Source organism: Blattabacterium cuenoti (assembly GCF_014251235.1).
GTDB classification, from domain to species: Bacteria; Bacteroidota; Bacteroidia; order Flavobacteriales; family Blattabacteriaceae; genus Blattabacterium; species Blattabacterium cuenoti_AF.
Window position 1 is genome coordinate 57,672 of the sequence record NZ_CP059181.1, and the last position, 230,686, is coordinate 288,357.

Sequence of the window (230,686 nt, forward strand, 5' to 3'; positions counted from 1 at the left end):
AAATTATTGCAGAAGAAAGTGGAGTTATTTCTTCTATGAAAGAAATAGGAAAAAAACTAAAAGTAGGCGATACTCTATGTATTATAAACACATCTACCAATAATAATCGTAACGATAAATTTTTTTTTATAGAAAAAAATTCTTCTAAAAAAGAAGAAATAATAAAAAATTATCCTTCTCCTTCATCAAAAAAAATATTGTCTGAGAAAAATATTCCATTAGAATCTATTAAAGGAAGTGGGAAAGATGGAAGAATAACAAAGAAAGATTGTTTAATTGTTGCTTCATCTCTTTGTAATAAAAAAAAAGGGAACAATAATAGTATTATTAAAAAACAATGTAGAAATAAAAAAATTACACCACTTTCTTCTCTTAGAAGAAAAATTTCTGAAAGATTAGTTTCTATTAAAAATAGAACAGCAATGCTCACTACTTTTAATGAAGTAGATATGAAAAATGTTTTTATAATCAGGAAAAAATACAAAAATATTTTTAAGGATAAACATGGAGTTAATTTAGGTTTTATGTCCTTTTTTACTAAATCTTGTGTGAGAGCCTTAAGTTTATATCCAGATGTTAATGCTATGATTAGTGGTATAGAGAAAATTAATTTTAATTATTGTGATATTAGTATTGCTATATCTGGACCAAAAGGATTAATGGTTCCTGTTATTAGAAATGCTGAAAATTTATCTTTTCGAGAAATAGAGAAAAAAATTAAAATACTATCTACACGTGTTCATGACGGAAAAATATCTATAGAGGAAATGACTGGAGGGACTTTTACCATAACTAATGGGGGAATTTTCGGATCTATGCTTTCTACTCCAATAATAAATCCTCCACAAAGTGCAATTTTAGGTATGCATAATATAATAGAAAGACCTGTAGTTATTAATGGATTGATAGAAATACGTCCTATCATGTATTTAGCTCTCTCATATGATCATAGAATTATAGATGGAAGAGAATCTGTAGGGTTCCTTCTTTCTATCAAAGAATCTATAGAAAATCCAATAAAATTTATAATGGGAGGAGATGAAAAAAATATTCATTCTATATTAGAATTATAGATTTTATACAATTTGTCTAAATTTTTTTCCCCCCCCCCTTTGATTTTCTTTTAATGATCATGAATTTTTAATTCAAGAAAAAAAAGAAAATCATCTTTCTACTTTAATAAACAAAGAAGAAAATCTTTTTCAAGAGAGAATAAACTTATTATTCATCTTTTCTTTTCTTCTTCTAAACTATGTGCTAGTCATTTTTTTTAACTAAAGAAAAGAAAATAAATATTCAAATTTTTGATACAAAAAAAAAGTATTTTTTCTTACTTGTAAAATTGGTTTAGTAAGTAAATACAATTATAAAAAAGATTCTAATTATTAATTAATCATTCTTAAAAATGATTATTTTTTATCTTATAAGAGGATTCTGTTTATTTATATTTCCAACATGCATTTGTTTCATTTTTATTTTTATGATTTTTATTTGTTCATGTAGTAGACCATATTTGTCTGTTTTCTTAGCTTCTATTAATAATAACTCAGCTTTTTTTTTATCTCCCCTTGATAGGCAAGCTATAGCTAGATTTAATTTAGCTATAGCTTTATTTTGTTGAAAGTGTAAACCAATATCTAAAGCTTTTTTCATATATTTCTCAGATTTCTGAATATCTGATTCTGAATATAGAATTCCATAAAGAAAGTAATAATAAGCCATTTGACTTTGAGTTAATTGTTTTTTTGGATTTTTTATATATTCTAAATATTTTTTTAAACCTTTCATATCTTTCTTCTTTATTTTAAGAAAAGCTAATAATAAAAATTCATTCCTAAAAATGAAAAATAAAGGAAAAAGACTAATTAATAGAAAAATTAATCCTAATGAATAATTTTTTTTGGATAAAAAAATAATAGATCCTATTACAATTATAAAAAATAAAATTTTTTTTGTAATCTTTTTCATTATGATATTTAATATTTTTGTTTTTTGATTTTTATCCAATTAATAAGGTCATTATAATTAGAATTACATAAAGTATGTCCAGAATCATATTCTTTATATAAGACAGAAAGAACTTTTTTTTTTTTTAAAAATTCAAAACTTTTTTTAGACCAACTTATAGGAATAATAGGATCATATATTCCATGAGAAATAAAAAAGTCTAAATTTTTATAAGCCTCCTCTTCTATTGTTTTTGGTAAAATTCTTTTTTCTAAATATCCACTAAGAGCTATTATTTTTTTTACTTTATGATATTTTCTTATAGCTATAGCATAACTCAAAATAGCTCCTTGACTGAATCCACATAACCATACTTGATTTAATAAATTATATTCTTTAATAGCTTCATCTATAAAAAAAGAGATTTTTTCAATCGTTTTTTTTGCTTGTAAAATATTAATAAATTTTTCTTCATGATTAAAATCTATATCATACCATGAATATTTATCTAAACCTATAGAATTCAGTCCTTGAATACTGATTATAAAAAAACTATCTGGAATATCTTGATGAAAAGAAAAAATATCTTTTTCATTACTACCATATCCATGAATCATTAAAAAAAGAGGATGTTTTATTTTATTTTTTATTGGCTCTTTTATTTTATGTTTAATAGAAAGTTTATCTAAAAGCATTTTTATTTTATTTACAATTTTTTATCTACTATATATTCGATTTTAAAAAAAAGAAGAAATTCTTCAGTTAAACTTGAATCACAAAGTTTTATGTGAATTTAAAATTCTGCATATTAAAATATAAAGAAAGAGGATTCAAACATAAACGATTTTTAGTTTAAATTTACTATAAAAAATATTTAGAATATATAAATGAATCTACATGAATTTCAGGGAAGAGAAATATTAAAAAATTTTTTAATTGAAAAAAATATTCCTGATGGAATTGTGGCTTCTACTCCTGAAGAAGCGGTAAAAGCGGCTAAAATAATCTTTAAAAGAACTAAAAAAAAATCCTTAGTTATAAAAGCTCAAATACATGCAGGTGGTCGTGGAAAAGGTGGAGGAATAAAAGTAGCTAACTCTTTAGATGAAGTATATAATAAATCAAAAAATATTTTAGGAAAGTATCTAGTTACTCCACAAACTTCAAAAAAAGGAAAATTGGTTCGAAAAATTCTTATTTCAGAAGATGTGTATTTCAATGAAAATAGATTTTCTAAACCTAAAGAATTTTACTTTTCTATATTATTCAATAGGGAAATTGAAAAAAATGTAATTCTTTATTCTAAAGAGGGAGGAATAGATATAGAAGATGTATTTGATAAATGTAAAAGTAAAATATATAAGGAAACTATAGATCCATTTATTGGATTACAATTATTTCAGATCAGAAAAATTGGTTTTTTCCTAGGTTTAGGAGGAGGGGAAGTATTAAAAAATTTTATACATTTTGTTTTTTCTATTTACAAGGTTTATTTATCGATTGATGCTTTATTATTAGAAATAAACCCTCTTATTTATACTACTTACGATCATAAAATTATAGCAGTAGATATAAAAATAATACTGGATGATAACGCTTTGTTTCGTCAGAAACAATACGCAGATATGCGTGACATAGAAGAAGAAGAACCTATTGAAATAGAAGCTATGAAAGCTAATTTAAATTTTTTAAAACTTGATGGAAATGTAGGATGTATGGTTAATGGTGCTGGTTTAGCTATGGCTACTATGGATATGATAAAATCTTGTGGTGGAAACCCATCTAATTTCCTAGATATAGGTGGTTCTGCTGATAAGGAACGAGTAGAAGAAGCCTTTCGTATCCTTTTAAAGGATCCATCTATAAAAGCTATGTTTATAAACATTTTTGGAGGAATTGTACGTTGTGATACAGTTGCAGAGGGAATAATTAACTCTTATAAAAAAAGTAATCAGAAAATAAAAATACCTATCATTGTTCGTTTACAAGGAACAAATGAATTTATAGCAAAAGATAAACTTGAAAACAGTAAACTTCCGATTTATTCCACTCATACTTTAAAAGAGGCTTCCGATAAGCTTAAGAGATTATTACTAATAAAAAAATAATATGGATAAGATTTTTTCTTATATTGGATGGACGTTTAAGTATAGACCTGTAAACTGGAATGAAGTAATAGGACAAAATAAGATTATTCATCTTATAATAAATACTATTAAAAAAAATTTTTTATCTCAAATTTTGCTTTTTTCAGGACCTAAAGGTGTTGGAAAAAATACATGTGCAAGAATATTAGCCAATGAATTGAATTTCTTTTCTAAGAAAGATTCTTCTCTAAATATTTTTAATATTAATGGAATCTTTAACCATTCAGAAGAATTTATTTGTAAAATAATTAAAAAAATACGTTTATTCCCAAAGGAAGGGAAGTATAATATACTTATATTGAATAACATTCATCATATAAACAAAAATTATTTTTTATCTATAATAGATAATCCTCCTCCACATGTTCTGTTTGTTTTTTGTACGGAAAAACAAACAGAAATTATAAATTATATTCTTCATATTCATAGTTATCAAATTTATGAATTTGAACATATTTCATTAAAAAAAATTTTTTTTTACCTGAAAAAAATAGCAGAAAAAGAAGGTCTTAAAATAGATAATGAAGCCCTATTTATCATTTCTAAATATGGAAATGGATCCATAGAAAAGGCTATTCTAACTTTAGAAAAGTTAAGTTTCTTTCAACAAGAAAATAGAATATCTAGTGAATTGGTTATGGAAAAATTAGGAATTCTTCAAAAAGAAGAATATTTTAAAATAACTGATTATATTTTAGATGGAAAAAAATCAAATATTTTAATTTTTTTGGATAAAATTTTTCAGAAAAAAATTAATCCTATCAGTTTTATAGATGGATTAATTAATCATTTTAGACATCTTTTTTTATCTAAAAACATAGAAACATTATTTCTTTTAAAGTGTGAAAAAAAAAATATAAAATTTTATATAGAACAATCAAAGAGATTGTATCCTTCTTTTTTAATCAAATCTTTGATAAGATTACACAAAATAAAAAAAGAATTTTATAATTACAGTGCTGATTATTTATTAATAGAAATTAATTTGCTTCAATTAACAAAAGATTTAGATCTTTATTTTAAAGATAAATATGATTCTTATAAAAAAAATCCTAATCAGTTTAAAAAAAAAATTAAAGTTTTGGAAGAAAACTGGAAAAATTTTCTTCAGAAACTTTCTGAAAGGATTAAACCTAACTATTTAATTTTTTTAGAAAAAATTAAATTTTCTTTTTCTAAAGATAGAATATTGTTAGTCGTTCCTTATGAATTATATACTTGTGAATTTTATTTTTTTATAAAAACATATTTTCTTAAGTATATAAGAAAAAAATTGAATGAAAAAAATTTAGAATTCAAAATTGAAATAAAAGAAAAAAATGTAGATGATTTTTCAGTAAAAAAAGAAAATTCCTTATTTCATAATAATAAGTTAGTTGATCAATTAATTGAAAGATTAGAATTGAAAATTTCATCCTCTATTTTATTATAAGAAATAATATGAAACTGATTCGATATAATATAAAAAATATATTGAGAACAATATTGGATTTATTTGTACAAATGAAAGAGATATTTTATCTTCTTGAAATGAGTATTTTTATTTTATTTATTTAATGGTTTTAATTTATGATTCATTATTGGTTTTCCTTTTTTTCTTCTACTTCTTCCGATGAAGAAATTCATGATGAAGCCTCCTTCAGTCATGAAGAATGTAGTAGTACAGGTTCTAGTTATTATGGAGGAACTCCTATAAGGAGCAAAACTCCTGTTCTAGATAATTTTGGAAGGGATTTAAATTCTATAGCTATTGAAGGAAAATTAGATCCAGTTGTAGGAAGAGATAAAGAAGTTGAACGTGTTTCTCAAATATTGAGCAGAAGAAAAAAAAATAATCCTCTTCTTATTGGAGAGCCAGGTGTAGGTAAGTCTGCTATTGCTGAAGGTTTAGCTCTAAGAATTGTACAAAAAAAAGTATCTAGAGTTTTATATAATAAAAGGGTAGTTGTATTAGATTTAACTAGTTTGGTTGCTGGAACTAAATATAGGGGACAATTTGAAGAAAGAATGAAATCTATTATAGATGAGTCAGAAAAAAATTCAGATTTAATTCTTTTTATTGATGAAATTCATACCATCATTGGTGCTGGTGGAACAACAGGTTCTTTAGACGCATCTAATATATTCAAACCTGCTTTAGCTAGGGGTGATATTCAATGTATTGGAGCAACTACAATAAATGAATATAGACAATATATAGAAAAAGATGGAGCATTAGAACGAAGATTTCAAAAAATTATAGTACAACCTTCATCAGAAGATGAAACTATTGAAATTTTAAAAAATATTAAAAATAAATATGAAATTCATCATAATGTTTTTTATACAGAAGAAGCCATAAAAGCTTGCGTTTATTTAACTGGAAGATATATAGTTGATCGTTATTTACCTGATAAAGCAATTGATGCTTTAGACGAAGCAGGATCTCGTGTCCATATTAAAAATATAAAAGTTCCACAAGAAATAGTTTTATTGGAAAAAAAACTAGAAAAAATACGAAAAGAAAAATCTAAAGTTGTTAAAAGTCAAAAATATGAAGAGGCAGCACGTTTACGTGACAAAGAAAAAGGAATAGAAAAACAATTGATTCAAGAACAAAAAATTTGGGAGGAATCTTCCAAAAAAAACAGAGAAATAGTTTATGCAGAAAACGTAGAAGAAGTAGTCTCTATGATGAGTGGAATACCGGTAAATAGAATAGCTAAAGCTGAAATGAATAAATTAAATAAAATGATTGATTTTATTCAAGAAAAAGTAATAGGACAAAATGAAGCCGTAAAAAAAATAGTAAATGCAGTACAAAGAAATAGAATTGGTCTAAAAGAACTTAATTGTCCTATAGGTTCTTTTATGTTTTTAGGAAAAACTGGAGTAGGAAAAACTTACTTAGCAAAAGTATTTTCTAAAGAATTGTTTGATACGGAAGAATCTTTAATTCGTCTTGATATGAGTGAATACATGGAGAAGTTTTCTGTTTCTAGATTGATAGGAGCTCCACCTGGTTATGTTGGTTATGAAGAAGGTGGACAATTAACAGAAGTAGTTCGTCGTAGACCTTATTCTGTTATTTTATTAGATGAAATAGAAAAAGCACATTACGAAGTATTTAACATTTTATTACAAATACTAGATTATGGATGTGTAACAGATAGTCTTGGAAGAAAAATAGATTTTAAAAATACCGTAATTATATTTACATCCAATATAGAAGTTAAAAACTTAAAAGGATTTTATTCTGAAATAGGTTTTTATACTAAATCTAAAAAATATTCTAATCAAAAGAATTTTTTAGAACAAGCTTTGAAACATACTTTTTCTCCAGAATTTTTAAATAGAATAGATGATATTATTATTTTTAATTCTTTAAAACCTAAAGATATATCTAAAATTACTCATATAGAATTAGAAAAAATAAAAAAACATGTATCCAATTTAGGATATAAACTTATAGTATTACCTGAAGTTGAATCTTTCATAAAAAAGGAAGGTTTTGATAAAGAATATGGAGCTAGACCCTTAAAAAGGGTAATAGAAAAGTTTATAAAAAATCCTATATCAGAGTGTATTATTTGTGGAACTTTAAAGAAAGAAGAAGAAATTACATTGATGATGAATGATGATAAAAATGATGTTAAAACTCTTATTAAAAAACCGTAGAATTATATGTTAAAAAAAAAATAAAAATTATTACAGATACTTTAGATTTTCTTTATCCTAATCCAGTTAGTTCATTATATCATATTAATGAATATACTTTACTTTTAGCTATATTGTTAACCTCTAGATCTAAGGAGAAGAAAGTTAATGAAATAACAAGATCTTTGTTTAAGAGAATAAAAAAACCTCATGATGTTATTTTTTTCTCTTTAAATGAAATGAAAAATTTCATAAGAAAGATAGGCCTTTTCAATAAAAAAGCTAAAAATATTTATAATCTATCCATTCTATTGATAGAAAAACATGACGGAAATGTTCCAAAATGTATGAATAAATTAAAAGATTTACCAGGAATTGGTCGCAAAACGGCTTCGGTTTTCTTATCTCATGTATCTGAATATCCGGTGTTCCCTATAGATACTCATATTCATAGAATGATGTTTCGTTGGGAATTAAGCAATGGAAAAAACGTAAAAAAAACGGAAAAAGACGCTAAATTTATATTTTCGAAGAAAAATTGGAAAAAATTACATCTTCAAATCATTTTTTACGGAAGAGAATATTCTCCATCAAGAAAATGGAATCTAAAAAGAGATATTATTTATCAAAAATTAGTCAATAACAATCTCTTAAAAAAAAATTATCAGAAAGGTAAATCGTCAAAATCTTCAGGAGTAAAAGAAGATGATATAGTTGAAGAAGCTTTTTGATCACCAAAAGAATTTTTTATCTCCTCTATTTTCCATCCCTGTATAGAATTAAAATATCTAATTATTCCATCTGGATTTTTCCATTCTCTACCTCTTATATTGATGAATACTTTTACTCTATCTTCTTCTCTTACAGAATTTAATAAATCTACTTTTTCTTGGATAAATTCTATCAGAATATTTTGTGGATATGGTTCTTCTGTTGTAATTACTATTTCTCTTTTTTTAAATCCGCTATCAAATTTTTGAATATCTAATAATTTTTTGACTCTTCCTATTATTTCCATCTTTATGCTTTATGATTTATTTTTTTTACTATTTTTAGTGTTATTTCTTTTTTTCATAGATTCTCCAATCTGATTGGATACATTAAATGATGTAATCATATTATTTAACATATCACTTGCTGATCCAGGTGAATTCGGAAGTAAAATTAAATTAGTATTTGTATTTTCCCCCATAGATTGAAGAGTATCATAATGTTGTGTAACTACAATTAAAGCAGAAGCCTCTTGTGAATTAATACCTACGTTATTTAATACTTCTACAGATTCTAAAATACCTTTTGCTATCTCTCTTCTCTGATCTGCTGTTCCTTTTCCTTGCAATTTTTTACTTTCAGCTTCTGCTTTAGCTTTAGCTATTATTTTAATTTTATCAGCTTCTGCTTTATATTCAGCAGATACTTTTTCTCTTTCTGCTGTATTGATACGATTCATTGCTTGTTTAACTTGTTCATCTGGATCTAAATCTGTAACTAAAGCCTTAATAATAGAATATCCATATTCTAACATAGCCTCCTCAAGTTCTCTTTTTACAGCATTTGCTATATTATCTTTTCTTTCAAAAACATCATCTAAACGCATTTTTGGAACTTCAGCTCTAACAACATCAAATATATAAGAAGTAATTTGAGAATTAGAATTATCTAATTTATAAAAAGCTTCATATACTTTATTTTTTATCACTTTAAATTGTACAGATATTTTTACTTTTACAAAAACATTATCTTTAGTTTTGGTATCTATTAAAATATCCAATTGTTGAATTTTTAATGTTAGTTTCCCAACTATAGTATCTACCACAGGAATTTTAAAGTGTAATCCAGCATGACGTATACTATGAAATTTTCCAAGTCTTTCAATAAGAACAGCTGTTTCTTGATGAACTATAAAAATAAAACTGGAAAAAAAAGAAAGGATCAAAAGAATTAATAATCCATAAAAAAATAAACTAAAAATACTCATATATACTTTAAAAATTTATTATTTATATTCCAAGTTCTAAACGAGCTTCTTCGCTCATAAATTCTCTACTCCAAGGAGGTTCAAAGGTTAATGACACTTCTACTTCTTCAATTCCTTTTATAGATTGAACTTTTTCTTTAACTATTAAAGGTAAAGTATCTGCTACTGGACAATTTATAGTAGTAAGAGTCATAATTATCTTAACTTTTTTATCTTTTTTATCATCTTTGTCATCATATATTTTTATATCATAAATCAAACCAAGTTCATAAATATCTACTGATATTTCAGGATCATATATACTTTTTAACACAGAAACAATTTGATCTTCTAAAAGAAACTTATTTTTTTCTTTCATTGTTTTATTAATCTTCCAAATTTATCAAAAAAACGAATAGGATAACCTAATTTTTTTAGATTTGGCAAAATTTCATTTTCTTTTCCTATAATCAAAATTCTTCCATTTTTTACGGAAAATAGCCTCTTACACGACAAATAAACTTCATTAATAGTTACAGAACGAATACTATTTAAATAATTTTTGTAAAATCCACTTGGAAGATCATTCTTTATTTCACTAATAAAAAAATCGCTAATTCTATTTGGATCTTCTAAATCTAAAATAAATAAACCACTTATCTCTTTCTTTTTGATATTTAACTCTTCCCTGGTAACCTTATTTTTTGTTATTTCTATAATTTCTTTTAAAATATCTTTGATTACTTTATCTGTTACCACATTTCTAACTTGAGTATAAATGTAAAAATAACCTATATCCATATCTGATTTTAAAAAGGAATAAGCACCATATGTGTATGCTTTTTTTTCCCTAAGATTTAAAAATAATCTACTTTGAGCTCCTCCACCCAAAATTCCATTTGCTAAAATGGAAGAAAAATAAGTTGGATCATTTTTTCTAAAATTTATAGGAAATCCATAGCAAATAGTAGACTGAGTAAGAGATGGAAGATCTACTATATCTATCTCTATTTTAGGTGAAAAATGAGATTTCAGCTTTTTGAAAGTTTTTTGATCACGAAGATCAATACCTCTTTTCCATTGAGATAAATAAGTTTGACACAATTTTTTTGCTTCTTGAACGGATATATCTCCTATAAAAGAGAGATAAGAAATATTAGGAATATAATATTTTTTATATAATTCTCTTAAATCATGAAGAGTTATTTTTTTTAAACTTTTATAAGTTTCATATTCTCCATAAGGATGGTTTTTTCCAAAAAACAAAACATTTCGTACTCGTTGCAAAATAAGATTCGGATCTTTTTCAGAAAGATCTAAATCTGTAATTTTTTGTTTGATTATTTTTTCTAACTCTGTAGAATTATCAAATTTACTATTTATTAATATATCACTAAATATAGAAAAAGATTTTTCTAAATTTTTTTTTAAAGTAGAAATATATACACCTGAAAATGAAGTATATAAATCTGATCCTATATAATCCAAAATTTCTTCTAATTCTTCTTTAGAGAATTTTTTTGTTCCAGAACGAAGCATATTACCAAAAACTTTTCTGATTCCAGCTTTATCTTTTTCTAAAAAATTCTTATAATCCAATTCTAATCCTATTCTAACTAAAGGATGTTTATGACTATCCACTATTAATACCTTTAATCCATTTTCAAGTTCAAAATATTTAGGTTTTTTAATATTGATAATGGTCTTTTTTTTTAAAGATTTTGGAGGTATAGATCTATTTACTGTTTGAGAAAACATAGTTGTATGAAAAAATATATTTATAATTATAATGAAAATAAATTTATTTAAATTAATTACTTGGAACATTATATAAACGGACTCTACTATTTGTATTTAAATATTTATTTGCTACGATTTGAATATCTTCTTCAGATACATTGCGATATCTTTCTATATCTCTATTAATTAAATCTGTATTTTTATAATATAAGTAATAATGAGAAAGATTAGATGATATTCCACTCATAGAATAGTTATCAGAAATGAACTTCTTCTCAAAAAAATTTTTATATTTTTCTAATTCATATTTTGTAACTCCTTTCTTCTTTAATATTTCTATCTCCTCATCTATAACTTTTGTTAATCCATCCAGGGTAATTCCCGGATTTATTAATCCATATATAGTAAAAACACTATAATCTTCCATAGGATCTAAAAAAGATCCAGCGTAAGAAGCTATTTGTTTTTTATTTACTATATTTTTTATAATTCGTGAACTCTCTCCAGAAGATAATATGTGATCTATGAATTTTAAAACACAAAAATCTTTATCTGTTATTTTTGGAAGTCTATAAGATAAAAAAACTCCTGGAACTTTAGTGTTTTTGTCTACGTGTGTATAAAAAATTTCTTTTTTGATAGGTTTTTCTTCTATCTTATTAACATGAATATCTATTTTTCCTCTTGGAATTGTAGAAAAATATTTATTAATTAATTCTCTAGTCTCTTTCATATCAAAATCTCCTGCAATGATTAAGGTAGCATTATTTGGAACATAATAAGTCTTATAAAATTTATGATAATCTAATTCTGTTGCAGAATCTAAGTCTTTTTCAAATCCAATAATAGGATATTTATAAGGATGTTTATTAAATAATAAGGATGGAATAACCTCAGAAACAGCTTCTATAAACGGTTGGTTTTCTACTTGCATTTTTTTTTCTTCTTTAATTACTTCTCTTTGAATTTTAATACTATTTTCATCTATTTTAGCATGAAGCATTCTTTCTGATTCCAACCATAAAGCTAATGGTAGTCTATCAGAAGGCAGTACCTCATAATAATATGTTTCGTCATAATTAGTATATGCATTATTTTTTCCTCCATTAGAAGCTATATATTTAAAGAATTCTCCTCTTTTAACATGTTTAGACCCTTCAAACATTAAATGTTCGAAAAAATGAGCAAAACCAGATTTACCGGGAAAATCGTCTTTTGTTCCTACGTGATATAATACGGAAACAGAAACCAAAGGATTCGTCTTATCTTGATGTAAAATAACATGTAATCCATTTGATAAAGTTTCTTCAAAAAATTTAATTTTATATGTTTTATCTGCTTTCAACTGATTAATAGAATTAAACATCATTATCATGATGATGATTATTGAATAATAAATTTTATTTATCATATAACTTTTCTAAAAAAAATTAAAGTTAAATAAAAATAAATTTTTAAAGAAAATTACGAATTTTTTTCTTTTATTTTTGTTATTTATTATTTATCTAAGTTATGCATTTATGAAAAATATTTTATTTTTTTTCTTTTTCTTTTTTTCTTTTCTGTTGATAAAAATAGAAACAAAAAATATAGAAGGAAATGCAAAAAATGGATTTGAACTTTTTAAAAAAAACTGTACATCTTGTCATTCTATAGATTTAGAAAAAAAAATGATAGGACCGGCTTTATCTGGTATAACAGAAAAAAGAAGTAGAGAATGGTTGCATAAATGGATTATTAATAATAAATCTTTAAGAGATAAGGGAGATAAAGAGGCTTTAGCTATTTATAAAGAATATGGAAATATAGAAATGAATTTGTTTACTCAATTATCTGAAAAACAAGTAGATGATATTCTATTTTTCATAAAAAACCCTATTGTAAAAAAAGAAGAAAATTCAGAAAAGACAACAAATAAAGAGCAAAATAATATCCAACCGGATATTGATCAATTTTTAATTAAAATAATTGTTTTTGGACTTAGTGTTTTATCTATAATTCTTCTTTGTATTTTATATAAAATTCAAGTCTTAACTAGATTATTTTTTGAAAAAGAAAAATTTTTTAGGAAAAAGAGTTTTTGGCTATATTGTAAGACTTTTTTTTTACCTTTTTTTTCTTTCATAGAAAAAAAACGGAAAAATTTCATGTTTTTTTCTTGTTTTTCAGGTTTTTTATTAGGATTATACATAATATGGAATTTTTTAATGAAAATAGATGTTAATAAAGGGTATAAACCTGAACAACCTATTTATTTTTCTCATAAAATTCATTCTGGAATTAATAAAATTAATTGTGAATATTGTCATTCTTCAGCAAAATATAGTAAAGTATCTGGTATTCCTTCTTTAAATGTTTGTATGAATTGCCACATTACTATTAATGAGTATAAAGGTGATTACATTGAAAAAGGAAAAAGTAGAGACGAATATAATAAAGAAATACAAAAAATTTATCATTTTATAGGATGGAACAAAGAAAAAAGAGATTATTCTAATAATCAACATCCAATTCAATGGACTCGAATACATAATATGCCTGATTTTGTTTATTTTGATCATTCTCAACATATTATAGTTGGAAAAAAAATGATAAATAAATCAAAAAAAGTCAATCAAACTTGTAATGCTTGTCATGGAGATGTCCAAAATATGGATCAAGTAGAGATGTCTAATGATTTTACTATGGAATGGTGTATTTCATGTCATAGAAATACAGAGATTGATACAAATAATTCCTATTATAAAGAACATTTTTCAAATTTTATAAATAAAAAGAAAAAAATAACCGTTGATATGATAGGCGGAACAGAATGTGCTAAATGTCATTATTAACTATTATAACTTAGTAATGAAATGTTAGTAATTAGTTTTGTTTAATTTTTTTTATAAAAAATTCATGTCATGAAAGAAACAAAAAAAAAGAATAAAATAAAGAAAAAAAGTATCCTTCCTATCAAAGAGAAATGGTTAAAAAATAATACATCCAGACGTGACTTCCTTAAATTGATAGGTTTTAGCGCTGCTTCTGTTACTTTATCAGCATGTAAAGGGCCAGTCATTAAATCTATTCCATATGTTGTAAAGCCTGATGTTATTACTCCTGGTATTCCTACTTATTATGCTTCTACAATGATCGATACTTTCGATCTTGGAAGTGTATTAATAAAAACAAGAGAAGGACGTCCTATAAAAATAGAACCTAATTTGACTTCTAAATATTTCAATACTACCTCAGCTAGAATTCAATCTTCTCTTTTATCTCTTTATGATGAAAAAAGATTAAAAAATCCTTTTTTAAAGGGAAAAAAAAGTTCTTGGAAAGAAATAGATAACTATGTTGTTCCTTTTTTAGAAAAAATATCACTCTTAGGAAAAGAAATTGTTATTTTTTCAACTTCTTATCCTAGTTTTTCGACAAAAGAATTAATTCGAGATTTTACAAAGACATATCCAACTACTCGATGGATTACTTACGATCCTATTTCTTATTCTCATTCCTTAGATGCCGCATATAATATATTTGGAGTTCGTGCATTTCCTTTTTTTGATCTATCAAAAATAGAACTAATAATATCTTTTGATGCAGATTTTTTAGGTGATTGGTCTCCAGAAAATTTGGGAAAATATTATGTGAAAAATAAATATCCAAGAAAAAGAATGATAAAACATATTCAGATAGAGAGCAATATGACTATTTCTGGAGCAAATTCAGATATTCGTATACCAAAGAAGCCTTCCGACATAAAAAATATTTTATTTGAAGTTTATCAAACTATTTTTTTCCAAAAAGAAAGTAGTAATGAATTAGTCAAAATGTTAACTAAGTTGATAAAAGAAAAAGGATCAAAAAGTGTTGTTTTAGCAGATGGAAGTGAAGAAGCGTATATGTTATCATTTTTAATCAACAAAAAAATTGATAGTCAAGCTATTCAAGAAGGAAAATTTATCTTAACGAAAGAAAGTAATAATAATAAGATAGAAGAATTTATAGAAGATTTAGAAAAAAATAAAATAGGAGGATTATTATTTCATAATACGAATCCTGTATATTCTCTTCCATTTCCTCTTAATAAAAAATTTAAGAAATTCTTAAAAAGAATACCTATAACCATTTCTTTTTCTATGAAAAAAGATGAAACTAATGAGTTTACAGATGTCTTAGCTCCTATACCTCATTGGCTTGAAAGTTGGGGAGATACTCATCCTTTTACCGGTTTTTATACGTTAATACAGCCTACAATTCAATCCTTATTTGATACAAGACAATTACAAGAGTCTTTAATAATTTGGGGTAAAATTAAGGAAAAAAACTATTATGAATATTTAAAAAAAATTTGGAAAAATAAAATAATTCCAAAATCTAATGTATCATCTTTTAATGAAGCTTTATTTTATGGATTTGCAGAGAAAAAAGAAAACGTTAAAATAAAAAAGATTGATTTATCAAATGTACAATATCTAAAAAATAAAAAAATAGAAAGATCTGAAAAAAATTCTTTTGAATTAAGATTGTATACAAAAATAAGCATGGGAGATGGTTTTCAATATAATAATCCTTGGCTTCAGGAAATGCCAGATCCAATTACTCGTACAACCTGGGGGAATTATTTAACTATATCATCTTATGATGCAAAAAAAATAGGATTAAAAAATTGGCATACAGGAAACGGTTCTATGAATGGTAATTGCGTAGACTTAATAAAAGATCATAAAATTCTTATAAAAGATTTACCAATTTACATCCAACCTGGACAAGCTATAGGATCTATAGGTTTATCCTTTGGATATGGACAAAAAACAGGAAAAATATCTCAAATAATCAACAAAGGAAAAAACGCTTATACATTATACCACAATTTTTATTTGGTACAAAAGGATATAAAAATAAAAAAAACGGATAAAATATATGAATTTGCTTGTATTCAATTACAAAACACAACAGTAGGAAGAAATTTAGTTAAAGAAACGGATCTAGAAACTTTTTTAAACAAACCTAAAGAAATTTGGAATGAAGAAGAAAAAATTTATTCTCACAAGGGTTTCCTTAACCCAGAAGATATTTCTATTTGGGACGATAATAATAAAGAAAAAAAAGGACATCATTTTCATTTGTCAATTGATTTGAATTCATGTATAGGATGCGGCGCATGTATTATTTCTTGTCAATCAGAGAATAATATACCTGTAGTTGGAAAAGAAGAAATCAAAAAATCTAGAGATATGCATTGGTTACGTGTAGATAGATATTATTCTTCCAATAAAAATAAAAAAGAAGAAAATCTTTGGATAAATCCAAAAGTTTCTTTTCAACCTATAATGTGTCAACATTGTAATAATGCACCATGTGAAACTGTATGTCCTGTTGGAGCGACCACTCATGGAGAACAAGGACAAAATATGATGACTTATAATCGTTGTGTGGGAACTCGTTATTGTGCCAATAACTGTCCTTATAAAGTAAGAAGATTTAATTGGTTTAATTATGTTAATAACCAAAACTTTGATTTTCATATGAATAACAATTTAGGAAGAATGGTTCTTAATCCAGATGTAGTAATAAGAACTAGAGGAGTTATGGAAAAGTGCTCCTTGTGCATTCAGAGAACACAATTTACCATTTCTTTAGCAAAGAAAGAGAATAGAAAAATAAAAAATGAAGAATTTGAAACAGCTTGTAGTATTTCTTGTCCTACTAAGGCTATTACTTTTGGAGATACTACTAATGAGTATAATTTTATTACAAAAAAAATAAAAGACAAAAGAAATTATAAACTTCTAGAATTTCTTGGAATACGTCCAAATGTATCTTATCAATTAAAAGTAAGGAATCTAAAATAGAAAAGGAAGATTTATGAAAGATTATAATAGCTCTATTATAAGAGAACCATTAGTTTCAGAAACTAAAACATATCAAGATGTGACTAATGATATTTTGAAACCTATACAAAGTAAAGCTAGTAGACTATGGTGGATCTCTTTATTTATTTCTTTTTTAGCTTTTTTATGGGGTTTAGGATGTATTTTTTATACTATAGGTACAGGTATAGGAGTATGGGGTTTAAATAGAACAGTGAATTGGGCTTGGGATATTACTAATTTCGTATGGTGGGTAGGGATAGGACATGCCGGTACTTTAATTTCTGCTGTTCTTTTATTATTTCGTCAAAAATGGCGTTTGTCAATTAATAGATCAGCAGAAGCAATGACTATTTTTGCTGTAATTCAAGCTGGTTTATTTCCAATTATTCATATGGGAAGACCATGGAATGCCCATTGGGTTTTACCAATTCCTAATCAATTTGGTTCTTTATGGCCTAATTTTAATTCTCCACTTTTATGGGATGTGTTCGCTATTAGTACATATTTTTCTGTTTCTACTGTTTTTTGGTTTATGGGGTTAATTCCAGATTTTGCTATGATAAGAGACAGAGTTACAAATCCTTTACAAAAAAAAATATATAATATTCTTAGTTTTGGATGGAGTGGGACCTCTAAAGATTGGCAAAGATATGAACAACTATCTTTAATTTTAGCTGGATTATGTACTCCTCTAGTTTTTTCAGTACATACTATTGTTTCTTTTGATTTTTCTACTTCTTTGATTAAAGGTTGGCATAGTACAATTTTTCCTCCTTATTTTGTAGCAGGAGCTATATTTTCAGGATTTGCTATGGTCCAAACTTTATTAGGAGTAGCTAGAAAAGCTCTTTCTCTGGAGAGTTATATAACTAGAAATCATATTGAGTATATGAATATGATTATTCTTCTTACAGGAGGTATAGTGTTATTAGCTTATATATCTGAATTCATTCTTGCTTTGTATTCTGGTAGTTCTTTTGAAGAATATATTTATTTTTCTATTAATGCAGCAAAAGGACCGTTTTGGTGGGCTTTTTGGGCATTAATAGTTTGTAATGTTTTAATTCCACAACTATTGTGGATAAAATCAGTAAGAAGAAGTTTTTTTTGGTCTTATATCATAGCTATTATTATCAATATTGGAATGTGGTTTGAAAGATTTGATATCATAGTTTTAAATCTTAGTCATGACTATCTACCCTCTTCTTGGACTGGTTTTCTTCCTTCATTTGTAGATGTAGGAATATTTATAGGAACTATTGGTTTTTTTTTCATTCTTTATTTATTATACATACGTGTATTTCCAGTTATATCACAAGCAGAATTAAAAACAATATTGAAAAAAAATAAGAGATGAAAAAATCTGTATGTAATATTTATGCATTATATGATAATGAATTTTTAATGATTAAAAATTTAAAAATACTTCAAAAAAAGAAGATAAAAATACATGAAGTATATTCTCCTTTTCCAGTTCATGATTTAGACAAAATACTTAAACTTAGAAAAACAAATTTATCTTTTTTATCTTTTATATACGGTTTTATAGGTTTCCTTTTATCTAGTATATTAACTTGGTATACTATGATTTATGAATGGCCACAAAATATTGGAGGAAAACCTTCATTTTCTTGGTTTCAAAATCTTCCTTCTTTTATCCCTGTTATATTTGAATTATCTATATTTTTTTCTTCACATTTTATGTGTATTACTTATCTTATTCAATGTAATCTATATCCAGGAGCATCTCCAAAAAATCCAGATCCAAGAACAACAGATAACATGTTTTCAATAGAAATAAACATTAAAGAGGAAACAGAAAAAATTTTAAATTTATTAAAGGAAAATGGAGCCTTGGAAGTAAACATAAGAAAAAAATAATTTAGTAAATTAATTCTTATGAAGAATCAGTATTTTTTTTATATCAAACTTGTCATATTTCTTTTGACTTCTTGTAAAGTCGATAAATCTAAACCAAGTAGAGTTTATATGCCTGATATGTATTATTCTGACGCTTATGAAGCTTATTCTGATCCAAATCCTAATTATAAACAAAAAATTGATTCAAAAAAAATTAAAATTATTCCTTTTGAAAAAGGAAAATCTTCTTCACTTTTACCCGTATATGGTACTGTATCAAGAAATGATTACGGTTTTTTCCCTTCTGATAAATCTGATAATAATAACGAAGGATATAATTTTTCAAAAAAAAAACGTAAATCTCCATTAAAAAATGAAAATGAAAATGAGCTGAATAGAATTATAGAAGATGGAAAAAATATCTATAATATTAATTGTTCTATATGTCATGGAGAAAATGGAGATGGACAAGGCCTTTTAGTAAAAAATGAAAAAATATTAGGAATTCCTAATTATAAGGAAAGAGATATTACTGTTGGTAGTGTTTATCACACTATTACTTATGGTAAAAATAATATGAATTCTTACTCTTCTCAAATAAATGAGATAGACAGATGGAAAGTCGCAGAATATGTAATGTTTTTGAAAAACAAAAAATAAAAGATGTATCAATTTTCTAAAAAGAAAAAAAATATTATTATATCTATAATGTTTTTGGGTTTCTTTATTCTTTTCTTAGATCAAAGATTTTCTTTGGATAAAATTTTTATGAAAGATTTGAAGAAAGAAACAAAATTTTTTTTAAAAAAAACAAAAAATAATACTCAAAATAAAGATAAATATGAAAAAAAAGAAAATAGACTTTGGGTAAGTTTATATCTCTCTATTTTTTATTTCTTTACTGTTTCTTTAGGTTCTTTATTCTTCTTAGGAATACAACATATATCTAAATCAGGATGGTCTATTATACTACATCCTATCATGGAAGAAATATCATCCTTTCTTCCTTATGGAGGTCTTATGATTATGGTTATTTTATCATTAAATTACATAGGTATTATCCATATATTTAAATGGATGGATCCACTTTTGAACGATCATAAAATAATAGGAAATAAAAAATATTTTTTAAATATTCCATTTTTCTTAATTAGAAGTTTAATTTATATAACAGGATGGAGTTTTTTTTCATTTCAAATGAAAAAAATATCTTCCTTTTTTCAGAATTCCTTTTCTGAAAAAAATTATAAAAAATTATATTCTTTATCTGTTAAATTTATAATTTTTTTTTCTATCACATCTATATTTATGGGATGGGATTGGGTCATGTCATTGAATATACATTGGTTCAGCACGTTATATAGTTGGTATATTTTAAGTTCCTATTTAGTAACGGGCATAAGCACTATTACTATAGTTTCTATCTATCTAAAAATAAAAGGATGCCTTCCTTTTTTTAATGAAAACCACTTACATGATTTAAGTAAATATCTTTTTTCTTCTAGTTTGTTGTGGACTTACTTATGGTTTTCTCAATTTTTACTTTACTGGTACGGAAACATTCCGGAAGAGATCTCTTTTTTTATAAAAAGAGAAGATATATATGGATCTATTCATTTTTGGATGCTTATATTCAATTTTATTATTCCATTTTTAGGTTTAATGAGTAGTAAAAATAAAATTAATTCAAACATAGTTTTTACTATTTCTAGCATTTTATTAATCGGACATTATATTGATATATATCATTTAATTTATCCTGAAATTATTTATAGTAATCTAAAACCAAAATTTGGATTATCTGAGATTGGATCTTTATTATTAATAGGCTCCATTTTTAGTTATAAATTACTTTTTAATTTGAATAAAAGAAATATTCATCCTATTGGACATCCTTTTTTTCAAGAAAGTAAAAAATACAAATATCCTTATATATAATAATTTAGTTAATAATAAGTAACTACATCATTAAAAATATAATCAATTATGTTTTGTATCTTTTACAAAATTCATAATAGATTTGTTTGAACCAAAAAGAGTTAATATATCTCCTTTTTGTAAAATAGTATCTCCAGTTACTAAACCTATTACTTTTTTTGTTAGGTTTTTGGATATAGGGTTTTCAATTTCCCGTATTATAGTAATTAAAGAAACAGAATATTTTTGTGTTAATTGTATACTTTTCACAAATTTTCCATGAAAAGAGTATGGGGAAAAAACTTCTGCAATAGAGTGTTTGTTGTCTACTCTGAAATAATCTAGAGCATAATTAAAAGATATTTGTTTAGTTAATCGAAAAGCAGCATCTTTTTCCGGATGTATAACGTCTTTAATCCCCATAGCATTTAATATAGTATCGTGTATTTTAGATAAAGATCTACTAATTATTCTAAGATGTTTATACTTTTTAAGTATAGCTGTAGTTACTATAGATGAACCTTCATTTTCTCCAATCGCAACAATACCTAAATCGGCTTGTTTTATTGGTAAAACTTTATAAGCAGATTCATTATTAGCATCCATACATACTACATTTGCTATGTGGTCTTTTAATAAATCAACTTTTTCCATTTTATGATCAACGCCAAAAACTTCGTGGCCGTTATCTGTCAAATTTAGAGCTAGAGATCTACCAAAGTTTCCTAAACCTATAATTATAATTTTCATAGAATTTATTGTTAATATTAAATTAATTAATAAGAATATATTCTTTAGGATATTTATAATAATGTTTTTTATTTTTTTTCAGTAATCCTATTGCTATATTCAATATTCCAATTCTACCTAACAACATTAAAGTAATCAATACTAACTTACTTCCATACGATAAGTTAGAAGTAATACCTAAGGATAAACCTACTGTAGAAAATGCTGAAAAAACTTCAAAAGAAATAGATAGAATATCTTTTTTTGGATCAAAAAAAATAATAAAAAGAATACTTATGTATATAACAATTAAGGATAATATTACAATAGAAAAAGAGAGTTTAATTGACTTAGAGGAGATTTCTTTTCTTTGTATTTCTAACTTATCTTTTCCCATAGATAAAGAAATAATATTCATTAAAGCTAATGCAAAAGTAGTAGTTTTTATTCCTCCACCTGTGGAAGCAGGAGAAGCTCCTATCCACATTAAAAAAATAGTAAATAATATAGTAATAGGAGTCCATTTTTTAATATTTAAGATTTGAAAACCAGCAGTTCTAGATGTAGCAGAAGAAAAAAAAGAAGAAATCCACTTTCCAGTAATAGAAGTATGTTCTTCAAGAGAAGAATTATATTCACTAATATAATAAAAAATAGTTCCAAAAAAAAGTAAAAAAAATGTTGTTAATACCACTATTTTTGTATTTAAAGTTACAATATGAGCAGGATATCTTATATATTCATCTTTAAAAACTTTATAAAAGTATTTTTTTAATGTTAACCATATGTATGTAAAAAAATTAAATAGAATATTAAACCCTATTCCTCCTAGAATTAATAAAAAAGAAATGATAATCTGTAATAAATAATTGAATCTAATGGATTCAGAATACAACCCTTGGCTAAGGGTAGAAAAGCCACTATTGCAAAAAGAAGATATAGAATGAAAAATAGAAAAAAATAAAGGATCATCAGTAAAATTATTATTTCGAATGGAAAAAAAAATAAATAAAGAACCAATAATTTCTATGGTTAGAGTAACCAGTACTACCTTTACAGCTAAATAGACAACATTATTAGTTTTCTTTGAATTCAAAAAATTACTTATATATATTCCCTCTCTAAAAGAAAATCCATCTCTAAAAAAATAACTTAAAAAGGAAGTTATAGTTAAAATACCTAAACCTCCAAGTTCTATTAAAGTTAATAGAATAATTTTTCCTAAATAGGTAAAATCTTTAGCTGTATCTAATACAACTAAACCAGTTACGCATACAGCGCTAGTAGAAGTAAATAAAGCATCTATAAATGATATTTTTTTTACTGTAGAAGCTGGAAGCATAAGCAGAATAGAACCTAAAAAAGATAGAAAAATGAAACTAGTAATAAAAATAAAAGCAGGATTATGTATTTTCACGTAAATTATACGACGCATAAAATATGTAATGCGAATTAAAATATATAAAATCAAACTGACTAAAAGAGTGATTTGTGCATTTGTAATTTCCTCATTTTTAGAAAAGAAAATTTGTATAATAGATAAAAATAAAGATATAACTAAAATAAAAAATGATAAAAATATCATAGATCGATATCCTTTTTCACTATTTATAGTTTTATCGAATAAAATGAAAAAATGAAAAATACTAAGTAAAAAGACAATTCCAATAAGTATTCCTATATTTAACAGAGGATATATTTCTTTTCTCCATCCTAAAGAAATAATAAGATATAGAAATGTAATTGGAGTTATAAATGGTAATAAATCTCGCAATTTAATGCAAAACATCACTTATTTTTAAGTTTTTATTATGAATAAATTATAATCACTTTTATCATTCTTATGATTTTATAATTTTTTAACTAAATATATAACTATCTAACTAGTAATAAAATGGTGTAACTTTTTCAATCTTACTAAATTTTTTATTGCAATATCTTTTATAAGATAAAAGAGACATATCCATCGATGATGGATAAACATGAGGAATAAAACGAAGATTATCCATAACAAATAATTTTTCATTTTTTTTATTTGTGATAAAAGAATCTATATCTCCGAATATATAATGTAATTTTTTTCCTTTAACTATAGATTTTAAAAAATCTTTATTAAATTTTTTTATAAAAATAGGACTTAATCTTTTTTTTAAATGACTATATAAAGAAGTATAAAATAAATCGGATTTAGCATGTATCATAGGAATTAGTAAACCCTCTTTTAGATTAACTTGTTGACATAAAATAGTTAAGGAATCTAAGGATAATAATGGGATACCTAAAGAACAACACAAACCCTTTGCAGCTGACATACCTATTCTTAAAGAAGTATATGATCCCGGTCCTTGATTAATACAAATTGATTTTAAGTTTTTTATATCAATTTTAGCTATCTTTATAGCATATTGTATAAAAGTATGTAATTTTTCTGAATGCAAATATTTATCAGAATGTTCTTCTATGGAGATTAAACTTATTCCACTTTTTGCTATGCTTATTGAACAGTTCTTAGTAGAAGTGTCCAGATTTAGGATAAAAGTCATTTTCTATTGATTAATAAAAATTAAGTTGAACAATAGTAAAGTACTCTATTTTTTATATACAAATGATAAATAATTCAAAAAAAGTAATTGAATATATAGTACAGTGGTTAAAAACATATATAGAAAAAACTGAATCAAATGGTTTCGTTATTGGAATATCCGGTGGAATAGATTCATCTTTAACTTCTGTTTTACTAGCAATGACAGAATATCCTGTTCTAGCTTTAGAATTGCCTATCCTGGATAATAGGAAAAATTTACTTTCTAAAAAACATATAGATTTCTTAACATCTAGTTTTTTAAATGTAAATTCTTTGAAAAAAGACTTATCTTCTTTCTATACTTCTTTTCTACAAATAATAAAACAAAAAAATAATCAATCTTTAGCTTTAGCAAATTTGAAATCTCGTATCCGTATGATGACTTTATATTATTACGCAAATGAAGAGAATTATTTAGTTGTAGGAACTGGGAACAAAATAGAGGATTTTGGAGTTGGATTTTTTACAAAATATGGAGATGGAGGAGTTGATATTCAACCAATAGCAGATTTAAATAAATCTGATGTAAGAATCATTTCAAAAGAATTAAAAATTATAGAAGAGATACAAAAAGCGAAACCAACAGATGGATTATGGGAAGACAATAGATTAGATGAAGATCAATTAAAAGCTACTTATGATGAATTAGAATGGGCTATGAAAATTACGGAAGAAAAAAAAATTCCATTTGAAAAATTTAAAGGAAGAAAACATGATATTATGAAAATATATCAGTTTTTAAATAAAAAGAATAACCACAAAATGGTTCCTATTCCTATCTGTAAAATTCCCAACTATTTGAAAAAAGAATCATAGATACAAATTTTTTAAAATCCGTAAAAAAATAGATAGTTACTAATAAAAAAACCTTTTTGTACCTTTGTTTATCGTAGTTTAAATTTTTGATATTAAAAAATGGGAGAAGAACACCAACAGAAAAAAATAGTTAATAAAATTAACTCTCCTATTTTAGATAATCATGAAAATTTACTACGTAACGATGCTTTCCTGATGAGTGATGAAAAAAAGATTAATAAAATAGAGAAATATTTTTATCATATAATGGAAATATTAGGTTTAAATATGACTGATGACAGTTTACGTAATACACCTAAGCGTGTAGCCAAAATGTTTGTAAAAGAAATATTTAGTGGATTAAATCCTAAAAATTACCCTAATTTATCAACTTTTGAAAATAAATATCAATATAAACACATGTTAATAGAAAAAAATATAGCCGTTTATTCTATTTGCGAACATCATTTTCTTCCTATTGTAGGAAAAGCACATGTTGGATATATTTCTAACGGAAAAGTAATAGGTCTTTCTAAAATTAATAGAATTGTAAATTTTTATGCAAGAAGACCTCAAGTTCAAGAACGTTTAACTATACAAATTGTTCAATCTTTGCAAAAGATTATGAAAACAAAAGATGTAGCTTGTGTGATAGATGCAAAACATTTATGTGTAAATTCTCGTGGAATTAAAGATGTAAATACTAGTACAATTACGACCGAGTTAATAGGTCGTTTTCAAAAAAATTTAGAAGTAAGAAGAGAATTTTTCCATTCTATTGGAATATCCTAAAACATTTTCTTTTCAATGAAAATAAATATAAATAATTATAAGAATTTTATAAAAAAAAAAGTAAAAATATATAATTCTTTAACTGGAAAAAAAGAATTATTTAAACCTAATCATAAGGATTGTATAGGTATATATGTTTGTGGTCCTACAGTTTACAATCATTTACATTTAGGAAACTGTCGAACTTTTATTTCTTTTGACTTAGTTTTTCGTTATTTTAAACATTTGGGGTACAAAGTCCGTTATATTAGAAATATAACAGATATAGGCCATTTAGAAGAAAATGAGGATAAAATATCTAAAAGATCTCGAATAGAAGGATTGGAACCAATGGAAATCGCTCAAAAATATACCATTTCTTGTCATGAAATCTTAAAAAAATTTAATACTTTACCTCCAAGTATTGAACCAACAGCTTCCGGTCATATCGTAGAACAAATTGATATGATTCAAGAATTAATTAAAAGAAATTCAGCTTATGAGAAAAATGGATCCGTTTATTTTGATATAAAAAAATATAGTCAATCATCTTTTTATGGAAAAATAAGTCATAATAAAATAGATTATTTATTGAATAATAAATTCAAATTTATAGATGAAAAACGTCATTTTCAAGATTTTTCACTTTGGAAAAAATCTAATAAAAATCATATTATGAACTGGAATTCTCCTTGGGGAAAAGGGTTTCCTGGTTGGCATATAGAATGTTCTGCTATGAGTATGAAATACTTAGGTCCTAATTTTGATATCCATGGTGGAGGTGTTGATTTGAAATTTCCACATCATGAATGTGAATTAGCCCAATCTTTTAGTCTTTATAAAAAAGATTTAGCTAATTATTGGATGCACATAAATATGTTAACATTCAATCATAAAAAAATGAGTAAATCTACAGGAAATTACCTATCCATGAAAGAATTAGTATGTCATACTAATAAATATGATAAAGAAATATATCATCCTGTAATTATAAAATTTTTTATTTTTAAATCTCATTATCGAAGTATTTTAAATTTTTCTGAAAAAGGACTTATAGACGCTAAAAAAGGATATAACCGCTTGATGAATACAATGAAAATATTAGAAAAATTCTCTATAGTTGAGATTCAAGATGATAAAGAAAACAATTTATTTGATATTTATCAATGGATTAAAAATTGTTATAATGCTATAAATGATGATTTTAATACTCCTTTATTAATCTCTTATTTATTCAAAGCAGTTTATTTCGTTAATAATGTAAATGATAATAGAAAAAATTCTAATTTTTTTCTTTTAAAAAAGTATATGAATTTCTTTATTTTTGATATACTTGGTCTTAAATATATAGAAGAAAAATCTGTGGAAAATTTTTCTTTAAAATTAAATATGCTTACTAAAATTTTGCTAGAAATTCGTATAAAAGCACGAAAAGAAAGAAATTGGATTCTTTCAGATAAAATTCGAAACGAATTATCCAGGATAGGTATTTCCGTGCATGATGAAAAATCTACATTATTGTAATACATTGTTTATATCTTCTAATAAATCTTCTGAATTTTCTATTCCGAAAGATAGACGAATAAGTGAATCTTGAATTCCTGTTTTTCTCCTCACTTCTAAAGGTGTAGACTTATGAGTCATAGTAGCCGGATGACAAATTAAACTTTTTGTTCCTCCTAGACTTTCTGCTAACTTAAAATATTTAGTAGATGTTACTACTTTTTTTGCATTTTCTATCGTGTCATTTTTCAAACTGAAAGAAACTATTCCTCCAAAAGAGAGTTGTTGTTTTGCTGCTATTGTATGATTTTTATGTTGATATAAACCAGGATAATAAATTTTATCAATCAAATGACTTTTTTCTTTTAATAAAAATAAGGCAATCTTAAAAGCATTATCGGATTGTTTTTTTATACGTAAATACAAAGTTTGACAACCTCTAATAGTTAGCCAAGAATCGAAGGGGGATAAAATACCTCCAGTAGAATTTTGTATATATTTCAATTTTTCATAAAAATCTGGATTTTTAACTGTAATTAATCCAGCCAAAACATCTGAATGTCCCGCTATATATTTTGTAGCACTATGAATTACCATATCAGCACCTAAAATAATAGGATTTTGAAGAGCAGGTGTAGCAAAAGTATTATCCACTACTATCATGATATTTGGATAAACCTTTTTGGAAGATTCACTGATATGCTTTATATCAGATATCTTCAAAGTAGGATTCGTAGGACTTTCCAACCAAATCATTTTTGTTTTAGGTGAAAGAATAGAAATTATGTTTTCTGAATGAGTTGTATCCACAAACTTTGTATGAATTCCTAATTTTTTATACAAATTCAATAAACGATAAGTCCCTCCGTAAATATCATCTACAGCAACTATTTCATCTCCATTCTCTAGTAATTTTAAAACAGCATCTACAGATGCTAATCCAGAAGAAAAAGCTAGGCTTTTATAACCTTTTTCTAAGTCTGTAATAATCTTTTCTAAGATTTTCCTTGTAGGATTATTCGTTCTTGTATAATCATACCCTTTATGAACACCAGGGGCTTCTTGTACATAAGTGGAAGTTTGGTAGATAGGAGTAGTTATAGCTCCTGTAAGTGGATCCGATAAAATGTTTTGAATTAATCTTGTTTCTTCCTTCATTGTAATTAAATCTTTTAGAAGATTTCTTAATTAATGCAAATTTACTATTTCAATTCATTTTAAAAAAAAAATCTAAATTTGTTCTTTACGTTTCACTAATTATTGTGTATAAAATATCATTTTTTTTCTACTCTATTCTTAGTCTTTTTTTTACTTCGTATCTTTTCTCTAAATCTAAAAAAGATGAAAGGATTGATGTATCTAAGACTATTATTGAACATGTAATCGATTCTCATGAATGGAATTTTTTTGGAAAAAAAAAAGGAGAAAAAGGATTTTCTATCTTTTTACCAGTCCTTTTGTGGAATAAAGGAAATGGATGTGAATTTTTTTTATCCTCTCAATTTTATCATGGAAAAGTAGTTCAAGGTAAATACGGAAACTATAGAATGTTTCAAGACAAAATATATAAAACTAATTCTATTGGAACTTTATATATAAAAAATGGATATCCAAAAAATAATAGACCATTGGATTTTTCTATAACGAAAAATGTAGTATCTATTATTTTTTCTTTTTTAGTTTTATGTTTCATCTTTATAAGAATGGTAAAAAGTTATAAAAACTATCAACCAAAATGTAGGTTAGGTCTTTTTTTAGAATACTTAATCTTATTTATTCGTAACGAGATTGTTATTCCAAATATAGGAAAGAGAAAATATAAAATTTTTTTTCCTTTTTTATTAACTATATTTTTTTTTATATTAATTAATAATTTAATGGGACTTTTACCAGGATTTCCAAATGTAACAGGGAATATAAATACTACGTTTTCTTTAGCTATAATAACTTTTATGATTGTTATATTTAATTCTAATAAAAGTTATTGGAAACATACTTTTTGGATGCCTAATATTCCTGTTATAATTAAATTAATATTAGCTCCAATAGAATTAATAGGATTATTTATTCGTCCATTAACATTATGTATTCGTTTATTTGCAAATATTACGGCTGGACATATCATTATTTTGAGTTTTATTTGTCTTATTTTTCTCTTTAAGAATTTTTTCATGATTGGTTTTTCTATTACTTTCAGTTTATTTATTTCTTTGTTAGAAATTATGGTTTCTTTTTTGCAAGCTTTTATTTTTACAGCCTTATCGTCTTTGCTTATAGGAATGACTGTTAAAAATTATAAACACGAAACATATTAAAAAAATATTATTTATGGACATAGATTTAACTTACTCAGGTTTAGCCGCTCTAGGTGCAGGTTTATCAGTTTTAGGAGCGGGTTTTGGAATTGGAAAAATTGGAAGTTCCGCAATGGAATCCATTGCCAGGCAACCAGAAGCTTCAGAAAAGATACAAAATGCTATGATTGTAGCTTCTGCTCTTATTGAAGGAGCCGCTTTATTTGGAATAGTGACTGCTTTATTAGCTGTATTTAAATAACAAACTAAATGGATTTAGTTACACCTTCTATTGGTTTAATTGTATGGCAAACGGTAATATTTGTATTGCTAATTTTATTTCTTTCTAAAATTGCTTGGAGGCCTATTATAAAATTTATAGATCAAAGAGAGGATAAAATTAAAGTTTCTATAGAAACAGCTGATAGAATTCAAAAAGAATTAGAGATGGTGGAATATAAAAAAGATACAATTTTGAAAGAAACTCGAAGAAGAAGAGATCTTCTTTTAAAAGAAGCTATAGAAATTCAAAAAAAAATCAAATATGAATCTATAGAAAAAGGGCTTAATGAAAGGAAAAGAATGATAGAAGAAACTAAAAAAAATATAAAAGAAGAAAAAAGGATTGCAATTTTAAAATTGAAAAATCAAGTAGGTAATATTTCTATTAAAATTGCTGAAAATATTTTAAAACAAAAATTTTCTTCAAATCAAACAAGAGATAAACAAGAAAAATATATTAAAGAATTAATAAATAAAATATAATAAAGTTTATTAACATGTTTTCAGAAAGAAAAATAATTAGACGTTATGCTAACGTTTTTTTTGAATATTCTAATAAAAACAGTTCTATTTATCGTAAAATTAAAAATATATTGCTTTTATTATCCGAAAATTTTGAATTAAGTCAAGTTCTTTATACTCAATTATTAAGTCCTAGTAAAAAAATAAATATTTTGAAAAAATCTCTTTTTGATCCTTTTATTTTTCATTTTATAAAAATTTTAATTCTACGAAAACGAGAATCTTTTACGAAAGAAATTTTTTTAGAGTATAAAAGAATATATAAAGAAAAAAAAGGATTTTTGAAATGTATTTTAACTACATCTTGTTTTTTAGATAAAAGAATTCAAGAAAATATTGTTAAAAAAATTTTTTCTTCTGAAATTGAATTCAGAAACAAAAAATATCACATTCTTAACAAAAAAGATCCATCTATTATTGGAGGTTTTATTCTTCATGTAGGATATAAAGAATGGGATTTTAGTATAAAAGGAAAATTTTTTAACCTTAAAAAAATATTTAACAATTATTAAATCAAGTTTTTATTCTCATGTCAGATTTAAAATATTCTGAAATATCATCAATTATTAAAAAACAATTATCTGATTTTAAATATGAATCTAAATTATGTGAATACGGAATCGTTGTTCAAATAGGAGATGGAGTAGTTCGATCTGTTGGTTTAAACTCTGTTTTTTCTGGAGAATTAGTTGAATTCCATAATGGAAATAAGGGAGTAGTATTAAATTTAGAAGAAGACCATGTAAGTATTGTTTTACTTAGTTCATCAAAAGATATTAAAGAAGGTGATGTAGTAAAACGAACAAAAAAAATTCTTTCTATTCCAGTAGGAGAAGGAATGTTAGGACGTGTAGTCGATTTATTAGGAAATCCTATTGATGGAAAAGGACCTATAGAAGGAAAATTATTTGAAATGCCATTAGAAAGAAAAGCTCCAGGAGTTATATATAGAGAGCCAGTTAAAGAACCTCTTCAAACAGGTATAAAGTTTATCGATTCTATGATTCCTATAGGAAGAGGACAAAGAGAATTGATTATTGGAGATAGACAAACGGGAAAAACCACTATAGCTATTGATACTATCCTTAATCAAAAAGAATTATATGGAACGGATAAAGCCGTTTATTGTGTTTATGTTGCAGTCAGTCAGAAGGGATCTACAGTAGCAAGAATAAGGAAATTATTGGAGAAGTGTGGAGCTCTTCCTTATACTGTTATTGTTTATGCTAATGCATCAGATCCTGCTTCTGTACAAGTTTTTTCTCCATTTTCTGGTACTGCTATAGGAGAATATTTTCGTGATACAGGTCGTTCTTCTTTAGTTGTTTATGATGATCTTTCAAAACAAGCAGTTTCTTATAGAGAAATATCTCTTTTATTACGACGTCCTCCTGGTAGGGAAGCATATCCTGGTGATGTTTTTTATTTACATTCCAGATTATTAGAACGAGCATCTAAAATTATAAAAGATCAAAAAATAGCAGAAAAAATGAATGATGTCCCAGAATCAATAAAAGAAAAAATTAAAGGTGGAGGATCATTAACTGCACTTCCTATTATTGAAACACAATCTGGAGATGTATCTTCTTATATTCCAACAAATGTTATATCTATAACAGATGGACAGATTTTTTTAGAAAAAGATTTGTTCCATTCTGGGATACGTCCGGCTATCAATGATAGTATTTCTGTATCTAGAGTAGGAGGTTCTGCTCAAATACAGTCTATGAGAAAAATATCTTCTTCTTTGAAGTTGAATCAAGCTCATTTTAGAGAATTAGAATCTTTTTCAAAATTTGGTTCAGAATTGGATCCTGTTACTAGAAAAATTATAGAAAAAGGAAAAAGAAATATAGAAATATTGAAACAACCTCCTCATTATCCATATAATATAGAAGATCAAATTGCTATTATTTATGCTGGATCTAGAAATTTTTTAAAAAAAATTCCTCTTGAAAAAGTATCTAAGTTTGAAGAAGAATATCTTTTTTATTTAAATGAAAAACATAAAGATTTGTTAAAAGACTTAAGAAAAGGAATTCTTCATAAAGAATTATCTGATATTTTAGAAAAAGTAGCTAGAGAGTTAAGTGAAAAATATACTTCTTCCTAATTATGTCTAATCCAAAAGAGATAAAAAAAAGAATTTTATCCATAGAATCTGTTATAAAGACGACGGAAGCTATGAAAATGATTTCTATTTTCAAATTACGAACTTCAAAAAAATTACTTTTACATAATCAAAAATATTTAGAATATATAAAACAATTGTTTGAAAACTTCTTGTTTTCTTGTTTAGAAAGGAAAAAAGATTTTCATAAAAAAAATTTATTTTTTTCTTCTTCTTTAAATAAAAGAAAGAAATTATTTATAATAATAACTTCTGATCGAGGATTATGTGGAAGTTTTAATTCATCCATATTTGAAAATATTCATAATATTGTAAAAAAAAATAGTTATATCAATAATGATTGTCTTTTTTTTCCAATTGGTAAAAAAGGATTTCACTTTTTATTGAAACAAAAATATCATATGTATATCTATGATCAAAAAAAAAAGAAATCAAGATTAAATAATTATTCTTATAAGGAAATATATCTCTTTGTAAAAAGATTAATCAAAGATTTTTTATCGAAAAAAATAACATCAGTTTATATTGTATATAATCATTTAAAAAATTCATTATTTCAAAAAACAAATATAGAAAAATTACTTCCTATTTATATTTCAAATAATATTCATCAAAAAAAAACTCTAAAAAATTTATACCAATTTTCCATATTGGAGCCAACTATAAAAGAAATTATAGAATATATTATTCCAAAATTTATTAGTGCAAGATTATTTAATAATTTATTAGAATCTCATACATCTGAACATACTTTACGAATGATTTCTATGCATAAAGCAACAGAAAATGCTTATGATCTTAAAAATCATCTTATGTTAAATTATAATAAAGAAAGACAAACTTCTATTACTAATGAAATACTCGAAATTATTAGCGGACTAGAAGCTTTAAATCAAAATTAAATAGTTTTTTTTATCTTAGAAAAAGATTATGAAAAAAATATTAACAGGAATTCAAAGTACAGGAACACCCCATTTAGGAAATATTTTAAGCGTCATCATTCCATCCTTAGATCTTTCTAATAAATATTTTTCATTCATATTTATAGCTGATTTGCATTCAATGACAAAGATTAAAAATATGGAGATTATACGTCATAATACTTACCAAGTAGCTGCAGCATGGCTAGCTTTTGGATTAAACACAGAAAATAGTCTATTTTATAGACAATCTGATGTAACAGAAGTAACTGAATTAGCTTGGTATCTAAGCTGTTTTTATCCACATAAAAGACTTAAATTAAGTCATTCTTTCAAAGAAAATATTAATCATGTGAAAGAAAAAATTAGTGTAGGCTTATTTACTTATCCGATATTAATGGCCGCAGATATATTACTTTATAATGCAGAAGTTATACCCGTAGGTAAAGATCAATTACAACACATAGAAATAACGAGAGATATAGCAAAAAGGTTAAATAAAAAAATAGGAAAAAAAGTGTTTATTTTACCTAAAGCTTTTATACAAAAGGAAACAGAATCTATTCCTGGAATAGATGGTAAAAAGATGAGTAAATCAAAAAAAAATTGGATCAATATTTTTTCTACTGATGAAATTCTTAAAAAACAAATTATGAGAATTCATACGGATAGTAAATCATTAAATGATAAAAAAAATCCTGATAACGATGGAATAATAACCTTATATAAATTAATAGCTCCAATTAATCAAGTCGAAGTAATGAAAAGTAAATATTTGAAGGGAGGATATGGTTATTTAGATGCAAAAAAAACTTTATATGATTGTATCATTGATAAGTTTTCAGATGAAAGAAAAAAATTTTTTTCTTTAATAAAAAAGAAATCTTTATTAGATCACATTTTATTTTTGGGAGCAAAAAAAGCGAGGAAAATAGCTTTTGAAAGACTGAATTATATACGAAAAAATTTAAGTTTTAACACATTATTAAGATAATATTTTCGTGTCATTATGACACTATTAAAAAATATGGCAAATATTTTGCTTTTAGTGCATAGAATTGTTTTGTAAATACTTTTTACGTTATGAATATTAATCAAAAAAATACAGAAGATCAGGACAAAAAAAAATTTTCGAATTCTTCCCATTCTAATGATATTTATGATTCTGAAACGGAAAAACATATTCAAAAAGAGAAAAATGATCCTTCTTTAATGGAAATCCAAAAAATTAAAGATAATTTAGAAAAAGAAAAAGACAAATTTTTACGTCTTTTTGCGGAATTTGAAAATTATAAAAAACGTATTCAAAAAGAAAAATTAGATTTTTTAAGGTCTGTTCATCAACAAATTATTATAGATTTTATTCCGATTTTAGATGATTTAGAAAGAAGTCTTAAAGAATTAAAAAAATCAAAAGACGAAATTATTCTTCAAGGAGTATCTCTTATAAAAGAAAAATTTATAAAAATTTTGAAAGAAAAAGGATTAAATAAAATAAAAATAAAGAAAGGAGATGATTTTAATACAGATTTCCATGAAGCTATCACACAAATACCTGCTATTAAAGAAAGTCTAAAGGGAAAAATTATAGAAATAATAGAAAATGGATATGTTCTTCAAGAAAAAGTTATACGACATGCTAAAGTTATTACTGGAAAATAATTATGGTGAAAAAAGATTATTACGAAGTACTAGGTGTTTCTAAAAACGCTTCTTCAGAAGATATTAAAAGAGCTTATAGAAAATTAGCAATTAAATATCATCCAGATAAAAATCCGGATAATAAAAAAAAAGCAGAAGAAAAATTTAAAGAATCGGCTGAAGCTTATGAAGTTTTAAGTAAACCAGAAAAAAGACAACGTTATGATAAATTTGGACATGAAGGATTGAAAGGTAGTTCTTCTGAATCCGGAATGAATATGGAAGATATTTTTGCAAATTTTGGAGATATATTTGCCGATGCTTTTGGCGAAGGTTTTTCTAGTTTTGGATTTGGTAAATCTACAGGACATAGCAGAACAATCAAAGGAAGTGATCTTAGAATAAGAGTTAAACTTACATTAGAAGAAGTTTATAGAGGTATAGAAAAAAAAGTAAAAGTTAAAAGACTAAAAATGGCTAAAGGAGTACGTTTCAAAAATTGTATTTCTTGCAATGGAACAGGTCATATAACTCGTATCACAAATACTATTTTAGGAAAAATGCAAACAACTTCACAATGTAACATATGTCATGGAACTGGAAAGAGAATTGAAAACTCTCCTTTTGGAGCTAATAAATACGGATTAATAAAAGAAGAAGAGTTAGTTAACATTAAAATTCCTGCAGGTCTTTCAGAAGGAATGCAACTTAAAGTATCTGGAAAAGGGAATGAAGCTCCATACACATATAACGGGTTTCCTGGAGATTTAATTGTTTTAATTGAAGAAATACCTCATTCAAAATTAAAAAGAGAAGGATGTAATTTACATTATGATTTATATATATCATTTCCAGATGCAATTTTAGGTTCTTTGAAAGAAGTTCCTACTATTAGTGGAAAAGCTCGTATTAAAATAGACGCAGGAACACAATCAGGAAAAACACTCAGGTTAAAAAATAAAGGATTACCTAATATTGAAGGATATGGTTATGGTAGTATTCTAGTTCATATCAATCTTTGGACTCCAAAAAAAATTAATGAAGAACAAAGAAAATTTTTTGAAAAAATGAGAAGAAATGAGAATTTTCTTCCTCATCCCGGAAATTCAGAAAAATCTTTTTTTGATCGAGTTAGAGAAATGTTTTCTTAAATAAAATTACAGGCCTATTTTTGAAAAAAATAAAATGAAAAGAATAATAGTAGGATTATCAGGAGGAGTCGATTCTAGTGTTGCTGCTTTAATTCTTAAAAAAAAAGGTTATGAAGTTATAGGTTTATTTATGCATAATTGGGATGATGAGGAAGGATATGAATCTAATTGTACCTGGAAAGAAGATAGTATAGATGCAATGTTAATATCTAATAAATTAAAAATACCTTTTCAGGTAGTAGAAATGAAAAAAGAATACAAAAAATTCATTATTGATTATATGTTTAATGAATATAAATCTGGAAAAACTCCAAATCCGGATATATTGTGTAATAAAAAGATAAAATTTCATCTTTTTTTAAAAAAAGCTATGAGTTTAGGTGCAGATTGTATAGCTACAGGACATTATGTTTATAAAAAAAAAATTATTAAAGATAATAAAATTATATATTGTCTTTTTCCTGGAAAAGATTATAATAAAGATCAATCATATTTTTTATGTCAACTAAATCAGTATCAATTAGATAAATCTTTATTTCCATTAGGAAAATTTACTAAAAAACAAGTTAGAAAAATAGCTGAAAAGTATGAGTTATGTAACGCCTATAAAAAAGATTCTCAAGGTTTATGTTTTGTAGGAAAAATCCATTTATCTAAATTTCTTCAGAAAAAAATATTTTCAAAAAAAGGTGAAATTATTGAAGTTGATTCAACTTCTTCAGTTTATTCTAAAAAAGAAAAATCTTTTTCATCTAAAGATGATGAATTGTTTTTTTTATCCAAAAAAAAATATAAAAGATCAGATGGAAAAGTTATTGGATATCATAAAGGTGCTCAATTTTTTACAAAAGGACAGAGAAGAGGTTTATCTATAGGAGGAAAAAAAAAGGCACTTTTTGTTATTGATACAGATATAAAAAATAATATAGTATATACTGGATTGGGAAAAAATCATCCTGGTTTGTATAAAAAATCTTTATTTATTCAAGAAAAAAACATTCATTGGATCAGAAAAGATTTAGCTATTGTTAATCAAGGTCAAACTATGAGTGTTTTTTGCAGAATACGTTATAGACAACCACTTCAAAATTCTATTTTATATAAAACAAAAAATGGAATGTTTATAGAATTTGAAATGAAGCAGTGTGCCATATCAGAAGGACAATTTGCTGTTTGGTATGTAAATAATGAATTAATAGGATCAGGAATTATTTCATAATAAGTAATGATAAATAAGATCTATTTTAGATTAGAGTATAATTTTAATGATAAAAACTTATTCATAATTAATTTATTATTACATAATTTATAATTTTTTCATTGAAAAAAAGAAAAATTATAATTAAAATAACAAATATAATACTTTTATATGTTCTATTTTTTTTCTATTTTTACACATAATATAATTTGATATGTATGAAAGGATGAAGATTCTTAAATGAAAAAAGATTTTTTTAAATCCCTACTTGATTTTTAAAACTCAGTAGGGCTTTTTGATTTATAAAACATATCATGGAAAGAAAGATTAACAATTTTAGTAAAAAAATAACAGAAAATCCTAATTTACCTGCATCGCATGCAATGCTTTATGCATCAGGATTGAAAGAAAAAGATTTTTCTAAAGCTCAAATAGGAATAGTAAGTAATTGGTATGAAGGAAATCCTTGCAATTTGCATTTGGATAGGTTGGGAAAGAAAATAAAATCATCAATCATTATTGATAGAGATTTGATAGGTTTTCAAATAACTACCATAGGCGTTAGTGATGGTATAACTATGGGAACAAATGGAATGAGATATTCTCTTCCTTCGAGAGAATTAATAGCAGATAGTATAGAAACTGTAATCGATTCTCATCATTATGATGGTATAATAGCTATACCTGGATGTGATAAAAATATTCCTGGAGTTATGATGGCCATTCTTAGGTTAAACAGACCTTCTATTATTGTATATGGGGGTAGTATTCCTTCGGGAAGGTATAATGGAAAAAAATTAGATATAGTTTCTTCTTTTGAAGCATTAGGGAAAAAAAACTCTAATCAGATATCAGAGGAAGAATATAAAAATATCGTAAAAAATTCCTGTCCAGGACCTGGAGCTTGTGGAGGAATGTATACTGCAAATACTATGGCTTCTTTTTTAGAAGCTATGGGAATGACTCTACCCTATTCTTCTTCTTATCCATCAACGAGCAAGGAGAAAAAAAAAGAATGTGAAAAAGTAAAAGATTATATAAAAATACTCTTAGAAAGAAATATTAAACCAAGAGATATTGTAACAAAAACTTCTATAGAAAATGGATTAAAATTGGCTTTATGTTTAGGTGGTTCTACTAATTTAGTTATCCACTTATTAGCTATTGCTAAATACGCTAATATAAATTTTACTTTAAGAGATTTTCAAGAAATAAGCAAAAAAGTTCCTCTCATCGGAAATCTAAAACCTAGTGGAGTTTTTTTAATGGAAGATATACATATGAACATTGGAGGAATGCCCGTAATTATAAAATATTTATTAAATGAAGGAATATTGTCTGGAAATTGTTTAACAATAACGGGAGATACTCTATCCGAAAATATGAAAAGAGTTCCAAATATAAATTTTAATCAAAAAATTATCTATCCTATAAATAAACCTCTAAAAAAAGATGGACATATTAGAGTTTTATATGGAAATCTTTCTCCAGAAGGATCTATTGCTAAAATTACTGGAAAAGAAGGTTTATTCTTTAGGGGGGAAGCCAAAGTTTTTGATTCAGAAGAGGAAGCAAATAAAGCTATTATCAATCATAAAATACAAAAAGGAAATGTTATCGTTATTAGATATGTAGGACCAATAGGGGGGCCTGGTATGCCTGAAATGCTTAAACCTACATCTTATATTATGGGTTCTGGATTTGGAAAATATGTAGCACTTATTACAGATGGAAGATTTTCAGGTGGATCACATGGATTTGTTGTAGGGCACATCACTCCAGAAGCTCAATCTGGTGGATTGATAGCTATAATTAGAAATGGAGATTTTATTAAAATAGATGCAGAAAACGATACTCTGACTCTTGAAGTAGAAGAAAATGAAATAAATCAAAGAAAAAAAAGTTGGATTCCACCATTGTTTAAAATTAAAAAGGGGTATTTGTACAAATATATGAAAACGGTTTCTTCCGCTTCTGAAGGTTGTGTTACTGATCAATTTTGATGTATGGAAAAGAAGTTATTTTATGGTTCGGAAATAGTAATAAAAACTCTATTATATGAAGAAGTAGAATATATTTTTGGATATCCAGGAGGTGCTATAATGCCTATTTATGACTCTTTACACGATTATTTAAATAATATTACTCATATATTAATGCGACATGAACAAGGTTCTATTCATGCTGCACAAGGTTATGCAAGAGCAACTGGAAAAGTAGGCGTATGTTTTACTACTTCCGGTCCTGGGGCAACAAACTTAATTACAGGATTAGCAGATGCTTTAATAGATAGTACTCCTATTCTTTGTATAACAGGACAAGTATCTTCTCATCTTTTAGGAACTGATGCTTTTCAAGAAATAAATATAATAGATATATCTCTTCCTGTAACTAAATGGAATACTCAAATTTTAAAAGCTAAAAACATTTGTAAATCCATTCAAAAAGGTTTTTTTATAGCTAAGAATGGAAGGCCAGGTCCAGTTTTAATAGAAATAACAAAAGATGCTCAATTTCAAAAAACGGAATTTCTTTTTCATCCTTGTAAAAAGGTAAAAAATTTTCATCCATATCCCTGTATAGATGAAAAAAAAATAAAAGAAGCCGCATTTTTAATTAATTCATCTATTAAACCTTTAATTATTGTAGGTCAAGGAGTTATTTTAGCTCAGGCGGAAGAAGAATTAAAAAAGTTTATAGAAAAAACAGGAATACCAGTAGCCAGTACTCTTTTAGGTTTAGGGAGTTTAGAAAGTCATCATCCTTTATATGTCGGTATGTTAGGAATGCATGGAAATTATGCACCAAATATTTTAACTAATCACAGCGATTTACTCATAGCTATAGGTATACGATTTGATGATCGTGTAACTGGAGATGTTCAAAAATATGCAAAAAAGGCTATTATTATTCATCTAGAAGTAGATCCTTCCGAGATTAACAAAAATATATTATGTCATCTTCCTATTTTAGGTAATTGTAAAATCACTTTGAGTAAATTAATATCTCATGTAAAAAAGTCTATTCATAAAAAATGGATAAAAAAATTTTATCAATTAAGAAAAAAAGAAGAAAGAGAAGTAATAAGAAAAGATCTTAATCCTATCAAAAAAAAAGGAATAAAGATGGGAGAAGTGATAAAGTGGATAAATAAGTATAAACAAAAAAATGCAATTCTTGTAACAGATGTAGGACAACATCAAATGATAGCATCAAGATATTTTGACTTTACCTGTAAAAATAGTCAAATAACATCTGGAGGATTAGGAACTATGGGGTTTGCTTTGCCTGCTTCTATAGGGGCTAAACTAGGAGCAAAAGATAGGCAAGTGATCTGTATTGTAGGTGATGGAGGAATTCAGATGACAATACAAGAAATGGGGACTGTATTACAGAATAACATTCATATAAAAATTATATTATTAAATAATAATTTTTTAGGAATGGTTCGTCAATGGCAAAATCTATTTTTTAAGAAACGTTATTCTTGTACAGAATTGGTTAATCCAAATTTTATAAAGGTAGCTAATGCTTATAATATTGAAGGAAAAAGAGTGAATAAAAGAGAAGAATTAAGAGAATCCGTAAAAAAAACATTAAACGTAAAAAAAGCTTTCTTATTAGAAATACTTATAGAACAAGAAGATAATGTCTTTCCTATGATTCCTTTAGGATCTGCTGTAGATGAAATTCGTTTAACATAAAAAAAATATTAAATACTATGAAGCATCAATTCAGAATCATAATTTTAGGGGAAAATGAAATTAGATTGTTAAGTAAAATACTTATTCTATTGAACCGTAAAAATTTAAAGATAAATTATGTAAGTGCATCTAGTCATGACTCTATGGAAAACAGCAAATATGTTATTGATTTAGAATGTATTGATTATAAATTAATTCAATTAAAAAAATTAATTGAGAAGTTAATTGGAATTACACATGTTTACTTTTATAATATAAAAGAAAATTATCGTAAAAAGATAGATTTATCATTAGCGATATTTTAGTTTAAAATTTAAAAATTTAAATCAATTATGAAAATAAAATTTGGATCTGTAGAGGAAAAAATTATAACAAGAAAAGAATTTTCTTTATTAAAAGCAAAAAATATCCTTGAAAAAGAAACGATTTCTGTATTAGGTTATGGAGTTCAAGGTCCTGGACAAGCTCTCAATTTAAGAGACAATGGATTTAAAGTTATTGTTGGTCAAAGAAAAAATTCACTTTCTTGGAATAAAGCCTTACAAGATGGATGGATTGAAGAAATAAATTTATTTTCATTAGAAGAAGCTTCTAAAAAAGGAACCATATTAATGTATCTTTTATCAGATGCAGGTCAAATATCTTTTTGGCCTATTCTTAAAAAATATATAAATAAAGGAAAATCTTTATATTTTTCCCATGGTTTTGGATTAACATTTAAAGATAAAACAAAAATTTATCCTCCTAAGGATATAGATATTTTTTTAGTAGCTCCTAAAGGTTCAGGTACTAGTTTAAGAAGACTTTTTAAAAAAGGAAGAGGTATAAATTCTAGTTATGCTATTTATCAAGATTATAGTGGAAAAAGTTTAGATAAAGCTCTATCAATAGGTATAGGGATTGGTTCTGGATATTTGTTTGAAACAAATTTTGAAAAAGAAGTTTATTCTGATTTAGTAGGAGAAAGAGGCTCTTTAATGGGGGCTATACAAGGTATTTTTTCCGCACAATATCAAGTTTTAAGAGAGAATGGACATTCTCCTTCGGAATCTTTCAATGAAACAGTAGAAGAATTAACTCAAAGTCTTATGCCTTTAATTTCAGAAAATGGAATGGATTATATGTATGAAAATTGTTCTACAACAGCACAAAGAGGAGCTTTAGATTGGTGGAAAAAATTTAGAGATGCTACTTTACCTATCTTTAAACAATTATATCACGAAGTTGTTTCTGGAAACGAAGCAAATAGAATTATAGAAGAAAACAGTGTTACAAATTATAGATCTAAATTAAAAAAAGAATTAATTTCTATTCAAAAAAGCGAATTATGGAAAGTTGGAAAAACTATCAGAAGTTTAAGACCAGAAGAAAATAATTAATCATAATTTTGAATATATAATAATAAATAAAAGGTGTACCCACGACTGGACTTGAACCAGCACATCCAAATTGGATACCACCCCCTCAAGGTGGCGTGTATACCTATTTCACCACGTGGGTTTTATTTATGTGAATTTTTTTTATTCACAGGATTATTTCGAGGTCTTAAGAAGATATAATTTATTTTTTCATTAAAAAAATTAATTATGAAAATAGCAATAATAGGATATGGAAAAATGGGTAAAGCTATAGAAAAAATAGCTAAAAACAGAAATCATAAAATTACTTTTGTATCTAACAAAAGTCCTCTTTCTATATCTATACAAGAAACAGATGTTGCGTTAGAATTTACTAAACCAGAATCTGCTTTTGAAAATATAAAAATTTGTTTGGAAAATAATATACCCATAGTATGTGGAACAACAGGATGGTTAGATAAATTTAATCTTATTAAAGATTTATGTAAAAAAAATAATGGAAGTTTTTTATATTCTTCTAATTTTAGTATTGGAATGAATATATTTTTTGAGGTAAATCAAAAATTATCTAAAATTTTATTTCCATATGCTAAAGATTATGAAGTAAAAATAAAAGAGTTACATCATGTAAAAAAACTAGATAAACCAAGTGGAACATCTATTTCTTTAGCTAAAGATATAATTAATAATAAAGTAAAGAAAACGTGGATTCTAAAAGAGGAAAATAAAAAAAAAAAGAATTTAAAAGATAAAATACTGATTATTTCTAAAAGATTTGGAGATATACCAGGAATACACACAGTAACATATACATCTAAAACAGAAGATATAAAAATACAACATAAAGCTCATAGTAGAGAAGGTTTTGCTTTAGGTGCTATAATTTCAGCAGAATGGATTAAAAACAAAAAAGGTTTTTTTTCAATGAAAGAAGTATTAGGATTGAATACATTTTAAAAAAGTGTTTTATGTATAAATATATTTTTGTTAGTCTAATTTTTTTATTTATCGAACACATTATTCATATTTTAGGAACATGGAAGCTTTCTAAAAAAATTGGAATATCTCTTTTACAACAGAGTATCCCAATATATAATATTTTACTTCTTTTAAGAGTTTTTCATAGATCTGTATTCTGGATATTCCTCTTATTTATTCCTTTAACGAGTATTTTTCTATTTTTTATTTTATGGTTAGATATACTTCATATGTTTGGAAAAACAAGTAGAAAAGATTTAATTTTATTTTATTTATTTTTAGGTGGATATATTTACTATATTAATTATTTTAATCATCTAGAATTAAAAAAAATAAAAGAAAAAAAATCTGAAAAATATTCAGGATCAAATATTATATTTGCATTTATTTTTTCTTTTCTTACACATACATATATTGTGCAGCCTTTTATTATTCCTACTTCTTCTATGGAAAGATCTATTCTAGTAGGTGATTTTATTATGGTGAGCAAACTTCATTATGGATTGCGAATGCCTATCACTCCTATATCTATTCCATTTACACATAATTCAATAGGAAAATGGAAATCTTATATTCCATTTTTACAATGGCCTTATTTTCGTTTTACTCCTATTCAATCTATAAAAAGAAATGATATTGTTGTTTTTAACTATCCTAAAGATATTAATCATAAAGTTATAGATAGGAAAGAAAATTATATTAAACGTTGCGTTGGTTTACCTGGAGATGTTCTTTCTATAAAGAAAGGAATTTTATTTGTTAATCAAAAAAAAGAAAAGGGACTTGACAATAAACAACAAATTTATTTTGTTAAAACAAGTGAAATTCCATTAAATTTGGAATATCTAAAGGATAAAATGGATGTAGAAGATATAGAGATAATAGGAGAAAAAAATAATGAATATTATTATCAAGTTATGCTGACTGAAAAAAAATCAATTCAGATAAGAAATTTATTTGATAATATAGTTTTTTTGAAAAAAAATCTATTTCCTATAGGTTTCAAAGAAATTTCTATATTTTCTAATAAATACAATTGGAATAGAGATTTTTTTGGTCCTATATATATTCCTAAAAAAGGTGACATTATTAAATTAAATTCAAAAAACATTGTTATTTACTATGATATTATTATAAATGAAGGAAACAAAATTATTAATAATAATAATTCACATTTTCTAATAAATAAAAAAAAAACAGATTATTATAAAATACAAAAAAATTATTATTTCATGATGGGAGATAATAGACATAATTCTTTTGATTCCCGTTATTGGGGTTTTGTTCCTGAAGATCATATTATAGGGAAACCTATCCTCATCTGGATGAGTATAGATTGGGATAGAAAAAACCCTTTTAATTTTTTAGATTGGAAGTTTCGTTGGGATAGAATTATGACTACAATAAATGATAAAAATTGTTATTTTTGTTTTCTTTTCATATTTATATTAATATATTTTTTATGCTTAATTAATTAATACATTCTTTCTTTTTTTAAAAAAAAGTCTCCTATTAAATAACCGGATAATATACCTCCAATGTGAGCAAAATGAGCAATACCAGGAGAAAAATTAAAAACAGCAGAAAATAAACTTCCAAAAATGAAAATAAATAAAGCTTTTTTAACAGCAATAGGAAAAGGAAAAGGTAAAATAAATATTTTATGTTCTGGAAAATATCGAGCAAAAGCCCCTACTATACCACTAACAGCTCCAGAAGCACCCATCATAGGAGAATACATAGAAGAATAAAGGTTTATACGTTGTTCTGGATTTAAATCATATAAAGTTTTTTGTGCTTTAGAAAAATCCAAAGAATGAGAAAAATAATAAAGAATACTGGTATTAAAGAACAATTGTAATGAAGCAGCTATAATTCCTGATAAAAAATAAATTATAAGAAATTTTTTAATTCCTAATAGGGATTCTATTTGTCCTCCAAACATGAATAAAGCTAACATGTTAAAAAGAATGTGCATAAAAAGATGTTTGGAATGTACAAACATATGAGTGAAAATTTGATATAATTCAAATCTATCATCTAAGGGATGGTATAAAGAAAATAAATTTTCTATTTTATATTGTGTAAAAACAAAAGTAGCTGTATACATAAGTATATTAATACTAATTAAATGTTTTACAGCATATGAATTAAAATTTGATATATAAAAATTCACTTATTAAGTTTTTTTTATTTAAAATTTTTTTTTAAAACAAAAAATGTAGGATTTTCTGCATATATTCTTTCTTTGAAAGAAAAAAAATCTTTAATTAAAGATTCCATTTTTCTAGAATGTAATTTAGTTCCATATGTTATAGCTGAATATTTCGCTATAGATTGAATAAGTATTTCTTTATTATTTTTTTCTCCTTTAATAAAATTATATGTTAAAATATTTTTAAAAATTTTATTGAGTATATTTTGATGTACATTTTCTGGTGTAGAATAGAAATAAACTGATTGATTACAAAAATATAAATGAAATCCTATTTCCAATAAATCATATTCAATATTCTTTAATGAAAAAAATTCATTTTTTGATAATTTCATTTCAATAGGAAAAAGGAAAGGTTGACTGATCAATTTTTTATTCCTTTTTTTAAAAAAAAAATTTAGTAAAATATTTTTATGAGCTTTATGTTGATCTAAAATTATAAAATAATTATTCCATGAAAATAGAATATACTTTCTACTTATTTGAAATGTTTTTATATTTTTTTTCTGAAATACATAATTAGATAATTCTTTCATAAAAAAAGTGTCATTATCAAAATTTTTTATTTGATGAAACCACTTTTTTAGATAAAGTCTTTGGTCTTTATAAGAAAATTCTTCCAAAAAAGAATTATAATGATTTGTAAATAAATAAGAATCATTGAAATCTTTTTTATTAACTTTATATTGATAACATAATATATTTTTTATTTCCTGTTGAATCATATTTCCTATTACATTTTCTTTTTCCAATTTTACTTCTTTTTTTGAAGGATGAATATTACAATTTACTAAATTTGGATTGACGTCAATAAAAATAAAATAAGAAATAGTTCTTAAATCTTTTAAGATTCCATCATAAGAAGAAATAATTTTTTTATGTAAGAAGAGATTTGTAATACAACGATTATTAATAAACAAAAATTGATCTCCTCTTTTTTTTAAAGAATGATTCGGTAGGCTTATAAATCCTTCTATTTTTATTTTCTTTTCTTTTATTATAATAGAAAGAGGAAAAAGTTTTTTTTGATTAAAAAGTTCTTGTATTCTATCTCTTAAATTAGCTTTTTGAAAAGAAAACAATATTTTGTCATTATGATAAAAACGGTAAATAATAGCTCGATGAGCTAAAATTATTTTATAAAATTCATTGATAATATGTTTATACTCTATTCTAGAAGATTTTAAAAATCGTCTTCTAGCAGGAAATTTGTAAAAAATATTTTTAACAGAAATTCTCGTCCCTCTAAGCATATTGATTTGAATTTCTTTTTTTATTTTTCCTTCTTCTATAAAAAAGTGAAAACCTACAGGACTTATCTCATTTTTTGTTTGAATTTCTAATTGAGAAACGAAAGCTATGGAAGCCAAAGCTTCTCCACGAAATCCTTTTGTGTTTATATTAAAAATATCTTCTTTTTTTCTTATTTTAGAAGTAGTATACTTCATAAAACTCATTCTAGCATCATTAAAACTCATTCCATCTCCATTATCTATTAATTGAATTAATGTTTTTCCTGAATCATTTACAATGATATCTATTTTTTTTGCATTTGCATCAATTGAATTTTCTATAAGTTCTTTTAATACAGAAGAAGGACGTTGGATCACTTCACCTGCTGCTATTTGATTAATAACTTCTTTTGGTAAAAATTGAATAAAATCTTTCATTTATTTTATTTGGTAGACTTTATAAAAAATAAACTAGTTTTTTTAACATATGACTATGTTAGAAGTTTTAGATCTTAAATATTAAATTTAATATATTTATTAATATTTTAGTCTTTTATATGCAAAAAATTATATTTTATTTTCAATAAACATAAGATATTTATCTACATTTTCTTTATATAAAAAAAAAGGATATTTTTTTTCTATTTTTTTAAAAAAAAATCTAGAAATATGATATTTTTCCATAGAAAAAGTTAGTAAAGCTGTTTTATAATAATAAAAGGGGGTTGTTATTTCATTTTCTCTGATATTAGCTGCTTTGATATAATATTCTATAGCTTTATTTTTATTCCTAATTTGTGAAAAAGCATCACCTATAATTCCATATTTTAAAGAAGATAAAATTTCATCTTTTGCAGAAAAAGTTTTCATCATTTCTATAGATTTTTTATAATTACCTAATTTATAAAAACAAATTCCTGCGTAAAATTTAGAAATGTTTCCAGCTTTTGTAAAAGGATATTTAGTAACAATTCCATAAAAACCTATATAAGGATTTTTTGATTTTTTCTTATTTAAAGCTTTATCTACTTCTCCTTGTGATAGATATTGTAAAGAATAAGTTAATTCTTTTAATGCTTTTTCTTCCGAAGGAAAAAGAAAAAATTTCTTATAAAGAAAAAATAAAACTAATGTGATGAAAATAAAACTGCAAAAAAAAATTAAAATTTTTTTTTTAATAAATAAAAAAGGTTAAAAAAGATATTCATAATATTTTTATATTTTAATCTGAAAAATTGAATTATTCAACTTTTTTTTCTTATAACTTCTATAAGTTTTATTCTTTTATCATCTATATTCTTTATTATAAAAGAATAATTTAGAAAATTAATTTTCTGTTCCCGATTTGGAAATTCCTTATTTATTTCCATTATAAAACCTCCTAAAGTATCCGCATCTCCTTTTTTATTTTCAAAAGAAACTTCCTCTTTTATTCCCATAATACGATAAAAATTAATTAAAGAAGTTTTTCCATCAAATAAATAATTATTTTGATCTAATTTAGAATAAGACATATCTTTTTCATCAAATTCATCAGTGATATCTCCTACTATTTCTTCTATCACATCTTCAAGAGTAATTAAACCACAAGTTCCTCCATATTCATCTACAACAATTGCTAAATGTATCTTTTTTTTTTTAAAATCGTTCAAAAGATCATCTATTTTTTTATTTTCTGGAACAAAAAATGGAGGATGAAGTAATTGAATCCATTCAAGTTTCATGTTATGAATAAATGGAAGAAGATCTTTAGCAAAGAGTACTCCTTCTATATCATCTATACTATCTTTGTAGATAGGAATTCTAGAATATCCTTGATAACGAACAATTTCTAAAACATCTAAAAAAAACATATTTCTATTTAATGAAAACATATCTATTCTAGGAGTCATAATTTGATGAATTTCTGTATTTCCAAAATTCACAATTCTTTGTAAGAATTGACTTTCTTTAATATTTTTTTTGTTCATAGAAGCTATTTTTAAAGCTTTAGAAAGAAGATCTACAGATATTTTATTCTTTTTTTTGGTCATTTTTTTTTCTATTACTTTAGAAAAAGTAATCATTATTTTACTAATTGGATTCAATATTTTTCCAAGAAAAATCAATTTTTTTGACATGAAAAGAGCAAAACGAAAATTATTTTTTTTAGCATATATTTTTGGTATTATTTCACCAAATAAAAGCAATATAAAAGTCAAACATATTACTTCTAAAAGAAAATTAATAGAAATGGAATAATGGAAATTCTTTTGTAAAAATTCTCTAATTAAATATGAGCTTATTATAACAATTCCTATATTGGAAAAATTATTGGATATTAATATAGTTGCTAAGAGTTTTTTTCTATTATTAAGAATATTTAATATTTTATTTCCTTCAGAAATATTTTTTTTTCTTTCTTGATCAATAGTTTTCCTTTCAAGACAAAAAAAAGCAGTTTCTGAACCAGATATCAATGCAGAAAACAATAATAATATTATGATTAAAACAAAATAAAAAACCACAATATATATAGAGCTTTCTAAAAAAATATTCTTCGAAAATTCTTTTTCCAATAGACTTAATTTTAATATTAAGAAGAAAACACAGGATTAGTTAAAAATAAAAAAAAATTAGATTATTTTTTTATTTTTTAAGAATCGAGAAATAGGTATAGGAAAAGGATATTTAATTATTTTTTCTTTCGGAAGAAAGAAAAATTTATCAAAAAAAAATTTTTTTGTATTATCTAAAATTTCACAATCCAAAAATTGAATAAATAAAATTTGATGATTTAATTGATGCTTAACCTGATAGATGATAGTTCTAGTAACTAGTTTAAATTGTTTCCATATTTCATTTTTTATTTCTTGACAAGAAAGTTTATTTCCTTTTTCAATTAAAGGAAAATCATATAAACCTTTCCATATATCCTTTTCATTTCTTTTTTTTATACAAATACGATGATTGTTATCTAACATAAAAATGTAATAAAAAAATCTTCTTTTTTTATATTTATTCATTACATTTTTAATAGGGAGTTCATAAACTTTTCCATAATTAAAAGAAAAACAAGAAAATCGTACTGGACAAATCGAACACTTTGCTTTTTTAGGAGTACATAACATGGATCCAAAGTCCATAATAGCCTGATTAAAAATTCCTGGATTGACTTGATCCATTATTTTCAGAATAGACGTCCTAATATTATTATTTTCTTTTGTAAATTCTGTTTTTTTTTTATAAATACCTAAATATCTGGAAAAAACTCTATAAGCATTTCCATCGATAGCAGGAACGACTTTATTGAAACATATAGAAGCTATAGCGGCTCCTGTATATGGACCTATACCTTTATATTTAATCAATTCTTCATAAGAATCAGGAAAAGATATCCCATTACGAACTAATTTTTTAGATAAGAAATGCAAGTTTATTGCTCTTGTATAATAACCTAAACCTTCCCATATTTTTAATACTTTTCTTTCTTCAGAAAGAGCTAGTTCTTCCATATTTGGGAATACTTTAATAAAATTTAAATAAGATTTTATTACCTTTGAGACTTTTGTTTGTTGTAACATAAATTCAGAAACCAATATATAATATGGATTTTTTGTTTCTCTCCAAGGTAATTTTCTATGATTAATTTTATACCAATCCATTATTTTTTTATAAAAATCCATATCTATTTAATTTTAGAGCAATTTTATAAAAAATTGGTATATTTAGAAAACCAAATTTTGTTATTTAAATATAATGAACGATTAAAAAAACATGACAAAAGCAGATATAATAACAGAAATCATATTAGAAACTGGATTCGAAAGAATAGATACACAAAAGGTAATAGAAACGTTTATGAAGAAAATAAAACAAAGTCTTACATCAGGAGAAAATGTTTATTTACGAGGTTTTGGTTCTTTTATTATTAAATACAGAGAAAAAAAACTTGGACGTCATATTTCCGAGAATAGATCTATAATTATACCAGCTCACAATATACCAGCTTTTAAACCTTCTAAAGCTTTTACTGATTCAGTAAAAAAAAACGTTCTTGTTATAAATAATATGTCGGAAAATAAAGACGTAACGATTTAACATTATTATGCCCAACGGAAAAAAGAGAAAAAGACGAAAAATTGCTACCCACAAAAGAAAGAAGAGGAATCGTAAAAATAGGCATAAAAAGAAAAAATAATTTAGATTTGCATCAATCAATAGTTGATCTTTTTTAATTTCTAAAACATTTTTCCTTGTTTTTGTGTATGTATGAATAAAGAATTAATTATAAATGCAAATGCAGAAGAACAAGAAGTAGAAATAGCCCTTTTGGGAGATGGAGAATTATTGGAACTTCATAGAGATGTTTTTCATAAAGAATTTTCTGTAAAAGAATTTTCTGTAGGGGATATTTATTTAGGCGTAGTAAAAAAAATATCCTATGGTTTAAATGCCGCTATTATTGATATAGGTTATTCTAAAGGGGCCTTTTTACATTATAAAGATCTTGGATTACAAGCAGAAAAAATTCTAGAATTAATAACTAAAAAAAAAGATTCTATCCTTTTTAAAAATGGAGAAAAAAATACTATAGAAAAAATATTATACCCTGGACAAAAGATTTTAGTACAAATATCAAAAGAACCTATTTCTAATAAAGGTCCAAAATTAACAGCAAAATTATGTATTCCAGGAAGACATTTAGTCTTAATTCCTTTTGAAGATAAAATATCCATTTCTAAAAAAATAAAAAATACAGAAGAAAAAAGAAAATTAATTTCTTATATCGAAAAAATAAAACCAAAAAATTTTGGAATAATAATTCGAACAGTCGCTTCTTCTGCAGAAGAAGTTTTGAAAAAAGAACTATTTTTTTTGATCAAAAAATGGGAAGATATATTAAGTAGCTTAATTAAATTTCCTCCAGTTAGAGTTCTAAGTGAGATCAGTAAAACTTCTTGTTTATTAAGAGATACATTGAATGATGATTTTAAATTTATTTATTGTAATAATATCTTTCTTTGCAAAGAAATTCATTCTTATTTATCTTTAATTGCTCCAGAAAAACAAAATATTATTAAACATTATAAAGGAAATATTCCAATATTTGAAAAGTATGAAGTAGAAAAACAAAAAAAAACCTTTTTAGGTAAAAATGTTCCTCTTTCTAATGGTGGTTATCTTGTTATTGAACACACTGAAGCCTTACATGTTATAGATGTTAATAGTGGGATGATTAATCATATCAAAAAAAATAGTACAGAATCTGAACGAATCAACAATATTTTAAATATAAATTTGATAGCAGCCACAGAAATAGCAAGACAACTTAGATTAAGAGATATGGGTGGAATAATAGTAGTAGATTTTATTGATATGTCTGAACCATTTCAAAAAAAAAAACTATATGAACATCTAAAAGATGAAATGAAAAATGATAGAGCTAAACATCAAATTTTACCACCAAATGAATTTGGTTTAGTTTTATTTACTAGACATAGAGTAAGACCAGAATTTAAAGAAAAAAAATACAATAAAAAATCTAAAAATTCTCCGATTATATATATTTACCATCTAGAATTTATTTTAGAAACTATATTAAAAAATAATTTACATGAAGGTATTCAATTACATACACATTCATTTGTAGCAGCCTATTTAAAAAAAGGATTTCCTTCTATTCAGCAAAAATGGTTTTTTAAGTATAAGAAATGGATATCAATAATTCCTAGAGATTCTTTTAGATATACAGAATATCAAATTATAAATAAAAAAAAAGAAATAATTTTTACTTTTTTCAAAAAAGATTAATTTTTTTTACAAAAAAGAAAGAAATGGGCGTGGTGGAATTGGTAGACACGTCAGACTTAGGATCTGATGCTTATTAGGCATAAGGGTTCAAATCCCTTCGCCCATACTAATTCCTTATTTTTCTTTTCTTATATCCTACGTAAATTTGTCTAGGTCTACCTATTGGTTCTCTATTTAATCTCATTTCTTTCCAATGAGCCATCCATCCTGGTAATCTTCCTAAAGCAAACATCACCGTAAACATATTTTTTGGAATACCAATAGCTTGATAAATTATACCGGAATAAAAATCTATATTAGGATATAGTTTTTTTTCTAAAAAATAAGAGTCATTCATGACTATATCTTCAAGTTCTTTAGCTAATTCTAAAATAGGATTATTTATTCCCAATTCACGTATCACTTTTTCTGCTATATTTTCAATGATTTTAGCTCTAGGATCAAAATTTTTATAAATTCTATGTCCAAAACCCATTAAACGAAACGAATTTTTTTTATTTTTTGCCATTTCTATCCATTTTTTTACATTTTTACCACTTTTTAAAATATTTTCTAACATTTCAATAACTGCTTCATTTGCTCCTCCATGTAATCTTCCCCAAAGAGCACATATTCCTGCAGATACAGAAGAGAAAAGACCAGAATGAGCTGAACTTAACAAACGGACTGTTGTAGTTGAACAATTTTGTTCATGCTCTGCATGTAATATTAAAAGTTTATCTAAAGCATCTATAATAACTGGATTAAATTCATCATATTTTTTTTTATTGGTAGAAAAAAACATCTTTAAAAGATTAGAAGGATAATCTAAATTTTTGTCCGCATAAGATGGAGGAAGACCTACTTTTTTTCTATAAGTTAAAGCGGCTAATATAGGAAATTTAGCTAAAAGATGAAGAAACAAATCTTGTTCCTTTACATGATTATTGTTATCATTTTTTTTTGTAGTAATAAAAGATCTTAGGATACAAGTTAAAGAAGATAAAATTCCCATTGGATGATAAAATACTGGATACTTATCAAGTATTTTGTGTATATCTTGACTAACGTGATTATATTTTTTAATTTTTTCAGAAAAAAATTTTAGTTGAGTAGGATTAGGTAGTTCCCCATTTAAAAGTAGATAACTAGTTTCTATAAATGAACATTTATTAATAATCTCTTCTATAGGATATCCTCTATATAACAATATTCCTTTTTCTCCATCTATGTAACTAATTGAACTCTTAGTAATTCCTGTATTTTTAAATCCAGGATCCAGAGTAATAAAACCTGTATTTTCCCTAAGTTTAGAGATATTAATAGCTTTTTCACAAAAAGTTCCATAAACTATGGGAAGTTTATATTGACATCCATTAATATAAAAATTTATAACGTTACACATAATAAATCAATTATTTATTAAGAAATATAAATAATTTTCATACGGAACGGAAATGAAAAAATCTATAAAATCATTTCATCGAATGAAAAAATAGTATGAAATCCTTTCTTTGAAAAATATTTTTTCATTCCATATCTAAAACTAATTAAAACAAAGTCTCCACCCCATGATCCCAAACTTTTCACAAGTCCTAAATAATCTGGAAAATATAACTCTTTTATAGTAGGAATATTCAAGATATTTGACATAATTTTTTCATGCAAAAACAATAATTCTTCAAATTCATTCAAATTTTTACAAAACGGTATTTTTTTTGTTATAGATGATATAAGTTCTATTTTTTTTACAGAAATATTTTTTATAGAACGAAAATATTTTACACTTTCATTAGTATTTTGTTTTTTATTTAAATGTAGAAAAAAAAGTTTTTTTTTAAAATTTGGATTAAAATCAACAGAAATAATATGTGGTTTTTTATCCTTTAATTTTCTTCTAAAAATTATTGGTTTAGAATGCGATCCACAAGCTACATCATATCCACTTCCTGTAAAAATTTTATCTAATAACATATAAGGATTAATATTTGCCCACATAGCTATGTTGTTGATTAAAGTAGAACTACTTCCTAAACCCCAATTAATAGGAAATTCTAATTTTGTTTTTACATATATATTGTATAATAATCCATTTTCAAATGGAAGAAAATTTTTGTTTATTTTTTTAGATTCTAGTAACAAATTTCTTAATACTATAGAAGTTTTTTTTTTTGTTTCAGAATATATATTTAAGGAAGGTAATTGAAAAATACTTTCAAACCAAAGTTGATCTATATGATCAAAACTTTTCCAATATAAAAATCTAGACAAATTAGGTTTTATGTTTTTTTTATCATAAAAAAAACTAAGAGATTGTCCTTTTACCGTAGGTAAGGCAAACCCACTAGCTCCATATAGAATAATATATTCTCCTGTTAATAATAATTTTCCATGACTATAAAAAAAATTATCAGTTTTACATTTCATTTTTTTTACGAATTTCATTAAAAATTTTTTTTATCATTCCTTGTAATATATTTTTTGGACCTATCTCAATAAAGGAACGAGCTCCATGATGAATCATATTTATTACTGATTGTTTCCATTTTACTGGAGAAGTCAATTGTTCTATAATATTTTTTTTTATTCTACTACATTTATTTTCCGGTTTAGCTGTTACATTTTGATAAATTGGATATTTAGAATCTTTAAAATGAATGTTTTCTATAAATATTTCTAATTTTTTTTTCATAGAAAACATAATAGGAGAATGAAATGCTCCATGAACAGGAAGTCTTAATATTCTTTTAGCTCCTTTCTTTTCTAAAGAAAAACAAACTCTTTTTAAAGCCTTTTCTTCTCCTGAAATAACTAATTGTCCAGGACTATTATAATTAGATGGAACAACAATCCCTTTATCTTTTTTACAAAAAGATTCAATAAAATGATCATCTAATCCAAAAACAACAGCCATTCCACCAGGAATCTGTTCACATATTTTTTGCATAAGACTTCCCCTTTTTTCCACCAATATTAAACCTTCTTCAAAAGAAAAGACATCAATAGATGCTAAAGCTGAAAATTCACCTAAGGAATGTCCAGCAACCATATCTGGATTAAAATTATCTAGTAATTTAGCTTGAATGAAAGAATAAATATAAATTGCTAATTGTGTATACTTAGTTTTTTTTAAAATTTCTATAGGAGAATTAAACATTATATCTGTTATTTTAAAACCCAAAATATCATTAGATAATAGAAATAATTTTTTTGCAAAATCAGAATTCTGATATAGTTTTTTCCCCATTCCAACAAATTGTGATCCTTGACCTGTAAATATATATGCATTCATAAAAACAAATTTTTTATAAACTCGAATAATTTAATGAAATTAATGGATACTCATACTCATTTATATATGAAAGAATTTGAAATGGATAGAGATATTGTCATAAAAAGAGCCATAAAAAGTGGAATAAATAGATTTTTTCTTCCTTCCATAGATAGCTCCTCTATTCTTAAAATATGGAAGTTAAAAACTAAATATCCAAATTTATGCTATCCTATGATAGGGTTACATCCAAATAAAGTTCATCCTAAAAATTTAGAAAAAGAATTGAAAATTCTAAAAAAATGGTTAAATAAGCATTCTTTTATTGCTATAGGAGAAGTCGGTATAGATTTAGATCAAAAAAAGAGATTTTTTATGGAACAAGAATATGTTTTTAAAACTCAGATTAAATGGGCTAAAGAAAAAAAATTACCTATAATTATTCACTGTAGAAATTCCTTTAATAAAGTCATTAAAATATTAAAAAAACACAATGTAAAAAAAGGAATTTTTCATTGTTTTTCTGGAAGTTTAGAAGAAGGAAAAGAAATTATAAATTTAGGTTTTAAACTAGGTATTGGAGGAATGATAACTTTTAAAAAAAATAATTTATGTCATTTTTTACATAAAATAAATATAAAAAATATAGTATTAGAAACAGATTCTCCATTTTTATCTCCGTTCCCATTTAGAGGTAAAAGAAATGAACCTCTCTATTTAAAGATAATTTTAAGGAAATTATCTCAAATATATTCGTTCTCAGAAGAAAAAATAGCTGATATTATTAACAATAATACCATGGAAATTTTTGAAAAACTTTAATTTTTCTCTATTTTTTTAAACCATTTTTTTAGGATTTACTAATCTATCAAACTCTTCCATAGTTAAATAACCTAATCTAATTGCTTCTTCTTTTATAGTAGTATTATTCTTATATGCAGATCTTGCTATTTTTGCAGATTTTTCATAACCTATATGAGTATTTAATGCCGTAACTAACATTAATGATCGATCTAACAATTCTTTAATCCTTGAATAATTAGGAGTAATTCCTTCAACACAAAGATTAGAAAAAGAAATAGTAGCATCAGATAAAAGTTGAGCTGATTGTATAAAATTATAAGCCATTAATGGTTTATAAACATTTAATTCATAATTTCCTGATGATCCAGCTATTGATATAGATAAATCATTCCCTATAATTTGTGTACATACCATAAGAATAGCCTCACATTGTGTAGGATTTATTTTTCCAGGCATAATAGAAGATCCTGGTTCATTTTCAGGTAAAAAAATTTCTCCTATACCAGAACGAGGGCCAGAAGATAAAAAACGAATATCATTTGATATTTTCATTATAGAAATAGCTATTTGCTTTAGTGAACTATGAGATTCAACTATAGCATCATGAGATGCTATAGATTCAAATTTATTATTTGCTATTTTAAATGGAAAATTAGTATATTCACATATATATTCAGTTACTTTTAAGTCGTATCCTTTAGGAGAATTTAAACCTGTTCCTACGGCCGTTCCTCCTATAGCTAATTCAGAAAGATGATCTAAAGTTTTTTGAAGAGAATTTAAACCATGATCTATTTGTGATACATATCCAGAAAATACTTGACCCAAAGTAATAGGAACAGCATCCATAAGATGAGTTCTTCCTATTTTTATAATATCTTTAAATAACGTTTTTTTTCTTTCTAGTGAATCACGTAACTTTTTTATAGATGGAATAGTTTCTTCTACTAATTTTTTATAAGAAGCAATATGCATAGCCGTAGAATATGTATCATTAGAGGATTGTGACATATTCACGTCATCATTAGGATGTATAAAAGACGGTTTTTCTCCTATCAATTTACCCATTAATATTTGAGCTCTATTTGAAACGACCTCGTTTACATTCATATTTGAATGAGTTCCAGATCCTGTTTGCCAAATAACCAGAGGAAAATGATCGTCTAATTTTCCTTCTATAATTTCTTCACAAACTAAAGAAATTAAATCTCTTTTTTTTCTAGATAATAATCCAAATGAAAAATTTGCATGAGCCGATGCTTTTTTTAAAATAGCGAAAGAACGAATAATTTCAATAGGCATACTTCCTTCCAATCCAATCTTAAAATTATTTCTGGATCTTTCTGTTTGTGCTCCCCAATATTTTACTAACGGTATTTTAACTTTACCCAAAGTATCTTCTTCTGTTCTAAAAATCATTTTTATATTCTATTTTTTTTTACGAAATTAACGAACTCTCTAAAAAAAATATTTTTATCTTAATTTCCATTTTTTTATGATCATTAAGTTTATAGGATTTTTATTATTCTTATTCATAACTATATCTGGTTTTTGGTGTGTTATTTTTTTATTGTTTTTTAGCATTTATTGGATTATAAATATAGGAATTAGTTCAATAATAAGAAGAAATAAAAACGAAAAAAAACCATAAAATTCAGATATAAAATGAAAAAAAAAATATTTAAAAATAAATATTTTTGGATAAGTTTTCTTTTTTTGATATGGATGTCTTTTTTCGATACAAATTCTTTAGAATTACACTGGAAATTTAAAAAAAATTTAAACCAAATGATATTAGATAGAGATTTTTTAAAAGAAAAAATTTTATCAGAAGGAAATCATCTAAAAAAATTAAACACAGATTCTAAATATTTAGAAAAAGTAGCTAGAGAAAAATTCTATATGAAAAAAGAAGATGAAGATTTATTTCTTGTTGTATACAAGTAATAAGTACCACTAATTTTATCTATTCATATAAATTAATAAAATGCTTAAATCAGAAGGAGAAACTCCACTAATTCTTGAAGCTTGAGACAATGATTCTGGACGATGATAAGTCAATTTTTCTATAGCTTCTATAGACAAAGATGGAATTTTTCCAAAATCAATATTCTTTGGAATTTTAAGATTTTCAAGTTTCAACAATTTTTTTGCGTTTTCTTTTTCTCTTTCAAGATATCCTTTATATTTTATTCGAATAGACACTTGTTCTAATACCTCTTGATTAAAATTATTTTTATCTATTTCATCTTTAAGAGATGGTATCATAATAAGATCTTTTATATCAATTTCTGAACGAGAAAGAATGTTATTCATTTTTTTTTCATGAAGAATCATTGGAGATTTTTTTTTATTTAAAATAGGATTTATAATGTCTGGTTTAAAATTTTTATTTTGAAATAAAAACATACATTTTTTTATTTTAGATTTTTTTTTATCTACTTCCTTCATTCTTTTTTCTGAAATTAAACCTATATTATAACCAATAGACGTTAATCTTTCATCCGCATTATCCTGACGTAATAACATCCTGTATTCGGCTCTTGAAGTAAACATCCTATAAGGTTCTTTTGTTCCTTTCGTAATTAAATCATCTATTAAAACACCTATATAGGCTTGACTCCTTTTTAAAATCAAAGGTTCTTTATTATTGTCAACTTTTAAATGAGCATTTATTCCTGCTATTAATCCTTGAGCTGCTGCTTCTTCATATCCTGTTGTTCCATTAATTTGTCCTGCAAAAAAAAGATTTTTGATTATTTTACTTTCTAAAGTTAATTTTAATTGAATAGGAGGAAAATAATCATATTCAATAGCATATCCAGGTCTTATCATTTTTGCATTCTCAAATCCTTTAATTTTTCTTAAAGCTTTATATTGTATATGTTCAGGTAAAGAAGTAGAAAATCCATTGATATAAACTTCTACTGTATTCCACCCTTCTGGTTCTACAAAAATTGGATGTTCATCTTTTTCGGAAAATCTACTTATTTTTTCTTCAATAGAAGGACAATATCTAGGACTTACTCCATGCATCTCTCCTGTAAAAATTGGAGATAATTTTTTATTGTTATATATAACCTCATGTACTTCTTTATTAGTAGATGTAATATAACATTCCTTTTGTTGATTTAGTCTTTTAGTATTTAAAAAAGAAAATTTTTTAGGATTTTTATCTCCTTTTTGAGATGTCATTTTGTGATAGTTTAACGAACGTCCATCTATTCTTGGAGAAGTTCCTGTTTTCATTCTTCCATGTTGAATACCTAAGTTATCAGTTAATTGTTCCGTAATTCCTTTAACTTCTTGTTCCGCTATTCTTCCACCACTTATTTTTTTATTTCCGATATAAATTTTTCCATTTAAGAATGTTCCATTAGTGAGAATAACAGATTTTCCTCTAATTTTTATTCCAAAAGAAGTAATCACTCCTCTTATTTCGTTTTTTTTTATCAGTAAAGAAATTACTGTTTCTTGATATAAATCTAGTTTATGATTTTTTTCTAAAAACAATCTCCAATGACTAGAAAATAATTTTCTATCACATTGAGCTCTAGGACTCCACATAGCAGGTCCTTTTGATTTATTTAACATTCTAAATTGTATCATACTATAATCTGTTATGATGCCTGAAAAACCACCTAAAGCATCTATCTCTCTTACTATTTGTCCTTTAGCTATCCCCCCTATAGCTGGATTACAAGACATTTGACCGATAGTCTGCATATTCGTGGTAATGAGCAATGTTTTAGATCCCATCTTAGAAGAAGCTAAAGCCGCTTCTGATCCAGCATGACCAGCTCCAACAACGATAACATCGTACGTATTATTTACAAACATGATTTTTTTTCAAAATTGGAATAAAAATAAATAAAAATCTTCTTTTTTTTTCATTAATTTTTTATGAATTTTATCTTCATATCCAATAAAATGAAGAAGAGCATGTATCATTACTCTTTTCAACTCAACTTTAAAATTTTGATTCCATTTTTTAGAATTATCTAAAACACGATCTATACTAATAAATATATCTCCTGATATGAAACATTTTTTTTTTCCTTCTTTTACAGAAGAAAAAGCAATTACATCTGTGTAATCATTTTTTCGTAAAAATTTTTTATTTAATTTTAAAAGATAAGCATCATTACAAAAAATATAATTAATTATTCCTACCTTTTTACCTTCATTTTTTAGTAAAATATGGATAAACTGAAGAAAAAAATATTTTTTTTGAATAGAAAAATTAGAAATTTCGTAAAAAAAATTAATCATACATAAATGAAATATTTATGTTTTTAAATATAACAGTGAAAAAAATAAGAAATGTCATTCCAAATACTTTTACTACATTAAATCTATTTTTTGGATGTGTTTCCCTTACATTATTACAATTAAAAGAATTTGATAATTCTGCTATATTTACTCTTTTTTCATTTTTATTTGATTTTTTAGATGGATTTACTTCTAGAATTATAAAAAATAAAAGTAAAATAGGAAAAGAATTAGATTCTTTAGCCGATATCATTTCTTTTGGTTTAGTTCCATCTATGATAGTTTTTTCTTTATTAAAAGATGAAAGGAAAAAGGCTCTCCCATTTATTGAATGGTTTTCTTTCTTAATAATTATATCCTCTGCATTTCGATTGGCTGAATTTAACATAACTTCTTCTTTTCGTAAAAAAAATTACGGTTTAACTACTCCAATAAACACATTATTTTTCACTACTTTATCTTTTATCATGAGACATCAAAATACAGGTTATATAAAAACAGTTATTTTAAATCCTATGATCATAGTTTCTCTAATTTTTTTTTCTTGTTATTTCTTATTATCTAAAATACCAATGTTTTCATTAATTTTTAGTGATTTTTCTTGGAAAAAGAATAAAAAACGTTATTTATTTTTACTAATAAGTATATTTCTTTTCCTAACTTTACATTTAGTCGCAATACCTTGTATTATTATTTTATACATTATAACCTCAATATATTATAATCAAAGAAAAAATTTTCAAACATGAAATTAGAACTTTATCGTCCTATTTGCTTTTTTGATATAGAAGCTACAGGAATAAATATTGGAAAAGATAGGATTATAGAAATATCTATATTAAAAATATATCCTAATGAAAATAAAGAAAATAAAACTTGGCTTATTTTCCCTGGAATTCCCATACCACCACAATCTACGGCTATTCATGGAATAAAAGATGAAGATGTAGAAGGTAAATTAGAATTTAAAGATGTAGCTCATCATATTTTAAAAATGATTGCTAATTCGGATTTAGCAGGATATAATTCTAATAGATTTGACATACCTATTTTAGCAGAAGAAATGTTACGTGCGGGTATCTCCTTCGACATAAAAAAACATAGGACTATAGATGTTCAAGTTATTTTCCATAAAAAAGAACCTAGAACACTTTCTGCTGCTTATCAATATTATTGTAAAAAAGATCTTAGAAAGGCTCATAGTTCTAAAGCCGATACATTTGCTACTTACGAAATATTATTAGCACAATTAGAAAAATATAATGATCTAAAAAATGATGTAAAAAGTTTGAATCAGTTTTCTTACCAGAAGAATATAGCAGATCTTGCTGGTTTTATAAAAATAGATGAAAAAGGAAATGAAATATTTAACTTTGGTAAATATAAAGGTCAGAAAGTATATGAAATTTTTGAAAGAGATCCAAATTATTACGGTTGGATACAAAATTCTGATTTTCCATTATATACTAAAAAAGTATTTACGGGTGTAAAATTACGTAAATTCAATAAAAAATAATCATTTTGTAAGATCTTTCATTTTTTTAGAAATAAAAGAATTTAAATTTTTACCATGAAGTAAATTTTTTGATAAAAAAGTTAGATTTAAAGCTTCTTGAATAATTTCCTTTTGATTTTTTTCTCTTAAAGCTTTTTTCATTAAAGGATGATTGACATTAACAATTAATTGATAAAATTTATTATCATCATTTTTCAAAATTTCTTTACCTAAAGAATTCATTTCCTTCATTCTTCGTAAAAATTCTGGAATTATAATGAAAAAAGGATAGTCTTTTTCAGAAAGATTTTCTAATTGTATAGAAAATTTGTATTCGTCTGTTAAACAAATATTAATTAAGTTTTTTAAACTTTCTTTTTCCTCTATGGAAAGAGAAGAAATATATTTTTCTTTCCTGTGAATTATTTTATCAAGATGATCTGAATCTACACGAACAAAAGAAACATTTTTATCATTCATTTCTATTTTTTGAATTAAATGAACGGTTAGTGGACTATCTAAAATTAAAATTTCATAGGATCTTTCTTCCGCTTGTTTAATAAAACTATATTCCTTTTCTTTATTTGAAGTATAAAGAAATACAATTTTTCCATCCTTATCTATCTGATAGTTTTTTACTTTATTTTTTAATTCTTCCAAAGTAAAAAAAACTTTTTTGATTGTAGGATAAAGGAAAAATTTATTTGCTTTTTCGAAAAAGTTAGTATTACTGATCATTCCATATTCTACTATTATTCTTATATTTATCCATTTTTTTTGAAAATCAGGCCTATTTTCCTTAAACATGTAATCCAATTTATCTCCAACCTTTCTGGTAATATATTTTGATATATTCTTTACAGAAGAATCTGATTGTAAATGAGAACGAGAAACATTAAGAGGAATATCTGGAGAATCAATAACTCCTTTTAATAGACTCAGAAAGTCTGGAACAATTCCTTCTAAATTATCTGTGATAAAAACTTGATTTTGGTATAAATGAATTTTATCTCTTTGAAAATCTATTTTTTTCTCTATATTCGGAAAATATAAAATTCCTGTTAAACGAAAAGGATGATCAATATTCAAATGAATCCAAAATAATGCTTTCTCTAATTGATTTGGATATAATTCATGATAAAAATCTAGATAATCCTGATCACTTAAGTGTTTAGGATTTTTTTTCCAAGAAGGTGAGATATTATTTATTATTATTTCTTTTTCATAATCTGACGAAAGAGAAATAACTATAGGCATGAATTTACAATATTTATGTAACATTTTCAAAATTCGATCGTACTCCAGAAATTCTTTATTCTCTTCATTAATAAAAAGAACTATTTCTGTTCCTCTTTTTCTTTTTTCTATTTCTTTCATAGAAAAATTTGGAGAACCTTCGCAAGACCAGGATATGGAAGGATGATCTTTCCTATAAGATTGTGTATAAATAATAACCTTTCTAGCCACCATAAAAGAAGAATAAAAACCTAAACCAAAGTGTCCGATAATAGAAGAAGACGAATTTTGATATTGTTGTATAAATTCTTCTGCCCCAGAGAAAGCAATTTGATTAATATATTTTTCTACTTCTTTTTTTGTCATTCCAATTCCATTATCACTAATACGAATAGTTTGATTTTTTTTATCAATTTGAATTTTAATTTGAAAATTATCGACAAAATCTTCTATTTTTCCTAATTCTACTAAAATTTTCAATTTTAAAACAGCATCTGTTGCATTGGAAACTAATTCACGTAAAAAAATTTCCTGATCTGAATAAAGAAATCTTTTGATAATAGGAAAAATATTATCTGAAGTAACACTAATTTTATCTTTTTCCATATTTATACTAAGAATTTTTGATAGAAACAACAAAGATTATACCATTCACATCTATCAGACATTATGTCAGTTATTTATATTTTATTCAGGAAAAAAAGAATCAATAAATTTTTCTCCATCAAATTTTTTTAGATCTCTAATTTTCTCTCCTATTCCAACATATTTAATAGGAATTTTAAATTGATCCATAATTCCTAAAACCATACCTCCTTTAGCAGTTCCTTCTATCTTTGTTAAGATGATGGAAGTTACTTTAACGAAAGTAATAAATTTTCTTACTTGTTCAAAAGAATTTTGTCCTGTTGATGCATCTAAAACAAGCATAACTTCATGAGGTGCATTAGGTATAACTCTTTTTAAAACTCTACTAATTTTAGATAATTCTTCCATAAGACCTACCCGATTTTGAAATCTTCCCGCAGTATCGATTAATACTACGTCTATTTTTTTAGATTTAGCAGATTGTAATGTATCATATGCAACAGAAGCAGGATCCGCATACATATGTTGTTTAATCAATGGAACATTAACTAAATTTGACCATATTTCAAGTTGGTTTATAGCAGCAGCACGATATGTATCTGCAGCTCCTATAATTAAATTCAAACCTTTTTTTTTTAAAAGGAAGGCTAATTTACCAATCGTAGTAGTTTTTCCAACTCCATTGACTCCAATCATAATAATAACATATGGTTTGTTTTTTTCATCTTCTACTTTATCTTCCAGACATTTATTTTTTATATCCATAAATAGAAGCTTCATTTCTTCTTTGAGAAGTTTATATAAATATTTTATATCTACTACGTTATTTTTAACGTCTTGAACTTTCTTTTCAAGATTATTAATAATTTTTATAGTTGTTTTTATTCCTACATCAGAAGATAATAATATTTCTTCAACATGATCAAAAAAATCTGTATCTAATTTTTTTTTTCCACTAGCAGAAAATAAATTTCTAATCCTAGAAAAAAAAGTTTCTCTAGTTTTTTTCAATTCACGATGAAATGTTATATTATCTTCTTTTCTTTCATATTTTTTCATGTTTCACGATGATTGAATGTATTCAGAATGAATAATCATTAAATTAATTAGTTATTAAAATAATCTTTAATTTCTTTTTCACTTAAAATTTTTTTTTCAAAAGAATAAGAATCAGATTTATCTGATTTAATTATTCTAATAGCCAATATTTTTTTTTGAGAATTTTTCTTTGTTTTATTTTCTATAACTTTTTTAGACATTTTTATTTATTTAATTTCCTTATGTATAGTATATTTTTTCAATATAGGATTATACTTTTTTAATTCTATTCTATTTGGAGAATTTTTTTTATTCTTAGTTGTTGTGTATCTAGAAATTCCAGAAATACCACTTTTTCTTTGTTCAGTACATTCCAATATAATTTGAATTCGATTTCCTTTTTTTCCCATGATAATAATAATTTTTTCTTTGTTCAGTACATTCTAATATAATTTGAATTTGATTTCCTTTTTTTTCCATGACAATAATAATTTTTTCTTTGTTTTTTATTTTTATGTTTATGTGTATGTTTATGTTTATGTGTATGTTTTTTATATTTAAAACGTTTTAAAGCGTTTTCTATTCCTATTTTATTAATAATTTTAATAGCATAGGTGCAAATTCTTAATTTGATCCATTTTTTTTCTTTTTCTAAAAAAAAACGTTTTTTACATAAATTTATATTAAAACGACGTTTGCTTTTATTATTAGCATGAGATATTCTATATCCTATCATTGCTTTTTTACCTGTTAGTTCACATATTTTTGACATAATTATTTTTTTACTAACTTTGTTTTTTCATCGTAAGATACAATAAATTCTTTTTTTATTACTTTACTTTAAGTAGTTAAAAACTAAAAGTAAAGTGTAAAAACTTTTATAGTAAATATTTACATGTCAGGACACAGTAAATGGGCTAATATACAACATAAGAAATCCAATAAAGATTTTAGAAAATCTAAAATTTTCTCTAAAATTATTAAAGAAATTTTTATTGCAGTTAAAGAATCTGGTAAAAATAGAGTTTCTTTCCGTTTAAAAAAAGCGATACTAAATGCAAAATCTTTCAATATACCAAAAAATACTATAGAAAGAACGATACAAAAAGCTTTACAAGTTAATAAAAACAATATTTTATATTTAGAAGGACAATTTCATGAAATTAGTTTGATTATAGAATGCTTAACAGATAATCATATTAGAACCACTTCAGATATAAAAATTATCCTAAATAAAAAAGGAGGAAGATTATGTCGTTATGGAGAATTAAATCATTTATTTAATCGTATAGTTTGTTTTTCTATAGAGAAGAAATATTTTCGTTCTTCTATTGAAGATTTCGAACTTATGGCAATAGACTACGGAGCTAAAGATTTTTTAAGAGATGATTATTATTTACATATATACACTGATTTTGAATCCTTTGGAAGGATGAAAAAATATTTAGATAAAATGAATAATTTTTACAATTATCTAATTAAATATTTAGCCGTACATCCTAAATATATTTCAGATAAATATAGGAAAAAAATATTGGATATAATAGAAAAACTAAAAGAACATGAAGATGTCAAAAAAATTTACTCTAATATGAAAGTATTAGAAAAAAATAATAAAGTATAACGTCCTATCGCGTTGAATTATTTAATAAATTTATTATTAAATTTATTTAATGAGGAAAGTCCGGACACCATAGAGCGGTACAATGGATAACATCCATACATCGAAAGATGAGGAATAGTGCAACAGAAAGAATGTACAGGTACGCTGTAGTGAAATCATGTAAACTCTGTACGGTGAAATGCCATGTATACCGGAAAACTTGCTCGGTTGATACCGGGGGGTAGGCAGAAAGAGATTATGGGTAACCTTATATCCTAGATAAATGATAGGATTCAAAAAATAGAAACAGAATCCGGCTTATAGTTTTACTTTATTATTTTGGAGAGGTGGCCGAGAGGATGAAGGCGCACGCTTGGAAAGCGTGTACACAAAATAGAAGTGTCAAGGGTTCGAATCCCTTTCTCTCCGCGAAAAAATTAATATTTTTCTATATCTTTTAGTTTTTTCTCTATTAAATTTTTCCTAACACCCATAACTATGTCTATATCTTTAGATGCATCTTGTATTTTATCCTGTACTTGATGAAGTAAAAGTCCAAATTTTGTAAATTCTTTTTTCACAGTTTCTAAAACTTTCCAAACTTCGGAACTCCTTTTCTGAATAGCTAGAGTACGAAATCCTATTTGCAAACTGTTTAACATAGCAGCTAATGTAGACGGCCCTGTTATAACTATTTTATACTTTCTTAAAAGTTCTTCTAATAGACTAGAATTTTTAACAATTTCCGCATATATACCTTCAAAAGGTAAAAATAAAATAGCAAAATCAGTAGTATTTGGAGGATCTATATATTTCTCCATAATATTTTTAGACATTTTTTTAAGAACGGATATCATATTTTTTTTAGCTATTTCTAGTTTTTCTTTTTTTCCTAAACTATAAGCTAATTGTAATTTTTCATAAGTTTCTTTTGGAAATTTTACATCAATGGGCAACCAGACAGTATTCCCTTTTCCAAGTCCTGGAAGTTTAATTGCAAATTCTACAACATAGTTGGTACTAGATTTAGTCACAACATTACACGCATATTGTTCTGGAGAAAGAATTTGTTGCAAAAGCATAGATAACTGCATTTCACTAAAACTTCCACATATTTTCACATGATTTAAAGTTCTTTTTAAAGCATTTACATCTTGTGCTAAATTTTTCATATCCCCTAATCCTTTCTGTAAAAAAAAGAGTTGATTACCTATAATATCAAAAGATTTTCCTAAATGTAGGTTCAATGAATTATGAAGTTTTTCGTCAACATTCTCCCTGATTTCTTCTAGTCTTTTTTCTGTTATTTTAATTAATTTTTCTTGTTCTATATGAAAAAGATCTAATTTATTAGATTGGTTATCCATGTAAAACTGAATTTTTTGATCAACAGAGTTTTGAAAATCTTTTGTGGATAGAAGAATACTTTCTTTAAAATCTTTTATTGAATTTATGAATTCAATTCGATCATATTGATTCATGTTCCGGTTTTCTTTCCACTGTTTCTCTAATTGATTTTTAAAAAAAATTTCAAATCTTCTAAAGATTAAAAAACATAAAAAACCTAACAAAAGAACAATAGAAAACCAAAAAAAAATCATTTTTTTATAAAAGAAATAGCGGGAATAGGACTCGAACCTATGACCTTCGGGTTATGAGCCCGACGAGCTACCAACTGCTCCATCCCGCGGATTTTAATCAATATAATTTTTTTTATTCATAAAAACAAATTATATGAAATTTGTTTTTATCCATTCATAGAAATCAAGAAATCTTCATTATTTTGTGTTCTTGCTATACGTGATTTTAAAAATTCCATAGCCTCTACAGGATTCATATCGGACAGATGTTTTCGTAAAATCCACATTCTTTGCAATGTTTTTGTGTCCAATAATAAATCATCTTTTCTTGTACTAGACGAGATTAAATCAATAGCTGGATAAATTCGTTTATTAGAAATTTTTCTATCTAGTTGAAGTTCTTTATTCCCTGTTCCCTTAAATTCTTCAAAAATAACTTCATCCATTTTAGATCCAGTATCAATCATAGCAGTTGCTATAATAGATAAAGAACCTCCATTTTCTATATTTCTAGCCGCTCCAAAAAATCTTTTTGGTTTATGTAAAGCATTTGCATCAACTCCACCCGATAATACTTTACCAGAAGCAGGGGATACAGTATTATAAGCACGGGCTAAACGTGTTATAGAATCTAATAAAATGACAACATCATGAGAACATTCTACCATTCTTTTTGCTTTTTGCAATACTATATTTGCCACTTTAACATGTCTATCTGCTGGTTCATCAAAAGTAGATGCTATTACTTCCCCTCTCACATTTCTTTGCATGTCTGTTACTTCTTCTGGACGTTCATCTATCAATAAAATAATCAAATAAACTTCCGGATGGTTAGCTGCAATAGCGTTAGCAATTTCTTTCAATAAAGTAGTTTTTCCTGTTTTTGGAGGAGCAACAATCATTCCCCTTTGCCCTTTACCTATAGGAGTGAAAAGATCCACTATTCTTGTGGAAATAGTCGAATTTTTTTCAGCTATTTTAAATTTTTCGTTTGGAAAAAGAGGGGTCAAATGTTCAAAAGAATCTCTTTCTCTTACTACAGATGGTGATCTTCCATTTATTTCAATAATTTTTATCAAAGGAAAATATTTTTCTCCATTTTTAGGTGGACGGACTTCTCCTCTTATAGTATCTCCTGTTTTCATTCCAAAAAGTCTTATTTGAGATTGAGAAACATAAATATCATCAGGAGATGATAAATAATTAAAATCAGACGATCTTAAAAAACCATAATTTTCAGCCATAATCTCTAATACTCCTTCACTAATTATAATTCCTTCAAATTCGTATTCTGGTGTACGATATTTATTATTAGAATTTTTTTGTTTCAATACATTTTCTGATTCAGTATGAGCTGATGATGAATTTGATTCTACTTGATGATTTTTATTATCTTTTCTCCAATTTTTGACATATTTCTTTGTATATCTTATGTTTTCTTCTGGTTGTTTATTATTTTTTGGATATTTTTTTGAATTTTCTTGACGATTCAATTTATTTTTTTCTTGAAATTCTTTTTTAAAAGAATTTTCTATTTTTAAATTTGAATAATTGGTTTTGTTTTTTTTATTAAGTCTTGTTTTATTTTTTAAAATGGAAATAATTTTTTCCAGGAGTTCATTTTTTCGTAATTGTGTACATTTTTTTAATCCTGAAGAACGAGCGATCTCCTGTAATTCAAAAAGTTTTTTACTTTTTAATTCAGTAATATCAAACATAATATTATTATAAAGTAGTAGTAATTGGGTTAGATTTTATTATATATGCCACTTTTGGCTTATTAATTATAAGACAGTATATTTCCTAATACTTAGGAATTAGGATAAATTACAATTATACAAATTAATTTGAACTTCAAGAATAAATTGTAAAATATTTTTTTTAATCAAAAAGATTATGCTATACCGTAAACAGTCCTTTTATGTATTAATTTCTATAATAATTTCTTATTTTTCTTTATATTTTTATCCATATTCTAAAAAAAATATTAAAAATATTTTTGATGTAATTTTATTATTATTCATAATAATATGTCTAATTTTATCTATTACTAGTTTTCTTTTATTTAAGAGAAAAAAAATCCAATTAATTATTAATAGATTGAACATACTAGTACATTTCAGTCTTTTTATACTAATTGTTTTTTTTTCATATTATCAATTCAATAAAATTAACTTTCTTCTTTTAAGAAAAAGAAACCTTTTTCTTATATTACTATCTGTATATCTATTATACCTTTCCAATAAAAGAATCAGAAGAGATATAGAATTGATTAATTCTATGGATAGAATAAGATAGAAAAAAGATCAATATAAAAAAATGAAAAAAACTTCATTAAAGGAAAAATTTGAAGTCTTTGAAAAAGAGTTTTATAAAATTTCAAAATATATTATACAGCCTAATAAATATGAAAAAATAGAATATAAAAGATTATTAAAGAAATACAAAGAATTGGAAAATATAATAGATATATATGATAAATATAAAGAAAAACTTTCTTCATTACATGAAGCTGATTTTTTTTTGAAAAAAGATTATGATCCTGAAATGAGAAAAATAGCATTTTTGGAAAAAAAAAAAATTTTGGAAGATTTATCTTCTATTGAAAAGAGATCATATCATCTATTCAACTCGCTTTCTTTGATAGAAAAAGAAATTACAATAAAAGATGATCATGATAATAGAAATGCTATAGTTGAATTAAGATCTGGAACAGGTGGAAATGAAGCTTGTCTTTTTGTAGAAGATATATTACGTATGTATACTATGTATTTTAAACAAATAGGTTGGAAATATAAAATTATACATGCTCAAAAAGGAGGAATTAAAGGTTATAAAGAAATAATTTTGGATGTGAAAGGGGATAAAGAGGTTTATGGAAATTTAAAATTTGAATCTGGAGTCCACAGAGTACAAAGAGTTCCAAAAACAGAATCTCAAGGAAGAATACATACTTCAGCTATAACAGTTGCTGTTCTTCCTGAAATAAAAGATGTAGAAATGAAAATTTCTTTGTCCGATATAAAAAAAGATACTTTCAGAGCTAGTGGTTCTGGAGGACAACATGTCAATAAAACGGAATCAGCTGTAAGATTAACTCATATTCCAAGTAAAATTACAGTAGAATGTCAAGAAGAACGTTCTCAACATAAAAATTTTGAAAAAGCAATGAATATTTTAAGATCTAGAATTTATCAAAAAGAAATAGAAAAAAAACTCCAAAAAAGATCTACACAAAGAAAAATTTTAGTCTCTACAGGTGATCGTTCAGTGAAAATACGTACTTATAATTATCCTAAAGGGAGAATAACGGATCACAGAATTCATAAATCTATTTATAATTTGGAAGGGTTCATGAATGGAAATATTCAAGAAATGATTAACTCATTAAAAAAATTAATGAGTAAAAATTAAGAAATTTTTTATATTTTATCAAAATTGGTATTTATATACAGTGTATCCAAAAAATTTGTATTATAATTTCCTTTCAAAAAATCATTATTCTCCATAATATGTTTATGAAATGGAATAGTGGTTCGAATTCCTTCTATTACAAATTCATCTAATGAACGACGCATTTTTTCAATAGTTTCTTTTCTAGTTTTTGCTGTTGTAATAATTTTTGCAATCATAGAATCATAATAATGTGTAATATGATAACCTGCATAAATATGAGTATCAACACGTACACCTATTCCTCCAGGTAAATGCATTTGAGTTATTTTACCAGGTGTTGGACGAAAATTTTTATAAGGTTCTTCTGCATTAATTCTACACTCTATTGAACACATTTTAGGATAATAATTTTTACCAGAAAGCTTTTCACCATAAGCTAAAAAAATTTGTTCTCGTATAAGATCTAATCCAGTAATCTCTTCAGTAATAGTATGTTCTACTTGAATTCTTGGATTCATCTCCATAAAATAAAAATTTCTATTTTTATCAACTAAAAATTCTATAGTACCTACTCCTTCATAATGAATAAATTCAGCAGCTTTGATAGCCTCTTTTCCCATTTTTTTTCTTAAAGATGTATTTAAAAAAGGAGAAGGGGCTTCCTCTATTAATTTTTGATTTCTTCGTTGAATAGAACAATCTCTTTCTGAGAGATGACAAGTTTTTCCATATTTATCTCTAATTATTTGTATTTCAATATGTCTTGGATTTAAAATTAATTTTTCCATATAAAGTTCCTTTTTTCCGAAAAAGGATAACGCTTCTTTTTTTGCTTCTTCCCAAGATTTCTTTAATTTTTCTTTGCACAAAACAGATCGTATTCCTATTCCTCCTCCACCAAAAACAGATTTAATCATAAGAGGATATCCTATTTTATCGGCTACTTTTTCTATTTCTTTATATGATGATCCAAAAAAACAATTATATCCAGGTAGACAAATAATTCCTGCTTTTTTCATTGTTTTTTTAGCTAAAAGTTTATTTCCCATTTGAATAATATGACTAGGTAGAGGTCCTATAAATTTTATATTATGTTTTTTACACATAGATGAGAAATATGCATTTTCAGATAAAAAACCATATCCAGGATGAATAGCGTCTGCATTTGTTATTTCTGCTGCGGATATTATATTTGGAATATTCAAATATGATTTAGATGGATGAGGAGGACCAATGCATACTGCTTCATCAGCAAAATAAACATGAAGACTATATTGATCTGCCGTAGAATAAACAGCTACTGTTTTTATTCCCATTTCTTTAGCTGTACGTATAATTCGTAAAGCTATTTCACCACGATTAGCTATTAATATTTTTTTGAACATAAAATCATGATCTGTTAATTATCTATTTCTCTAGATAAAAGGAACAAGGGTTGATCATAATCGACTGGAGTAGAATCCTCTACAAACACTTTAACAAGTTTTCCACAAACCTCAGATTCTATATCATTGAAAAGTTTCATTGCTTCTATTACACAAATTTTTGTACCTATATTTATTTGATCTCCAACCTTAACAAATGGATCCTTTTCTGGATTAGGTTTACGGTAAAAAGTACCAATCATAGGAGATCTTATAGTGATGAATTGATTATTTTGATCATTCTTTTCCAATTTTGATTGATAAACCTTATCAGTAAGATCCGAAATAGGTGTATCTACTTTTCTTTTTTTAGATAAAACTGAATTCAATAATTCATTATTATTTTTAATATGAATTTTAGTATCTCCTATTTTAATGATTATTTCACGAATATCAGATTTAGAAATTAATTGAATTAATGATTTAATTTCTTTAAAATCCATAAAAATTCATTTATGGGTTATTTTTCTCCAATACTATTTTACCTCTATAATAAAGTCTTCCTTCGTGCCAGTGAGCATGATGATATAAATGTTTTTTATTTGTTAAAGAGCATTTAACTAATAAGGGGGCCTTTATTTTCAAATGAGTTCTTCTTTTATTTTTTCTTGATTTAGATTGTCTTCTTTTAGGATGTGCCATGATAATCTTTTATTTATCACTAATTTAAATTATTAAATGTTATATAATAAAAATAATTTTTTTTATCTTTAATTTATTAGAATTAAAATTTTTTTTGATCATTGTTTATGTATCATAACCAATTAACTAAACGTAATGAAGATTATTCAAAGTGGTATAATGAGATTATCATGAGATCCGGTTTAGCTGAACATTCAGGAGTTCGTGGTTTTATGATTATAAAACCATATGGTTTCTCTATATGGGAAAAAATCAAAAAAATATTAGATAAAATGTTCAAAAAAACGGGACATGAAAATGTTTATTTTCCTTTGCTTATTCCAAAATCTTCTTTTTCAAAACAAAAAGAACATATCTCTAATTTTTCTAAAGGTTGCGCAGTAGTAACCCATTATAAATTGAAAAAAGATAAATATAAAAAAGAATTATCGGTAGACCCAACATCTAAACTCCAAGAAGAATTAATAATTAGACCTACTTCAGAAAGTATCATATGGAAAACATACAAAAAATGGATTCATTCGTACAGAGATCTTCCCCTACTTTTCAATCAATGGGGAAACGCTATTAGATGGGAAATGAGAACCCGTTTGTTTTTAAGAACATCTGAATTTTTATGGCAAGAAGGTCACACAGCTCATTCTAATAAAAAAGAAGCAATAGAAGAAACTAAAAAAATATTAGATATTTATACGAAATTTTCTGAAAAATTCATGGCTATTCCAGTCATACAAGGCATAAAACCTTATATGGATAAATTTTCTGGATCTGAAAAAACATTTTGTATTGAAGCTCTAATGCAAGACGGAAAATCTTTACAAATTGGTACTTCACATTTTCTTGGACAAAATTTTTCGAAAGCTTTTGATGTAAAATTTACAAATGAAAAAGGAATAGAGGAATACGTATGGTCTACATCTTGGGGGGTTTCTACTAGATTGATAGGAGGATTGATAATGCTACATTCAGATGATAACGGTTTAATTATACCTCCAATGATATCCCCTATACAGATAGTTATTATACCAATTTATAAAACAAAACAAGAATTAAATCATATCCATGAAATAGCTGAAAATATTAAAAAAAACCTGGAAAATAAAAAAATAAGTGTTAAATACGATAAAAGAGAAATTTTTACTCCTGGATGGAAATTTCATGAATATGAAATGAAAGGAATTCCCATTAGGATTAGCATAGGACCGAATGAAATGAAAAAAAATAAGGTAGAGATATTCAGAAGAGATACTTCTGAAAAAGTATGGATTTCTTATAATGAAATAATTCCTTTTTCAAAAAATCTTCTTGAAAAAATACAAAAAAATATCTATCAAAAAGCTTTAAATAGAACAAAAAAATTAACGATTATATCCGATTGTTATGATGATTTTAAGAAAATTATAAAAGAAAAAGGGGGTTTTATTCTAGCTCATTGGGATGGAACACATCATACGGTAAAAAAAATACAGGAAGAAACAGATGCTACAATACGTTGTATACCGATTGATCATAAAAAAGAAATTGGAAAATGTATTTATTCTGGAAATCCATCTTTTCGAAGAGTTATTTTCGCTAAATCTTATTAAAATTTTTTAATTTTCCTTTAAAATCATTGACAGAAGAGTATTTTTTTTTCTTTAATAAATTAAAAAACTCTTGATTTAGTCTATCAAAAACGGATATTCCTTCATTCATGAATTTTGTTCCAACTTGAACAGCGGAAGCTCCACACAAAATATGTTCAAATACATCTTTACCAGAAGAAATCCCTCCACATCCTATTATAGGAATATCTTTACGCAAGTAAGTATAAAATTTACGAATATTAGCAAGTGAAAAAGGCTTAATCATTTTTCCTCCTATCCCTCCAAAACCTTGGTTGGGTTTAATCACAACAGTTTCTTTATGAATATCGATGACTATTCCATTCGGTAAACTGTTAATACAAGTAACAAAAAAAAGAGGATATTTATTTAGTATACTAGCCATCTTTCTAAAATGAGAATCTTCAAAAAAAGGAGGTAATTTAATTCCTAAAGGTTTTTTATATATATGAAATATCTTATCTAGATAATCAGAAATTTTATGAAAATCGTAACAAAGTATATTTTCTCCAATATTTGGACAAGATAAATTTAATTCAATAGCACTTAATTTTGAAGAAAAACTAGATTTTTGGAGAATAAGATAATTTTCTTCTAAAGAAAGTCCTGATATAGACAAAAATAAAGGTTTGTCTGTATTTGATTTTTCCAAAAAATTTAAATAAAAATCTATTCCAAGATTAGGTAATCCCATAGAGTTAATACTTCCTGTTTTCCATTCAAAATATCGTGGCTCTAAATTTCCTACTCTCGATTTTATCGTACAACTTTTTGTTACAATACCACCAGAAGAACTTTTCATAAGATTTTTTAATTCACTTTTTGTCTGACATAGAACTCCTGAAGCGTTCATAATACAAGAAGATAGTTGTATTCCTTTAATATTAGAAGATATATCTATTTCTTTCATACATAAAAAAAAAGAATAAATAGAATAGAAAATATTCTAACAATATACGAAATATAACAGGATAAAATTTTTAACTTTACTGAAAAAGGTTTTATTCTATGGAAAATAAAGAACAATTTTTTTTTCAGATTTATCATCTTGGAATTATCAAGTTTGGTCATTTTACACTAAAGAGTGGAATAAAATCTCCAATATATATAGATTTTCGTCCAATAGCTTCTAGACCTGATTTATTAATTAAACTTTCTGATTTACTTCTTCGTGAAATACCTTCTCATACGTTCGAACTTATTTGTGGGGTCCCTTATGCTGCTTTACCTATTGCTACCGCATTATCTTTAAGGTCAAATATTCCTTTAATTATTAAAAGAAAAGAAAATAAAGGATATGGAACAAAACGAATGATAGAAGGAATTTATCAAAAAGGACAAAATTGTCTTCTTATAGAAGATGTCATAACAAGTGGAGATAGTTTATTAAATACCGTAATAGATCTTGAAAAAGAAGGTTTGGTTATTGAAAATATTTTATCTATTCTAGATCGAGAACAAGGTGGAATAGAAAACATCAAAAAAAGAGGTTTTCATATAAAAACTCTATTTCGTATAGGAGAAGTTTTAAATTTGTTAGAAAAAAAAAATCTTTTAAAAAAAAAAGAAATACATATTACTCAATTTTTCTTCAAAAAAAAAAATATAAAATTTCTTCAAAAGGAACGAATTTCTTATGAAGAAAAAAAAGAAAAAATATCTAATCCTATAGGAAAAAAACTTTTGGATATAACTTTAAAAAAAAAAACAAACTTAATAGTTTCAGCAGATTTAATTTACTCAGATAAAATTTTAGAATTGGTGAATTTAATAGGAGATTTAATTTGTGTATTAAAATTACATGTAGATATTATTAGTGATTTTTCTTTTTCATTCATTAAATCTCTTAAAAAAATTTCTATAGAAAAAAAGTTTTTATTGTTTGAAGATAGAAAATTATGTGATGTTGGACCTACTAATTATCTACAATTACATCATGGAATACATAAAATTTTTTCTTGGGCAGATTTATTAACAGTTCATGTACTTGCAGGAAGCGATAGTATAAAAAATTTATACACTTCTAATAATATGGGATTGATTACTGTTTCCGAAATGTCTTCTTTTGGAAGATTGTCTGATGATAGCTATATTAGAAAAGCTTTAAATATTTCTTTAAATAATCCAAAAGTTATTGGAACTGTAGCACAAAGAAAAGTAGATAACAGATTATTGTTGTTTACACCTGGAGTTCACTTTTCTCAATCAAAAAATCATTGTAGTAATGGAAATATATATATCCATCCTAATCAAGCTTTTAAAAAAAATAAAAGTGATTTTATTATTGTAGGAAAAGCAATTTATCAATCAAAAAATCCAAAGAAAATTGCAGAAAAATATAGAGAAGTAGGATGGAAGGCTTATAAAAATTCACTAGAGAAAAAGTTTTTTTAAAAAAAATTAATGATACTGATTATATTTTTGTTTAATTTGTGGTATCTAGTATTCTAGATAGATATTGGAATAATAGTAAAAATTAAAAAAAAACTACAGAAACTTAAAAGTTTTTTGAATACATTTTGTATATGGAATGGTTAAATTCGTTGATAAGTTGTTTTATGATTCTTTTTAGCATTATAGATATCCTAGGGAATGCTCCTATCATTATGGGTTTTAAATCTAGAGGAAATATTATAGAAACAAAGAAAGTTACAGTGACTTCTCTTATTATATTTTTGTCTTTTTTGTTTTTGGGACAACCTATTCTAAAAATTATTGGTGTAGATGTGAATTCTTTTTCTGTGGCAGGATCTATCGTATTGTTTTTAATTGGATTAGAAATGATTTTAGGAATAGATATTCATCAAGTAAGCAAAGATGCTCAAACTTCTATTGTTCCAATTGCTTTTCCACTTATAGCAGGTCCGGGTTCTTTAACTACTTTAATTTCCTTAAAAACTACTTATGACGTAAATATTATTATCATTTCACTCATTCTAAATATGATAGTTGTTTATTTTGTTATAGATAAATGTGATTTTATAGCCAATAAAATTGGTAAAAATGGTTTAGATATCCTAAAAAAAATATTTGGAATTGTTTTACTTTCTTTTGCAGTCAAGATTTTTGGGGCTAATGCTCCTCAATTATTTCAAAACAGTAAAGATTTTTGGAGCTAATTAGGAAAGATTTTTTGAATTTTAAATTCAATTAAAAAGAAAAATTTTTACTTTTTTTTTTCCCTATTTTACAAAATATATTCTTAACAATCGAATTAATATTTTTGAACTTTGGTAGAAAAGGACTTTGATAAATAAATACGATATGATAATAAAATTTATATTTTTTTAACAGATCTTTATTTAGAAAGAAAGAAGCTTTTAACAAACGTTTTATTCTATTTCTATCTACTGCTTTTTTAAATTTTTTTTTTATTAAAATACCAATAAAATTCGTCCATTTTTTATCTTTTTTTTCATTTGGATACAAAAAGAAAAAAATGGATATAGGAAAAAAGACAAACAACTTACCATTTTTAATGGTATTAAAAATAATATTACTTTTTTTTGATGGAAATCCCATTTTATAAATTTTATTTTTTCATAAATTCTTCTAATTTAGAAACCATACCTATGGGGCCACAAATAAATGGAGTTCTTTGATGTAATTTATAAGGTTTTATATCTAAAATTCTTTTTTTTCCATCAGAAGCCTTTCCTCCCGCTTGTTCTGTTAAAAAAGCTATAGGATTACATTCATAAAGTAACCTCAATTTTCCTTCTGGAGAAAGAGCCGTTTTAGGATAAATATAAATACCTCCTTGAATTACATTTCTATGAAAGTCTCCTACTAGAGAACCAATATATCGTGCTGTATAAGGACGGTCTCCTTTTTCTTCTTGGCAATAATTTATAAATTTTTTTATTCCTTCTGGAAATCTTGCATAATTTCCATCATTTATAGAATACATTTTTTCTATGTTTGGAAATTGAATATTAGGATGAGATAAATAAAATGTACCAACAGAAGGATCCAAAGTAAAACCATGAACTCCATTACCTGTAGTATAAACCAATATAGTAGACGATCCATAAATAATATATCCAGCAATAATTTGTTTATTTCCCATTTGTAAAAAATCTTCTAATCCTAAACTTAAATTATTAGAACTTTTTCTGATATAAACAGAAAAAATAGATCCAATAGAGACATTTACATCTATATTAGAAGATCCATCTAATGGATCTATTAAAACAATATATTGATTTAGAATAGCTTTTTTTTGATCTCCTTTGATAACTATAAAATCTTTGCTTTCTTCCGATGCTATTCCACAAACAACATTTCTACTTTTAAATGATTCAATAAAAACCCTATGTGCAAAATCATCTAATTTTTGTTGATTTTCTCCTTGTATATTAGTAATTCCAGAACTTCCGATTTTTTCAGTTAATCCAGCTTTATTTACCTCTTTATTTATTGCTTTAGCTGCCAGTTTTATGGAGCTAAACAAACGTAATAATGCTTCTGTAGAAAAAGAAAAATTATCTCTATTTTCTATAATAAATTCTCCTAAAGTGTACATAATTAGGAAATAGTGTCAATAAAAATTTTTTATAAAATCTTGTAAACAAAAATAAAGAATAAATAATTCAATAATTAGAAAAAATTAATATGATTCTATGAAATAGATTTTGATTTTTAGGAAAAAAGTTATAAATTTTTTCAAAAAAGTTAGAATTTTTATCCATTCTTTACAAAGAATTCATGAGAATTATTCAATTATCATTTATATTACTATGGCGTATATGGTTTTTTCTGATTAATTTATTCTTAGTTCCATTATTGGCAGGTGCTTCTATTCCATTTCTTTTTAAAGATAAATATTATCATATTGCTTATTGGTTTCATAGAACATGGGCTAAAAGTAATCTTTTTCTCATGGGGTTTTGGTATGTGTTAGAAAAAGATAAAGAAAAATTAGATAAAAATAAACAATATATAATTATTAGTAATCATAGTTCTATTATGGATATCATGTTGATATATTCTTTAATGAGAAAAAACCCTTTAGTATTTGTTGGAAAAGCGGAGTTAGCTAAACTTCCTTTTTTTGGCTTTGTTTATAAAAAAAGCAACATTCTTATAAATAGAGATAATTTATCTAGTTGTATACGAGTATTCAAACAAATACAAAAAGAAGTAGATTCAGGAAAAAGTGTATGTATCTTTCCAGAAGGAGGAGTACCTAAACCTTCTATTTTTTTGGATGATTTTAAAAGCGGAGCATTTTCTATTGCTATTCTGAAAAAAATACCTATTGTTCCATTTACCATAGCAGATATAAAAACGAAATTTCCTAGTTTTTTTATTCTAAAAGGAAGACCAGGAAAAATACGAATTAAGCAACATCACTCTATTTCAACAAATAATTTATCCTTAAGAGATAAGAATTTTTTGAAAAAAAAATGTTTCAATTTAATTAAATTTCAATTAGAAAAATTTGAACGTGAAAAAATAAAGAATTAAGATATTATTTTGAGAAAACAAATTCATATTTATACAGATGGTTCTTCAAAAGGAAATCCAGGTCCTGGAGGGTATGCTATTTTTATAGAAATAGTAGGGACTACTTATAGAAGAATACTTTCCGAAGGTTTTCGATTTACGACAAATAATCGGATGGAACTATTATCTGTTATTGTTGGATTAGAAATCATTGCAAAAAAGAAACAAAATATTGTTGTATTTACTGATTCTAAATACGTGGTAAATACCATTCAAAAAGATTGGATTACAAAATGGAAAAGAAATAATTTTCACAGAATAAAAAACGTAGATTTATGGATTCGTTTTTTAAATATCTTTCATCAGCATTTTATTTTATTCCAATGGATAAAAGGTCATCACATGAATTATATTAATGACTATTGTGATAGATTATCAGTAAAAGCCTCTAAAAAAAAACATTTAAAAATAGATTCTATTTATGAAAAAAATAATCAGGTATAATAATATTTTCTTTGTCTAATTATTTCATATATAATTATAGACATAGCATTGCTAACATTAAGAGAATCTACATTTCCAAACATAGGAATAGTTATTATTTCATGAGCTATATGAAACCATATAGGAGATACCCCTTTATCTTCTGATCCTAAAACTATCGCTAAATGTGTAGGAAATTTAGTTTTATATAATAAAACGGATTTTTCCTTATGAAGATCTGTTCCTGTAACTATAATTTTTATATCATTTTCTTGTAACCAAGAAATAATGGATTTTTTTTGATCAAAAATAATTTTAGTGTTGAAAACACTTCCTAAACTACATCTAATTACATTAGGATTAAAAATATATGTTCTAATGTTACATAACATTACAAAATGAATACCTGTTGCATTAGCTGTCCTTAATATTCCACCCAAATTTCCAGGTTTTTCTATTCCATCTAATATTAAAATAAGAGAATTTTTAGGTTTTTTTATATTTTTTAATTTTTCAAAAAAAGAATCATTTCGTTTAAATAATGTTATAATTCCTCCTGTTTTTTCCCTATACGCTATTCTTTTAAAATCTTTTTGACTTATATAAAAAATAAGATGATGAAAAAATTCGATAAAATTATACTTCTGAAATATTTTTTTACATAGAAAAATTTTTATAGGAGAAAACCCCCCTTTTATAGCCATTTCAAATTCTTTGAATCCTTCTACAAAAAAAATTTTTCTATTATTTTTTTTATAAATTTTTATTAAATTCCTAATTTTCAGATTATGTATTATGTTATTCATGTCCATGAATGAATATATTTTATTATGAATTATGATAAAAATTATATGAATTTAGCCATTAAATGGTCAAAATTATCTTTTTGTAAGAAAAAAAAAGTAGGCGCTATTATAGTCAAAAATAATAAAATCCTATCAAATGGATATAATGGGACTCCAAATGGTTTTGATAATATATGTGAAGATAAAAATGGAAAAACAAAATGGTATGTTATCCATGCAGAAGCTAAGGCAATTTTAAAAATTGCTGCATCTTCACAATCTTGTGAGGGGGCTTTTTTATACATAACAAATGTACCATGTAAAGAATGTAGTAAATTAATTTTTTTATCAAAAATTAAGAGAGTTGTATATTTACAAAATAAGAAAGATTCAATTCAAAAAGAAGGATTGATCTTTTTAAAAAGATTCAAAATAATCGTAGAAGAATTTTCTGGTTTATAACAAACAACCCAGATGGCGGAATTGGTATACGCGTTGGACTCAAAATCCAATGATTTTATTACATCATGCGGGTTCGAATCCCGCTCTGGGTATTAAAAAAATTAAAATAAAAAATATCTTTGAGAAAGAGGTAAATTTACAGATGGGTTAGATGTTATTTTTTTTCCATTTATATAAACGTTATAAGTTTTTGGATCTACTTCTAAATTCGGAATTTCATTATTTAATATCATATCATTTTTAGATAAAGAACGACATCCTTTTACTATTTTTATTTTCTTTTTTATTTCATTTTCTTCTATAAATCCGTTGTTGATAGCATGAAATGAAATAAAAATACTACTCAATTTTGGTTCGAAATAACCGAACATTTTCCGATACATAAATGGTTGAGGAGTAGGTATAGTAGCATTTGGATCTCCCATACTTGCATAAACTATCATTCCACTTTTTAAAACTAATTCAGGTTTTACACCAAAGAAAGAGGGTTTCCATAAAACTATATCAGCCATTTTTCCACAAGATATAGATCCAACATATTCGGATATACCATGAGTAATAGAAGGATTGATTGTATATTTAGATATATATCTTTTCACTCTAAAATTATCATTTTTATGATACATATCTTCTTTTGACAAAAAACCTCTTTCTTTTTTCATTTTATCAGCTGTTTGCCATGTCCTTTTAACTATTTCACCTATTCTACCCATAGCTTGAGAATCTGAACTAGTCATGCTAATAGCTCCTATATCATGTAAAAAACCTTCTGCACTAATTGTTTCAGATCTAATTCTTGATTTAGCAAAAGCAATATCTTCTGGAATATTTGAATCAAGATGATGACATATCATTAACATATCTAAATGTTCATCAATTGTATTACAAGTATAAGGCATAGTAGGACTTGTAGATGATGGTAAAATATTTGGATGAGATATGACTTTTAATAAATCTGGAGAATGACCTCCTCCTGCTCCTTCTGTATGATAAGTATGAATAGTTCTATTTTTAAAAGCCTCTAAAGTATCTTCTACATAACCAGATTCATTCAAGGAATCCGTATGTATATTTACTTGTATATCAAGTTTTTCTGATACATTTAAACATTGATCTATCACATATGGTGTACTCCCCCAATCCTCATGAATTTTTAAACCACCTGCACCAGCATAAATTTGTTCTATTAAAGCTTCAGGACGTGAACTATTCCCACTAGCAAGAAAAAGGAAATTTATGGGAATATGATCTGTACTTTTTAACATTCTTTGAATGTTCCAAACTCCAGAAGTACAATTAGTAGCTATGCTTCCTGTAGCAGGACCAGATCCCCCACCTATAATAGTTGTCGTTCCATTTTCTAGAGCAACATCAAATAATTGAGGACAGATATAATGAACATGACTATCAACACTACCAGCTGTCACAATCATATTTTCTGAAGAAATTACCTCTGTTCCAGATCCTATATACATATTCTTACTAACTCCATCCATAAAGTATGGATTACCAGCTTTTCCTATACCAACAATAACTCCATTTTTTATTCCAATATCTCCTTTAATAATCCCCCAATAATCAATAATAATGGCATTAGTTAAAACTAAATCTAAAATTCCCTCTTCTCTAGTAGCAAAAGGATGTTGCCCCATTCCATCTCTAATTACCTTTCCTCCTCCAAAAACACATTCATCTCCATAAATTGTATAATCTTTTTCTATTTCAATCCACAGAGATGTATCTCCTAAACGAATCTTATCTCCTTTAGTAGGACCATACATTCTTGCATAAGATTCTCTATCTAATTTTTTCATATTTTTTCGTTTTCTTTTCCAGAAAAACCATAAATTTTCTGACTACCTCCTATTTGAACTAAACCAACTTTTTTTATTTCTCCTGGTTCAAACCGAATAGACATTCCTGCAGGAATGTCTAATCGGTATCCCTTAGTTCCAGTTCTATCAAAGTGAAGTGAAGCGTTTGTTTCATAAAAATGAAAATGAGATCCTATTTGGATAGGGCGATTGCCTATATTAGAAACCATTCTTTCTATACGAGGTCTTCCATGTAATAAAACAATATCTTCTTTAAGAAGATTATATTGTCCTGGAATCATATTTGAATTTTTTTTATATTTTTTAATAGGATTATGTATGGTTACTAATTTAGTTCCATCAGGAAAAGTGGCTTCAATTTGAACATTATGAAGCATTTCATGCACTCCATCCATAACTTGGTCATAGTGTAGAATATTTCTTGCTTCAAGCATAAGTTCTTTGACTTTTTTTCCATCTCTTGCTCCTTCCATCACATAATGAGTAATTATTGCTACAGATTCAGGATAATTTAGTTTCAATCCTCTTTTTAAACGTTTTTTTGCTAATTCTCCAGCCATGTAAAGAAGAATTTTTTCCTTTTCATAAGAAGTTAAATGCATATGATTTTTTTTTAGTAAAGTAAAAAAACAACTAGTTTTTATCCAATTTATAGAAATAAATTAACATCATAATATATTTTATATAACGTTCCTAAAATATAAAAAAATTATATTTTTTCGTTAACCTTGAAACAAAAAAACACTTCTCTGTAAATTATTATTATTTTTGTTGTCATCTTAATTGAACATAGGGAGATTGTTTTATTAAAATTAAATTAATAAAAAAAAATGCAAGTTTTAAAATTTGGTGGAAGTTCTGTTGCTCATTCTGATTCTATAAAAAGTATTTGTTCTCTATTGGAGAAAAAACCGAAAGGAAGATATGCTATTGTTGTTTCTGCTTTAGGAAAAATAACCGATCAGTTAATAAAATGTGGAAAATTAGCTTCTGAAAGAAAAAATCTTTATAAAGATATTCTAGAAAAAATAAAAATTCGTCATTTTAATATTATAAATAATTTATTTCCAATTACTTATCAAAGTAATTTAATTAGTTGGTTTAAAAAAAATATAAAGGAATTGGAGTGTTTATGTGATGGTATTTTTCAAGTAGAAGAACTTTCAAAACGTTCTTTAGATAAAATTATGAGTTTTGGAGAACTGAGTTCTTCTTTTCTCATTTCGGAAAAACTTAAACAGATTGGATTAAATGCTATTTGTAAAGATAGTAGAGAACTTATTATAACAGATTCTAAATTCGGATGTGCACAAGTAGATTTTATAACAAGTAATCACAATATTGTTCAATTTTTTATGAAAAAAACATCAGAATATGTTGTTTTACCCGGTTTTATAGGTTCTACGTTAGAAAATGAAACAACGACTCTTGGAAGAGGAGGTTCTGATTATACAGCTTCTATTTTAGCTTCTGCTATATCCGCTAGTTTACTTGAAATATGGACAGATGTAAGTGGAATGATGACTGCAAATCCAAAAATAGTGAATCATGCTTTTCCTATAAAAGAAATTTCTTATGAAGAAGCTATGGAATTATCTCACTTTGGAGCAAAAGTAATTTATCCTCCTACAATACAACCAGCTATGAAGAAAAATATTCCTATCAAAATAAAAAATACTTTTTCTCCTTTAGATCCAGGAACCTTAATTTATATGAGTAAAAGAACGAATATAAGTCAACCAGTTACCGGTATTTCTGGAATTAAAGATTTAGCTTTATTAACTCTTGAAGGAAGTGGAATGATTGGAATTCCTGGTTATTCTAAACGTTTATTTGAAGCTTTATCACGTGAAAAAATAAATGTTATTTTTATTACCCAAAGTTCATCAGAACATTCCATTACAACTGGAATTCATGAAATGGATGTTATCAAAGCTAAAATAGTGATAGATAGTGAATTTTTTAAAGAAATACACAAAAAAAGGATTGATCCCTTAAGAATTGAAAAAGATTTATGTATCATAGCCGTTGTAGGGGATAATATGAAAAATCTTCATGGAACAAGTGGAAAAATGTTTTCTTCCTTAGGAAGAAATAGTATTAATGTTAGAGCTATTGCACAAGGATCTACTGAGAAAAATATATCTGCTGTTATTAAGAAATCTGATTTTAAAAAAGCTTTAAATACTTTACATGAATCCTTTTTTGAAAGACCTCCAAAACAAATAAATCTTTTTATTTGTGGAGTAGGTAAAGTAGGAAGTAAATTACTTGAACAGATATATCAGCAAAGAAATTATTTGTTTAATGAACTTAAACTTCAAGTCAGAGTAATTGGATTAGCTAATAGTAAAAAAATGAACTTCGAAAATAGTGGTATTAATTTACTTCAATGGAAAAAAGATCTTCATAAAAATGGTTGTCAGATGAATATTTATTCTTTTATGGAAAGAGTATGGAATTTTAATTTAAGAAATAGTTTATTTGTAGATAATACAGCAAGTGAAGAAATGGCGATGACCTATGAAAAATTTTTACAAAATGGAATAGGAGTTATTACTTGTAACAAAATAGCTTGTTCTTCTGATTATGAACATTATAAAAAATTAAAAATACTGTCTAGACATTTTAAAGCTCCATTCTTATTTGAAACGAATGTAGGTGCAAGTCTTCCGGTCATTAGTACTCTTAATGATCTAATCAATAGCGGAGATAAAATTAATAAGATAGAAGCAGTATTATCTGGAAGTTTGAATTTTATTTTTAATCATTTTATAGGAAAAAAATCCTTTTTAGAAATTGTACAAGAAGCTCAAAATAAAGGGTTTACTGAACCAGACCCTCGTATTGATCTTAGTGGATTAGACGTCATGCGTAAAATACTTATTTTAGCAAGAGAATGTGGTTCTCCATTAGAAATAAGTGATATACGTCACAAATCTTTTCTTCCTGAAAGTTGTTCAACCGTTCTATCACTTAAAGATTTTTATCAAAAGTTACATCAATATAAAGATTATTTCTTTAACCTAAGAAAAAAAGCAGAAAAAGAAAAAAAACGTCTTAGATTTATTGCTCGTTATGAAAAAGGAATAGCTACTGTAGGATTAGAATCGGTAAAAAAAAGTCATCCTTTTTATCAACTAGAAGGTAAAGATAATATGGTTTTATATAATACCTACCGTTATCTTGAACAACCTTTGATTATAAAGGGAGCAGGAGCTGGAGCAGAAGTTACAGCTTCTGGAGTTTTTTCAGATATTATTAAGGCTACTAGGACGAAATAAGAATCATAAAAAAATGGATTAACAAAAAAACCAAAAACTGTTTCTAAATATATACTTTAAATTTAAACAGCTACATCTCCCTTAATATGTGGATATGGATTATAATTGATTAGTTGAAAATCTTCAAAAGAAAAGTTAAAAATGTTCTTAATTGAAGAATTTAAAAGTAGAATAGGTAATGGTCTAGGTTTTCTTTTTATTTGAATTTTAACTTGTCTAATATGATTTTTATATATATGAGCATCACCTATAACATGAATTAATTCTTTTGCTTTTAGATGGAGTATTTGAGAAATCATCATAAGCAATAAAGCATAAGAAGCGATATTAAAAGGTAATCCTATAAAAATATCTGCACTTCTTTGGTATAGTTGTAAAGATAAATTATTATCACAGATATAAAATTGAAAAAGTAAATGACAGGGGGGTAATCTCATTTCTTGAATCATTCCTACATTCCAAGAAGAAACAATTAAACGCCGTGAATGAGGATTCAATTTTATTTCTTTTATCAAATTAGTTATTTGATCTATAAATTCTCCATTATAAGTAGGCCATTTTCTCCATTGAAACCCATATATTGGACCAAGATCCCCTTTATCATTTGCCCAATTATTCCAAATATCTACTTTATTATTTTTTAAATATTGGACATTCGTATATCCTTTCAAAAACCATAATAATTCATAAATAATAGAACGTATGTTTAATTTTTTAGTGGTTAAAAGAGGATATCCATTTCTTAAATCAAATCTCATTTGATATCCAAACAAACTTTTAGTTCCTATTCCAGTACGGTCCATTTTATTTATTCCATTTTTTAATACATTTTTTAATAAATTTAAATATTGTTTCATATATTATTTAACTAAATTTTTTTCTTTTTTTAAAGAGTATTTTTGTATATATAAAAAAATATAATTATGAATCAAAAGGTTCTCTTCTTTTCTACAAGAAGTGGTTTAAGATTATCAAAAAATATAGCTTTTCATTATGGAAAAATTCTAGGAAAAATTCGTTTTTTGGAATTTAATGATGGAGAATATTCTCCATGTTTTGAACAATCTGTTCGTGGATCACGAGTATTTTTAATTGGATCTACTACTCCTCCAGTGGATAATTTAATGGAATTACTTTTAATGTGTGATGCTGCACGTAGAGCTTCCGCTCATAACATTACACTTGTAATTCCTTATTTTGGATGGGCAAGACAAGATCATAAGGATAAGCCTAGAACGCCTATAGCTGCTAAACTTATAGCAAATCTAATGGTAGCGTCTGGTGCTAATCGATTAATGACAATGGACTTACATGCAGATCAAATTCAGGGGTTTTTTGATATCCCTGTAGATCATTTATATGCTTCTAGAATTTTTATTGATTATATTAAAAAATTGAATATAGATCAACTAACTATTGCCTCCCCAGATATGGGAGGAGCAAAAAGAGCTAGAAGTTATGCTGGTTATTTAAGAACAGATGTTGTCATATGTTATAAAGAAAGGAAAAAGGCTAATGAGATAGAATTTATGAATTTAATAGGAAATGTTAAAAATAAAAATATAATACTTATAGATGATATGGTTGATACAGCAGGTACTTTAACAGAAGCGGCTTTTCTTATCAGTAAAAAGGGAGCAAAAAGTGTACGAGCTATAGCCACTCATGCAGTATTATCAGGAGACTCATATGAAAAAATAAAAAAATCACCTCTTGAAGAATTAGTGGTAACGGATACTATTTCCATAAAAAAAAGTAATGAAAAAATAAAAGTATTGTCTTGTTCTTCTCTTTTTGCAGAAGTAATGAAATCTATTCATAATGACGAATCTATTAGCAAAAAATTTATAATTTAATTATCATGAAATATGTCAATATAAACGGAAAAAAAAGAAATATAGGAAAAAAATATCTAAAATCAATTAGACTTTCAGGAAAAGTTCCTTGTATTTTATATGGAAAAAATATGAATATACCTTTTTCTGTTTCTTTAGAAAGTTTTAAAGAATTTATATATACAAATGAAGTATATTGGGTTATTCTTCAAATAGAAGGAGAGAAAGAAAGTATAAAAAGCATTAAAAAAGAAATACAATTTGATCCTATTAATGAAAAAATTATACATGCAGACTTTTTTGAAGTAAAAGAAAATAAATCTATTACGTTAGATATACCTATCAAAACTTATGGAAGACCTATTGGTGTTTCTAAAGGAGGTATATATTCTTCTCCAATTAGAAAACTAAAAATAAATGCACTTCCATCTTTTTTTCCTGAATACATAAAATTAAATATCCAATTTTTGGATATAGGAGATAAAATAACAGTAAAAGATTTACTTGGAGAAGTAAAGGATTATAAAATTTTACATCCTACTAATACTCTTCTGGCAAAAGTTAAAAACTCTCGTCTATCATCAACAACTTCTACTGAAATAACTGACAATGATACTCGTTCTTTAAAAGAAGAAAATAAAGAAGAAAAAAAAGAGACAAAAAAAAAATAAAAAATTTCTTAAAAAAAAAGAAATCATATGAATGATCGTTTTTTTATGAAAATAGCTATTGAAGAGGCTTTAATTGCTTTTCATAATGATGAAGTTCCTATAGGAGCAGCAATAACATATGGAAATAAAGTTATAGCTAGAGCTCATAATTTAACGGAGACTCTAAATAATATAACCGCACATGCAGAAATGTTAGTACTCAATTTAGCATCTGATTATATGGGTAAAAAATATATCCAAGAATGTACTTTATATGTGACTATGGAACCATGTGTTATGTGTGCTGGAGCCTTATTTTTTTCTCAAATAGGAAGAGTTGTATGTGGTACTCTTTCTTATAAAAGAGGTTTTTTATGTAAAGGAATTGGGTTACATCCAAAAACGAAATTTCTATCTGGAATCATGAAAAATCAATGTAAAAATCTTCTAAAAGAATTTTTTTCTTTTAAGAGAGTTTTTAAATTTTAAAGAAGAATTTTTTTCTTTTTTATAATATTCAGAATTATAGGTAAAGTTGTTATAGAAATAATAATTAAAATTATCCACTCCAAATGATTTTTCAATTCTGGAAATCTTTTATCTAAATAATGTCCAGACAACATTAGAGAAAATGTCCAAGCTAGGGCTCCTATTATATTATAAATCATAAATTTTTTAAAATCAACACGAATAGCTCCTGCTACTATGGGAGCAAAAGTTCTTAACATTGGAAGAAAACGACTCATGATTAATGCAGTCGTTTTATATTTTTGATAAAATAATTTTGCTATAATAAGATGTTTCTTTTTAAAGAAAAAAGAATCCTTTTTTTTATATAAAAGTTTTCCAGATTTATATCCTAACCAATATCCTTGTATATTTCCGAGTATAGCAACAGAAGCTACAATTAAAATAATAACTATCAGAGGGACATTATAAAAATTTTTGCATAAATCTTTACCAAAGATACCAGCAGTAAATAACAAAGAATCTCCTGGTAAAAAAAAACCAATAAAAAAACCAGTTTCTGCAAAAATAATAGCTAAAAGAATAAATAAAGCTGTATTTCCAAAATGTAAAAAAATCCATCTAGGATTGAATAAATGCTGAAAAAAATCCCAAAAATATGACATTTAAGAAAAATGATTTCTTTTTTTCTTAAAATAAAAGAAAAATCTAAAACTAAAATTAGACATGACTATTTTTTTTTAATGAAACAATCTAAATATATTTTTTATATATGTTATATATTATAAATATTATTTATACAAACCATATTCTTATGGAATATATGTTCAAATTTATTAATATTTTAGGATGGATTCCAAATATATTCTTTATAGTAATATTTTTTATTTTTTTAATTTTTTTGTTATGCAAAATATTTTATTTTATTGATTAATTTATAGCTAATTTTGCATAAAAAAGGTGTATTATGTTTTTTTATGATGAAAAAAAGAAGAAAAAAAATAATATTTTTTTTAATGAAGAGGGATATAAAATATTGGAAAATTATTTACTACATAAAGTAGATTCTATAAAAAATACGTTTATTCTAGTAGATAAAAATACTTATCAGCATTGTCTCCCCTTACTCTTTTCTTATCTAAAAATATTAGAAATATCTAATATTATTAAAATAGAATCAGGAGAAAAAGAAAAAAATATTTATACATGTATTAAAATATGGAAAAATTTAGAAGAATTAAGAGCAAATAGAAATAGTTTAATTATTAATTTAGGAGGAGGAGTTATAACGGATATTGGTGGATTTGTAGCTTCTGTGTTTAAAAGAGGAATACGTTTTATCAATATACCTACTACTTTATTAGGGATGGTAGATGCTTCTGTAGGGAGTAAAACCGGTGTAAATTTAGAAAAGATAAAAAATGAAATTGGTTCTTTTCATTTTCCAGAAATATTGATTATTGATCATAACTTTTTAAGTACTCTTCCGGATAGGGAATTTATTTCAGGAAAATCTGAAATGTTGAAACATGGATTAATTTCAGATGAAAACTTTTGGGTTGATCTTAAAAAAGATTTATCCAATAAAAACGATAATAAATGGAAAAATTTTATTCATAAATCCATTCTGATCAAAAATAAAATTGTAGAAAAAGACCCTTTTGAAAAAGGATTAAGAAAAATTCTGAATTTTGGACATACTATCGGTCATGCTTTGGAAAGTTATTTTATGGATTTTAAGAATAAAAAACTATTACATGGTGTAGCAGTTGCTATGGGAATGGTGTATGAATCTTGGATTTCATACAAAATAAATGGTTTACCTATGAAACATTATGAGGAGATTAAATTTGTTCTTTCTAATTTGTATAACATTCATAAAATATCTTCTTTAGAATTAGAAGTAGAAAAAATATTGTCCATTATAGAACATGATAAAAAAAATGATAGGAATAAAATTAATTTTTCCTTACTAAGGAAAATAGGTATTTGTTCTTACAATTGTCATGTTCCTAATTTATTAATCAAAGACTGTTTTTCTAACATTTAAGATTAAAATATTTAATTTTTTTTCTTAATTCGTTAATATTCTTTATTTTAATAAGAATCTAAAAAAAAAAAAAAATGAAGGAAGGAGAGAAATTAATTCCTATTAATATTGAGGATGAAATGAAATCATCTTATATCGATTATTCTATGTCTGTTATAGTATCTAGAGCTCTTCCTGATATTAGAGATGGATTAAAACCTGTGCATAGAAGAGTTCTTTACGGAATGTACCAATTAGGAATTTTTTCTAATCAACCTTATAAAAAATCTGCACGTATTGTAGGAGAAGTTTTAGGTAAATATCATCCCCATGGAGATGTTTCTGTTTATGATACGATGGTTCGTATGTCTCAAGAATGGACATTTCGTTACCCATTAATAGATGGGCAAGGTAATTTTGGTTCATTAGATTCAGATCCACCTGCTGCTATGCGTTATACAGAGGTAAAAATGGAAAAAATATCTGAAGAAATGTTATTGGATATCAAAAAAAATACGGTAGATATGCAACTTAATTTTGATGATTCTATAGAAGAACCTACGGTTTTACCTACGAGAATTCCTAATCTTTTAATTAATGGATCATCAGGAATAGCCGTAGGAATGGCTACTAATATACCTCCTCATAATTTAAAAGAAACGATACAAGCTATTTTTTCTTATATCGATAACAATGACATATCTGTAGATAGTATCATGAAGCATTTAAAAGCTCCTGATTTTCCTACTGGAGGAGTCATTTATGGTTATGATGGAGTTAAAAAAGCCTTTCATACTGGTAGAGGACGTATTGTATTACGTGCGAAAATTCATTTTGAAGAAATTGAAGGAAGAGAATGTATTGTGGTAGATGAAATTCCTTATCAAGTAAATAAGGAAGAAATGATTACTAGAACTGTAGAATTAATGAAGGAAGGAAAAATAGATGGTCTTTATCAAATACGAGATGAATCCGATAGAAAAGGATTACGAGTAGTTTATATTCTTAAACAGAACACAAATCCTCATATATTATTAAATAATTTATTTAAACATACATCTTTACAAACTTATTTTAATGTAAATAACATAGCCTTGGTTCATGGAAAACCTGTTCAATTAAATATTAAGGAATTTATACAACATTTTGTTAACCATAGACAAGATGTGATTATTCGAAGAACAAAATATGAATTAAAAAAATATGAAGATCGTGTTCATATTTTAACAGGTTTTTTGACTATATTAAATCATATAGATAAAATGATTTTTTTAATACAAAAATCTAAAGATCAACGTGATGCTTGCAATAAATTAATAGATAAATTTCATTTATCTAAAAACCAATCTAAATCTATTTTAGATTTACGTTTGCAAAGTCTTACATCATTAGAACTTGATAAGCTGAAGAAAGAACATGAAGAGTTAATCAAAAAGATATCATCATTAAATGATGTATTAAGCCACTATTCTATTAGAATGATAATTATTAAAAAAGAACTTTTAGACATAAAAAATAAATATCAAGATAAACGTAGAACAGAAATAGATTATTTAGGAAATGAAGTTAATATAGAAGATCTTATCGAAAATGAACAAGTAGTACTTACTATTTCTCATGCTGGATATATCAAAAGAACTTCTTTATCAGAATACAAACGTCAAGGAAGAGGAGGTATTGGAAATAGAGGAGCTATTGCTAGAGAATATGATTTTTTTAAACATCTTTTAATTGCAACGAATCATCAATATTTGCTTTTTTTTACAGAAAAAGGTAAATGTTTTTGGTTAAGAGTTTATGAGATTCCAGAAGGTTCAAAAATGTCTAAAGGAAGAGCTATACAAAATATGATTCATCTACAGCAAGATGACAAAGTCAATGCATATATTTTAACAAATGATCTTAAGAACAAAAAATATGTAAAGAATCATTATGTGATGATGATCACTAAAAAAGGAATTATTAAAAAAACATCATTAGATAACTATTCACGTCCTAGAAAAGATGGAATAAATGCTATTGTGATTCGTAAGGGGGATTCTTTATTAGAAGCAATTTTAACACAAGGTAATAATTATGTTTTTCTTGCTGTAAAAAGTGGAAAAATAATTCGTTTTCCAGAAAAAAAAATTCGCATAACTGGAAGAAATTCTTCTGGAGTCATAGGAATTAATTTCAGAGGAAAAGAAGATTCCGTCATTGGAATGGTATCTACAGAAGAAAAAGGACATTTATTGGTTGTTTCGGAAAAAGGTTTTGGAAAAAGAACAAAAATAAAAAATTATCGTGTAACTAATCGTGGAGGTAAAGGAATCAAAACAATAAACATTACAAAAAAAACAGGAAGTTTAATTTCTATTAAACATGTAACCGATAAAGATGATCTTATGATTATTAAAAAATCAGGCATACTTATACGTATTTCTGTATCCGAAATAAGAGTTATGGGAAGAGATACTCAAGGTGTAAGATTAATTCATCTAAAAAAAAATGATTCTATTGCAGATGTAGCAAAAGTTAGTGTGAATTTTCATTCATAAAATATTTACACATTTATTTGATTTTTTTTTTGAAAAAAGATAGAGATTGTGTCAAATATAGAAGAAACTTTAAGTCCAAAAAAAATTCAAGATTTTGTTGGACAATATGATATTTTAGAAAATTTAAAAATTTTTATTCAAGCTGCTAAAAAAAGAAAAGAATCCTTAGATCATATTTTATTTCATGGACCTCCAGGATTGGGAAAAACAACGTTAGCTTATATTGTAGCTAATGAATTAGGAGTTAAAATATATGTAACTTCAGGATCTATTTTAGATAAACCGGGAGATTTAGCGGGTTTACTTATTCATCTAAAATTAAATGATGTTCTTTTTATTGACGAAATTCATCGATTATCACCTATAGTAGAAGAATATTTGTATTCTGCTATGGAACATTATAAAATAGATATTATCATAGATTCTGGATCTAACGCTAGAACTGTACAAATAGATTTATCACCTTTTACTTTAATAGGAGCAACAACAAGATCTGGTTTGTTGACAGCCCCTATGCGTTCTAGATTTGGAATTAATAATCGTTTAACCTTTTATAAAAAAGAATTATTAAAAAATATAATCAATCGAAGTGCAAAAATATTGAATATTCCAATAACAGAAGAAGCTTCTTCTGAAATTTCTAATCGAAGTAGAGGAACTCCACGTATAGCAAATTCTTTACTTCGTAGAGTTCGTGATTTTGCTCAAATAAAAGGAAATGGAACTATAGATTTACATATTTGTAATTTAGGATTAAAAGCTCTTAAAGTGGATCAATATGGATTAGATGAAATGGATAATAGAATTCTTACTTCTATCATTAATCATTTTAAAGGAGGGCCTGTTGGATTAAATACAATAGCAACAGCTGTCAGCGAAAATTCTGATACGATAGAAGAAGTTTATGAACCTTATCTTATTCAAGAAGGATATTTAATAAGGACACCTAGAGGTAGGAAAGCTACTTTATTAGCTTATCAACATTTAAAAAAAAATTTTGATAAGAAAAAGAAAGAGGAAAAATAATTTTTGTTTTTTTTTTTAGAAAAATTAACTTTGCCGATAATGTTAATATCTATCAAATTATTATAATAATGCCTTCAAATGTTATTGTTGGTCTCCAATGGGGTGACGAGGGAAAAGGAAAGATCACAGATTTATTTTCTAAAAATTCGGATTATGTTATTCGTTATCAAGGAGGAAATAATTCAGGTCATTCCATTCACATTAATAATCGTTATTTTACTCTTCACTTAATTCCTTCTGGAATTGTTTATTCTCATGTAAAATGTATTATAGGTCCCGGAATGGTAGTGGATCCTAAATATTTGATCCAAGAAATCAAAAATTTAGAATCCATAGGATTAAAAACATCTAAAATTTTTTTAGCAAAAAGAGCACATATAACTATGCCTTATCATCCTTTGTTAGATAAATATAAAGAAGATTCTTTAGGTGAAAAATCTATTGGAACTACACATCGTGGAATTGGACCTACTTATGAAGATAAAATAGCACGTATAGGTATCCGTTTACTAGACTTTTTGAATCTAAAAAATTTTTATAAAAAATTAAAAGATAATGTAGATTACAAAAATCTAATTATAACAAAAGTGTATAAAAAAGAACCTATTTCTTTTATGAAAATATATGATGAGTATATAGAATATGCTAAAATTCTGAAACCAAGAATTATTGATGCTGTTCTAGATATTCATAAAGCTTTTCATGAGGGAAAAAGAATTCTTTTTGAAGGGGCTCAAGCTATGTTATTAGATATAAACTATGGAACATATCCATATGTAACAACTTCTTCTACTTCCACAGGAGGAGTAAGTATAGGATCAGGGATACCACCTTCTTTTTTGATGAATTTTATAGGAGTAGCAAAAGCTTATTGTACACGTGTAGGATACGGTCCATTTCCTACAGAAATAAAAAATAAAAAAATAAATTATATAATACGTGAAAAAGGAAAAGAATATGGAACCACAACTAATAGACAAAGGAGATGTGGCTGGTTAGATTTAATAGCTTTAAAATATTCTTGTATAATTAATGGAATAAATTATTTAATTCTGACTAAATTAGATATATTAAGTCATTTAGATTCCATAAAAATTTGTATAGGATATCAAAAAAATGGGATAAATATTAAACATTTTCCAGCATATATAGAAAAAGAACTAAAAGCTAATTATATAGATATTCCTGGTTGGAAAAAAGACATATCCCACATTAAAGAATATGAAGAATTACCGAAAAATTGCAAAAAATACATTAACTTTATTGAAGGTTATCTAAATTTAGATATTATATTAATATCCATAGGATCTGAAAGAAACCAAAATATCATAAAAAATAAATCTTCTTTTTTGAAAATTTTTTCTTAAAAATATTCTAATTTAAAAAAATTTTTTTTGTGAAAGAATATAAGAACCCTTTTGTAGAACGATATAGTAGTCAAGAAATGTTGTATAATTTTTCTCCAAAAAAAAAATTTTTAACATGGAGAAAATTATGGTTATATCTAGCTGAAAGCCAGAAAAAATTAGGTTTAGATATTACGGATGAACAAATCAAAGATTTAAAAAATCATTTAGATGATATTGATTTTGATCAAGTCAATTCTTATGAAAAAAAATTTCGTCATGATGTCATGGCTCATTTGTATGCTTTTGGAAAAAAAGCAGTCATAGCTAAACCTATTATTCATCTAGGAGCAACAAGCGCCTTTTTAGTAGATAATACAGATCTTATTCTTATACGAGACGGATTAAAAATAATTATTAAAAAAATTATTAATGTTATTTTTCGTCTTAGAAATTTAACCTTAGAATATCACAATACACCTACTTTAGCCTTTACCCACTATCAACCGGCACAATTAACTACGGTGGGAAAACGATCTTCTTTATGGATTCAAAGTTTATTATTTGACATGGAAGAATTAGAATTTAGATTACATAATCTATGTTTCAGAGGGGTCAAGGGAACTGTGGGCTCATCCGCTAGTTTTAAGGAAATATTTGATGGAAATTTACAAAAAGTAAAAGATATGGAAAAAGAAATATCTGGTAAATTTGGATTTAAAAAAGTTTTTCCTATAACTAGTCAAACTTATGATAGAAAAGTAGATGCACAAATATTAAATCTTTTATCCAATATTTCTTTATCTTCTCATAAATTTAGTAATGATGTTCGCTTATTACAAAATTTAAAAGAAATGGAAGAACCTTTTGAAGAAAAACAAATTGGATCAAGTGCTATGGCTTATAAAATAAATCCAATTCGTTGTGAACGAATGTCTTCTTTAGCAAAATATGTTATTTCTTTATCCAATAGTGCTAATATGGTTGCAGCTACTCAATGGTTGGAAAGAACATTAGATGATTCAGCTAATAGAAGATTGGTTATTCCCCAATCGTTTTTAGCAATAGATGCTATTTTAATAATATGGAACAATGTATTAGAAAATATAATAGTGTACCCTAAAATGATTGAAAAAAATATAGTTCAAGAACTTCCCTTTTTAATTACTGAATCTATTATTGTAGAGTGTGTAAAAAATAGAGGAGCAGATAGACAATTTATTCATTCTAGACTTAGAATTCATTCTATAAATTCTAAATCTAGAATGAAATTAGAGGGAAAAGAAAACGATTTTTTACAACGTGTTTTAAATGATGAAAAAATACCAATTGATGAGAAAACAATAAAAAAAATGTTAAATACTAAGGAATTAATAGGATTTTCTTCTGATCAATCTTTAGAGTTTATTGAAAAAAAAGTGAATCCTCTTTTAGACAGATTTTCTTTTTTCATTGATTCAGATATAGAACTTAAAGTTTAAGAATTTTATATTTTTCATTTCTAATGAAAATCAGAATTTTTATACAAAAAAAAGAACCTTTTGATATTTCTTCTAAAAAATTGTTTCATGAATTGAAAAAAATGAATTTTTCTTTATCTAGAGTAATCATATATTATATATATGATATTTTTCATATAGAAAAGAAAATATTTATAGATAGCTTATATAAAATTTTTGTAGACCCTGTAACAGATATTTTGCATAAAAATAAAAATTTCAAAAATCCACATTTTTCTGTAGAATATATTCCTGGTAAATATGATTTACGTGCAGATTCGGCCATTCAATGTATCAAAATCATAGATCCTAAGTCAAGAGTGTTTATAAAAACAGGAAAATTAATGGAGTTCATAGGATTAAGTAACCCTAAGGATAATTTAGATCCAATAAAAAAATTTTGCATAAATCCTAATTTCTTTCAAGAAAAAAATCTTCATAAAAAAGATTTTAAAATTAATTTTTCAAAAAAGAGAAGAAAAAGAAAAGATTTCGTAGTTTTTGTAAAAAATTTTATTTCTCTTTCTTATGAAGAAATGAAAGTTTTTCATAAAAAATGGAATTTTTCTATCCATTTAAATGATTTACTTTTTATACAAAAATATTTTTTAGAAGAAAAACGAAACCCTACAGAAATAGAATTACGTATTTTAGATACATATTGGTCAGATCATTGTCGTCATACAACTTTTTTTACTACATTGGATGATATAAGATTTTATGGCGTTTACAAAAATATATATCAAAATATATTTGATGAATATTTAAAAGATAGAAATTCTATAGGAAGATCAAAATATCCTATCAATTTAATGGATTTATCTATATTGCCATCCAGAATACTCTATAAACAAGGAAAATTGAAAAATTATGTAATTTTTCCTGAAAAAAATGCTTGCATGATTATGGTAGATGTTCATTTTTCCGATATTAAAAATAAAGAAAAATGGTATATTTTATTTAAAAATGAAACTCACAATTATCCCACTGAAATTGATCCTTTTAGTGGGGCTTCTACTTGTATAGGAGGAGCTATACGAGATCCACTATCTGGAAGAGCTTTTGTTTATCAAGCTATTCGATTAAGTGGTTCTGCTGATCCTACTAACCCAAAAATATTAGATAATAAAATTCCACAACATAAAATATGTTATGATTCTGCTTATGGTTATAGTTCTTATGGTAATCAGGTAGGTATTGCTACCACAAATATACAAGAAATATATCATGAAGGTTATAGGGCTCAAAGAATGGAAGTTGGTATGGTAGTTGGGGCTGTACCAGTTAAATATGTAAAAAAAGAAACTCCAATGAAAGGGGACGTCATTTTATTAATTGGAGGACTAACAGGTAGATATGGAATAGGAGGAGCTGCGGAATCTTCTAAGGAAAAGAAAAATGAAGGTAATTCGAATAAAAATATCCAAATAGAAAAAGGAAATCCAATAATTGAAAGACAACTTCAAAGATTTTTTAGAAAAAAAGAGGTTTTATCTTTAATTAAAAAATGTAATGATTTTGGTGCAGGTGGAGCTTCTGTAGCAATAGGAGAATTGAGTAATAGTTTAATTCTAAATTTAGATAAAATACCAACTATAAAAAATGCAAATTTAGAAGCTTTAGAAATAGCTCTTTCAGAATCTCAGGAACGTATGGCTGTTGTATTATCTCCAAATAATGTAAAAACTTTTATAAAGTTAGCTTATGAAGAAAATATTTTGTCCGTTCCTATTGCTAGGATAACAGATAATAATAGAATAGTTTTTTTTTATAAAAAAAAAGAAATATTCAATTTAAAAAGTTCTTTTTTAAATACTGGAGGATCTCATAAAAAAACGGCTGTTCATGTTCATTCTCCTATTAAAATTTCTCCATTTCAAAAATCAAGAAATATTTTTTTCAGTAGAAGAACGTTCCTAAACGTTCTATCTAAATTAAATGTGGCTTCTCAAAAAAGTTTGGTAGAACTATTTGACAGTACAGTTGGTTCTACTACGATATTAATGCCTTTTGGAGGTAAATATCAAATGACTCCATCCGAAGGTAGTGTTCATAAAATACCTGTATTACAAGGGAATACAGATACTGTAAGTTTAGCATCTTGGGGTTTTCATCCTGAAATATCGGATTGGAGTCCATTTCATGGAGGAATTTATTCTATAATAGAATGTATTTCTAAAATAGTATCTATGGGAGCATCATACAAAGGTATTTACTTTAGTTTTCAAGAATATTATCAAAAATTAGGTAATAATCCAGATACTTGGGGAAAACCTTTTTCTTCTTTATTAGGTGCTTATCATGCTCAAATGTCTTTTGGATTAGTCTCTATAGGAGGTAAAGATAGTATGTCTGGAACATATAAGAATATTCACGTACCCCCTACGTTAATTTCCTTTGGTGTGACTACAGGTAAGTGTTCAAATATTTTATCACCTGAATTAAAAAGAATAGGAAATAAAATATATTTGTATCATCATAAGCTATTAAAAAACGAAATGCCAAATTTTGATTCTTTGAAAGAAGCATATGATAAAATTTATAAAGGAATTTGTTCAGGAAAAATAATTTCAGTAAAAACGGTAAAGGACGGAGGAATTTCTGTAGCTATTGCAAAAATGTCTTTTGGAAATCGCTTAGGAGTTCTTATTCGTTTAAAAAACTATCCTTTATTTGAACTTAGTATAGGTTCATTAATTATAGAATCATCTTCTGTTATTTCAGAGGAAAATTTTCTCTTAATAGGAGAAGTTATATCATCTAAAATTTTGGATATCAACGGAATAGTAATAGAAATAGATGAAGCTTTAAAGTTCTGGTCAAAAACTTTAAACCCTATATTTTCTTCTTCCAGAAATGGAATGGAATTTATAAAAAAATCTTATAAAAAAAAGAAAATTTTTCATAGAAAAAATATAGATCATAGATTTTTTGTGAAAAAAAAATATAAAAAAAAGATAGTTCCAAACGTGTTTATTCCAGTTTTTCCTGGTACTAATTGTGAATTAGAAACTATTCATGCTTTTAAAAGGGTCGGTGCTATTATCAAAACTTTTGTTTTTAAAAATTTAAAAGAAAAAGATATTACAGAATCCATAGATAAAATGAAAAAATATATAAGATCAGCAAAAATATTTATTCTGTGTGGTGGTTTTAGCGCAGGAGACGAACCAGATGGTTCCGCAAAATTTATTACGTCTATATTACATAATCCATATATAAAAGAAGCTATTGAATACTTTTTAGATCATGATGGACTAATTCTTGGTATTTGTAATGGATTTCAAGCTCTTATAAAATCTGGATTATTACCTTATGGTAAAATATGTATACGTCATCCATTTTCTCCTACATTAACTGATAATCAAATAGGTAAACACATATCTCAATGTGTTCATATTAAAGTTATTTCTGATCATTCTCCATGGCTATACGGAATGATAAATAAGATCTACACTATTCCACTATCTCATAGTGAAGGAAGATTTTATGCAAGTAAAAAAATAACGAATATTTTATTCAAAAAAAATCAAATTGCTACGCAATATGTTGATTTACAAGGGTTTCCTACATTAGATAGGTGTTATAATCCAAATGGATCAGTAGAAGCAGTAGAAGGTATTTTAAGCGAAAATGGAAAAATTTATGGTAGGATGACTCATCCAGAACGTTATCATTATGGATTATTAAAAAATATACCTGATATTAAAGAACATTCTATTTTTAGAAATGCTGTGCATTATTTTTTATAATTATTTATTAATAATATTTAAATAGATGAAAGTAGCTATATTTTGTGGAAGTATATCTGATAGATTTACTATGAAAACAGCGGTAGATGTATTAAATTCATTCCATATAAGTAATCATATTTATGTTATATCTGCTCATCGTTTACCCGATGTCTTATCAGAAACTCTGAAAAAAGTAGAAAACGTAGCAGAATTGATTATTGCTGGAGCTGGATTATCTGCTCATTTACCAGGTGTAATAGCCTCTAGAACAATTTTACCTGTGATAGGTGTTCCAATTCATTCCCATAATGGATTATTAGGTGGATTAGATGCCCTTTTTTCCATGGTTCAAATGCCTAAAGATGTTCCAGTAGCTACAGTAGGAATAAATAATGCATATAATGCTGCTTTTTTAGCTATTCATATATTATCTATTAAATATAACGAAATAAAAAAATTATTAATAAAATTTAGAATGGATAAAAAAGAAAAACTAATAAATGAAATAGATAAATATTTGTGATTATGAGTAGCAGTCTAACTAAAAAATTTTTTTTATTGGAAGGAAAAACAAAAAAAATATTTTCTACAGAAAATCCGAATAAGATTATCCTTCACTATAAGGATGAACTATCAGCTTTGAATGGATTAAAGAAAGAATTTTTACAAAAAAAAGGTATTTTAAATAATGAAATTAGTTCCTTTTTATTTAAAAAAATGAACTATTATGGAATAAATACTCATTTTATTCGAAAAATTAACAATAGGGAACAATTATGTCATAAAGTCAATATGATTCCATTAGAATTTGTTATTCGAAATATTATTACTGGGAGTATGTCTAAACGTTTAGGAATAAAAAAAGGAACCATACCTTCGAATACTATTTTTGAAATTTTTTACAAAAATGATGCATTAATGGATCCATTCATTAATATCCATCATGCCGTTTTTATATGTGACGTTTCTTATGAAGAATTAAATATTATTCATCAAATAACATTGAATATTAACAATTTTTTAAAAAAATTGTTTTTAGATAAAAACATTATATTAGTAGATTTTAAAATAGAATTTGGAAAAAATAAGAAAAATAAAATTTTACTTTCTGATGAAATCAGTCCGGATACATGTCGCTTATGGGATAAAAAAACAAATAAAAAACTTGATAAAGATGTATTTAGAAATAATTCACATAAAAATATCTTGGATATTTATATGGAAGTCTTAAAAAGACTGAATGTTCCTAATAATAATTAGATCAGATATTCTTATCTGTATAAGAAAGAATATTCTATAGAGAAGATGATATCTAAATTTTTCCATTTTTTTAAGGAAAAAAGATGTTATGATAAGTTTCATGAGGAGTGTGGAATTTTTGGAATATTTTCTCCTCAGAAAATAGATACATTATCTTTGATCCAGTTTGGGTTATTTGCTCTACAACATAGAGGACAAGAAGCTTGTGGTTTTTCCGTTTTACGAGATGGTTTTATTTTATCTTATAAAAGTGATGGTCTTGTTTTAGATGCTTTTAGGAAAATTTCTAATTTCAAATATTTCCATGGAAATGCAGCTATTGGACATACACGTTATTCTACATCTGGCGGACAAAGTAAAAAAAACATTCAACCATTTTTTGGAGAAGATATCAATGGAAAAAGCAACATTTCTATAGTTCACAATGGGAATTTAGTCAATGCTAAGAAAATACGAAAAAATTTAGAATTGAATGGAATGAATTTTATATCCGAAAATTCTGATTCTGAGGTTATTTTACGTTTAATTCAAAAATATTTATACGAAAATAATAATAATTTAGAAACAGCTATTCAGAAAACAACTTTTGATATTCAAGGAGCTTATTCTGTTATAGTTTTAATGAAAAATAAAATAGCAGCATTTAGAGATCCAAATGGAATACGTCCTTTATGTTACGGTATGCTAGATGAACAAACTTATATATTTAGTTCTGAAACCTGCGGAATAGATTCTATAGGAGGATATCTAATAAGGGATTTGTTTCCAGGAGAAATGGCCATTGTTGACAAAAAAAAGTCTATTCAGCTATCTTTTTTTAAAAAAAATAGATACAGAAAACAAAGAGTTTGTTCTTTTGAATATATTTATTTTTCACGTCCTGATTCCTTAATAGAAAATATTAATGTTTATGAAGTAAGAGAAAAAAGCGGTGAGAAACTTTATAAAAAATATCCTGTACAGGCAGACGTTGTTGTTGGAGTTCCAGATTCTGGAGTACCAGCATCTATTGGATTCTCTAAAGCTTCAGGAATACCTTTTAAACCAATTTTAGTTAAAAATAAATATATTGGAAGATCTTTTATTCTTCCTAAACAAGAAATACGTGAAAAAATAGTCAATTTAAAACTTAATTCTATTCTGAACGAAATTAGAGGTAAACGTGTTGTTATTATTGATGATTCCATTGTTCGTGGAACAACTAGTCGTAGGTTGGTTTATATATTAAGAAAGGCGGGAGCAATAGAAATTCATTTTAGGAGTGCTTCCCCTCCTATTATAGCTCCATGTTATTTAGGAGTAGACACTCCAAGTAAAAAAGATCTCATATCGTATAATGATGATAAAGAGAATATTGCTAAAATTTTAGATGTCGATAGTTTAGAATTTCTAAGTATGAAAGATTTAATAGATATACTTGGAAGTAAGAATCATTGTTTTGGATGCTTTACTGGAAAATATCCAATAAAAAAATATAAAAAATTATAAGAATAATTAATTTACAAGAATAAGAAATAAACCATGAAAGAAAATCATCGTGTTGTCTGTAAAATTAATCCAATTTTAGAAGAAACTTATAATAATCAAGTTCTTAGTTCTTTGGATTTTTTTTCTTCTCTCTATAAAATATCTTTATTCGGATACAAAGAGCCTATATTAGTTTCAGGTGTTGATGGAGTAGGGACAAAATTACGTTTAGCTATTGAATTTGAAAAATATGAAACTATTGGAGAAGATTGTTTTGCTATGTGTGTAAATGATATTTTATGTCATGGCGCAAAACCCTTATTTTTTCTAGATTATTTAGCTTGTGGAAAATTGAATTCTAATATTGTAGAAAAAATTATACAAGGAATAGCTAATTCTTGTAAAAAGACTAATACATGTTTGATTGGAGGAGAAACGGCAGAAATGCCTGGTATTTACAGAAAAAATGATTATGATATTGCTGGATTTTGTGTTGGTATAGTAGAAAAAAAAAATATTATAAATGGGAAAGAAAATATTCAAGAAGGAGATATATTAATCGGACTTCCTTCTTTGGGCGTTCATAGTAATGGATTTTCTTTAATTAGAAAGATTTTTTCTAAAAAAGATTTTTTAATGAATAAAATTAAAAATAAACCATTGTATGAAATTCTTTTAATTCCAACTAAAATTTATCATGATCCTATACATTTTTTGTTAAAAAATTTTTTTATACATGGATTAGCTCATATAACTGGAGGTGGAATTAATGAAAATCTCATTCGTATACTTCCAGAAAATTTATCTGTTATAGTAGAAAAGAATAAAATTCCTGTTCAACCAATCTTTTCCCATATACAAAAAAAAGGATTTATCTCAGAGGAAAAAATGTGGAATACTTTTAATATGGGAGTTGGAATGATTATCATAGCTTCTTTTCAAGATAAAAAAAATCTTTTGAAAAGATTATATTTGTTAGGAGAAAAACCTTTTGTCTGTGGTTATATCATTAGAGGAAATAAAAAAGTATTTTTGAAATAAAAAAATCAGTTTTTTTTCATTATAATATGAAAAAATTAGCAATTTTAGTTTCAGGTATAGGAACAAATATGAGGCATATTTTTCATGCCATTTCAAATGGAAAACTTTCTACTACATGTAGAATATCTTCAGTAATTTCTGATAGAAAATGTAAAGCAATTAAATATGCTTTCAAAAAAAAAATTGCAACTTTTTCTTTACAAAAAACTGAAAAAAAACTTCTTTCTCAAGAGATAGATAAAATTTTGATAAAAAATACTCCAGATTTAATAATATTATCAGGTTTTCTTTCTATTCTTAGTAAAAAGTTTTGTAAAAAATGGGAAAAAAAAATTATTAATATTCATCCATCTCTTTTACCTAAGTATGGAGGAAAAGGAATGTATGGAATGAAAGTACATCAAGAAGTACTTAAAAGAAAAGAAAAAATTTCAGGAGCTACAGTTCATTATGTTACAAAAGATGTAGATGCTGGAAAAATTATTTTAAATAAATCATGTAAAATTTCTTCAAAAGAAACTCCTTTATCTTTATACAAAAAAATTTCTCTTATAGAAAAAGAAATTCTTATTCAATCTTTAAATTATTTTTTTAACCAATCTTTTTCAAAACGAAGAAAAATATAGTATGATATATAATAACATATATAATGAAAAGAGCATTAGTTAGTGTTTATGAAAAAAATGAAAAATTATTAGATTTCGTACATTTTTTATGTGAAAAAAAATACCAAATAATTTCTACTGGAGGTACTTTTAAGTATTTAAAAAATAATGGAATATCTAAGATTAAAAATCTATCAAATATTATTTCATTTTCTGATTTTTTAGATGGAAGAATAAAGACTATTCATCCAAATGTTTATGGAGGTATTTTAGCTAATCGTTCTCTTAAAAAACACATGGAATATTTATCCATTCATCAGATAGATACCATTGATATTGTCTTAGTAAATTTTTATCCATTTTTTGAAAAATCAAAACAATACAAAAATGATTCTTTGATTGAATTTATAGATATAGGAGGACCATCTATGTTACGTGCAGCAGCAAAAAATTTTCTATATGTTACTCCTATTACAGATCAAGAAGATTACTTTGTAATTAAAAAGGAAATTGAAAAATATGGATATCCTTCATTAAGGTTAAGAAAAAAATTAGCAGGAAAAGTATTTAATTTTACTTCTGCTTATGATTCTGCTATTTCTCAATTTTTTTTAAAAGATGATTCTTTTCCTACTTATTTACATTTATCTTACGAAAAAAAAATGAATCTACGTTATGGTGAAAATCCTCATCAAAAAGCGGCTTATTATATCAGTAAAATACATAAAGGATCTATGATTGATTTTCATCAATTTCATGGAAAAGAATTATCCTTTAATAATTTAAGAGATATGGATATAGCTTGGAAAATAGTAGATCAATTTTCTGAACCTGCATGTTGTATAGTTAAACATGCTACACCTTGTGGTGTATCGTTAGGAAAAGATATCATGGATTCTTTTAAAAAAACTTATGAATCCGATCCTATTTCTTCTTTTGGAGGAATTATAGCTTTTAATATTCTAATAACAAAAGAATTAGCAGAAAAAATAAACAATCTTTTCTTTGAAGTTATTTTATCATCAAATTATGACCATGAAGTCTTGAATATTTTAAAAAAAAAAAAGAATTTAAGAATCATTAAAATAATCAATAATTCTTCTAATTATTATGATAAAGATAAATTAGAATATGTGAAAGTAGATGGAGGAATATTAGTACAACAGATAGATGATAGTATGTCTTTTGATTATAAAATAGTTACTAAAAAAAAGTTCTCTGATCAAGAAATAAAATCTTTTTTCTTTGCTCAAAGAGTGGTAAAATATGTTAAATCAAATGCCATTGTTGTAGTAAAAGGGACACAAACTATAGGAATATCTGGTGGACAGACAAACAGAATTTTTGCTGCTCGTCAAGCTATCGATAGAGCCTTAGAAAAAAGAAAAAAAAATTTAGTCCTTGTTTCTGATGCCTTTTTTCCTTTTCGTGATGTAGTAGATGTAGCTGCTGGTTCTGGTATAATTAAAGCTATATTCCAGCCTGGAGGTTCTATACGTGATGAAGAATCTGTAAAAGCATGTAATGAACATGGAATAGCTATGGCTTTTACAGGTCGTAGATATTTTAAACATTAAAAATTATGAGAATTTTAATTCTTGGAAAAGGAGGAAGAGAACATGCAATAGGAAAAAAATTATTAAAAGATTTTTCTCCAATGGAGATTTACTTTTATCCAGGGAATGGAGGAACTAATCAAATAGGTAATAATTTAGAAAAAAATTATTCTACAATGGAATTGTGTTTTTTTGCTAAAAAAAAAGCTATAGATATAACAATTGTTGGTTCCGAAAATTTTCTATTAGATGGAATAGTAAATGTATTTCAAAATTATGGTTTAAAAATAATGGGGCCACATTATGAAGCTGCTAAATTAGAAGGAGATCGTGTTTTTTCTAAAACCTTCATGATAAAATATGGAGTTCGAACACCAAAATATAAAGTCTTTTCTTCTTATCAAGAATCCTTGGATTATTTAAAAAAAACAACTTATTCCGTAGCTATTAAAACTAACGGATTGGCTGAGGGAAAAGGTGTTCATTTAGTAAAAAATAAAAAAGAAGCAAAAAAAGCTTTAAATTCTATTATGATAGAAAAAAAATTTGGAAAATCAGGAGATAAAGTCATCATAGAAGATTTTTTAGAAGGACAAGAATGTTCAATTTTATCCATATTGAATGGAAAAAATATTACACCTTTTCTATCTGTTAAAGATTATAAGAAAATTGGAGAAAATGAAAAAGGAAAAAATACAGGAGGAATGGGTTCTATAGCTCCTAATCCATATATGACGAATGAAATTTGGTTAGATTTTAAAGAAAATATATTAAAACCTACTTTAGAAGGTTTATTTGCAGAAAAATTGATGTTTTTTGGATTCATTTATTTTGGATTAATGATCACATCTAACAAAATTTATTTATTAGAATATAATACTCGTATGGGAGATCCTGAAACTCAAACTTTATTACCATTAATGAATAGTAATTTTATTCATATGATACAATCATCTTTTCTTTATAAGGAAATATCTATTTCTTGGAAAAAATTATGTTCATGTTGTGTAGTTTTATCTTCAGGAGGATATCCAGATAAATATAAAACTGGAAAAGTCATAGAAGGAATAAATTCTTTAAATGAACCTTTTTACATTTCTGGAGCTAATAATAAAAAAGAAAAATGGATAACGTCTGGAGGACGTGTTTTAAACGTAGTAGGATTAGGAAATACTATAGATGAAGCTAGAAAAAAAGCTTATAATGAAGTAAAAAAAGTAAAATTTGAAGATTTCTATTTTAGAAAAGATATAGGTTTATAATATGTTTAAATTATCAAGATTATGAATCATAATTCTTCTATTTTTATATTTGATTTTGGATCCCAATATAGCCATCTTATAGCAAGAAAAATTAGAGAAATAGGAGTTGATCCTATTTTGTGTTCTTATGACATTTCTATTTCTACACTTAGGAATAAAAAACCAAAGGGGATTATTCTTTCAGGTAGTCCTTGTTCTATATATGATAAAAATCCTCTTTTAATATCTAAATATATATTCAGATTGAATATTCCTATACTTGGTATTTGTTACGGAATGCAACTTATTTCTTTTTTGTTTGGAGGGACAGTAGAAAAATCGAAGTATAAAGAATACGGAAAAACTAATTTCATAATAGAAAATTCAAGTAATGAGTTATTGTTTCATGGAATACCAAAAAATTCTGTTGTTTGGATGAGTCATTTCGATGAAGTTAAAAATATTACAAAAGAATTTAAGGTGATAGGACATACTTCATCTTGTTCTATAGCAGCGATTGTTCATAGAACAAAAAATATTTATGCTGTTCAATTTCATCCAGAAGTTAGTCATACGGAATTTGGAGTATTTATATTGAGAAATTTTATTCTTCATATTTGTAAAGCAAAAAATAATATGAGATTAAATAATTTTATAGAAAAATCTATCAATCAAATAAGAAAAACTGTATCTAATAAAAAAGTTATTCTTGGTATTTCAGGTGGATTAGACTCTTTTGTTACTGCTTATCTCATTCATAATGCTATAGGAAATTCATTACATTGTATTTTTGTAGATACAGGTTTTCTTACAAAAAGAGAAAAAGATAATATGTCATATATATGTGAAAAAATGGATTTTTACATTAAAATTATAGATGCAAGAGAACGTTTTTTATCTATTTTAACTGGAATAACTAATCCTGAAGTGAAAAGAAAAATGATAGGAAAAGAATTTATATCTATTTTTCAAAATGAGGCAAAAAAAATAAAAAACGTAGAATTTTTAGCACAAGGGACAATACATTCAGATGTCATAGAATCTTTTCCAAATCAAAAAAACAAACGAAAAAAAAATTTTTCTATTAAATCTCATCATAATGTAGGTGGATTACCTCATTCAATGAAATTGAAACTTATTGAACCATTAAAGGAATTATTTAAAGATGAGGTTAAAAAAATAGGATCTAAATTAGGAATACCTAAAGATATCCTGTATAAACATCCTTTTCCTGGTCCTGGATTAAGTATCCGAATATTAGGAAAAATCAATAAAAAAAGAATTTCTATGCTTCAAAAAGCGGAAAATATTTTGATGCAAGAATTAAAAAGAAGCCATCTTTATGAATCTGTTAGTCAAGCTTTTATTGTATTATTACCTATTAAATCTGTAGGAGTAATGGGAGATAAACGAACATATGAAAATGCGGCAGTATTACGTGTTACAAAAACAGAAGATTTTATGACTGCAAATTTTTCACATTTACCTTATGAATTTTTAGAAAAAATATCAAGCAGAATAATAAATGAAGTAGAAGGAATTAATCGTTTAGTTTATGATATTACTTCTAAACCCCCAGCAACTATTGAATGGGAATAATGCCTTCTTTAAAATAAAAGATTTATTTGATTACATCATCATAGAAACAAGATTGGATAGATTTTTTTTTAATTCTGTTCTAGAAGAAATTAAATCTATAAATCCATGTTCTAAAAGGAATTCTGATGTTTGAAATCCTATTGGAAGATCTTTACCTATTGTTTCTCTAATAACCCTAGGACCTGCAAAACCAATAAGAGCTTTAGGTTCTGCTATATTAATATCTCCAAGTAATGCATAAGAAGCTGTAACCCCTCCTGTTGTTGGATCTGTAAGAACGGAAATGTAAGGAATTTTTGAATCACGTAATTGTGTTAATCTTGCTATTGTTTTAGCCATTTGCATTAAAGAAAAAGATGATTCCATAATTCTTGCTCCACCTGATTTAGAAATCAAAATATATGGAAATCTTTTCTCTATACAATGTTCTATTGCTCTTGATATTTTTTCCCCTACAACGGAACCCATAGACCCTCCTATAAAGGAAAAATCCATACAAGATATCACTATATTTTTTCCTTCTATTTTTCCTATACCTGTTCTAATTGCATCATATAAATTTGTTTTTTTTCTTGCTTCTTTGATCCTTTCCGTGTACTTTTTTCTGTCTATCCATTTGATAGGATCTTTACTAATCATCTTAACATTTATTTCTGAAAAAAATCCATGATCAAAAAGAATTTCAAAATATTCTTTACTGTTAATTCTTACATGATATCCATCTTCTGGACTAACATAAGCATTTTTTTTTAATTCTTCTGTATCTATAATTTTACCGCTTGGAGTCCTATACCATAAACCTTTAGGAAAATTTTTTCTATCCTCTATGGGAGTATTTATATTTTTTTTTTTTCTTAAAAACCAAGACATGGTTTCATAAAGTATTAATATTATTCATTAATTCAAAATATTTTTTAAGATAAATTTTAAAAGATTTTTCTCCTTCTCTAAGCCATACTCTTGGATCATAATATTTTTTATTCGGAAGATTTTCCCCTCTTGGATTTCCTACTTGTTTATCCAAATATTTGATATATTTACTCATGTAGTCTCGTACTCCGCAAGTAAAATAATATTGTAAATCTGTATCTATATTCATTTTAATGACTCCATAATTAATGGATTCTTGTATTTCTTTTTTAGAAGATCCTGATCCTCCATGAAAAACTAAAAAAATAGGTTTTTCTTTGGTATGAAATTTTTTTTGTATATACTCTTGAGTTTCTTTTAATATGAGTGGACGTAAAACCACATTTCCAGGTTTATATACTCCATGTACGTTACCAAAAGATGCCGCTATAATAAAATTTTCACTTATTCTAAGTAATCTTTCATATGCATATGAAACTTCTTTAGGATGAGTATAAAGTTTTTTTTTATCAATATTAGAATGATCGACTCCATCTTCTTCCCCTCCAGTTACTCCAAGCTCTATTTCAATAGTCATTTTTCTTTTATTCATTCTTTCAAAATATTTTTCACAAATACTAATATTTTCTTCTAAAGATTCTTGAGATAGATCTAACATGTGTGAACTAAATAAAGTTTTTCCATAAAATTTGTAATGATCTTCATTGGCTTTTAGTAGTCCATCTATCCATAGAAGGTTTTTTTTAGGACAATGATCTGTATGAAGAATCACCGTTGTTTTATACAATTCTGCTAATTCATGAATATGTTTTGCACTTGCTATAGAACCTTTAATAGCTGCTTTTTCATCTTGATTATTTAATCCTTTTCCTGCATTAAATGTAGCTCCACCATTAGATAATTGAATAATAACGGGAGAATTTACATATGAAGCTGTTTCCATTACGGCATTCATTGTATTTGATCCTATAACATTAACAGCAGGTATAGCAAAAACTTTTTCTCTAGCATATTGGAAGATCTCTTTCACCAGATTTCCAGTAGCTACTCCATAAGGAAATTTTCTAGACATGTTTCTTTAAATTTTTTTAATTTAATGATATTAACAAATGTAAAAAAAAGAATTTTTTATTCAATGGTAGAATTGACCCAAAAATGGATTATTTTCTTTTGTTTCTTTAGAGAACGAAAAATCCATTGATTACTTTTTTTTTGGAAAGGATCATAAATCTTATAAGATAAATCTAAACAAAAAATAAAAAATTTTAAGTTATATCTAAATCCTATTCCTCCTCCTAAAAAGAACTCTTTTAAAAAAGAATTCCGTCCAAAAATTTTTGAATCATTTTTTTTTTGATCCAAAATCCATACATTTCCCATATCAAGAAATAAAACAGAAATAAAGTTAGAAAAAATATTATATCTGTATTCGTTGGTTAATAAAATTTTTCTTTCCATAAAAAAATTTTTTTCAATAAAATCTTTATTATAATAAGAAGTTTTCCAATAAGGAAAATAAGGGAAATCTTCATTTACTTCTATAAAAGAATTTTTTAAAAATGGAATCTTTTTATTACCAGTAAAAGCTATTCTTATAAAGAATTTTGATAAAAAAGTATGATATGAAGTAAAAAAATAAGATCTTTTAAAAAAAAGATCAGATTTTAAAAAAAAAGATGAATTTGTGTTTTTTTTTTTTTGAAAAAAATTTCCATAAATTTCTCCATTTACACGTAATACAACTGGTTTTTTTTTTTTATCAAAAAAATCCGTTTGATTAATTTCATAATCATAAGTAATAGAATTATTGAGAAAATAATTCTTCATAAAAATTAATTTTTCTTTTTTTGCATTATAAGAATGAAAAATATTTTCTTTATTTAGAAATCTATCTTTACAATTTAAAATTGATTTTTTATCAAAAATTTGAAGATTTTTGACCAATTGTAAACCAATTATTTGAATTTTATGTTTTTTATACGGATATATTTTCCATTCAAAATTCAATATATTTGAAAATATAATTTTTTTTACTCCCATATTTTTCTGACTTTTTATTTGAAAAATAAGAGAAGAATTAGGCATACAAAAAAATGGACTATCCTTTTTTTTAAAGAAATTAGATAAAAATAGAATGTATGGATAAATAAATTTTCCTTCCAAGGAAAATTTATTCATATTTAAGAATTCTTTTTTTTTATAAAAATTCATATCTTCTTTTATAGAAAAAATGAAATTTTCTCCTTTATTAAAAACATTTCTTTTTAAAAAAGTTAGACCTGTAAGAATTCCTATATTCTTTTCTTTAGATAAAAAATTTTCTACAGAAAATTTTAATTCATGATTTTTTAGAGTGTTTAAACTAAATTCAACATTTAGAAATGATATTTCTTCATTATTTTTTTTTTGATCTATATCTATCTTAAGATGATCAAGATGAAAATTATATAATAAAGAATAAATATTTTGTTTAGTTTGAAAAACATCCTTTCTTTTATATAAATCTCCAGATGAAAAAATTAGAAGATCCGTAATTATTTTTGGATTAAAATTCTTCATATAAGAAGGAACAAAGAACTTATATCCATTATAAAAAAATGGATTATTTTTCTCTTCATCAATTCTTATTATTATTTCTTTGAAAAAGAATTTTTTATATTTTTCATTATGAGATTTTTTTACTTTTATATATAAATCTATTTTTTTATTTTCGATAGAATTTTTTTTCACATAAAATTGTATATCTGATAAATCAAAATTATAATAACCATGGTTTTCATACATATCTTTCATTCTATCCATTTCCATCGTTAAATTGTTAACATTATATATTTCACCTTTTTTTATAAAACTATAATCTAAATTATTTAGATAAATATTTTTCATTTTTTGTTCTTGAAAATTATAAATAATAGAATTTATATAGTAATATAAATTTATTCGTTTTTTTATGTTACAAATAATTTTTCTTTTTTTTTGAAACGTTTTTATAAAACCAAAGGAAAAAAACATTCCAAAAAAAAGGATAAAAGAAAAAATTTTATTGTACAAAATTTATTTAATCTTTAATTTTCATTAGTTTTACTGATAAATATATATAAAGTTGATTATGTTAACTCCAGCAACGTTAAAAATATATAACGCATCTGCAGGTTCTGGAAAAACTTTTTTTCTGGTAAAAAACTACTTGTATCTTTTATTTAAAAGTACTCATAATGATGAATATAAAAATATTTTAGCCCTTACTTTTACTAACAAGGCTTCTGAAGAAATGAAGAAAAGAATATTACAATGTATAAAAGAATTTTCTAATCAAAAAATAAAAAAAGAGTATTATCCTTTATTTAACTATATTAAAGAAAATTTAAATCTTTCAAAAGATCAGATATCTGAACGTTCAAAAAAAATATTATGTTCTATTTTTAGTGATTATTCTTCTTTTTCTATAAGTACTATCGATAGATTTACTTATCGTACTATACGATCTTTTCTTCCTAATTTTAATTTAGAAATGGATACAGATATGATTTTGTGTAAAATTACAAATAATCTATTATACAGATTAAATTGTTCAGAAAAATGGTCTCATACTTTAATTCAAATTTCTTTAAATAAATTCCAAGAAGGAAGAAATTGGGATCTTAGAAAAGAAATTTTAAAAATAGCGTCTCTCATCATAGATGAAAATAGTTTTTTTTCTATGAAGAAAATAAAAAATAAATCATTAAATGATTGGTTAATATTAAGGAATTCATTATTGATAAGAACAAATAGATTCGAAAAAAAATGTAAGAAACAAGGAAAAAAATTTTTTAAAATTTTAAAAAAAACATCTATTCAAAAAAACTCATTTCCTTATTTAGATTTACCAAAATTTTTTCAAAAATTTAAAACAGGTAAATTGATTATGAATCCTTTTATTCATAATAGAATCGAAAAATACATAAAAACAGGAATTCTTTATAAAAAAAAAGTAGATACTAATCAAAAATATTTAATTCAAAAAAACACACTCAAAATACTTCTTTTATATAAAAAAATTAAATATTTATATAAAAAAAATATTGTATCCTACATTTTAGATAAACAATTTTTAAACAAATTGGATTTATTATCTCTAATACATGAGATAGAAAAGGATTTTAAGTCTTTAAAAGAAAAAAAACAAATTCTTTTAAACAATGAGTTAAATCAAATTCTTTATGGAAAGATTGTTAAAGAATCATTTCCATATATTTATGAAAAAATGTGTTTACAATATAAACACTATTTCATAGATGAATTTCAAGATATTTCTTTTCTACAATGGGAAAATATTAGAATTCTAGTAGAGAACGTTTTATCGGAAAATGGAACAACTATGATAGTGGGAGATCCAAAACAATCTATTTATAGTTGGAGAGGAGGCGATGCAAAATCATTTCTTCATCTACTGTACTATTCATCTGATAAACATTACAATAAAGAAATAGTGTTTATGAATACAAATTTTCGAAGTTTTGAAGAAATTGTAAATTTTAATAATTCTCTATATTTAGAGACATCCAAAACTTTGGATAATCCATATAAAAATATATATAAAAAATCTCAACAAAAAATATTAAAAAAATCTGGAGGATATGTAGAGTTAAATTTTTTAAAAATAGAAAAAAAAAAATACAATCATTATGTTTATAGTAAAATAAAAAAAGTAATAGAAAAGTTATGTTCACAGAAATATAAATTATCAGACATTGCTATTTTAGTTAGAAATAATGCAGAAGGGAGTTTTTTATCTGAAAAATTAGTAGAAGAAGGTATTAAGGTAAATACATCTGTATCACTTCTTATAAAAAATCATTTGGTAGTAAAAATAATTATCAATTTTTTTTATATTATATTTCAACCTCTTTCTTATCAAAAAAGAGCTAATTTAATTTTATTATTATTGAATAATAATATCATTCATACCAAAGAAAAATATCATGATTTTCTTATAAAAACGATATTCTTACCAATTGATGCTTTTTTTAAAAAAATATTACGTTCAAAAAAAACTTTTAATATAAATGATTTATCTATCTATCAAATAGCAGAAAAAATTATTCTAAAATTAGAATTATTCAGTGAAAAAAATACAATATATATCTATTCTTTTTTAGATTTTATTCATAGATCTATGAAAATAGTAGGAAATTCTATTTTAGATTTTTTAGAACTTTGGGAAAGTAAAAAAAAAAAAGAAAGTATTACTATTTATGATAATATAGATGCTATACAAATTATGACTATTCATAAATCTAAGGGTTTACAATTTCCTGTAGTTATTCTTCCTTTCTCTGATTGGAATGGAAATGATATTTCGTCAAAAAAAAAAGTAGAGACATGGATTAATGTAAGTCCTCGTTTATATCATGGATTTGATTCTCTGTATCTGGAAATAGATACATCTATTATTAAACAACATATAAAAGATCATTCAGTTCTTCTTCATTTTTATAAAGATTATTTATCTAAAATAAAATTTGAAAATATTAATTTATTATATGTAGCGACAACTCGTCCTATAGAACAACTTTTTATTTTTTCCATGTATGAAAATATAAGATCTATATCGTTTTATCTGAAAAATTTTCTAAAAAAAAAAAAATTATGGAAAGATGAAACATTTCAATATTCCTTTGGAATATCAAAAAAGATGAATTAAATTAATTTTTATATGATATGTTTATCGGCACGGTAAGAAGAACGTACTAATGGTCCGCTTTCTACATATTTAAAACCCATATTTAATCCGATTTCTTTCAACTTTTTAAATTCATCTGGAAGAACAAAAAAACGAACTGGGTAATGTTTTAAAGAAGGTCTTAAATATTGACCTATTGTAAGAATATCCACTTTAGAATTCCTTATATCCCTCATAGTTTCTAAAATTTCATGTTCTTTTTCTCCAAGACCTAACATAATTCCTGTTTTTGTTCGAATATTTTTATTTATTTTTTTAATAGTTTGTAAAACTTCAAGACTACGATGATATTTAGCTTGTACACGAATTTCTTTTGTGAGTCTATAAACTGTCTCTACATTGTGAGAAATCACTTCAGGATGAAGATCAACAATTTGATTGATTATTTTTTTATTTCCTTTAAAATCAGGAATTAACGTTTCTATTGTTAAATTTGGATTTATTAATCTAGTTTTTTGGATTGTTTGAATCCATATAGAAACTCCCATATCTTTTAAATCATCTCTATTAACAGAAGTGATAACGGCATGTTTAATTTTTAATATTTTAATAGATTCAGCTACTCGTTCCGGTTCTTTCCAATCCACATTTTTTGGTTTTCCTGTTTCTACTCCACAAAATTTACAAGATCTTGTACAAACATTTCCCAATATCATAAATGTAGCAACCCCTTTCCCCCAACATTCTCCTATATTAGGACAACTTCCACTCTGACATATAGTATTTAATTTATGTAAATGAACTAATTTTTGTAATTCTCTATAATTTTTTCCAATGGGTATTTTAACTCTGATCCAATGAGGTTTTTTCTGAATAAAATTCATAATTTTTCCTTAATTAATACCATTTTTTATTCTTATGGTCTTTTATATATTATACTAATATAATAAAATCAATTTTTTTTATAAATTTGTTTTTCTTTTTATCATTCATTTTTAATGAAAATTTTAGTAAAACATATAGCTGAAAAATTAGAAATATTCGCTCCTATAGAATATGCTGAATCTTATGATAAGATAGGATTAATTGTAGGATCTTATGATCAAGAAGTTAAAAAAATCATGATAACATTGGATTTAACGGAAGAAGTTTTTTCGGAATCCATGGATAAAAAATGTAATCTTATAATATCCTTTCATCCTATTTTATTTAAACCAATTAAAAGCTTAATTGGAAATAATTATTCAGAAAGAGTTTTAATTTCTGCATTAAAAAATAATATATCTGTTTACGTTATTCATACGAATTTAGATGTAATATGGGATGGAACTCATTCTTACATTTCTAAACTTTTAAAGTTAACTAAAGAAGAAGTTCTTTTTCCAAAAGAAGGATCTATAAAAAAATTAACTACTTATGTTCCATATTCTTATTCTGAAAAAGTAAGAAATGCTTTGTTCAATGCTGGAGCTGGAAATATATCTAATTACAGTCATTGTAGTTATAATGTTGATGGGTATGGAACTTTCATGGGAAACGATAAAACAAAACCTTTTTTAGGAAAAAAAGGATATTTTCATATGGAAAAAGAAATGTGTATTAATGTAATTTTCCCTACTCATAAATTACATTCTATTAAACATGCTCTTTTTAACAGTCATCCTTATGAAGAAGTTTCTTATGAAATATATAAAATAGAAAATATAAATCCTTATCTTGGAATAGGAAGAATAGGTTTATTAGAAGAAGAAATGAATGAATATGATTTTCTTCATTATTTAAAAAGAAAAATGAGTTTATCTTGTATGAGACATTCTATTTTTACAGGAAAGAACATTAAAAATGTATCTATTATAGCAGGTTCTGGTAGTTTTGGAATAGAAAAATCTATAGAAATGAAAGCTGATGTTTTTATATCTTCTGATTTTAAATATCACGATTTTTTTAAGTCAAATCAACAAATTTTAATTGTAGATATAGGACATTATGAATCTGAAAAAAGTAATAAATATTTGCTAAAATATTTTCTAGATAAAAAATTTATCCATATTCCCATTTATGAATCAGAAATTGATACCAATCCAGTGAAATATTTTTTTTAAAAAAATGGTAAATAAAAAAAAAGGAGAAACTATTGAAGAAAAATTAAGAATTTTGTATAATCTTCAGTTAATAGATTCTCGTATAGATGAAATAAAAAAATTCCATTTAAACAAACCTTTAGAAATAAAGAGTTTAGAAGAAGAACTTGATCAAAGTAAAAACATTACAAAAGAATATAAAGAAAAAATTTTTTCTTTAAAAGAGAGAATTATTTCAAAAAATAATGAAATAACATCTTCAGATATTCTCATCAAAAAATATGAAAAACAAAAAGATCATGTAAAAAATAACAACGAATTATATTTTCTTAATAAAGAAATAGATTATCAAAAATTAGAAATTCAATTATTAAAAAAGAAAATCCAAAAATTGGAGATAAAAATATCCGAAAATAAAAATCAATTAAAAAAGAAAGAAAATTTATTAAAAAATAAGAAAGAATATTTACTTCATAAAAAAAAAGAATTAAACCATATTCATTTAGAAAATAAAAAAGAAGAAAAATTATTATTAGAAAGATATCTTCTTTTTTCTATAAAATCTGATAAAAAATTATTACAAACTTATAAACAAATAAGAAAAGGAGTAAAAAATGGAATAGCAGTAGCTCCTGTCCAAAGAGGGGCCCCTTTAGGTTCTTATTTAGCTATCACTCCACAAAAATATTCAGAATTAATACAACGTAATAAAATATTAATAGATGAAAATAGTGGAAGAATTTTGATAGATTCTGAATTAGCAGAAGAAGAAAAAAAAAAATATTCTTCCTTCTTTTTACAAAAAGAAAAATAAACTATTATATTTATAAATAAAAAAAATGATGGTACGTACTTATTCTTCTAATGAAATTAGAATAAAACTAAAAAATTTTAAGTTGTTGGATGTCTGTTCAGGAAAAAAAAAATCTTTTAAAGATTTTTTTTCCGATATTGCTACTGTAATTATGTTTATTTGCAATCATTGTCCTTATGTAAAACATATTCACACAGAATTAGTATCTTTAGCTAAAGATTACCTAGATAAAGGGATTTCATTTTTAGCTATCAATTCTAATGATGTGGATAAATATCCAGAAGATTCTCCTGTAAATATGAAAAAAATATCTGATCAATTAGGTTTTACTTTTCCTTATTTTTTTGATGACGAACAAAAAGCCGCTAAATATTTTGGAGCAAAATGCACTCCTGAATTTTTTATCTTCCATAAGAAAGACTATTTGATTTATCATGGTCAACTAGATGATTCTAGACCAGAAAATGGAATAAAAGTAACGGGATATGATGTTAGACAAATTATAGAAAAACTTTTAAATGGAATAAAAATTGATCCGATTATAAAACCTAGTTATGGTTGTAATATCAAATGGAAAACATAAGATGTTTATGATTCTCTTGAATAAGACATAAAAAATATGCAATAGAATCTGAAAGACACTTATCTAAAAAACCCCCAGCAGCGTTTTTATGTCCACCTCCTCCAAAATACTTTTTTGCAAAAATATTTACATCAAAACATCCTCTAGAACGAAAAGATATCTTAATAGGCATATCTTTTTTTTCTTCAAAAAAAAAGACAGACAAAACTATATTTTTTATGCATAAACCATAATTTACAATATCTTCTGTATCACCTCTTTTATATGGATAAAAATTCAAGTCAGTAGCTTCAATGCTTGTATAAACCGTTCTATATTTATCTAGTACTTTTAATTTATTTAACGCTTTAGACAAAAGTTTTATTCTATTCTCATTGTATTTTTCATGTTGTAAATGATTGTATATCTTTTCAAGATCAATCCCTTTTTCTATTAGTTTTCCAGCTATAAAGTGAGTTTCAGATGTAACGGAAGGAAATCTAAAAAATCCAGTATCTGTCATTAATCCTACATATAAACACGTAGCTATATCTTTATCTATTTTATCTAAATTTTTCATATCAGATATAAATCTAAAAACCAAAATACTAGTAGCTGCTACTTTTGTATCTGAAAACATAAAATCAAAATAGAAAGGGGAAGGATGATGATCTATTAATATTTTTTTTGCTTTAGAATTTAGAAAAAATTTTTTCATTACTTTTATTCTGGATAAATTATTGAAATCTATAAAGAAAATATAATCAGATTCCACTATTTTTTTCCTTATCAAGGATTGATTTTTATCAGATAGAATAATAATATTTTTTCTTCCTGGAAGCCAATTGAAAAATTCAGAATATTCCGTAGGGGATATTAAATCTACATCATGTTTCAATTTTCTGAAATAAAATAAAAGAGCTAACGAAGAACCCAAAGCATCTCCGTCTGGATTAGTATGTGGTAACAATACAATTTTCTTTTTCTTTTTTCCGTTAATTTCAGAAAACAACATAATTTTATTTTTTAGTTATTTTTTTGAATCCTAACTCTTCTCCTTTTTTTAACATAAGAAAATAAGCAGAACAAAAATTGTTAGAAATTTTTCCTTCTAAAATAGAATCTTTAATAAAATTTTTTATAATCCCTATTTCCTTACATGGTTGAATATGAAAAGTATTCATGATGTCATTTCCTGAAATAGGAGATTTCCAATTTTGGATACGATCACGTTCTTCTAATTTTTTCATTCTATCCATAAGAAAATAAAAATTTTTTGTATATAAATTTTTTTTATCCGAATTTTTTGTTGTAATATCAGCTATGCATAATTTAATTAAATCTTCAATATCTTTTCCCATATCAAATAATAATCTACGTATAGAAGAATCACGAGTATGATTTCCTATTAAAGAAATGGGTCTATTACTATTTTTTATCATTTTTATCACATATATCATGGACTCTCCTTTTGGTAATTTTAAACGTTGAAATATTTTAGGGATCATTTTAGATCCTACTAGTTCATGTCCATGAAATGACCAACCTACTTCTGGTAAAAATTTTTTAGTAGATGTTTTTCCTATATCATGAAGTAAAGCTGACCATCTTAACCAAATCGTATTTTTTTCTTCTTTACTGATATTATCTACCACTTTCAAAGTATGACAAAAATTTTCTTTGTGTTTATGTCCATTTCTTTCTTCTACTCCTTGTAATAAAGTTAATTCCGGTAATATTATTGATAATAAACCAGATTCGTTTAATAAAAATAAACCTACAGAAGGTTTTTTAGATAAAAGAATTTTATTAAATTCTTCTGTAATTCTTTCTTTAGAAACAATATGGATTCTTTTTTTATTTTTCTGAATAGATTGAAATGAGTTTTTTTCAATAAAAAATTGAAGTTGAGAGGCAAATCTTATAGCACGCATCATTCGTAATGGATCATCAGAATAAGTAATATCCGAATTTAATGGAGTTCTTAAAATTTTTTTCTTTAAATCTAATAAACCTCCAAATGGATCTATTAACTCTCCGTAATTTTTTTTGTTTAAACTAATGGCTAAAGAATTAATTGTAAAATCTCTTCTATTTTGATCATCTTCTAATGAACCAGATTCTATCATAGGTTTTCTACTGTATAAATAGTATGATTCTTTTCTAGATCCAACAAATTCTATTTTTTTATCATCATACTCTAGCATAGCAGTACCAAAACGTTTAAAAATATTAATTTTAGGTTTAGGTTTTATGTGTCTAGAAACTTCTTTAGCTAATTTTATACCTTCTCCTATAGTTAAAATATCTAAATCTTTGTAATCTCTTTTTCCAAGTAAAAAATCTCTCACATAACCACCTATTACATAACAATCCTGTTTAATGTTTTTAGCAGATATACTGACAATACGAAATATTTTTCTATGAATAGCGTTTATTAAATTCATTCAGATTACATGCGTAATATTTTAACCTTATTTGAAACAATTTTTAATATTGAAGAATTTCTAGAAATAGAAGTTTCTTCTCTACGAAAATTAACAGCATAGTCTATGTTCTCTAAAATGGAATGGCTTATTTCTTCAAAAGATTTAGGAGTTGAATCTCCAGATAAATTAGCAGAAGTAGAAATAATTGGTTTATTCAAACAACGAATTAAAGCAGAACAAAAAGGATCTACGGTCAAACGAATTGCTAAAGTATTATCCTTTTTATTTAATAAAAATTTAGAAATTATTTTTTTAGGATTATTATATACGATAGTTAAAGGTTTTCTTTTATTCTGATTTTTATGAAGAATTATTTTTTTAATAAAATCAGGAATATTTTCAACTAACTTAGATAAACGATCTATCTTTTCTACTAACAAAATCATAGGTTTAGAAAAACATCTATTCTTTATTTCATATATTTTTTTTACAGATTTTATATTAAAAGCGTCACAACCCAAACCCCATACAGTATCTGTAGGATATAATAAAATTTTTCCCTTTTTTAATATTTTGACACTTTTTTCTATTTCATCGTAAAAAAAAGACATAAAAAATTATACAACAATTTTATGTGTTCTCAATGCTTCATTTAAAGATACTTTTTTATTGGTACTATCTTTTCTTTTACCTATAATTAGAGCACATGGAACATAATATATTACACCTGAAGGAAACTTTTTTGGATATGAGCCAGGTATAACAACAGAGTATTTAGGTATGAAACCTTTCATTTCTACAGTTTTGTCTTTTGTTGTATCAAAAATTTTAGTAGAAGAGGTTAGAACTACATTAGCTCCTAACACTGCCCCTTTCTCTATAAGAACCCCTTCTACTAAGATACATCTAGAACCAATAAAGACATCATCTTCAACAATAACAGGATAGGACTGTATGGGTTCTAAGACCCCACCTATTCCAACACCTCCACTTATATGAACTCTATTTCCTATTTGAGCACAACTTCCTACAGTAGCCCATGTATCTACCATCGTATCCATTCCTATATAAGATCCAATATTCACGTAAGAAGGCATAAGAACAACACCAGGGGAAATATAAGATCCATAACGAGCTATCGCTGGAGGGACCACACGAATTCCTTTTTCTTTGAATTTATTCTTAACCGGTATTTTATCATAAAATTCTAATGAACCAAATTCTATAACATTCATTTTTTTAATAGAAAAAAACATAACTATAGCTTGTTTAATCCACTCATGAACAATCCATTTTTCATTTAAACATTCTGATACTCTTATTGATCCTTTTTCTAGTAAATCAATTACATGACAAATTTTATCTTTAATAAAAGGATTTTTTGACCATTTTCCTTTTTCATTTATCCAAGCTCTCTCTATTTCTAGTTTCAGTTTATCCTTTTTCATATTTCATATACATAACATAAAAAATATTTATATAAAAAACAAAAGTAGCAAAATTAAATAATATAACAAGTATATATTTGTTCTAATGACAAAGATATTGGGAATAGATTACGGAAAAGTAATAACAGGTTTATCTATATCAGATACTTATGAAGTATTTTCATTTGGACTAAAAGCCGTTCCTACTAAAGAGCTAATGAGTTTTTTAGATTATTTTGTAGAGAAAAAAAAAATAAAAAAAATTGTAATAGGTTTACCTAAAACATTAAATAATAAAATTTCAAAAATAGAAAAGGAAATTCAAGGAATTATTTCTAAATTGAAAGAAAAACATCCTAAAATAATCATAGATAGAATAGATGAACGTTTTACATCTAAAATTGCTTTATCTACTATGATAGAATTAGGATTAAGAAAAAAAAAAAGAAGAAAAAAAATGCTTCTAAATAAAATTAGCGCTGTACTAATTTTACAATCTTATCTTTTAAGAAAAAACAAAAGAAAATAAATTATGATTTTACCTATAATTATTTATGGAAATCCAATTTTAAGAAAAAAATGTACAGAATTAAATTCTAATTTTTCTAAAAATAAAATTAATGAATTAATAAAAAATATGTTTGAAACCTTACATAAGGTACAAGGAATTGGTTTAGCTGCTCCTCAAATAGGAAAAAATATACGACTGTTTGTGGTAGACACTACATATTTTTCAGAAAAAAAAAAAATTAATTTTAAAGAAGTTTTTATTAACGCAAAAATATTGAAATACCATGGGATAGAAAGTAAATTTAATGAAGGATGTTTGAGTATTCCTGGTTTTATGGGTTATGTGAAAAGAAAATCTTTTGTATCTATAGAATATTATGATCATAATTGGAAAAAAAAGAAAAAAACCTTAAAAGGTATATGTTCTAGAGTAGTTCAACATGAATATGATCATATTGAAGGAAAATTATTCATAGATTATTTTCCTTTTAATAATAAGAGAATAATAGAAAATAAATTAAATTTAATTAAGAAATCTTTTTAAGAAGCAGTAATATCTCTTACTATTTTTTTAAATGTGTTTGAATCATTGATTGAAATATCAGATAAAAATTTTCGATTAATCTTAATACCTTTATCAGAAATTATTTTCATAAATTTAGAATACGATAAGCCATACAAACGTACTCCAGAATTGATACGTTGAATCCAAAGGGATCTAAAATATCTTTTTTTTCTTTTTCTTCCTGAATATGAATATTTTAAAGATTTTTCTACTGCGTTTTTAGCGACTGTATAAACCTTACTTCTTGCTCCATAAAAACCTTTTGCAGATTTAAGTATTTTTTTTCTCCTTTTTCTCGAAGAAACAGAATTTGTAGATCTTGGCATATTTGTATCTAAATTTGTTTTTTTACATTTTTTTTATCTGAATTTTTCAATAAAAAAAATTTAGATAAATTTCGTTTTCTTTTTTTAGATTTTTTTGTTAAAAGATGATTTTTAAACGCACATTTTCTTTTTATATGACCATTATCCGTTTTCTTAAATCTTTTTTTTGATCCTGATTTTGTTTTTAGTTTAGGCATCAATTAATTAAATTTTTTTTGGAGTTAAGATCATATACATTCTTTTTCCTTCCATTACAGGCATTTGTTCTACTTTTCCATATTCTTCAATTTCTTCTGCAAATTTCAATAATTTTATCTTTCCTTGATTTTTATATACGATAGAACGCCCTTTAAAAAAAACAAAAACTTTTACTTTATCTCCTCTCATTAAAAACTTCTCAGCACTTTTTATTTTTACTCGACCATCATGATCTCCTATCTGTGGACCAAATCTAATTTCCTTAGTATTTATTTTCATTTGTTTTGCTTTAAATTGCTTTTTCTTTTTCTTTTGCTCATACAAATATTTCTTATAATCCAGTATTTTACATACCGGTGGATTTAGTTTAGGATTTATTTCTACTAAATCCAATTCTCTATCCATCGCAAATTGAATAGCCTCTTCTATAGAATAAATACCATTCTTCACTATATCTCCAACTAATCTAATTTTAGGTGAATCAATATGATTATTAATTCGATGTAACTCTTTTTTTTGTGTAAAAGGACGATAAATTCTCTTTTTTTTATGTCCTCTAGAAAATTTCTTTTTTATAACTTTATAAATTTAATTAGTTTCTTTAAAAATTATATCTATTCCATTGGAAATAGAAAATAAACCAACATGACCAAAACCATGACGACGTAATGAAATCATCTCATTTTTTTCTTCTTTTTCTCCTAATATAATCATATAAGGTATTTTTGTTTCTTCAGAATCCCTTATTTTTTTAGAAATTTTTTCATTTCTACTATCTATAGAAACACGAATATTATGATTCAACATTAAATTTAAAATTTTTTTGGCATAAAAAATATATTTATCACTAATAGTTAGAATTACTGCTTGATTAGGAACTAACCACAATGGTAAATCTCCATTAGTATGTTCTATAAGAATAGCGATGATTCTTTCCAAAGAACCAAAAGGGGCTCTATGTATCATGACAGGGCGTATCTTTTCATTATTTTTATCTTTATAAGATAAACCAAATCTTTCCGGTAAATTATAATCAACTTGAATTGTACCTAATTGCCATTCTCTATCCAAAGAATCTTTTATAATAAAATCTAATTTTGGACCATAAAAAGCTGCTCCTCCATAATGAATAGTGGCTTCTATATTTTTCTCTTTTACAGTTTTAAGTATAGATTCTTCAGCTAATTTCCAATTTTTATCAGATCCAATATAATTATTAATGTTTTTTCTATCTCTCAAAGAAATTCTTACTGTATATTTTAAAAAACCTAGATGACGAAAAACCACAAAAATTAAATTAATAACTTTTTTAAATTCTTCTGACAATTGATCTTCTGTACAAAAAATATGTGCATCATCTTGTGTAAAAGATCTGACCCTAGTTAGTCCATGAATCTCTCCACTTTTTTCATAACGATAAACTGTTCCAAATTCTGCAAAACGCTTAGGTAGATCTCTATAAGACCATTCTTGAGATCTGTAAACTTCACAATGATGAGGACAATTCATTGGTTTCAATAAAAATTCTTCTTCTTTACGAGGAGTTTGGATTGGTTTAAAACTATCTTTTCCATATTTATCCCAGTGACCACTCGTTACATATAATTTTTTATGTCCAATATGTGGAGTTATTATCATTTCATATCCTGATTCTTTTTGAATTTTAGTCAAAAAATCTTCCAAATTTTTTCTGAGAATTGTTCCTCTAGGGAGCCATAAAGGTAACCCCATTCCAACTCTATCTGAAAAAGTAAAAAATTTTAATTTTTTACCGATTTTCCTATGATCGGAACTATAATTTTTTTTTAAGGAAGAAACTGAAGATTTATCCATTTCAAAAAAAAAACTTCTGCATAATTTTTTCTGTACCCAAATAAGATACAAGTTTTTTTTATTATAAGGTCCTTATAATATAGAAAATTTTCCGTAAAAAATCCAATTATCTACACAGATATTTGATTATTTTTTATTTCAATTTTTTATTACTTCTAAGTAGAGGACCAAGAACGTGTCGTTTTAATTGCTTTTTTCCATCCTCTAATTCTCTCTATACGACTCGACATTCCTTTTGGTTCAAAAACTTCTTCTAATTGCCACTTATCTTGAATATCTTCAAGACTAGTCCAGTAATTAACAGCAAGTCCAGAAAGATAAGCAGCTCCTGCTGCTGTTAATTCAGATATTTTTGATTTTACTACTTTTACATTTAGAATATCAGATTGAAATTGCATTAATAATTTATTAACTGTAGCACCTCCATCTACACGAAGTTCTTTTATTGAAATACCTGAATCAGATTCCATTGCCTTTAAAACATCCATATTTTGAAATGCTATACTTTCTAATGCCGCACGAACAAAATGTGCTGAAGAAGTCCCTCTAGTAATTCCTACAATCGTTCCTCTAGCCTTTTGATCCCAATAAGGAGCGCCTAAACCTGAAAAAGCAGGGACCATATACATTCCTTCTGTATTTTCAACAGATGAAGCTAATTTTTCTGCTTCACTTGAAGACAAAAGTAAACCTAAACCATCTCTAAGCCATTGCACTACAGCCCCAGCAATAAAAACACTTCCTTCTAAGGCGTACTGTACTTTATTTTTTATTTTCCAAGCGATAGTCGTTATCAAATTATTATGAGAAAAAACAGGATTTTCTCCTACGTTCATTAACATAAAGCAACCTGTTCCATAAGTGTTTTTAACCATTCCAATTTTAGTACACATCTGACCAAAAAGAGAAGCTTGCTGATCTCCAGCAATTCCGGATATAGGAATTTGATGTGATAAAATATGACCAGTAGTATAACCAAAAATTTCACTAGATGATTTTACTTCAGGCAACATGGTTCTTGGAATATCAAATAATTTAATCAAATCTGGATCCCAACTTAATGTATGAATATTAAAAAGCATTGTTCTAGAAGCATTCGTAACATCTGTTACATGAATTTCTTTTCCAGTTAAATTCCATATTAACCATGAATCTATAGTACCAAAAGCTAATTCTCCAGAATTAGCTTTATTTCTTGCTCCTGGAACATTTTCTAATATCCATTTTATTTTAGTAGCAGAAAAATAAGGATCTATAATAAGACCTGTTTTTTTTCTAATCATTTCAGTTAAACCTTCACATTTAAGAAGATCACAATAATTAGATGTTCGTCTATCTTGCCATACAATAGCATTAAAAATAGGTTCTCCTGTTCTCCTATTCCATACAACAGTTGTTTCTCTTTGATTTGTAATACCTATAGAAATAATATTTTCTCCTTCTAAATTTGCCTTTAAAATTGCTTCTAAAGCAACGGAAGCTTGAGTAGACCATATTTCTTCTGCATTATGTTCTACCCATCCAGGATAAGGATAAATTTGTGTAAATTCTCTTTGAGCTACGGAAATAATATTTCCAATTTTATCAAAAATAATAGCTCTAGAACTAGTTGTTCCTTGATCTAATGATAGCACATATTTTTTCATAAACATATAATGATGATAATGGTATTATTGAATTGATACTACTCTATCTATTATGACTTCTAAAAATGTTAGGCTATTGGATAATAGTATTGCATAGCTAACTTTTTGAAAGTATCTATCTGTTTTTTCTCCCATTCTTGATCTAGAGAAAGTTCTTTAGCCATTAACGCTGCTACTCGTGGTGCTATATCTATCGCTACTTTAGCGTTTAAAAATAATAAACGGGTTCTTCTTGCCAAAACATCTTCTATGGTTCTAGCCATCTCATATCGAACCATCCATATCACTTCTGCGTTTGTACAATAATACGGTTTTTTAGATATAAAGTTCTCTCCTAATAAAGGATTTTCCTCTATTATATTTTGAATATGAAATTCATCTTCTCCATATTTTTTCCAATGTAAATTATGATTTTTCCATGAAGAAATAGATCCATAAATTTTAAGATCTTTTGTTTTAGAAAAAACTTTATTTAATTTTCCTATCTTAATAGCTTTATTTACAGTATCTTCAGCCATTTTTCTATATGTAGTCCATTTCCCCCCTATTATAGTAATTAATCCGGATGGACTAATCATAAGTTTATGAGATCGAGAAATATCTTTAGCAGCAGCAGAAGAAGAATATGTTCTAGGAACAAATAGAGGACGTAAACCTGAAAAAGCACTTAGTATATTATTTTTTTTTGGAGTATATAAAAAATATTTTTCAAAAGTATGTAAAATAAAATCTATTTCTTGTTCCAAAGGTTTAGGATCAAGAATACATTTATCTAAAAAAGTATCTGTTGTTCCTACTAAAACATGATCATACCATGGAACACTAAACAAAATCCTTCCATCTGAAGTTTTTGGAATCACTATAGCGTTAGAACTACTAAAAAAAGATTTATTTAAAACAATATGTGTTCCTTGACTAGGTTTTATTAAAATAGGCCATGTAAATTCATCCATTTTTAAAATAAAATCGGAAAAAACACCTGTTGCATTGATTACTGTTTTTGAATAAATAGAATAATTTTTTTTTGTTTCAAGATCACAAGCTATAACCCCTGATGTTTTTCCTTTGATCTTAATAAGATTTTTAACTTGAAAGTAATTTAATAAAATTCCTTTCTTTTGAACACATGTTTGTGCTATATTAATAGCTAAACGAGAATCGTCAAATTGTCCATCATAATATAAAATTCCTCCTTTTAAATTATCAGGTTTAATTTCAGGAAATGTTTTTATCATTTCGTTTTTTGATAAAAACTTTGATGGGCCAAAGCTTAGAGATCCAGCTAACCATTCATAAATTTTTAATCCAGTCCAATAAAATATCCCCATATTCCAACTAAATATTGGAATAACAAATTTTTGTCTTTTTACTAGATGAGGAGCATTTTTTAATAAAAAACCTCTTTCTTTTAAAGCCTCATAAACTAATTTTATATTTCCTTGAGCCAAATATCTTATACCTCCATGAATTAATTTAGTACTTCTGCTAGAAGTTCCTTTGGAAAAATCGTTTTGTTCTAAAAGAAGAGTTTTATATCCTCTAGAAGCTGAATCTAAAGCTATTCCTAAACCTGTAGCCCCACCACCAATAACAACAATATCCCAATGATTTCTTTTATTTAATATTTCTAAAAATCTATCTCTATTTAAAAAACCTTTCATCATGACTGCTTCTCTTTCATATAAATCCATAAGTAAAGTAAGAAAAAATGGAATATTCTTCTTCTTTGGATTAATAAAATATGTTTCATATTAATAAAACGAACAAAATTAAAAATGTTTCTTTTGAAAAGAAAATTTTATGATAAACTTTGTTTAGTTATCATTTTCGATAAAAAATCTTTGATTAATCTTGATCCTGATTTATCATTAAGGCTTTTCATAACTTTACTAATCTTATCAAATTGTTTTAAAAAAAGATCTATTTCTCTCAATGATACTCCAGATCCCTTTGAAATTCTTTTTCTTCTTTTTATATTATTTAGTGATTTAGGATTATTTCTTTCATATGGAGTCATAGAAAAAATTATAGATTCTACATTTTTAAAAGAATCCTTTTTTTCATTATGAAAATCCAAAAAATTTTCCATTCCAGGAATCATGGAAAAAATATTTTTAATACTTCCTATTTTTTTTATTCTTTTAATTTGTTCCAATAGATCTTCAAAATTAAAACGATTTTTGGAAATTTTTTTATATATTTTTTTAGTTCTTTCTTCATCAAATTGTTCCTGAACTTTTTCAACTAAAGAAACTATGTCTCCCATTCCTAAAATTCTATTGGCTATTCTTTCTGGATAAAAAATTTCTATATTTTCTATTTTTTCTCCATTACTAATGAATTTAATAGGTTTTCCAATAACACTAGACATGGTTATAGCGGCTCCACCCCTGCTATCTCCATCTAATTTTGTCATAACAATACCATCAAATTCGATAAACTTTAAAAAGTTCTTAGCAGTATTTATTGCATCTTGCCCCGTCATAGAGTCCACTATAAATAAAGTTTCATCTGGTTTTGAAAAATGATAAATTTTTTGAATTTCGTTCATCATCATTTGATCAATAGATAACCGACCTGCAGTATCAATAATAATCACATTATGTTTGTTCTTTTCAGCATAAAGAATAGATTTTTCAATAATTTCTATTACATTTTTATTTTCTTTTAAAAAGAAAACAGGAAGATTTACTTTACTGGATAAGATATTTAATTGGTCTATAGCTGCAGGACGATAAACATCAGCTGCTACTAATAAAGGATTTTTATTTTCTTTTTTTCTTAAAAAGAAAGCTAATTTGGAAGAAAACGTAGTTTTTCCGCTTCCTTGTAATCCACAAACAAGAATGACAGAAAGACGATCAGAAGATATTTTAATTTTTTCTATATTCTCTCCCCCCATAATATCCACTAATTCGTCATATACTAATTTAACAATTAAATTTTTTGGATTTAAAGAAGTAGGAACTTTTTTTCCTATTGATTTTCTTCTAACATTTTGAACAAAATTTTTAGCTATTTTATAATTAACATCAGCTTCAATTAAAGATCTACGAATTTCTTTCATAGTTTCAGCTATGTTTACATCCGTAATTTCGCCATCCCCCTTTAAAATGTGAAAGGCTTTACTAAATTTTTTTCGCAAATTTTCAAACATGATTGTCTATTGTTTTACATACGTTCAAGCATTTGAATACCTAATAAATTCATTCCAGATTTTAATACATTCCCTGTTACATGTATAATATTCATACAAATATTACTATGAATAATATTTAAAGGATCTATAATTTTTTTGTTTTGATATAAATGATTAAATGTTTTAGCTACTTCATAAATATAATTAGCTACTAAAGAAGGATTTAATTCATATGCTGATTTTTTTAATACAAATGGATATTTTTTTAGGATTTTAATTATATTTTTTTCATTTATATCCAATTTATCATTCAACCAATTTTGATTACTTAAGCTACATAAAATTATAAATTTTCTTTCGATAGAACGAATTCTAGAATAAGAATATTGAATATATGTTCCTGTTTTTCCTTTAAAATCTATAGATTTTAAAGGATCAAAAAGAATATTTTTTTTAGGATTTACTTGAAGAAAGTAATATTTTATAGCTCCTAAACCTATTATTTCTGCATTTTTTTCTTTTTCTTTTATCGATAGAAAAGATTTTTTTAAAAAATTTTTTTTAACAAGAGAAAACATTTCTAACATAAAACTATCGGCATCTATAATATTTCCTTTTCTTGATCCCATTTTTCCACTTGGTAAATAAACCATACCATAAGAAAGATGAATTAATTTTTTAACCCATATATATCCTAAACGTTTCAATATTTTAAAAAGAACTTTGAAGTGATAATCTTGTTCTTTTCCTACAATATAAATCAATTTATCTATTCTATATTTTTTAAAACGCATAACAGCAGTACCTATATCCTGTGTAATATATACAGATGTACCATCTGATCTTAATAAAAGTTTCTGATCAAATCCATCTTTAATTAAATTAATCCATATAGATCCGTCTTTTTTTTGAAAAAAAAAACCTTTTTGAAGACCATATCTTATAATAGATTTTCCTATTTCATATATGTTACTTTCATATTCTATTTTGTCAAATGTTATTCCTAATTTATCATAAGTGTCTTGAAACCCCTTATAAACCCATTCATTCATTTCTTTCCAAATTTTTCTTATTTTTGTGTCCCCATCCTCCCATTTTTTTAACATTTCTCTAGCCTCTTTTAATATTGGAATATCGTTTTCTTGATATTTTTTACTCTCTTCATTATAAATTTTATCAAATAAGTGATAATACATTCCAACAAAATGATCTCCTTTCATTCCTACACTATCAGGTTTTTCTCCCTTTCCTAATTTATTCCATGCTACCATAGATTTGCATATATGTATACCTCTATCATTCATAATTTGAATTTTTATAATCTTATATCCAACTATTTTAAATATACTAGATATAGAATAACCAATAAGACTATTTCTAACGTGACCCAAATGAAGAGGCTTATTAGCATTTGGAGAAGAGTATTCTATCATTACTTTTTTTTGGTCAGATAACTTTAAATCATAAAAATTTTTATTTAACATTTTTCTAAGAAGAAAAAGATAATAACCATCTTGATAAATAAAATTTAAAAAACCTCCTATAATAGAAAAACTAATTAATTCTTCTAATTTATTTTTAACAAAGCTTCCTATATCGATTCCAATACATTTTGGAGATCTTTTTAAGATATTAGATAAAGGAAATAAAACAAGAGTCAGATCTCCTTTATAAATTTTAGTATTATATTGAAAATCCAATTCAGGACAAGGGTTTAATTTATAAAGATAGTTGATGGATTCTTCAACTAATTTTTCTATAGGTGAAAAATTTTTAATCATAAATTGTTATAAAAATCTTTCTAATTTTAGTCTCCATCCAAAATAATCTTCCGATAAATTATGCTGTATATCTAATAATTTTTTTCTTAAAAAAAGAGATATTCTTTTTTTATCTGGTAGATTAGGTAAATAAAAATCTTCTTTTTTATAACTTATTTTTTGAAAATAATTTATGACTACAGCAGTTCCACAGCCAAATGCTTCTTGTAAATATCCTTTCTTTAATCCTTCTATAATTTCTGAAACAGTTAAAACTCTTTCTTCTGTTTTTAATCCTTCTTTTTTTGCTAAAGAAAGAAGACTCTTACAAGTAATTCCATTTAATATATTTTCATTTGCTAATGGTGTTATTAGTTTTTTTTTCAATAAAAAAAAGACATTCATGGTCCCTAATTCTTCAATTATAGTATGAGTAGAAGAATCTGTCCATAATATTTGGTCAAATCCTTCTTTTTGTGCTATCCTAGTTGGATAAAAAGAAGAAGCATAATTTCCAGCAGCTTTAGTAAAACCAATACCTCCTGAAGCGGAACGACTATATCTTTCTTCTATTTTTATTTTTAAAGGATACTGATAATAAATATCTGAAGGAGTTGATATTATCATAAATAAATAATTTTTAGATGGTCTGGCTGATAAGGCTCCATCTGTAGCGATTAAAAAAGGACGTATATATAAAGATTGTCCATATTTTCTAGGAATCCAATCTCTATCTAGATCTATTAATTTTTTTAAACCATTCATAAATATATGTTTTGGAATATTTGGCATTTCCAAACGTCTAGCAGACTTATTCATCCTTTTAAAATTATCTTCAGGACGAAATAAAAAAACTTCTTCATTGTGATCTTTATATGCTTTCATTCCTTCAAAAACAGCTTGTCCATAGTGAAAAACTAGAGTTTTTGGAGAAAATTCTATATTTTTAAATGGTGTAATTTTTGAATTTTTCCATTCTTTATTTTTAAATTCTGAATAAAACATATGATCCGAAAAATAATTTCCAAAAGGAATTTTATGGAAATCTATCATTTTTCTTCTGGAGTGTAAGATTTTTTCTATTTTCATAATAACAGTAAAAAAGAATTACTATCTTAGATCTTATCTTTTGATCAAAGATAGTACAAATAAAAATATTTTATAATACTATTAACGTTTCAAGTATTTTTAATTATATTTAAGGATATCAAATACTTTTTCTACAATATTTTCAACTGATGGTTTGGAAAAATAATCTCCATCAGAGCCATAAGGAGGTCTGTGTTCTTTAGCTGTAATTGTAGAAGGAGGACTATCTAAATAATAATAACCACCTTGATCTTCCAATATTTTTTGCAAAATAAAGGCGGATGCTCCTCCTGGAACATCTTCGTCAACTACTAGTAATCTATTTGTTTTTTTTAAACTTTTAACTATATCTTTTTTCAAATCAAAAGGTAATAATGATTGAACATCTATAATTTCAGTATCTATATTTAGATTATATAACTCTTTACTTGCTTCATGAACAATTCTCCAAGTAGAACCATAAGTTACAATAGTTATATCTTTTCCTATTCTTGTAACTTCTACTATTCCAATAGGTGTTTTAAACTCACCAAAGTTGATTGGAACTTTTTCCTTAATTCTATAACCATTTAGACATTCAATAACTATAGCTGGATCATCTCCACTCAATAAAGTGTTATAAAAACCTGCAGCTTTTACCATATTTCTTGGAACAAGGATAAAGATTCCTCTTAAATAATTAATAAGTCCACCCATAGGAGAACCAGAATGCCATATTCCTTCTAATCTGTGTCCTCTTGTTCTAATAATAACAGGAGCCTTTTGCCCTCCTTTTGTTCTATATTGTAAACAAGCAAGATCATCGCTCATTATTTGCAACGCATATAAAATGTAATCGACATACTGTATGTCTACAATAGGACGTAATCCACGCATAGAAAGACCTATTCCTTGGCCAAGAATAGTAGATTCTCGTATACCAGTATCAAAAATACGTGATTCTCCATATTTTTTCTGAAGTCCTTCTAAAGATTGATTAACATCTCCTATTTTCCCTACATCTTCTCCAAAGATTAAAAGATCAGGATATAATTCCAATAATTTGTCGAAATTATCTCTTAAAATAATTCGACCGTCCACTTCTATAATAGAGTGTTTATTATAAATTGGAAGAACCTCTTTAACGCTAATTGAAGAATTATCAGATTGACTATGTAAATGTGAAGAATAATTTTCTTGTTCTTTTTCATATGTTTCTTTAAACCATTTTACAAGCTTTTCTTTTTGATATGAATTTTCATTATAGAGTTTATAAATAGATTTTCTAATAATATGAAAAATTGATCTTTTTGTATGTATATATTGAATATTTAATAATTTATTAACATATTTATTGATCCATTTTTTATACGGAAATGTATATTCTAACTCTTTTAAGAAATTAATAGCCTCATTTTTTATTTTTTTTATAGGTTCTTGAAAAGAATTCCAAGCTATTTCTTTTTCTCGTAAAACATATTCTTTAGCTTCTTTTTCTATTTTTTCTAAAGAATTTATATCTGCTATATTATCTAGTTTTAGACTTCCTTCTGTTTTAAACTTAAGGTTTAAAATCCAATCTCTAAATTTTTTTATTCCATCGTTTTTCATTTCCCATTCCAAACGTTCTTTCGATTTATATCTTTCATGAGATGAAGATGTAGAATGTCCTTGTGGTTGAGTTAAATTTGTAACATGTATAACTACAGGAACATGTTCCCCACGAGCAACTTTATCTGCTTTAAAATACGTTTTTATAAGATCCATATAACTAGATCCATTAACACGAAATATTTCTATTCCATTTTCTTTTTTGGTTCTCTGAAATCCTAATAAAAGATCACTTAAATTCTTTTTCGAAAATTGATACTTATTAGAAACAGAGATCCCATATTCATCATCCCAAATAGACAAAATAATAGGTATTTGTAAAACAGAAGCGGCATTTACAGTTTCCCAAAATAATCCTTCAGAAATACTGGCGTTCCCAATAGTTCCAAAAGCTACTTCATTTCCCTTATGAGAAAATATTTTATGTGTTTTTTCTAAATTCTTAAAATTTTTGTAAATTTTTGAAGCTTGAGCTAGACCTAATAATCTAGGCATTTGAGATGCTGTAGAAGAAATATCTGAACTAGAATTTTTCTGAAAAATAAGATTCTTCCAACTACCATCATGATTTAAAAAACGTGTACCAAAATGAGAAGTCATCATTCTACCAGAAGAAGAAGGATCTGCTGATAAATCAGAATGAGCATATAATTGGGAAAAGAAACTTCTAACACTTAAAACTCCAATAGCCATCATAAAAGTTTGATCTCTATAATATCCAGATCTGAAATCTCCATTTTTAAAAATCTTAGACATAACTATTTGAGGAATTTCTTTTCCATCTCCGAATATTCCAAATTTAGCTTTTCCATTCAATACTTCTTTTCTCCCCAAAATACTAGCTTCACGACTAATTCTTGCTAGTTTATAGTCATTTAAAATTATTTTTTGAAAATAAAAAGAACTATTATACTTATTATTAATAATAAGATTATTAAGATCTAATATTTCATCACTTTGATTCATAATCTTTTTGATATTATTCATTTCATGAATAAAAATACGGTCATTTTCACTCATGAAATTTATGAACAACTTACAATAAGTAAGTTTATATTTGATAAATTGCTTAAAAAAAAAGAAAATGAAATATGATCTGTAATAAAATGATTGGAAAAATAACATTAGCAGTTATAAAACCTGATGCAGTTCAAAAAGGATATATAGGACCTATTATCTCTCATATAATTGATGCCGAATTTCATATAAAAGCTATAAAAACTACAGATTTATCCAAGAGTTCTGCTAAAATATTTTATGAAAAACATAGAGAAAATTCATATTTTCATTCTTTAATAGAATTTATGTCATCTGGACCAATAGTAACCATTCTTTTAGAAAAAGAAAATGCAGTGGAAGATTTTAGAAAATTAATTGGATACAGAGATCCAATTCACGCACAAAATGGAACGATACGTAAATTGTATGCAAGTTCTTTAGAGAAGAACGCAATTCATGGATCAGATAGTAATCAGAATGCTTTTAAAGAATGTAATTTTTACTTTTCAAATCAAGAAATTTTATAATTTTTAAATAAAAAATGAAAAAAAGTTTTTTAATATCTATTTATGCTATACTAATCTTTATTACTCTTATCATTTTTTGGATAATAGGAACATATAATAAACTAGTTAAATTAAATGAAAATGTAAAAACACAATGGAGTAAAGTAGAAAATGTTTATCAAAGAAGAATAGACTTAATTCCAAACCTAATACAAACGGTAAAAGGTTCTGCTGATTTTGAAAAAAAGACATTAACTCAAATAGTAGAAGCCAGAAGCAAAGCTACATCAATAAATATAAATCCAAATAACCTAAATCAAAATCAAATAAATAAATTTCAGAAAGCACAAGAAAGTTTATCTAATTCTATGAATAAACTATTATTAGTTATAGAAAATTATCCTTCTTTAAAATCAACACAAAATTTTTATGAATTTCAAAATCAATTAGAAGGAACTGAAAACCGTATTAATGTAGAAAGAAATCGTTTTAATGATGAAGTCAACCTTTTTAATATTGATAGAAATAAATTTCCAAAAATTATCATAGCAAATTTTTTTACTCAATTCAAAGAAAAAGGATATTTCAAATCTCAAAAAGAATCAGAAAAAACACCAATTGTGAATTTTACCGATTAGAAAAATTATAGAATGATCATCAAAGAATTTTTACCTAAGATGAAGAATATTATAGTGACAATTCAGTTTTTATTTTTATTTAGTTTAATATTTTTTACAAATTCAGTAAAAGGACAATTTAATATACCAAATAAACCAAAAAAAATATATCCCGTTAATGATTATGTAGGAATATTATCCGAAACGCAAATCAATCAATTGAATAAAAAGCTTATTCAATATCATAAAAAAACATCTACAGAAATTATAATTTCTATTATTCAAGATTTACGTGGAGAAGATCCAAATTATTTAGCTTCTAAATGGGGTAATAAATGGGGAATTGGAAAAACATATAAAAATAATGGAATAATTGTATTATTATCTATAAATGACAAAAAGATATCCATCCAAAATGGATATGGAATAGAACCATATGTTACTGATTTTTCAACCAAAAGAATTATACAAAAAATAACACCTTTATTAAAAAATAATCTTTATTACAAAGCAATAGATTTAAGTATAAAAGAAGTATTTAAAATCATGAAAAATGAATATGAAAATAAAAAAGTAAAAAATAATTTTCACAAAAAAAATTGGATATTTTATTTTTCTTTTATTCTACTTCTTTTATTTTTTTTTTATCAAAAACAAGGAATAGAACCTTCATTATTTAATCCTTTATTTCTTTCAAATATGTTCTTTTGGAATAAAAATTTTGATAATCAGGAAGAAAATGATTTTGATGAATTTGGAGAAGGTGGTGGAAATTTTGGAGGAGGTGGATCTAGTGGAGGCTGGTAATAATTTAATTAATAAATTTCTTTTTATTCAATAAAATATCCTCGAAATAAGATATTTTTTTCAAAGTATCATTTTCTTTTTTTTTCTCTTTTAACAAAATGGACTTTGGTACGGATTTTAAATATTGGTCATTACGTAAATTTTTACGTATAAAAGACAATAAATTATGAAGATACTTTATTTTTTTCTCTATATTAGAAATATTTATTTCTACAGAAGAAATTTTTTGATCTAAAAATAAAAAATATCTATCTGTCCCTAAGAAAAAGTAAAATAACTGTTTTTTTTCTTTCGGCTCTTTTGAAAGAAAATGAATTTTAGATATATTTTCCAATTTTAATATCACAGGATAAAATTCTTTTTCTTCTTCTTTCATGGAAAAGAAAATTAAACTTTCTTTATAAGGAATATGTATTTTATTTCGTATAAAACGTATTTTAGATATAATTTGAATAACTCTTTCAAAAGAAATTAATATATTTTTATCATAAGATTTTTGTTTAGGCCAAGAAGATATAATTAAAGCTTCTCCATTTTTTCTCTTCCTAAGAAGTGTCCAAATTTTTTCTGAAATGAAAGGAATATAAGGATGTAATAACTTTAATAAGTTTTCGAACCATTTAATGGTTTTTAAATACACATTTTCTGATATCTCCTTTTTACCATGAGGTGGTTTAACTATTTCGAGAAAAATTGAACAAAAATCATTCCAAACTAATTTATATATTATCATCAATGATTCATCCAATTTATATTTACGTATATTGTTTTCAAAAGTTTCTAAAACAGAGTAAAAACGATTTTCAAACCATAAAATTGCTTTCCCAGACGCTTCAGGAATAGCCTTTTTTTCTTCTATTTTCCAACTTTTTATTAAACGGAAAGCATTCCATATTTTATTTAAAAAATTTCTTCCTTGTAAACATATCTTTTCATCAAAATGAAAATCTTTTCCAGCACTAGAGAACATCATGATGCCCATTCGAACAGAATCTGCCCCATATTTATCAATTAATTCTACAAAATTTTGAGAATTTTCTAATGACTTAGATATTTTTTTATTTTCATCATCTCTTAAAATTCCAGTAAAATAAACATTTTTAAATGGTTTGTTTTTACGAAAAAAATATCCAGCCATAATCATACGTGCAACCCAAAAAAATAAAATATCCGAACCGGTTACCAGATTTTCAGTAGGATAATAATAAGATATTTCTTTACTGTTTGGTTTATAAAATCCATCAAATACAGATATAGGTAAAATCCAAGAAGAAAACCAGGTATCTAAAACATCTGAATCTTGTCTAATTTTATCTAAAGTTAAATTTTCATTTTTACTTTTATTTTTTGCTTGTTCTAAGGCTTCTTCTATATTAGAAGCTACGACGAAATCATTTATATGATTACCATAATAATAAACAGGAAGACGATGTCCCCACCATAATTGTCTAGATATATTCCAATCACGAATTTTATTCATCCATTGATAATATACTTTTTTAAAAGTATTTGGATAAAAGTTTATTTCTCCATTCTTAACTGCATTTATTGCATAGAAAGACATTTTTTTTGTTTTTAAAAACCATTGTAAAGACATTTTTTTTTCTACAACAGATTTCGTTCTTTCTGAAAAACCAATTTTATGTTGAATATTTTCTACTTTTTCTATATATCCCAATGAAGATAATTCTTTTATTACTTTTTTTCTCACTTTAAAGCGATCCATCCCTTGATAATGAAGTCCTTTATCATTCAGAGTAGCATCATCATTAAAAATGTTTATTATTTTTAAGTTGTATTTTTCAGATAGTATTTTATCATCCTCATTGTGAGCTGGAGTTATTTTTAAACATCCCGATCCAAAAGAAGGATCTACATAAGAATCTTGAATAATGGGAATAATCCTATTTACTATAGGAATAACAGCCTCTTTATTTTTGAAATGAAAAAAACGAAAATCATTTGGATGAAAACAAATAGCAGAATCCCCAAATACAGTTTCTGGACGAGTAGTTGCTATAGTAATACTATATTTTTCTCCTACTATTGGGTATTTAATATAAAATAGTTTGTCCTTCTTTTCTTCATAAAAAACTTCTTCATCAGATATTGTTGTTTTTGCTACTGTATCCCAATTAACTATACGATAACCTCTATATATATATCCCATTTTATATAAATCTATAAAAATTTTTTTTACAGATTTAGATAGTTTTTCATCCATTGTAAATTGAATACGATTCCAATCACAAGAACAACCTAATTTTTTTAATTGTTGAAAAATAATATTCTGATGTTTATCAGACCATTCATATACGTATGATAAAAATTTATTCCTTCCTATAAGAGTTTTGGATATTCCTCTTTGTTTTAATTGGTGAACAATTTTAGCTTCTGTAGCAATAGAAGCATGATCTGTTCCAGGAATCCAACAAGCATTATATCCCTTCATTCTTGCGTACCTAATTAAGACATCCTGTATAGTATTATTTAACAGATGTCCTATATGTAAAATTCCAGTTATGTTAGGAGGAGGCATTAATATCGTATAAGATTTCTTTTTTTCCTCTGGAAAAGAAAAAAAATAACCACCCTTCATCCAATAATGATAAATTTTTTCTTCTACAAATTTTGGATCATATTTAATTGGAATAATATCCATACTTATTTAATAATATATAAAAAATTGAAATATAAATGAAATTTATACTTATTTCAGCAGTATCTACCAATGGTTATATAGGAAAAAATAATAAATTGATGTGGTATTTACCTAACGATTTAAAACATTTTAAGAAAATAACATATGGAGAAACAGTTCTTATGGGAAGAAAGACTTTTGAATCTATTGGAAAGATACTCCCTGGAAGAAGGAATATTATATTAACAAAAAAAAAAAAAATTATTTATTTAGAATTAAATAAAAAGAGTAAAAATACTAAAATTTTATCTTCTTTAAAAGAAGTTTTTAGTTTGAAAAACTATGAAAAAATATTTGTTATAGGAGGTCAAAAAATTTATGAATCTATGATAGATAAAGCAGAAAAAATAGAATTGACTCTGGTTCATAAAAAATTTTATGGGGATAAAAAATTTCCAAAAATAGATCCAAAAAATTGGGAAAAAAAACATGAAATCCTATTCAAAAAGGATAAAAACCATTCATATGATTACAGTTTTATTCGATATGAAAGAAAAAAAACAAGAATAAAATGAATTATTCTCTTCTATCTAATTCTTTTTTTATTTTTGCGGCAAGTTCATAGCATTCATTCACTACTGCATGATTTAATAAAATATTAAGATCTTTTTCTGTCATATTTTCTAAATCTTGTTCACTTTTTTCTTTTTTTAATAAAATGGTATTATTATCCATTTCTTCTTCTAAGACGTACGTATTATTTTCTTTTTTATCTTTCATTTTTTTATCAAAGGAAATTCCATTTTCAAAATAAATACCAGCTTTATCAAAAATATCTTTTGTCGTATAAATAGGAGCTTTAAATCTGACAGCTAATGCAACTGCATCGGATGTTTTAGAATCTATTTTATGTTCTTTTTTATCTTCATCAGAATTATTTGTTTCGAATAAAATATAAGAAAAAAATATACCATTTACTAATTTGTATATTACCACAGCCTTTAAATTAATATGAAAAAGTCTTGCAAAGGTCAGAAATATATCATGCGTGAAAGATCGAGTTGTATCTCTTCTTCCTCCTAAAGCATAAGCTATAGATTGAGCTTGTAAACTTTCAATTATAATAGGAAGTTTGATTCTTCCAGATTCTTCCTCTAACAATAGAACATATATTCCAGATTGAATTTGACTTAAGGATATTCCACGTATAGCTAATCTGATTAGTTTTTCCATAAATATATTATGATATCTTATGCCACTTTTCAAATATACTAAAAATTTGAAAGTTAATTTTATGAATTATTCATTATTAAAAAAATAATAGATAACTCTATCCATAGATGTTAGAATAATTTTTTTCTTCAGAAAAAAATTAAGATTAGGATAGTTTAGAATAATATAATATGAAGATAGGAAAAGACTCAAAATACTTATATATAAAAATAAAAATTATTAGCAACATATTTATATCTTTGACATCTGTTATTATATAATTGAATCATCATAATCGTATTTCTATTCTATTTATCAAACATTGTATAAAACAATAATGAAAGAAAAAACTTTTCGTGAAGTAATAGCGGAAGCTATGAGTGAAGAAATGAGAAAAGATAAAACAATATATCTTATGGGAGAAGAAGTTTCTCAATATAATGGAGCATATAAAGCTTCTAAGGGGATGCTAAAAGAATTTGGATCAAAAAGAGTCATTGACACTCCTATATCTGAATTAGGTTTTTCTGGTATTGGTGTAGGTTCGGCTATGAATGGATGTAGACCTATTATTGAGTTTATGACTTTTAATTTTTCTTTGGTTGCTATGGATCAAATTATAAATAATGCAGCAAAAATACGTTATATGAGTGGAGGACAATGGACCATTCCTATTGTTTTCAGAGGGCCTACAGGATCTGCAGGACAATTAGGAGCTACACATTCTCAATCTTTTGAAAGTTGGTTCGCTAGTTGTCCAGGACTAAAAGTAATAATTCCATCTAATCCTTATGACGCTAAAGGTTTATTAAAATCAGCTATACGAGATGAAAATCCAGTTATTTTTATGGAATCTGAGCAAATGTATGGAGATAAAATGATGATACCAGAAAAAGAATATATCCTTCCAATTGGAAAGGCTGATGTAAAAAAAAAGGGAACTGATATTAGTTTAGTCTCTTTTGGAAAAATTATGAAATTAGCTTTAAGAACAGCAAATATTTTGGAAAAGGAAAATATTAGCGTAGAAGTAATAGATCTTAGGACTTTACGCCCATTAGATTACGAATCTATCCTATTATCTGTCAGAAAAACAAATCGTTTAGTAATTTTAGAAGAATCCTGGCCTTATTCTTCAATCTCTTCCGAGATTTCATACATAATTCAAAAAAAAGCTTTTGATTATCTTGATGCCCCTATTAACAGAATTACTTTACTTGATACACCTGCACCTTATGCATATAATTTGATTAAAACTTGGTTCCCTAGTGAAAAAAAAATTATACAATCTATCAAAAATACTCTTTATATCATCTAGTAGATAGCTTTAACTATCTCATAAATGTTTTCTGGTTTATCCATAGTGTAATAATGAATAACTTCTACCCCAGAATCTCTTAATTCTTTAGATTGTTGTATAGCCCATTCAATTCCAATTTTAAACACTATTTTTTTATTTTTTGCTTGTTCTACTTCTTTTACTAATTCGTTAGGAATATTCAAATAAAAACGAGAAGGAAGACTATTCAATTGTTTTTTAGAAGAAATAGGTTTTATTCCTGGAATGATAGGAATAGATATTCCTTCTGATCTACATTTTTTCACGAAAGAAAAATATTTTTTATTGTCAAAAAACATTTGAGTTACAATATAATTTGCCCCTGCATCTACTTTTTTCTTTAAAAAAAATAAATCGCTTTCCATATTTGGCGCTTCAAAATGTTTTTCTGGATATCCAGCTATTCCAATACAAAAATCAAAAAAATCAGAGTTTTTTTTTTCTAAAATTTTATCTATATATTTTCCTTTATTCAAGTTTTGAACTTGTTCAACCAATTCTACAGCATATTTGTGACCGTTTTTTTTCGAAAAAAAACTTTTTTCTGATTGTATAGGATCTCCTCTTAAAATTAAAACATTATCGATTCCTAAAAAATTTAAATCTATTAAAGCATTTTCTGTCATCTGTCTATTAAAACCACCACAAATAAGATGTGGAACTGCATCTATTCCATATTTATTCATAATAGCGGCACAAATACCCACGGTTCCTGGACGTTTAAAAATAGTTCTTCTCTGCAAAAGTCCATTATCTTTTTCTACATAAATAAATTCCTCACGATGGTATGTCACATCAATAAAAGGAGGTTTAAATTCCATTAATGGATCCAAAGTATAAAAAATATCCTTTATATCATGTCCTCTTAAAGGAGGTAAAATTTCAAAAGAAAACAAACTTTTTTTTGCTAGATTTATATGATCAGTTACTTTCATAATAATAAGAAAATCAACAAATTTTTGTTATTTAATATGATGAAACCCTGTATAAGGAATCAAAACTTTAGGTATATTAATTTGATCAATTGTTTGATTGTTTTCTAATAAAGCGGCCATTATACGTGGTATAGCTAAAGAACTCCCATTGAGAGTATGACACAATTCCACTTTACCTTCTTTATTTTTGTATCTTAGATTTAGTCTTTTGGATTGATAATTAGTACAGTTAGAGACGGAACTTACTTCAAGCCATTTTTTTTGTGCCATAGAATAAACTTCAAAATCATAGGTAATAGAAGAAGAAAAACCTAAATTTTTTCCTATTAAACGGATAATACGAAAAGGTAACTTTAAAGAAAGTAAAATATTTTTAACATGTAAAATCATTTCATCTAAATAATAATAAGAAGTTTCAGGTGTTGTAATTTGAATAATTTCTACTTTTTCAAATTGATGTAACCTGTTTAATCCTCTTACTTTAGATCCATAAGAACCAGCTTCTCTTCTAAAACAAGAAGTATAAGTAGTTGACTTTATAGGTAAATCATTATAATTAAGTAAGTTATCTCTATAACAATTCATAAGAGGAATTTCTCCCGTTGGGATGAGATAAAGATGATCTTTTTCTATAAAATACATCTGTCCTTCCTTATCCGGAATTTGTCCTGTTGAATATCCAGATTTTTCCTGAATAAGATAAGGTAGAGAATATTCTTTATATGAAGCTTGTATATTTTTATCTAAAAAATATTGTATTAAACTTCTTTGTAGTTTAGCCCCTTTTCCAATATATACAGCAAAACCAGATCCACATATTTTTGTTCCCAAAAATAAATCAAATAGATGAAATTTTTTAGACAATTCCCAATGAAATAAAGGCTTGTTCATTTTTAGATGAAAAAGATCTCCTTCTTGAAAAAGAATATCTTCTTCTTTAAAATCTTTTTTTACTAATTTATTAGGTATATTAGGTATTTTGTTTAATTTATCTTCTAAAGAATCAATGATATTTTTTAATTGAAAATAAAGATTCTTTTTTTTTTCTTTTAAAAAAAGAGAATTCATTTTTAATGAATGAATTTTATCTACTTCCTCGTTCTTTTTTCTTTTTAAAAGAATTCCTATTTCTTTTGAAATTTTATTTTCTATTTTTAAGATTTTATTAAAATTATATTGAACTTTTTTCTTTTTTTTATCCAAATTTAAAATATCATCAATTAAATTTTTTTTTGGAAAATTTCTTTTTTCTAATCCTAATAAAATTTCTTCCTTATTTTTACGTATAAAAGAGATTTGAAGCATAATAATATGAAAATCCTATTTCAAACTGCTTTAATATACAAATAATATATTTTTTATATTTGCATGATGTGTAAATATTTTTTTCAAAAAAAATTTGATCAATATTTTTTAAAAGATAAAAATATAGCTAAAAAAATAGTCAAATGTCTTTCTTTTAAAAATTATGACACAGTAGTTGAAATAGGACCAGGTTTAGGAATATTAACTCGTTACTTATTAACACCTTATCACAAAGTTTTATTAATAGAAATAGACAAAGCTTTAATTTTTTTTTTAAAAAAATTTTTAGAGATTCCTAGAGATCAAATTATACATGGAGATTTTTTAAAATGGAACCCAGAGGAAATAAATCTTCAAAATTTCGCAGTGATTGGAAATTTTCCCTATAATATTTCTTCCAAAATTTTATTCCATATATTGAAATATTACAAATATATACCTGAATGTATAGGAATGTTTCAAAAAGAAGTAGCAAAACGTATAGTTTCTCCTAAAGGAAATAAAACTTATGGAATTCTATCTGTTTTAGTACAAACGTTCTATGATGTAAAGTATTTATTTACTGTAAACAAACATGTTTTTTATCCTATCCCAAACGTACAATCAGCTGTTATATATTTGAAAAGAAAAAAAATCAAAAAAAATTTGAATAAAAATCTTTTATTCCAATGTGTAAAAGTTGCTTTTAATCAAAGAAGAAAAATATTAAAAAATTCTTTACATAATTTTATTAAGAAAAATACAATTCCATATGAATATGAAATTCCATTTTTGAATAAAAGAGCAGAACAATTATCTGTAATAGATTTTATTCAATTAACAAAAGAAATAGAAAAAAGAAAATGACTAAATTATTAAATGGAGAAAAATTGGCTATCAGTATTAGAAAAGAAATTTCTAAAGAAATAAAAACATTGATATTAGATAAAAAAAAACGTCTTCCTCATCTTGGAATTATTTTGTTAGGAGATAACAGTTCTAGTATAACATATGTCAATAGCAAAATAAAAGAATGTAAAAATATAGGAATACAATCATCTTTAATACATTTACCAAATAATAGTCCTGAATATAATTTAATAAAAGAAATTGAAAAAATGAATAATGATCCATTAATAGATGGTTTTATTGTTCAATTACCTCTTAAAAAACATATAAACACGGATAAAATCATTATGTCTATCAATCCAAAGAAAGATGTAGATGGATTCCATCCGGAAAATTTTGGAAAAATTTCTTTAAATATGAAAGCTTTTTTTCCTGCTACAGCATTAGGAATACTATCTATTCTGGATAGATATAAAATAAAAATATCCGGTAAACATACTGTAGTAATAGGGAGAAGTCGTATTGTTGGAAGGCCTATTAGCATCTTATTAAGCAGAAAAAACAATAGAATAGGAAACAGTACCGTTACTATCACTCATAGTTATACTCCAAACATAGATTTTCATACAAAAAAAGCTGATATTGTTATAACAGCTGTAGGTATTCCTGGTTTTTTGAAAGGAAAAATGATTAAAAATGGGGCTGTAGTTATAGATGTAGGATTAACAAAAATAGAAAAAAATGGAAAAAAATCCTTATTAAAAGGAGATGTTGATTTTAATACTGTTTATGGAAAAGCTTCATATTTAACTCCAGTTCCAGGAGGAGTAGGACCTATGACAAAAATTATGCTTATAAAAAATACTTTGATAGCAGCTTTGAATAATAGATAAATGAAGTCTACTACTAGAATTATTTTTCCTATTAAAGAAATTTTCCATTCTATACAAGGAGAAGGTTTTTATTCTGGAATATCTGCATATTTCATTCGTTTAGAAGGATGTAACATTCAATGTGATTGGTGTGATACAAAAAATAGTTGGAAAATAAAAAAAAAGGATTTTTTAACAGTTACTCAAATCGTAAATCAAATAGAGGATAAAGTAAAAACTGTTGTTATTACGGGGGGTGAACCTACTATGTGGAATTTATCCCTATTAACAAAAATTTTGAAAAAAAAAGGACATTCTATTCATATTGAAACGTCTGGAAGTTATCCTATTTATGATAAAAATATAGATTGGATTACTCTTTCCCCTAAAAGAAAAAAACTTCCCCTAAAAGAAAATTATCGAAAAATGAATGAACTAAAAATTGTGATTTGTAATGAACATGATTTTTCTTTTGCAGAAGAACAAGCAATTCATGCTAAAAAATCCAATTGTGTCTTTATTTTACAACCTGAATGGAAGGAAAATAAAAAAATATTACCAAAAATAATTTCCTATATAAAAAAAAATCCTAAATGGAAAATTAGCCTTCAAATTCATAAAATATTAAATATCCCCTAATATATATAATGAAGTTATTTTTTATAAAAAGATCTATTTTCTAATAGATCTATTACATCTTGTAAAAAAAATCCTTTTTTCTGCAAAAGAATAAGATAATGAAATATTAAATCTGCAGATTCATTTAAGAAAAGACTATCATTAGAATCTTTAGATTCAATAATCATCTCTACTGCTTCTTCTCCCAATTTTTGGGATAGTTTATTAATTCCTTTTTTAAATATTTTAAAAGTATAAGAATTTTTATCTTTTTTTTTTATTTTATTGGAAATTATATTTTCTAAACAAAATAAAAAATTTTTCTTATTCTCTTCTTTCCAGCAAGTATCTGTTCCTTTGTGACAAGTAGGCCCTATCGGTTTTACTTTGATTAACAATGCATCTTCATCACAATCTACTAAAACTTTTTTAATTAAAAGAAAATTTTTACTTATTTCACCTTTTGTCCATAATCTTTTTTTAGATCTACTATAAAAGGTTATTTTTTTTTCTTCTATACTTTTTTCGTAAGCATCTTCATTCATATAACCAAGCATAAGAACTTTATCCGATTGATAATCTTGAATAATTACAGGAATTAATCCATTTTTTTGAAATTTTATTTTTTCTTTTTGAAAAAAATTCATTGTATTAAAAATCTATCATTTATTTATTATTCATCTATTCATGAATCCTAACAGGAATCTGATTGTATTTAAGATAATATTTTAGTTCTGGTATTTTAATCTCTTCATAATGAAATACGCTAGCAGCTAAGGCAGCGTCTGCTTTTCCATCCTTAAAAATATGATAAAAATCTTCTAATTTTCCAGCCCCACCTGAAGCTATAACAGGAGTAATTAAATGTTCAGAAATTTTTTTAGTTATATCCAAAGCAAATCCATTTTTTGTACCATCGTGATTCATTGAAGTTAATAATATTTCTCCAACGCCTCTATTTACTCCTTCTTTAGCCCATTCAAAGGCCTTTCTTTTAGTTGGTATTCTTCCTCCATTTAAATAAACTATCCATTCATTTTCTTCATATTTCGTATCAATAGCTAAAACAATGCATTGACTTCCAAACCTATTAGAAAGTTTTTCTAAAATTTTTGGCTGATTGAATGCTGCAGTATTAATAGATATTTTGTCTGCTCCAGCATTTAATAATAATTCTACATCTTTTTCTCCTTGTATTCCTCCCCCTACTGTAAAAGGAATATTAATATGACGAGATATTTCTTTTACCAAACTAGACAATGTTTTACGTTTTTCATTTGTTGCTGTAATATCTAAAAAAATTAATTCATCTGCTCCTTGTTTGGTATACCATTGCCCTAATTCTACAGGATCCCCTGCATCTCTCAAATTTTTGAAATTAACTCCTTTAACTGTTCTTCCATTTTTTATATCCAAACAAGGAATAATACGTTTAACTAACATAATACAAAGAATAATTTTACTATTTATTTGTTCCATTTTATAAGTTCTGAAAACGGTATTTTATTTTCATATATCGCTTTTCCTATAATTACACCATGACAACCTAAGATTTCTAATTTTTTTAAATCCTCTATATTACTTACCCCTCCACTTGCAATAATTTCTATCTCTGGAAATTTATCTATGATTTTCTTATATAGAGAAAAAGAAGGTCCAGAAAGAATTCCATCTTTTTGAATGTCTGTGCAAAAAATTTTTTTTATTCCATGACTTATTTTTTTTTTTAAAAAATCAAAAAATGGAATTTTATATAATTTAGTCCAACCATTGATTGCTATATTATAATTTTTTACATCTACACCAAGAAGTATTTTTTCTCCTCCATAAATTTTAATCCATTTCTTCAAAAGAAGTGGTTTTTTTACAGAAATACTACCAATTGTAGCCATATTACTTCCATTTTCAAATACTGTACGTATATCATCATCTGTATGTATACCACCTCCAAAATCAATAATTAAATTGGTGTTTTTTGCTATATTTTCTAATATTTTCCAGTGAACAACTCTTCCTATTTTTGCTCCATCTAGATCTACTAAATGTAATCTTGAAATTCCATTTTCTTCCAATAAAAAAGCAACGTCTAATGGATTGTTATTATAAATCTTTTTTTTTTTATAATTACCTTGTATTAAACGAACACATTTCCCATCGATAAGATCTATAGCTGCTATAATTTTCATTATTACAATCGAATAAAGTTTTCCAAAATTTTATGTCCTATAAAAGAAGATTTTTCTGGATGAAATTGAACAGCATAAAAATTATTCTTTTGTATAGCAGAACTATATGAAACTATATAATCTGTTTTAGCTATAGTTTCATTTCCCAATGGGGCATAAAATCCATGAACAAAATATTGATAACTTCCATCTGGAATATTATCAAATAAAGGTCCTTTTAATTGATGAATAGAATTCCATCCTATTTGTGGTATCTTTTTATTGTGATTACTCGTTTTAAATTTCTTAACAAATAAATCAAAAACACCTATACATCTAGTATTTCTTTCTTCTGAAAATTTGCATAATAATTGCATACCTAAGCAAATTCCTAAAACAGGTTGTTCTAATTTTGATAAAAGTATATCTATTTTTTTTTCTTTCAAATATTTCATAGCAAAAGAGGCTTCTCCTACTCCAGGTAAAATAATTTTATCTGCATCTTGAATAGATCTTTTTGAATCTGTAACGAAAGCCTCTACTCCTATTCTTTCTAAAGAAAAAAGTATAGATTGTACGTTTCCTGCAGGATATTTTATAATAATTGTTTTCATAATTTTTTTCATTAAACATTAAATAATGTTTACAAAAGACCCTTAGAACTAGGTATTTTTTTAGAATTTATTCTTTTTTTTATAGCCATTTTAAGAGAAATAGAAAAGGCCTTGAAAATAGATTCTATTTTATGATGATCATTTTTTCCAATGGATTTAATATACAGATTACATTTTGCAGAGGAAGAGAAAGATTTAAAAAAATGAATAAACATTTCTGTGGAAACTTGACCTATCTTTTCTCTTATGAATTCGACATTCCAAGATAATTGACTTCTACCACTTATATCCAATGCTACTGTAGATAAACAATCATCCATAGGAAGGATAAAAAAACCATAACGTTCTATTCCTATTTTTGTATCTATTGCTTTATGAAAAGCTTCTCCTAGAGTTATTGCCGTATCTTCTACAGTATGATGTTCATCTACATCAATATCTCCTTTTGCATAAATATTTAAGTCAATAAGACTATGAAAAGACATTTGTTCCAAAAGATGATCTAAAAAACCCAAACCTGTTTTTATTTTTGATTTTCCGTCTCCATATAAATTTATTCCTATTTGAACATTTGTTTCTAACGTTTTTCTCCTGTAATGAATAATTTTTGATTCATTTTTTAATAAAAATTCATAAATATCTTTCCAATTATCCGTCTTAAGTACTAAGATATCTTTTAAGGATAAATTTTCTTCTTCGAAAGAAAGATTTTCATTTATCCATATAGATTTACATCCTATATTTTTAGCTAATAAAATATCTGTCATCCTATCTCCAATAACAAAAGAATGTTTAAGATCATAACAAGAATCAAAATAAGAGGTTAACATACCTATTTCAGGTTTTCTTGTAGAAGACATATCTTCTGGATATGTTTTATCTATATGAACCGAAAAAAATTTTATTCCTTCTGTTCTAAAAACTTTCAATATATGATTATGTATAGGCCAAAAACTTTCTTCAGGAAAGTTATCTGAACCCAAACCATCTTGATTTGTTACCATGACAAAAATATAATCTAATTCATTAGCTATTTTATTTAAAAAAAAGAGAACTCTAGGATAAAAATCAACTTTTTCTATCCTGTCAATTTGATAAGTTGGAGGATTTTCTTTAATCAGTGTTCCATCTCGATCAATAAATAATATTTTTTTCATTCTACTCTAGAATATTTTCTAATTTTATCTATCAAATATTTATTTTCTTTATGAGTTCCTATTGTTATTCTTAAACATTCGTCACATAAAATTAATTTAGAACGATCTCTAACAACAATATTCTTATCTATTAAATATTGATAGAGATTTTTTGCATAAAAAGGAATCTTAACAAGTAAAAAATTAGAAGAACTTGGATAAACCTTCTTTATTATAGAAATCTTCTTTAAAGACTCTTCCATATATTTTCTTTCTGAAAGGATACTTTTTAAATAATAAAAAAAAAGATCTTTGTTTTCAAGAGCTTTAATAGCTATTTTTTGTGAAACTTGATTAATATTATAAGGAGTTTTTACTTTATTCATCCATTGAATAATATTTTCAGAAGTAATGGCTATTCCTATTCTTAACCCAGCCAAACCCCATGATTTAGATAAAGTTTGTAAAACAATTAAATTCGGATATTTTTCTATTTCTACTGAAAAAGATTTTTGATCTGAAAAATCTATATAAGCTTCATCTAATACAACAATTCCCTTAAATTTTTCTATTATATTTTTAATATCTTCTCTTTTGATATTATTTCCTGTAGGATTATTAGGTGAACATATAAAAATAATTTTGCTATATGGATTAATTACTTTTTCTATTTTATTCAAATTTAATTGATATTCATCTTCAATTAAAGTTATTTTCATAACATCAACACCATGAATTCTTCCACTTATTTCATACATACCATAAGTAGGAGGAAAAATAATAGAATGATCTATTTTAGGACGAGAAAAAATACGATATATTAAATCAATAATTTCATCACTTCCATTTCCCAAAAAAATTTTTGAAAAAGGAATATTTTTTACTTCTGATATCTTTTTTTTTAACTCTATTTGTAACGGATCTGGATATCTATTATAAGAATTAGAAAAAGATAAAGGAGCTCCAAAAGAGTTTTCATTAGCATCTAAAAAAATTGAATTTTTATTATTACTTGTATATTCTTCTCTAGCAGATAGATAAGGAGATACATGAAGAATATTATCTCTTACTAAAGAATTTAAATCAAAATTAATAATTTTCTTTCTGTTATCCATATCTTTTTTTTTAAGATTCATTTTTTAATCTAATATTAATAGATCTCTTATGTTCTATTAATCCTTCTGTTGAAGATAAAACTTCTATACACTTTGATAAACTTCTTAATCCTTTTTTAGATAATCTTTGAAATGTTATTTTTTTTATAAAACTGTCTACAGATACTCCACTATAAGATTTTGCATAACCATATGTAGGAAGAATATGATTGGTACCAGTAGCATAATCACCTGCACTAACTGGAGAGTAATTACCCAAAAAAACAGATCCCGCATTTTTAATTTTATTACCCCAGTAGGAAGAATTATGACAATTAATAATTAAATGTTCTGGAGCTACTTGGTTAATAAATTCAATGCTTCTTTCCAAAGTAGAAAAAAAAATAATTCTGCTTTTTTCTAATGATTTTTTAATGATAGAAAATCTATTAGTAATATTTGTTAACTGTCTTTTCAATTCTTTTTTTACTTGATTTATAAAAGATTCATGAATGGATATTAAAAGTATATAACTTTCTGGATCGTGTTCTGATTGAGAAATTAAATCAGAAACCACATATTCTGGATTAGCAGTTTTATCTGCTAAGATAACAATTTCGGAAGGTCCAGCAGGGACATCTATAGAAACAATTCCTTTATTTGCTACAATTTGTTTAGCTAATGTAACGTAAGAATTTCCAGGACCAAATATTTTATAAACGGAAGGAATAGTTTCTGTTCCATAAGCCATAGCTGCTATAGCTTGTGATCCTCCTACTTTATAAATACGATGAATTCCTATATATTTATTTGCTATATATAAAATAGAAGGATGTATTTTTCCACTTTTATTTGGAGGTGTACAAATAATAATATCTTTACATCCACTTAATTTACTTGGAACTCCTAACATTAAAACAGTAGATAATAAAGGAGCTGTCCCTCCAGGTATGTAAAAACCTACTTTTTCAATAGGAACAGTTTTTCTCCAACAAAAAATTCCTGATGAAATCTCTATTTTTGATTCTTTTTGTATTTGATTTTCATGAAAATATTTTATATTATTATATGCTAAATGAATCCCCTCTTTTAATGTATCTGAAATTTGTTGATTGGATTGGGTTATTTCTTCTTCCGTTATTTTAATTTCTTTTAAATTGACATAGTCATACTTTCGTGTATAAGTTTTTAAGGCTAGATCTCCATATTTTTTAACATGATCTATTATAGGAAGAACTATATTAGTTAATTTTGAAATATTTTTTACTTTTCTTTTTATAAAAAATTCCCATATTTTTAATGGTGGATTAAAGTATGTTTTAATATCCATAATTAAATAAAATCTATTTATAGTATAATTTTTTCTATAGGAAGAACCAATATATCTTGAGCTCCAAGCTCTTTTAAATTCTCTATAATACGCCAAAAGTCATTTTCATTTACTACAGAATGAACAGAACTACATTCTGAATTAGCCAAAGGAAGAATCGCTGGACTTTTAATTCCAGGAAGATAAGAAATTATCATATCTAATCTTTCATTAGGTACATTTAGAAGAATGTATTTATTGTTTTTTGCTTTTTTTACTGCTCTAATTCTAAAAAGAAATTTGTCCAAAATCATTTTTTGCAAAGATCCTAAGTACATATGAGAAGCTAATACGGCTTCAGATCGAAGAATAGTTTCTACTTCTTTTAAACCATTCATGAAAAGAGTAGATCCACTGCTAACCAAATCACAAATACAATCGGCTAAACCTATTCCAGGCGCAATTTCTACTGCACCAGATATTTCATGTATATCTGCTTTTATATTTTTTTTTCCAAAAAACTCTTTTACCAAAAAAGGATAACTAGTTGCAATACGTTTTCCATTTAAAAATTTTATATTATTGTATTTAAAAGACTTAGGTACAGCTATAGAAAGACGACATTTTCCAAAACCAAGAGTTTCTTTGATTTGCACTTTTTTTCTTTTTTCTAGAAGAATATTTTTTCCTACGATTCCTATATCTGCTACTCCATCTTCTAAATATTGAGGAATATCGTCATCTCTTAAAAAGAGTATTTCTAATGGAAAATTAAGAGCTGTTGTTTTCAATTTATCTATTCCAATATTAATTTCAATACTGCAATCTTTAAGCAATTTAATAGAATCCTCGTAAAGACGACCTGATTTTTGAATGGCTATTTTTAATTTATTATCCATATTTTTAGGAAAAAAAGAAGAAAAGCTTACAAAAAAAGTAAGCTTTATAATAAAAAACTCTCAGAATTAATAATGCGTTACAGCAAATATAAAAAACTATTTCGAATATTATTGAACCTTTTTTAATCTCTATTTTTTTTCAATTCTTCGATAATATATTTATTATGTAATAAAAATTTTTCTATATGAAAATTATTAGTTACAATATAAATGGAATTAGATCTGGAATAAAGAAAGGTTTACTAAATTGGATAAAAATTTGTAATCCTGATATTTTATGCTTTCAAGAAATAAAAGCTAATCCAGAACAAATTAAAACAAGTTTATTTAATGATCTAGGATATCACCATTTTTGGTTTTCCTCTAAAAAAAAGAAAGGTTACAGTGGAGTTGCTATTCTAAGTAAAGAAAAACCTACTCATATAGAATATGGAATAGGAATAGATTCTATTGATTTAGAAGGTAGAGTTTTACGTATTGATTTAGAAAAAAAATCAGTGATCAGTCTTTATATTCCTTCGGGAAAAATGAGAAAAAATAGATTAGATTTTAAATTTTACTTTATGAACAATTTTCTTTCTTATATCAAAAAAATAAAAAAAGAAAAAGATAAACTTATTATCTGTGGAGATTATAATATTTGTCATAAAAAAATAGATATTCATGATCCTTTAAGAAATAAAGAAATATCCGGTTTTTTACCAGAAGAAAGAATGTGGATGGATCAATTTATAAATTTGGGATTTATAGATAGTTTTAGGAACTACGTAAAGGAATCTAACCATTACAGTTGGTGGAGTTATCGTTTTCATTCTAGAAAAAAAAATAAAGGTTGGAGAATTGATTATGCTATGGTTAGTAAATCCTTAGAAGAAAAGATGAATAATGCTTATTTATTACCTGAAATAAAATATTCTGATCATTGTCCAACTGTTTTAGAAATAAACAATTAATAAAATATATAAGAGAAAATGACCTGACTGGGATTCGAACCCAGGGCCCTTACATTAAAAGTGTAATGCTCTACCAGCTGAGCTATCAGGTCTTTATATAATGATATGCTTAAATATAAGCAAAACAAATATACTATTATAAATTTTATCTTTTTGTGAAAATTACGTTAATTGGATATATGGGAAGTGGAAAAACATCTATTGGTAAAATTTTATCTAAAAAATCAAAATTAAAATTTTATGATTTAGATGAACTTCTTATGCGTGATCAGAAAAAATCTATTTCTAATATTTTTAAAGATAAGGGAGAAAAAGTTTTTAGAAAAATAGAGCATACAATGGTTAAAAATTTTTTAAAAAAACATCATAAATATATTTTTTCTGTCGGAGGAGGAACTCCTTGTTATTACGATAATATGAATCTTCTGAATCTTTTATCAAAAACATTTTATCTAAAAGGGGACGCTGAAACTCTATTTAAAAGATTATATAAAGAGAAAAAAAAGAGGCCTTTGATCTCTCATTTATCTAAAAATGAACTATTTTTGTTTATTAAAAAACATTTATCAGAAAGAGTCTTTTTTTACGAAAAATCTTATAAAGAAATAGAAATTAAAGAAAAATCTAAATATGAAATAGCTCAACAAATTTTTGATTCTTTATAAAAAAAGATATTTTATTATGGAGAAAATAGGAAAAAATGATCTGTTTTTTTTAGAAAAAATTCAAAAAAATTTTTCATTTGAAAAAAAAAAAATTTGTGTTTCTGTAAGTGGAGGAATAGATAGTATGGTTCTTCTTCATTTGCTACTTTTAATTCCTAATACTCTGTTAGAAGTAGCACATTGTAATTTTTCTCTTAGAAATAAAGAATCGGATGAAGATGAAATTTTTGTTCAAAAATTTTGTATGAAAAAAAAAATACTATGTCATATAAAAAAATTTGATACTTTAAAATTTTCTATTAAACATAAATTATCTGTGCAGATGTCTGCTAGAGAACTTAGATATAAATGGTTTGATGAATTATTGAAAAATAATTTATATGATTATTTAGTTTTAGGACATCATTTAAATGATTCTATAGAAACATTTATAATGAATATAATAAGAGGAACAGGAATAAAAGGGTTGTTAGGTATTCCTTTTATAAGGAATAATAAAATTATTCGTCCTCTTTTTAATTTTACTAAAAAAGAGATTATTCATTATGCAAAAATTAAGAAAATAGATTACAGATTAGATAGTAGTAATCTAAAAAATTGTTATTTAAGAAATCAAATTCGAAATTCGACCTCTTATTTTCCAAATTCTTTTTATAAAGGATTTAAAAAAAGTATAAAATTTCTTTATAGAGAAAATTTGTTCATAGAAAAACAAATTTTAAAAATACAAGAATCTATTACAGTAGAAAAGAAAAATAAACCATTTTTCTATTGGAAAATATCTTGTGAAAAGATAAAAAAATTACAACAAAGATCTTTTTTTTTATATAAAATATTTTTTTCCTATGGATTTTTTCATGTAAAAAACCTAATAAATTTTCTTGATTCACAATCTGGAAAAAAACTTCAATCAAAAAAGTATAGTCTGATTAAAAATAGGAATCATTGGCTTTTAGTAAGTAATCTTTTTTTTGAAAAAAAAAATAAAATATATATTATTTCAAACTTAAAATATATAAGTACATTGCCTTTTAAAATAGAATTTTTTTTACTTCCAAAAGAAGAAAAAATAAAAAAAGATATAAAAACATCATTTATTGATTTTGACAAAATTCAATTTCCTTTATTGTTAAGAACATGGAAAAAAGGAGATTTTTTTTTCCCTTTAAATATGAAAGGGAAAAAAAAAATAAGTAAATATTATAAGGATAAAAAAATTTCCATTCTAGAAAAGGAACTAACATGGTTATTAGTAAATGGTAATGGAAATATTATTTTAATATTTGGTCAACGTTTAGATGATAGATATAAGATAACGGATAAAACAAAAAATATTTTAAAAATAAAAATATAATTTTTCTATCCATTTGAATTGGTTTTTTTTTTAATTTTTTACAGAAATAGTTAGTTATTCTATTTATGAAAATATATAATTTCAATGCAGGGCCCTCTATTTTACCAAAAAAAGTAATTAAAAAATCTGCTCAATCCGTGATTAATTATAATCAAACAGGTCTTTCTCTACTTGAAATATCTCATAGAAGCGATGATTTTTTAAATATTTTGGATAAAACAACTGATTTAGTAAAACGTATAATGAATTTAAGTGATGATTATATTATTTTATTTCTTCAAGGAGGTGCTACCTTGCAATTTAGTATGATTCCATATAATTTAATGAAAAAAAGGGCAGCATACTTGGATACAGGAATATGGGCATTTAATGCAATTAAAGAAGCAGAAAATTTTGGAGAAGTAAAAGTTCTTTTTTCTTCAAAAAAAGAAAAATATACGTACATATCTAAAAATTATAAAATACCAAATGAAGCAGACTATTTTCATTGTACATCCAATAATACGATTATAGGAACACAAATGAAAACCTTTCCAAAAACTACTATTCCAATAGTTTGCGATATGTCTTCTGATATTTTTAGTAGAGAATTGAATTTTCGTGAATTTGATTTAATCTATGCTTCAGCTCAAAAAAATATAAGTTCTTCAGGTATGACTATTGTTATAATAAACAAAAAAATTATAGGAAAGATTAAAAGAAGTATACCTTCTTATCTTGATTATAGGATTCACATGAAAAATAATAGAATTTTCAATACTCCAAATGTATTTTCTATTTATACTTCTATGTTGACTTTAGAATGGATAGAAAGTAAGGGCGGTCTTTCATATTTAGAACAAGAGAACGAAAAAAAAGCTAAAATGTTGTATGAAGAAATAGATAGAAATCATTTATTTGAAAATAAAATTGATAAAGAAGATCGTTCTAACATGAACGTTACCTTTTTTTTAAAGAAAAAAGAATTAGAAAAAAAATTTAATAGAATATGGAAAAAAGAAAATATTATAGGTTTGGAAGGACACCGATCTATAGGAGGATATAGAGCTAGTATTTATAATGCTCTTCCATTGAAAAGTGTTCAATTTTTAATTGAAATAATGAGAGAATTTGAAAGAAAAATTTGACTAATAAAAATAAAAAACAAGTAAAAACTATTGAAAATATATTTTTTTCTATAAAAAAATCACTACCAAAAAATATAAAAATTTTAGCTATATCTAAAAATCAGGATATTTCTTCTATAAAAAAACTTTATAAAATAGGACAAAGAGATTTTGGAGAAAATTATATTCAAGAAATGATCCAAAAATATCAAAAATTACCAAAAGACATCCGTTGGCATATGACTGGAATCATTCAAAGTAACAAATTGAAATATATAATTCCTTTTATAAATCTCATTCATAGTGTTCAAAAAATGAAACATATTCAAATTATCAATAAAGAAGCTTCAAAATATAATCGTATAATAAAATGTTTATTGCAGATAAAAATTTGTAAGGATAAAAACAAAACAGGAATTACAAATCAAATAGCTAAAAAAATTTTAGAAGACGAAACTTATAAAAATATGAAATATGTTAAAATTATTGGTTTAATGGGCATATCATCTTTTCAAACTACAGATGAAGAAATTGAAAAAGAGTTTTTTTCTTTGAACCAATTGTATAAAAAATTTAAAAAAAAATATAAACATTATATTCTATCTATGGGAATGAGTAAAGATTATCCCATAGCTATAAAAAATGGATCTAATTGTATCAGATTAGGCGAAATTATTTTTGGTAAAAGAGAAAAAAGAACTACATAAGAATGGTTTCTATATATTCTATAATACTAGATTTTAATCTATTTTTATTGATTGATTGAATGAAAGAACTACCTATTATTCCTCCATTTGCATATTTACAAGCGAAGTCAAAATCATTTTTATTTTGAATTCCGAATCCAATTAATTTAGGAATATTAGATATTCTTTTTATTTTTGTAAAAAAAGTAAAATGCTCTTTTTTAAAAAGAGTATGTTTTCCAGTGATTGAATTAGAAGATACTACATATAAAAAACCATCAGTTATTTTGCTCAAATAAATAATTCTTGACATATCTGTTTTTGGTGTAATTAAAAAAATCATGGATATGAAATATTTTTTGAACATTTTTTCATATTTTTTTACATAAATATCAACAGATAAATCTGGAAAAATTAATCCAGAAACACCAGATTTTTGACTTTCCTTTAAAAATTTTTCTTCTCCAAATTTATAAAATTGATTGTAATATCCCATAAGAATAATAGGAGTTCTTATTTTTTTCTTTATTTTTTCTATTATTGAGAATAAAAGAGAAATATTCATTCCATTTTTTAATGCTATTCTGCTGCTATTTTGAATAACAACTCCATCAGATAATGGATCTGAATAAGGAAGACCTATTTCAATTAAATCTACAGGAGTAGATTGTAAAACGTGAAGTATTTCTTCCATACTATTAAGTGTAGGATAACCTGCAGTAAAATAAACACAGAATATTCTTCTTTTCTTTGATTGAAATAATTTATGTATTTGGTTCATCTTTTTTGAAAAAATCATTATAAACTTTAATATCTTTGTCTCCCCTTCCAGATAAATTAACAATAACAATCTCATTAATTTTAAAATCTATCTTATTCAATACAGCTAATGCATGTGCACTTTCTAATGCAGGTAAAATTCCTTCTAATTGGATCAATTCATAACCGGCATTTAAAGCTTCTTCGTCTGTAGAGTGTAAAAATTTTACACGTTTCTGAAAAAATAGATTAGCATGCATAGGTCCTATTCCAGGATAATCCAAACCAGCAGATATAGAATGAGTAGGTAAAATTTGACCATATTCATCTTGTAAGAAGATAGTCATAGAACCATGTAATATTCCTTTAGATCCACAATGTATAGAAGCCGAGTTCTTTTTTGTATTAATTCCTAATCCAGAAGCTTCTACAGCGATCAAATTAACTTTTTTTTGATCTAGAAAATGATAAAAAGAACCTGCAGCATTACTTCCACCTCCAATGCAAGCAATAACATAATCTGGATATAATCGACCTTCTTTCTCTTCTAATTGTGTTTTTATTTCTTTACTTATAATTGATTGAAAATCAGCAACCATTTGAGGATAAGGATGAGGACCTACAGTTGACCCCATTAAATAATAACTTTCCGAATGATTTATCCAAAAACGAATAGCTTCATTGATTGCATCTTTTAATGTCATTTCTCCGCTAGAAACAGGTTTAATCCTAGCTCCAAGAGATTTCATTCTAAGAACATTAGAATATTGACGATTCATATCTTTTTTACCCATAAATATGAAACATTCTAAATTCATCAAAGCACAAACAGTTGCCGTAGCAACTCCATGTTGTCCTGCTCCAGTTTCAGCTATAATCTTTTTCTTTCCAAGTTTTTTAGCTAACAAGGCTTGTCCTATTGTATTATTTATTTTATGTGATCCAGTATGATTTAAATCTTCTCTTTTCAGATAAATTTTTGCATGATATTTGTCTGAATATTTTTTACAAAAAAATAAAGGAGTAGGTCTTCCTACATAATTTTTCATTAAATTATCATACAATTTTTTAAATTGTACACTTTCTATTATCTCTTTATAATTATCTTGCAATTCCTTAAGGTTGTTATATAGCATTTCAGGAATAAAAGAGCCTCCAAACATTCCATAGTATCCATTTTTATCCACGAAGTATTTCATAGTTTTTCTTTTATTTCTCTAATAAAATTATTGAGAGATATTTTGTTTTTTTTTCCTGGTTTTATTTCGAATCTACTATTAACATCTATTCCAAACATCTTAGAGTTTGAATAAAAAAATTTTTTAATTTTTTCTAAATCTTCTATTCCTATACCTCCACTTAAAAAAAAAGGAACATCCAAGTTATATTCATATAGTCTTTTCCAACAAAATTTTTTTCCACTTCCTCCATAAAATAATGGAATCCTAGTATCAAATAGAAAATAATTACATAAGGAGATATAATCTTGAATTCTATTAAAAGAAAAAGTTTTATCTATATGAAATGTTTTTATTATCTTCAATCCTTTTTTTAATATTTTTTCACAATAAAAAGGAGTTTCATTACCATGAAGTTGAACAAAATCTAATTTTTTATCTTTGCTAATTTTTAACAAATTATCTTCTGTTTCATTTACAAAGACTCCAGTTTTTAATATACCTTTTTTTAATTTTGGTAGAAAAAAATTAGATCCTACAAATCTAGGAGATTTTGGATAAAAAATAAAACCCATAAAATCAGGATCTAAAGAAGATATATCTTTTATATCATATTTTATTCCGCATATCTTTATTTTTAATAATCTATTTTTCATAATTTTTTAAGGTCTCTATCATATTTTTACAAGTATTTCCAGGATCTTTAGTTTTCATAAAAAACTCTCCTATAAGAAAACCGGAAAAACCTCTATTTTTTAAATAGAGTATATCCTGAATATTGTTTATTCCACTTTCTGCTATTTTTAAATAGTTATTAGGTAATTTTGAAATTAATTTTAAACAATTTTTTGAATCAACAATAAAATTATGTAAGTTACGATTGTTAATTCCTATAATATCGATATGATCAGTCAATTTATCCATTTCCTTTTCCCTGTTAAGTTCTAAAATAATTTCTAACCCTATGCTTTTTGCTAAAAAAGAAAAATCTCGAATTTTTTTTTTAGATAAAATATCTGCTATTAATAATATAACATCAGATCCTATAGATTTAGATTCTATAATTTGATATTCGTCAATTATAAAATCTTTTCTTAATACAGGGATAGTTACAATTGAACATGTTTTTATTAAATCTTCTTTTCTACCGGAAAAGAAAGAAAAATCAGTTAGTATAGATAAACCAATAGCACCCGCTTTTTCATAATCTTTAACTACTTTTTCTATGAATACATCCTTATTAAGCATACCTTTAGAAGGTGATTTTCGTTTGAATTCTGCAATAATACCAATATTATTTTTTCTTAAATTTTTTACTATAGAAGAAGTTTTTTTTTGAAAAAGAGAACTGCTTTCTAATTTTTTTATAGAAAAAAATTCTTTATTCTTAGAAACTTCTTTCTTTTTTTTCAATATGATTTGATCAAGAAAATTCATAATTCTAATAGTTTTTTAAGAATATTTTTTGCTTTTCCACTTTTTAAAGAAAATTTAGCTTTCTCATAATTAGTTTCTAAACTATCTTTATTTATAAGACTTAAAGCAAATGTAGCATTTGTTAATACTACTTCATTTTGAGCTTCACTTCCTTTTCCAGATAAAATATTCATGAATATTTGTGTATTTTCTTCCGTATTTTTTCCTCCTTTTAACTCTTTAGGATGTATTTTTCTTTTTCCCAATTCCTCTATAGTATAAAATTTTTCACCTATAGTAGAATAACATTTAATATCGCTAGTTAACGTTATTTCGTCATAACCATCTAAACTATGAATAATGGCGTAGTTATTATTTGTGTTTTGATAAACATAGTAATACATTCTTGCTAATTCTAAATTATTAACTCCTAATAATTGATTTTTAGGTATCCCTGGGTTTAATAAAGGCCCAAGAATATTAAATAAAGTCCTTATTCCTAATTCTTTTCTTGTATCAGATACAATATTTAATACCGGATGAAATAAAGGGGCATGTAAATAGCAAAAACCTACTTTATCCAATTGTTTTCTTAATTTATCTTCTTTACTTGTAAAAATATAACCCAATCTATTTAAAATATTAGAAGATCCCGTAGAAGATGAAAAACCAAAATTACCATGTTTTATTACTTTCTCTCCAGTACCTGCAACAATAAAACATGCTAAAGTAGAAATATTAAAAGTATTTTTTCCATCTCCTCCTGTTCCAACAATATCAACAGAATGAAAATCTGTTAGATCTATTGGAACACATAATTCCATTAAAGCATGTTGAAAACCAATTATTTCTTCTATAGTAGGATTTCTCATGTTATAAATAGTAACCATAGCTATTACTTGAGAATGTTTAATTTTTCCTTTATATAAATTATATATGATGTTTTTTGCTTCTTCTTTTGTAAGTGTTTTCTCTAATAACAGATGATTCAATATTTTTTTCATAATTTTATAATTTCAACCAATTACCTATAATTTTTTCTCCATATGGAGTTAAAATAGATTCTGGATGAAATTGAACGCCTCGTACATCATATAGTTTATGACGTAATGCCATAATTTCACCTTTATTTCCTATTGCAGTAATTTGAAGATCCTTCGGAAAATTTTGATTAGATATAATCCAAGAATGATAACGTCCAACCTCTATCTCTCTGGGTATTTTTTTAAAAATAGTTTCTTTTTTATCTACGATTTTTATTAAGCTAGATAATCCATGGTATACTTTTTTTGTATTTAAAAGAGTAGCTCCAAAAACTTCTCCTATAGCTTGTAAACCTAAACAAACTCCAAAAATACTTTTGGTAGAAGCGTATTTTTTAACTAGAGGTTTTAAAATATGAGCTTCATCAGGTATACCTGGTCCAGGTGAGAGAATTATTTTATTGTATTTCTCTATATCAGAAAGTTTAATCTCATTATTTCTATAAACTTTAACAGATTTTTTTGTTAATTTTTTTACTGCATGAACAAGATTGTATGTGAAAGAATCATAATTATCTATTATTAATATTTTTTTATTTTTCATACTTCCTTCATATATTTTGAGAATAATCTATAGCATTAAATAATGCCATAAGTTTGTTATTAACTTCTTCTAATTCTTTTTCTCTATTAGAATAAGAAACAACTCCAGCTCCAGCCTGAAAAAAAAGAATATTATTTTTACTAATAAAAGAACGAATAACAATAGCCGTATTAATATTATAATTTTTTAATCCAAAAAAACCAATAGCTCCTCCATATATTCCTCTATTTTGATTTTCTATTTGATCTATCAATTTCATGGCTTTGTATTTTGGAGCCCCTGATAGGGTTCCTGCAGGAAAGGTATCTCCAAATACCTTTATAATAGATGTCTTTTCTCCCAATTTACCGGAAACTTTAGATACCATATGTAAAACATGAGAGAAACTTTGTATGTTTTTAAAATTTTCAACTTTAACATGAGAAGCATTTTTACTTAAATCATTTCTTGCTAAATCAACTAACATTACATGTTCCGCATTCTCTTTAGGATCCTTTGAAAGAATTTTAGATGATTCTATATCTTTTTTTTTATCTCCTGATCTTCCTATAGTTCCTGCTATTGGATAAAGATAAGCTGTTTTGTTCTCTATTATTAATTGTGATTCCGGAGATGAACCAAAAATTTTATAATTACCATAATCAAAATAAAATAAATATGGTGAAGGATTAATGAATCGTAAAGCACGATATACATTAAATTCATCTCCTTTAAATTTTTGTTGAAATTGTCTGGATAATACTATTTGAAATACATCTCCACGAAAACATGCATCTATTCCTTCCTTAACCATATTTTTATATTCTTTATCTGAAATATTGGATGTTATCTTTTCTAAAGATTTAAAAGAAAAAAAGGAAATATTTTTTTTCTTAATTAAATCAATTAATTGATTTACAGGTAATTTATTTTCTAAATTGGAAAATTTGTGTTCTATTAAATAAATTTCATTATAAAGTGGATGAAATATTATTAAATTTCCATAAAACCCAAACCTAATTTGTGGTAAATCATAGTATTCTTTAATAGGTGCATATAATTTAATTTTTTCAAAATATTGAATACTATCATAAGATACATATCCATAAAAACCAGAATAAGAAATAGATGAATTTTCACTTTTAAATTTTGCAAAAAAATCATCAATTAGAACTTGTATATTCGATTTTTCATTGATAAAAATATGTTTGTGAACAAAATTTGGATATGATATACGTACTACATTTTTATCTACAATAAATTCAGATATAGGATTAACACAAAGAATAGAATAATTTTTATGAATTTTATAATCAGATATTTCTAACAATAAAGTTTTTGGAAAACGATCTCTTAATTTTAAATATAATTCTACTGGAGTAGTATTATCAGCCAATATTTTTTTTTGAATAGTTTTAAAACTAAATTTGAACATGACTTTATAATATTGTTTTTGACACGATAAAAAAATGTCATTTTAGGAAATGATTTCTTTTCTTATCTTAATTTCTAAGAAATAAAAGAAAAAACCTCCTAGCATATAAAAGTAAATAACTAATATTTTTGAAGTTATTATTAATATGGATTTTTTGTGATAGAGAAAAGACTATATTTTCCCAATTCTTCAAAGTTATGTAATTTTTTTTGATAAAAAAATTGTTATTTTTAACAATTCTTTTTTATTTTTTTATATTAATTTTTTGGTTTAATTAATAAATATTTCAATTATTTTTTTTCTAGAAAAATTTTTTATTTTGTAAATAAAAATGATAAAAAAAATATCATTTTATTCTTTGTTTTTTTTCACTTTTATTTTTTCTTTATCCTCAAAAGAAATAGAGAGAAAGATAGAAGAAAAAGAAAAAAGGAAAAAAAAAATTGTTCAGTACATAGAAAAATATGCAATTCTTGCTATTGAAGAAATGGAAAAATATGGTATTCCTGCAAGTGTTAAATTAGCACAAGCTATTATAGAATCATCAAACGGAAGTAGTATATTATCCAATAAAACAAATAATCATTTTGGAATAAAGTGTGGAAAAAATTGGATAGGAAAAGTATATCATCATGATGATGATCTTCCTCAAGAATGTTTTAGAAAATATCCTTCAGTAGAAGAATCTTTCAATGATCATTCAATTTTTTTGAAAAAATCACAACGATATTCCAAATTATTCTTTCTTAAGAAAAGGGATTATAAAGCTTGGGCTATTGGTCTAAAAAAAGCTGGATACGCTACTTCATTAAAGTATAGTGATCAAATAATTAACCAAATAGAAAAATATATGTTATGGTTATTAGACAGTGAAACCTCTTCTAGTTTTAGAATGGATAAATATTTAAGAGAAACAAAAAAACAAAAAAATGTTATTATAAATTTATTTTTTCGTATTTCTCTTTTTTACAAAATTTTTATTTATTTTATTTAAATAACGATACAGATCAAATATATATCCTTAATTAATTAGGAATTAAAAGAAGATAAGAAATAATGGATCAAAATAATTTAAAGTACAGTAAGAATCATGAATGGATAGGAATATTAGAATTAGAAAATGAATTGGCCTATGTTGGAATTACTTACTTTGCTCAAAAAGAATTAGGTGATATTATTTATTTGGATATAGATGAAAATATTATAGGAACAAAAATAAAAGGAGGAAATGTTTTTGGAACAATAGAAGCAGTTAAAACTGTATCAGATTTATTTATGCCTATTTCTGGAAAAATACTTGAAACTAATAAAAAATTAATTTCTAAACCAGAAAATATTCATGCGAATTCTTATGATGAAGGTTGGATTATTAAAATAAAAGTATTGTATAGAAAAGAATACGATTTACTAATGTCTTTTACAGAATACAAGGATTATATAGGAGAAGAGAATAAAAAATAAATGGAAAAAATAGAAAATTTCGATTTTCTTAATGATGAAAAAATAGCAGAAAAAATAATCGATTTTAAAGATGAAAAAACAACTTTTGTTCGTTTCCTACTTCCTTCTATTCATTGTAGTGGATGTATTTCTGTTTTAGAAAATCTATCTAATATCCATAAGGATATTCTTGAATCTAGTATAGATTTTCCTAATAAAAAAATAAAAATAGTATTCAATCATCTTTCTTTGAAATTAAGCAATGTAGCTTCTATTCTTGAAAAAATAGGTTATAAACCCTCCATTAATTTTGATCTTTTAGAAAAAAAAGAAAATAGAACAAGAACATTTAATAAAAAATTAATAGGAAAATTAGCTATTTCTTTTTTTTGTTTTGGAAACATTATGTTACTTGCTCTTCCTGAATATATAGGAGCTTATGAGGAAGATATTTGGTTTTTAGAACATCGAAATTTTTTTCGATTTTTAATGTTAATACTTTCTATTCCTATTATTTTACTTTCATTTATAGATTATATAAAACCAGCCATACTTGGATTAAAAAAACATGTTTTTAATATAGATATTCCTATTTCCATAGGAATTTTTGTTCTTTTTTTTTGGAGCCTTTATGAGGTCTTACTAGATTATAGTTCTGGATATTTTGATAGTCTATCCGGTTTTTATTTTTTCTTACTTATTAGTAAAATATTTCAGATCCATACTCATAGTAAAATTTTATCATTTAACAATGATTATAAATCTTTTTATCCTATTTATGTTTCTAAAATTGGAAATAATAGAAAAGAAAAAAAAATTCTCCTTTCTTCTTTAAAAATCGGAGATATAATTATAATCAGAAATGAAGAAATTATACCTGTTGATTCTATTTTAACAAAAGGACTAGCTTTATTAGACTGTAGTTTTATAACAGGAGAATCTGTTTTAGTTAAAAAGAAAAAAGGAGAACGTGTTTATTCTGGATCTAAACATAAAGGAGAAATTATTTATTTAAGAGTCGTAAAAAATTTGGATAACAGTTATTTAAGTTTCTTATGGAAGAATAAAAAATGTATTGATAAAAAATCGTTTCATTTAAATTCCTTATCAACTAAATTTAGTAAAGGTTTTACTCCAATTATATTAACAATTTCTATCGTAACAGGAATATATTGGTCTTTTGTTAATTTATCGAAAGTTTTTCAAACTACTTTTTCTGTTTTGATTGTAACTTGTCCTTGTGCTTTAGTTCTTTCTTCTCCATTTATATTTGGAAATATTATACGATTTTTCTCCAGAAAAGGATTTTATGTTAAAGATGCTTCAACAATAGAAAAAATGTCTACTATAAGTACCATAATTTTTGACAAAACAGGAACCATAACAGATCCAGAAAAAGAAAAAATTTTTTTTATAGGAAAAAGACTTAGACATAAGGAAAAAAAAATCACAGCTTCTTTGTTAAGAAATTCTAATCATCCCTTAAGTAAAAAACTATTTACAGAATTATCTATAAAAAACTTTTATTCTGTAAATAATTTTAAAGAGATCCTTGGTAATGGGATGCAAGGAATAATTGAAAATGTTTTTGTTAAAATTGGATCTATGAAATATTTAGGAGTTTCTTCGATTAATAAGTTAAAAGAAACAACAGTAGGACTTTTATTCAATGATCAATTCATAGGTTATTTTAAATTCCGAAATTTTTATCGTAAAAAAGTAGAAAAAATGTTTCTAAATATAAAGAAATATAAGATAATTATCCTATCAGGAGATTCTAATGAGTCAGAAAGAAAATATTTAAAATCAATTTTACCAGAATCAAGCGTAATTTTTTTTAATCAAAGTCCAGAAGAAAAATTTAATTATATAAAAAAAATACAGAAAAGTGGAGAAAAAGTTATGATGATTGGAGATGGAATTAATGATTGTTTAGCTCTCAATCAAAGTGAAATAGGCGTTGCTACTTCAGATAATCCAACTAGTTTTTTTCCAAGTTGTGATGCTTTCATTCAATCTGATTTTTTAGATAAAATTTTTTTATTTCTTAAAATATCTAAAATATCCACTAAATTAGTCATAACTAATTTTATTATTAGTTTAATATATAATTTTATAGGAATTATATATTCTTCTACTGGTCATTTAAAACCTTTTATAGCCGCTATTTTAATGCCTTTAAGTTCTTTATCTGTTATACTATTTTCTATTTTTTCTACTTGGATAGTTTCACGTAGATTTTTATCTTAGATAAAAATTGATAAATTAGAAATAAAAACGATGGATATACTAATTATTATGATTCTTTCTACTCTATTTTTAGAAATAATATTTTTGATAATATTTTTAATTAGTCTTTATAATGGATTATTCGATGATTATGAATCTCCTAAAATTAGAATTTTAATAGATAATGTTCTCAATAAAAAATAAAAAAAAACAATGGTTATTTTATGAAAATAGAAACATATTATTATAATAATCGTATTGTAAAAGCTTTTCTCTATGCAACAATATTTTGGGCCATTATTGGATTTTTTGCAGGTTTAGTCATAGCTCTTCTTTTATTTTTTCCTAATCTTCCTGATTTTATATTTGGTAGTCATTATTTGAAAAATTCACAAGGAATTATGGGGTTCGGTCGTTGGAGAATGTTACATACAAGTACGGCTGTTTTTGCTTTTGTAGGTAATGTTATTTTTACAGGATCATATTATTCTTTACAACGTTTGTTAAAAACAAGAATATATAGTGATTTTTTAAGTTGGTTTCATTTTTGGGGATGGCAAATATTTATTCTTTCCACTTGGATAACTTTTTTATTTGGAATTAATACAAGCAAAGAATATGCAGAACATGAATGGCCTATAGATATATGGATACTTTGTATTTGGATTGTCTATGGAATAAATATGATAGGTAGTATTCTAAATAGAAAAATTAAACATTTATATGTAAGTATTTGGTTTTTTTTAGGAACATGGATATCTGTAGCTATGTTACATATTTTTAATAATTTAGAATTACCTATTGACCTTTTTTCATTTAAAAGTTATTCTATTTATGCCGGAGTTCAAGATGCGTTAATGCAATGGTGGTATGGACATAACGCAGTAGCATTTATTCTGACTACACCTATACTTGGATTAATGTATTATTTTGTCCCAAAAGCTTCAAATAGACCAATTTTTTCTTATAAACTCTCTATTATTCATTTCTGGTCATTGATTTTTATATATATATGGGCTGGTCCTCATCATCTGATGTATACCGCTCTTCCTAATTGGGCTCAAGTTCTTGGAACAATTTTTTCTATTATGTTAATAGCGCCATCTTGGGGGGGTATGTTAAATGGATTACTCACTTTGAGAAGTGATTGGAAAAAAGTAAGAATCGATCCAATTTTAAAATTTTTTGTAGTAGGAATAGTTTGTTATGGGATGGCAACTTTTGAAGGACCTATGTTGGCTACTAAAACATTAAATTCAATTGGACATTTTACGGATTGGGTTATTGCTCATGTTCACTTAGGAACTTTAGGTTGGAATGGTTTTATGGCTTTTGGTATTATGTATTGGTTATCGAAAAAATTGTGGAATACAAAATTGTATTCGACATTGTTAGCAAATGTACATTTCTGGTTAGGAATGTTGGGTATAATATTATATATTTTTCCTTTATATTTTGGATCTTTATTACAGGCATCTATGTGGAAAAAATTTAATCCAGATGGAACTTTAGCTTATAAAAATTTTTTGGATACAGTAATATCAATTCTTCCATTTTATAAAATGAGATTCATTGGTGGTTTAATCTATTTTATAGGTTTTATTATCATGATTTATAATTTGTATAAGACTATTAAAAAGGGGAAATTTATTGATAATGAAGCATTTCAAGTAATCTCTTCTCCCAATAAAAATATAAACAAGAAAGAAAAATTTCATAGTTGGTTAGAACAGAAACCAATACTACTAACTATTCTTTCTTTTATAGCAGTTTCTATTGGAGGGATTATTGAAATAATACCTACTTTAGTGATTAAATCTAACGTTCCAACTATTTCTAGTATAAAACCTTATAGAGCTCTTGAATTAGAAGGAAGGGATTTGTTTGTTAGAGAAGGTTGTAATGCTTGTCATAGTGCACAAATTCGTCCTTTTAGAGATGAAGTAGTTCGTTATGGAGAGTATTCTAAAGCAGGAGAATTTGTATATGATCATCCATTTCTATGGGGATCTAAACGTACTGGTCCTGATTTAGCAAGAGAAGGAGGTAAAAATCCTAATTCTTGGCATTTCAATCATATGAATAATCCAAGATCTACTTCTCCAGGATCTATTATGCCAAGATATCCCTGGCTTATTTATAATAAATTAGACAGATCTAATACAGAAAAAAAAATAAAAGCAATGGTTAAATTAGGAGTTCCATATTCTATGGAATATAGATTAAATATCTATAAAGATATGGATATTCAGGCTAATAAAATAGTCTCTGATATATATAATGAATATCCAGATATAAAAAAAGAAATCAATTTACAAAAACGAAAAGAAAAATTTATTCCATTGGAAAAAAGGGAAATAATAGCTCTTATTTCTTACCTACAACGTTTAGGTGTAGATATTAAATCTTGATAAGTTAAAATGAATGATAAGTTTTTTGAAAAAATATTTCACAAAAGATAAAAATATTGGAATATTTCAATCTGTTATATTAATTTTATTCTTTCTTTCTTTTTTTTTCATTTTATTTTTTGTTTTTTCAAAATCTAAAAAATATTTTAGAAAAATAAGTTCTCTTCCACTAGAAGAAAACAAAGATAAATCTATATGAGATCAAAAGTTCCTTCTTTTATTATGATTCCTTCTATTCTATCCGTTATATTTTTTATCTTCTATGTTTTTTTAGATGTTAAAGATATATTCTATATAGTTCATCCGATAACTATATTTTTTTTTATTATTATCACAATATTATTATTTATTCTAGATTCTATTGATAATATAATTTATCAGAAAAGACTAAAATCTATTACAGAGAAAGAAAGACGTATAATTATTGAAGAAAACGAAGGAAACTACTTGTATTTATTTTATAAATTTTTATTTTACGATACTAAAAAAATAAATAGAAATGTGAAAAAAATAGACCATGGATTTGATGGTATTTTGGAATTAGATAATAAACTTCCTATGTGGTGGATCCATCTTTTTTATCTTACAATTTTTTTTTCCACAATTTATTTTGTTTCTTATTTTTTAACAGATTTCTCCAATCCTTATAAAGAATATGAAAGCGCCTATAAAAATCAAATGAAAGAAATAGAAATTTTTGATAAAAAAACTCCACAGGTATCTTTGAAAAAAGCTTCTTTTCAAAAAGAATTTATTAATGATGGAAAAAAACTTTTTGAAGAAAATTGTTCTACTTGCCACCAATCTGATGGTAGTGGAAATGTAGGTCCAAATTTAACAGATGATTATTGGATAAATATAATAGAAAAAGATTTATTTAAGAATATTTTTTCTATTATATGGTATGGAAGTAAAAATAATCCTACTATGAGAGCTTTTGGAGAATCAGGAGAAATTAAGGGAAATGATATTCAGAAAATATCTAGTTTTGTTTATTATATAAATACACAATCAAAAAAACCTATAAAGAATAAAATACCTCAAGGTAAAAAAGTTTTAGATTGGAAAAAATCGTGAAATGATGATTCATCATATAATGAACTTTTTTTATAAATTTTTATCCGAATTATGAGAATTAAATTTTCATGGGAAGTAGGAATAATATTATCTTTATTTACTTTTATAATTTTCGTTACTTATATTGCGTTTTTTTTTCCTAATGTGAATAGTCAACTAATATCAGATAAATATTATGAAGAAGAATTGAAATACCAAGAAATTATAAATGAGAAAAAAAATGTGTTTAAGCTTTCTAAAGAAGTTAGAGTTTTCATCTTTTCTTCTGGAGTAACAATTATATTTACGCATTCTTTTAATGAAAATATTCATGGTATTTTTACTTTATTACGATCATCTTCTAAAAATTTAGATGTAACTCAACCATTTCAAATGTCAAAATATTCAAGTAAAAAGTTATTTATTCCTAAGATTTTTTTAAAAAAAGGATATTATAAACTTATAATTAGATGGACATCTGAACAAAGTAGATTTTTTTTTGAAAAAGATTTATTTTGGAAATCATAATGTTTGTCTTTAGTAATTAGATATAATGAGAAAAAGTATAAATAATTTCCGTAAAGAATCTTTAAATTATCATAGTCAATTTCCTTCTGGAAAAATTCAAATATCTCCAACAAAGAAATACAGCAGTCAAAGAGATTTATCGTTAGCTTACTCTCCAGGTGTAGCGGAACCTTGTAAAGAAATAGCTAAATGTCCAAAAAATGTATATAAATATACATCAAAAGGAAATCTTGTTGCTGTTATAACTAATGGTAGTGCAGTTCTAGGTTTGGGGAATATAGGAGCGTTAGCTTCTAAACCAGTGATGGAAGGAAAAGCGCTTTTATTCAAGATATTTTCAGGTATTGATGTTTTTGACATAGAAATAGAAGAATCTGATCCAGAAAAATTTATATCTGTAGTCAAAGCAATTGCACCAACTTTTGGTGGTATAAATTTAGAAGATATTAAATCACCGGAAGCTTTTGAAATAGAAAGGAGATTAAAATCAGAATTAAGCATTCCAGTGATGCATGATGATCAACATGGAACAGCCATTATATCAGGTGCGGCATTATTAAATGCTGTTACTTATGTTCGTAAGAATATTCATGAAATAAAAATGGTTGTATGTGGGGCCGGTTCTGCAGCTATTTCTTGCACGAGAACTTATAAAAAACTTGGAGTAAAAGCGGAAAACATTCTTATGTTTGATAGTAAAGGTTTATTACATTATTCTAGAAATGATTTAAATGAAGAAAAAAAAGAATTTTCAGTAAATTCTTCTGTTTTATCCTTAGAAGAAGCTTTGAAAAATTCAGATGTTTTTATAGGTTTATCCACTGGAGGAAAGTTAACTCCAAATATGTTAATCAGCATGGAAAAAGATCCAATAGTCTTCGCAATGGCTAATCCAGATCCTGAAATTGATTACAATTTGGCAATAAAAATACGTCCAGATGTTATTATAGCTACCGGAAGAAGTGATTATCCAAATCAAGTCAATAATGTACTAGGTTTTCCTTATATTTTTAGAGGAGCTTTAGATGTTCATGCTAGTATTATAAATGATGAAATGAAATTAGCAGCTGTTTATGCCATTGCTTCTTTAGCAAAAGAACCTGTTCCAGAACAAGTTAATATTGTTTATAACAAAAAAAATATTTCCTTTGGAAAGGAATATATTATACCAAAACCATTTGATAATCGTTTAATTACTCGTGTAGCTCCTGCTGTAGCTAAAGCAGCAATGGATTCTGGAGTAGCAAGGAATCCTATTTTAGATTGGAAAATCTATCAGGAAAAACTTTTAGATAGAATGGGATACGAAAGTAAAATGCTTAGAATGATTCATAATAGAGCACGTACCAATCCTAAGATAGTGGTTTTTTGTGATGGAGAAGAATATGATATTTTAAAATCTGTTCAAATTTTAAGTGAAGAAGGGATTGTCTCCATTCCAATTGTTTTGGGAAATGAAGATCGTATAAGACATATAATACATAAAAATAATTTGGATATAGAATCAATAAAAATTGTTGATCCTGAAAAAGAAAAATACAGAATACAAATAGAAAAATATGCACAAATACTCTGGGAAAGAAGAAATAGAAAAGGTTTAACTAAGTATGATGCAAAAATACGAATGCGTACGAATGACCATTTTGGAGCTATGATGGTAGATCAAGGTGAAGCAGATGCTGTTATCACAGGTTATTCGAGGAGTTTTTCTTTAAGCTTACGACCTCTTCTAGAAGTTATCGGAAAAACAGATTCTACTCATAAAACGGCAGGAATGATGATTTTATTAACTAAACGAGGGCCCTTATTTTTAGCAGATACAGCTGTTATTCCAAATCCAACAAGTGAAGAATTAGCAAGAATAGCTATAATGGCTTCTTGTGTTGTAAAAGGATTTGATATTGAACCACATATAGCTATGTTATCCTTCCAAAATTTTTCATCAAATTCTAGAACTTCCTCTAAAGTATCTAAAACAGTTTCTTTTTTACACAAAAAATATCCAGACTTAATAGTAGATGGAGAATTACAACCTGATTTTGCTTTAAATGAATTTTTATTAGCTAGTAAATTTCCTTTTTCAAAACTTGTTAAAAAAAGAGCGAATATTTTTATATTTCCAAATTTAGAATCGGGTAATTTAACTTATAAATTTATCAGAGGATTAGGAGAAATTCAAACTATAGGTCCTGTTCTATTAGGAATGAAGAAACCTGCACATGTTATGCAAATACAATCTAGTATAGAGGAAATAGTAAATTTGGCTACTTTATCTGTTATTGATGCACAAATCAGAAAAAATTAAAAATTTTTTTGATTACTGCATTTTCAAAAAAAAATTCAATTTGTTTTTGAAAAAATGGAGAAATAGAACTAGATGTATAAAAAATAGTTTTATTATTAAATTTATGATTTACAGATAATAAACTTTTTTTTTCCAATTTATTTTTTATCTCACGAACTACTATTCTTGGAATATCGATTAAATGAACTTTACCATGATAAAAGGTATCTATTTGTTTTTTGAAAAATAAATAGTGAGTGCATCCTAGGAGTAAAGTATCTATTGATTGAAAAGGAGTTAAACAATTTCTTATAATGGAATTGATTTTTTTATCAGGAAATCCGTATTCAATAATTTTTGCTAATAAAGGAGTTACGGATATTTGAACAACGTCTAAATGAGGATAAAAATTTTTTAATTTTTTCCGATAAAAATTAGAACGAATTGTAGCAGGGGTAGCCATTATTCCTATTTTTTTAGAATAGATTAATGTTCTATTTTTTACTATAGGTTCTATAACATTAAATATTAATAGTTTTTTCAAAAACTTTTCTTGAATAAAATCTAAAGCATTAGATGCAATAGAATTGCAAGCAATCACTATTGCTTTACATTTTTTTTTATAAAGAAAAGAGGCTATTTTAAGAGAATGATCTATAATGAAATCTTTAGACTTGTTTCCATAAGGAATATTTTTAGTATCACCAAAATAAACAATACATTCATTTGGCATATAAGTCATAATTTCTTTAGCTATATGTATACCTCCAACTCCAGAATCAAAAACCCCTATTGGATTATTCATTCTTCCTTTTATCATATTCTTTTTCTTTATAAAAAGAAAGAATTTACAAAAAAAAGAAAAAGCAGAAAAAAATAAAATATAAGCATATGAATAAGAAAAAAAAATGGAGTTAACACATTATTATTTTTAATAATCTTTTTTTTAATCTTGCTGCTTTGTTCATATGTATTATATTTTTTTTAGATAATTTATCTATCATAGAGATAACTTTGGGTAAAGTTTCTTTCTTTTTTTCTTTAATTAATTTTTTTATAGCTGTTCTTGTACTTTTATATGCGTATTTATTACGTAAACGTCTTGCATTATTTTGTCTAATTCTTTTTAAAGAGGATGAATGATTTGCCATGAAAAAATACTATCTAATAAAATTAGTAGCCCATAGGGGTATCGAACCCCTCTTTCCAGGATGAAAACCTGACGTCCTAACCAATAGACGAATGGGCCTTTATAATAAAGAAAAATCTATATTATTGTCCAGATCAAACACAAATTAAATTTTTTTTATCTTTAATACAAGTATTTTATTTACATTTGATTATATTTTGCGTGATGATTAAATTTTTAAAAAAAAATTCTATATCATCAATTATAAAATATTTTTTATACTGTTATATTACTTTTTTTCTATTTCATTATTTGGAAATAATTATGATAGAAATGAAAAAAAAAATTCTGTAAAAAAAGAATCAGAATATCTCATTAAAAGAGCTAAGGTTTACATGTTAACTCCATACAAATACGGTGGAAATACTAAATATGGGATAGATTGTTCTGCTTTTATAAGAAATATATTCTTTTCCTCTTACAATATTTTATTACCTCGTATCACTTCTAATCAAGCTAAGAAAGGTTTTTCTATATCTCAAAAAAACATAGATAAAGGTGATTTATTATTTTTTGCAACAGGTAAATCTAGAAAAAAGATTAATCATGTCGGAATGGTTATACATGTAGATCTTCATAAGATATTTTTTATTCATGCTTCTACTTCAAATGGAGTAATTATTTCCAAGTTTTATCAAAAATATTGGAATAATAGATTTATTATAGCAAAAAGAATTATTTAATAATCACAAAAATTAATCGAAAAATTCAGATTTTGTAAATCTGTCCAGAAATTTGGATAAGATTTTTCTACAACTTTTGGATCTTCTATTTTTATAGAAGAAAAAAAACAGAATGGAGTAAAAGACATCGCCATTCTATGATCTTGATAAGTTTTTATTTTAATATTCTGTCTACTATCCGGTAAAAAAAAATCATGTATTTTAAGACACGAATTAGTTATGATTACTTTCACTCCAAATTTTAGTAATTCGTTTTTTAAAGCATATAATCGATCTGTTTCTTTTATTTTTAAAGTTTCTAAACCTTTTAGATGACATTTGATTTTAAGAGCAGAACAAGTAACAGCTATTGTTTGTGCAAGATCTGGAGTTTTATTTAAATCTAAAATAATTTTTTTTGGAGTAAGAAAATTACATTTCTTGTGAAGTCTTATCTCATTTTTATGAAAAATGGTAGATACTCCGAAATATTTATCATAAATAGAAGAAACTTTCCTATCTCCTTGTAAACTGTCTTTTGTATAGTTTTTTAGGGATATATTGCTTTTTTTTACTATGGATGCCATTGAATAATAGTAAGAAGAAGAACTCCAATCTGATTCTACAGAAAAATATTTATTTCCTTTTTCTTTTCCTGGAAAAATGTGAATTATCTTTCCTTCCCAAGAAATGTTTATCCCTGCAAGGGATAACAATTTTAAGGTCATTTTTATATATGGAATGGAAGTTATTTTTTCTTTTAAATATAATTTAAGACCTTTCTGAAATTTACTGGATATTAACATTAAAGAACTAATATATTGACTGCTAACTTTTGCATTTATATCAATTTCACCTCCAATAATTTTTTTTCCAATAATTTTTATTGGAGGATATCCTATTTTTTCCAAGTAAAAAATTTTACCTCCTAATCTTTTTAAAGCTTCAACAAGTACATATATAGGTCTTTCTTTCATTCTATCTGATCCTGTTAAGACTACTTCTTTTCCTTCTTGTATAGAGAAATAAGAAGTTAAAAAACGCATAGCTGTTCCAGCATGATGAATATCCAATAGATTAGAGGTTTTTGTTAAATTCTCTTGTAATATTTTAGTATCTTCACTATTGGAAATATTATCAATATGAATATCTTTTTCATAAAGAGCTTTTAAAATTAAAAGACGATTAGATATACTTTTTGATCCTGTGATAGAAATAGAACCACAAAGGTTATCTTTTTTCTTATGAATTTTAATATAAGAAGACATATTTATTGTTTTAATTTTTCATTATTATGGTGTCTTATATGATCTCTTTTTTTCTTTTTTTCTAATTTATTATGGAAAGATTTTTCCAAATCAATCCCAGTTTGATTTGCTAAACAAAGTAAAATAAACAATACATCTGATAATTCTTCTCCAAGATTTTCTATACTAATATTTTTACAATTTTTTCTTTCAGATTGTTCTCCATATTTTCTAGCAATAATTTTTGAAACTTCTCCAACTTCTTCAGATAAAAGGATAGTATTTGTTAATATGTTGAAATAACGTATTCCATGATTAATAATCCAGTTATGTACTAATTTTTGCATATGATTTATTTCCAAAATTTTCTTTTTTCTTCTAATATTTTTTTGACATGATTTATGATAGAATCTCGATCTATTTTATATTTTTTTAATAACTCTGAAGGTTTCCCACTTTCTCCAAAAGTATCATTGACTGCTACTAAACTTTGACGAATAAAATTATTGTTCTTTGTAGTAAGAACTCTAGAAATACTTTCCCCCAATCCACCGAAATAATTATGTTCTTCAGCTGTTACAATACATTTTGTTTTATTAACAGAATTTAAAATAACTTTTTCATCTAAAGGTTTAATAGTATGAATATTAATAATCTCACAAGAGATATTTTCTTGTTCTTTCAATAATCTTGCAGCTTCTAAAGACTCCCAAACTAAATGTCCTGTACTAACAATGGTTACATCTTCTCCTTCTGTTAAAAGAATTCCTTTACCAATTTCAAATACTTGATTTGTATCCGTAAAATTAGCAACAGATGGTCTTCCAAAACGCAAATATACTGGTCCTACATATTTTGCTATAGCTAAAGTAGCTGCATAAGTTTGGTTATAATCACAAGTATTAATCACAGTCATTCCAGGTAACATTTTCATCATACCAATATCTTCTAAACATTGATGTGTCGCTCCATCTTCCCCCAAGGTTAATCCAGAATGAGATGCACATATTTTGACATTTTTATTGGAATAAGCAATAGACTGCCGTATTTGATCATATACGCGTGACGTAGAAAAATTAGCAAATGTTCCAGTGAAAGGAATGAAATTTCCAATACTAAGGCCTGCTGCTATATTCATCATATTTGCTTCCGCAATTCCAATTTGAAAAAATCTTTCTGGATTTTCTTTTGAAAATTGATTCATAAACAAAGAATTAGTTAGATCTGCACATAGAGCTACTACTTTCTTATTTATTTTTCCTAATAAAGTTAAAGCATCTCCAAAACCAGCTCTAGTTTCTTTCATCCCTTTATTTTTATATATCTTCATAGTTTTTATTTTTATAACATTATTGGAAAATCTCCTAAAGATTCATTATTTTGGGATAATGCTTCTTTTAATTCTTTTTGATTAGGAGATTTACCATGCCATAGATGATTTCCTATCATAAAGTCTACCCCATATCCCATTTGGGTATACAAAATAATTAAAACAGGTTTTCCTTTTTTTGTCTTCTTTTTTGCTTTTTTTAAAATATTAATAACTCTTTCAAGATTATTTCCTTCTATTTCTTCTAATACAATCCAATCAAAAGACTGGAATTTTTTCTTTATATTACCTAGTGGTAATACATCATCTGTTTTTCCATCTATTTGTTGTCTATTATAATCTATAGTAGCAATATAATTATCTATATTTTTTGCTCCTGCATATAATATAGCTTCCCATATCTGACCTTCATTTAATTCTCCATCACCATGTAAACTGTAAATAAGGCTATCATAATCTTTATTCAATTTTTTTGATAAAGCGGCTCCTATAGATACAGACATTCCTTGTCCTAAAGATCCGGAAGAAATACGTATACCAGGAAGATTTCCATGTGTAGAAGGATGTCCTTGTAAACGAGAATTTAATTTTCTAAAAGAAGATAATTCTTCTATTGGAAAAAAACCAGAACGAGCTAATATACTATAATAAACAGGAGATATATGTCCATTAGATAGAAAAAAAAGATCTTCTCCATTTCCATCCATTGTAAATTTATTTGGGTTGTAATTCATTATTCCTTGATATAGAGCAACAAAGTATTCTGTACATCCTAATGAACCACCAGGATGTCCAGAGTTTGCGTTATTTATCATACGTAAAATATCTCTTCTTACTTGAGAACATAAATCGTTTAAATATTTTCTAGATCCGTTCATATATTCATACATATTAATTTTTTTATTAATTTTTTCATATAGAAAAATCATTTAGGATTTCTTTTAACAAAAATAACAATTAATTATGAGTATTATAAATAGAAAAGCTAAATTCAATTATCGATATATAGAAGGATATATAGCTGGTATACAACTGTTTGGGACAGAAGTAAAATCCATAAAAAGAAATATGGTAAATATAACGGAAAGTTTCTGTCAAATAAAGAATGGAGAATTATATTCCATAAATATGGATATAGCTAAATATCAATTTGGAACTAATTTTAATCACGATAGAAAGAGAGAGAGAAAATTATTGCTAACTAAAAAAGAGTTAGTAAGAATAGAAAAAAAGTTAAAAATTCCAGGAATTACTATTATTCCTACTAAATTATTTGTTAACAATAAAGGTTATATAAAAGTTCAAATATTTCTGGTTAAAGGAAAAAAGAAATACGATAAACGTGAGTCTATTAAAAAAAGAGATTTTTTACGTGAGATGAAAAAAGAGAATATATGAAATTCTATAAAATTTCTGAATTTTTATATTATATTGTATTATAATAATATATAAAGAAATTATTATGAAAAACGTTAATTTTGTTATTTTATTCTTTTCATTATTTTCTTTCCCTTTTTCACTATTATTATCTCAATCGGAAACTAAAGATATTCTTTACAAATGGTCTATTCAATCAGGAGCATATGATGTTAATTTTCATCCAATCAATTTTCCTTTAAAAAATTTTCTTTATAAAAGAAATAATAACATAAGTAATCCTTTTTCTACCATAGAACTTATTTATAAGGTCAATAAAAACATGGGAGTCTTTTTCCATTCATCGTTAGGAAAAGTACAGGATCCAAAATGGAAAATAAAAAATGCTCTTTTTTTTAAATTTAATCCTGGAATAAATTTTTATCTATTTTCTATAGATTGGTTAGATCCTTATTTTAAATTAGGGACAGGCTATCATCATTTGGAATATAAAAAGAGAAAAAATATTTTAAGGATTGGAAGATCCAATTATTATCAATTAGCTAGAAAAGGTTTTCTTATGTTAGATGGTGGATTAGGAATGAATATTTGGATGATTCCTAATTTTGGTATTAATTTACAAAGTCTTTATAACCATGTATTTTCACGTCTATCAAAAGGATATTTAAATTATTGGGAACATAATTTAGGTTTAATATATCGTTTTGGAGAAGAAAAAAATGAAGATATCTCTCAATATAAAGAAGTAAAAGTAATAAAAATTGATGAAAAAAATTATTTTTTACCTTCAGAAAAAAAAGGAATAGAAAGAATAGAAAAAAAAGGAATAGAAAAAAAAGGAAAAACAGAAGATAAAATATATGATCCAAAAAAGGATTTAGATAAAGATGGAATCTTAGATAAAGATGATTTTTGTCCTAATGAATTTGGATTAAAATTATTCAAAGGATGTCCAGATACAGATTTTGATAACATTCCAGATTATAAAGATGTATGTCCAGATATATATGGAAAAAAAGAATACCACGGATGTCCAAATAGTGTTATTTTTCGTCCTATATTATTTGATAAAGGAAAGCATTCATTATCTCCTATTTCCTTGGAAATTTTAAATGAAATATATGAAATTATGATAAAAAAACTCCAAAATTATAATTTTGATATCAATGGATACACAGATTCTTATAGAAATGACTTATTTAATCAAATTTTATCTAAAAAAAGAGCTTATTCTGTATTTAAAGTTTTAGTTTCTAAAGGCGTTAATCCATCAAGATTGAATATGAAAGGAATAGTAACAAAAAAAGGTAGATCAGTAAAGATTACAATATGTAAATAAAGTCAATCTATTTTTTTTTGTATTAAAAAAAAAGACCATTATTTGGTCTTTTTTTTAACTTCTTTTTTTTCTGTTAAAAAAGAAATGTAAACACTTAATTGATAGAGTACTAACAAAGGAATTAAAACGATTATAGTGCTTAAAATATCTCCAGGAGTAATAGCAGAAGAAATAATCAGCATAATTAAGAAAGCATGTTTCCTATATTTTTTTAAAAAAGAATAAGAAATTAAATCAATTTTAGTAAGAAAATATATAAAAATTGGGAATAAAAAAGTAAATCCCATAGATAATGTAGAATGCAGAATCAAAGATATATAATCCGATAAATCAAATATATTTTTTGGAAAAAAACTAATTCTGAAATTAGATCCAAAATGAATTAAAAATGGACACAAAATAAAATAACCAAAAAGAATTCCTAATATAAATAGAAAAGTTCCCGTTAAAATAATTCCTCTAGAATACTTTTTTTCTTCATGGGAAAGAGCAGGAAGAATAAATTTCCAAAATTCATAAAAGATATAAGGAAAAGATATAATAAAACCTCCAATTAAACATGTCCATATATATGTATTAAATTGTCCAAATATCTGTCTATTCTGTACTTCTATATTTTTAGAAAGAAAAAAAATAGAATGAGTATTTAAATGGAAAAAATTTTCTATTTTAGAAAATAAACGGTAAGTAATAAAGTTATTTTTTGCCGGACCAAAAAGTACATGATCAAAAATAAAATCTTTTTTTTTCATTAAAAGAATAGCAGAAAATAATATAGATAAAACGCTACGAATAAAGTGTTTTCTTAATTCTTCTATATGGTCCAAAAAAGGCATTTCTTTCTTTTCTTTTTCCCTGTTTTTCATAATGAAAAAATCTAATTTTTTTTAAAAAATATTGTTTATTTTATAATCAACAAGTTCATTAATATTTTCATCAATGAAATTAACATGTGGAATAATAGGTTTTCCTAATATAGGAAAATCAACTCTTTTTAATATTATTTCGAATTCAGAAGTTTTATCAAAAAACTATCCTTTTTGTACTATAGAACCTAATTATGGAATGACAAATGTTATAGATAAAAGATTATTTGAATTAAATAATCTAATTCAAAGTATAAAAGTAGTTCCATCGAAAATAAAAATAGTAGACATTGCTGGGTTAATTAGAGGATCTCATAAGGGGGAAGGTTTGGGTAACAAATTTCTTTCTCACATTCGAGAGACAAATGTTATCATTCATATGATTCGTTCTTTTAAAGATATCAAAGTTGTTCATACAGAAGGATCAATTAATCCAATTAGGGATAAAGAAATAATTGATATGGAGTTACAATTGAAAGATTTAGAAACAATAGAAAAAAAACTAAGAAAAATTGAGAAGATAAATCATGATCAATCTTGTAGAAAGATATTACTAAATGTAGTTTCTTTTCTAAAAAAAGGAAAAAATATTAGAACATATCCATTTAAAGATAATGAAAAAAAATATATAAATAATTTGCAATTGCTAACAATGAAACCCGTTTTGTACGTGTGTAATTACGATAAAGAAGAATATTCAAATATAAAAGATTTAAAGAAAATAGTAAGTCAAGAAAAATCACCTTTAATCGTTTTATCTTTAAATAAAAAAAGAAAGGATTTAACATATGAGGTTTATAATATCATCCAAGAATCTTTTAATTTATTAACTTTACAAAGTTTCTTTACAATAGGAAAACAAGAAATACGTTCTTGGTCTATTCCTAAGGATTGGACCGTTTATCAAGCTTCATCTATTATTCATACAGATTTTAAAAAAGGTTTTGTCTGTGCAGAAGTTATTCATTACAAAGATTTTATTAAATATGGATCAGAAGAAAAAGTAAAAAAAGCGGGAAAAAAGTTTTTGGCTGGAAAAAACTATCTTGTCCAAGATGGGGATATTTTGAATTTTAGATTTAACAAATGAAAAATTCTTCTATAGAAGAATTTATTCTTTTTAATGTTTCGAAAATTAATTGAATGGTTAGTTCTACATCTTTCTTGTGAACCATTTCTACTGTAGTATGCATATACTTGAGAGGAATGGATATTAAACCAGAAGATATTCCTTTGTTTGAATATGCAAAAACATCTGCATCTGTTCCAGTATATCTAGATGCTACTAAACGTTGAAAAGGAAGATTTTTTATAATAGCTGTATTCATAATAAGTTCTCTAATATTCTTCTTTATAGAAGGACTATATGTAATAACAGGACCTAATCCACATTTAATATCCCCTTCTATTTTTTTATCTATCATTGGAGTGTTAGTATCATGTGTAACATCTGTTACAATAGCTATATGAGGTTTTATAGCGTAAGCTATCATCTTTGCTCCTTTTAAACCTACTTCTTCTTGAACTGAATTTACTACGTATAATCCAAATTTTAATTGTATTTTACTTTTTACAATCATTTTTAGTACTTCAGCTATAATAAAACCACCAATTTTATTATCTAAAGATCTACATACAAAATAGTTATCATTCATTATATGAAATTCATCAGGGTATGTGATATAACAACCTACATGAATTCCCATTTTTTCTACCTCTTCTTTATTAGAAGCTCCAATATCTACAAAAATATTATCTATGTTTGGATTTTTCTCTTCTGATAATTTTCTTGTATGAATAGCAGGCCAACCAAAAATGCCTTCTACAAATCCTTTTTCTGTATGAATCACTACTTTTTTTGATGGAGCTATTTGATGATCTGTTCCTCCATTTCTAGATACATATATTATTCCGTCTTTTGTTATATAATTGACAAACCAAGAAATTTCATCAGCATGAGCTTCAATAATTAACTTATAAGAAGAATTTTTAGGATTTAAAATACCGAAAGCTGATCCATACAAATCGGTTTCCACTCTTTCTACATAAGAATGTATGTATTTTTTCCATATTTCTTGTCCTTGACTTTCGTTTCCACTAGGAGAAAAACTGTTTAAATATTTTCTAAGGAAAATTATAGAATTTTCACTTATTGAATAATAATTTTTCTTTTCCATACTATAGATATTTTTATTTTATTTATATATAATAATTAAATATGGATAAATCCTTCAAATATAAATTGAACACGACCGGTTAAATATATATCTTTATATTGATTTTTTATTTTTTTCAATGACACCCATAATTCACCACCTAAAGTGTTAACTAGAGTTTTTCCATTTTCATGATAAAAAAATTTTTCAGTTTCATATATTGCTATTACTGAAGCTGTTACTCCTGTTCCACAGGATAAAGTTTCATTTTCTACGCCCCTTTCATAAGTTCGTACATTAATAATGTTTTTTCCTAATATTTCTACAAAATTTACATTCACACCTCCTCGATCAGAATATAAATTTTTACTAATTTCTCTTCCTTTTCGGAAAACATCTATTTTTTTTAAATTTTCTACAAATATAACATGATGTGGAGATCCAGTGTTTAAAAAAACATATTTACTACATATTTTTATTTTATCTCTGTTTACATTAATTAAATTTGTAGAAATTAATTTTTTATTCAGAATCATTCCACAATGATTTCCATCTATAGTTCCATAAAATACTTTATCTTTTTTTTTTGTTATTCCTAATTTATTTGAAAAAGCAATAGCACAACGTCCTCCATTTCCACACATCGTACTTTCTTTTCCATCAGAATTATAATATTTCATATAAAAATTATTATAACTTTTTGTGTCGTTTTTAATCAAAATAATACCATCAGCTCCAACTCCAAAACGTCTATGACATAATTTTTTAAAAAAAGAATGGTTAAATTCAGGAATTATTTTTTTTCTATTATCTATTAAGATAAAATCATTTCCCGTCCCTTCGTATTTAAAAAAATACAACTTCATAACATGCAACTAAAAATAAATATCAGGAACCGGTTACAAGGTAACTTTTTTTTTGAAAAAATTATACTTTTTGCTATATATTGCCATATATTTGTTTTATTTATTTAGTATTAAATAGTTGAATAATAAACATGAAAAAAATTATTTTTTATATTCTTGCCAGTAGTCTGATGAGTTCCGTTGTGACTATAGCTGCATACAAAAAATATGTTAAAGAAGAAGGTCTTTTTTATCCTCCATATTTTAATCCTTTATCAGAAAAAGCAAAATTAAATTCTTCATTGGTTAGTTCTGCAGGTTTACCTGATTTTACCAAGGTTGTAGAAAAAACTGTTCATGCAGTAGTTAATGTGAAAAATTACTCTAAAAATAGTAATAATCAATTACCTTTTGATCCATTTGACTTTTTTTTTGGTTTTCCTGATGATTTTGGAGAAAGGGGTGGAAATAGTGGACGAAATTATCAAAAAAAAGATGATCTTCCTGGATATCATGGTTCTGGTGTGATAGTATCTCCTGATGGATATATTGTAACCAATCATCATGTTATAAAAGATGCAGATAAAATAGAAATAACACTAAATGATCAAAGATCTTATAGAGCTAGACTAATTGGAACAGATAAAAGTACAGATATAGCCCTATTGAAAATTAATGAAAAAAATTTACCATTTATTTATTTTTCTGATTCTAATAAGGTTAAAGTAGGAGAATGGGTTTTAGCTATAGGTAACCCTTTTGATCTAAATTCTACTGTTACGGCAGGAATTATAAGCGCAAAAAATAGAAGTTTAGGACTTTTGAGAGGAGAAACACAATCCGCTATAGAATCTTTTTTTCAAACAGATGCAGCTGTAAATCCTGGAAATAGTGGAGGGGCTTTAGTGAACACTAATGGAGAATTAATTGGAATTAATACAGCAATATCCTCTAATTCAGGAAATTTCATAGGATATAGTTTTGCAGCTCCTTCTAATTTAGTAGGAAAAGTAATACGTGACATAAGAAAATACGGAGCCGTACAACGTGCTTATTTAGGCGTTAGAGGGATGGATCTTTCTAAGACTGAATATTTAAAGGCTTATAACAATGAAACACATCAAAATATAAAAACACAACAAGGATTTTTAATTGGAGAAGTATTTGAAAAAAGTGGAGCCTATGATTCAGGAATTAAAAAAGGAGATATTATTAAAAGTATAGACGGTAAAAAAATTCAAAATATAGCTGATTTATCTTTTATTATAGGGACAAAGCATCCTGGAGATCAAGTAAAAATAGATATTTTTCGAAAAAAAGAAATGAAAGTTTTTTACGTTATTTTAAAAGATATAAAAGGAAGGACAAAAATTAGAAATAAAGAAGAAATAATTCCTTTAGAATTTTTGGGAGCAAAATTTGAAGTACTTGGGAAAGAAGATAGAAAAGATTTTGGAATAGATTATGGAATTAAAATTATAGAAATACAAGTAGGTCGTTTAAGTGATATAGGAATGGAAGAAGGAGATATTATTTTATCTATTAATGGAGTAAAAATAAGAAAACCAAATGATGTTAATCGTATATTAAAAAATTATTCAGGAGATGTCACTATAAAATCTATTAAACAAAATGGTCAGGTATACATAGCAGGTTTTGAAATGAATTAATATAGATTTTTATTACAATAAATAAGTAATGTAATTATCATGAAAATCATATTCGGAAGAATAACGGAAGCAATTGAAGGTAAAATTCCTTTATTGGAATAAACTTTGAACATCTCTATAAAAAAAAGATAAAAAAATGCTAATAATAGACCTATAAAAGTATGATGATCATTTTCTCCTTTTTTTATTTTTGATGAGATAGACAATCCTAAAATCGTGAATATAAAATTAGAGATAGGAAGAGAGGTTCTTTGATAATATTCATTTAAATAGGTATTTAAATGACTAGAGCCTTTTTTCTTTTCTCTATCAATAAATTTTTTTAGTTTAAAAATGGTCATTGTTTCTGCAATATACTCTTCCGGTAAAAGTTCTTCATGAGTAAAAGGTAATTTTTTTATTGTATAATTTCCTTTCGAAAAGGAATGATAATTATGATTTGTATTATTTTCAACATAATCATATAGAATAAGATTCTTATTGAACCAAATAACATTTTTAGCTTTCAAAAGATATATCAATTTTCTTCCATTTAATTCTTGATAGACAAAGTCTTTTCCTCTATTTTTTTTTCTAGAAAAATTTCGAATAAATAGATATCCATTTTTTGATACTTGAGTACATATAGTCTTGTTGTTATCATATTGATTTTTATATGTTGAATTTAATAAATATTGATAATGAAATTTATTTTTCATTTCATTAGCTTTAGGTAAAAAAAAATAATTGACAATTAAAGATATTGTTCCTATAATAAAAGCTGAGAATAAATAAGGAATAGTTATTCTTTGAAAACTAATACCATTTGTTAAAAGAGCTTTCATTTCTGAATGTTTAGTTAAACTAGATGTAAAAAAAATAATTGATAAAAAAAGGGATATAGGTGAAAAAGTATTAGATAGCCATAAAGACCAAAATGGGTAATAATAGATTAAAGCATTCTTTATGGATCCTTTATTTTCTTCTAATCTATGCATACGTTGAGTAATATCTATGATAACAGAGATAATTTGTAAAAAAAGAGTAATGAAAATGAAAGTAATAAGAATATTACGAATAATATAACGATCGAGTATTTTCATTATTTTATAAACGTTTTTTTAATAAGGATACTACAGAGTTTTTCCAAGGAATAAAATTATCTTTTATTATATTTTCTCTAGATTTTTTAATTAAATCAAAATAAAAAGAAAGATTATGTAAAGAAGCTATTTGTTTTGCTATATTTTCTTTAGAAAGAAAAAGATGTCTTACATAAGACTTGCTATATAATTTATCTACATAAGAAGTTCCATGTTCATCTAGACAAGAAAAATCTTTTTCCCATTTTTTATTTTTTATATTCATAATTCCTTTCCAAGTGAATAACATTCCATGACGTCCATTTCGTGTAGGAATAACGCAATCAAACATATCTATTCCAAGAGATATTCCTTCTAATATATCTTCCGGTTTTCCAATACCCATTAAATATCTTGGTTTTTCTTTAGGTAAAATATCCGTTATTTTATCAGTTATAGAATAAGTTAACTCTTTATTTTCCCCTAAACCTAATCCACCTATAGCATTTCCTTCTTCTTCCAATAAGGCTATATATTCTGAAGAATATGTTCTTAAATCAGTATAAATGCTTCCTTGAACAATAGGAAAAAAACTTTGTTTATAATTATACTTTTCTGGATTATTTTGTAAATAAGATTTACATTTTTTTAACCAAAAATGTGTTAATTTAAGAGACTCTTTTGCCTCTTTATAACTACACGGATAGGGAGGTAAATCATCAAAAGACATAATAATATCACTCCCTATTAGACGTTGAATTTCCATAGATTTTTCAGGAGAAAAAAAATGATATGATCCATTTATAATAGATTTAAATAGGACTCCCTCTTTTGTTTTTTTATTCATTTTTCTCATAGAGAAAATCTGAAAACCACCACTATCGGTTAATATAGATTCTTTCCAATTCATGAAAGAATGAAGACCTCCGATTTTATGTAATACTTCTAATCCAGGACGGAAGAACAAATGATAAGTATTTCCAAGAATAATTTTACATCCTAAATTATTCAATTCATGTTGTAAGACAGATTGTACACTACCCTTGGAAGCAACTGGCATAAATATTGGAGTTTCTATTTTTCCATGATCTGTTTCTATGAGACCTGCTCTTGCTTTAGAAAATTTATCTATTTTTATTAACTTAAATTTCATTATTGTTATAATAACAACATCCCTGGAATAAGGATAAACTAATTTTTTAATTTTAAGAAAAAAAAATGAATTATTATCATAAACCAGTTCTTTTAAAAGAAAGTATAGATCATTTAGTAACAGATAAACATGGAATTTATGTAGATGTTACATTTGGAGGAGGAGGTCATTCTTATGAAATTCTAAAAAAATTAAAGGATAAAGCTATATTAATAGCACTAGATAAGGATTATAAAGCAATTCAAAATAATTCTATTATAGATAAACGTTTTTATTTATTTCACGAAAATTTTGTACATATAAAACATATGTTAAAAAAACTTCATATTGAAAAAATATCAGGTTTATTAGCTGATCTTGGTATATCTTCGACTCAAATAGACGATCCTGAAAGGGGTTTTACCCATCAAAAAAACTGTATTTTGGATATGAGAATGGATCAAAATAATGCTTATACGGCTATAGATGTTTTGAATAAATCATCAAAAGAAAAATTACTTCAAATATTTTTTGATTATGGTGATTTTAAGAATGCAAAAAATATTGCTGAAAAAATACTAGAAAATCGTTTAAAAAAACCTATCATTACTACATTTGATTTAGTGAATATTTTTTTGAGAAAAAAAAAATCTTTTAAATGCAGAAAAAGATTTTTTTCTAGAATTTTTCAAGCTATACGAATAGAAGTTAATAACGAAATAAATGTTTATAAAAATCTTTTATTCGAATCTTCTTCTTTTATTATGAAAGGAGGAAGATTAGTTATTCTAACTTATCATTCTATAGAAGATAGAATAACAAAATATTTTTTAAAAAGAGGAGTTTTTTTTAACGAAAGAATAAAAAGAGAAGATCAAAAAATAAAAAATATAATATTACCATTTAAAATGGTATGTAAAAAAGTCATTCGACCAAACCGTCAAGAAATTATAAATAATCCAAGATCTAAAAGCGCTAAATTAAGAATAGCGGAAAAATTATAAAATCAATGGTTAATGAAAATAAATTTTTCTATTAAAGATATCCTAAAAGGAAAATTTTTAGTTAAAAAAAATGCATATCGGAGTTGGACCTTTATTATTTTTATTACTATTCTATCTTTAATCAGTATTACAAGTTCACATATAATGGATAGAAAAATTAAGAAAATAACGAAACTGAGTGAAGAAATAAAGGAATTAAAATCTGAATATGCAGATATACATAGCCAATATTTAAAAATGAAATTATCATCTGTATTAAATAAATTAGTAAATATTAATGGATTAAAACATTTAGAGGAACCTCCATATGAATTAATTTTAGAAAAAAAAACCAAAACTAAAGATATAGATACAATATTAGAATAATAATGAAACGAAAAAGATATGTTTTATTATACAAATCTTATTTAATTGGCTGTTTTTTTCTTTTTTTAGCTGTACTAATTGTTTTTAATCTGATTCAGATTCAACATTCTTCAGCTAAATATAAAAAATCCTTGATAGAAAAAACAATTCGAACTAATTTGATTAAGGCAAAACGTGGAAATATTTATGCAGAAGATAATAGTCTTTTGGCTATGTCTATCATAAAATATGATATCCATATTGATTTCAGATCAATATCTGAACAATTATTTAAAAAAAATATCAATTCCTTATCCAATTCCTTGGAATCTTTTTTTAAAAAACCAAGATCGTTTTTTTATCAAAAATTGCAATACGAGAAAAAAAAGGAAAATAGATATTTTTTATTAGTAAAAAATTTAGATTATCCTCATTTTAAAACATTACGAAATTTTCCTATTTTCAATAAAGGAAAAATAAAAGGAGGTTTTATAGTGGAAAAAAAAGTATGTAGAATTCATACATTAGAAAATATTGGAAAAAGAACATTAGGATACGATGATCATAGAGGAAAAGCGGGAATAGAAGGAGGCTTCAGTCAATATCTTACTGGTAAAGATGGAAAAAGATTAGAACAACGTATTAGTTCTCAAATGTGGAAACCATTAAATTGTGAAAATGAAATTGAGCCAGAAGATGGAAAAGATGTCTATTCAACCATAAATATATATTTACAAGATATAGCTTATCATGCCTTACAAAAAGAGTTATCTATTTCTCATGCTGATCATGGATGTGTAATTATTATGGAAGTTAAAAGTGGAAAAATCATGGCTATGATTAATTTGGAAAAAACGAAAAAAAATACTTATGAAGATTTAAGAAATTTTTCTGTGTGGGAAGGAAGTGAACCAGGATCAACTTTTAAAACTATGGCTATTCTTGCTGCTTTAGAAGACAAAAAAATAGATATTAACATGATAGTGAATACTAAAGGTGGAGTTCTTAAATTAAGAGGAAAACAAATAAGAGATAGCCACTATATAGGAGGAAATGGAGAAATGAATCCTCAACAAATTTTGGAACATTCTTCAAATGTTGGAATAGCTAAAATTATTTATGATAAATATAAAGAAGATCCAAAACAATTTATAGGACATTTATCTAAGTGGAAATTAGATGAAAAAATAGGAATTGAGATTCCAGGAGAAAGTAAACCATTGATCCCTAAGCCTGGAGAATCAAATTGGAATAGTATCACATTGCCGTGGATGACTTTTGGTTATAACATAAAATTAACACCTTTACAAATTCTTACTTTTTATAACGCTATCGCAAATAAAGGAAAAATGATTAAACCTATCTTTATTAAGGAAATAAAATTTCATGGAAAAATTATAAAAAAATACAAAACTCCTGTTGTTATAAATCCTTCTATTGCAGAAAAAAAATCTTTAGAAAAAATTCAAAATATGTTGGAAGGAGTTGTAAAAAATGGAACTGCTAAAAAATATTATCATCCAGAATATCCATATGCGGGAAAAACAGGAACTACACAACTAAATTATTGGATAAAAGGAAAACCTTTAACTTATAATAGTTCTTTCGTAGGTTATTTTCCAGCTAATAATCCAAAATATTCTTGTATTGTAGTTATTTCTAAGCCCAAAAAAGGATATTATGGTATAGAAGTAGCAGTTCCAGTATTTGATAATATAGCAAGATCCCTATATCCAAAAATAGTAAAAAGAAAAATGATCTATAAAAATAAAGGAAATATAGATTTTTTAAAAAAAATAAAAGAAAAAAAAGATAATTATTTTCAATTATTTTTTGACAGAGGGATTATGCCTAATATTGTTTCTGTTCCTGGAAAAGATATAATTCCTATATTAGAAAATAGGGGGTTAAAAATAAGATATCAAGGAATAGGAAAAGTGATTAGTCAATCTGTTAAACCAGGAAATGTACTGAAAAAAAATCAAGTTTTATTTTTGAGGCTAGAAGAATGAGAAAATACTTAGAAAACATTCTGAAAAATGTAAACTTTTTAAAAAAAATAGGATGTACTAGAAAATATATAGAAGGAATTTCTATAAATTCCGAAACAATTAATAAAAAAAATATAATGTTCGTAGCTATAAAAGGAAAAAGGACAGATGGACATCTATTTATTTTAAATGCAATAAAAAATGGAGCAACTTGCATTGTTTGTGAAAAATTGCCTTTTTTTAATCAATATAGAAAAAAAGTGGCCTTTATCCTTGTAAAAAATACCATGGAATCTTTGGGTGTTATTTCTTCCAATTTTTACAACCATCCTACAAAAAAAATCAAATTAGTAGGAATTACAGGAACTAATGGAAAAACATCCATTGCAACAATGCTTTATCATCTATTTTGTAAAATAGGAGAAAAAAGTACTCTAATTTCTACTATGGGAGTTAAAATTTTAACTAAAACAATTCCTACTAAGAATACAACTCCAAATATCGTAGATATTAATAAATATTTAGATTTTTCAATAAAAAAAGGATGTAAATATGCTTTTATGGAAGTTAGTTCACATGGAATTCACCAAAAAAGAATCGAAGGTTTATCGTTTACAGGTGGTGTATTTACTAATATTACACATGATCATTTGGATTATCATAAATCATTTAATAATTATCTATCAATTAAAAGATCTTTTTTTGAAAAATTTCTTCCTATAAATTCTTTTTCATTAATTAATTCTGATGATCCATATTCTCATCAAATTATAAAAAATACTTTATCAAAAACGTATTTTTACGGTTTAAACAAAAAATCTCATTACAAGATAAAAATTCTTAAAAAGAATTTTATTAAAAATAAATTACTAATTAATAAACATGAGATTTATACTTCTTTAATAGGAAAATTTAATGTATCTAACCTATTAGCTGTTTATTCTACAGCTCTTTTATTGGGTAAAAATAAAAAAGAAATTATACATAATATAAAAAATATACAACCTATAAAAGGACGTTTTGAGCAATTTTTATCCCGTTCGGGTATTCGTATCATTGTTGATTATGCTCATAATCCAGATGGAATAAAAAATCTATTAAATACTATTAAAGAAATCAAAGAAAAAAAAGAAAAATTAATCTGTGTTATAGGTTGTGGAGGAAATAGAGATAAGAAAAAACGTCCTATAATTGGAAAAATAGTTTATGAAATATGTGATATCTCTATTTTTACATCAGATAATCCTAGAGAAGAAAATCCGGAAAAAATATTAATAGATATGAATCAATTTGTTTCTTCCATTCAGAAAAAAAAAAAGATCATTTAACAATTGTAGATAGAAAAAAAGCAATTAAAACGGCAATTCAAATGGCAAATAGTAAAGATATTGTTGTTTTAGCAGGTAAAGGACATGAAAATTATCAAGAAATTAAGGGAATACGTTATCCTTTAGATGACATGAAAATAGCTAAAACATTATTGATTCATACTTAAATAGGGTTCCATGTTCTTTTTAAGAAGAATGTACTATGTTCCTTTTTTTACTCTTCCTCTATCTTTTAGAGCTGTAATAGTTTTTATTTTATCTCTGTTTATAGCCTTAGTCTTCAACAAAAAAATGATTTTTTGGAATCAAAAGAAAAAAAATATAGGGGAAGGAATACGGTATTTAGGACTTACTGGACAAAAAGAAAAAGAAGGAACTCCTACAATGGGAGGAGTTATTATAATAATTTCGACTTTAATTCCTACAATTTTTTTTTCAGATTTAAACAATATATATGTAATTATTATGATAGTTACTACATTATGGATAGGTTTTCTCGGTTTTTTAGACGATTATCTAAAAATAAAACATAATAATAAATATGGATTAAATGCTACATGTAAAATATTTGGTCAAATAATGTTAGGATTTTTTATCGGAATTATAATGTCTTTTAATAAGAGTATTACTCCCATTTCTAGAAACCAATTTCTTATAAACAACAAAAATTTATTTTTGGAAGAACATCGTTTCAAAACGAATTTTCCTTTTTTTGAAAAAAAATTTGATTATTCCTATATTTTAAGTTTTTGTCATAAAAAATGGAAAAAATATGCATGGATGATCTTTATTCCTATCGTCGTTTTTATTGTTACATTTTTATCAAATGGAGCTAACTTAACTGATGGACTTGATGGTCTAACAGGTGGAGTTTCTTATATTATTTTATCCACTTTGTCTTTAGTTATTTTTATCTCCAGCAATAAATTTTACTCTTATTATTTTCATTTGATATATATACCTCATATAGAAGAGGTTATAATATTTTCTTTTTCTTTTTTGGGTTCATTAATAGGTTTTCTTTGGTATAATATCTATCCAGCTCAAATATTTATGGGAGATACAGGTAGTTTAACTATTGGTGGAATAATTTCTGTTTTATCCATTTTAACTAGAATAGAATTATTTTTACCAATTTTATGTGGAATTTTTTTTTTAGAAAATTTTTCTGTTATAATACAGGTTTTATATTTTAAATTTTCTAAAAAAAAATATGGAATAGGAAAAAGAATTTTTCTAATGACACCTTTACATCATCATTTCCAAAAATTAGGATATCATGAGAATAAAATAGTGTGTCGTTTTTTCATTATACAAATGATACTATCTATCATCGTCTTGATTCTATTAATTATGTAATCATCATGAATAAAAAAAAATTAATTATTGTATTAGGGGGTGGAGAAAGTGGAGTTGGGGCTGCTTTATTAGCTAAAAAAAATGGGTTAAATGTATTTGTTTCTGATTCTGGATCAATTTTAAAAAAATATAAAAGAGTTTTATTAGATAATGGAATTTATTTTGAAGAAAAAGGGCATACAGAAAGTGTAATCTATAAAAAAGCGTCTTTAATCATAAAAAGTCCTGGAATATCTAGAAAAAAAAAACTGATAAATAAAATTAATTTATTTAAAATACCTATGATTTCTGAATTAGAATTTGGAAAAAAATATCTAAAGGATTCCTATATTATTAGCATAACAGGAAGTAATGGGAAAACAACAACAAGTTCTATTGTTTACAAAATTCTCAAAGAAGAAGGTTTACATGTAGGTCTTGCAGGAAATATTGGTAGTAGTTTTTCACGAAAAGCTATAAAAAAGAAAGATATTTATGTATTAGAAGTAAGCAGTTTTCAATTAGATGATTCTTCGAATTTCCGTTCAAATATTGCTGTATTATTAAATATAACAAGAGATCATTTGGATAGATATAATAATGATATAGAAAACTATATATCATCTAAATTCAAAATTGCTACTCATCAAAGAAAAGAAGATATTTTCATCTATAATTATGATAGTCATCTTATCAGAAAAGGATTGAAAAATCATATAATATTATCCAAATGTTTTCCATTTTCTATTCGTAAAAAGTTAAATGTAGGGGCATATATTATGGATGATATTATTTTTTTTAGAGAAAAAGGAAAAAAAGAAAAAATGATTATGAATATAAAAAAAATTCCTTTAAAAGGAGATCATAATCTATATAATATTATCGCCTCAATTTTGATATCCTGTCTTTTATATGTAAAAAAATATACCATTCAACGTTCTGTCTTAGAATTCAAAACTTTAGAACATAGAATGGAGAAAGTTTTAAATATTAATGGTGTACAATTTATTAATGATTCTAAAGCTACTAATGTAAATTCCGTTTTTTATGCATTAAAAAGTGTTAAATCACCTATCATATGGATTGCAGGTGGAAAAGATAAAGGAAATGATTATAGAGAACTTGTTCCTATGGTGAAAAAAAAAGTCAAATCTATCATTTTTTTAGGAAAAAAAAATGAGAAATTTATATTTTTTTTTCAAAAAATTATAAATATTATTTTGAAAACGGAAAGCATTCAAGAAGCGGTTCGTATGGCTTATATATTATCTAATTATGGAGATAATATACTTTTATCTCCTGCATGTTCCAGTTTAGATCTTTTTCAAGATTATAAAGAAAGAGGTCTTAAATTTAAACAAGAAGTAATAAAACTTTTTTATGAAAAAAATAGATATATCTAAATATATCAAAGGAGATAAATATTTATGGGCTTTCATTACGTTATTAGCTATATTTTCTTTTTTACCTGTATACTCTGCAAGTACTAATTTAGTTAGTACGTATGGAGGGTCTAACACAGTATTTAGTTATTTATTTAAACATACAATTTTTTTGATGGTTGGTTTTTGCATTCTTTTTTTCACTCAGTTTATAGATTATAAATACATTTATAGAATCTCTATATTTTCGATTCCTATTGTCTTAATTTTGTTGATATTTACAATTATTCAAGGAAAAGAATTAGATGGAGTAAACGCTTCTCGTTGGTTACATGTTCCTATTATTAATATATCTTTTCAAACTTCTAACCTTGCTGGGTTTGTTCTTTTTATTTATTGTGCTAGATTTTTAGCTAAAAGAAGAAAAGAAAAAAAGAACTTTTCTAATTCTTTTTTTACTTTAATTATTCCGATATTCTTTATTATAGGACTGATATTTCCATCTAACGGTTCTACTGCAGTTATTCTTTTTTTTTCAGTTCTTATCATACTTTTCATAGGTGGATATTCATTTATAGGTATTATAGAAATATTATTCATGGGTTTTTTAGCTGCAGGAGTATATGTTTACTATGTTATAAAATTGGGAGATAAAAATCCAATGAACAGAGTTTATACATGGAAAAATCGTATAGAAAATTTTATGTATCATGATACTGAAGAAAGTTATCAGATGAAACAATCTAAAACAGCTATTATTTTAGGTAATAAATTTGGACGTGGACCTGGAAAAAGTGTTTTAAAAGCTTTTCTTCCACAATCTTCTTCAGATTTTATTTATGCTATTATTATAGAAGAATACGGTTTGTTTGGAGGTATTATTCTGTTATTTGTTTATCTTCTAATCTTTTTTAGAGTCATGATTATCTCCACTAAAATACAAAACTATTTTTGTTCTTTATTGGTTCTTTCTTTAGGTATCCCTATTATTAATCAAGCACTCATTAATATGGGAATTTCTGTAGGTTTATTTCCTATTACAGGCCAACCTTTACCTCTTATTAGTGCTGGTGGAACCTCTATGTGGATTACATTTTTTAGTTTTGGAATTATACTGAGTGTTAGTAGAATGATCTATAATTATCCTAATAAAGAAAAACAAATTCATCATGAATAAGATTTCGCCTAGAATAATTATTGGAAGTGGTGGAACTGGTGGTCATATTTATACAGGCTTAGCTATAGCAGATGAACTGAAAAAAAAAATTCCAAAAGTCAATATTTTATTTATCGGATCTAAAAATCACATGGAAATGCAAGAAATACCTAAGTTAGGATATAAAATTGAGAGTATTTATATTTCAGGTGGAAAAAATAAATTTTTTTCCATGAGATTTTTTATTTTAACTATGGAATTAATATACAGCTACTTTTTGGTAAAGAAAATTTTGGATAAATTCTCTCCTGATTTAGTAATTGGAACTGGTGGATATGTTAGCTTTCCAACTTTATATGTTGCAGGAAGAAGAAAAATACCTATTTTACTTCAAGAACAAAATTCTTTTCCTGGATGTACAAATAGAATATTTTCTCGTTATGCTAAAAAAATATGTATTTCTTATGAAGAAGCAAATAAATATTTTCCAAAAGAGAAAACTGTAATAACGGGAAATCCTGTTAGATCTGTAATTTTAGAAAATTTTCCTAGTAAAGATAAAGCATGTAATCATTTAGGTTTAAATATTCATAAACCTATTATTTTATCTTTAGGAGGAAGTCAAGGATCTAATAAAATTAATCAAACATGGATGAAAGGATTAAAAAAACTAATTCATCTGGATATTCAATTGATTTGGCAGGTAGGAAAAAAAGATATTCATGAATTGAGAAAAAATATGATTTCTCATCATAAAAATTTTGTTTTGATGAATTATATTGAAAATATATCTGTATGTTATGCGGCTGCAGACATTATTGTATCTAGAGCAGGTGCTTTAACTATATCTGAAATATGTTTAATAGGAAAACCTTGCATATTGATACCTTATCCTTGGTCATCTGATGACCACCAAAATAAAAATGCTAAAATAATGAAAGAAAAAAAAGCAGCATTGATCATTAAAAATGATGAAATAGAAAATAAATTAGTAGATACTACTATACAATTGCTTAATGATTCTAAAAGAAAAAAAATAATTAGTACAAATAATCTACGATTAGGAAAACCTAATGCAACAAAAGATATTATAAACGAGATATTACAGATTATTTAACATTTATATATATGTATATGTATGAATCTAAATGAAATGAGATTTTGTTATTTTATAGGAATAGGAGGGATGGGGATGAGCTCATTAGCCCTATATTTTCATTATCTTGGAAAAACAGTTTCTGGTTATGATAAGAATCGAACTATTTTAACAAGGAAATTAGAAAAAAATGGAATTTTAATAAATTATCATGATCATATAAACATTTTACCTAAATGGATCCATTCCGAAAAATGTTTAATCGTTTATACTCCAGCAATTCCAGATAACCATAAACAATGGAATTTTTTAAAAAAATATGGAAAGAATATAAAAAAAAGATCTCAAGTATTAGCTTTAATTACAAAAAATAAAATTTGTATAGCTATAGGAGGAACTCATGGAAAAACAACGACTTGTATATTATTAGGGCATATCTTGTATAATACTGGAAAAAAGATTACTGCTTTTTTAGGTGGTATTTCTGAAAATTATAAATCTAATCTTATTTTGAATGGTAAAGAACTCTTTTTAGTAGAGGCTGATGAATTTGACCAATCTTTTTTATATTTATCTCCGAATATAGCATGTATTACATCTTTAGATCAAGATCATGTGGATACTTATCCGGAAAAGAATACTTTGATAAAGGCATATATAAATTTTTCTAAACAAATAAAAAATCCGCATAAAAAATTATTTATTAATATTAATAAAAAAGAAATTTTTACGAATAAAAATTCTATTATTTCTTATTCAGTAGGAAAAATAGGAGGAAATTATTATTCTAATCTTGTTTATATGAAAGGAAATAAATGGTTTTTTGATTTTCATACCCCAAAAGAAACATGGAAATCTCTTCCATTGCCTATTCCAGGATTTCATAATTTAAAAAATATAACGGCGGCATTGTCTATATCTGATTATTTGAAAATAAGTAGTGAAGAGGTTAGAAAAGCTCTATTTTTATTTAAGGGAATTTACAGAAGATATACCATTCATTTTCAATCTATGAAAAAAATATATATAGATGATTATGCTCATCATCCTACAGAAATAAATGAACTAATTGTAACTATTAGAAAATCTTTTCCATGTAAGAAAATATTGGGAATTTTTCAACCTCATTTATTTAGTAGAACTAAATTTTTTGAAAAAGATTTTGCTAAAAGTTTAGAAAAACTAGATTGTTTAATTTTGTTAGATATTTATCCAGCTAGAGAATTTCCTATGTGTGGAGTTACTTCTAATAAATTATTAGATATAATTAAAATGAATTATAAAAACAAAGAGGTATCTACTTTATCAAAAGTTTTAGAAAAAATAAAGAAAAAAAATTTTGACATTTTACTTACAATAGGAGCAGGAAATATTGATACGTTAATTATACCTATTAAAAAATGGTTAGAAAATATGGATGAATGAAAAAAAAAATATCCTATATTCTTATTATATATATGATTTTTATGATATTCTTGTTTTTTTTTTCTAAAAAAACACATCAAAATAGAACTTTAGAAAAAGTTAATGTTATCATAGTAAACTCATCATCTAATGATGGTTTTATAAATGAAAAAACTATTAAAAAAATTCTATTTCCTAGGTATAAAATAGAAAATTTTAAAAAAAAAATCGGTCAATTATGTATATTAAACATGGAAAAAAAATTAAATAATTACCCTTTTATAAAAAAATCTGAAGTTTTTCTTAGTGTAGATGGGACTCTACATATTAAAATTTGGACAAAAAAACCTATTTTAAGAATAAAAAATGGAAAAGATGAATACTATCTTACTAATGAAGGGGAAAATTTAGAGCTTTCTTCTCTCTACTCCTCAAATGTTATTTTGGCAACAGGATATTTTTCAAAAGAAGAAAGAAAATATCTATCTAATTTGGTTCAAATTATAAATTCTGATGAAATTTTAAAAGAGCAAATAATTAGTATTAAAAAAACCGTTTCTGACTTGTTTTTACTAATACCAAAAGTAGGAAATCATCGTATTATATTAGGAAATATCAAAAATTTTAAAAGTAAATTGAATAAATTAAAGGCTTTTTATACGCAGTATCTCAATGTAATAGATATAAAAAAATATGAAAGTATTGATTTACAATATAAGGACCAAGTAGTTGCGAAAAAAAGATAAATTTATGGAATATCAAGATATAGCTATAGGTCTTGACGTGGGGACCACAAAGATTGTAGCTATGGTAGGAAGGAAAAATGAATATAATAAAATAGAAATTTTAGGTATAGGAAGATCTAAAAGTATAGGCGTTCATAGAGGTGTCGTAAATAATATAACTCAAACTATAGATGCTATAAGGGAAGCTGTGTCTGAAGCTGAAAATAGTTCTGGATTAAAAATTAAAGAAGTTATTGTCGGAATTGCAGGACAGCATATTAGAAGCCTACAACATAATGATAACATAACTAGATTAGATTTTGAAAATGTTATAAATAAATCAGATATACAAAGATTAATAGACCAAGTTCATAAATTAATTATGCTTCCTGGAGAAGAAATTATACATGTTCTTCCACAAGAATATAAGGTAGATAGCCAAGCTGAGATAAAAGAACCTATAGGCATGTATGGATGTCGTTTAGAAGCTAATTTTCATGTAGTTGTAGGACAAATTTCTTCTATTAGAAACATTGGTAGATGTGTAAAAGCTGCAGGGTTAAATTTATCTGGAATGAGTTTGGAACCTTTAGCTTCTGCAGAAGCGGTATTGAATATGGAAGAAAGAGAAGCAGGAGTTGCTTTAGTAGATATAGGTGGTGGAACTACAGATATTGCCATATTTAAAGATAACATTATTCGTCATACAGCTGTTATTCCCTTTGGAGGAAATATGATAACAGAAAATATAAAAACGGATTGTTTAATTATAGAAAGACAAGCAGAATTATTAAAAATAAAATTTGGATCTGCATGGCCCGGAGAAAATAAAGAAACAGAAATTGTTTGTATTCCAGGATTAAGAGGTCGTGAACCTAAAGAGATTTCATTAAAACGTCTTTCTAAGATCATTCATACCAGGGTGTTTGAAATTTTAGAGCAAGTAAATATAGAAATCAAAAATTATGGAAATGAGGAACAAAAAAAACGACTTATAGCAGGAATAGTGATGACAGGTGGAGGTTCTCAATTAAAACATATTCGTCATTTGACGGAATATATTACTGGAATGGACGTCCGTATAGGTTATTCTAATGAACATATTTCAGGTGGAGAAAACGGAATGATCAGTAATCCAGAATATGCGACATCTATAGGTCTAGTTATAAAAGGGCTAGAAGATAAAGAAAAATATGTTTGTCCAAAAAAAGATATGAATCATTCTTATGATTTTTTATCTAAAAAAATCAATGATAGGGATCCTAAATTCAATAAAAACGAAGATATGTTTTTAACAAAAAATAAAAAAAGAAAATCTAAATCTTTTTTTGAAATATGGGCAGATAAATTCCGTAAAATACTGAATGATACAGAATAAAAAACAATGAAAAAAGCAAATTTTATACAAAAAAAAGAAAACATTCCATTTGGAATATCTAAAAATCGTTCAGCAGCTATAAAAGTTATTGGTGTAGGAGGAGGGGGGAGCAACGCTTTAAGTCATATGTTTGAACAAGGAATCACTGGTGTAGATTTTATAGTTTGTAATACAGATGCACAAGCATTAAATAACAATCCAGTTCCAATAAAAATTCAATTAGGAGCTTCCATTACAGAAGGATTAGGTGCTGGAGCAGATCCAGAAATAGGAGAAAAAGCAGCTTTAGAAAGTTTAGAAGAAATTAAAAGTATATTAGATTCTAATACAAAAATGGCTTTTATTACAGCTGGTATGGGTGGAGGAACAGGAACAGGAGCCGCTCCAATTATCGCAGGTATTTCTAAAGAAAAAGGAATTTTAACTGTAGGAATAGTAACCATTCCTTTTCATTTTGAAGGAAAAATGAGGTTACAACAAGCTCAAAAAGGAATAGAATCTTTGAGGAAAAATGTGGATTCACTCATTGTTATTAACAATGATAAATTAAGAGAGTTATATGGAAATCTTGGATTTAAAGCAGGCTTTTCAAAAGCAGATGAAGTTCTTACTACTGCAGCTAAAGGAATAGCAGAAGTTATTACTCACCATTATAAACAAAATATTGATTTAAGAGATACAAGAACTGTTCTGAAAGAAAGTGGAACGGCTGTAATGGGTTCTGCTGTTTCTGTTGGGGAAAACAGAGCAAAAGAAGCTGTAGTTCAAGCTTTAGATTCTCCATTGCTTAATGATAATAAAATAACGGGAGCAAAAAATGTTCTTCTGCTTATTGTTTCAGGAAAAATTGAAATTACTATAGATGAAATAGGAGTCATCAGCGATTATATACAATCGGAAGCCGGAAATAATGCTAATATTATTATGGGATTAGGAGAAGATGAAGGATTAGAAGAAAGCATTTCAGTTACTATAGTAGCAACAGGATTTCCTACTGAAATTCAAAGAGTTATTAATCATGAAGAAAAAAAAATATTTCATAGGTTAGAAGAACCTTATAGGTTATCAAAAATAGAAAGGATTCATTCATATTCTAAAAAAAAAAGAATGGATCCTTTTTCATCAAATGAATCAAAAATTACTAATAAAAAGAACTTTTCTTTCAATAAAAAGAAAAATTTATTGCATAAAAGTATAAATCATACATCTAATTCTTCAGTTGAAAAAAGATACATGTTAGAAGAGGATTTTGATCTTCCTATTATTCATAAAGATAAAAGAAATATAAAGGATAATAAGAAGGAAAATGATAATATTCATGATTTTTAAAGGATCATAAAAAAGTATGGAACGTTTTAGTATTCCAAAGGGAACCAGAGATTTTTCAACTACAGAAATCAATAAAAGAAATTATTTAATTCAAATTATTCAAAAAGAATTTGAATTATTTGGTTTTTTTCCAATAGAAACTCCTTCTTTTGAAAATATTTCCACTCTGTTAGGTAAATATGGAAAAGAAGGAGAACACTTAATGTTCAAGATTCTTCATTCAGGTATTTCTTTAAAAAAAGAAAAAGATACTAGTTTTATTATTAGATCATTATTAATGAATAAGATATATAATAAAGCTCTTAGATATGATTTAACAGTTCCCTTTGTTCGTTATGTAGCTATGCATAGAAATGAAATTTCTTTTCCTTTTAAAAAATATCAAATACAACCAGTATGGCGTGCAGAAAAACCACAGAAAGGAAGGTTTAGAGAATTTTATCAATGTGACGCAGATATTATTGGATCATCTTCCTTATCTCTATGGACAGAAATTGAATTTATTCAACTTTGTGAAAAAATATTTACAAAACTAAATTTACCAATAATTATAAATATTAATCATAGGGATATTTTAGGAGGTTTGGCAGAGATTTCAGGGATAGAAAATGACTTATGGAAAAATTTTACGACATCTTTAGATAAATGGGACAAAAAAGGAAAACATGTAGTAAAAAAAGAAATGTTACAAAAAGGTATATCCTTAAAATCTTTTGAAAAAATAGAAATGTATTTAGATATAAAAGGTGATTTTGTAGAGAAAAAAAAATATATAAACACTGCTTTTCAATATTCAAAAAAAGGAAAAAATGGATTAAAAGATCTTAATTTCATTTTTCATCAAATAAAAAATTTTTCTTTAAAACAGATAAAATTAGAATGGAATATTACTTTAGCTAGAGGACTGAATTATTATACAGGAACAATATTTGAAATATTACCACGCATTGGTTACAATGATTTTTCAAAAAATTCTATTGGAGGAGGAGGAAGATATGATCAACTAGCTAGTTGTTTTGGAATGAAAAATATTTCTGGTATAGGAGTTTCTTTTGGTTTAGATAGAATATATTTAGTTATGGAAAAAGAAAATTTATTCAAAAAAAATTTTTCTGAAATATCTTCAAGAGTATTGTTTATTAATTTTGGAAATGAAGAAGTTTTATATGCGTATAATATGATTAATTTTTTGAGAAAAAAAGGAATATCCACTCAATTATATCCTGATGCTGTAAAAATAAATAAACAGTTTAGATATGCTAACAAAAACAATATACCATTTGTTATTAGTATAGGAAAAAACGAAATAGAAAACAATAAAATACGAGTAAAAAATATAAAAGAAGGAATAGAAATAGAATATAATAACATCTATGAAATTGCTCATCAATTACTGAGTTTTGTTTCTTAATTATCTTCTTTGTCTATAATATAAACTAAATAATGATCATCTATTTTTCTGTAAAAAGCAGAAAATCTCTTACTATAGTTTTTTTTTATAATCCAACAGGATATAATCCTACAAGAATCTTCTTTTGTTAAGACAAATGGAGAAACTTTATAATTATCTATAAAACTTGATGAAAGACCTCCTTCTAATTTATATAAACTTTCTTTTATCCCCCATATAATATGAAGATAATCTATTTCATTTTTTCTATCTACAAAAAAAGATTCATCTTCTCTAAGAAATCTTTCCTTTATTTTTATGATTTTTTTATCTTTTCGTAATTTCTCTATATCTATACCTATATGATAATAACTAATAGCTATCGCTATTTTTTCAAACGAATGACTAAAAGAAATATTAAACCTTTCTCTAGGAAAAAGAAAAGGTTTTCTCTTTTTATTATAGAAAATATTTTTATTTATTCCCATATATCTTAGCGCATAACGTACTCCTAAAAATTCTGTTTTACGTTTTTCTGATAAAGAGAAAAAAATTCTCCTTTCTTTTTTGGAAAGAAGAATAAAGGGATCCAAAAATATAACATTTGAATTATCCCATTTAAAAACTATAATTTTCGTATGAAAATGACAAAATTGATTAAAAATTAACATATTTATTTTTTTTGTACTATTGTGAAAATAAAAAAAATCAATAGCCTATTTTTTCTATATGATACAAAAGATAAAAAAAGCATTAGAAAATGTTTTTATTGATAATAAAAATATTATTCAATCTGGAATGGTTAAGAATATAGATCTTTTAGAAGATGAAATAATAATACACATAAGCTTATCAAATCCAACTATGCATGCAAAGAAAAAATTAGAAAGAGATATATCTAAAATAATCATAGAACAAAATGTTAATAAAAAAATACGAATAAAAACAACATTAGATACTCTTGTTGGAAAGAGTAAAAAAGAAGAAATAAGAAATATAATAGCCGTTGCTTCAGGAAAAGGAGGAGTAGGAAAGTCTACTATATCTACTAATATCTCCGTTTCTTTAGTAAATATGGGATATCGTGTAGGTTTGTTTGACGCCGATATTTATGGGCCTTCTATTCCTTTAATGTTTAACATAATAGAAGATAAAGTTCAATCTTCCATTATTCATCATAAAAATGGAACTTATGTAATGAAACCTATCACTAGTTATGGAGTAAAGATTCTATCTATAGGTTTTTTCTCCAAATCTGGACAAGCTATTGCTTGGAGAGGACCAATGGCTACTAAAGCATTAAGACAATTAATCAATGAAACAGATTGGGGTATTTTAGATTTTTTAATTATAGATCTTCCACCAGGAACTGGTGATATCCATTTATCCATTTTGCAAGAATTTTCATTAAAAGGAATAGTCTTGGTAAGCACTCCCCAAAAAATTTCTTTATCAGATGTTCATAGGTCTGTGGGAATGTTACGTCTGAAATCAGTCTTAGTTCCAATACTTGGAATTATAGAAAATATGTCTTTTTTTGTCAAAAAAAAAGAAAAATTCTATTTGTTTGGTAAAGATGGAGTGAAAAAATTTTCCAAGAGAATGAATATTGATTTCCTTGGAGAGATTCCTTTAATACAAGAAATACGGGAATCTTCCGATTTAGGAATTCCTATTGTTTTAAAAAACCGTACAATCAGAAAAATTTTTGTAAAAATAACGAATAATATAATGAATAATTTATAATAAAAAATAACAAAATAAAATAAATATGAGTATATATGTTAAGTAGATTTAATAAATTCTTTTAAAATGAGTGTTAAAAGAGGAATTGTTTTTTCCGTATTTTTAGATTCATATTTTTCAGATAATTCTATTATAATAGATATAGAAAAAACTTGTAAATCTATACATCTTGCTGTAATTACATCTGATATAATATGATTCATACCAATACTATCTCCACCTATTGATCTTATCATTGCATATTCAGAATGAGTATTATAATGTGAATAAGGAATAGAAACATACACTCCCTTTTGTATCATGATGTTATGATTCATGGCTATACTTTCTGCTAATTCAAGCATTTTTTGATCATAATAAGGATCCATGTATAAAAAATTCTTTCTTTTCAGAAGAAATTCTTTCATTTGTGTACTTTCTGGAAAAAAATTAATGTGATCTTTAACAAACATGATGTCTCCTTTTTTATAGTTAGGATTTACACCTATAGAAGTATTAATTAATATTAATTTATTTACACCGATATTTTTACAAACAAGAATAGGAAAGCTTTTGTTTTCTTCTTTGTAGCAGTAAGATAGAGGTTCTATTAAGAATACTACTTTTTTTCCTTCTATGTCTCCAAAAATAAATTTTCCACATGTTCTCATAAAACTTGGTATTTCTTCATAAGAAAGACATATAGGATTTTTAATTTCTTTTATCAATTGAGAAAATTGATTTTCTAAAATAATTATTCCAAATTCTGGTTTTTCTTGTATTTTTTCTTGTATATATTTTGTTGATTTTTCTTCTGAAGTCATTGAAAATAAAATTATTTGATCGAATACTATTTCTTATTTCTGTAGAAAGATAAATAAAATAAAGAAAACCATTATATTTATTTGTTTTTTGGATAGTATAATACTATTATTGGATAATATTTACTTCTCGTGATAATAGAATTCCCAATTTATTTTTTATTTTTTTAGTTATTTCTTCTGAAAAAGAATATATATCTATTCCTCTAGCTTTTCCATAGTTTACTAAAACAATAGGAAGTTTTTCATATATTCCAACATTTCCCTTTTTTTTACCTTTCCATCCTATTGATTCAATCAAGGAACTGGCAGATAATTTTACTTTATTTGTTTTTTTATTATTATCAATAATAGAATAACCCGTAATATTTGGATATTTAGATCTTATATTAATAAAATCAATCATTTCTACGATTGGATTCATAAAGAAACTACCAGCATTTCCTATTTTTTTTGGATTTGGGAGTTTTCTTTTTCTAATATTCATAATAGCTATACTTAAATCATAAATGGTTGGTTTCTTTATTTTCATATTTTTTAATTCCTCTTTCATTTCGTAAGAAATATTTAGTTTGTGATTTTTTTTTTTAACAAAAAGGATACAGATAAAATCAAAAAATTATTTTTTACATGTGTTTGTTTAAAAAAAGAATGACGATATTCTAATTTACATTCTTCCTTTGTAAAGATTCTTATTTGTCCATTATTTGTATCATAAACTTGAACTTCCAGTAAAGTATCTTTTACTTCTGATCCATATGCTCCAATATTTTGTATAGGTGAAGCTCCTACAGTTCCAGGAATAAATGATAAATTCTCTAATCCGCTAAATCCTTTTTTTATAGTCCAAATAACAAATTTTTCCCAATTTTCTCCAGAAAATGCTTTTACTATTACTTGAGAATCATATTCTTTCATCACTATTATTCCTTTAAATCCAATTTTCATTACAATTCCATTGTAATAATTTCTTAAAAAAAGGACATTACTCCCATTTCCTAATGGAAGTTTTGGAATGTATGGATATTTATAGTAAATTTTTTGTATTTCTTCTATTTTTTTTACATTAATAAAATAATTTGCTTGTACATTTACTCCAAATGTGTTAAAATTCTTCAGAGAAAAATTTCTTTTAAAATTTAACATAGATAAAAAATATTGTCAATAACAATTTTGTACTTAAGTATTGTTATGATTAAATTTATTATTCTAAATATAAAATCGTTTTTTTTATTATGAAAAAAGGAGGAAGTTTTTTTTGGGGGGTTATTCTAGGTACTATGGCTGGTGTTATATTAGGTATTTTTTTAGCTCAAAAAAAAGAAAAAGAAGAAAAAATTAGAAATATACTAGGTAAAAAGACAGAAGAACTTAGAGATAATCTGCATAATATAAGTAAAAAAATAGGAAAAAAAGTGCATAAACTTAAATCTAAATTTGAGTCAAAGTGGAACAAAAATAAGATAGATAAAGCGGATAAAGTGGAAGAAGAATTGGGAACATAATTTCTTTATTCAAGGAATGTTCGTTTTCATAATAAATTTTTTCAATAGACAGTTGAATATTATCAAAAATAAAGCTATTAAAGTAGTCATTTCCGTAATGACAGAAATTATTATGAATTTCTTTTTTCTTATACTTTTCGTAATGATTTTTTTTATAGGTAGTATTTTTTTATCTTTTTTTTTATCTTATTATCTTGATAATTATGTTTTAGGGTTTGGAATTATCACTATTTTCTATTTTTTTCTTTTATTTTTTATTTTACTTTTTTGTAAAAAAATCATACGTTTTTTTATCAAAAAATTCATTTTTAAAAAATTTTTCCAAAATAAAGAAAAATGAAAAAATTAGAAATAATATATGGAATACATCCATTAATAGAAGCTATTATAGCTAAAAAAACGATTTTTAAATTATTTTTTAAAATAGGATGGAAAAAAAAATCCAATCATTATAAAAAATTAATTAATCTGTCTAAGAGAGAAAATATAGAAATTGATACTGTTAAAAACAGTAAATTTTATCATTTATTGAAAAATAAAAATCATCAAGGTGTTTTTGCTTATATCCATCCTATAACCACTTATTATATAAAAGATTTACTTCCTATATTATATGAAAAGGGGAAAAATCCACTTTTTATCATTTTAGATCGGATCACTGATGTAAGAAATTTTGGATCTATTATTCGTACTTCTGCATATGCAGGTGTAGATGCTATCATCATTCCGAAAAAATATACAGCTATGATTGGTTCTGATTCTGTAAAAACATCATCAGGGGCTTTGTTTAAAGTCCCAATATGTAAGGAGAAAAGTATCAAAACTGTTATAGAGTATTTAATAAAATCAGGATTAAAAATTGTTTCAGCTACTGAAAAATCAAATATTTATTTGTATGATATTAATTTTTCAGGTCCTACAGCTATCATATTAGGTAATGAATCAAATGGTATTTCTCCTAAATACTTGAAAATGACTTTTGAAAAAGCAAATATACCATCATCAATTAATAATGGGAAAGGAATAGATTCTTTAAATGTTTCTGTAGCTTGCGGAGTCTTTTTATATGAAGTTTTACGACAAAGAAAATTTATCACAACAAATCACTTTTGAATTGTTTTAGGAAACGAGTATCGTTCTCAAAATAAATTCGAATATCATCTATTTTATAAATAAGTAAAGCCAGACGTTCAATCCCTATACCGAAAGCAAATCCGGAATAAATATCTGGATCTATTTCTACATTTTCTAATACTTTAGGATCTATCATTCCACATCCCATTATCTCTAACCATCCTATATTTCTATTTTCAGAAATATCTACTTCTGCACTAGGTTCTGTAAATGGAAAATAAGAAGGACGGAATCTTATTTTTCTACTTATTCCAAATAAGGAAATGATTAAATAATGTATAGTTTGTTTTAAATCTGAAAAAGAAACTTTTTTGTCTATATAAAAAGCTTCCATTTGGTGAAACATGAAATAGGAACGAGAAGAAATAGTTTCATTTCTATATACTTTTCCTATGGAAAATACACGAAAAGGAGGACTATGTTTTTTCATATATCTTATTTGTACAGAAGAAGTATGTGTACGTAACAAAATATCTGGATTTTTATATAAAAAGAAAGTATCTTGCATATCCCTAGATGGATGATCTATAGGAATATTTAAAGCCGTAAAATTATGCCAATCATCTTCTATTTCAGGTCCTTCTACATAAGAAAAACCTATTTTTTTAAATAGGTTTGTAATTCTATTTTTTAGAATAGAAATAGGATGCAAAGATCCTATTTCTATGGATTTTCCTGGAATTGTAGGATCAAAATGGATGAAGTTATCATTTTTAATGAGTTTTTTGAAAGAATGCATATTGATCTTTTTTTGAATTTTCCTTTTAATTTCATTGATCTTTTTTCCATATATTTTTCTTTCTTGAATAGGATATTTTTTTAATTCTTTGAATAAGATCGTTAAAACACCCTGTTTTTTTCCTAGAAATTTTATCCGAAAGGATTCAATATCATCATATGTATATGCTTGAAAACATTCTATTTCCTTTTTTAGATTACTCAATTTTTTATCCATAGAAATATTAATATTTTTTAATATTATTCAATAATATTTTCTTCGTTCATATAACGTATAATAGCTTTTCTAATTAAAAATGATTGTTCCTCTATTTTTAAAAATGGAAGATTTTTTTTTAAAAGGTAATGAGGCCATCCTTCTTTATCCCTACCAATAAATGTATAATAACCAAAAGGTTCTAGAATTCTACATATTGCAATATGCAAAATATTTAATTTTTCTTCTCTTTTCAAAAAAAGATCTTTTATCAATCCTTTACCTAATTCTTGAATTCCTATAAGATATATGATTCCAATAGGATCAATTTTACCTTTTATATAAAAATGATTTCGTATATATAATATTACTTGATTCCAATTTTTTATATAGAATCGTTTTATAAATTCTTTTTTCATATTTTTTGAATAAAAAAAAGTTATTTGTAATGTATACCAATGATATTATTATTTTGTTTATAGTTTTTTATGGAGGATATAAAGGATATAAAAAAGGATTATTATCACAGTTATTTTTTTTCATGATATTCTTTATTTTTCTATACAAAGAAATAGAAATATTTCATGTTGTTTCAGAAATAATTTTAAAAAAATATAGAATAAAAGAACCATTGTTTACAGGTCTATCTATAATTATTTCATTTTTTTTTATAATTATCATATCTTTTTTTTTAAAAAAATTCATAGAATTGATTTTAAATATGATGTATTTAAATACACTTGATAAAATATTAGGTAGTCTATTAGGTTTTATTAAATATTTTTTTTATATTTCAATATGTCTTTCTTTGTTGAAAGAAACAAATAAAATAATAAATTTTGTTCCACATCGTTTTTTTTTAAATTCTTTTGAAAAAGAATTTCAATATTTCTTCTCTATGTATCGAAAAATATTCATTTTTTTTTTCAAAAAAGTAGAAGAATTATATTTTCATCAAATGAACTTTAATAAAAAGATTTTTTCTATATCATCCAAAAAAGAATTTTTATCTCTCTCATTAGAGATATTCAATTATCAAATCAAAAATAACAAAATTTATAAAAATTATTTACAATTATTAAAAATTAAACCATACTGTATTAAAAAAATATCTGATATACCATTTTTACCTATTTCATTTTTTAAAACTCATCGAGTTTATAGTTTACCAAAGGATATTATACCAGAAGTTGTTTTTGAAAGTACTGGAACAACAGGTATCAAAAGTAGACATTATATAGCGGATTCAATCATTTATATTAATAGTATTTGCAAAGGATTTGAATATTTTTATGGTTCTATAGAAAATTTTCAATTTTTAGCTTTATTACCTTCTTATAGAAAAGATTCTTCTTTAATTTTCATGTTAAAATACTTTATACAAAAAACATGTAAAAATGGAAGTACTTTCATTGATAATGAAAATTTACCAATTCTTCATAATGAAAAAAATATTTTTATTTTTGGATCGAGTTTCTCTTTATTAGATTTTTTAAATCAAAAAAAAAATAAAAATAGTTTCGATTTTAAGAAAAGAAAAGTTATAATTATGGAAACAGGAGGAATGAAGGGAAAAAAAAAGGAAATTATAAGAGAGGAGTTACATTGTATTCTCAAAAAAGGTTTCTGTGTGAAAAATATCCATTCTGAATATGGAATGACAGAATTGCTTTCTCAAGCGTATTCAAAAAAAAACGGAATATTTAGATGTCCTCCTTGGATGAAAATATACATAAGAGATCCTGAAGACCCCTTTTTACATATCGATAATCATAAGATAGGAGGAATAGATATTATTGATTTATCCAATTATTTATCTTGTTCATTTATTTCTACAAATGATTTAGGAAAAAAGATAAATGAAGAAGAATTTGAAGTATTAGGAAGAATGGATTCTTCAGATATACGTGGATGTAGTATGATGACTTTTTAAACTACTGAAGAGTCTTTTTTTGATTTTCGATGAAGTAGGATAAAAGTTTCTGTATATAAAAAAATAATATTTTCTATATTTTTTGTTATTTTTTTCGATTGTAAGAGTATATCTAACATTAATAGTGTGTTTTTTTCACCATATTTATTATGTATGATTCCATTTACCTGTTGATTTATAAAATATTCTATTTTTTTGAAAATTTTTCTTTTTATTTTTCTGTTTTCTTTTTCAGTACATCTATGAATTCTGATTTTTTTAAAAATTTGGAAATATTCTAACATCAAATATTTAAGTATACGTAAATTTTTCTTTTGCTGATCTTTTAAAGATTTATGACTATTCATCACGTGAAATAAAGTACGATTAGTTATAATATCTGAAGATTCAATCATTTCTTTCATTTTATTATATATACGTATATAAAGTCTACCAGAGGTTTGATCACTACTTTTTGTTTTTCTAATTACTAATATTAAAGAGTTTTGTATTATCGTAAAGTTTTTTTTAATTTTTAAAAAAATTTTCTTACTATCCTGTAAAATTTTTAATTTCTCTTGAGTAATTCCTTCTATACTATTTTCATAAATATTTTCTATTGATTCAATTAAAGGGTCTAATATATCCAATGTCTTGTTTAAGAACCTTTCTAAGGAAAGAGTTTCTCCTAAAAGGATTATTTTTTGTTCTTCAAGTTTTTTTGATTCTACTTTTTGATAATTTTTGTAGCTTTTGTAAAAAACAACAACAATCAAAAAAAGAAAAAAAATTAAGGCCCATATTTTTGAAAAATATAAAAAAGAGGACGTAATTCCTGCCATAAAAAAAGCCATAAAACCTGTTAAGAACCAACCTCTTATAACTTTTAAAACTCCTGATATTCTATAAACTGCACTTTCCCTATCCCAAGCTCTATCTGAAAGAGATGTCCCCATAGATACCATAAAAGTAACAAAAGTAGTTGATAATGGTAATTTTTTAACCGTAGCTATGGATATTAATATGCTAGATATAGTTAAATTAGCAGAGGCTCTAACTAAATCAAAGGCAACATTTTCATTTTGTTGTTTTTTTCTTTTAAAATTTTTTTCTATTCTTACCAATAATCTTTTAGGAAATAATTTAAAAAATTTATCTCCAAAATATAAGAAAAATCGAACGATTCCTCTTGAAAGAGAAGAGGATAAAAATTTTTCATCTCCTTCATTTTGTCTACTTAAATTAATTTCTGTGCTTGTAATTGTTTTTGTCTTTTTAGAAAACCAAAGAGTCAATATCATAATAATACCCGAAAAAATTAATACGGATGAAGGAACATGAACATTTTCAGATAGACTTTTCATATAAAATTTTTCGGCTGGAGGACCACCCGCTTCTTTCCATATATTATAAGATTGTATGCTAGCTATAGGAATTCCTATAAAATTGACTAAATCATTTCCAGCAAAAGCCATAGCTAAAGAAAAAGTTCCATATAAAACGACGAATTTTAATATATTACATCCTAAAGAAACACAAATCTTTGCGATAATGATACAAACAGAAAATAATACAAGTAAAAAAACAAAAAAATTATGGTGTATATACTTAATAAAATTTTTAATGAATAGAGAAAAATATGTTGAATTTTCACTAACTATACCTTGTAAACCTCTTACAATCAAAAAATAAGTCATACTGCTTAATGAAATAGCGGCCCATATAACTCCTAAATATTTTAATCTATTCTCATATTCAAAACTTAAAAAAAACCGTATAAAATAATGAATAAATGCACCTGAAATAAAAGAAATGATAATAGATAAAAAAATACCTAAACCTATCGTTAATGTTTTTTCTGCTTTTATGTATAGACTTAAATTATGAAGAGGTTCTTGACTTAGTGGGGAAGACATTTTTATCATGGCAATACTGAACGCTCCACCTAATAAACAAAAAACCATGGATACTGTAGTAGAGGTAGGTAACCCTAGAGTATTAAAAATATCTAATAAAATAATATCAGATATCATTACAGCTAAAAAAATGAAGGTTAGATCTGAAAAATAAAAATAAGAAGGATCAAAAACTCCTTTTCTAGCTACTTCCATCATTCCACTGGAAAGAAATGCTCCTAATAAAATACCCATGCTAGAAAAAATCATAATAGTTTTACGAGAAGCAACTTTAGATCCAATAGCTGAATTCAGAAAATTAACTGCATCATTAATCAAACCTACAATAAGATCAAAAATAGATAATACAAAAAGAATCACTATAATTGATGGATAAAAAAATTTCATAATAAAGAGGTAAGTATTAATTAATCAATTTGATAACAAAAACAAAAGTATATTATTTTTGGAGTTTGTTATTGTAATAATTAATCTTGATGATTAATCGTCATTAATTTTTTTATAATTTTTTTATAGATTCCTTGATAAGATGTTCCACAGTATATTCTGGATTTTTATCCAAAATTTCATCCAAAATTTTTTTAGATTCTTGAGTATAAAAACCTAAAACTATCAAAGCTTTTAAGGCTTCTTCTTTCTTTTTTTTATTTTTTATGTTAAAACAATTTTTATCTGAAAAACACACTTTTTGTTCTTTAGGGAGATTTTTCTTAATCTTATCTTTAAGTTCTATGATAATTCTTTTAGCTGTTTTTATCCCTATTCCCTTAATCTGATGAAAAATATTTATATTTTCTTGATATATAGCTTTTTCTACTTCTTCTGGAGTTAAATAAGATAATAATGTGATAGCAGAACCAGGTCCTATTCCATTTACAGAAATCAAATCAGAAAATGTTTTTCTTTCTTTTTTATGATAAAAACCATACAATACATGTTGATTATCCTTTATCAAAGGATAAGTATATATGTATATATCTTGGCCTATTTCTGATAAAGAAGAATAAGTGTACGAAGATATATGTAAAAAATAACCAATTCCGTTACAATCTATTATTAAATCAGATTGATTTTTTTCTATCAGTTTTCCTCTTAGATGTGTAATCACTTATTTTTTTCGAAAAAAAATTTGTATGGGGACCCCTTTAAAATCAAAGTGATTACGTATTTCTTTTTCAACAAATCTTTTATAAGATTCTTTAATAGACTGAGGTGAATTAGAAAAAAAGATAAATTTTGGAGTAGGTGTAGGTAGCTGAATGCAATATTTAATGGTTGTTTTAGGAGAAGGAACATATTTCTGAAATATTGGTAACATAATTTTATTTAATAAATTAGTTTTTAATCTACTTCTACGTTTTTCAAAAATGTGAAAAGCTATGGATAAAATATTTTCTATCCACTTGTTATTTTTAGCAGATATGAAAAATATGGGAACATTATTAAATGGAGCTATTTTTTTACGAATTAAAATTTCGTAATTTTTTTGTATAGAAGAATGATTCTTAGTGGAATTTAACAAAAGATCCCATTTATTAATAAGAATAAGTATCCCTTTTTGATTTTTTTCGGCTAATCTAAAAATTTTTCTATCTTGTGCTTCCCATCCGCAAATAGCATCTACCATTAAAAAACATATATCTGTATATTCTATACTTTTAATAGTTCTTAGACTCGAATAAAATTCAATACTTTTACTTATTTTAGATCTTCTTCTAACTCCAGGAGTATCAACTAAGATACATTTATATTCTTTTTTTTTGTTATAAAAAACTTCTAAGCTATCTCTAGTCGTACCAGAAATATCTGTTACAATATGGTGATTCTTATCTAAGAAAGAATTAACAAATGTAGATTTTCCTACATTCGGACGTCCTATCACAGAAAAACGTGGAATATCTTTTCTTATTTCATTATCTTCATTTCTTTTTTCTACTTTTTTTAGTAAGTTTATTAACTTATCTAACAATTCCCCTGTTCCACTTCCATTGATAGCTGATATTAAATAATAATCTTTAAATCCTAAACGAAAAAAATCTGTATGAGAAAAAAGATTTTTTTCTTGATCAATTTTATTGACAACTAATAAAATATATTTATTACTTTTTCTAAGTAATTGAGAGATTTTAATATCTGTATCTATGCTCCCTCCTATTTTTATTTCTACCATAAATAAAATCACATCAGCTTCTGTTATGGATATAAAAATTTGTTTAGTGATCTCTCGATCAAGAATATTCTTACTATATGGATTGTACCCCCCTGTATCTATTACATAAAAATGAAATCCATTCCATTCAGAATATCCATAAATACGATCTCTTGTCACTCCACTATCAACATGAACTATAGCTTTCCTTCGTCCTACGAAACGATTAAATAATGTAGATTTTCCTACATTTGGACGTCCTACGATAGATACTAAGGGGCTACTCATTTTTTGTTCTTTTGATATTATTTCAAAACAAAGGTATAAATTTTTTTAACTAGGTTATAGTTATATAAGATTATCTGCATGTATCTCCTTAACTTACTTAAATTTAATAATTTAAAGTAAATAAAAATGCGTATAGATATCATTAGCGTAATTCCAGAAATTTTTCATGGTCCATTTTCAAATTCTCTTATTAAAAGAGCAGTGAATAAAAGAATCTTAAATATACATATTCATGATTTACGAAAATATGGCTTAGGAAAACGTAAGAATGTAGATGATTATCCTTATGGTGGTGGATCAGGAATGGTTATTCGAATAGAACCTGTTTATAATTGTTTTGATAAATTATTATCAGAAAGGAATTATGATGAAAAAATTTTTCTGACTCCTGATGGAAAAATTTTTTCACAAGAAAATGCAAAACAATTAACTAAAAAAAAAAATATTATTATTTTATGTGGACGTTACAAAGGAATTGATCAAAGAATAAGAGATAATTTAATCTCCAAAGAAATATCTATTGGTCCTTATATCCTTTCTGGAGGAGAAATAGCAGCAGCTGTAGTAGTAGAATCGATAGCAAGATTATTACCTGGAGTCATACATAATCATGATTCCATAAAATATGATACCTTTCATAAAGGAGTTAACTTCTATGCTCCTCCTATTTATACTCGTCCAGAAATTTATAAAGGATGGACCGTTCCACCAATTCTTTTGTCTGGTAATCATCGAAAAATAAAAGAATGGATTGATGAAAAATCAAACAAAAAGAAATTAGATTTTTAAAATTCTAATTTCCTTTTATGTTTATGAAAATAGAACTTTACTAGAAAAAAAACCTCTTAAGTTCTAAATTACTATTTTTTATAAACTAGAAATAACAAGTTTTCACGTGATAACATTTTTGTTCTATATTTGATAGTAAAAACTATCAATTTTTTATGAAAAAAAGAAAAATTTACTCTGAAAATTAGAATGAATGTATTATGAGTAAAAATACGAGTAATTATACAGCAGATAGTATTCAATCTCTTGAAGGGATTGAACATATAAGGATGAGACCTTCTATGTATATTGGAGACGTAGGAATGAAAGGTTTACATCATCTTGTAAATGAAGTTATAGATAATTCTGTAGATGAATCTTTAGCGGGTTTTTGTAATAAAATATGGGTTACGATCCATAATAATGGATTTATAACCATTGTTGATAACGGACGTGGAATTCCTGTAGGAATTCATAAAAAAGAAGGAATATCTGCTCTTGAAGTTGTTATGACTAAAATTGGAGCTGGAGGTAAGTTTGATAAAAATTCCTATAAAGTATCTGGAGGTTTACATGGGGTAGGTATTTCTTGTGTAAACGCATTATCAAAAAAACTTATAGTAACTATATATCGTAATGGTGAAATTTACCAACAAGAATATTTTAAAGGAAAATCTATTAATAATGTAAAATGTTTAGGAAAAACAAATATGAGAGGAACGAAAATACATTATATAGCTGATAATTCTATTTTTAGTTCTATATCATATAGTTATGAAATATTATCTAGTCGTTTAAGAGAATTGTCTTTTCTAAATAAAGGACTCCATCTCTTTTTACAAGACGAAAGAATCCATAAAAAAGAAGTTTTTTACTCTAAAAATGGAATAAAAGAATTTCTTTTTCTTTTAGATAAAAATGAAGAAGTTTTAACTAAAAATATTATTTCTATTACAGGTGAAAAAGAAAATACCGTTTTGGAAATTTCCATGCAATACAATACTTCTTTTAAAGAAAAAATTTATTCTTATGTGAATAATATAAATACTCAAGAGGGAGGAACTCATATTTCTGGTTTTAGAAGAGCCTTAACAAGAACTTTAAAAAAATATGCGGAAGAATATGGTCCATTATCCAAAGAAAAAGTAGATTTAACTGGAGAAGACTTTAGGGAAGGCCTTACAGCTATTATATCTGTAAAGGTTATGGAACCTCAGTTTGAAGGACAAACTAAAACAAAATTAAGTAATCAAGAAGTGGGTGGTGTTGTAGAAAAAATAGTGGGTGAAATTTTATCCACTTATCTAGAAGAACATCCTATTGATAGAAAAAAAATAATCGATAAAGTCATTTTATCTGCAAAAGCACGTAAAGCAGCTAAGAAAGCTCGTGAATTTATACAAAAAAAAAATACACTGTATAATAGTGTTTTGCCTGGTAAATTAGCAGATTGTTCTTTAAATGATCCAGAAACTTGTGAAATTTATTTAGTAGAAGGAGATTCTGCAGGAGGAACAGCTAAACAAGGAAGAGATAGAAATTTTCAAGCAATTTTACCATTGAGAGGTAAAATTTTAAATGTTGAAAAATCTATTTCATATAAAATATTTGAAAATGAAGAAATAAGAAATATATTTACTTCTTTAGGGGTTACTTTTTCTAATGAAAAAAATCAAAAAGATTTAAATATAGAAAGACTAAGATATAATAAAATCATTATTATGACAGATGCGGATATAGATGGAAGTCATATTTCTACTTTAATTTTAACTTTGTTTTTCCGTTATTTGAAACCATTAATAGAAAAAGGACATATCTATATAGCGACTCCTCCTCTTTATTTAATACGAAAAGGAAAGAATTTTCAATATGCTTGGAATGATAAGGAAAGAGAAACAATTTTACATAAATTTGGAGGTAGAAAACATGTAAATGTTCAACGTTATAAGGGTTTAGGAGAAATGAATGCAGATCAACTTTGGGAAACAACCATGAATCCCGAAAAAAGAACTTTACGAAAGATTCATATAGAGGATCATTCGGATGCTGATAAAATATTTTCCATTCTTATGGGAGATGAAGTTCCACCACGTAGAAATTTTATAGAAAAAAATGCTATCTATGCGAAATTAGATGTTTAGATATGTGTAATAAAACAAATTTCTCATGAATTATATTCAATCAATCCTACTAGGTTTTATTGAAGGTATTACAGAATTTTTACCAATTTCCTCTACAGGACATATGATAATTGCAGCTTACTTCATGGGAATTATGGAAAAAGAATTTACTAAATTATTCTTAATATCTGTTCAAGTTGGAGCAGTTTGTTCAGTTCTTTTTTTATATAGAAAAAAGTTCTTTCTTCAAAAGAAAGATTTTTATATAAAGCTAGTTTTAGCTTGTATACCTATAGTGTTTGTTGGTTTTTTTTTTAAAAATCAAATAAATTTTTTTTTGGAAAAAAAACTTATAGTGGCTTTTTCTCTTATTATAGGAGGTTTTATAATTATTCAACTGGAAAATTTTTATGAAAAAAAAATTCATAAAAGTAATCATATAACTTATTTACAAGCTTTTAATATTGGATTATTTCAATGTCTATCTGTCATTCCTGGAGTATCTAGGAGTGCTACTATTATAGCTGCGTGTATGATTCAAAAAATTAATAGGAATAAAGCTATTGAATTTTCTTTTTTTTTATCTTTACCTGTTATTGGAATGGCTACATGTAAAAAATTATTTGATCATTTTTTTCAATTAAATTATTTATCATATAAATTTTATTTTTTAGAATTTGTAAAAAATATAAAATACAAAGATCTTTTTATTATACAGCAGGAGATAAAATTATTAATGATTGGAAACATTGTTTCTTTTATTACAGCTCTTCTATCCATCAAATTTTTTGTGGATTATTTAAAAAATAATAATTTTAGATTATTTGGATATTATAGAATCATTTTAGGGATGATTTTTGTTTTTATCCATTATTTTATCAAACCTATTGGAAAACTTTAAAAAAAGTTTTAAAAAAAATTCAATATAAAAAGTTGTTTTATTCTTTTTTCTTTTTTAACCAAGAATGAAATTTTTGAAGAGCCTCTTCATCACTTAAAACTTTTTTTTTAACACCTTCTAATAAATGTTTTTTTAATAAAACTCCTTTTTTGGAAAAAATAGATTTTACTGTATCCGTAGGTTGTGCTCCATTCATCAACCATGATACAGATTCCTGGATTTTTAATCTGATTAAAGGAGGATCATAATGAGGATTATAGGTTCCTAGCTTTTCAAGGAATTTACCATCTCTTGGAGAACGAGAATCTGCTACAATGATGTGATAAATAGGCTTATGTTTTTTTCCAATTCTTTTTAAACGTATTTTAACAGACATTATTGATTTTTTTCTATAGCTGTGTAATATAATACAAAAAAAATTAAGGATAGAAAGAGATTTTTTTGATCTAAAAATAGCTTTATTCATAATTATTGTTTTTGAAAAAAAATGGTATATATTTACATTTTTCATAGACCCGTTGTGTAACGGTAGCACAGCAGATTTTGGTTCTGTAAGTTAGGGTTCGAATCCCTACGGGTCTGTTTCCTTTATTAATAAGATATAGATGTTGAATTTTTTTTACAAAATGAGTATTGGGATGAGAGTAAAAAAAGAAAAAGTTTTGCTGATAGCACTTTTAAGTGTTTTCGCTTATATTTTTATTCATTTATTAAAATCATTTTTTGGCATTGATAAATGGACTCTTTGTACATTAAGATGTTTCGTTATATCTATTTTCGTTTTTTATGCTATTCTAAAAAAAGATTTAACTACTTGGATCTTGTTATCTATTATGATAGGAATAGAGTTTGGACTAGATTTACCTAAAATTGCAATAGAATTAAGATTCCTGTCTAAAATATTTTTGAGAATGATCAAAACTATTATAGCTCCGATTTTATTTTCAACTTTAGTAGTTGGAATAGCTAGTCATTCTAATATCAAACAATTAGGTAATATGGGCTGGAAATCCCTCTTGTATTTTGAGATAGTAACCACTTTAGCTTTATTTATTGGTCTGATAGCTATTAATGTATCTCAAGCTGGAGTAGGCATCACTATACCTTCAAGTATCGATGAACAACAATTACCAAAAGTAGAAAGTAAAACGTGGCAAGATACCGTTCTTCATGTTTTTCCAGAGAATTTCATTAAATCTATATATCATGGAGAAGTATTACCTATTGTTGTCTTTTCTGTTTTATTTGGTATATCTATGGTTTTTTTAAGTGAAAAAAAACGTAGTCCTATATTATTATTTGCAGAAAGTCTTTCAGAAATCATGTTTAAATTTACCAAAATAATCATGTATTTTGCTCCTATAGGAGTAGGATCTGCTATAGCTTATACGGTAGGACATATGGGTTTAGATATTTTATATAATCTTTTTCAATTATTATTTACTCTTTACATTGCTTTGCTTTTATTTTTGATGATTGTTTTATTCCCCATCCTTTTATGGATTAAAATACCTTTAAGAGGATTTGTAAAAGCATTAACAGAACCAGTTTCATTAGCTTTTGCTACAACAAGTTCAGAATCAGCTTTACCTCTTCTTATGGAAAATTTAGAAAAATTAGGAGTTCCTAGAAAAATTGTTTCTTTTGTAATTCCTACAGGTTATAGTTTTAATTTAGATGGAACGACTCTGTATTTATCTTTAGCTACCGTTTTTGTTGCACAAGCATCTGGAATTCCCTTAAGTTTTAGCCAACAAATATTTATAGGTTTAACTTTAATTTTAACCAGTAAAGGTGTAGCTGGTGTACCTAGAGCCTCTTTAGTTATCCTTTTAGCTACAGTAACGTCTTTTGGGTTACCTACTTGGCCTATATTGGCTATTATAGGAATAGATGAATTGATGGATATGGCTCGGACAACTGTAAATGTTATCGGAAATGGTTTAGCTAGTTGTGTTATTGCTCGTTCTGAAGGAGAATTTAATGATAATAAAATGTTAGATTATATAAAAAAAAATAATAACGTGAATTAAATCGTACTTGAAAGATTTTCATGAAAAAAAATTATTTTATTTATAAGAAAAAAAGATGTTTTATAGTGACAAATGGAGAGGTAAAGAAGAGAAGTCCTTCTAATATTGCTTTAATAAAATATTGGGGGAAAAAAAAAAAGAAAATTCAAATTCCGTTAAATTCATCTATTAGTTATTCTTTAGGAGACATTTATACAGAAACAAAATTAATTTATCATATTAGAAAAAAAAAAAATCTATAAAGGTTTTCTTTTGTGGAAAAGAGAAAAAAAGTTTTCTTCCAAAAATTTTAGAATTTTTTCATAGAATTTCATTTTATTGTTCTTATTTAAAAAATTTCAATTTCGTAATAGAAACAATCAATACTTTTCCACATAGTAGTGGATTAGCTTCATCAGCTTCCTCTATGAGTTCCTTAGCTTTATGCATTATGGAAATAGAAAAAAAATTGGTTCCATCTTTAAATGAAGACTTTTTTTTTAAAAAAGCTTCATTCTTAGCTAGATTAGGTTCCGGAAGTGCATGCCGATCTATATATCCTGGACTTGTAGTTTGGGGTTTTCATAAATCTATAAGTGGAAGCAATAACTTCTATTCTATACCTTATCCCTATAAGGTCCATCCTATTTTTACACAAATGGAAGATACTATACTAGTAATAGATGACAAACCTAAAAAACTTTTGAGCTCAAAAGGACATAAATTAATGAATAATCATCCTTATGCTAGGGATAGATATAAAAGTGCTAATAAAAATATGGATAAAATGATATCCATATTGAAAACCGGAGATATACGAAGTTTTGGAGAATTAATAGAACATGAGGCTTTGACTCTTCATGCAATGACTATGACTTCTTCTCCTTATTTTTTTTGGATGAAACCTAATACACTTCATGTTATTTATAAGATATTTGAGTTTAGGCATCAAAGCAAAATAAATATTTTTTTTACATTAGATGCAGGAGCAAACGTTCACCTTATATATCCAATTCAAGAAAGAGGACCTATTCTAAAATGGATAGATAATGACCTTTTTTTTTGCAAAAAAATCATCAAAAGTTTTTGTAAATAAATCGATTGATTATCTATCTTTGTTTGGTTTATTTTTTTTGAATTTTTTCATCTGTGAAACAAATGGTGGGTGTAGCTCAGTAGGTTTAGAGCATCAGATTGTGGTTCTGAGGGTCGCCGGTTCGAATCCGGTCATCCACCCCATATGGGGTTTTTAATTCAAAACTTGTTTGATCCTTTTAAAAGCCTCTATTATTTTATCCTCTTTAGATGCATAAGAAATTCGTAAACATTCATTATCTCCAAAAGCACTACCACTGACAGTAGCTACTTTAGCTTTATCAAGTAAAAAAATAGAAAGTTCATCAGAATTCATAATTTTCTTTCCGTCAACTTTTTTTCCAAAAAAAGAAGAAATATTTGGAAAAACATAGAAAGCTCCATATGGTTTATTGACGTGAAATCCATCAATTTTTTTGATCATTTCTAAAACTAAATCTCTTCTTTTTTCAAATTCTTTAATCATATATTCAATTTTTATTGGTGAAACTTTTAATGCCTCGATAGCTGCACGTTGTGCTATGGAATTAGCACAAGAAGTTATTTGACCTTGTATTTTATCACAAGACTTAGAAACCCATTCTGGAGCCCCAATATAACCTATCCTCCATCCAGTCATAGAGAAAGCTTTGGATAATCCATTGATGGTAATAACTTGATGATAAATTTCAGGAAAAGAAGCAATACTAGTATGTTTAACCGAATAACGAATATGTTCATATATTTCATCAGAAATAATTAGAACATTTGGATGTTTTTTGAAAATTTTTGCCAAATTTTCTAATTCTTGATAGGAATAAACACTTCCTGTAGGATTACAAGGGGTACTAAAAATAAACAATTTTGTTCGATGGGTAATATATTTTTCCAATTTTTTTGGAGATATTTTAAAATCTTCTTCCATCGTTGTTGGGATGATAACGGGAGTAGCTTCACACAATTTAACCATTTGATAATAACTAACCCAGTAGGGAGCGGGGATAATAACTTCATCATTTTTATTGAGTAAAGATAAAAAAATATTCATAATAGATTGTTTTCCTCCTGTAGAAACTACAATTTGTGATGGTGAATATTTTAATCCATTGTCACGATAAAATTTCTTGCATATTACCTCTCTAAGTTCTAAATATCCTGTTACTGGTGTATAATAATGAAAACCTTGATCTATAGCTTTTTTAGCAGAAGATAAAATAAAATCAGGAGGAT

The 230,686-nt window shown here is 25.4% G+C and carries 218 protein-coding genes, 9 tRNA genes, 1 other RNA gene and 2 pseudogenes (2 of these 230 only partly in view); 127 read left to right on the forward strand and 103 right to left on the reverse strand.

Features of this window, described 5'->3' with window-relative positions; translation table 11 throughout:
- On the forward strand, positions 1–1,073 hold the 3' portion of the coding sequence (odhB, locus tag H0H78_RS00230; RefSeq protein ID WP_185851029.1) for a 2-oxoglutarate dehydrogenase complex dihydrolipoyllysine-residue succinyltransferase. It extends 139 nt beyond the left edge of the window; 1,073 of the gene's 1,212 nt are visible here — the last part of the coding sequence; its start codon lies off the left edge, out of view; its stop codon occupies positions 1,071–1,073.
- 343 nt (positions 1,074–1,416) lie between these two features.
- Here odhB and H0H78_RS00235 read toward each other — a convergent pair whose 3' ends face one another.
- Both H0H78_RS00235 and H0H78_RS00240 read right to left on the reverse strand, forming a co-directional pair.
- Positions 1,417–1,968 carry a hypothetical protein gene (locus tag H0H78_RS00235; protein ID WP_185851030.1) on the reverse strand — a complete coding sequence of 184 codons (552 nt, stop codon included), beginning with the start codon at positions 1,966–1,968 and terminating at the stop codon, positions 1,417–1,419.
- A gap of 8 nt (positions 1,969–1,976) precedes the next feature.
- Entirely contained in the window at positions 1,977–2,642 is a 666-nt protein-coding gene (locus H0H78_RS00240; protein ID WP_185851031.1) for an alpha/beta hydrolase, read from the reverse strand.
- A 192-nt stretch (positions 2,643–2,834) separates the two neighbouring features.
- On the opposite strand from H0H78_RS00240, the gene sucC reads away from it, so the two are divergent.
- From sucC to H0H78_RS00260, 4 genes are all read left to right on the forward strand, one after another.
- Positions 2,835–4,055, forward strand: a complete 1,221-nt coding sequence (gene sucC / locus H0H78_RS00245; RefSeq protein ID WP_185851032.1) for an ADP-forming succinate--CoA ligase subunit beta — start codon at positions 2,835–2,837, stop codon at positions 4,053–4,055.
- Between the two features lies 1 nt (position 4,056).
- Positions 4,057–5,526: an AAA family ATPase gene (locus H0H78_RS00250; RefSeq protein ID WP_185851033.1), complete on the forward strand. Its 1,470-nt coding sequence runs from the start codon at positions 4,057–4,059 to the stop codon at positions 5,524–5,526.
- A gap of 137 nt (positions 5,527–5,663) precedes the next feature.
- Positions 5,664–7,751 (forward strand): ATP-dependent Clp protease ATP-binding subunit, encoded by a 2,088-nt coding sequence (locus tag H0H78_RS00255; RefSeq protein WP_185851034.1) that lies wholly within the window; start codon positions 5,664–5,666, stop codon positions 7,749–7,751.
- Positions 7,752–7,864: 113 nt separating this feature from the next.
- Positions 7,865–8,461, forward strand: a complete 597-nt coding sequence (locus H0H78_RS00260; RefSeq protein WP_238783761.1) for an endonuclease III domain-containing protein — start codon at positions 7,865–7,867, stop codon at positions 8,459–8,461.
- On the opposite strand, the gene H0H78_RS00265 is transcribed toward H0H78_RS00260, so the two are convergent.
- Genes H0H78_RS00265 through H0H78_RS00285 form a run of 5 tightly spaced genes read right to left on the reverse strand, consistent with a single transcriptional unit; the run spans position 8,395 to position 12,793 of the window.
- Positions 8,395–8,748: a DUF3127 domain-containing protein gene (locus H0H78_RS00265; RefSeq protein ID WP_185851035.1), complete on the reverse strand. Its 354-nt coding sequence runs from the start codon at positions 8,746–8,748 to the stop codon at positions 8,395–8,397. The two genes, H0H78_RS00260 and H0H78_RS00265, sit on opposite strands and share 67 nt — an antisense overlap.
- Positions 8,749–8,757: 9 nt before the next feature.
- On the reverse strand, positions 8,758–9,708 hold the full coding sequence (locus H0H78_RS00270) for an SPFH domain-containing protein (RefSeq protein WP_185851036.1): 951 nt from the start codon (positions 9,706–9,708) through the stop codon (positions 8,758–8,760).
- Positions 9,709–9,730: 22 nt separating this feature from the next.
- Positions 9,731–10,066 (reverse strand): iron-sulfur cluster assembly protein, encoded by a 336-nt coding sequence (locus H0H78_RS00275; protein ID WP_185851037.1) that lies wholly within the window; start codon positions 10,064–10,066, stop codon positions 9,731–9,733.
- Positions 10,063–11,445, reverse strand: a complete 1,383-nt coding sequence (locus H0H78_RS00280; protein WP_185851038.1) for a M16 family metallopeptidase — start codon at positions 11,443–11,445, stop codon at positions 10,063–10,065. Before H0H78_RS00280 ends, H0H78_RS00275 begins: the two co-directional genes overlap by 4 nt.
- A gap of 52 nt (positions 11,446–11,497) precedes the next feature.
- Positions 11,498–12,793, reverse strand: coding sequence for a M16 family metallopeptidase (locus H0H78_RS00285; RefSeq protein WP_185851246.1), 1,296 nt, complete (start codon positions 12,791–12,793; stop codon positions 11,498–11,500).
- A 154-nt stretch (positions 12,794–12,947) separates the two neighbouring features.
- Here H0H78_RS00285 and H0H78_RS00290 point away from each other — a divergent pair, with 154 nt between their 5' ends.
- From H0H78_RS00290 to H0H78_RS00315, 6 genes are all read left to right on the forward strand, one after another.
- Complete coding sequence (locus tag H0H78_RS00290) at positions 12,948–14,261, forward strand: c-type cytochrome (protein ID WP_185851039.1); 1,314 nt, start codon at positions 12,948–12,950, stop codon at positions 14,259–14,261.
- A 69-nt stretch (positions 14,262–14,330) separates the two neighbouring features.
- Complete coding sequence (locus tag H0H78_RS00295; RefSeq protein WP_185851040.1) at positions 14,331–17,267, forward strand: 4Fe-4S dicluster domain-containing protein; 2,937 nt, start codon at positions 14,331–14,333, stop codon at positions 17,265–17,267.
- Positions 17,268–17,280: 13 nt separating this feature from the next.
- Positions 17,281–18,645, forward strand: coding sequence for an NrfD/PsrC family molybdoenzyme membrane anchor subunit (gene nrfD / locus H0H78_RS00300; protein ID WP_185851041.1), 1,365 nt, complete (start codon positions 17,281–17,283; stop codon positions 18,643–18,645).
- The gene (locus H0H78_RS00305) at positions 18,642–19,169 is read left to right on the forward strand and encodes a DUF3341 domain-containing protein (protein WP_185851042.1); all 528 of its coding nucleotides are present in this window, start codon (positions 18,642–18,644) and stop codon (positions 19,167–19,169) included. The genes nrfD and H0H78_RS00305 overlap by 4 nt, the downstream gene beginning before the upstream one ends.
- A gap of 18 nt (positions 19,170–19,187) precedes the next feature.
- The gene (locus H0H78_RS00310) at positions 19,188–19,808 is read left to right on the forward strand and encodes a c-type cytochrome (RefSeq protein WP_185851043.1); all 621 of its coding nucleotides are present in this window, start codon (positions 19,188–19,190) and stop codon (positions 19,806–19,808) included.
- Between the two features lie 3 nt (positions 19,809–19,811).
- A complete protein-coding gene (locus tag H0H78_RS00315; RefSeq protein WP_185851044.1) occupies positions 19,812–21,086 on the forward strand; it encodes a hypothetical protein in 1,275 nt (424 codons plus the stop codon).
- Between the two features lie 42 nt (positions 21,087–21,128).
- Here H0H78_RS00315 and H0H78_RS00320 read toward each other — a convergent pair whose 3' ends face one another.
- The 3 genes from H0H78_RS00320 to tsaB form a co-directional block, all read right to left on the reverse strand.
- Positions 21,129–21,815 (reverse strand): potassium channel family protein, encoded by a 687-nt coding sequence (locus tag H0H78_RS00320; RefSeq protein ID WP_185851045.1) that lies wholly within the window; start codon positions 21,813–21,815, stop codon positions 21,129–21,131.
- Between the two features lie 22 nt (positions 21,816–21,837).
- Entirely contained in the window at positions 21,838–23,583 is a 1,746-nt protein-coding gene (locus H0H78_RS00325) for a TrkH family potassium uptake protein (RefSeq protein WP_185851046.1), read from the reverse strand.
- A 94-nt stretch (positions 23,584–23,677) separates the two neighbouring features.
- Positions 23,678–24,337 (reverse strand): tRNA (adenosine(37)-N6)-threonylcarbamoyltransferase complex dimerization subunit type 1 TsaB, encoded by a 660-nt coding sequence (gene tsaB / locus H0H78_RS00330; RefSeq protein ID WP_185851047.1) that lies wholly within the window; start codon positions 24,335–24,337, stop codon positions 23,678–23,680.
- Positions 24,338–24,399: 62 nt separating this feature from the next.
- Here tsaB and nadE point away from each other — a divergent pair, with 62 nt between their 5' ends.
- The 3 genes from nadE (at position 24,400) to cysS (ending at position 27,468) form a co-directional block, all read left to right on the forward strand.
- Positions 24,400–25,194, forward strand: a complete 795-nt coding sequence (gene nadE / locus H0H78_RS00335) for an NAD(+) synthase (protein WP_185851048.1) — start codon at positions 24,400–24,402, stop codon at positions 25,192–25,194.
- Positions 25,195–25,293: 99 nt separating this feature from the next.
- Positions 25,294–25,965 (forward strand): GTP cyclohydrolase I FolE, encoded by a 672-nt coding sequence (folE, locus tag H0H78_RS00340; protein ID WP_185851049.1) that lies wholly within the window; start codon positions 25,294–25,296, stop codon positions 25,963–25,965.
- Between the two features lie 15 nt (positions 25,966–25,980).
- Positions 25,981–27,468 carry a cysteine--tRNA ligase gene (gene cysS / locus H0H78_RS00345; RefSeq protein WP_185851050.1) on the forward strand — a complete coding sequence of 496 codons (1,488 nt, stop codon included), beginning with the start codon at positions 25,981–25,983 and terminating at the stop codon, positions 27,466–27,468.
- Here cysS and H0H78_RS00350 read toward each other — a convergent pair.
- Complete coding sequence (locus H0H78_RS00350) at positions 27,460–28,605, reverse strand: trans-sulfuration enzyme family protein (RefSeq protein WP_185851051.1); 1,146 nt, start codon at positions 28,603–28,605, stop codon at positions 27,460–27,462. The genes cysS and H0H78_RS00350 overlap by 9 nt on opposite strands.
- A gap of 104 nt (positions 28,606–28,709) precedes the next feature.
- Between H0H78_RS00350 and atpB the strand changes: the two genes are divergently transcribed.
- From atpB to ilvC, 14 genes are all read left to right on the forward strand, one after another.
- A complete protein-coding gene (atpB, locus tag H0H78_RS00355; RefSeq protein WP_238783762.1) occupies positions 28,710–29,762 on the forward strand; it encodes a F0F1 ATP synthase subunit A in 1,053 nt (350 codons plus the stop codon).
- A 13-nt stretch (positions 29,763–29,775) separates the two neighbouring features.
- A complete protein-coding gene (gene atpE, locus H0H78_RS00360) occupies positions 29,776–30,003 on the forward strand; it encodes an ATP synthase F0 subunit C (RefSeq protein WP_185851052.1) in 228 nt (75 codons plus the stop codon).
- An 8-nt stretch (positions 30,004–30,011) separates the two neighbouring features.
- The gene (gene atpF / locus H0H78_RS00365) at positions 30,012–30,506 is read left to right on the forward strand and encodes a F0F1 ATP synthase subunit B (protein WP_185851053.1); all 495 of its coding nucleotides are present in this window, start codon (positions 30,012–30,014) and stop codon (positions 30,504–30,506) included.
- Positions 30,507–30,520: 14 nt separating this feature from the next.
- Entirely contained in the window at positions 30,521–31,057 is a 537-nt protein-coding gene (locus H0H78_RS00370; RefSeq protein WP_185851054.1) for a F0F1 ATP synthase subunit delta, read from the forward strand.
- Between the two features lie 17 nt (positions 31,058–31,074).
- Complete coding sequence (gene atpA / locus H0H78_RS00375; protein WP_185851055.1) at positions 31,075–32,658, forward strand: F0F1 ATP synthase subunit alpha; 1,584 nt, start codon at positions 31,075–31,077, stop codon at positions 32,656–32,658.
- A 2-nt stretch (positions 32,659–32,660) separates the two neighbouring features.
- Positions 32,661–33,578 carry an ATP synthase F1 subunit gamma gene (gene atpG / locus H0H78_RS00380; RefSeq protein ID WP_185851056.1) on the forward strand — a complete coding sequence of 306 codons (918 nt, stop codon included), beginning with the start codon at positions 32,661–32,663 and terminating at the stop codon, positions 33,576–33,578.
- Between the two features lie 28 nt (positions 33,579–33,606).
- Positions 33,607–34,590 carry a tryptophan--tRNA ligase gene (gene trpS / locus H0H78_RS00385; protein ID WP_185851057.1) on the forward strand — a complete coding sequence of 328 codons (984 nt, stop codon included), beginning with the start codon at positions 33,607–33,609 and terminating at the stop codon, positions 34,588–34,590.
- Positions 34,591–34,679: 89 nt separating this feature from the next.
- Entirely contained in the window at positions 34,680–35,258 is a 579-nt protein-coding gene (locus tag H0H78_RS00390) for a nucleotide exchange factor GrpE (protein ID WP_185851058.1), read from the forward strand.
- 2 nt (positions 35,259–35,260) lie between these two features.
- Positions 35,261–36,388 carry a DnaJ C-terminal domain-containing protein gene (locus H0H78_RS00395; RefSeq protein WP_185851059.1) on the forward strand — a complete coding sequence of 376 codons (1,128 nt, stop codon included), beginning with the start codon at positions 35,261–35,263 and terminating at the stop codon, positions 36,386–36,388.
- A gap of 34 nt (positions 36,389–36,422) precedes the next feature.
- Positions 36,423–37,607, forward strand: a complete 1,185-nt coding sequence (gene mnmA / locus H0H78_RS00400; protein WP_185851060.1) for a tRNA 2-thiouridine(34) synthase MnmA — start codon at positions 36,423–36,425, stop codon at positions 37,605–37,607.
- 293 nt (positions 37,608–37,900) lie between these two features.
- Positions 37,901–39,589: a dihydroxy-acid dehydratase gene (gene ilvD, locus H0H78_RS00405; RefSeq protein WP_185851061.1), complete on the forward strand. Its 1,689-nt coding sequence runs from the start codon at positions 37,901–37,903 to the stop codon at positions 39,587–39,589.
- A 3-nt stretch (positions 39,590–39,592) separates the two neighbouring features.
- Complete coding sequence (gene ilvB, locus H0H78_RS00410; RefSeq protein WP_185851062.1) at positions 39,593–41,290, forward strand: biosynthetic-type acetolactate synthase large subunit; 1,698 nt, start codon at positions 39,593–39,595, stop codon at positions 41,288–41,290.
- A 17-nt stretch (positions 41,291–41,307) separates the two neighbouring features.
- Positions 41,308–41,595 carry an acetolactate synthase gene (locus H0H78_RS00415; protein ID WP_185851063.1) on the forward strand — a complete coding sequence of 96 codons (288 nt, stop codon included), beginning with the start codon at positions 41,308–41,310 and terminating at the stop codon, positions 41,593–41,595.
- Between the two features lie 27 nt (positions 41,596–41,622).
- Positions 41,623–42,669: a ketol-acid reductoisomerase gene (ilvC, locus tag H0H78_RS00420; protein WP_185851064.1), complete on the forward strand. Its 1,047-nt coding sequence runs from the start codon at positions 41,623–41,625 to the stop codon at positions 42,667–42,669.
- A gap of 36 nt (positions 42,670–42,705) precedes the next feature.
- Here the strand turns inward: ilvC and H0H78_RS00425 are convergent.
- Positions 42,706–42,790, reverse strand: a tRNA-Leu gene (locus tag H0H78_RS00425).
- A gap of 86 nt (positions 42,791–42,876) precedes the next feature.
- Here H0H78_RS00425 and dapB point away from each other — a divergent pair.
- Together dapB and lepB are read left to right on the forward strand one after the other, a co-directional pair.
- Positions 42,877–43,605 carry a 4-hydroxy-tetrahydrodipicolinate reductase gene (gene dapB / locus H0H78_RS00430; protein ID WP_185851065.1) on the forward strand — a complete coding sequence of 243 codons (729 nt, stop codon included), beginning with the start codon at positions 42,877–42,879 and terminating at the stop codon, positions 43,603–43,605.
- An 11-nt stretch (positions 43,606–43,616) separates the two neighbouring features.
- Positions 43,617–45,104: a signal peptidase I gene (gene lepB, locus H0H78_RS00435; protein ID WP_185851066.1), complete on the forward strand. Its 1,488-nt coding sequence runs from the start codon at positions 43,617–43,619 to the stop codon at positions 45,102–45,104.
- Here the strand turns inward: lepB and H0H78_RS00440 are convergent.
- The 5 genes from H0H78_RS00440 to H0H78_RS00460 form a co-directional block, all read right to left on the reverse strand.
- A complete protein-coding gene (locus H0H78_RS00440; RefSeq protein ID WP_185851067.1) occupies positions 45,101–45,802 on the reverse strand; it encodes a rhomboid family intramembrane serine protease in 702 nt (233 codons plus the stop codon). The two genes, lepB and H0H78_RS00440, sit on opposite strands and share 4 nt — an antisense overlap.
- A gap of 14 nt (positions 45,803–45,816) precedes the next feature.
- Positions 45,817–47,511: a DNA mismatch repair endonuclease MutL gene (gene mutL, locus H0H78_RS00445; RefSeq protein ID WP_185851068.1), complete on the reverse strand. Its 1,695-nt coding sequence runs from the start codon at positions 47,509–47,511 to the stop codon at positions 45,817–45,819.
- A 129-nt stretch (positions 47,512–47,640) separates the two neighbouring features.
- The gene (locus tag H0H78_RS02995) at positions 47,641–47,946 is read right to left on the reverse strand and encodes a hypothetical protein (RefSeq protein WP_238783763.1); all 306 of its coding nucleotides are present in this window, start codon (positions 47,944–47,946) and stop codon (positions 47,641–47,643) included.
- Between the two features lie 371 nt (positions 47,947–48,317).
- Positions 48,318–49,631, reverse strand: coding sequence for a gliding motility-associated protein GldE (gene gldE / locus H0H78_RS00455; protein WP_185851069.1), 1,314 nt, complete (start codon positions 49,629–49,631; stop codon positions 48,318–48,320).
- A gap of 57 nt (positions 49,632–49,688) precedes the next feature.
- Positions 49,689–50,717: an A/G-specific adenine glycosylase gene (locus H0H78_RS00460; protein ID WP_238783764.1), complete on the reverse strand. Its 1,029-nt coding sequence runs from the start codon at positions 50,715–50,717 to the stop codon at positions 49,689–49,691.
- 112 nt (positions 50,718–50,829) lie between these two features.
- Here H0H78_RS00460 and H0H78_RS00465 point away from each other — a divergent pair, with 112 nt between their 5' ends.
- From H0H78_RS00465 to H0H78_RS00475, 3 genes are all read left to right on the forward strand, one after another.
- The gene (locus tag H0H78_RS00465) at positions 50,830–51,153 is read left to right on the forward strand and encodes an HU family DNA-binding protein (RefSeq protein ID WP_185851071.1); all 324 of its coding nucleotides are present in this window, start codon (positions 50,830–50,832) and stop codon (positions 51,151–51,153) included.
- Between the two features lie 171 nt (positions 51,154–51,324).
- Complete coding sequence (locus tag H0H78_RS00470; RefSeq protein ID WP_185851072.1) at positions 51,325–52,866, forward strand: Rne/Rng family ribonuclease; 1,542 nt, start codon at positions 51,325–51,327, stop codon at positions 52,864–52,866.
- A 23-nt stretch (positions 52,867–52,889) separates the two neighbouring features.
- Positions 52,890–52,972: transfer RNA gene (locus H0H78_RS00475), tRNA-Leu, on the forward strand.
- On the opposite strand, the gene H0H78_RS00480 is transcribed toward H0H78_RS00475, so the two are convergent.
- From H0H78_RS00480 to fabD, 3 genes are all read right to left on the reverse strand, one after another.
- A complete protein-coding gene (locus H0H78_RS00480; RefSeq protein ID WP_185851073.1) occupies positions 52,973–54,250 on the reverse strand; it encodes a citrate synthase in 1,278 nt (425 codons plus the stop codon). It lies immediately after the preceding tRNA gene.
- 62 nt (positions 54,251–54,312) lie between these two features.
- On the reverse strand, positions 54,313–55,272 hold the full coding sequence (locus H0H78_RS00485) for a GYDIA family GHMP kinase (protein WP_185851074.1): 960 nt from the start codon (positions 55,270–55,272) through the stop codon (positions 54,313–54,315).
- Complete coding sequence (fabD, locus tag H0H78_RS00490) at positions 55,262–56,137, reverse strand: ACP S-malonyltransferase (protein WP_185851075.1); 876 nt, start codon at positions 56,135–56,137, stop codon at positions 55,262–55,264. Before fabD ends, H0H78_RS00485 begins: the two co-directional genes overlap by 11 nt.
- Before the next feature lie 33 nt (positions 56,138–56,170).
- Between fabD and H0H78_RS00495 the strand changes: the two genes are divergently transcribed.
- A complete protein-coding gene (locus H0H78_RS00495) occupies positions 56,171–56,938 on the forward strand; it encodes a TatD family hydrolase (RefSeq protein WP_185851076.1) in 768 nt (255 codons plus the stop codon).
- Between the two features lie 15 nt (positions 56,939–56,953).
- Here H0H78_RS00495 and fumC read toward each other — a convergent pair whose 3' ends face one another.
- A complete protein-coding gene (gene fumC, locus H0H78_RS00500; protein WP_185851077.1) occupies positions 56,954–58,339 on the reverse strand; it encodes a class II fumarate hydratase in 1,386 nt (461 codons plus the stop codon).
- A gap of 246 nt (positions 58,340–58,585) precedes the next feature.
- On the opposite strand from fumC, the gene H0H78_RS00505 reads away from it, so the two are divergent.
- Positions 58,586–58,867 (forward strand): FtsB family cell division protein, encoded by a 282-nt coding sequence (locus H0H78_RS00505; RefSeq protein WP_238783765.1) that lies wholly within the window; start codon positions 58,586–58,588, stop codon positions 58,865–58,867.
- Between the two features lie 15 nt (positions 58,868–58,882).
- Here the strand turns inward: H0H78_RS00505 and mnmG are convergent, their stop codons facing one another.
- Positions 58,883–60,760: a tRNA uridine-5-carboxymethylaminomethyl(34) synthesis enzyme MnmG gene (gene mnmG, locus H0H78_RS00510; RefSeq protein ID WP_185851078.1), complete on the reverse strand. Its 1,878-nt coding sequence runs from the start codon at positions 60,758–60,760 to the stop codon at positions 58,883–58,885.
- Positions 60,761–60,769: 9 nt separating this feature from the next.
- Entirely contained in the window at positions 60,770–61,192 is a 423-nt protein-coding gene (gene ybeY / locus H0H78_RS00515) for an rRNA maturation RNase YbeY (protein ID WP_185851079.1), read from the reverse strand.
- 17 nt (positions 61,193–61,209) lie between these two features.
- Between ybeY and H0H78_RS00520 the strand changes: the two genes are divergently transcribed.
- Positions 61,210–61,941, forward strand: a complete 732-nt coding sequence (locus tag H0H78_RS00520) for a CDP-alcohol phosphatidyltransferase family protein (protein ID WP_238783766.1) — start codon at positions 61,210–61,212, stop codon at positions 61,939–61,941.
- On the forward strand, positions 61,938–62,708 hold the full coding sequence (locus H0H78_RS00525; protein WP_185851080.1) for a 3'-5' exonuclease: 771 nt from the start codon (positions 61,938–61,940) through the stop codon (positions 62,706–62,708). The genes H0H78_RS00520 and H0H78_RS00525 overlap by 4 nt, the downstream gene beginning before the upstream one ends.
- On the opposite strand, the gene htpG is transcribed toward H0H78_RS00525, so the two are convergent.
- The 5 genes and pseudogenes from htpG to rpmB all read right to left on the reverse strand — a co-directional run.
- Positions 62,709–64,529, reverse strand: a complete 1,821-nt coding sequence (gene htpG / locus H0H78_RS00530) for a molecular chaperone HtpG (protein WP_185851081.1) — start codon at positions 64,527–64,529, stop codon at positions 62,709–62,711.
- A gap of 81 nt (positions 64,530–64,610) precedes the next feature.
- The gene (gene ftsY, locus H0H78_RS00535; RefSeq protein WP_185851082.1) at positions 64,611–65,570 is read right to left on the reverse strand and encodes a signal recognition particle-docking protein FtsY; all 960 of its coding nucleotides are present in this window, start codon (positions 65,568–65,570) and stop codon (positions 64,611–64,613) included.
- Positions 65,571–65,617: 47 nt separating this feature from the next.
- Positions 65,618–65,770, reverse strand: coding sequence for a DUF4295 family protein (locus tag H0H78_RS00540; protein ID WP_185851083.1), 153 nt, complete (start codon positions 65,768–65,770; stop codon positions 65,618–65,620).
- Between the two features lie 6 nt (positions 65,771–65,776).
- A complete protein-coding gene (gene rpmG, locus H0H78_RS00545) occupies positions 65,777–65,959 on the reverse strand; it encodes a 50S ribosomal protein L33 (RefSeq protein ID WP_185851084.1) in 183 nt (60 codons plus the stop codon).
- Between the two features lie 125 nt (positions 65,960–66,084).
- Positions 66,085–66,321, reverse strand: a pseudogene (gene rpmB / locus H0H78_RS03000) (50S ribosomal protein L28); the annotation flags it as partial.
- A gap of 123 nt (positions 66,322–66,444) precedes the next feature.
- Between rpmB and H0H78_RS00555 the strand changes: the two are divergent.
- The 3 genes from H0H78_RS00555 to H0H78_RS00565 all read left to right on the forward strand — a co-directional run bounded on the left by H0H78_RS00555 (position 66,445) and on the right by H0H78_RS00565 (position 67,581).
- Positions 66,445–67,173, forward strand: coding sequence for a YebC/PmpR family DNA-binding transcriptional regulator (locus H0H78_RS00555; RefSeq protein WP_185851086.1), 729 nt, complete (start codon positions 66,445–66,447; stop codon positions 67,171–67,173).
- Positions 67,165–67,489, forward strand: an RNA gene (gene rnpB, locus H0H78_RS00560) — RNase P RNA component class A. Before H0H78_RS00555 ends, rnpB begins: the two co-directional genes overlap by 9 nt.
- A gap of 4 nt (positions 67,490–67,493) precedes the next feature.
- Positions 67,494–67,581 (forward strand) — tRNA-Ser (locus H0H78_RS00565).
- An 8-nt stretch (positions 67,582–67,589) separates the two neighbouring features.
- On the opposite strand, the gene H0H78_RS00570 is transcribed toward H0H78_RS00565, so the two are convergent.
- The 3 genes from H0H78_RS00570 to rho all read right to left on the reverse strand — a co-directional run bounded on the left by H0H78_RS00570 (position 67,590) and on the right by rho (position 70,450).
- Positions 67,590–68,753: a DNA recombination protein RmuC gene (locus H0H78_RS00570; protein ID WP_185851087.1), complete on the reverse strand. Its 1,164-nt coding sequence runs from the start codon at positions 68,751–68,753 to the stop codon at positions 67,590–67,592.
- Positions 68,754–68,769: 16 nt separating this feature from the next.
- Positions 68,770–68,842, reverse strand: a tRNA-Met gene (locus H0H78_RS00575).
- Positions 68,843–68,899: 57 nt separating this feature from the next.
- Positions 68,900–70,450: a transcription termination factor Rho gene (gene rho / locus H0H78_RS00580; RefSeq protein WP_185851088.1), complete on the reverse strand. Its 1,551-nt coding sequence runs from the start codon at positions 70,448–70,450 to the stop codon at positions 68,900–68,902.
- Between the two features lie 178 nt (positions 70,451–70,628).
- Here rho and H0H78_RS00585 point away from each other — a divergent pair, with 178 nt between their 5' ends.
- Both H0H78_RS00585 and prfA read left to right on the forward strand, forming a co-directional pair.
- Positions 70,629–71,030, forward strand: coding sequence for a DUF4293 family protein (locus tag H0H78_RS00585; protein WP_185851089.1), 402 nt, complete (start codon positions 70,629–70,631; stop codon positions 71,028–71,030).
- 21 nt (positions 71,031–71,051) lie between these two features.
- Positions 71,052–72,146, forward strand: a complete 1,095-nt coding sequence (gene prfA / locus H0H78_RS00590; protein ID WP_185851090.1) for a peptide chain release factor 1 — start codon at positions 71,052–71,054, stop codon at positions 72,144–72,146.
- Positions 72,147–72,154: 8 nt separating this feature from the next.
- On the opposite strand, the gene accC is transcribed toward prfA, so the two are convergent.
- From accC to rpmF, 3 genes are read right to left on the reverse strand one after another with little or no spacing between them, the layout of a single operon-like run.
- Positions 72,155–73,513, reverse strand: coding sequence for an acetyl-CoA carboxylase biotin carboxylase subunit (gene accC, locus H0H78_RS00595; protein WP_185851091.1), 1,359 nt, complete (start codon positions 73,511–73,513; stop codon positions 72,155–72,157).
- Positions 73,514–73,527: 14 nt separating this feature from the next.
- Positions 73,528–73,995, reverse strand: coding sequence for an acetyl-CoA carboxylase biotin carboxyl carrier protein (gene accB / locus H0H78_RS00600; protein ID WP_185851092.1), 468 nt, complete (start codon positions 73,993–73,995; stop codon positions 73,528–73,530).
- Positions 73,996–74,005: 10 nt separating this feature from the next.
- Positions 74,006–74,194 (reverse strand): 50S ribosomal protein L32, encoded by a 189-nt coding sequence (rpmF, locus tag H0H78_RS00605; protein WP_185851093.1) that lies wholly within the window; start codon positions 74,192–74,194, stop codon positions 74,006–74,008.
- 107 nt (positions 74,195–74,301) lie between these two features.
- Here rpmF and proS point away from each other — a divergent pair, with 107 nt between their 5' ends.
- The gene (proS, locus tag H0H78_RS00610) at positions 74,302–75,780 is read left to right on the forward strand and encodes a proline--tRNA ligase (RefSeq protein WP_185851094.1); all 1,479 of its coding nucleotides are present in this window, start codon (positions 74,302–74,304) and stop codon (positions 75,778–75,780) included.
- Here proS and H0H78_RS00615 read toward each other — a convergent pair.
- Entirely contained in the window at positions 75,767–76,708 is a 942-nt protein-coding gene (locus tag H0H78_RS00615) for a dihydroorotate oxidase (protein ID WP_185851095.1), read from the reverse strand. The genes proS and H0H78_RS00615 overlap by 14 nt on opposite strands.
- 98 nt (positions 76,709–76,806) lie before the next feature.
- Here H0H78_RS00615 and pyrF point away from each other — a divergent pair, with 98 nt between their 5' ends.
- Positions 76,807–78,192, forward strand: a complete 1,386-nt coding sequence (gene pyrF / locus H0H78_RS00620) for an orotidine-5'-phosphate decarboxylase (protein ID WP_185851096.1) — start codon at positions 76,807–76,809, stop codon at positions 78,190–78,192.
- 131 nt (positions 78,193–78,323) lie between these two features.
- The gene (locus H0H78_RS00625; RefSeq protein WP_185851097.1) at positions 78,324–78,917 is read left to right on the forward strand and encodes a MarC family protein; all 594 of its coding nucleotides are present in this window, start codon (positions 78,324–78,326) and stop codon (positions 78,915–78,917) included.
- A 31-nt stretch (positions 78,918–78,948) separates the two neighbouring features.
- On the opposite strand, the gene rnpA is transcribed toward H0H78_RS00625, so the two are convergent.
- Both rnpA and fbp read right to left on the reverse strand, forming a co-directional pair.
- Positions 78,949–79,320, reverse strand: a complete 372-nt coding sequence (gene rnpA, locus H0H78_RS00630; protein ID WP_185851098.1) for a ribonuclease P protein component — start codon at positions 79,318–79,320, stop codon at positions 78,949–78,951.
- Positions 79,321–79,330: 10 nt separating this feature from the next.
- Positions 79,331–80,323, reverse strand: a complete 993-nt coding sequence (gene fbp / locus H0H78_RS00635; RefSeq protein ID WP_185851099.1) for a class 1 fructose-bisphosphatase — start codon at positions 80,321–80,323, stop codon at positions 79,331–79,333.
- Between the two features lie 182 nt (positions 80,324–80,505).
- On the opposite strand from fbp, the gene H0H78_RS00640 reads away from it, so the two are divergent.
- Together H0H78_RS00640 and H0H78_RS00645 are read left to right on the forward strand one after the other, a co-directional pair.
- Positions 80,506–81,267, forward strand: coding sequence for a lysophospholipid acyltransferase family protein (locus tag H0H78_RS00640; protein WP_185851100.1), 762 nt, complete (start codon positions 80,506–80,508; stop codon positions 81,265–81,267).
- A 9-nt stretch (positions 81,268–81,276) separates the two neighbouring features.
- Positions 81,277–81,750, forward strand: a complete 474-nt coding sequence (locus tag H0H78_RS00645) for a ribonuclease HI (RefSeq protein WP_185851101.1) — start codon at positions 81,277–81,279, stop codon at positions 81,748–81,750.
- Here H0H78_RS00645 and H0H78_RS00650 read toward each other — a convergent pair.
- Entirely contained in the window at positions 81,741–82,541 is an 801-nt protein-coding gene (locus H0H78_RS00650) for an RNA methyltransferase (protein WP_238783767.1), read from the reverse strand. The two genes, H0H78_RS00645 and H0H78_RS00650, sit on opposite strands and share 10 nt — an antisense overlap.
- Before the next feature lie 18 nt (positions 82,542–82,559).
- Here H0H78_RS00650 and H0H78_RS00655 point away from each other — a divergent pair, with 18 nt between their 5' ends.
- Both H0H78_RS00655 and H0H78_RS00660 read left to right on the forward strand, forming a co-directional pair.
- Positions 82,560–82,976, forward strand: a complete 417-nt coding sequence (locus H0H78_RS00655) for a deoxycytidylate deaminase (RefSeq protein WP_185851102.1) — start codon at positions 82,560–82,562, stop codon at positions 82,974–82,976.
- A 6-nt stretch (positions 82,977–82,982) separates the two neighbouring features.
- Positions 82,983–83,068: transfer RNA gene (locus H0H78_RS00660), tRNA-Leu, on the forward strand.
- 9 nt (positions 83,069–83,077) lie between these two features.
- Here the strand turns inward: H0H78_RS00660 and ureC are convergent.
- Positions 83,078–84,790 carry an urease subunit alpha gene (ureC, locus tag H0H78_RS00665; protein ID WP_202983660.1) on the reverse strand — a complete coding sequence of 571 codons (1,713 nt, stop codon included), beginning with the start codon at positions 84,788–84,790 and terminating at the stop codon, positions 83,078–83,080.
- Positions 84,787–85,413, reverse strand: coding sequence for an urease subunit gamma (ureA, locus tag H0H78_RS00670; protein WP_185851103.1), 627 nt, complete (start codon positions 85,411–85,413; stop codon positions 84,787–84,789). The genes ureC and ureA overlap by 4 nt, the downstream gene beginning before the upstream one ends.
- 228 nt (positions 85,414–85,641) lie before the next feature.
- Between ureA and thrA the strand changes: the two genes are divergently transcribed.
- A complete protein-coding gene (thrA, locus tag H0H78_RS00675) occupies positions 85,642–88,095 on the forward strand; it encodes a bifunctional aspartate kinase/homoserine dehydrogenase I (RefSeq protein WP_185851104.1) in 2,454 nt (817 codons plus the stop codon).
- Positions 88,096–88,157: 62 nt separating this feature from the next.
- Here thrA and H0H78_RS00680 read toward each other — a convergent pair whose 3' ends face one another.
- Positions 88,158–88,952, reverse strand: coding sequence for a thymidylate synthase (locus H0H78_RS00680; protein WP_185851105.1), 795 nt, complete (start codon positions 88,950–88,952; stop codon positions 88,158–88,160).
- Between the two features lie 66 nt (positions 88,953–89,018).
- Between H0H78_RS00680 and H0H78_RS00685 the strand changes: the two genes are divergently transcribed.
- Genes H0H78_RS00685 through H0H78_RS00695 form a run of 3 tightly spaced genes read left to right on the forward strand, consistent with a single transcriptional unit; the run spans position 89,019 to position 91,069 of the window.
- Positions 89,019–89,951 carry a ribose-phosphate diphosphokinase gene (locus H0H78_RS00685; protein ID WP_185851106.1) on the forward strand — a complete coding sequence of 311 codons (933 nt, stop codon included), beginning with the start codon at positions 89,019–89,021 and terminating at the stop codon, positions 89,949–89,951.
- Between the two features lie 5 nt (positions 89,952–89,956).
- A complete protein-coding gene (locus H0H78_RS00690) occupies positions 89,957–90,601 on the forward strand; it encodes a 50S ribosomal protein L25 (RefSeq protein ID WP_185851107.1) in 645 nt (214 codons plus the stop codon).
- Between the two features lie 45 nt (positions 90,602–90,646).
- A complete protein-coding gene (locus tag H0H78_RS00695) occupies positions 90,647–91,069 on the forward strand; it encodes a nucleoside deaminase (protein WP_185851253.1) in 423 nt (140 codons plus the stop codon).
- Here H0H78_RS00695 and H0H78_RS00700 read toward each other — a convergent pair.
- Positions 91,066–91,713 carry a DedA family protein gene (locus H0H78_RS00700; protein WP_185851108.1) on the reverse strand — a complete coding sequence of 216 codons (648 nt, stop codon included), beginning with the start codon at positions 91,711–91,713 and terminating at the stop codon, positions 91,066–91,068. The two genes, H0H78_RS00695 and H0H78_RS00700, sit on opposite strands and share 4 nt — an antisense overlap.
- 302 nt (positions 91,714–92,015) lie before the next feature.
- Between H0H78_RS00700 and aroB the strand changes: the two genes are divergently transcribed.
- From aroB to guaA, 14 genes are all read left to right on the forward strand, one after another.
- Positions 92,016–93,098, forward strand: coding sequence for a 3-dehydroquinate synthase (gene aroB, locus H0H78_RS00705; protein WP_185851109.1), 1,083 nt, complete (start codon positions 92,016–92,018; stop codon positions 93,096–93,098).
- Positions 93,099–93,172: 74 nt separating this feature from the next.
- Positions 93,173–95,617: a DNA gyrase subunit A gene (gene gyrA, locus H0H78_RS00710; RefSeq protein ID WP_185851110.1), complete on the forward strand. Its 2,445-nt coding sequence runs from the start codon at positions 93,173–93,175 to the stop codon at positions 95,615–95,617.
- Positions 95,618–95,665: 48 nt separating this feature from the next.
- Complete coding sequence (ruvB, locus tag H0H78_RS00715; protein WP_394366920.1) at positions 95,666–96,643, forward strand: Holliday junction branch migration DNA helicase RuvB; 978 nt, start codon at positions 95,666–95,668, stop codon at positions 96,641–96,643.
- 68 nt (positions 96,644–96,711) lie between these two features.
- Positions 96,712–98,010 (forward strand): adenylosuccinate synthase, encoded by a 1,299-nt coding sequence (locus tag H0H78_RS00720; RefSeq protein ID WP_185851111.1) that lies wholly within the window; start codon positions 96,712–96,714, stop codon positions 98,008–98,010.
- Positions 98,011–98,039: 29 nt separating this feature from the next.
- Positions 98,040–99,470 carry an adenylosuccinate lyase gene (gene purB, locus H0H78_RS00725; protein WP_185851112.1) on the forward strand — a complete coding sequence of 477 codons (1,431 nt, stop codon included), beginning with the start codon at positions 98,040–98,042 and terminating at the stop codon, positions 99,468–99,470.
- 23 nt (positions 99,471–99,493) lie between these two features.
- Positions 99,494–103,240: a phosphoribosylformylglycinamidine synthase gene (locus H0H78_RS00730; protein WP_185851113.1), complete on the forward strand. Its 3,747-nt coding sequence runs from the start codon at positions 99,494–99,496 to the stop codon at positions 103,238–103,240.
- A gap of 25 nt (positions 103,241–103,265) precedes the next feature.
- Positions 103,266–103,745, forward strand: coding sequence for a 5-(carboxyamino)imidazole ribonucleotide mutase (purE, locus tag H0H78_RS00735; protein WP_185851114.1), 480 nt, complete (start codon positions 103,266–103,268; stop codon positions 103,743–103,745).
- A gap of 2 nt (positions 103,746–103,747) precedes the next feature.
- Complete coding sequence (gene purC / locus H0H78_RS00740; RefSeq protein ID WP_185851115.1) at positions 103,748–104,482, forward strand: phosphoribosylaminoimidazolesuccinocarboxamide synthase; 735 nt, start codon at positions 103,748–103,750, stop codon at positions 104,480–104,482.
- A 45-nt stretch (positions 104,483–104,527) separates the two neighbouring features.
- A complete protein-coding gene (gene purF, locus H0H78_RS00745; protein WP_185851116.1) occupies positions 104,528–105,970 on the forward strand; it encodes an amidophosphoribosyltransferase in 1,443 nt (480 codons plus the stop codon).
- Between the two features lie 33 nt (positions 105,971–106,003).
- Complete coding sequence (gene purM / locus H0H78_RS00750) at positions 106,004–106,990, forward strand: phosphoribosylformylglycinamidine cyclo-ligase (protein WP_185851117.1); 987 nt, start codon at positions 106,004–106,006, stop codon at positions 106,988–106,990.
- A gap of 26 nt (positions 106,991–107,016) precedes the next feature.
- Positions 107,017–107,616 carry a formyltransferase family protein gene (locus H0H78_RS00755; protein ID WP_185851118.1) on the forward strand — a complete coding sequence of 200 codons (600 nt, stop codon included), beginning with the start codon at positions 107,017–107,019 and terminating at the stop codon, positions 107,614–107,616.
- Positions 107,617–107,639: 23 nt separating this feature from the next.
- The gene (gene purH / locus H0H78_RS00760; RefSeq protein ID WP_185851119.1) at positions 107,640–109,172 is read left to right on the forward strand and encodes a bifunctional phosphoribosylaminoimidazolecarboxamide formyltransferase/IMP cyclohydrolase; all 1,533 of its coding nucleotides are present in this window, start codon (positions 107,640–107,642) and stop codon (positions 109,170–109,172) included.
- Positions 109,173–109,177: 5 nt separating this feature from the next.
- The gene (purD, locus tag H0H78_RS00765; protein WP_185851120.1) at positions 109,178–110,413 is read left to right on the forward strand and encodes a phosphoribosylamine--glycine ligase; all 1,236 of its coding nucleotides are present in this window, start codon (positions 109,178–109,180) and stop codon (positions 110,411–110,413) included.
- A 21-nt stretch (positions 110,414–110,434) separates the two neighbouring features.
- Positions 110,435–111,991: a glutamine-hydrolyzing GMP synthase gene (guaA, locus tag H0H78_RS00770; protein WP_185851121.1), complete on the forward strand. Its 1,557-nt coding sequence runs from the start codon at positions 110,435–110,437 to the stop codon at positions 111,989–111,991.
- Between the two features lie 30 nt (positions 111,992–112,021).
- Here the strand turns inward: guaA and accD are convergent, their stop codons facing one another.
- The 3 genes from accD to H0H78_RS00785 are packed head-to-tail and all read right to left on the reverse strand — an operon-like array spanning position 112,022 to position 115,747.
- Positions 112,022–112,861 (reverse strand): acetyl-CoA carboxylase, carboxyltransferase subunit beta, encoded by an 840-nt coding sequence (gene accD, locus H0H78_RS00775; RefSeq protein ID WP_185851122.1) that lies wholly within the window; start codon positions 112,859–112,861, stop codon positions 112,022–112,024.
- A 4-nt stretch (positions 112,862–112,865) separates the two neighbouring features.
- Entirely contained in the window at positions 112,866–113,933 is a 1,068-nt protein-coding gene (gene fbaA, locus H0H78_RS00780) for a class II fructose-bisphosphate aldolase (protein ID WP_185851123.1), read from the reverse strand.
- 56 nt (positions 113,934–113,989) lie between these two features.
- Positions 113,990–115,747, reverse strand: a complete 1,758-nt coding sequence (locus H0H78_RS00785) for a POTRA domain-containing protein (protein WP_185851124.1) — start codon at positions 115,745–115,747, stop codon at positions 113,990–113,992.
- 223 nt (positions 115,748–115,970) lie between these two features.
- On the opposite strand from H0H78_RS00785, the gene H0H78_RS00790 reads away from it, so the two are divergent.
- On the forward strand, positions 115,971–118,547 hold the full coding sequence (locus H0H78_RS00790; protein WP_185851125.1) for a UvrD-helicase domain-containing protein: 2,577 nt from the start codon (positions 115,971–115,973) through the stop codon (positions 118,545–118,547).
- 8 nt (positions 118,548–118,555) lie between these two features.
- On the opposite strand, the gene lipA is transcribed toward H0H78_RS00790, so the two are convergent.
- Positions 118,556–119,410, reverse strand: a complete 855-nt coding sequence (gene lipA, locus H0H78_RS00795) for a lipoyl synthase (RefSeq protein WP_185851126.1) — start codon at positions 119,408–119,410, stop codon at positions 118,556–118,558.
- Between the two features lie 114 nt (positions 119,411–119,524).
- Between lipA and H0H78_RS00800 the strand changes: the two genes are divergently transcribed.
- Genes H0H78_RS00800 through H0H78_RS00810 form a run of 3 tightly spaced genes read left to right on the forward strand, consistent with a single transcriptional unit; the run spans position 119,525 to position 122,004 of the window.
- Positions 119,525–120,628, forward strand: a complete 1,104-nt coding sequence (locus tag H0H78_RS00800) for a Nif3-like dinuclear metal center hexameric protein (RefSeq protein ID WP_185851127.1) — start codon at positions 119,525–119,527, stop codon at positions 120,626–120,628.
- A 4-nt stretch (positions 120,629–120,632) separates the two neighbouring features.
- On the forward strand, positions 120,633–121,421 hold the full coding sequence (locus tag H0H78_RS00805) for a zinc ribbon domain-containing protein (RefSeq protein WP_185851128.1): 789 nt from the start codon (positions 120,633–120,635) through the stop codon (positions 121,419–121,421).
- A gap of 28 nt (positions 121,422–121,449) precedes the next feature.
- Positions 121,450–122,004, forward strand: a complete 555-nt coding sequence (locus H0H78_RS00810) for a thioredoxin family protein (protein WP_185851255.1) — start codon at positions 121,450–121,452, stop codon at positions 122,002–122,004.
- Here H0H78_RS00810 and H0H78_RS00815 read toward each other — a convergent pair.
- The 4 genes from H0H78_RS00815 to H0H78_RS00830 are packed head-to-tail and all read right to left on the reverse strand — an operon-like array spanning position 121,988 to position 125,860.
- Complete coding sequence (locus H0H78_RS00815; RefSeq protein ID WP_185851129.1) at positions 121,988–122,998, reverse strand: DHH family phosphoesterase; 1,011 nt, start codon at positions 122,996–122,998, stop codon at positions 121,988–121,990. The genes H0H78_RS00810 and H0H78_RS00815 overlap by 17 nt on opposite strands.
- A 4-nt stretch (positions 122,999–123,002) precedes the next feature.
- Positions 123,003–124,430: a CCA tRNA nucleotidyltransferase gene (locus H0H78_RS00820; RefSeq protein ID WP_185851130.1), complete on the reverse strand. Its 1,428-nt coding sequence runs from the start codon at positions 124,428–124,430 to the stop codon at positions 123,003–123,005.
- Between the two features lie 5 nt (positions 124,431–124,435).
- Positions 124,436–125,023 carry an L-threonylcarbamoyladenylate synthase gene (locus H0H78_RS00825; protein ID WP_185851131.1) on the reverse strand — a complete coding sequence of 196 codons (588 nt, stop codon included), beginning with the start codon at positions 125,021–125,023 and terminating at the stop codon, positions 124,436–124,438.
- Positions 125,024–125,029: 6 nt separating this feature from the next.
- The gene (locus H0H78_RS00830) at positions 125,030–125,860 is read right to left on the reverse strand and encodes a 2,3,4,5-tetrahydropyridine-2,6-dicarboxylate N-succinyltransferase (RefSeq protein WP_185851132.1); all 831 of its coding nucleotides are present in this window, start codon (positions 125,858–125,860) and stop codon (positions 125,030–125,032) included.
- An 85-nt stretch (positions 125,861–125,945) separates the two neighbouring features.
- Between H0H78_RS00830 and ruvX the strand changes: the two genes are divergently transcribed.
- On the forward strand, positions 125,946–126,368 hold the full coding sequence (ruvX, locus tag H0H78_RS00835) for a Holliday junction resolvase RuvX (protein WP_185851133.1): 423 nt from the start codon (positions 125,946–125,948) through the stop codon (positions 126,366–126,368).
- Between the two features lie 3 nt (positions 126,369–126,371).
- Positions 126,372–126,893 carry a peptide deformylase gene (def, locus tag H0H78_RS00840; RefSeq protein WP_185851134.1) on the forward strand — a complete coding sequence of 174 codons (522 nt, stop codon included), beginning with the start codon at positions 126,372–126,374 and terminating at the stop codon, positions 126,891–126,893.
- On the opposite strand, the gene rplT is transcribed toward def, so the two are convergent.
- From rplT to H0H78_RS00890, 10 genes are all read right to left on the reverse strand, one after another.
- Complete coding sequence (gene rplT, locus H0H78_RS00845) at positions 126,890–127,240, reverse strand: 50S ribosomal protein L20 (RefSeq protein WP_185851135.1); 351 nt, start codon at positions 127,238–127,240, stop codon at positions 126,890–126,892. The two genes, def and rplT, sit on opposite strands and share 4 nt — an antisense overlap.
- Positions 127,241–127,248: 8 nt before the next feature.
- A complete protein-coding gene (gene rpmI, locus H0H78_RS00850) occupies positions 127,249–127,437 on the reverse strand; it encodes a 50S ribosomal protein L35 (protein WP_185851136.1) in 189 nt (62 codons plus the stop codon).
- Positions 127,438–127,444: 7 nt separating this feature from the next.
- Positions 127,445–127,975, reverse strand: coding sequence for a translation initiation factor IF-3 (infC, locus tag H0H78_RS00855; RefSeq protein ID WP_185851256.1), 531 nt, complete (start codon positions 127,973–127,975; stop codon positions 127,445–127,447).
- Positions 127,976–128,026: 51 nt separating this feature from the next.
- Positions 128,027–129,322 carry a threonine--tRNA ligase gene (gene thrS, locus H0H78_RS00860; RefSeq protein WP_238783768.1) on the reverse strand — a complete coding sequence of 432 codons (1,296 nt, stop codon included), beginning with the start codon at positions 129,320–129,322 and terminating at the stop codon, positions 128,027–128,029.
- Positions 129,323–129,426: 104 nt separating this feature from the next.
- Positions 129,427–130,923 carry a glycerol kinase GlpK gene (glpK, locus tag H0H78_RS00865; protein WP_185851137.1) on the reverse strand — a complete coding sequence of 499 codons (1,497 nt, stop codon included), beginning with the start codon at positions 130,921–130,923 and terminating at the stop codon, positions 129,427–129,429.
- A gap of 62 nt (positions 130,924–130,985) precedes the next feature.
- Positions 130,986–132,581, reverse strand: coding sequence for a glycerol-3-phosphate dehydrogenase/oxidase (locus tag H0H78_RS00870; RefSeq protein WP_185851258.1), 1,596 nt, complete (start codon positions 132,579–132,581; stop codon positions 130,986–130,988).
- Positions 132,582–132,715: 134 nt separating this feature from the next.
- The gene (gene ffh, locus H0H78_RS00875) at positions 132,716–134,074 is read right to left on the reverse strand and encodes a signal recognition particle protein (RefSeq protein ID WP_185851138.1); all 1,359 of its coding nucleotides are present in this window, start codon (positions 134,072–134,074) and stop codon (positions 132,716–132,718) included.
- Between the two features lie 14 nt (positions 134,075–134,088).
- Positions 134,089–135,837 (reverse strand): arginine--tRNA ligase, encoded by a 1,749-nt coding sequence (gene argS / locus H0H78_RS00880; protein WP_185851139.1) that lies wholly within the window; start codon positions 135,835–135,837, stop codon positions 134,089–134,091.
- Positions 135,838–135,843: 6 nt separating this feature from the next.
- Entirely contained in the window at positions 135,844–136,905 is a 1,062-nt protein-coding gene (locus H0H78_RS00885; protein WP_185851140.1) for a branched-chain amino acid aminotransferase, read from the reverse strand.
- A 99-nt stretch (positions 136,906–137,004) separates the two neighbouring features.
- Positions 137,005–139,461 carry a thiamine pyrophosphate-dependent enzyme gene (locus H0H78_RS00890; protein WP_185851259.1) on the reverse strand — a complete coding sequence of 819 codons (2,457 nt, stop codon included), beginning with the start codon at positions 139,459–139,461 and terminating at the stop codon, positions 137,005–137,007.
- Positions 139,462–139,601: 140 nt separating this feature from the next.
- On the opposite strand from H0H78_RS00890, the gene H0H78_RS00895 reads away from it, so the two are divergent.
- From H0H78_RS00895 to H0H78_RS00905, 3 genes are read left to right on the forward strand one after another with little or no spacing between them, the layout of a single operon-like run.
- Positions 139,602–140,021, forward strand: coding sequence for a nucleoside-diphosphate kinase (locus H0H78_RS00895; protein ID WP_185851260.1), 420 nt, complete (start codon positions 139,602–139,604; stop codon positions 140,019–140,021).
- Positions 140,022–140,035: 14 nt separating this feature from the next.
- Complete coding sequence (locus tag H0H78_RS00900; RefSeq protein WP_185851141.1) at positions 140,036–140,638, forward strand: LemA family protein; 603 nt, start codon at positions 140,036–140,038, stop codon at positions 140,636–140,638.
- 12 nt (positions 140,639–140,650) lie between these two features.
- The gene (locus tag H0H78_RS00905) at positions 140,651–141,424 is read left to right on the forward strand and encodes a TPM domain-containing protein (RefSeq protein ID WP_238783769.1); all 774 of its coding nucleotides are present in this window, start codon (positions 140,651–140,653) and stop codon (positions 141,422–141,424) included.
- Between the two features lie 4 nt (positions 141,425–141,428).
- Here H0H78_RS00905 and H0H78_RS00910 read toward each other — a convergent pair whose 3' ends face one another.
- Positions 141,429–144,086, reverse strand: coding sequence for a valine--tRNA ligase (locus H0H78_RS00910; RefSeq protein WP_185851142.1), 2,658 nt, complete (start codon positions 144,084–144,086; stop codon positions 141,429–141,431).
- A 35-nt stretch (positions 144,087–144,121) separates the two neighbouring features.
- On the opposite strand from H0H78_RS00910, the gene H0H78_RS00915 reads away from it, so the two are divergent.
- Positions 144,122–144,640: a dihydrofolate reductase gene (locus H0H78_RS00915; protein WP_185851143.1), complete on the forward strand. Its 519-nt coding sequence runs from the start codon at positions 144,122–144,124 to the stop codon at positions 144,638–144,640.
- A gap of 1 nt (position 144,641) precedes the next feature.
- Here H0H78_RS00915 and H0H78_RS00920 read toward each other — a convergent pair whose 3' ends face one another.
- Entirely contained in the window at positions 144,642–145,298 is a 657-nt protein-coding gene (locus tag H0H78_RS00920) for a bifunctional nuclease family protein (protein WP_185851144.1), read from the reverse strand.
- Positions 145,299–145,614: 316 nt separating this feature from the next.
- Between H0H78_RS00920 and H0H78_RS00925 the strand changes: the two genes are divergently transcribed.
- Positions 145,615–146,595, forward strand: a complete 981-nt coding sequence (locus H0H78_RS00925) for a pyruvate dehydrogenase complex E1 component subunit beta (protein ID WP_185851145.1) — start codon at positions 145,615–145,617, stop codon at positions 146,593–146,595.
- On the opposite strand, the gene metF is transcribed toward H0H78_RS00925, so the two are convergent.
- Positions 146,592–147,551: a methylenetetrahydrofolate reductase [NAD(P)H] gene (gene metF / locus H0H78_RS00930; protein WP_185851146.1), complete on the reverse strand. Its 960-nt coding sequence runs from the start codon at positions 147,549–147,551 to the stop codon at positions 146,592–146,594. The two genes, H0H78_RS00925 and metF, sit on opposite strands and share 4 nt — an antisense overlap.
- A 27-nt stretch (positions 147,552–147,578) precedes the next feature.
- Complete coding sequence (gene serS, locus H0H78_RS00935) at positions 147,579–148,856, reverse strand: serine--tRNA ligase (RefSeq protein ID WP_185851147.1); 1,278 nt, start codon at positions 148,854–148,856, stop codon at positions 147,579–147,581.
- 66 nt (positions 148,857–148,922) lie between these two features.
- On the opposite strand from serS, the gene rsmA reads away from it, so the two are divergent.
- Genes rsmA through H0H78_RS00950 form a run of 3 tightly spaced genes read left to right on the forward strand, consistent with a single transcriptional unit; the run spans position 148,923 to position 151,195 of the window.
- On the forward strand, positions 148,923–149,702 hold the full coding sequence (gene rsmA / locus H0H78_RS00940) for a 16S rRNA (adenine(1518)-N(6)/adenine(1519)-N(6))-dimethyltransferase RsmA (protein ID WP_185851262.1): 780 nt from the start codon (positions 148,923–148,925) through the stop codon (positions 149,700–149,702).
- Entirely contained in the window at positions 149,699–150,577 is an 879-nt protein-coding gene (locus H0H78_RS00945; protein ID WP_185851148.1) for a bifunctional 5,10-methylenetetrahydrofolate dehydrogenase/5,10-methenyltetrahydrofolate cyclohydrolase, read from the forward strand. The genes rsmA and H0H78_RS00945 overlap by 4 nt, the downstream gene beginning before the upstream one ends.
- Positions 150,578–151,195 carry a 7-carboxy-7-deazaguanine synthase QueE gene (locus H0H78_RS00950; protein ID WP_185851149.1) on the forward strand — a complete coding sequence of 206 codons (618 nt, stop codon included), beginning with the start codon at positions 150,578–150,580 and terminating at the stop codon, positions 151,193–151,195.
- 14 nt (positions 151,196–151,209) lie between these two features.
- On the opposite strand, the gene hisIE is transcribed toward H0H78_RS00950, so the two are convergent.
- From hisIE to hisG, 8 genes are read right to left on the reverse strand one after another with little or no spacing between them, the layout of a single operon-like run.
- Positions 151,210–151,821, reverse strand: coding sequence for a bifunctional phosphoribosyl-AMP cyclohydrolase/phosphoribosyl-ATP diphosphatase HisIE (gene hisIE / locus H0H78_RS00955; RefSeq protein ID WP_185851150.1), 612 nt, complete (start codon positions 151,819–151,821; stop codon positions 151,210–151,212).
- Between the two features lie 34 nt (positions 151,822–151,855).
- On the reverse strand, positions 151,856–152,617 hold the full coding sequence (gene hisF / locus H0H78_RS00960; RefSeq protein WP_185851263.1) for an imidazole glycerol phosphate synthase subunit HisF: 762 nt from the start codon (positions 152,615–152,617) through the stop codon (positions 151,856–151,858).
- Positions 152,618–152,640: 23 nt separating this feature from the next.
- On the reverse strand, positions 152,641–153,360 hold the full coding sequence (hisA, locus tag H0H78_RS00965; protein WP_185851151.1) for a 1-(5-phosphoribosyl)-5-[(5-phosphoribosylamino)methylideneamino]imidazole-4-carboxamide isomerase: 720 nt from the start codon (positions 153,358–153,360) through the stop codon (positions 152,641–152,643).
- A gap of 2 nt (positions 153,361–153,362) precedes the next feature.
- Positions 153,363–153,953 carry an imidazole glycerol phosphate synthase subunit HisH gene (gene hisH, locus H0H78_RS00970; protein ID WP_185851152.1) on the reverse strand — a complete coding sequence of 197 codons (591 nt, stop codon included), beginning with the start codon at positions 153,951–153,953 and terminating at the stop codon, positions 153,363–153,365.
- Positions 153,954–153,982: 29 nt separating this feature from the next.
- Complete coding sequence (hisB, locus tag H0H78_RS00975; protein ID WP_185851153.1) at positions 153,983–155,110, reverse strand: bifunctional histidinol-phosphatase/imidazoleglycerol-phosphate dehydratase HisB; 1,128 nt, start codon at positions 155,108–155,110, stop codon at positions 153,983–153,985.
- Positions 155,107–156,225, reverse strand: coding sequence for a histidinol-phosphate transaminase (hisC, locus tag H0H78_RS00980; protein ID WP_185851154.1), 1,119 nt, complete (start codon positions 156,223–156,225; stop codon positions 155,107–155,109). Before hisC ends, hisB begins: the two co-directional genes overlap by 4 nt.
- Positions 156,215–157,513 carry a histidinol dehydrogenase gene (gene hisD / locus H0H78_RS00985; protein ID WP_185851264.1) on the reverse strand — a complete coding sequence of 433 codons (1,299 nt, stop codon included), beginning with the start codon at positions 157,511–157,513 and terminating at the stop codon, positions 156,215–156,217. The genes hisC and hisD overlap by 11 nt, the downstream gene beginning before the upstream one ends.
- Positions 157,514–157,530: 17 nt before the next feature.
- The gene (gene hisG / locus H0H78_RS00990; RefSeq protein ID WP_185851155.1) at positions 157,531–158,391 is read right to left on the reverse strand and encodes an ATP phosphoribosyltransferase; all 861 of its coding nucleotides are present in this window, start codon (positions 158,389–158,391) and stop codon (positions 157,531–157,533) included.
- Between the two features lie 185 nt (positions 158,392–158,576).
- Between hisG and H0H78_RS00995 the strand changes: the two genes are divergently transcribed.
- Positions 158,577–159,344: an exodeoxyribonuclease III gene (locus H0H78_RS00995; RefSeq protein WP_185851156.1), complete on the forward strand. Its 768-nt coding sequence runs from the start codon at positions 158,577–158,579 to the stop codon at positions 159,342–159,344.
- Positions 159,345–159,363: 19 nt separating this feature from the next.
- Here H0H78_RS00995 and H0H78_RS01000 read toward each other — a convergent pair.
- Positions 159,364–159,436 (reverse strand) — tRNA-Lys (locus H0H78_RS01000).
- 63 nt (positions 159,437–159,499) lie between these two features.
- Here H0H78_RS01000 and H0H78_RS01005 point away from each other — a divergent pair.
- The 4 genes from H0H78_RS01005 to H0H78_RS01020 all read left to right on the forward strand — a co-directional run bounded on the left by H0H78_RS01005 (position 159,500) and on the right by H0H78_RS01020 (position 163,176).
- Positions 159,500–160,009 carry a shikimate kinase gene (locus H0H78_RS01005; protein ID WP_185851157.1) on the forward strand — a complete coding sequence of 170 codons (510 nt, stop codon included), beginning with the start codon at positions 159,500–159,502 and terminating at the stop codon, positions 160,007–160,009.
- A 16-nt stretch (positions 160,010–160,025) separates the two neighbouring features.
- Complete coding sequence (tilS, locus tag H0H78_RS01010) at positions 160,026–161,363, forward strand: tRNA lysidine(34) synthetase TilS (RefSeq protein ID WP_185851158.1); 1,338 nt, start codon at positions 160,026–160,028, stop codon at positions 161,361–161,363.
- A gap of 65 nt (positions 161,364–161,428) precedes the next feature.
- Positions 161,429–162,490, forward strand: a complete 1,062-nt coding sequence (serC, locus tag H0H78_RS01015) for a 3-phosphoserine/phosphohydroxythreonine transaminase (RefSeq protein ID WP_185851159.1) — start codon at positions 161,429–161,431, stop codon at positions 162,488–162,490.
- The gene (locus H0H78_RS01020) at positions 162,487–163,176 is read left to right on the forward strand and encodes a YggS family pyridoxal phosphate-dependent enzyme (protein ID WP_185851160.1); all 690 of its coding nucleotides are present in this window, start codon (positions 162,487–162,489) and stop codon (positions 163,174–163,176) included. Before serC ends, H0H78_RS01020 begins: the two co-directional genes overlap by 4 nt.
- Here H0H78_RS01020 and trpA read toward each other — a convergent pair.
- Genes trpA through H0H78_RS01055 form a run of 7 tightly spaced genes read right to left on the reverse strand, consistent with a single transcriptional unit; the run spans position 163,169 to position 169,509 of the window.
- Positions 163,169–163,936, reverse strand: a complete 768-nt coding sequence (trpA, locus tag H0H78_RS01025; RefSeq protein ID WP_185851161.1) for a tryptophan synthase subunit alpha — start codon at positions 163,934–163,936, stop codon at positions 163,169–163,171. The two genes, H0H78_RS01020 and trpA, sit on opposite strands and share 8 nt — an antisense overlap.
- On the reverse strand, positions 163,920–165,113 hold the full coding sequence (gene trpB / locus H0H78_RS01030) for a tryptophan synthase subunit beta (protein WP_185851162.1): 1,194 nt from the start codon (positions 165,111–165,113) through the stop codon (positions 163,920–163,922). Before trpB ends, trpA begins: the two co-directional genes overlap by 17 nt.
- Positions 165,110–165,748, reverse strand: coding sequence for a phosphoribosylanthranilate isomerase (gene trpF / locus H0H78_RS01035; RefSeq protein ID WP_185851163.1), 639 nt, complete (start codon positions 165,746–165,748; stop codon positions 165,110–165,112). The genes trpB and trpF overlap by 4 nt, the downstream gene beginning before the upstream one ends.
- The gene (gene trpC / locus H0H78_RS01040) at positions 165,738–166,529 is read right to left on the reverse strand and encodes an indole-3-glycerol phosphate synthase TrpC (RefSeq protein WP_185851164.1); all 792 of its coding nucleotides are present in this window, start codon (positions 166,527–166,529) and stop codon (positions 165,738–165,740) included. Before trpC ends, trpF begins: the two co-directional genes overlap by 11 nt.
- The gene (trpD, locus tag H0H78_RS01045; RefSeq protein WP_185851165.1) at positions 166,526–167,512 is read right to left on the reverse strand and encodes an anthranilate phosphoribosyltransferase; all 987 of its coding nucleotides are present in this window, start codon (positions 167,510–167,512) and stop codon (positions 166,526–166,528) included. Before trpD ends, trpC begins: the two co-directional genes overlap by 4 nt.
- Positions 167,513–167,516: 4 nt before the next feature.
- Positions 167,517–168,095 (reverse strand): anthranilate synthase component II, encoded by a 579-nt coding sequence (locus H0H78_RS01050; RefSeq protein ID WP_185851166.1) that lies wholly within the window; start codon positions 168,093–168,095, stop codon positions 167,517–167,519.
- 7 nt (positions 168,096–168,102) lie between these two features.
- Complete coding sequence (locus H0H78_RS01055; protein ID WP_185851167.1) at positions 168,103–169,509, reverse strand: anthranilate synthase component I family protein; 1,407 nt, start codon at positions 169,507–169,509, stop codon at positions 168,103–168,105.
- 331 nt (positions 169,510–169,840) lie between these two features.
- On the opposite strand from H0H78_RS01055, the gene H0H78_RS01060 reads away from it, so the two are divergent.
- The 9 genes from H0H78_RS01060 to H0H78_RS01100 all read left to right on the forward strand — a co-directional run bounded on the left by H0H78_RS01060 (position 169,841) and on the right by H0H78_RS01100 (position 179,478).
- Positions 169,841–170,503 (forward strand): glycoside hydrolase family 73 protein, encoded by a 663-nt coding sequence (locus H0H78_RS01060; protein ID WP_185851168.1) that lies wholly within the window; start codon positions 169,841–169,843, stop codon positions 170,501–170,503.
- A 62-nt stretch (positions 170,504–170,565) separates the two neighbouring features.
- On the forward strand, positions 170,566–170,970 hold the full coding sequence (locus H0H78_RS01065) for a glycine cleavage system protein H (RefSeq protein ID WP_185851169.1): 405 nt from the start codon (positions 170,566–170,568) through the stop codon (positions 170,968–170,970).
- The gene (locus H0H78_RS01070; protein ID WP_185851170.1) at positions 170,971–173,199 is read left to right on the forward strand and encodes a heavy metal translocating P-type ATPase; all 2,229 of its coding nucleotides are present in this window, start codon (positions 170,971–170,973) and stop codon (positions 173,197–173,199) included.
- 48 nt (positions 173,200–173,247) lie between these two features.
- Positions 173,248–173,382, forward strand: coding sequence for a cbb3-type cytochrome oxidase assembly protein CcoS (gene ccoS, locus H0H78_RS01075; protein WP_238783777.1), 135 nt, complete (start codon positions 173,248–173,250; stop codon positions 173,380–173,382).
- Between the two features lie 20 nt (positions 173,383–173,402).
- Positions 173,403–175,589 (forward strand): cytochrome-c oxidase, cbb3-type subunit I, encoded by a 2,187-nt coding sequence (gene ccoN / locus H0H78_RS01080; protein ID WP_185851172.1) that lies wholly within the window; start codon positions 173,403–173,405, stop codon positions 175,587–175,589.
- A gap of 25 nt (positions 175,590–175,614) precedes the next feature.
- Positions 175,615–175,788, forward strand: coding sequence for a cytochrome oxidase (locus H0H78_RS01085; protein WP_238783770.1), 174 nt, complete (start codon positions 175,615–175,617; stop codon positions 175,786–175,788).
- Positions 175,785–176,666, forward strand: a complete 882-nt coding sequence (locus tag H0H78_RS01090) for a cbb3-type cytochrome c oxidase N-terminal domain-containing protein (protein ID WP_185851174.1) — start codon at positions 175,785–175,787, stop codon at positions 176,664–176,666. The genes H0H78_RS01085 and H0H78_RS01090 overlap by 4 nt, the downstream gene beginning before the upstream one ends.
- Positions 176,667–176,717: 51 nt before the next feature.
- The gene (locus tag H0H78_RS01095) at positions 176,718–177,173 is read left to right on the forward strand and encodes a FixH family protein (protein WP_185851175.1); all 456 of its coding nucleotides are present in this window, start codon (positions 176,718–176,720) and stop codon (positions 177,171–177,173) included.
- A gap of 25 nt (positions 177,174–177,198) precedes the next feature.
- Positions 177,199–179,478 (forward strand): NADP-dependent malic enzyme, encoded by a 2,280-nt coding sequence (locus H0H78_RS01100; RefSeq protein ID WP_185851176.1) that lies wholly within the window; start codon positions 177,199–177,201, stop codon positions 179,476–179,478.
- On the opposite strand, the gene murI is transcribed toward H0H78_RS01100, so the two are convergent.
- The 3 genes from murI to H0H78_RS01115 form a co-directional block, all read right to left on the reverse strand.
- Complete coding sequence (murI, locus tag H0H78_RS01105) at positions 179,465–180,277, reverse strand: glutamate racemase (RefSeq protein WP_185851177.1); 813 nt, start codon at positions 180,275–180,277, stop codon at positions 179,465–179,467. The two genes, H0H78_RS01100 and murI, sit on opposite strands and share 14 nt — an antisense overlap.
- 94 nt (positions 180,278–180,371) lie before the next feature.
- A complete protein-coding gene (gene rpsT, locus H0H78_RS01110) occupies positions 180,372–180,608 on the reverse strand; it encodes a 30S ribosomal protein S20 (RefSeq protein ID WP_185851178.1) in 237 nt (78 codons plus the stop codon).
- 26 nt (positions 180,609–180,634) lie between these two features.
- Positions 180,635–180,706 (reverse strand) — tRNA-Glu (locus tag H0H78_RS01115).
- Between the two features lie 275 nt (positions 180,707–180,981).
- Here H0H78_RS01115 and H0H78_RS01120 point away from each other — a divergent pair.
- Positions 180,982–181,329 (forward strand): C40 family peptidase, encoded by a 348-nt coding sequence (locus tag H0H78_RS01120; protein ID WP_185851179.1) that lies wholly within the window; start codon positions 180,982–180,984, stop codon positions 181,327–181,329.
- Here H0H78_RS01120 and H0H78_RS01125 read toward each other — a convergent pair.
- From H0H78_RS01125 to H0H78_RS01140, 4 genes are read right to left on the reverse strand one after another with little or no spacing between them, the layout of a single operon-like run.
- Complete coding sequence (locus tag H0H78_RS01125) at positions 181,326–182,576, reverse strand: 3-phosphoshikimate 1-carboxyvinyltransferase (RefSeq protein ID WP_185851180.1); 1,251 nt, start codon at positions 182,574–182,576, stop codon at positions 181,326–181,328. The genes H0H78_RS01120 and H0H78_RS01125 overlap by 4 nt on opposite strands.
- 2 nt (positions 182,577–182,578) lie before the next feature.
- A complete protein-coding gene (locus tag H0H78_RS01130) occupies positions 182,579–182,917 on the reverse strand; it encodes a nucleotide pyrophosphohydrolase (protein ID WP_185851181.1) in 339 nt (112 codons plus the stop codon).
- Entirely contained in the window at positions 182,908–183,885 is a 978-nt protein-coding gene (locus H0H78_RS01135) for a transketolase family protein (protein ID WP_185851182.1), read from the reverse strand. Before H0H78_RS01135 ends, H0H78_RS01130 begins: the two co-directional genes overlap by 10 nt.
- Positions 183,886–183,896: 11 nt before the next feature.
- Positions 183,897–184,763, reverse strand: a complete 867-nt coding sequence (locus H0H78_RS01140) for a transketolase (RefSeq protein WP_185851183.1) — start codon at positions 184,761–184,763, stop codon at positions 183,897–183,899.
- Positions 184,764–184,848: 85 nt separating this feature from the next.
- On the opposite strand from H0H78_RS01140, the gene smpB reads away from it, so the two are divergent.
- Positions 184,849–185,283 (forward strand): SsrA-binding protein, encoded by a 435-nt coding sequence (gene smpB / locus H0H78_RS01145; protein ID WP_185851184.1) that lies wholly within the window; start codon positions 184,849–184,851, stop codon positions 185,281–185,283.
- A 64-nt stretch (positions 185,284–185,347) separates the two neighbouring features.
- Entirely contained in the window at positions 185,348–186,601 is a 1,254-nt protein-coding gene (locus H0H78_RS01150; protein WP_185851185.1) for an OmpA family protein, read from the forward strand.
- Between the two features lie 38 nt (positions 186,602–186,639).
- On the opposite strand, the gene tatC is transcribed toward H0H78_RS01150, so the two are convergent.
- Complete coding sequence (gene tatC / locus H0H78_RS01155) at positions 186,640–187,467, reverse strand: twin-arginine translocase subunit TatC (RefSeq protein WP_185851186.1); 828 nt, start codon at positions 187,465–187,467, stop codon at positions 186,640–186,642.
- Between the two features lie 73 nt (positions 187,468–187,540).
- Between tatC and H0H78_RS01160 the strand changes: the two genes are divergently transcribed.
- On the forward strand, positions 187,541–188,557 hold the full coding sequence (locus H0H78_RS01160) for a redox-regulated ATPase YchF (RefSeq protein WP_185851187.1): 1,017 nt from the start codon (positions 187,541–187,543) through the stop codon (positions 188,555–188,557).
- Here H0H78_RS01160 and H0H78_RS01165 read toward each other — a convergent pair.
- Positions 188,547–189,644, reverse strand: a complete 1,098-nt coding sequence (locus tag H0H78_RS01165) for a M42 family metallopeptidase (RefSeq protein ID WP_185851188.1) — start codon at positions 189,642–189,644, stop codon at positions 188,547–188,549. The two genes, H0H78_RS01160 and H0H78_RS01165, sit on opposite strands and share 11 nt — an antisense overlap.
- Positions 189,645–189,679: 35 nt before the next feature.
- Positions 189,680–190,489, reverse strand: a complete 810-nt coding sequence (gene dapF / locus H0H78_RS01170) for a diaminopimelate epimerase (RefSeq protein WP_185851189.1) — start codon at positions 190,487–190,489, stop codon at positions 189,680–189,682.
- A gap of 131 nt (positions 190,490–190,620) precedes the next feature.
- Here dapF and H0H78_RS01175 point away from each other — a divergent pair, with 131 nt between their 5' ends.
- Positions 190,621–192,138: a trypsin-like peptidase domain-containing protein gene (locus tag H0H78_RS01175; protein WP_185851190.1), complete on the forward strand. Its 1,518-nt coding sequence runs from the start codon at positions 190,621–190,623 to the stop codon at positions 192,136–192,138.
- On the opposite strand, the gene H0H78_RS01180 is transcribed toward H0H78_RS01175, so the two are convergent.
- Both H0H78_RS01180 and tgt read right to left on the reverse strand, forming a co-directional pair.
- Positions 192,135–193,220: an LptF/LptG family permease gene (locus H0H78_RS01180; protein WP_185851191.1), complete on the reverse strand. Its 1,086-nt coding sequence runs from the start codon at positions 193,218–193,220 to the stop codon at positions 192,135–192,137. The two genes, H0H78_RS01175 and H0H78_RS01180, sit on opposite strands and share 4 nt — an antisense overlap.
- 4 nt (positions 193,221–193,224) lie before the next feature.
- Complete coding sequence (gene tgt, locus H0H78_RS01185) at positions 193,225–194,352, reverse strand: tRNA guanosine(34) transglycosylase Tgt (protein ID WP_185851192.1); 1,128 nt, start codon at positions 194,350–194,352, stop codon at positions 193,225–193,227.
- Between the two features lie 65 nt (positions 194,353–194,417).
- Here tgt and rsmH point away from each other — a divergent pair, with 65 nt between their 5' ends.
- Genes rsmH through hisS form a run of 14 tightly spaced genes read left to right on the forward strand, consistent with a single transcriptional unit; the run spans position 194,418 to position 210,218 of the window.
- Positions 194,418–195,335, forward strand: coding sequence for a 16S rRNA (cytosine(1402)-N(4))-methyltransferase RsmH (gene rsmH / locus H0H78_RS01190; protein WP_185851193.1), 918 nt, complete (start codon positions 194,418–194,420; stop codon positions 195,333–195,335).
- Positions 195,336–195,347: 12 nt separating this feature from the next.
- Positions 195,348–195,701 (forward strand): FtsL-like putative cell division protein, encoded by a 354-nt coding sequence (locus H0H78_RS01195; RefSeq protein ID WP_185851194.1) that lies wholly within the window; start codon positions 195,348–195,350, stop codon positions 195,699–195,701.
- A gap of 2 nt (positions 195,702–195,703) precedes the next feature.
- On the forward strand, positions 195,704–197,692 hold the full coding sequence (locus H0H78_RS01200) for a penicillin-binding protein (protein WP_185851195.1): 1,989 nt from the start codon (positions 195,704–195,706) through the stop codon (positions 197,690–197,692).
- On the forward strand, positions 197,689–198,999 hold the full coding sequence (locus H0H78_RS01205) for a UDP-N-acetylmuramoyl-L-alanyl-D-glutamate--2,6-diaminopimelate ligase (protein WP_238783771.1): 1,311 nt from the start codon (positions 197,689–197,691) through the stop codon (positions 198,997–198,999). The genes H0H78_RS01200 and H0H78_RS01205 overlap by 4 nt, the downstream gene beginning before the upstream one ends.
- A 41-nt stretch (positions 199,000–199,040) precedes the next feature.
- Entirely contained in the window at positions 199,041–199,166 is a 126-nt protein-coding gene (locus tag H0H78_RS03035) for a hypothetical protein (RefSeq protein ID WP_262886937.1), read from the forward strand.
- Positions 199,167–199,176: 10 nt separating this feature from the next.
- Positions 199,177–200,358, forward strand: a complete 1,182-nt coding sequence (gene mraY / locus H0H78_RS01210) for a phospho-N-acetylmuramoyl-pentapeptide-transferase (RefSeq protein ID WP_185851196.1) — start codon at positions 199,177–199,179, stop codon at positions 200,356–200,358.
- A 5-nt stretch (positions 200,359–200,363) separates the two neighbouring features.
- Positions 200,364–201,740, forward strand: coding sequence for a UDP-N-acetylmuramoyl-L-alanine--D-glutamate ligase (gene murD, locus H0H78_RS01215; RefSeq protein ID WP_185851265.1), 1,377 nt, complete (start codon positions 200,364–200,366; stop codon positions 201,738–201,740).
- Complete coding sequence (locus H0H78_RS01220; RefSeq protein WP_185851197.1) at positions 201,718–202,896, forward strand: FtsW/RodA/SpoVE family cell cycle protein; 1,179 nt, start codon at positions 201,718–201,720, stop codon at positions 202,894–202,896. Before murD ends, H0H78_RS01220 begins: the two co-directional genes overlap by 23 nt.
- Positions 202,889–203,992: an undecaprenyldiphospho-muramoylpentapeptide beta-N-acetylglucosaminyltransferase gene (gene murG, locus H0H78_RS01225; RefSeq protein WP_185851198.1), complete on the forward strand. Its 1,104-nt coding sequence runs from the start codon at positions 202,889–202,891 to the stop codon at positions 203,990–203,992. Before H0H78_RS01220 ends, murG begins: the two co-directional genes overlap by 8 nt.
- Before the next feature lie 21 nt (positions 203,993–204,013).
- Complete coding sequence (locus tag H0H78_RS01230) at positions 204,014–205,396, forward strand: UDP-N-acetylmuramate--L-alanine ligase (RefSeq protein WP_185851199.1); 1,383 nt, start codon at positions 204,014–204,016, stop codon at positions 205,394–205,396.
- Positions 205,393–206,121 (forward strand): cell division protein FtsQ/DivIB, encoded by a 729-nt coding sequence (locus H0H78_RS01235; RefSeq protein ID WP_185851200.1) that lies wholly within the window; start codon positions 205,393–205,395, stop codon positions 206,119–206,121. The genes H0H78_RS01230 and H0H78_RS01235 overlap by 4 nt, the downstream gene beginning before the upstream one ends.
- A 4-nt stretch (positions 206,122–206,125) precedes the next feature.
- Complete coding sequence (ftsA, locus tag H0H78_RS01240; protein ID WP_185851201.1) at positions 206,126–207,478, forward strand: cell division protein FtsA; 1,353 nt, start codon at positions 206,126–206,128, stop codon at positions 207,476–207,478.
- 6 nt (positions 207,479–207,484) lie between these two features.
- Entirely contained in the window at positions 207,485–208,807 is a 1,323-nt protein-coding gene (gene ftsZ, locus H0H78_RS01245) for a cell division protein FtsZ (RefSeq protein ID WP_185851202.1), read from the forward strand.
- A gap of 16 nt (positions 208,808–208,823) precedes the next feature.
- The gene (gene hisS, locus H0H78_RS01250) at positions 208,824–210,218 is read left to right on the forward strand and encodes a histidine--tRNA ligase (protein ID WP_185851203.1); all 1,395 of its coding nucleotides are present in this window, start codon (positions 208,824–208,826) and stop codon (positions 210,216–210,218) included.
- Here hisS and H0H78_RS01255 read toward each other — a convergent pair.
- Positions 210,215–210,868 (reverse strand): 4'-phosphopantetheinyl transferase family protein, encoded by a 654-nt coding sequence (locus H0H78_RS01255; protein WP_185851204.1) that lies wholly within the window; start codon positions 210,866–210,868, stop codon positions 210,215–210,217. The genes hisS and H0H78_RS01255 overlap by 4 nt on opposite strands.
- A 58-nt stretch (positions 210,869–210,926) precedes the next feature.
- Here H0H78_RS01255 and H0H78_RS01260 point away from each other — a divergent pair, with 58 nt between their 5' ends.
- Entirely contained in the window at positions 210,927–211,943 is a 1,017-nt protein-coding gene (locus tag H0H78_RS01260; protein ID WP_185851205.1) for an Mrp/NBP35 family ATP-binding protein, read from the forward strand.
- Positions 211,944–211,981: 38 nt separating this feature from the next.
- On the opposite strand, the gene H0H78_RS01265 is transcribed toward H0H78_RS01260, so the two are convergent.
- The 3 genes from H0H78_RS01265 to H0H78_RS03010 all read right to left on the reverse strand — a co-directional run bounded on the left by H0H78_RS01265 (position 211,982) and on the right by H0H78_RS03010 (position 213,889).
- The gene (locus tag H0H78_RS01265; RefSeq protein ID WP_185851206.1) at positions 211,982–212,746 is read right to left on the reverse strand and encodes a phosphorylase family protein; all 765 of its coding nucleotides are present in this window, start codon (positions 212,744–212,746) and stop codon (positions 211,982–211,984) included.
- Between the two features lie 106 nt (positions 212,747–212,852).
- Positions 212,853–213,275: a UDP-N-acetylmuramate dehydrogenase gene (locus H0H78_RS03005; protein WP_238783772.1), complete on the reverse strand. Its 423-nt coding sequence runs from the start codon at positions 213,273–213,275 to the stop codon at positions 212,853–212,855.
- Positions 213,276–213,310: 35 nt separating this feature from the next.
- The gene (locus H0H78_RS03010) at positions 213,311–213,889 is read right to left on the reverse strand and encodes an FAD-binding protein (protein ID WP_238783773.1); all 579 of its coding nucleotides are present in this window, start codon (positions 213,887–213,889) and stop codon (positions 213,311–213,313) included.
- Positions 213,890–213,978: 89 nt separating this feature from the next.
- Here H0H78_RS03010 and H0H78_RS01275 point away from each other — a divergent pair, with 89 nt between their 5' ends.
- Both H0H78_RS01275 and rlmB read left to right on the forward strand, forming a co-directional pair.
- The gene (locus H0H78_RS01275) at positions 213,979–214,248 is read left to right on the forward strand and encodes a YtxH domain-containing protein (protein WP_185851207.1); all 270 of its coding nucleotides are present in this window, start codon (positions 213,979–213,981) and stop codon (positions 214,246–214,248) included.
- Between the two features lie 336 nt (positions 214,249–214,584).
- Positions 214,585–215,361: a 23S rRNA (guanosine(2251)-2'-O)-methyltransferase RlmB gene (gene rlmB / locus H0H78_RS01280; protein ID WP_185851208.1), complete on the forward strand. Its 777-nt coding sequence runs from the start codon at positions 214,585–214,587 to the stop codon at positions 215,359–215,361.
- On the opposite strand, the gene pheS is transcribed toward rlmB, so the two are convergent.
- Complete coding sequence (gene pheS, locus H0H78_RS01285; RefSeq protein ID WP_185851209.1) at positions 215,342–216,337, reverse strand: phenylalanine--tRNA ligase subunit alpha; 996 nt, start codon at positions 216,335–216,337, stop codon at positions 215,342–215,344. The genes rlmB and pheS overlap by 20 nt on opposite strands.
- 23 nt (positions 216,338–216,360) lie before the next feature.
- Positions 216,361–216,735 carry a hypothetical protein gene (locus H0H78_RS01290; protein WP_185851210.1) on the reverse strand — a complete coding sequence of 125 codons (375 nt, stop codon included), beginning with the start codon at positions 216,733–216,735 and terminating at the stop codon, positions 216,361–216,363.
- A 29-nt stretch (positions 216,736–216,764) separates the two neighbouring features.
- Here H0H78_RS01290 and H0H78_RS03015 point away from each other — a divergent pair.
- Both H0H78_RS03015 and H0H78_RS01295 read left to right on the forward strand, forming a co-directional pair.
- Positions 216,765–217,079: pseudogene (locus tag H0H78_RS03015) on the forward strand (CvpA family protein); the annotation flags it as partial.
- Between the two features lie 195 nt (positions 217,080–217,274).
- Positions 217,275–218,249: a long-chain-fatty-acid--protein ligase gene (locus H0H78_RS01295; RefSeq protein ID WP_238783778.1), complete on the forward strand. Its 975-nt coding sequence runs from the start codon at positions 217,275–217,277 to the stop codon at positions 218,247–218,249.
- Here the strand turns inward: H0H78_RS01295 and H0H78_RS01300 are convergent.
- From H0H78_RS01300 to der, 3 genes are all read right to left on the reverse strand, one after another.
- On the reverse strand, positions 218,246–220,531 hold the full coding sequence (locus H0H78_RS01300) for an inorganic phosphate transporter (protein ID WP_185851212.1): 2,286 nt from the start codon (positions 220,529–220,531) through the stop codon (positions 218,246–218,248). The two genes, H0H78_RS01295 and H0H78_RS01300, sit on opposite strands and share 4 nt — an antisense overlap.
- A 112-nt stretch (positions 220,532–220,643) precedes the next feature.
- Positions 220,644–221,252, reverse strand: coding sequence for a Holliday junction branch migration protein RuvA (ruvA, locus tag H0H78_RS01305; RefSeq protein WP_185851213.1), 609 nt, complete (start codon positions 221,250–221,252; stop codon positions 220,644–220,646).
- Positions 221,253–222,581, reverse strand: a complete 1,329-nt coding sequence (der, locus tag H0H78_RS01310) for a ribosome biogenesis GTPase Der (protein WP_185851214.1) — start codon at positions 222,579–222,581, stop codon at positions 221,253–221,255.
- Positions 222,582–222,707: 126 nt separating this feature from the next.
- Between der and trmD the strand changes: the two genes are divergently transcribed.
- The 3 genes from trmD (at position 222,708) to H0H78_RS01325 (ending at position 226,370) form a co-directional block, all read left to right on the forward strand.
- Positions 222,708–223,370, forward strand: coding sequence for a tRNA (guanosine(37)-N1)-methyltransferase TrmD (gene trmD / locus H0H78_RS01315; RefSeq protein ID WP_185851215.1), 663 nt, complete (start codon positions 222,708–222,710; stop codon positions 223,368–223,370).
- 200 nt (positions 223,371–223,570) lie between these two features.
- The gene (gyrB, locus tag H0H78_RS01320) at positions 223,571–225,490 is read left to right on the forward strand and encodes a DNA topoisomerase (ATP-hydrolyzing) subunit B (protein WP_185851216.1); all 1,920 of its coding nucleotides are present in this window, start codon (positions 223,571–223,573) and stop codon (positions 225,488–225,490) included.
- Positions 225,491–225,515: 25 nt separating this feature from the next.
- Positions 225,516–226,370 carry an undecaprenyl-diphosphate phosphatase gene (locus H0H78_RS01325; protein ID WP_185851217.1) on the forward strand — a complete coding sequence of 285 codons (855 nt, stop codon included), beginning with the start codon at positions 225,516–225,518 and terminating at the stop codon, positions 226,368–226,370.
- Positions 226,371–226,407: 37 nt separating this feature from the next.
- On the opposite strand, the gene rpsP is transcribed toward H0H78_RS01325, so the two are convergent.
- On the reverse strand, positions 226,408–226,836 hold the full coding sequence (gene rpsP / locus H0H78_RS01330) for a 30S ribosomal protein S16 (protein WP_238783774.1): 429 nt from the start codon (positions 226,834–226,836) through the stop codon (positions 226,408–226,410).
- 45 nt (positions 226,837–226,881) lie between these two features.
- On the opposite strand from rpsP, the gene H0H78_RS01335 reads away from it, so the two are divergent.
- The 5 genes from H0H78_RS01335 (at position 226,882) to H0H78_RS01350 (ending at position 229,621) form a co-directional block, all read left to right on the forward strand.
- Positions 226,882–226,952 (forward strand) — tRNA-Gln (locus tag H0H78_RS01335).
- A 44-nt stretch (positions 226,953–226,996) separates the two neighbouring features.
- The gene (locus tag H0H78_RS01340) at positions 226,997–228,403 is read left to right on the forward strand and encodes a dicarboxylate/amino acid:cation symporter (RefSeq protein WP_185851267.1); all 1,407 of its coding nucleotides are present in this window, start codon (positions 226,997–226,999) and stop codon (positions 228,401–228,403) included.
- Between the two features lie 20 nt (positions 228,404–228,423).
- The gene (locus H0H78_RS03020; protein ID WP_238783775.1) at positions 228,424–228,645 is read left to right on the forward strand and encodes a hypothetical protein; all 222 of its coding nucleotides are present in this window, start codon (positions 228,424–228,426) and stop codon (positions 228,643–228,645) included.
- A gap of 44 nt (positions 228,646–228,689) precedes the next feature.
- Positions 228,690–229,478 carry a diphosphomevalonate/mevalonate 3,5-bisphosphate decarboxylase family protein gene (locus H0H78_RS03025; protein ID WP_394366921.1) on the forward strand — a complete coding sequence of 263 codons (789 nt, stop codon included), beginning with the start codon at positions 228,690–228,692 and terminating at the stop codon, positions 229,476–229,478.
- 65 nt (positions 229,479–229,543) lie between these two features.
- Positions 229,544–229,621 (forward strand) — tRNA-His (locus H0H78_RS01350).
- 10 nt (positions 229,622–229,631) lie between these two features.
- Here H0H78_RS01350 and H0H78_RS01355 read toward each other — a convergent pair.
- Positions 229,632–230,686, reverse strand: partial view of a pyridoxal phosphate-dependent aminotransferase gene (locus H0H78_RS01355; RefSeq protein ID WP_185851218.1) — the 3' portion only. 133 nt of this gene lie beyond the right edge of the window; the window shows 1,055 of its 1,188 coding nt (coding positions 134–1,188); its start codon lies beyond the right edge, outside the window; the stop codon is at positions 229,632–229,634.

What these genes read in the sequence shown, in the direction of transcription:
- H0H78_RS00235 (WP_185851030.1), bottom strand. Translation starts at nt 1,968, where the DNA reads ATGAAAAAGATTACAAAAAAAATTTTATTTTTTATAATTGTAATAGGA.
- H0H78_RS00240 (WP_185851031.1), bottom strand. Translation starts at nt 2,642, where the DNA reads ATGCTTTTAGATAAACTTTCTATTAAACATAAAATAAAAGAGCCAATA.
- sucC (WP_185851032.1), top strand. Translation starts at nt 2,835, where the DNA reads ATGAATCTACATGAATTTCAGGGAAGAGAAATATTAAAAAATTTTTTA.
- H0H78_RS00250 (WP_185851033.1), top strand. Translation starts at nt 4,057, where the DNA reads ATGGATAAGATTTTTTCTTATATTGGATGGACGTTTAAGTATAGACCT.
- H0H78_RS00255 (WP_185851034.1), top strand. Translation starts at nt 5,664, where the DNA reads ATGATTCATTATTGGTTTTCCTTTTTTTCTTCTACTTCTTCCGATGAA.
- H0H78_RS00265 (WP_185851035.1), bottom strand. Translation starts at nt 8,748, where the DNA reads ATGGAAATAATAGGAAGAGTCAAAAAATTATTAGATATTCAAAAATTT.
- H0H78_RS00270 (WP_185851036.1), bottom strand. Translation starts at nt 9,708, where the DNA reads ATGAGTATTTTTAGTTTATTTTTTTATGGATTATTAATTCTTTTGATC.
- H0H78_RS00275 (WP_185851037.1), bottom strand. Translation starts at nt 10,066, where the DNA reads ATGAAAGAAAAAAATAAGTTTCTTTTAGAAGATCAAATTGTTTCTGTG.
- H0H78_RS00280 (WP_185851038.1), bottom strand. Translation starts at nt 11,445, where the DNA reads ATGTTTTCTCAAACAGTAAATAGATCTATACCTCCAAAATCTTTAAAA.
- H0H78_RS00285 (WP_185851246.1), bottom strand. Translation starts at nt 12,793, where the DNA reads ATGTTTAATTCTATTAATCAGTTGAAAGCAGATAAAACATATAAAATT.
- H0H78_RS00290 (WP_185851039.1), top strand. Translation starts at nt 12,948, where the DNA reads ATGAAAAATATTTTATTTTTTTTCTTTTTCTTTTTTTCTTTTCTGTTG.
- H0H78_RS00295 (WP_185851040.1), top strand. Translation starts at nt 14,331, where the DNA reads ATGAAAGAAACAAAAAAAAAGAATAAAATAAAGAAAAAAAGTATCCTT.
- nrfD (WP_185851041.1), top strand. Translation starts at nt 17,281, where the DNA reads ATGAAAGATTATAATAGCTCTATTATAAGAGAACCATTAGTTTCAGAA.
- H0H78_RS00305 (WP_185851042.1), top strand. Translation starts at nt 18,642, where the DNA reads ATGAAAAAATCTGTATGTAATATTTATGCATTATATGATAATGAATTT.
- H0H78_RS00310 (WP_185851043.1), top strand. Translation starts at nt 19,188, where the DNA reads ATGAAGAATCAGTATTTTTTTTATATCAAACTTGTCATATTTCTTTTG.
- H0H78_RS00315 (WP_185851044.1), top strand. Translation starts at nt 19,812, where the DNA reads ATGTATCAATTTTCTAAAAAGAAAAAAAATATTATTATATCTATAATG.
- H0H78_RS00320 (WP_185851045.1), bottom strand. Translation starts at nt 21,815, where the DNA reads ATGAAAATTATAATTATAGGTTTAGGAAACTTTGGTAGATCTCTAGCT.
- H0H78_RS00325 (WP_185851046.1), bottom strand. Translation starts at nt 23,583, where the DNA reads ATGTTTTGCATTAAATTGCGAGATTTATTACCATTTATAACTCCAATT.
- tsaB (WP_185851047.1), bottom strand. Translation starts at nt 24,337, where the DNA reads ATGACTTTTATCCTAAATCTGGACACTTCTACTAAGAACTGTTCAATA.
- nadE (WP_185851048.1), top strand. Translation starts at nt 24,400, where the DNA reads ATGATAAATAATTCAAAAAAAGTAATTGAATATATAGTACAGTGGTTA.
- folE (WP_185851049.1), top strand. Translation starts at nt 25,294, where the DNA reads ATGGGAGAAGAACACCAACAGAAAAAAATAGTTAATAAAATTAACTCT.
- cysS (WP_185851050.1), top strand. Translation starts at nt 25,981, where the DNA reads ATGAAAATAAATATAAATAATTATAAGAATTTTATAAAAAAAAAAGTA.
- H0H78_RS00350 (WP_185851051.1), bottom strand. Translation starts at nt 28,605, where the DNA reads ATGAAGGAAGAAACAAGATTAATTCAAAACATTTTATCGGATCCACTT.
- atpE (WP_185851052.1), top strand. Translation starts at nt 29,776, where the DNA reads ATGGACATAGATTTAACTTACTCAGGTTTAGCCGCTCTAGGTGCAGGT.
- atpF (WP_185851053.1), top strand. Translation starts at nt 30,012, where the DNA reads ATGGATTTAGTTACACCTTCTATTGGTTTAATTGTATGGCAAACGGTA.
- H0H78_RS00370 (WP_185851054.1), top strand. Translation starts at nt 30,521, where the DNA reads ATGTTTTCAGAAAGAAAAATAATTAGACGTTATGCTAACGTTTTTTTT.
- atpA (WP_185851055.1), top strand. Translation starts at nt 31,075, where the DNA reads ATGTCAGATTTAAAATATTCTGAAATATCATCAATTATTAAAAAACAA.
- atpG (WP_185851056.1), top strand. Translation starts at nt 32,661, where the DNA reads ATGTCTAATCCAAAAGAGATAAAAAAAAGAATTTTATCCATAGAATCT.
- trpS (WP_185851057.1), top strand. Translation starts at nt 33,607, where the DNA reads ATGAAAAAAATATTAACAGGAATTCAAAGTACAGGAACACCCCATTTA.
- H0H78_RS00390 (WP_185851058.1), top strand. Translation starts at nt 34,680, where the DNA reads ATGAATATTAATCAAAAAAATACAGAAGATCAGGACAAAAAAAAATTT.
- H0H78_RS00395 (WP_185851059.1), top strand. Translation starts at nt 35,261, where the DNA reads ATGGTGAAAAAAGATTATTACGAAGTACTAGGTGTTTCTAAAAACGCT.
- mnmA (WP_185851060.1), top strand. Translation starts at nt 36,423, where the DNA reads ATGAAAAGAATAATAGTAGGATTATCAGGAGGAGTCGATTCTAGTGTT.
- ilvD (WP_185851061.1), top strand. Translation starts at nt 37,901, where the DNA reads ATGGAAAGAAAGATTAACAATTTTAGTAAAAAAATAACAGAAAATCCT.
- ilvB (WP_185851062.1), top strand. Translation starts at nt 39,593, where the DNA reads ATGGAAAAGAAGTTATTTTATGGTTCGGAAATAGTAATAAAAACTCTA.
- H0H78_RS00415 (WP_185851063.1), top strand. Translation starts at nt 41,308, where the DNA reads ATGAAGCATCAATTCAGAATCATAATTTTAGGGGAAAATGAAATTAGA.
- ilvC (WP_185851064.1), top strand. Translation starts at nt 41,623, where the DNA reads ATGAAAATAAAATTTGGATCTGTAGAGGAAAAAATTATAACAAGAAAA.
- dapB (WP_185851065.1), top strand. Translation starts at nt 42,877, where the DNA reads ATGAAAATAGCAATAATAGGATATGGAAAAATGGGTAAAGCTATAGAA.
- lepB (WP_185851066.1), top strand. Translation starts at nt 43,617, where the DNA reads ATGTATAAATATATTTTTGTTAGTCTAATTTTTTTATTTATCGAACAC.
- mutL (WP_185851068.1), bottom strand. Translation starts at nt 47,511, where the DNA reads ATGAAAGATTTTATTCAATTTTTACCAAAAGAAGTTATTAATCAAATA.
- H0H78_RS02995 (WP_238783763.1), bottom strand. Translation starts at nt 47,946, where the DNA reads ATGATGAAAACTTTTTCTGCAAAAGATGAAATTTTATCTTCTTTAAAA.
- H0H78_RS00460 (WP_238783764.1), bottom strand. Translation starts at nt 50,717, where the DNA reads ATGGATTGGTATAAAATTAATCATAGAAAATTACCTTGGAGAGAAACA.
- H0H78_RS00465 (WP_185851071.1), top strand. Translation starts at nt 50,830, where the DNA reads ATGACAAAAGCAGATATAATAACAGAAATCATATTAGAAACTGGATTC.
- H0H78_RS00470 (WP_185851072.1), top strand. Translation starts at nt 51,325, where the DNA reads ATGAATAAAGAATTAATTATAAATGCAAATGCAGAAGAACAAGAAGTA.
- H0H78_RS00480 (WP_185851073.1), bottom strand. Translation starts at nt 54,250, where the DNA reads ATGTGTAACGTTATAAATTTTTATATTAATGGATGTCAATATAAACTT.
- H0H78_RS00485 (WP_185851074.1), bottom strand. Translation starts at nt 55,272, where the DNA reads ATGAAATGTAAAACTGATAATTTTTTTTATAGTCATGGAAAATTATTA.
- fabD (WP_185851075.1), bottom strand. Translation starts at nt 56,137, where the DNA reads ATGAATGCATATATATTTACAGGTCAAGGATCACAATTTGTTGGAATG.
- H0H78_RS00495 (WP_185851076.1), top strand. Translation starts at nt 56,171, where the DNA reads ATGAAATTAATGGATACTCATACTCATTTATATATGAAAGAATTTGAA.
- fumC (WP_185851077.1), bottom strand. Translation starts at nt 58,339, where the DNA reads ATGATTTTTAGAACAGAAGAAGATACTTTGGGTAAAGTTAAAATACCG.
- H0H78_RS00505 (WP_238783765.1), top strand. Translation starts at nt 58,586, where the DNA reads ATGAAAAAAAAAATATTTAAAAATAAATATTTTTGGATAAGTTTTCTT.
- mnmG (WP_185851078.1), bottom strand. Translation starts at nt 60,760, where the DNA reads ATGTTTGTAAATAATACGTACGATGTTATCGTTGTTGGAGCTGGTCAT.
- ybeY (WP_185851079.1), bottom strand. Translation starts at nt 61,192, where the DNA reads ATGATTAATTTTTTTTACGAAATTTCTAATTTTTCTATTCAAAAAAAA.
- H0H78_RS00520 (WP_238783766.1), top strand. Translation starts at nt 61,210, where the DNA reads ATGTTTTTAAATATAACAGTGAAAAAAATAAGAAATGTCATTCCAAAT.
- H0H78_RS00525 (WP_185851080.1), top strand. Translation starts at nt 61,938, where the DNA reads ATGAAATTAGAACTTTATCGTCCTATTTGCTTTTTTGATATAGAAGCT.
- htpG (WP_185851081.1), bottom strand. Translation starts at nt 64,529, where the DNA reads ATGGAAAAAGATAAAATTAGTGTTACTTCAGATAATATTTTTCCTATT.
- ftsY (WP_185851082.1), bottom strand. Translation starts at nt 65,570, where the DNA reads ATGAAAAAATATGAAAGAAAAGAAGATAATATAACATTTCATCGTGAA.
- H0H78_RS00540 (WP_185851083.1), bottom strand. Translation starts at nt 65,770, where the DNA reads ATGTCTAAAAAAGTTATAGAAAATAAAACAAAGAAAAATTCTCAAAAA.
- rpmG (WP_185851084.1), bottom strand. Translation starts at nt 65,959, where the DNA reads ATGGGAAAAAAAGGAAATCGAATTCAAATTATATTGGAATGTACTGAA.
- H0H78_RS00555 (WP_185851086.1), top strand. Translation starts at nt 66,445, where the DNA reads ATGTCAGGACACAGTAAATGGGCTAATATACAACATAAGAAATCCAAT.
- H0H78_RS00570 (WP_185851087.1), bottom strand. Translation starts at nt 68,753, where the DNA reads ATGATTTTTTTTTGGTTTTCTATTGTTCTTTTGTTAGGTTTTTTATGT.
- rho (WP_185851088.1), bottom strand. Translation starts at nt 70,450, where the DNA reads ATGTTTGATATTACTGAATTAAAAAGTAAAAAACTTTTTGAATTACAG.
- H0H78_RS00585 (WP_185851089.1), top strand. Translation starts at nt 70,629, where the DNA reads ATGCTATACCGTAAACAGTCCTTTTATGTATTAATTTCTATAATAATT.
- prfA (WP_185851090.1), top strand. Translation starts at nt 71,052, where the DNA reads ATGAAAAAAACTTCATTAAAGGAAAAATTTGAAGTCTTTGAAAAAGAG.
- accC (WP_185851091.1), bottom strand. Translation starts at nt 73,513, where the DNA reads ATGTTCAAAAAAATATTAATAGCTAATCGTGGTGAAATAGCTTTACGA.
- accB (WP_185851092.1), bottom strand. Translation starts at nt 73,995, where the DNA reads ATGGATTTTAAAGAAATTAAATCATTAATTCAATTAATTTCTAAATCT.
- rpmF (WP_185851093.1), bottom strand. Translation starts at nt 74,194, where the DNA reads ATGGCACATCCTAAAAGAAGACAATCTAAATCAAGAAAAAATAAAAGA.
- proS (WP_185851094.1), top strand. Translation starts at nt 74,302, where the DNA reads ATGTATCATAACCAATTAACTAAACGTAATGAAGATTATTCAAAGTGG.
- H0H78_RS00615 (WP_185851095.1), bottom strand. Translation starts at nt 76,708, where the DNA reads ATGAAAGAAATAGATATATCTTCTAATATTAAAGGAATACAACTATCT.
- pyrF (WP_185851096.1), top strand. Translation starts at nt 76,807, where the DNA reads ATGGAAAATAAAGAACAATTTTTTTTTCAGATTTATCATCTTGGAATT.
- H0H78_RS00625 (WP_185851097.1), top strand. Translation starts at nt 78,324, where the DNA reads ATGGAATGGTTAAATTCGTTGATAAGTTGTTTTATGATTCTTTTTAGC.
- rnpA (WP_185851098.1), bottom strand. Translation starts at nt 79,320, where the DNA reads ATGGGATTTCCATCAAAAAAAAGTAATATTATTTTTAATACCATTAAA.
- fbp (WP_185851099.1), bottom strand. Translation starts at nt 80,323, where the DNA reads ATGTACACTTTAGGAGAATTTATTATAGAAAATAGAGATAATTTTTCT.
- H0H78_RS00640 (WP_185851100.1), top strand. Translation starts at nt 80,506, where the DNA reads ATGAGAATTATTCAATTATCATTTATATTACTATGGCGTATATGGTTT.
- H0H78_RS00650 (WP_238783767.1), bottom strand. Translation starts at nt 82,541, where the DNA reads ATGGACATGAATAACATAATACATAATCTGAAAATTAGGAATTTAATA.
- H0H78_RS00655 (WP_185851102.1), top strand. Translation starts at nt 82,560, where the DNA reads ATGAATTATGATAAAAATTATATGAATTTAGCCATTAAATGGTCAAAA.
- ureC (WP_202983660.1), bottom strand. Translation starts at nt 84,790, where the DNA reads ATGAAAAAATTAGATAGAGAATCTTATGCAAGAATGTATGGTCCTACT.
- ureA (WP_185851103.1), bottom strand. Translation starts at nt 85,413, where the DNA reads ATGCATTTAACTTCTTATGAAAAGGAAAAAATTCTTCTTTACATGGCT.
- thrA (WP_185851104.1), top strand. Translation starts at nt 85,642, where the DNA reads ATGCAAGTTTTAAAATTTGGTGGAAGTTCTGTTGCTCATTCTGATTCT.
- H0H78_RS00680 (WP_185851105.1), bottom strand. Translation starts at nt 88,952, where the DNA reads ATGAAACAATATTTAAATTTATTAAAAAATGTATTAAAAAATGGAATA.
- H0H78_RS00685 (WP_185851106.1), top strand. Translation starts at nt 89,019, where the DNA reads ATGAATCAAAAGGTTCTCTTCTTTTCTACAAGAAGTGGTTTAAGATTA.
- H0H78_RS00690 (WP_185851107.1), top strand. Translation starts at nt 89,957, where the DNA reads ATGAAATATGTCAATATAAACGGAAAAAAAAGAAATATAGGAAAAAAA.
- H0H78_RS00695 (WP_185851253.1), top strand. Translation starts at nt 90,647, where the DNA reads ATGAAAATAGCTATTGAAGAGGCTTTAATTGCTTTTCATAATGATGAA.
- H0H78_RS00700 (WP_185851108.1), bottom strand. Translation starts at nt 91,713, where the DNA reads ATGTCATATTTTTGGGATTTTTTTCAGCATTTATTCAATCCTAGATGG.
- aroB (WP_185851109.1), top strand. Translation starts at nt 92,016, where the DNA reads ATGTTTTTTTATGATGAAAAAAAGAAGAAAAAAAATAATATTTTTTTT.
- gyrA (WP_185851110.1), top strand. Translation starts at nt 93,173, where the DNA reads ATGAAGGAAGGAGAGAAATTAATTCCTATTAATATTGAGGATGAAATG.
- H0H78_RS00720 (WP_185851111.1), top strand. Translation starts at nt 96,712, where the DNA reads ATGCCTTCAAATGTTATTGTTGGTCTCCAATGGGGTGACGAGGGAAAA.
- H0H78_RS00730 (WP_185851113.1), top strand. Translation starts at nt 99,494, where the DNA reads ATGAAAATCAGAATTTTTATACAAAAAAAAGAACCTTTTGATATTTCT.
- purE (WP_185851114.1), top strand. Translation starts at nt 103,266, where the DNA reads ATGAAAGTAGCTATATTTTGTGGAAGTATATCTGATAGATTTACTATG.
- purC (WP_185851115.1), top strand. Translation starts at nt 103,748, where the DNA reads ATGAGTAGCAGTCTAACTAAAAAATTTTTTTTATTGGAAGGAAAAACA.
- purF (WP_185851116.1), top strand. Translation starts at nt 104,528, where the DNA reads ATGATATCTAAATTTTTCCATTTTTTTAAGGAAAAAAGATGTTATGAT.
- purM (WP_185851117.1), top strand. Translation starts at nt 106,004, where the DNA reads ATGAAAGAAAATCATCGTGTTGTCTGTAAAATTAATCCAATTTTAGAA.
- H0H78_RS00755 (WP_185851118.1), top strand. Translation starts at nt 107,017, where the DNA reads ATGAAAAAATTAGCAATTTTAGTTTCAGGTATAGGAACAAATATGAGG.
- purH (WP_185851119.1), top strand. Translation starts at nt 107,640, where the DNA reads ATGAAAAGAGCATTAGTTAGTGTTTATGAAAAAAATGAAAAATTATTA.
- purD (WP_185851120.1), top strand. Translation starts at nt 109,178, where the DNA reads ATGAGAATTTTAATTCTTGGAAAAGGAGGAAGAGAACATGCAATAGGA.
- guaA (WP_185851121.1), top strand. Translation starts at nt 110,435, where the DNA reads ATGAATCATAATTCTTCTATTTTTATATTTGATTTTGGATCCCAATAT.
- accD (WP_185851122.1), bottom strand. Translation starts at nt 112,861, where the DNA reads ATGTCTTGGTTTTTAAGAAAAAAAAAAAATATAAATACTCCCATAGAG.
- fbaA (WP_185851123.1), bottom strand. Translation starts at nt 113,933, where the DNA reads ATGTCTAGAAAATTTCCTTATGGAGTAGCTACTGGAAATCTGGTGAAA.
- H0H78_RS00785 (WP_185851124.1), bottom strand. Translation starts at nt 115,747, where the DNA reads ATGAAAAATATTTATCTAAATAATTTAGATTATAGTTTTATAAAAAAA.
- H0H78_RS00790 (WP_185851125.1), top strand. Translation starts at nt 115,971, where the DNA reads ATGTTAACTCCAGCAACGTTAAAAATATATAACGCATCTGCAGGTTCT.
- lipA (WP_185851126.1), bottom strand. Translation starts at nt 119,410, where the DNA reads ATGAATTTTATTCAGAAAAAACCTCATTGGATCAGAGTTAAAATACCC.
- H0H78_RS00800 (WP_185851127.1), top strand. Translation starts at nt 119,525, where the DNA reads ATGAAAATTTTAGTAAAACATATAGCTGAAAAATTAGAAATATTCGCT.
- H0H78_RS00805 (WP_185851128.1), top strand. Translation starts at nt 120,633, where the DNA reads ATGGTAAATAAAAAAAAAGGAGAAACTATTGAAGAAAAATTAAGAATT.
- H0H78_RS00810 (WP_185851255.1), top strand. Translation starts at nt 121,450, where the DNA reads ATGGTACGTACTTATTCTTCTAATGAAATTAGAATAAAACTAAAAAAT.
- H0H78_RS00815 (WP_185851129.1), bottom strand. Translation starts at nt 122,998, where the DNA reads ATGTTGTTTTCTGAAATTAACGGAAAAAAGAAAAAGAAAATTGTATTG.
- H0H78_RS00820 (WP_185851130.1), bottom strand. Translation starts at nt 124,430, where the DNA reads ATGAATTTAATAAACGCTATTCATAGAAAAATATTTCGTATTGTCAGT.
- H0H78_RS00825 (WP_185851131.1), bottom strand. Translation starts at nt 125,023, where the DNA reads ATGTCTTTTTTTTACGATGAAATAGAAAAAAGTGTCAAAATATTAAAA.
- H0H78_RS00830 (WP_185851132.1), bottom strand. Translation starts at nt 125,860, where the DNA reads ATGAAAAAGGATAAACTGAAACTAGAAATAGAGAGAGCTTGGATAAAT.
- ruvX (WP_185851133.1), top strand. Translation starts at nt 125,946, where the DNA reads ATGACAAAGATATTGGGAATAGATTACGGAAAAGTAATAACAGGTTTA.
- def (WP_185851134.1), top strand. Translation starts at nt 126,372, where the DNA reads ATGATTTTACCTATAATTATTTATGGAAATCCAATTTTAAGAAAAAAA.
- rplT (WP_185851135.1), bottom strand. Translation starts at nt 127,240, where the DNA reads ATGCCAAGATCTACAAATTCTGTTTCTTCGAGAAAAAGGAGAAAAAAA.
- rpmI (WP_185851136.1), bottom strand. Translation starts at nt 127,437, where the DNA reads ATGCCTAAACTAAAAACAAAATCAGGATCAAAAAAAAGATTTAAGAAA.
- glpK (WP_185851137.1), bottom strand. Translation starts at nt 130,923, where the DNA reads ATGTTTATGAAAAAATATGTGCTATCATTAGATCAAGGAACAACTAGT.
- H0H78_RS00870 (WP_185851258.1), bottom strand. Translation starts at nt 132,581, where the DNA reads ATGATGAAAGGTTTTTTAAATAGAGATAGATTTTTAGAAATATTAAAT.
- ffh (WP_185851138.1), bottom strand. Translation starts at nt 134,074, where the DNA reads ATGTTTGAAAATTTGCGAAAAAAATTTAGTAAAGCCTTTCACATTTTA.
- argS (WP_185851139.1), bottom strand. Translation starts at nt 135,837, where the DNA reads ATGATTAAAAATTTTTCACCTATAGAAAAATTAGTTGAAGAATCCATC.
- H0H78_RS00885 (WP_185851140.1), bottom strand. Translation starts at nt 136,905, where the DNA reads ATGAAAATAGAAAAAATCTTACACTCCAGAAGAAAAATGATAGATTTC.
- H0H78_RS00890 (WP_185851259.1), bottom strand. Translation starts at nt 139,461, where the DNA reads ATGAATCAAAGTGATGAAATATTAGATCTTAATAATCTTATTATTAAT.
- H0H78_RS00895 (WP_185851260.1), top strand. Translation starts at nt 139,602, where the DNA reads ATGATTGGAAAAATAACATTAGCAGTTATAAAACCTGATGCAGTTCAA.
- H0H78_RS00900 (WP_185851141.1), top strand. Translation starts at nt 140,036, where the DNA reads ATGAAAAAAAGTTTTTTAATATCTATTTATGCTATACTAATCTTTATT.
- H0H78_RS00905 (WP_238783769.1), top strand. Translation starts at nt 140,651, where the DNA reads ATGATCATCAAAGAATTTTTACCTAAGATGAAGAATATTATAGTGACA.
- H0H78_RS00910 (WP_185851142.1), bottom strand. Translation starts at nt 144,086, where the DNA reads ATGGATATTATTCCAATTAAATATGATCCAAAATTTGTAGAAGAAAAA.
- H0H78_RS00915 (WP_185851143.1), top strand. Translation starts at nt 144,122, where the DNA reads ATGAAATTTATACTTATTTCAGCAGTATCTACCAATGGTTATATAGGA.
- H0H78_RS00920 (WP_185851144.1), bottom strand. Translation starts at nt 145,298, where the DNA reads ATGGAAAAACTAATCAGATTAGCTATACGTGGAATATCCTTAAGTCAA.
- H0H78_RS00925 (WP_185851145.1), top strand. Translation starts at nt 145,615, where the DNA reads ATGAAAGAAAAAACTTTTCGTGAAGTAATAGCGGAAGCTATGAGTGAA.
- metF (WP_185851146.1), bottom strand. Translation starts at nt 147,551, where the DNA reads ATGAAAGTAACTGATCATATAAATCTAGCAAAAAAAAGTTTGTTTTCT.
- serS (WP_185851147.1), bottom strand. Translation starts at nt 148,856, where the DNA reads ATGCTTCAAATCTCTTTTATACGTAAAAATAAGGAAGAAATTTTATTA.
- rsmA (WP_185851262.1), top strand. Translation starts at nt 148,923, where the DNA reads ATGTGTAAATATTTTTTTCAAAAAAAATTTGATCAATATTTTTTAAAA.
- H0H78_RS00945 (WP_185851148.1), top strand. Translation starts at nt 149,699, where the DNA reads ATGACTAAATTATTAAATGGAGAAAAATTGGCTATCAGTATTAGAAAA.
- H0H78_RS00950 (WP_185851149.1), top strand. Translation starts at nt 150,578, where the DNA reads ATGAAGTCTACTACTAGAATTATTTTTCCTATTAAAGAAATTTTCCAT.
- hisIE (WP_185851150.1), bottom strand. Translation starts at nt 151,821, where the DNA reads ATGAATTTTTTTCAAAAAGAAAAAATAAAATTTCAAAAAAATGGATTA.
- hisF (WP_185851263.1), bottom strand. Translation starts at nt 152,617, where the DNA reads ATGTTAGTTAAACGTATTATTCCTTGTTTGGATATAAAAAATGGAAGA.
- hisA (WP_185851151.1), bottom strand. Translation starts at nt 153,360, where the DNA reads ATGAAAATTATAGCAGCTATAGATCTTATCGATGGGAAATGTGTTCGT.
- hisH (WP_185851152.1), bottom strand. Translation starts at nt 153,953, where the DNA reads ATGAAAACAATTATTATAAAATATCCTGCAGGAAACGTACAATCTATA.
- hisB (WP_185851153.1), bottom strand. Translation starts at nt 155,110, where the DNA reads ATGAAAAAAATATTATTTATTGATCGAGATGGAACACTGATTAAAGAA.
- hisC (WP_185851154.1), bottom strand. Translation starts at nt 156,225, where the DNA reads ATGAATCTTAAAAAAAAAGATATGGATAACAGAAAGAAAATTATTAAT.
- hisD (WP_185851264.1), bottom strand. Translation starts at nt 157,513, where the DNA reads ATGGATATTAAAACATACTTTAATCCACCATTAAAAATATGGGAATTT.
- hisG (WP_185851155.1), bottom strand. Translation starts at nt 158,391, where the DNA reads ATGGATAATAAATTAAAAATAGCCATTCAAAAATCAGGTCGTCTTTAC.
- H0H78_RS00995 (WP_185851156.1), top strand. Translation starts at nt 158,577, where the DNA reads ATGAAAATTATTAGTTACAATATAAATGGAATTAGATCTGGAATAAAG.
- tilS (WP_185851158.1), top strand. Translation starts at nt 160,026, where the DNA reads ATGGAGAAAATAGGAAAAAATGATCTGTTTTTTTTAGAAAAAATTCAA.
- serC (WP_185851159.1), top strand. Translation starts at nt 161,429, where the DNA reads ATGAAAATATATAATTTCAATGCAGGGCCCTCTATTTTACCAAAAAAA.
- trpA (WP_185851161.1), bottom strand. Translation starts at nt 163,936, where the DNA reads ATGAACCAAATACATAAATTATTTCAATCAAAGAAAAGAAGAATATTC.
- trpB (WP_185851162.1), bottom strand. Translation starts at nt 165,113, where the DNA reads ATGAAATACTTCGTGGATAAAAATGGATACTATGGAATGTTTGGAGGC.
- trpF (WP_185851163.1), bottom strand. Translation starts at nt 165,748, where the DNA reads ATGAAAAATAGATTATTAAAAATAAAGATATGCGGAATAAAATATGAT.
- trpC (WP_185851164.1), bottom strand. Translation starts at nt 166,529, where the DNA reads ATGAATTTTCTTGATCAAATCATATTGAAAAAAAAGAAAGAAGTTTCT.
- trpD (WP_185851165.1), bottom strand. Translation starts at nt 167,512, where the DNA reads ATGAAAAAAATATTGAATCATCTGTTATTAGAGAAAACACTTACAAAA.
- H0H78_RS01050 (WP_185851166.1), bottom strand. Translation starts at nt 168,095, where the DNA reads ATGAAAAATAAAAAAATATTAATAATAGATAATTATGATTCTTTCACA.
- H0H78_RS01055 (WP_185851167.1), bottom strand. Translation starts at nt 169,509, where the DNA reads ATGTTCAAATTTAGTTTTAAAACTATTCAAAAAAAAATATTGGCTGAT.
- H0H78_RS01060 (WP_185851168.1), top strand. Translation starts at nt 169,841, where the DNA reads ATGATAAAAAAAATATCATTTTATTCTTTGTTTTTTTTCACTTTTATT.
- H0H78_RS01065 (WP_185851169.1), top strand. Translation starts at nt 170,566, where the DNA reads ATGGATCAAAATAATTTAAAGTACAGTAAGAATCATGAATGGATAGGA.
- H0H78_RS01070 (WP_185851170.1), top strand. Translation starts at nt 170,971, where the DNA reads ATGGAAAAAATAGAAAATTTCGATTTTCTTAATGATGAAAAAATAGCA.
- ccoS (WP_238783777.1), top strand. Translation starts at nt 173,248, where the DNA reads ATGATTCTTTCTACTCTATTTTTAGAAATAATATTTTTGATAATATTT.
- ccoN (WP_185851172.1), top strand. Translation starts at nt 173,403, where the DNA reads ATGAAAATAGAAACATATTATTATAATAATCGTATTGTAAAAGCTTTT.
- H0H78_RS01090 (WP_185851174.1), top strand. Translation starts at nt 175,785, where the DNA reads ATGAGATCAAAAGTTCCTTCTTTTATTATGATTCCTTCTATTCTATCC.
- H0H78_RS01095 (WP_185851175.1), top strand. Translation starts at nt 176,718, where the DNA reads ATGAGAATTAAATTTTCATGGGAAGTAGGAATAATATTATCTTTATTT.
- H0H78_RS01100 (WP_185851176.1), top strand. Translation starts at nt 177,199, where the DNA reads ATGAGAAAAAGTATAAATAATTTCCGTAAAGAATCTTTAAATTATCAT.
- murI (WP_185851177.1), bottom strand. Translation starts at nt 180,277, where the DNA reads ATGATAAAAGGAAGAATGAATAATCCAATAGGGGTTTTTGATTCTGGA.
- rpsT (WP_185851178.1), bottom strand. Translation starts at nt 180,608, where the DNA reads ATGGCAAATCATTCATCCTCTTTAAAAAGAATTAGACAAAATAATGCA.
- H0H78_RS01120 (WP_185851179.1), top strand. Translation starts at nt 180,982, where the DNA reads ATGTTAACTCCATACAAATACGGTGGAAATACTAAATATGGGATAGAT.
- H0H78_RS01125 (WP_185851180.1), bottom strand. Translation starts at nt 182,576, where the DNA reads ATGTCTTCTTATATTAAAATTCATAAGAAAAAAGATAACCTTTGTGGT.
- H0H78_RS01135 (WP_185851182.1), bottom strand. Translation starts at nt 183,885, where the DNA reads ATGAAGATATATAAAAATAAAGGGATGAAAGAAACTAGAGCTGGTTTT.
- H0H78_RS01140 (WP_185851183.1), bottom strand. Translation starts at nt 184,763, where the DNA reads ATGAACGGATCTAGAAAATATTTAAACGATTTATGTTCTCAAGTAAGA.
- smpB (WP_185851184.1), top strand. Translation starts at nt 184,849, where the DNA reads ATGAGTATTATAAATAGAAAAGCTAAATTCAATTATCGATATATAGAA.
- H0H78_RS01150 (WP_185851185.1), top strand. Translation starts at nt 185,348, where the DNA reads ATGAAAAACGTTAATTTTGTTATTTTATTCTTTTCATTATTTTCTTTC.
- tatC (WP_185851186.1), bottom strand. Translation starts at nt 187,467, where the DNA reads ATGAAAAACAGGGAAAAAGAAAAGAAAGAAATGCCTTTTTTGGACCAT.
- H0H78_RS01160 (WP_185851187.1), top strand. Translation starts at nt 187,541, where the DNA reads ATGAAATTAACATGTGGAATAATAGGTTTTCCTAATATAGGAAAATCA.
- H0H78_RS01165 (WP_185851188.1), bottom strand. Translation starts at nt 189,644, where the DNA reads ATGGAAAAGAAAAATTATTATTCAATAAGTGAAAATTCTATAATTTTC.
- dapF (WP_185851189.1), bottom strand. Translation starts at nt 190,489, where the DNA reads ATGAAGTTGTATTTTTTTAAATACGAAGGGACGGGAAATGATTTTATC.
- H0H78_RS01175 (WP_185851190.1), top strand. Translation starts at nt 190,621, where the DNA reads ATGAAAAAAATTATTTTTTATATTCTTGCCAGTAGTCTGATGAGTTCC.
- H0H78_RS01180 (WP_185851191.1), bottom strand. Translation starts at nt 193,220, where the DNA reads ATGAAAATACTCGATCGTTATATTATTCGTAATATTCTTATTACTTTC.
- tgt (WP_185851192.1), bottom strand. Translation starts at nt 194,352, where the DNA reads ATGAAATTTAAGTTAATAAAAATAGATAAATTTTCTAAAGCAAGAGCA.
- rsmH (WP_185851193.1), top strand. Translation starts at nt 194,418, where the DNA reads ATGAATTATTATCATAAACCAGTTCTTTTAAAAGAAAGTATAGATCAT.
- H0H78_RS01195 (WP_185851194.1), top strand. Translation starts at nt 195,348, where the DNA reads ATGAAAATAAATTTTTCTATTAAAGATATCCTAAAAGGAAAATTTTTA.
- H0H78_RS01200 (WP_185851195.1), top strand. Translation starts at nt 195,704, where the DNA reads ATGAAACGAAAAAGATATGTTTTATTATACAAATCTTATTTAATTGGC.
- H0H78_RS01205 (WP_238783771.1), top strand. Translation starts at nt 197,689, where the DNA reads ATGAGAAAATACTTAGAAAACATTCTGAAAAATGTAAACTTTTTAAAA.
- H0H78_RS03035 (WP_262886937.1), top strand. Translation starts at nt 199,041, where the DNA reads ATGGCAAATAGTAAAGATATTGTTGTTTTAGCAGGTAAAGGACATGAA.
- mraY (WP_185851196.1), top strand. Translation starts at nt 199,177, where the DNA reads ATGTTCTTTTTAAGAAGAATGTACTATGTTCCTTTTTTTACTCTTCCT.
- murD (WP_185851265.1), top strand. Translation starts at nt 200,364, where the DNA reads ATGAATAAAAAAAAATTAATTATTGTATTAGGGGGTGGAGAAAGTGGA.
- H0H78_RS01220 (WP_185851197.1), top strand. Translation starts at nt 201,718, where the DNA reads ATGAAAAAAATAGATATATCTAAATATATCAAAGGAGATAAATATTTA.
- murG (WP_185851198.1), top strand. Translation starts at nt 202,889, where the DNA reads ATGAATAAGATTTCGCCTAGAATAATTATTGGAAGTGGTGGAACTGGT.
- H0H78_RS01230 (WP_185851199.1), top strand. Translation starts at nt 204,014, where the DNA reads ATGAATCTAAATGAAATGAGATTTTGTTATTTTATAGGAATAGGAGGG.
- H0H78_RS01235 (WP_185851200.1), top strand. Translation starts at nt 205,393, where the DNA reads ATGAAAAAAAAAATATCCTATATTCTTATTATATATATGATTTTTATG.
- ftsA (WP_185851201.1), top strand. Translation starts at nt 206,126, where the DNA reads ATGGAATATCAAGATATAGCTATAGGTCTTGACGTGGGGACCACAAAG.
- ftsZ (WP_185851202.1), top strand. Translation starts at nt 207,485, where the DNA reads ATGAAAAAAGCAAATTTTATACAAAAAAAAGAAAACATTCCATTTGGA.
- hisS (WP_185851203.1), top strand. Translation starts at nt 208,824, where the DNA reads ATGGAACGTTTTAGTATTCCAAAGGGAACCAGAGATTTTTCAACTACA.
- H0H78_RS01255 (WP_185851204.1), bottom strand. Translation starts at nt 210,868, where the DNA reads ATGTTAATTTTTAATCAATTTTGTCATTTTCATACGAAAATTATAGTT.
- H0H78_RS01260 (WP_185851205.1), top strand. Translation starts at nt 210,927, where the DNA reads ATGATACAAAAGATAAAAAAAGCATTAGAAAATGTTTTTATTGATAAT.
- H0H78_RS01265 (WP_185851206.1), bottom strand. Translation starts at nt 212,746, where the DNA reads ATGACTTCAGAAGAAAAATCAACAAAATATATACAAGAAAAAATACAA.
- H0H78_RS03005 (WP_238783772.1), bottom strand. Translation starts at nt 213,275, where the DNA reads ATGAAAATAAAGAAACCAACCATTTATGATTTAAGTATAGCTATTATG.
- H0H78_RS03010 (WP_238783773.1), bottom strand. Translation starts at nt 213,889, where the DNA reads ATGTTAAATTTTAAAAGAAATTTTTCTCTGAAGAATTTTAACACATTT.
- H0H78_RS01275 (WP_185851207.1), top strand. Translation starts at nt 213,979, where the DNA reads ATGAAAAAAGGAGGAAGTTTTTTTTGGGGGGTTATTCTAGGTACTATG.
- rlmB (WP_185851208.1), top strand. Translation starts at nt 214,585, where the DNA reads ATGAAAAAATTAGAAATAATATATGGAATACATCCATTAATAGAAGCT.
- pheS (WP_185851209.1), bottom strand. Translation starts at nt 216,337, where the DNA reads ATGGATAAAAAATTGAGTAATCTAAAAAAGGAAATAGAATGTTTTCAA.
- H0H78_RS01290 (WP_185851210.1), bottom strand. Translation starts at nt 216,735, where the DNA reads ATGAAAAAAGAATTTATAAAACGATTCTATATAAAAAATTGGAATCAA.
- H0H78_RS01295 (WP_238783778.1), top strand. Translation starts at nt 217,275, where the DNA reads ATGAACTTTAATAAAAAGATTTTTTCTATATCATCCAAAAAAGAATTT.
- H0H78_RS01300 (WP_185851212.1), bottom strand. Translation starts at nt 220,531, where the DNA reads ATGAAATTTTTTTATCCATCAATTATAGTGATTCTTTTTGTATTATCT.
- der (WP_185851214.1), bottom strand. Translation starts at nt 222,581, where the DNA reads ATGAGTAGCCCCTTAGTATCTATCGTAGGACGTCCAAATGTAGGAAAA.
- trmD (WP_185851215.1), top strand. Translation starts at nt 222,708, where the DNA reads ATGCGTATAGATATCATTAGCGTAATTCCAGAAATTTTTCATGGTCCA.
- gyrB (WP_185851216.1), top strand. Translation starts at nt 223,571, where the DNA reads ATGAGTAAAAATACGAGTAATTATACAGCAGATAGTATTCAATCTCTT.
- H0H78_RS01325 (WP_185851217.1), top strand. Translation starts at nt 225,516, where the DNA reads ATGAATTATATTCAATCAATCCTACTAGGTTTTATTGAAGGTATTACA.
- rpsP (WP_238783774.1), bottom strand. Translation starts at nt 226,836, where the DNA reads ATGAATAAAGCTATTTTTAGATCAAAAAAATCTCTTTCTATCCTTAAT.
- H0H78_RS01340 (WP_185851267.1), top strand. Translation starts at nt 226,997, where the DNA reads ATGAGTATTGGGATGAGAGTAAAAAAAGAAAAAGTTTTGCTGATAGCA.
- H0H78_RS03020 (WP_238783775.1), top strand. Translation starts at nt 228,424, where the DNA reads ATGAAAAAAAATTATTTTATTTATAAGAAAAAAAGATGTTTTATAGTG.